Here is a 230,686-nt window from a genome sequence, read left to right on the forward strand (position 1 = left end):
AGGGTTGCGAGTGACGCACACGTGATCGGGTTCTACGCAGTCGACTCACACCAGCCCAACCAGGTCGTCACTATTGCTACAGGCGTGAACTTCGACGGCAAACCCACACAGTCCATCAAAGTTTCTGACTTCAACGAATTCCCCCACAAGGGCCGTGGAACCGGCGGTGTGCGCGCACACCGGTTCCTCAAAGACGAAACAGAATTGGTTCTGGGGTTCGCTGGCCCGTCGCCACAGGCTTCCGCCGCAACGGGTGGAGCGCGACAGTTGCCAGCTGAACTGTCCAAGCGCGACGCATCGGGACAGCCACTTGACTCCAAGATCGACGCTGTTGGAACCGTTCCCGTGGCCACCTCATCGCAGGAAACCACAGAGCCACCAGACCGCAGTCAGGAGGCTGCTGCGACCTCGGCGACCAACACCGGCATGGCAACCGGCGGACCAAACTTAGGGGATGACCCCACTGCCCACATTGGGCGCGAACGCGAAGACGACGACGGGTCGCTGTTCTAAAGCGCCTGCTGGGTCAGTTCATTCGCCCTTCGGCCCCCGAGTAGACCTCACTGGCTTCGCACCAGCCCCACTTGAGCGTGCGTGCAGTGACCACCGACTCGACCATCTTCGTCAGCTCTTTTCGCGCATACTCTTCGTCACCACGCAGCTGCTCCGCGAAAACGCGAACGTTGTCGTCGGTGACTTCTTGGGGTAGCTGGTCCAAATTCTTGGGTCCCACGGTCATTCCCACGCAATAGTTTTCGGGGGCACATGTCTCGGCTTGGACAGAGAGCCCGGGCAAACGCGATTCAAGCTTGGCCGCCAGCGGAAACCGGTCGCCGCCCCACCAGCTAATCGAAGCGATCGTGTTTCCGCGCGACATCCAGCCGGGACTGTGTGAGACCACATTCACGGTGAAGTTGAAACAGGCCCGTTCGAGAAGTTCGGTGTTCGACTGGTCACCAGCGGAATCGGGGGCGGGGTCGCTACCTCGGCCAGACTCATAAGCCTTCACAGCACTACGGAGCCTGTCCAGCTGTCCGCAAACTTCATAACGTAGGTCGTCTGGTGTCAGACGCAACCAGTCATCACCGGGGTCGGACTGTGCAATGAGCGCGTCGACGTTGGGCTGGTCGTGCCAGATAGCCCGCAGGTTTTCGCGAGCCAGATCGTCGACGTTCGCAGGGCTGGAACCGAGCCACTGCTGCACGCGCGCGGCCACTTCATCTGCAGTCTCGCCTGCGGTCAGGAATGGTCGTCCCCAGACGTGAACGGTAGAGTCCAGTGCCCCTTGCCGGGGCGCTTTGAGTGCCCAAGCCTTGGCGCGGTGGCGGATGACACGCATCATCATGGCGTATTCGGCCCATGGTCGTAGGTCAATTTCTGACGCATCGCCTAGCACATAGGCTGAACAGACTTCGACTGCACGAGGATCCAGGATCAGGAAGTTGGTGTCGTATCCCATATGTACGATTCTGGCACAATCGGGAGTGGTCTGGAGTACGTCGAAACGCTTTACTGAGTCAAGTCCAGATCGAGCGCACGCGCTGTTCCGCGGGTCATTTCGGCAACTGCGACCGTGCCCAGACCCTGCAGGGTGACGTTGCGACGGTTCGCAAAAAGGTAGTCGTCGCTGCGCTGAATGATCGAGGCGGTATCCAAGTCGGTCATGACCGTTCCCGGTTCTGTCATCGCGGTCAACCGTGATGCCAGATTGACGGTGGAGCCAAAGATGTCGCCCATGCGCGACAACACTTTGCCCCACGAAAAGCCCACGCGGGCATCGGGAAGTTCGGGGTCTGCGCTGATCTGTTCTTGCAGGGACATCGAGATTTCGGCACCTGCGTGAGGAGTTTCGGCCGCGTAGTAGACCTCATCACCCACGGTCTTAATGATGCGGCCACCACCCGTTGCCACGATTGCGTAGGCCAAGTCCTGGAACTTCTTCACCAGTTTGGCGAGCTGTTTGGGCTCCATCTGTTGTGACAAACGGGTGTAGGACACTAAGTCGACAAATCCCACCGCGCGAGCCAGTGGCATAGAGGAGTCGAACCAGCCTTCACGATTTTCCATGGCCAAGCCGTTGCCCACATTGACATTCAGCCGGCTAAGCACGTTGGACATGTTGTGTTTCCACGAATACACCAACAGGTTTTCCAGCGGCTCGAGCAGTTTTTCAAGAAGCGGCATGACCACCGAACGGGCTTCTAGGTCAGAGTAGCCCCTGGTGTCGGTGAGAAACTCCACCAAGGATTCCATCTGCCACACCACTAAGCGGTCGGTAGTGTGCCCCACGGCACGGACGAGGGCCATTGCGGTGTCTTCGTCGAGAATTTCCTCGTCAACCAAGCTGGCGACAGCAGAGATCGCGCCCACGTCGTGCATTGTGTAGGCAACTTTCCCAGCAGGAATTTGTGGCAGACCGAGCGCGCGCCAAAACTTGCGCGCAGAAAACGTGGATACACCTGCCAGCTGAGCGACTTCCTTGCGAGTGAGAACGCGCTTACCACCAATCAGCGCTTCTTCGAGGTTCAGAGCGTTGGCGCGCAACTGAGCTTCGGGCTCAAGGTCTTCGTGACGTGGTTCTTCTGTTCCCAGATCCGGTTTTGCCAAACGGCCCGAAAAGTCAGTCATGCAGGCCTCACATGGATCACGTCCCCAGCACTGACGTCTACCGCACCGGTGTCGGTGCGAACACGTAAGTCAGCCGACGGGGAAATCCCAACTGCGTGGCCTTCTAAGGTTGTGTCACCTGGCAAAGTCACGCGCACGTGCTGCCCGACGGTCGAAATCAGCGAACAGGCTTGGGCCACCGCTTGCGTATGTGCCGGCTGGTCACCTGCGAACGCCTGCGTCAGGGCGCCCTGCAGATGCACCATGATCCGGGCCAAGAGTTCAGCACGATCAACGTCGTTGTAATGATGAATCGAGGTCGCGGTGTCTACGGGCACGTCACTCATGTGAACATTGATCCCGGTTCCAATCACCACTGCACCGACTTCGCCCACGTACCGGCACAAGACGCCACACACTTTCTTGCCCTCGATCAAAACGTCATTGGGCCACTTGACGGTAGCGTTCACGCCCAAATCGCGAATGGCTTGTGCTACAGACCATCCGGTGAGAAGCGGAACCCACCCCAAATTGTCGGACGGTTCGACTCTATACACCGTCGAAAAAGTGAGTGCCTCGCCTGGTTGCACGGTCCACTGGCGATCCATGCGTCCTTTACCCGCACTCTGGAATTCGGTGCCGTAGATGGAGAAATCTGGCCATGCGTGGGGGTCGCGCATGAGTTCGGACACGAGCTCATCATTCGTCGAACCTACGGATTCGGGCCACACCACGTGCGCAGGCTCGAAGCCAGACGCGTGCGCTGCACGCTCGAATGCAAGAGAAAAATGATGCGAAGACACCACTCAACTGTATTTTGTTTTGGTGCCCATACACAATGGCCGGTCACCTGCAGATAGTCTGGGAATATGAGTTCAGCAAAAACCACTGCGGCGAAATTGGCCGAATTTATCGAACGGCGGCGTGTAGCTCACGCCGGTAACGAACGGTCGGTCGCCAACCAACACAAGCGAGGGAAGCAAACCGCCCGCGAACGTATCGACGCTCTTCTTGACGAAGGCACGTTCCAAGAAATCGACGAATTCGTCAGGCACGACTCCACCGCGTTTGGAATGGAAAAGAACCGTCCCGACGGCGACGGAGTGGTATGTGGTTTAGGAACAATCGCTGGTCGCACAGTTGCGGTCTTCGCCCACGACTTCACTGTTCTGGGTGGGTCTCTAGCTGAAGCCAACGGTAAAAAGATCGTTAAAACACAGAAACTCGCACTCAAACTCGGGTGCCCCATCATTGGCATTAACGACTCAGGTGGAGCTCGCATTCAAGAAGGCGTGGCCTCGATTGCGCTGTTCGCCGAAATCTTCCACTGGAACGTGCAGTCCTCCGGTGTCATCCCTCAGATCAGCCTGATCATGGGGCCCTCGGCGGGAGGTGCCGTGTACTCACCGGCCCTCACCGACTTCACGATCATGGTCGACGGCACCAGCCACATGTACATCACCGGCCCGGACGTCATTAAGACAGTCACAGGTGAAGAAGTCGGGCACGAAGAACTGGGCGGTGGACGCACACACAACACCACCTCGGGCAATGCCCACTACTTGGCACAGGACGAAGCCGACGCGTTGGACTACGTGCGCGACCTCCTGTCGTTCCTCCCACAGAACAACATGGACCCGGCCCCGCACTACCCGCAACCAGCCCATCTGGAGCTCACAGAAGACGACTACGCGCTCGACTCGATCATGCCGGACTCGCCGTCGACCCCGTATGACATCCTCGACGTGGTGCGCGCCGTGGTCGACGATGAAGACGTTCTCGAAGTTTCAGAACTCTTCGCACCCAACGTGGTGACGGCTTTTGCCCGCGTCGAAGGGCACTCGGTGGGCATCATTGCCAACCAGCCCATGCAGTTAGCGGGAACCCTCGACATCGATGCATCTGAAAAAGCCGCACGGTTCGTCCGCTTGTGCGATGCGTTCAACCTGCCGATCCTCACGTTCGTCGACGTCCCCGGTTTCCTCCCGGGAACCGACCAAGAACTGGGCGGCATTATTCGACGTGGTGCCAAGCTCATCTACGCCTACGGCGAAGCAACCGTTCCGCTCATCACGCTCATCACCCGCAAGGCGTACGGAGGTGCGTATTGCGTGATGGGCTCCAAGCAGTTGGGCGCTGACATCAACCTTGCGTGGCCATCAGGTCAGATCGCGGTCATGGGAGCCCAGGGTGCCGCCAACATTGTGTACCGTCGCAAGCTCAAAGCAGCGGGCGAAGAAGGTCAAGACGTCGAAGCCCTGCGCGCTGAGCTCATCGAGGACTATGAGAATGAGCTTCTCAACCCTTACAAGGCCGCCGAGGCGGGGTTCATTGACGCTGTCATCGCACCTCGGGAGACCCGCGAGCGGATCGTCAGGAGTCTGCGAGCCCTGCGAAACAAGCACGTCCGTGGCCCCGAACGCAAACACGGAAACATTCCGCTATGACCAACTACCCCACGCGACCACCACTTACGGCTGCCGAAGAACTGGCGCTGGCAAAAGAAGCGGCGCTGGCTGCTCTGGTGGCTTTGCAGCCCAGCGACAACGACACCCACGAAGAACCACGCCGGTGGGCCGACCCTCGCCGTCGAGTTCGTCACTCGCCACGTGGGTCGTGGGCGAACCGCGCATAACTATCGTTGTGTGCGTCGCCGCGTGGTCATGACATAGACAACGGCGGCGCACGCCACCAGTACGACAGCGGCCCAGTACATTGAACGGGGACCCCACATGTTCGCCAGACCGCCGATGAGAACTGGTCCCAGTCCTGTTCCGGTGTCAAGGAAGATAAAGAACGTCGCTACCGCGATCCCGTAACGTGCCGCCGGCGACTGGTTCACCACGATCGCTTGTGCGCACGGCATGAGGGAACCAAAGCCAAAGCCCAGAGGCACCGCCGCTGCGATGACCATTCCCGAGCCTTGGGCGGTCGCCAGGAGAATGTACGCGATCGCCATGCACACGAAGATCGGGTAGATCACCACGTCGTCGCCAAAGCGGTCTTGGATCCTCCCTACAAACATGCGTGAAGTGAACGTACACGCCGCCATCACGACGAAGAACCAGCTAGCTCCAGCCGACGCACCGATCGTGTGGGAATAGCTTTCTAGAAACGACAGCACCAGCGATATTGCGACCCCGCACAGTGCCATCATGCTGGCAATCGGAATTGAGCGCTGATCGATGAATGACGTGACGTGGAAATCCCATTTGAGTCGTTGTTCTTCTGGTGTGGGAATGCGCTCGTCCATTTGTACGAACAAAGTAAGTATCGTACCCAAGCTCGACAGAACAACACAGACAACGAAAACCCAGAACATCCCGTATTTCTGGGACATGAGAACAGAAACAAAAGGCCCCAGCGCCATCGCCAGGGACACAGTCATACCAAAGTACCCGGTGCCTTCGGCCCTGCGTTCTGCTGGAATCATGGTCTGTACCGCGGCCGACACGACTGTGTTGTTGAGCCCAAACGTGGCTCCATGGAGCAGACGAATGACGATGAGCACCACGATGTTGTCGACGGGAATGTACGCTGCACCCAGCGCCACGAATGCGATCATGGACGCTAGCGCAAGACGTTTTCGTCCCACAAAATCCATGTACTTTCCGGCGAGCATACGTGCAAAAACCGCACCCAGGATGAAAGAGCTACTCGCAAAACCGGCAACCGCTTGACCTGCCCCAAACTCACGGATTGCGTATGAAGCCATCGACGTCATGAGCAGGTAGAACATCATGGCCGCGATGAAGTTCACGCAGCTCGCAAGAATGAAGTTACCCGTCCACAAACGGTTCATATGGCTTCCGCTCCTCACAATCTTTAGTTATCAACGCGTCCACGCTAAAGGGCGGACCGGCTTGCTAGCATACACCCATGACAATACACACACCTCGCACCCCGTCTGCAGTCGACAACGTTGCCGAAGAATACGCACGACAGGTGTACAAGAACTCCCCGTCCATGCGGATCATGTCTGGCGTCGACGGAGACCCATACGAACTAGACGACTACTCCCCCGCAGCAGCTGCGCGCCACGACGAGCTCAACGCCCGCACACTGGCCGAACTCGACAAAGCTGAAGCCACCTCGGCCAACCTTGACAGCGTTGACGCGGTCACACTTGATGCCATGCGTGAACGATTGGGGCTCGAACGCGAGCTTCACGAACGCGGACTTGACTCCGGAGACCTCAACGTCATCGCCTCCCCCATTCAAGACCTCCGCGACCTCTTCGACCTGGTGCCCACTCAGACGGCAGAAGACTGGGACCACAACGCTGGCAAACTCGCCAACGTCCCAACCGCACTGGCCGGATACCGCGACGCCCTACAGGCTCGGGTCGCTTCCGGGAAGGCGCCTGCGATCCGCCAGGTTAAACGCGTGATCGAACAGGCCCAGGAGCTCGCTCAGAGCGATGGACACTACAGCAAGTTCATCGACAAGGCACGCGGAACCGTCGACGACGCTCTACACACGCGACTCACGGAGGCTGCAGCGGCCGCGCAGGACGCGATGTCACAGATCGCGCAGTTCCTCAAGCTCGAAATCGCGCCACTTGCGGTTCAGAACGACGCGTGCGGACGCGAGGACTATGAACTGTTCTCCCGTCAGTTTTTGGGCGCCCAGGTGGACCTCGACGAAACCTACGAGTGGGGCTTGGACCAGTTGGCGCACATAGACGCTGAGCAGAAGAAGGTCATCGAGAAACTGTACCCAGGGGCCACGCTTGCCCAAGCGTTCGAAGCGCTGAACAACGACCCCAAGTACACCATCCATGGACTCGACGCACTCAAAGCCTGGATGCAAGAAAAAGCCGATAACGCCATCACCATGCTGGCGGGTACGCACTTTGATATTGCAGAGCCACTCAAGACCATCGAGTGCATGGTGCTCGAAGACGGAACCGGTGGCATCTACTACACGGGACCAACCGATGACTTCTCCCGCCCCGGCCGTATGTGGTGGTCCGTCCCCCGAGGTGTCGAAACGTTCGCGGCGTGGCAAGAGCTGACAACGGTCTACCACGAAGGTGTCCCCGGCCACCACTTGCAGGTAGCCCAGGCAACCTACTTGCGAGACACACTCAACACGTGGCGCCGCAACCTCTGTTGGGTTTCCGGTCACGGAGAAGGTTGGGCGCTCTACGCCGAACGGTTCATGTACGAACAGGGCTTCTTGGAAGAACCTGCGTACTACTTTGGGATGTTGGACTCGCAGCGTTTGCGAGCAGCGCGCGTGTGCTTGGACATCGGTGTGCACCTGGGCAAGGAAGCGCCTGAGTCGATTGGCGGTGGCACGTGGGACGCTGAAAAGGCGTGGACGTTCCTCACCGACAACGCCGCCATGGATCGTAACTTCTTAGCGTTTGAGTTGGACCGTTATCTGGGCTGGCCGGGACAGGCACCGTCGTACAAGGTGGGTCAGCGACTGTGGGAGCAGGCGCGTGATGCGGCAGGTGGTTCACTCAAGGACTTCCACACGCGTGCTCTCAACCTTGGATCGGTTGGTCTAGACACCCTGATGCGCGCCCTGTGACGTAGCGCGGGCATCACAGCTGTCTGCGTAAGTCCTGAGCTAGGCGGAGCGCTTGGCGCGTCTGATCATCTGAAGCCCCGTATTCGGGCTGGCAGTCCGTTAAGAGGACAACCATTTGGTCGGCGAGCACTCGGTCACTCAGGCGCGGAACGGTTCCAGTAGAACGCACATCGGCCAAGTCCTGCAGGCACATACGAATACGCTCCCGGCGCGAAACATTGTTCGCGTCGGGAGCGTTTAACTGTGCAGTTGTGAAACTGGAAATTCGGATTCGCAGACGGCGGATCTCTTCGTGAAGATCTTCCGCGTGCGTATTCATGTCAGTCTCGGAAGTACGAAAGAATACGCAAAATTTCGATGTACAGCCACACGAGCGAGGTCATGAGGCTGAACGCGCACATCCACGAGTACTTCTCGGGGATACGGCCAACGCTCTTTTCGATCATGTCGAAGTCGCTCACCAAGGTGAGCGCCGCAAGAATGATCGCAACTCCGGAGATCAGAACACCCAGCGGCATGTTGATACCCGCGATGTTGATCTCGATTGCGCGAGCGTTCATGCTCCCACCGGAGAACATTGCGAAGGCAAAGTTAATGAGTGCGAAGATCGCGTAGCCACCCACGGCCAGCATGAGGAACTTGGTGAACTTGGGTGACATGCGAATGACGCGGAACTTAAACAGCACGAACATCAGTCCGAACACGGCCAGTGTACCCAGAACGGCCTGCATGACGATGCCTGCATACTGCGAGTTGAAAATCTGGGAGATCCCGCCCACGAACACACCTTCGAACACGGCGAAGGTGAGGATCAGGACGGGTGAAGGTTCGCGCTTAAATCCGTTTACCAGACCTAAGACAAGCGCAATGAGGGAAGCGGGAAGCGCGAGCATTGGGACGAACCAGCCAACGGCTGCACCTGCAAGCAGAACTCCGAATGACAGTAGCGACTTCATGTACACGTCGTCGTACGTCATCATGCGGTCTTGCTGAACACGGTGTTCCGTGGTCGCCGAAGGTGCCATGTACATCGAGTTCAGTTCATCTGCCGAAGGAGTCTGAACGGAGTTCATCCCCTGGCGAACTGAGCGGCCCATGAGAGGGTTACTCATAAAAATCCTCCTGTAATTGATATAACCAAGCCTAGCTGAACGATCTATCTGTATGAAAAAACCACAGGGCGGGTGTTTTTGTTCCGCCCGGTGGTTTTTCTCAGCGTAAAGTCAGCGTGCTAGGGAAGCTCGTAGGTGGTCTGAGCGCCGGGACCCATGGGAATACCTGTTGCCCACCATCCGAAGAACAGAAGCCCCCATGCAACGAACATCGCGAACGCGAGCGGGATGGTCAACGACAGAAGCGTTCCGATTCCCGCGTCCTTCTTGTACCTCTGCACGAAGCCCAGAATCATGACGAAGTACGGGCTCATCGGGGACACGATGTTCGTGGTTGAGTCACCAATGCGGTATGCCGCCTGGGTCACCTCGGGAGCAATTCCCAAGAGCATCAGCATAGGAACGAGTACGGGGGCCATCAACGTCCACAGACCGGATCCCGAGGTGATGAACAGCGCCCCGATGGCGGTCAGGATGTACGCCCCGAGGAGAATCACAATGGCTGGGGTGTTGGCGCTCTGGAAAAACTCAGCACCCTTGATAGCCAGAATCTCGCCCAACTTACTCATTTTGAAAAGCGCCAAGAACTGTGACGCGGCAAAGAACAGCAAAAGCACGGGAACCATAGGCGTGAGTCCCTGGACGATCATCTCAGGCACGTCGGCGGGTCGTTTGATGGACTTGGTGACGATTCCGTACACAATACCCACGACAAAGAACCCGAACCCGATGATTGCGGCGATGCCGGCCATGAGTGGCGACTTGGGACCAAATGCTCCTTCCTCGTCACGCAGAAACGAGCCCTGAGGCAGGGCGAGCACGAACAGCAGCACGCCACACAGAATGGTTGTGATGACGGCAATCCAGATGCCGCGCTTTTCCAGTGACGTGAGCTTCTTCGTGAGGTCGGCGTCTGTGGACGTGTCGCTGGTTTCGTTCTCTACCTCATCGGGTTTCAGTTCCTCACCACGCTTGTTCAGCAGGGTTTCGGTGACCAGAACAATAGCCCCAGCAACCACGAACATCGACACGAAGTTGAAGTAGAAGTTGTCGACAGGCGTAACCACGTATTCGGGGTCGATAATCGCTGCCGCACTGGTAGAGAGACCACCCAAGATTGCGTCGAGGCTGTTGACCATGGGGGCTGCCGAGTATCCACCAGAGGTCGCCGCATAGGCCACCGCACACCCAATGATGGGGTTACGTCCAACGGCTTTGAACGCGATACCACCCAGTGGGATCACGATCATGTACGCGGCGTCTGAAGCAATCGAGGATGCCGTTCCCACCAGCGCGACGATTGCGGTCACCCATTTTGGTGAGGCGTTCATCAAGGCCGCACGCATGATCGCTGGGATCAGGCCCGAGCGTTCCGCAACTGCCACACCAAAAAGAACAACCAGAACAAGCCCCAAGGCTGGGAAGGTGACGTAGTTTTCGACGACACCCGAGACGATGGCGCCCAAGGACTCCGCCGACGTCAAGTTAACCGCGTTGACGGTCTCACCTTTTGCGGGGTTGACTGCAGACAGACCTGCTGCTGATGCCACCCATGAAATGAGCATGACGATGACGGCCAGGGACAAGAACAACCAAAACGGGTGTGGCAGTTTGTTGCCGGCTTTTTCGATGACGATGAGCAGGCGCATGAGCCAGTTCAAGTCATCCTTGGATTGTGTGGCAGGGGCTGACACGCAGAACCTCCTTAAGCGTTTTCGCAGAGCAAACCAGAACTTTACAGGAAAATCTAAGACTGTGTGCACGCAAACAAAAACTCGGAACACCAGTGCGATGTTCCGAGTTTCTGCAGGTGGTAGGCCTAGTGGGAAGCTTTACCAGCGATAAAGTCTTCGACGGCTTGACGTGCAAGGTCGTCGCTCTGTTGTTCAGGTGGCGACTTCATAAAGTACGAGCTGGCAGACAGCAAAGCCCCGCCGACACCTCGGTCTAAACCAATCTTTGCCGCCCGAACCGCGTCAATGATAACTCCCGCAGAGTTTGGCGAGTCCCACACTTCGAGTTTGTATTCCAGCGAAACCGGAGCGTCGCCAAAGTTCCGGCCTTCGAGGCGAACGAACGCCCACTTGCGGTCATCCAACCACTGAACGTAGTCGCTGGGGCCAATGTGTACATCGCGACTTTCTAATTTCGCCGAGGTGTTAGAGGTGACCGCCTGCGTCTTGGAGATCTTCTTTGACTCCAGGCGTTCACGTTCGAGCATGTTCTTAAAGTCCATGTTTCCGCCCACGTTGAGCTGATACGTACGGTCAAGGATGACTCCACGGTCTTCGAACAGTTTGGCCATGACACGGTGAGTAATGGTGGCACCAATTTGGCTCTTGATGTCGTCACCAACGATGGGAACGCCAGCTTCTTTGAACTTGTCGTCCCATTCCTTAGTTCCCGCGATGAACACCGGAAGGGCGTTGACAAAGGCGACCTTGGCGTCGATGCAGGCTTGTGCGTAGTACTCAGTCGCTTTTTGGGAACCGACAGGGAGGTAGCACACCAGTACGTCGACCTTTTCGTCACGCAAGACTTGTGCGACGTCGACCGGCTCTTCTTGAGACTCTTCGATCGTTTCGAGGTAGTACTTGCCCAGACCGTCCAGGGTGGGCCCACGCTTCACAGTCACACCGGTGGATGGTACGTCTGCGATCTTGATGGTGTTGTTTTCGCTGGCCAGGATCGCGTCAGCGATGTCGAGGCCAACCTTCTTCGCGTCAACATCAAAGGCGGCGACGAATTCGAGGTCGCTGACGTGGTAGTCACCGAACTGAACATGCATGAGCCCTGGAATCTGTTCGTCCGCTTGAGCGTCCCGGTAGTATTCGACTCCCTGAATGAGGGAGGTTGCGCAGTTTCCGAGCCCTGCGATGGCTACGCGAATTGGGTTTCCCACTGTGCTCTTACTCTCCTTTAAACAACCGCGTCAAGCACCGTAAAAGGCACCGGACACTCTATCTTAACGTTCAATGTGTGGCGGGTATTCCTGTTCCCGCACTTCAGCCGTGCGTGCGTTATGTCACAACCAGCGGTTCAAGTGTCAGGTTGGGGTGCTCACGCTCAACTCCTTGGAGCCTCCACCTGTCAGAAAACAGAGCCAACAGAGTTCCGTCTGAACGTTCCAAGACTTCGACACTGCGTTCGCGTGCGAGCGTGGGGATGTCCTCTTTTACCGTCTGTCGCGCAATTGTGTAGGCCAGACGTTCAAGCGTGCACGGGGCGTTGAATTCGTTCTGCATGCGATCTTCTGCAACTTCGAACTGCATGGGCCCCACAGCCCCCAGAACAGGTGCTTGGTCACCACGCAGATCTGAACGTAGAACCTGGATCACGCCTTCGTGGTCCAGCTGTTCAATTCCGCGGCGGAACTGCTTGTACTTGGACGAGTCCTTTGCGCGAATCACCATGAAGTGTTCAGGCGAGAACGACGGGATGGGTGGGAACGTCACGGGTTCGTCGAGGTACAGCGAATCCCCCACTCGCAAGGCTGAGGCGTTGACCAGACCAACGACGTCTCCAGGGAACGCTGTGTCAATGACTTCGCGGTCACGTCCAAAAACCTGTTGAGCATACTTGGTGGCAAAGGGCTTGCCTGTGGCTGCGTGCGTGACCACCATGCCACGCTCAAATACTCCCGAACACACGCGCACGTATGCCAAACGGTCGCGGTGGTTGGTGTCCATCCCTGCCTGCACTTTGAACACGAAACCGGAAAATGGCGCGTCCACTTCACGCGGGTTCCCGTCCACATCAATCCGGGCATGTGCCGGTGGCGCAATATCGACCAGGGTGTCCAGAATCTTGTGTACCCCAAAGTTCAGAACGGCAGAAGCGAACATGACAGGTGTGGTGCGTCCGGCCAGGAAGGACTCCTGATCGTAGTTTTGGTCTTCGAGTTCAAGCAGGTCCGATTCGTCTACCGCATTTGTCCACGCTTCCCCTTCGAGGGTTTCAGCGGCTTCTGCGTCCATGGATTCCTCACCGGCGATGGTAGCTCCACCGTCCGTGCGCGTGAACTTGGTGTACGTTCCATCCTCACGGTTGAGAACACCTCGGAAATCACCGGACTGACCCACCGGCCACGTCAGTGGCGTGGGCACCATTCCGGTGCGTTGCACAATTTCATCCATGAGTTCGAGCGCGTCAATACCGGGGCGGTCCCACTTGTTGATCACGGTGATGATGGGAATCTCGCGGTGTTTACACACGTCGAACAGTTTCATGGTCTGGGTTTCAAGACCTTTAGCGGCATCGACAAGCATGATGGTGAGGTCGACCGAAGACAGCACCCGGTAGGTGTCTTCCGAAAAGTCCGCGTGACCGGGGGTGTCAATGAGGTTGATGACGGTGTCGCGGTACTCAAACTGGAGCGCGGCTGACGAAATTGAAATTCCGCGGTCCTGTTCCATCTTCATCCAGTCCGACACGGTCGAACGTCGCCCGGCCTTGCCGTGCGTTGCACCCGCCTGCCCAATCACGCGAGCGTGTAGGGCCAGCGCCTCGGTGAGGGTCGACTTACCGGCGTCCGGGTGCGAAATCACCGCAAAAGTACGACGTCGCTGAGCCTGCGTGCGAATTTCTTTGGAGCTGAAGTCTGATGGAGTCACCGCACCATTCTATGTGTGCCCGGGTGTCTCCCGTACAGTGGAGGGCGTGGAAGAGTTCTCCAAGGTTCGAGTCGACCCTCACCGCAACCGCTTATGGCCCGTTGTGGTCGCAGCGCTGGCCAGCATTCCCCTCTTGGTCGTGTCTGTGCGCTTTTCGCTTCTAGCAGCCGACTACATGAAGCCCATGGTGGAACTGGGCGTTGACTTCCCCGTGCTGGCGTTCATGTTTTTCTTGTCCTCTGCCGCGTGGCTGGCGATCGGCGCTGTCCTCATTGCCTTGTGGGTTGCTATTGCCCGCAAAACCTTCAAATGGCGCTTAGTGTGGAGCGGAATTGCGCTGGTGGCAGCCGGACTTTTGCCTTTAAGCTGGGTGTTCTCGGGCGCACTGTTTTAGTGCTTTGAGGATCCGCTGTTCGGAAACTGGATGTGCCGCCTGAACCTGCGGTGCCCACAGTGAGATCCGCAGTTCCTCCACATCGAACACAAGGTCTTGCCACACCAGTGGCAACAACCCCACAGTTTCGCGCGTGTACGCCGGGGCCCGTTGAGTAATCGCGCCCTGCACCGTGTGAACGCGGTCCATGAACTGCCGGTCGCGGGCCGGTTGTTGCCCCATTTTCTCCGTGCGAATCCGCGCGGCTTCCATGTACGCGGGGTAACGGTGCACAAACTTGGGGTGGACATGAGCGACCCATCCGGGGTGAATGAGCGATTCCACGTGTTCTTTCACATCGGTAAGTCCGGTCAGAATCTCCAGTGACGACGATGCGCTGATGAGCTTCGTCACCGCCTGCGCCACTGTGAGTGTCTTAACGGCGTGCGCCAACGTTCGTTCCAACGCCGTGAGAATGTGGTCGTTGACCGCGCGCTCGCACGCTGAGTACGCATCGCGGTCCCGCACAGGTTCACGTTCAGCGACGATTCCCAACACGGCACTAAAGACGCAGTCGCTCACAATGTCGTTCGGTTGAGCTGCTAGTACTAGTTTGTCGCTCTGCTTCAGCCCGCCCACTACATAGGCGCGCGCTTCGGAACAGTTGTGCGCGATCAGCCGGGCAACACCTCGGTCATGGAGGAGCCGGGCGCGGCCAGCATCTCCTACTTCCTCTAGGTCCACGTGCGTTCCCCGGTCTATCAGGGCGCCCTTGGCAGGCAGGCCGTCCCAGCGCCACTTCGTCACGCCTGTTACGGGGGTAAACGCCGAGGTCGTCCCCGCTCCCCGTTGTTTCTCGCCTGCCCGAGTTGCGGGTGCGACCTGTGGGGTTGGGGTCGGGCTCTTCGATTCGGCTCGGGCCTTGAGGAATTCCGCTAGTTGGCTTGGTTTCTTGCGAGATTGGTGGACGATGATGCGCATCCGCAAGTGTGGTGGGATACGTTCGGTGTCGAAGTCGTGAGCGTGGACGTCGATGGGCATGAGGTCGGTGAGTTCTCCTCCGCCAGCGCGTGCGGTGAGCGCTTGCGCTACCGCGTCTTCGAGCGTGCCTTCATAGGGTTCGAGCTGTTGGTTGAGTTCACGCGCCACATTGGGGGCAGGCACAAAGTATTTGCGCTTTGCTTTTGGGAGCGCGCGAATGAGCGCGGTGATGAGTTCTAGCCGAAGCCCCGGCACTTGCCACGTGAACTGTGCGGGGTCGGCGTGGGTGGCCTGCTGTTCGTTGAGGTGGATCGTGACGCCGTCACTGTCGGCGCCTGGATCATACGTGTAGCGCAACTTGGCATTGGGTTTCACGTTTTGGGGCAACCCGCGCAGTTTCCATTCGAGCGGGAACGCGGCAGCGGCAGTTTCTCGCGCTTCGAGCGTGTTCCCGGCCACCAAAGCATCCGGGTCGATGTTGAGCGCGACGGGGTTGGCTTGGCGGGCCTTTTTCCACCACGAATTAAATGACGGCGCGGACGTCACTTGAGCTGGAAGAGCCTGGTCATAGAACTCAAAGAGAAGTTCGTCGTCGGCGCGCAACCGGTTGTCGCGCATGCGGTCGGCCAGTTGATGCGCCGTTCGGAGCGCTTTTTCGTTGTGGCGCACAAACGCGTGGTCTTCGTTCCATTCGCCGTCAATGAGGGCGTGGCGAATAAACATGTCACGGGCTTCAGCCGGGTTGATGCGCGCGTACCCCACCCGGGTGTCCGAGGTCAGCGCGACCCCGTACAGGCTCGTGTGGTCATACACGAACGCTTGACCCTTCTTGGTTGACCAGTGCGGTTCGGAATACTGGTGGCGGATGAGCGGACCGGCAGCTTTGATCACCCAGTCGGGGTCAATCTTCGCCACGGTGCGCGCCCACAAACGTGAGGTCTCAACGAGTTCCGCAGCAACCACCAGATCCGGTTTGGTCTTAAACAGTCCAGAACCGGGGAAGATCCTAAACCGAGTTCCACGTGCGCCCAAGTAGTCGGGCGAGTTATGGGTCTTGGCCCCGATCGAGGACAGCAGCCCGGTCAACAACGCCGTGTGAATCGCAGGGTCTTGATCACCTGCGCCCAATCCCCCACCGGGCTTCTCAATGGGGTGACCAGCGGTCTTGAGCATGGTACACAGCTGGGTGACCAGGTCCATCCATTCGCGCACTCGCACGAAGTTAATGAATTCGTCCTTGCACAGCTTGCGCAGTTTGGAGGTGGAAAGTTTCTGGGACTGTTCGTGTACGTAGTTCCACAGCGCGATGTAACTCATGAAGTCGGATGCGGGCCGGGCAAACCGGGAGTGTTTTTCATCCGCTTGCGCTCGCATCTCGGTGGGGCGTTCGCGCGGGTCTTGCAGGGACAACGCCGCCACGATGACAACGACCTCGGCGGCAACCCCGTATTCCACGCCGGCCATCACGATGCGCGCCATACGCGGGTCAATGGGGAGGGCACCCAGGGCGCGTCCCAGTTTGGTCAGGCGCAACCGCCCGTTGTCTTTGCGAATCGCGCCCAGTTCGGACAGGAGCGCGGCACCGGAACGCACGGCGGCGGAGTCCGGTGGAGTGAGGAATGGGAAGGACAGGATGTCGTTTTCGCTCTGCACCAGCCCCAGCGTGAGCATTTGGAGGACAACGCTGGCCAGGTGGGTGCGCAGGATTTCGGGGTCGGTGTACTCCGGGCGGGTGTTGAAATCTTCTTCGCTGTAGAGGCGAATGCAGATTCCCGGGCTGGTACGTCCGGCACGTCCGGCGCGCTGGCGGGCCGAGGCTTGTGAGATGCGTTCGATGGGGAGGCGCTGGACTTTAGTGCGGTTCGAGTACCGCGAGATGCGTGCAGTTCCCGCGTCGATGACGTATTTGATGCCGGGCACCGTGAGCGAGGTTTCGGCCACATTGGTGGCAAGGACCACGCGAGTGGAGTTGTGGGGAGCGAACACGCGCTGTTGCTCAGCGGCTGACAGCCGGCCAAACAGCGGCACGATCTCCCACTGGCTGTACCGCGCGCCCTTTGTGCGCAGGTGGCCGTTGAGTGCGTCGGCGGTGTCGCGGATTTCGCGTTCGCCGGACAGGAACACCAGGATGTCGCCGGGTTCTTCGCGGGACAGTTCGTCGACGGCTTCGAGGATCCCGTCGGTCTGGTTGGCCGTTCCGGTGTCGTACGTGCCGTCGGAACCGGGGCCGTCGGTGTCGTCGTCACTTCCGGTGCCGTCAAGTGGCCGGTACCGCATTTCGACCGGGTAGGTGCGTCCGGACACGCTCACGATGGGGGCATCTTTGAAGTGTTGGGAGAAGGATTCGGGGTCAATCGTGGCCGAGGTGATAATCACCTTGAGATCGGGGCGTTTGGGTAACAGCCGGGCTAGGAACCCTAAAAGGAAGTCGATGTTGAGGCTACGTTCGTGGGCTTCGTCGATGATGATGACGTCATAGGCGCGCAGATACTTGTCGTGCTGGAGTTCCGCGAGCAGGATCCCGTCGGTCATGACTTTCACCCGGGTGGAGTCATCCGTATGGGCGGTAAAGCGCACTTGGTATCCCACACCTTCACCCAGTTCGATCCCGGTTTCTTCCGCGATCCTGGTGGCGACAGACCGGGCGGCGATTCGGCGTGGCTGCGTGTGGCCAATCATCCCGTTGATCCCGTACCCCAGTTCCATGCACAGTTTGGGCAACTGGGTGGTCTTTCCGGAGCCAGTTTCCCCGGCAACCACAATCACTTGGTGACCTTTGAGCGCTTGGGCGATTTCACCTCGGGCGGCACTGACCGGCAGTTCTTCTGGGTAGCGAAATACAGGGTCGACGGCTTTGCGCGCTTCAATTCGTTTCTGTACCAGAGCGTGGTTGTTTTGCGCGTGTGCTTTGCCTCGTCGCCTACCGCGACGCTTCCCAGGTGTGTTCATTGCGTCTCTAGGCTACCGTGTGGACATTCGAAGCATGAGATGTGGATGACCCCGTAACCTAGGTGGGCAGGAAGGAGAACGATGCTGGGAGCGCTCGAAGGATTCGGGGTCATCGGTTGTATTATTTTGGCCGGTTTCCTTTTGGGGCGTTCAGGTGTCCTGGGTTCGCACGGGCAGCAAGTGCTGGCGAACACCGTATTTTTTGTGGGAACTCCGGCTCTGATGTTCACCACGATTGCCTCCACCCCGGTGTCGCAGGTGTTCACTCCCGCGTTGTTTGCCACGGCCGGGTCCGCCCTGCTCATGGCGGTGGTGATGTTCGTGTTTACCCGCGCCCGAGGTCGTTCATTAGGAGAGGCGACCGTGGCTGGTTGGTCGGTGTCGTACGTCAATATTGGCAACTTGGGAATCCCCATTGCCACGTACGTGCTGGGCAGTTTAAATGCGATCCCGCCAGTCTTGTTGTTCCAAATCATTGTGTTGGCCCCTATTGGTTTTGCGATTCTGGATGCGACTCGAACCGTGGGAGCCGAGTGGTGGCGACCGGTCATTCGTGTGTTCACGAACCCAATTCTTATTGGGTCCGTTGCCGGGTTGCTCGCGTCTATCACTGGGTTTGAACTGCCTAATGTTGTAGCCGACCCGATTGCGATGCTGGGTGCGACCTCAGTTCCGCTGACCCTCATGGCGTTTGGGATTTCGCTCAAGGATGGGTGGGCGTTGCCTCAGCCGGGTACTCGCACGCAGCTGACCGTCATGACGGTGCTCAAACTTGTCGTTCATCCGTTCGTGGCGTGGCTGATCGGTGGACCGCTTTTGGGTTACTCGGGCCATGAGCTCTTAGCGATCGTGGTGACGTCCACGCTTCCTACCGCGCAAAACGTGTACATCAACGCGCTTAAATACCGCCAGTCCGAGGTGGTGACCCGTGACGTCGTTTTCATCACCACGTTGCTGTCGATCCCTGCCGTTGTCATTGTGACCGGGCTGTTGTCATAAGCGTGTGACCCTGCTCGCCACAGGCTCTAAAAGGTGTGTCGATCCCCCACCGCCTGGCAAAAACCACGAACAATAGGTGTGTGGCTACTGACAAGAACTCTGACGACCTCGTGTCGCGACGCATGAACGCAACGGACGACGACCCCGAAGCGACCGCGCAGTTCGACGCGTTCCCACGCGAGAGCACACCCGAAAAACCCAGCATGCTCAGCGACGAAGAGTGGGCTCTTCTCTCCGACGGACCCGGCAAGAAGTCCCCGGAAACCCCAGACACCTCGGAGGTTGACTCAAAGGACACCGCCGAGGCCACTAAGGATTCCACCGACACTCAGAAACTCGCTAAAACCCGGGAAACGTCGGTCAAACGCCAACACTCGTCGGCACGACCAGTCGACCGCGAGGAACCCACCCGCGTCATGCCCACAGCAGTACCCGCCGGCAGCTCCTCTGCAGCGACGGCCACCTCGGCGCCTTCCACGGCGGCTGCAACCACCTCGGCACCTCAACCTGGTTTCTATCACCGCTTTGGATTCCTCGACTTCATCGCAACGGCGATCATTGTTGTGTCAATGCCGTTCATGCTTGTGGCGCTTGCCATCAAGATCGCGTCAAGCGGTATGTTCTTGCGGTTCGAATACTTCATCAACCCGTGGTTCCCGAACGATAAGTACGGCTTCCACTCAGAAGACCGCCTTCACTACGCGTCCTACGTGGCGAACTACCTGTTCAACGGAGACTCGTCGCGCTACCTGGCCGATGTGGTGTTCCCCGACGGAAAACCTGTCTTTACCGACGGCGAGATCGCCCACATGTCCGATGTGAAGGGCCTGGTCACGCTCTTGTTCTTCATCGCGATCGTGGGCATGATCCTGTCGCTGATTTCAGCGGTGTACCTGGGACGCAAGTACGGCCCTGGCCTCCACCACGCGATGCGCTGGTCCGGAATTGTCACCCTGACGTTCTTCGCGATTCTCACGGTCGTGGCGCTCCTGGGTTGGGAGCAGTTCTTCACCGGATTCCACGACATGTTCTTCGCTTCCGGCACCTGGCAGTTCTACCTAGACGACTCGCTCATTCGCCTGTTCCCACCTCAGTTCTGGATTGACGCGGGAGTCTTTGTCGCTGCCTTCGTGGTGCTGATTTCGATCCTGCTGATCGCGATCAGTCGCATTGGGCACAAGAAGCGCAAGCTGGCACGCGAGGCCGCGAAACAGGCATGAGTGCTTAGAGTCTCGCGCCCTTAAGGCCCTACGTCTTTAGAGGTAGCCACCGAATGTTGAAGGCCCTCAGAGCATTAAGCTCTGAGGGCCTTACACGTAACTCCTTAGTCGCCTACTGCGTCGCGACCACGGATGACGATCTTGGGGTCGGGCGGGTACACCACTGAGGTGTCTTTACCTTCGTATTCCACCGAGTTGAGGAAGTAGCGCATGGCGTTGAGGCGAGCGCGTTTCTTGTCGTTGGACTTCACCGTGATCCACGGGGCGTGGTCGGTGTCGGTGCGCAAGAAGGTCTGCTCTTTGGCTTCCGTGTAGTCGTCCCAGCGACCCAAGGACTCCAGGTCCATGGGTGACAGCTTCCACTGGCGAACAGGGTCGATCTGGCGGATTGCAAAACGTGTGCGCTGTTCGTGTTCGGTCACCGAGAACCAGAATTTGGTGAGGTGGATCCCGGACTCCACGAGCATCTTTTCAAACAGTGGCGCCTGCACCATGAACTCTTCGTACTGGCTGTCGGTGCAGAAGCCCATGACGCGTTCAACGTTGGCGCGGTTGTACCACGAACGGTCGAACATCACGATTTCACCGCGTGTGGGCAGGTGCTTGACGTAGCGCTGGAAGTACCACTGGCCCATCTCTTGTTCGGTGGGTTTGTTCAGTGCAACCACGCGAGCTGCACGTGGGTTGAGGTGTTCTGTGAACCGTTTGATGGTTCCACCCTTACCTGCTGCGTCACGGCCTTCAAACACCAGGACGTGTCGCAGGCCGTTGTCCTGCCCGTAGTACTGGAATTTCAAGAGTTCGATCTGGAGTTTGTACTTCTCCTGTTCGTACTCGGAACGGGTCATCAACGTGTCGTATGGGTAGCCTTCGCGCCACGTTTCAACGGCGCGTCCGCCCGGGTCGATGAGGTCAGGGTCGGGGGTGTGCCCGTTGACCACTGTGTAGCCTTCGGTACGGAGTTTGTCGATGTATTCGCGCAGATTTTCTTTCTGATGTGGGTGCATGACTCTCCTTTGCCCTATAGCTTCAGCCTAATCGATGCGGAACTTCTGCGATGTCAGTGAAGGTCGGCTTTCTTGGGGGTGACGGTGAACCCGTTGTCCTTGTGGGTACACGACACTCCCCCGTCGTCCGTGACAGTACACGTGGTGTCGTGGGCGGTGAGTTTCACACCGGCTGGCAGTTCCTGGCCACCTTCGGGTGCCTCTTCGGTGGCCATGTAGGTGTACGTGGGATTGGTTGCGGCAATGAACTTCGCGGGCTTTCCATAATCAAACCCAACAGCGTTAGCCTTCTCTTTCTGCCCGTATGCATTCTTGAGTTCAGGCGCGTCGTCGGGGAGGTTCTTTGAGTTGCACCCCACGAATGTGTCCGCGATTGTGCACGAGTACGAACGGTCCGCGTTGCTGAAGTAGTAGTTGTCCTCGGTACCTTTGACAATTCCGCGATAGGCGTCCGCGTCTGCCTCCTCACCCTTGGGTTCAGGTGCAGGGGGCGCCGAGGTGGCAAGCGGTTTCTTTGCAGGGTTGGGGTTCGAGGGTTGCTCGTTGTCGCTTCCGCACCCTGCGAGCGCGAGGGTCAGGCAGGCGGTGGTGGCGAGTAGAGCACGGTGAGGTGAGAGGTTCATATTCCTATTTCTATGGCATGTTTCTTATGGGGATGACAAAACGATGACGGACTGTGCGGGGGCCACGTAGTGATCCGTGAAGTCCCCGTGCGCGTCCTCATTTGTTGAGTCTAGTTCGAGGTGCCAGGAAGTCTGCGTAGGCAGGGCCACCTCCGTTTCGTCTCCCACGTTGAGGATGAGAAAAACGCAACCCGTCAGCTCTTCGCCAGAGCGGTAGCCTGCAACACCTCGGATCTCGACACCCAGTGCCGTGAGTTCCGGGTCATGCCAGTCGTCGTCGGTGGGTGTCTGTCCATCTGCCTTGAACCATTGGATATCAATGTGGCCGTCTTCGCGCGTACCACCGTGGAGGAAGTTCCTCTGTCTCAGAAGTGGCAGACGAGCCCGCATCGCGGTCAGTCGTGAAATGAACTCAACCTGGGAGCGTTCTGTCCAGTCAATCCAACCGATTTCGTTGTCTTGTGCGTACGCGTTGTTGTTTCCGCCTTGCGAGTTGCGCAGTTCATCACCTGCTAACAGCATGGGGACGCCCTGGGATACGAACAGGGTTGTGAGCATTCCTCGGATTCGACGCTCACGGGCCTCGTTGATGGCCGGGTCGTCGGTGAGGCCTTCTGCTCCCATGTTGTCGGAGACGTTTTCGTTGTGCCCGTCGCGGTTGTCTTCACCGTTAGCTTCGTTGTGTTTGTCGTTATAGGACACCACGTCGTTGAGGGTGAAGCCGTCGTGGGCGGTCAGTAAGTTGATCGAGGAACTCGCGCTACGTCCCGAGTGGTCAAACAGGTTTGCCGAGCCGGTCAGGCACGAACCCATGTCGGCGGTTCCTAAGCTTTCACCGCGCCATGCGCGCCGGACTTTGTCGCGGTAGCTGTCGTTCCATTCCTTCCACGGGTACGGGTAGTGGCCCAACTGGTAGCCGTCAATTCCCAGGTCCCACGGTTCAGCGATGAGTTTCACTCCCGCTAGCAGAGGGTCTTGTCGCACGGTGTAGAAGAACGGCGAGTTGGGCGTGAAGTGGTCTTCCGTGCGACCCAAAGTGCTGGCGAGGTCAAACCGGAAACCGTCGATTCCGTATCGAGTTACCCAGTGGCGCATGCTGTCCAAGACCAGCCGGATCACCATGTCAGAATCGGGGTTGAGCGAATTGCCGGTACCTGTGACGTCCACATAGTGCCGTCCGCCGTCCGTGAGCTGGTAGTACCCCGTGTTGTTGAGCCCGCGGTAGCTCAAGGTGGGGCCCATTTCGCTTCCCTCACCGGTGTGGTTAAAAACGATGTCCAAGATGACTTCGATTCCAGCTTCGTGAAGCGTGTGAACCGCATGCCGAATTTCAGCATCCGCGTCGCGGTGTGCGTATCGAGTCTCAGGGGCCTGCCACGCTACGGGCTGGTAGCCCCAGTAGTTGCGCTTGTCTTGACGCACCAAGAACTCGTCGTCAATGAACGTTTGAATGGGCAGAAGCTCCAGAGCCGTGACGCCCAGTTTCTTCAAGTGTTCCACAATGACCGGGTGCGCCAGGGCGGCATACGTCCCCCGAATGTCTTCGGGAATATCCGGGTGTAGCTGCGTCAAGCCCTTCACGTGCGCTTCGTAGATGACCGTGTCGCTCCACGGGTGAATGGGCCGGTTCGTCTGAGGGTCGGGACCTTCCGCCGGCCCCTGAACGATCGCTTTGGGTATCACTGGGGCCGAGTCACGGTCGTCTTGCACCATGTCGTCTCCCGGGCCCACCGCATATGCGTTCATGAGGCCGTCCCACGACACAGGCCCGGTCAACGCTTTTGCATACGGGTCGATCAGCAACTTGGCCGGGTTGAAGCGCAGCCCGTTTTCAGGTTGGTGCGGTCCGGTCGCGCGCAATCCGTAGCGCGTGCCTTGAGTGATTCCTTCGACGTGGGCGTACCACACACCGCCGTCACGGTATGGGACGGCAATTCGCTGTTCGTCTTCTGCGTCAGTGAACACGCACAGTTCGATCAAGGTGGCATCCGGGGCCCACACTGCGACGTTTGCACCAGTTTCAGTGAGAGTTACCCCCAGTGGCCATGACCGGCCCACACTGACTCGGGAATTTTGTTCAGTCACGCGGTAAGCCTTTCAAACAGCTCTGCGTACACGCACGCAGAGGACTCCCAGCCCACCGGCGTGCGCATTCCTCTGCGCAGAATCGACCGCCAGACTTTCTTCTGGGCAAATAGTTCCGTTGAGTATGCGAGCGCTTCGGAAAGCCCCTGAGTGCTGATATCGGAGAAGGTGATTCCGGTGGCGGTTTTGGCCTCAATGTTTTCCGCCGAGGCGTGGGTCACCGAATCTTTGAGACCTCCGGTTGCCGCCACAATAGGGACGGCTCCGTACCTGAGCCCATACATTTGTGTGAGCCCACACGGTTCGAACCGGGACGGCACCAAAACGGAATCGCCACCGGCGTACATGCGGTGGCTCAACGGTTCGTCATACCCAATTCGTACACCCACAGAACCAGGGAACCTGCGGGCCAAGTCGTGGAGCGCACTTTCATACCCGGGATCTCCCGATCCCAGAACAGCTAGGGAACCACCTCGGGCAACATATTCAGGAACCGCGTCAATCAACATGTCGATTCCCTTTTGGTGCGCCAACCTGGTGACCACCACGGACAGCGGCCCTTGTGGTTTAGCCAGGCCGAACTCAGCGATCAGCGCTTTGCGGTTTTTCTTCTTGCCTTCTTGGCCAGACGCCGAATACGGCACCACGTGAGGGTCGTTTTCTGGGTCCCACACACGTAGGTCAATTCCGTTGAGAATCCCGAACATTTCACCGCGTTCCGCGCGCATTCGGATGACACCGTCTAGACCAAAACCCCACTCTGGCGACTCGATCTGGCGAGCATACGACGGGCTCACCGTGTTCACCGCAGACGCATGCACCATGCCAGCTTTGAGCGCGCTGACAGTGCCGTGGTATTCCAGAGCATCCGGGTGGAAGTCCCATGTAGGCAGGTTCACGCGGTCCAACTGGTCGGGGCCAAAAATTCCTTGGAACGCGATGTTGTGCAAGGTCATCACGCTTGGTACCGGGGTTCCAGCGTATTTCAGGTAAGACGGCACCAAGCCGGCTTGCCAATCGTGGGCGTGGACGACCTCGGGCACCCACCCATCCTTGGTACCTTCCACGGCCAGCCGGGAACCTACCCACGACAGGGCTGCGAACCGCACGTGGTTGTCCGGATAGTCGTGACCGTCGACGTTGTAAGGGCCGCCTTCGCGATCAAAAAAGTGCGGGGCGTCCAACAACAGGTACTCAACGTCGTTGAACGTGCCCAACAGGACGCGGGCGGGACCGCCGAACAGGTCATCGGTTTCCCACTGAACACTGGTGCTGTCCGCCCGGTCAGCTAAGCCCGGGTACGCCGGCATCAGGACGCGACTCTCCCACCCCAGTGGGAGAAGAGCGGAAGGGAGAGCACCAACCACATCGGCCAAACCGCCCGTTTTGACAAGTGGCGCCGACTCACTTGCCACGGACAGAACGCGACGCGCCATCACAACCCCAGTTCAGCAGCTCGCCGGTCCAGCATGGGCTGAGTGACGAGAACGACGCCGCTGTCCGTGCGCCTAAACCAGCGAGCGTCTTCCTCGGGGTCCTGCCCCACAACTAGGCCTTCGGGAATGACCACGCGGGAGTCCAGGACGCAGTCGGTCAGTTGTGCCGACCGGTGGATCTGGACACGGGGCAAGGCCACGACTCGTTCGAGTGACGAGTATGAGTGGACGCGCGACCCTGTGAAAAGCAGGGAGTGGCGCACGTCTGAACCGGAAATAATACAGTCGCCGGAGATGAGGGATTGGATCGCCTGACCGCGCCTACCTTCGTCGTCGTGGATGAACTTGGCCGGTGGGGTCAGTTCCGAGTACGTCCAAATGGGCCAGGAGTTGTCGTACATGTCCAGGGCCGGGATGAAATCCGTGAGGTCGATGTTCGTCTGCCAGAACGAGTCGATGGTTCCCACATCGCGCCAGTACGGTTCGGTTTCCAGGCCACCCATCACGCAGGAGTCACTGAACTTGTGAGCGTGTGCGTACCCGTTTTGCACGATGTGCGGGATCAGGTCGTGGCCAAAGTCGTGGCTGGAGTCCACGTTTTCTGCATCTTCCTGGAGGAGCTCACGCAGGAACGACCACTTGAAGACGTAGATCCCCATGCTGGCTAGCGCCAGTTCAGGGTTGTCTGGCATTCCGGGTGGATCCGCCGGCTTTTCCAGGAAGTCGATGATACGCCCGGTTTCGTCGGTGTGCATGACGCCAAACGCGCTAGCTTCTTCACGTGGCACAGTCAAGCACCCAACCGTGACATCAGCGTCGGTTTCAACGTGCTGGCGCAGCATGATTTCGTAGTCCATCTTGTACACGTGGTCACCGGCGAGCACGATGATGTACTCGACGTTGTAGTCGTCCACGATGTCGATGTTTTGGGTCACCGCGTCCGCGGTTCCCAAGTACCACTTGGTTTCGGCAACGCGCTGGCTGGCAGGCAGGATGTCGAGGTATTCGTTGCGTTCGGCGCGGAAGAAACCCCACCCGCGCTGCAGGTGCCGGATCAGCGAGTGTGCCTTGTACTGAGTGGCCACTGCGATCTTTCGGATTCCCGAGTTCACCGCGTTGGACAGCGGGAAGTCAATAATGCGTGACTTACCCCCAAAGTGTACGGCTGGTTTGGCACGCCGGTCGGTGAGTTCCTGCAGGCGTGATCCACGGCCTCCGGCCAAAACAAAGGCCATTGCCTGGCTGGTCAAACGGGGGGCTGCCCCACTCGAGTTTCCGATGACACTGGTTGGACTCATGATTGATCCTCAACAAAGTAGATCGCGGACAGTGGGGGCAGGGTGAGTAGGGCGGATTGGGCTTCTGTTCCACACGGCACGGGCTCGGTGTCAATTGCTCCGCAGTTGCCACGGTTGGCCCCGCCGTAGTGGGAAGAGTCGGTATTGAGCGCTTCGTGCCAGCGACCAGGCACGGGGAACGCGATCCGGTAGTTGGTGCGTTCAACAGGGGTGCAGTTGAGAACCACAACGACGTGAGGGTCTCCGGGATTACCGCGACGCATCCACGCGATGACCTGGTCATCTACCGCTTCAAGCAGGAGCCACTGGAAGCCTCGCGGGTCCGTGTCCAGGGCGTGCATCGCAGGCTGGTCGCGGTAAAACAGGTTCAGGTCACGGACCACGTTCTGAACGCCCACATGGCCGGGGTCGTTCAAGGTGTTCCAGTCCAAGCTGGCTGAGTGGTTCCATTCGTGGTGCTGCCCAAACTCTTGTCCCATGAACAAGAGTTTTTTGCCCGGAAACGCCCACATGTACGCGTAAAACAACTTCAGGTTGCCCAACTTGTCCTCATGTGACCCAGGCATGCGCTGGTACATGGACCCTTTTCCGTGAACCACTTCGTCATGGCTGATGGGCAACACGTAATTTTCCGAATACGCATACGTCATACCGAACGTGAGCTGATTCTGGTGGTACTTGCGATATACGGGGTCCTTTGCGAAGTACTCCAAGGAGTCATTCATCCAGCCCAGGTTCCACTTGTAACCGAATCCCAGGCCACCAGCGTGGACCGGCTTCGTCACACCGGGGAACGCAGTGGATTCCTCGGCTACGATCGCAACTGATTCGTCAGCACCGTAGGCGGCGGTGTTGGTCCGCTGAAGGAAATTGATGGCTTCGTAATTTTCGCGTCCGCCGTCGCGGTTAGGCACCCACTCGTTATCCTTGCGCGAATAGTCCAGGTAGATCATCGACGCGACGGCATCGACGCGTAAACCGTCCAAGTGGTACTCGCTGAGCCAATACAAGGCATTGGACACCAGATAACTCAACACTTCTGGACGGCCATAGTTGAAGATAAGTGTGTTCCAGTCAGGGTGAAAGCCCTGACGTGGATCAGCGTGCTCATACAAGGCCGTGCCGTCGAAGTTGCCCAGGCCGTGCGAATCGGTGGGGAAATGCCCCGGCACCCAGTCGGCGATCACGCCCAGGCCGCGCGCGTGTGCCGCATCAACAAACGCTTGAAACTCCTCCGGGGTGCCGTAGCGGATGGTTGGCGCATACAGACCAATTGGCTGATACCCCCACGAACCGTCGAACGGATGCTCACTCACCGGCATGATCTCGATGTGGGTGAATCCCATGTGGTGGGCGTAATCGACCAGTTCGTCCGCAAGTTCACGGTAGGACATGAAACGTTCACCGTGCTGGTCACGTACACGCTTCCACGAGCCTAAGTGGACTTCGTAAATGCTCACCGGCGCCGAGGTGGCAAAGGCTTCTCCGCGGACCTCCAGCCAGTCGCTGTCCGTCCAGGTGTGGGCGTCGATGTCGCGCACCACCGAGGCGGTGTGTGGCGCATGTTCGCTACCGAATCCAACAGGGTCGGCCTTCAGGGGAAGTTGCCCGTTTTCCCCAAGAATGGAGTACTTGTACGTCTCCCCCGCCCCCAGACCAGGGATGAAAAGCTCCCATACCCCGGTAGCACCTCGGGAGCGCATGGGGTGGGCCGTGTGGTCCCAGCTGTTGAAGTTACCAACGACCGAAACGCGCTTGGCGTTTGGCGCCCACACAGCGAAATGGACGCCGGGGACTTCTTCGTGGGTGATGAGGTGAGCTCCCAAGGCGCGCCACAACTGGTGGTGGGTACCTTCGCTCAAGAGGTATTCGTCGATTTCACCCAAAACTGGGCTGAAACGGTACGGGTCGTGACGTTCCTCTACATGACCGCCGGGCCACTGGATGCGCAAGCGGTAGTAGGGCACATATGGCCCGTGGAAAACCGTTGGTGCGGACGCGTACGGTTTGAGTTCGTGGGACTCGGAGTCATTGACTGCCCACACACGTTCCGCGCCGGGGATGTGGGCCACGACCTCGGCCTGGTCTGCGCTGGGCCCCAGAACCGAAAACGGGTCCCAATGCCTGCCTTCAACGACAGCCTGGATTTCAGCGGGCGCCGGACCGACCTCGGTCACACCGTCCGAATCTGAGGTGATATCCCTGGCCACGTTCTCTCCTCGTCGCTCGCCCCTACTGTCATTCAACCACAGCAGGTGACGGGGCACACGAAAAGTTCGACGAGTTCAGGCAAAGTTCACTCGTGCTTACAGCGTTACAGCGCTGAATCAACGTTCCAAATATTGGCCATGTATTCGCGTACCGAACGGTCCGAACTGAAGTACCCCATGTTCGCGATGTTGAGCACGCTGGCTTTCTGCCAGGCCCGGGTGTCCTGGTACGCTTCGTCGACTCGGGTTTGGGCCTGATCGTAGGAGTCGAAGTCGCTAGCGACCAGGAACCAGTCGGAGTTCCACATGTTGTCGACCAGGTCGCCGTAACGGTGTGGTTCGTCCGGGCTGAACGTGCCTTCTGCAACGGCTTGGAGAATGTCGCGCATAGGCTGGCTTGCCTCGATGGCCTTTCGGCTGTGATCCGGTTGTTCCCTGCGTTGGGCCACTTCTTCAGTGGTCATGCCAAAGAGGAAGAAGTTGTCAGCGCCCACCTTTTCGCGGATTTCGACATTGGCGCCGTCCAGCGTTCCGATTGTCAGCGCTCCGTTGAGTGCGAACTTCATGTTTCCGGTTCCGGAGGCCTCCATGCCGGCAGTCGAGATCTGTTCGGACAGGTCGGCGGCTGGGATGAGTTTTTCGGCCATGGACACGTTGTAGTTCGGTGGGAACACCACTTGGAGGAGGTCCTTGGTGTCTGGGTCGTTGTTGACCACTGCTGCGACGTCGTTGATCAGGCGGATGATGTCCTTTGCCATGACATAGCTCTGTGCAGCTTTCCCACCGAACAGTTTGACGCGTGGCACCCAGCCGGCGGACGGGTCGCGCTTGATGCGTTGCCAGCGGGCAATAGTCCAGAAGATGTTGAGCAGCTGGCGCTTGTATTCGTGGATACGTTTGACCTGTACGTCAAAGAGCCCGGTGACGGGGATGTCGATGTCGTGGTGGTGGTTGAGCCAGTCTGCGAGCCGGTTTTTTGCCGCGTGTTTGGTTTCGCCAAATGCGGTGAGGAAGTCGTCGTTGTCCGCGTACTCAGCGAGCTGAGTGAGCCGGTCAAGGTCGGTTTCCCAGCCTGTGCCAATGGCTTCCGTAATAAGTGCGGAAAGGTCCGGGTTGGCAAGTTTGAGCCACCGCCGAGGTGTCACCCCGTTGGTGACGTTGATGATCCTTTCGGGGTGGCGGCTGTTGAAGTCGGGGAAGAGGTCACTGCGAATGAGGTCAGTGTGAAGGGCTGACACACCGTTGACGCGGTGGCTGGTGAGGAACGCCAGGCTACCCATGTTCACGTGACCGTCGTCGAGGATGGAACTTGGCGGTTCGAGTGGACCGTGTAGCTCGATTTCGCGGTGCTCGATCTTTTCGATGAGGTCCATGTGGCGTGGGAGGACGTGGCGCATAAGGTCAACCGACCAGCGCTCAAGTGCTTCTGGGAGGAGTGTGTGGTTGGTGTAGCCCAGCACTTGTGTTGCGATGTCAGCGGCGGTTTCGAATTCGAACCCGTGATCGTCGATGAGCAGGCGGATGAGTTCCGGGCCTGCGATCGCCGGGTGTGTGTCGTTCATTTGAATCGCTGCGAAGTCTGGGAGCTGACGCAGGTCGTCGTGGGTGGAGAGGAAGCGACGCAGAATGTCCTGCACCGAGGCCGAGGTGAGGAAGTACTCCTGGCGCAGGCGGAGTTCTTTTCCGGTGTCGGTGGTGTCGTTGGGGTAGAGAACTCGGGACAGGCTGCGTGCGAGTGCTTCGGCGAATGATGCACGGGCCAGGTGTCCGGCGTTGAACTGGTTGAGGTCGAAGTACTTAGCGCTGGGCTTGGCCGCCCATAGGCGTAGGGTGTTGGCCCAGTTGCCGCCGTAGCCCACGATTGGGGTGTCGTGGGATTCTGCGACGACGTGCTGTTCGGGCACCCAGATTGTTGCGCCGTTGTCGTCTTGGAGGTGGCCGCCAAAGAGCACGCGGTAGGCCGCTTCGGGGCGGGTGAAGTTCCAGGGGCTGTCGTTGGCCTGCCAGTCTTCTGGTGTTTCGATTTGGACACCGTGGTCAAAGCCTTGTTTGAACAGGCCGTGTTCGTAGCGGATGCCGTATCCGTACGCGGGGCATGCCAGGGTGGCGGTGGATTCGAGGTAGCAGGCGGCCAGGCGGCCCAGTCCCCCGTTACCCAGGGCGGGATCGGGTTCGTCTTCTGCGATGTCATGGAAGTCGAGACCCAGGCTTGTCAGTGCTTCGTTGACGATGCTGAAAATGCCCAGGTTGATGGCGGTGTCTTCCAGGAGGCGTCCGGTGAGGAACTCCATGGACAGGTAGTACACGCGTTTGTGGTCGGTGTCCCATGTGGTGCGGGTTGCGCGGAACCACGGGCTGATTGCGCGGTCGCGCACTGCGTAGGACAGGGCGATTCGCCAGTCGAATTTTGAGGCGTGGGCTGGGTCTGAACCTACTGAGTACTGAAGGTGGTGAAGCAATGAGGAGCGGAAACCTTCAGCGGTGATTTCTGGAAGCTCCAGAGCATCGGTGTCGACGTTGTGAACTTTGAGCCGTTCAGACATGGGTCCCCTGACAGTTAAACCACGGTTGTTGGCGCGCGTTTTGCGCACGCGTTCTTATCGTAAATGACGTGGTGAGTGAAAAGCGCGTTAGCCACCGACCGTTCACACGGGGTTCACCCGAAGTGATTGGGGGCATCCGACGCGGGACAATACGGCGTAAAGCGAGCGAAACTACGCATTATGTTGCGTAGTTTCGCTCGTATTGCGCCGTCTGGGCTTGGCTTAATGCTTCGGAACGCTTCACTTGGTCTGCCTTCTCACGAAGATGAGACACACCCAGAACCTGTGAGGTCATCGTGCGCACGAAAGCCGTTTACTCTACAACCTTCGCGGAGGGTTGTAGAGTAAACGTCCCTTTTGTTCGTTTTGTTCACGTTTTCTGACCAAAATCGGCACGTTACTCTACACACCTAGTCCAACGCAGCGCAGAGCTGTAGAGAAAACCGCCAGACGTGTTTGCCATACACCTGGCACACCCGCCTCATAACCCCCTGGCGGTAAAAAAGGGGAAAACACTGTGTTCAATGCTGATGTACCGAATCTCAACAGGTTGGTAAGATTGAAGTAGGAGTGGGGATACCCCCGCGCAAGCCTTGTAATAACAGGCCACCTGAAAGCGCGGGCAATGTGCCCCACTTCGTTCATTCCAACAAACGTATTTCTACCAGCACGCGCCCATCACTGCTCATAACGCTTAAGTGTCAGGCTGTACTGCTGAAGCCTTCGCTCGGATTTCGTCCTGCCACTCCATGAACTCTTCAAACTCCTGTTCAAGATCAAACCGTTCAGGAAGATCACGGAACTGCTCAACCAAATGATCCGGCCAGAGAAGACCCTCACCACAAGCCTGCGCGTACAGTCCCATCAGCGCCGCATGCGTCTCGTTATGCTCAATCAGCGAATCAATATCTGACAGGTCTTCATCCGTGAGACTGAGTTTCTCGACAAGGAAAGCTCTAGCGTCGTCAGTGAGCTTGTCTAATTCATCTGGCCTGCGCATCGGCTATCTCCTTTCCTCATCGACACAGAGCAAATTTACTATACGAGCTTTGCCCTTTGCGTTTGAAGCTACAGCAACACGAACGCAACGCCTGTTTACAAAACTCAACACACGAAACGCGCTTAGGTTCCCGGCAATCTATCCGCGATGGCAACCGAAGAACAGACTCTGCCACTTCACCGATGCCGTGTTGCGGCCACCTCGGGCATCGAGGCGCGTTTGGCTACAGTCGAATCTGCCGAGTGTAGCCAAACGACCACCAAATACCCCCATTTAGTGACCCGCATCACTCTTGCGGGAACTTTTCGATACACTCGAGCCCCAAAACCGAACTCGAGTGTATCGAAACGACGCAACACATCAACGCCCCAGTACACAAAAATCTCGGGGCATCGAGTGAACGACGTCCCGAGACTTCGCGTGTCCCCCCAGTGGGACTCGAACCCACACTGGATCGATTTTAAGTCGACTGTCTCTGCCGATTGGACTATGGGGGGCAGGGTTTTACCCTACAACAGTTTGAGAGGCGACCACACACGTGGTCGCCTCTCACACGTCTAACGCTTACTTGTTAGCTGGCTCCTTGCGAGGAGCTGGCTTAGAGTGAGCAGCTTCTACGAAGCTCTTGCGTGGCACGTCCAGGTCCTTCAACGCGGTGAGGTCGCGACCAGCAACGAAGTTGAGGAACCAGTTGGTGAACACGCGGAGCTTGCGGTCCACGGTAGGAATCGCGTAGCCGTGGTAACCACGGTGCATGAGCCATGCGAGGAAGCCACGGGTTTCGAAGTCACCCATCTGTGCGACACCCTTGTACAGACCCATACCGGCAACCGCACCCAGTGACTTGTGGAAGTACTGGCGGAATTCGGTTTCGCCACGCAGAGCAGCCAAGATGTTAGCGGCCAGAACAGGAGCCTGGCGCACAGCGTGCTGAGCATTTGGCACGCAGTACCCACCTCCACCGCCACCGGAGAGGTCTGGAACAGCAGCGTTGTCACCAGCACCCCATGCGCCTTCAACAACACCGTTTTCGTCTTCAACACGCAGGTCAGCGCGAACCGTGAGGCGACCGCGGTCGTCCAGCGGAAGGTCCGAGTCAACCAGCAGTGGGTTAGCCTTCACACCGGCGTTCCACACGATGGTGTCAGCGTCGAACTCTTCACCGTTCGACAGCTTGCAACGCTTGTTGGTGCAGTCCTGCAGGAAGGTTTCCAGGTATACGTCAACGCCACGTTCACGCAGGTGGTCAACAACCCAGCGTGCCTGCGCTTCGCCAACTTCTGGCATCACGCGAGGTGCCGCTTCAACCAGAACGAAGCGAACGTCGGCTTCGGTGAGGGTTTCGTGCTGGGCAACAGCCGAACGCACCATGTCTTCAATTTCAGCGAGCGCTTCGATTCCAGCGAATCCACCACCGACGAAAGCAAACGTCAGAGCCTTGCGACGTTCTTCGTCGTTCTCCATGAGAGCTGCGAGGTCGAGCTGGTTGAGGATGTGGTCGCGCAGAGCAACAGCTTCTTCAATGCGCTTAACACCAATAGCTTCTTCGTCCAGACCTGGGATCGGCAGTGCGCGTGCAACCGAACCGGCGGCCAGCACAATGTGGTCGTAGTCCAGTTCGAATGCTTCGTCACCTTCAGGCTCGACAACCGCGTACTTCTTTGCGTGGTTGATGGAGCGAACGTAACCGGTGACAACTTCTGCACCCTTGAGGTTGCGGCGCAGTGGAACCACAGCGTGGCGTGGTTCGATCGAACCGGCAGCAACTTCTGGAAGGAACGGCTGGTAAGTCATGTATGGGTTGGGGTCAACAACGGTGACCGTTGCTTCACCTCGACCCAGGTTCTTCAACAGGTTCTGGGCGGTGACCAGTCCGAGGTAACCGCCACCTACTACGAGGACACGTGGACGCAATTTGCTATTACGAATCAAAGCCATGGTCTCATGCTATCGCTTGATGCGATCTTTCACGAACGCGCACCCAAAATGTTCATCACGTCTTTTCCGAGGCGTTTTTTCGTCGCCGGTTTTGCGACTGCCACGCGATCGCCCCAACCACAATCAGCGTGGCTCCTACGCCCATGAGTGGCACGTAGAACGGGCCCGGCCCCCGGAAAGTAGACACCGTGGGGGTGAAATTATTGGCTTTACTCTAGCGCATTGTTAGGAAGCGTGAGTTTCGTACTCAATGGGTGTGAGGTACTTGCACCAGGAATGCCTTCGGGTGGTGTTGTAGCGCGCACACCATGCGAAGACGTCGCGCCGGCAGACTAGCTGATTGGAAAAGACTTTCTGGTCTTTGAGCACTTCTCGTTTCAACGCCGCGTTAAACGACTCCGCGAGTGAATTATCAGCGCTGCTGCCAACTGCTCCCATCGACTGGGTGACGTTGAGTCTTCGGCAGACAGCCTGAAACTGCGATGAGGTATACACGCTGCCATGATCTGAGTGGAAGATCGCCCCGGAGAGACTGCCACGGGTACGGCGAGCATGCTCGAGCGCTTCTTCGACGAGGTCGGTGCGCATGTGGTCTGCGATCGCGAAGCCGACGAGCATCCGCGAGTAGCAGTCAATCACAGAAGCCAGATACATATTCGACCCGTCTGCGATCGGCAGATAGGTAATATCGCCGACGAGGATCCTATTGGCAGCTGGCGCAGTGAAGTTACGCTTGACCAGGTCAGCGAATATAAAGCGATGACGCTCACGCTGCGTTGTCGTGACCTTACGTTTTTTCGTGTAGCCGCGCAGCTGAAGCTTCCTCATAATCCGGGCGATGCGCTTATGGTTGACCGGTCCGGTGCTACTGTACGCATCGTTGAAAGTCAGCTCGGCGGCAATGCGTTTTGCGCCGTAGAGCTGCCTCTTGTCGTCGAAGATGGCCTGGACCTTGGCTCCGAGTATGGCATCATCAACCAGTCTGCGGTGCCGCTGGGCGCTGCTAGCTTTCCATTTGTAGTAGGAGCTGCGGTTTAACCCGAGTACGGTGCACATCCGCTTGACCGAGTAATCGGTGCGGTGGTCATCAACGAACCGGAAGCGGATCACCAGTTCGTCTCTTCCATGAAATATTTGGCTGCCTTACACAAAATATCGCGTTCTTCTTTCAGGCGGGCGTTTTCCTGTTGCAGCTGACGTAGCTTCTCAGCATCGGTCAGTTGCCTCGCACGATCAGCACGTAAGCCCGCTGAAAGCTGGGGTTTCGTGCCAGTTCCGTACTTATCAACCCATACGCGAAGCGTGGAGCGGTTGATCCCTAAATCAGCGGCCGCAGCGTTCAACGACACCTGTGGATCGTTCTCGTACATCGCGACCGCGTCGAGCTTGAACTGATCCGAATAAACCTTCCTAGGCATGGAGGTAGATTACCTTTCCCCGACTCAACACAGCCGGAATCAGAGGTGTCTACCAAACAGGGGTCAGGTCCAACCATGGGAGTTCGTTTCGGTCGTGTGGGGTGGGTTGATGGGCCGAGGTGGTTCCCGGTTTGTCTGCTGAGTCGACGATGGCGTCTTGGCCGGGTTTGGGCGACTGCTGGGCGCGACGGTGCATGCGTACCCATTCTGCGAGCTCGTCTTTTGCCGACGCCACTTTCTTGCCAGGCCGAGCCTCAAGGGCAGCCACGGGGTCGATACGCCCGTACCCAACGATCGGATCGACGGGTTTCTTCTGGTCGTGGTCCTTGACAGGTTTCGCAGTAGACGTCATGACTTCCACCACCTGATCGGCCGAATAGTCGGGATGTTTGGAACGAATGAGAGCAGCCACACCGGACACAAAGGGGGCAGCGAACGAACAACCTTCCGCCTCGGCGTACCCACCCTCATAGTACGGAACCGGAATTTTCTGGGCCGGCCCCATGAGATCCACGGCAATACCTGGAGCGGTTGATTCCGAATCAAGCGAGCCGTCTTTTTTCAGGCCCCCAACACCTACAACTCCGGGAACCGTGGCCGGCGACCATGCACGGGTCGCACCCTGGGAGGCGTTACCCACGCACGCAATGATCACGGCGTCCTTCTTGTATGCGTAAGCGAACGCTTCATCCCACTGTTCTGGCCACGCGGGATCTGCCCACCCTAAGGACATGTTGATGACTTTGGCACCGTTGTCCACCGACCATTTGATCGCGTCAGCCGCCTGCTCGCGCGAAGAAGGCGCATCCGACGGCCCGCCTGAACCCAGCCACATGGATGCCGACAGAAGTTCAGCGTCTGGTGCTACACCTCGCGGCCCCAGATTGGAACCGTTACCTGCGATCACACCCGCAACGGCGGTACCGTGACGCACGGTGTCTTTGGGCCCCACGGGCGTTTGACCGTCGGTATTTGACCCGGAGAAGTCTTTTGCGCCCACAACTTTGCCCGTGAGGTTTTCGTGATCGCCTTTCACCCCGGAGTCAATGATGGAGACTTTGACGCCTTTCCCAGTGGTACTTTCCCAGGCTTTGTCGATTCCGTACGACTCAATGAACCACTGACCTGGCGACGCCTTCGGGGCAGCCTGTGCCGGCGCACCGGGGCTCAACAGCGAACCACCCAGGGCCAGAATTGCGACAGAACACAGGATCTGGCGGAGTTTAGGCACGTGACCTCGCCACGCCGAGCGCAATTCCGTCCAAAATGTCGGTTTCACTGGTGCGAATCGTGAGTCCCGGCGCATCGGCGACAATGCGCGTAATGAGGCGAGAGAACACGGTCGCGCCGGCACCAATGACATCAACGCGCCCGGGATGCATGTACGGTAGCGCAGCCCGTTCCTCACGTGTCATGGTGGCGAGCTTCTGACAGGTACCCAGGGCACGGTCCACCTCAAGTTGCGCGCCGTGAATGGCGTGCGGGTCATACGCTGGCAGATCCAAATATGCCGCCGTGACCGTGGTGATAGTCCCGGCTACTCCCACCAGAGTGCGTGCCTGCGAGGTCTCGACTGTTTGGCGTGCGCGGTCATACCACTCGTCAATGTCGGCCACCGCCGCCGCGATTTCCTGCTCGGTAGGCGGGTTTGAGTGCATGTGGCGTTCCGTCATGCGCACGCACCCGATGTCCATCGAAAACGCACTGTCAACGACGTCCGTGCCCAGCACTAACTCGGTTGAGCCGCCACCCAGGTCCATGACGAGTGCCGGGTAGTCCACGCTGGCACCCAGCCCGGCGGTTGCTCCGATGAAAGACAGTTCGGCTTCTTCTTCACCAGTGATGACTTCCGCGTCGATGCTCAAGCGTTCGCGTACGCCGGCAAAGAACGTTTCGCGGTTGGCGGCATCGCGGGTGGCCGAGGTGGCAACGAAGCGGACGTGTTCCGCACCGTGGCCTGTGATGAGTTCAGCGTATTCGTCGATTGCTGCGAAGGTTCGTTCGAGTGCCTCTGGGGCAAAAGCGCCCGTTGCGTCGACGCCTTGCCCTAGTCGCACAACGCGCATTTCGCGCACCACATCGGTTAGCGCGGTGCCATCTGTGTCGGCGATGAGGAGGCGGATTGAGTTGGTTCCGCAGTCGATCGCAGCAACTCGCATTATTTTTGCACCCCCGGAACGTTGTTCATTCGTTCAATTGCACGGTCACCAATAGGGTTGACACCCGGCCCGGCAGCGAGCGCGTGACCAACTAGAGCGTGCAGACATTTCACCCGGTTGGGCATCCCGCCGGCGGAAAAGTCGGCGATTTCTTCGACGAACTCGATACCGGCTTCGTCTCCCAGTGTTTTGCGGTCGCTCAAGTACGCGCGGTGAGCCTCCACGTACTGGGCAGCCAGCTCCTCGTCCTCTGCAAGCTCTTGAGTCCACTCCGACATGATCCCGGAGGCCTCGAGGCGTGAACATTCCGCAACATAAGCGGGGTGGGTCAAATAGTAGGTTGTGGGGAACGGCGAGCCGTCTTCAAGACGAGGTGCTGTTGCAATAACGAGTGGTTCCCCGGTGACTGATCGAGCAGCGATACCAAGTACTCCCCTGGGGATACGGCCCAACTGTTGGCGCACAATTTCTAAATCTGCCTTACTGGCCAGGCCAACCATTGTTATTCCTCCGTTGCTAGCCCCACGGTCTTGAGAGAGTCCGAAAGTTCAACATACCAGGGACGTTGCCGTTCACCTTTATTTGCCTGGTTCGTTGAAGCGTGCTCATTCTTGTCAGATTCTACGATAAAGATCTTTTCGCCCGGTTTGGCGTAATGGTATTCGTCCCGCGCACGCCGTTCCATGTACTTGGGGTCTTTAAGATCCCGTTGTTTCTTCTCAAGGTCTTTGATCTCTTGTTCGGTCGCTTCGTTATCGCGTTCCAAAGCACTGATCTGTTGTGCTTGCCGGATACCTGTGCTCACAGTGGGCACGAACATGAGCCCGACCAGAAGAAAAACTGCCACGAGGGTCGCTTTGCGCCCAAAGCTCAAACGCTTGCGACGCGTTGGGCGACCAGAGGTTGATGTGCGACCGGAAGTTTCTGAGGACGAGGTCGCACGGCGACTCTGCGGTTTCTTGCTCATGGGACCTCGTCATTCGCGCGTAGGGGAAGGGAAAAGCACGACACTTGTAGTGTGCCGTGCTTTTCCTCAAACGCGAAGGCTATTCGCGGGTGTGTTGATTATCCGCGGAGCTGTTTATGCGTTGAAACGTGGGAACGCGCTAGCTCCTGCGTAACGAGCTGCATCACCCAAGAACTCTTCGATCACCAGCAGACGGTTGTACTTGGCTACACGTTCCGAACGAGCAGGCGCACCGGTCTTGATCTGTCCGGCGTTGGTAGCTACTGCAAGGTCGGCAATCGTGGTGTCTTCGGTTTCACCGGAGCGGTGGGACACCATGGTGGTGTAGCCGTTGGTGTGTGCCAGTGCAATAGCTTCCAGAGTTTCGGTCAGGGTACCAATCTGGTTGACCTTCACCAGAAGTGAGTTAGCGGCACCCTTTTCGATACCGGTCTGCAGGCGTTCAGGGTTGGTCACGAAGAGGTCGTCACCCACCAGCTGAACTCGGTCGCCCAAGGTTTCCGTGAGGTGGACGTATCCGTCCCAGTCGTTTTCGTCCAGTGGGTCTTCGATTGAAACAAGCGGGTACTTTTCCACGAGTTCGGTGTAGTACGCAGTCATTTCTTCCGCGGACTTCTGCGCACCTTCGAAGGAGTACGAACCGTCCTTGAAGAATTCACTGGACGCAACGTCAAGAGCGAGTGCAATGTCCTTACCTGGTGTGCGACCGGTCGCCTGGATTGCTTCAATGATGAGGTCGAGTGCCTGCGCGTTGGATTCGAGGTTAGGCGCAAACCCACCTTCGTCACCCAGGCCAGTTCCCAGACCCTTGGCCTTGAGAACCTTCTTAAGTGCGTGGTAGACCTCGGCACCCCACTGGAGTGCTTCGCGGAAGGTCGCTGCACCAATAGGCGCGATCATGAATTCCTGGATGTCAACGTTGGAGTCGGCGTGCGCTCCACCGTTGAGGATGTTCATCATGGGTACGGGCATGACGTGTGCGTTGGGGCCACCCAGGTAGCGGAAAAGTGGGAGATCTACGGACCGGGCTGCCGCGTGAGCTGCTGCAAGTGAGGCTCCCAGGATCGCGTTGGCGCCCAATCGTTCTTTGTTTGACGTTCCGTCGAGGTCGATCAGCGTCTGGTCGATAATGCGCTGGTCGTCGGCTTCGATACCTGCAACTGCGTCGTGGATCTCGTCGAGGACAGAGTCAACAGCGGACAGGACACCCTTGCCGTCGTAGCGTTCTGGGTCGTTGTCGCGAAGTTCAACAGATTCCCATTCACCGGTTGATGCACCGGAAGGGACGCATGCGGAACCGATTGCTCCGTCCTCCAGAAGGATCTCAACTTCGACAGTGGGGTTGCCGCGGGAGTCTAGGATTTCACGAGCGTTAGCCGCGATGATCTGTGCCATGGTGTCTCCTTTTACACACGTCGAGAGGCTTCAGTCGTAACTCTAATCTACAAGCAGTTTCTGGCGGAGCAGATCCGGCGTTTTTGTGTTCATTCCACCCGATAAAAGGAACTGCTCCACTCCCCCGAATTCGTCGTCTACTCGCCGCAGCATGTTGTCCATGTAGACGCGTGGAGCTTGGGTTGCGGTCTCTGACAGGTTGGCCACAATGCCCGCGTTTGCGAAGTTTGCACTGATGGCAGCCAAAAATTCTTCGCCCAAGAATTGCTCTGTGGCGTTGTAGTCGGTCACCACATCGTCGCGCGCGACCCCTACGAGTTCGTGGATGAACGCCGTGACCACCCCGGTGCGGTCTTTTCCAGCCGAACAGTGGTACACCAATGGCCCTTGGGCATTGGCAACCAGGTCAATCACGTGCGCGACGTTGAGGGCAAAATGATCGAGCAGAACACCGTACAAGGTCTCCAAGTCACGCTTCTCAAGCACAATCCGGTCTGGTCGTTCACGGTCAGCGGGGTAGAGCCGGTTGCCAAACAGTGGCGCGTGAACGTGGTTGACCTGCAAATCTCCCAGCGCATTGGGCGCGTTAGTGCGTTCCCGCTCTTCACGCAGGTCGATCACCGTGACAATCCCCATCTCCTGCAGACGTGCCCGCGCGTCGTCAGTCAAAGAAGACAGCCCGTCTGAGCGAAACACCTTGCCCTGCGCCACGCGACCAGCGGGCGTGTCCCAGCCCCCAATGTCGCGGAAGTTAAATGTCCCGCCGATCTCAATGCGTGTCGGTTGATGCACGACTACCTCTTTCGTCGATAAGTGCGTCGGTGGCGCGACGCAAAGCTCCTTCGGCGTCAATCCCGTGCGCGTGCGCTTTCTGGACAACTGCTAACAGTTCCTGGCCTATGGCGGTTTCTGTGACATCTTCGTCCGCAGGCTCCGGTGTACCGGGAACGTCCTCGCTACGCCCTGCGCTCAGGTCCACCCGGTCTAAGCGGCCCAGTACCGCTTGCGTCCGGGCGAGCGCCGGCATGCTGGCTGGGATCGACGCGCATGCGTCACGGGCCAAGTTATCACCCTCGTGCGCATCTTCAGTGACATCGTCTTCAGTGGCGTCGTTGCGGGCGTCCCGTTTTTCGTCTGCTTTGATGCGTTCATAGGCCCGTTCGACATCCTCGATGCTGGTAGGGCCGGTGGTCTCAAAAACGTGCGGGTGACGCCGGACCACTTTCGCGCGCAACCTGTCCCCCACCTCGGTGATGGCGCGGGGGCTCACGTAGTTTCCGGTGGGTGGGCACGCCGAGGTGGGTGTCGCGTTGGGCTGGTCGAGCAGTGCCGCGTGGAAAAGGACCTGATATGCCACATCGCCCAGTTCCCCGACTAGTTCCGAGCGGGTCGCGGAGCCGGGGTTTGTGGTGTACTCCTCGATCGCGTCGAGCAGTTCGTACGTCTCTTCTAACAGGTACGGGGCCAGGCTGGCATGCGTGTGCGCGGCCGCCCAGGGGCAGCGAGCACGCAAGTAGGCAACGACCTCGGCCGTTGACAGGGTTTCAGGGTCGACCGGCTCCCACTGCGTCACGACTCCCCCTTTTCGCCGCCGCCACTGTCTGGCTTATCGTCGCCTGCCGTTTCACTGTCCGCCTTTTCGACCGGCAGGATCGCGTTGAGGAACTTCATGCACCACTCCAGCAGGGCCACGTCCGTGACGTCGCTGGCGGCGAATCCCTGTCCCGAGGTGGGTTTGGGTACCAGCACGGAACGCACCGCGGGTTTGATGAGGGACCGCGGGTAGAGGCGTTTGAGTCGTACGACTTGCGAATCGGCGAGTTCCACGGGTCCGAATCGGATGTTGTTTCCTTGCGCAACGATGTCGCTGATTCCGGAGGCGCGTGCGCGGATACGCAGGCGGGCGACATCGGCCAGCACCGCGACTTCTGGCGGGTACGGCCCGTAGCGGTCGGTGAGTTCGGCGAGGACTTCTTGCACAGCAGTCTCATCGGTTGCCGTTGCCAGTTTGCGGTACGCCTCCAAGCGCAACCGTTCCTGCTCGACGTAAGTGGTTGGCAGGTGCGCGTCGATGGGGAGCTCGATCCGCATTTCCGGGAGCTCTTCTTCTGCTTCACCCTTAAAGTTAGCGACCGCTTCACCCACCATGCGCACATACAGGTCGAAGCCCACGCCTTCGACGTGCCCGGACTGTTGGCCGCCCAGCAGGTTCCCGGCACCTCGGATTTCGAGGTCTTTCATCGCCACCTGCATACCCGCGCCCAGTTCGGTGTGGGCGGCAACGGTTTCGAGGCGGTCGTGAGCGGTTTCGGTCAGTTCGATGTCGGACGGGTAGAGGAAGTACGCATATGCGCGCTCCCGGCCACGGCCCACGCGGCCCCTGAGCTGGTGGAGTTGGGACAAGCCCATGCGGTCGGCCCGGTCCACGATCAGCGTGTTGGCGTTCGCAATGTCGATTCCGGTCTCCACGATCGTGGTGCAGACCAACACGTCGTACTGCTTTTCCCAGAAGTCGACAATCACTTTTTCCAACTGCTGTTCGCCCATTTTTCCGTGCGCAACAGCGATGCGAGCTTCCGGAACAAGTTCGGCTATCCGGGTGGCTACCGCATCAATATCTTGGACACGGTTGTGGATGAAGAACACTTGACCTTCGCGCAAAAGTTCACGGCGAATCGCTGCAGTGACCTGCTTTTCCTCATATTTGCCCACGTAGGTGAGCACGGGGTGGCGCTCCTCCGGCGGAGTGGCCAGTGTAGACATTTCACGGATTCCCGTCACAGCCATTTCCAGCGTGCGTGGAATCGGAGTCGCACTCATCGCAAGCACGTCCACATTTGTGCGCATCGCTTTGAGTGTCTCTTTGTGCTCCACCCCAAAGCGCTGCTCTTCGTCAATGATGACAAGGCCCAGGTTTTTAAAACGCACTTCACCGGACAGCAGACGGTGAGTTCCGATCACCACATCGAGCTTGCCGGAATGAATGTCGTCCTTGGTCTGCTGTGACTCCTTTGGAGTCTGGAAACGTGAAAGCTTACCCACTGTGACGGGGAATCCCGCGTACCGTTCCCTAAACGTCTCAAAGTGCTGTTGAACCAACAAAGTGGTGGGAACCAGCACCGCCACCTGCTTGCCGTCCTGAACTGCCTTGAAAGCGGCCCGGACTGCCACCTCGGTCTTTCCATAACCCACATCACCGCAGATCAGACGGTCCATGGGGAGAGGCTTCTCCATGTCCTCTTTCACCTCGTCGATCGTTGTGAGCTGGTCAGTGGTTTCGACGTACCGGAACGCGTCCTCCAGCTCCCGCTGCCACGGCGTATCCGGTGAGAACTGGAAGCCTTGCGAAGCCATGCGCGCCGAGTACAGTCGCACCAGCTCGCCCGCGATCTCCTTGACCGCTTTGCGAGCGCGCTGTTTGGTCTTCGCCCAGTCGGCCCCGCCCATCTTGTTGACGGATGGGCTCTCGCCACCCACATAGCGGGTGACCTGATCGAGCGAGTCGGACGGCACAAACAAACGGTCGCCCGGGTGGCCACGTTTGGACGGCGCGTATTCGATCACTAAGTATTCGCGGGTCAGCGAGTCCTTACCCTTGCGTGTGGTGCGCTGAACCAGCTCCACGAAGCGCCCCACTCCGTGCTGTTCGTGAACCACATAGTCGCCTGGCTTCAGGTCAAGCGGGTCCACCTGCCCACGGCGACGCCTGCGCGGAAGGGACTTACGCCCTTGGCGACTGTTCTGCACGGAACGGCCCAACACCTCGGACTCGGTGAGAACGGCAAGTTTCGCGGTCTCACTCACGAATCCCGCGTACGTGGCGGCCGTGGTCACGGTGACGGTGGCCGCCGGCGCGGGAGCCTCGATCACCGGTTCAAAGTGCGCTGGGATGTCCGCACTCGAGAACACCTCGACAAGCCGTTCGCCCGAGCCTTTACCTTCCGTGAGTACGTACACGTTCCACTCGTGCGAAACGTGGTCACGCACGTCGGTGAGCACCGCTTCAACGTCGCCTGCGTAACCGCGCGGTTCGCGGGCGTCGATCGTGACGTGGTTGTCCGTGACCTCCACCAGCTCTTCATCGCGGGCGAACCCGCCCACTTCCCACCATGGAAGGCTGAGTTGGTCTGCGGCCGTGCGGGTCTCCTCCAAAGTGCGGAAGCTCGCCGGGGACAGGTCAATGGGGGCCTTTCCTCCCGAGGTGGCAGAGGTCCACGCGGCCGCCAAGAACTCGTCTGTTGTCGCCACGAGGTCCGCTGCCCGTGTTTCGACCCTTTCGGGGGAAAGCACCACAATGCGGGTGGTGCTGGGAAGGCGGGCGAGCAGTGGTTCCATGCCGTCGGCCAGCACGGGGGCCAGCGACTCCATCCCGTCCACGGCAACACCGTCAGCGATTTTGGTGAGCATGTCGGCCGCGGCAGGGATCTGCTCAACCAGGGCCGCGGCCCGTTCGCGCACCTTCGATGACAAGAGAACCTCGCGGCACGGAGGCGCCCACACGTGGGGCACCTCGGCACCTTCTTCAGCCTCGATCGAACGCTGATCGGCAACCGAGAACCGCCGGATCTCTTCTACCTCATCGCCGAAGAACTCGACGCGCAGTGCCGAATCTTCGGTGGGCGGAAAGATGTCGATAATGCCGCCTCGGACGGCGAACTCTCCCCTTCGCGACACCATGTCGACGCGCGAATACGCCAAATGTGACAAGCGTTCAGCGAGTTCTGTCAGATCGTGTTCGTCACCCACTTTGATGGTGACGGGTTCCAGGTCACCCAGCCCTTTCACGATCGGCTGTAAGAGCGCGCGAACCGTGGTGACGACGACGGACAGTGGACGTTCGCCGGGGTGGCTGAGCGCGCGCAACACGGACAGGCGCTTACCCACTGTGTCCGACCGGGGCGAAAGGCGTTCATGTGGCAGGGTTTCCCAGCTGGGGAAGAACGCAACAGATGAGGGAGCCAGGTGGTCGGCGAGAGCTTCGGTAAGTTCTTCGGCTTCCCGCCCTGTCGATGTCACGGCCACTACAGGAGCGGTCGCGCTTGCTTGAGCGATGAGGAACGGCCACAGGCCCTTCACCACATCGATGGACCCTCCTGGATCTGTTTTGAGGGCATCGACGGCTTGGGTGAAGCCGGGGAGTTCGGACACGCTTGCAGAGATTCCCGTCAAAGACACGCCGTCAGTCTACCTGTGAAACACTTGTTACATGAGCCAGTCGCACAAATCAGGTGACGAAGACAGTTTGGGTGCAATCGGGGTCGATGTTGCGAAACGCTTAGCGTCTCCCCTCATCATGCTCGCGGTCATGTGGCTGATCCGCATTTCTGACTTTGTGATTCCCATCCGGTTCAACGGCGCAGGACTACGGTCGTGGGACTTTTCGCACTGGTATGGGATTTTCACCATGCCGTTCTTGCACTCGTCGTGGCCTCACTTGTTGGCGAACTCGCTTCCGTTCCTGGTGTTAGGCGGGCTGGTCGTTGCCGACGGGGTTGCGCGTTTCTGGGCCGTGACAGGGATTGTCATGGTCACAAGCGCTGTTGGCACGTTTTTTCTCAACGAACCGGGTACCGTCACGGTTGGGGCCTCTGGTTTGGTGTTCGGCTATTTTGGGTACCTTGCTGTCGCCGCGTTCTTCGCACGCACGTGGTCAGGACGCATTACGCGCGGAATCATTTCCCTGGTTGTTATTGGGGTGTATGGCAGCGCCATGCTGTTTGGCGTTCTCCCCCGGTTGGGCCACATTTCTTGGCAAGCGCACCTCTTTGGGCTCATTGGCGGAGTGTGCGCAGCCTGGGTCATCCTCAAGTGGGCCGGGAACAGGAAGTCGCAACGACCTCGGGCCGGCTCCACTGGAGCGACCGGCGGGACAACAGCTGGCACCGGGGACCCGGAACTTGACGCCATCCTCCGGAACCTGGACTAGCTCTGACGCGAGTGGTACCGCTGCTGGGCTTCCGTGAGCCCTTTAAGCACCAAGTCTTCAACGGCGTCGGCACAGTCGGAGACAAAAATGGGCAGGTTTTTGCGTTCCGTACTTGAGAAGTTCTGCAACACGAAGTCTGCCGTGTCCATGCGTCCGGGCGGTCGGCCCACTCCGGCGCGCACCCGCAAGTAGTCGCGGGTACCCAGGTGCTTGCTCATCGACCGAAGGCCATTGTGCCCGCCTTCTCCCCCACCCAGTTTGAGCTTGATCGAGTCAAACGGCAGGTCCACATCGTCGTGAATAGCGATCACGTGGTCAGGGTCAATCGAATAGAAGTCAGCCAGCTGGCGCACGGGAAGCCCGGATTCGTTCATGTAGGTTGCGGACTTCATCAGGACGGACTTGGTACCCACAACCCCGCCGAGGTCGGCCACACTTGCCGCGACGGCTCGAGTTTTCGTGGACCCCAGTGTGGCCCCGCACCTGCGTACGAGTTCGTCTAGCACCATGTGTCCGATGTTGTGCCGGGTACCCGCGTAACGTGGACCCGGATTACCCAGACCAATAATCAGGTATCGCATGCCGTCCTTCGATGTAAAAAAGTGGGGTGCGCACTATGCACACCCCACTCAGTTTACGGCGATTACTCGTCGTCAGATGATTCTTTAGCAGCTTCGTCGGAAGGCTCAGCACCGGTTGATGCTGCAACTTCTTCGTCGACTGCTTCGGATTCGAGCTCAGATTCGAGTTCAGCTTCGGTCATTTCAGCTGCGACGTGGATGAGCATCATGTCTTCGTCGTCAACCAGTTCGACGCCTTCTGGCAGTTTCACATCCTTTGCAAGGAGGTGGTCACCAACTTCGCGTCCTTCGATGGAGAGTTCGAAGTGTTCGGGAATCTGGGTGGCGTCTGCCATAACACGCAGAGTCTGGGTTTCAACCGAAACAAGGGTTCCAGGAGCAGCGTCGCCAACTGGCGAAACTGGAATGTCAACCTCAATCTTTTCACCGCGCTTCACGATGATGAAGTCAACGTGGATGATGTCGCGGCGAACCGGGTGGCGCTGGATGTCACGAGCAACTGCGAGGCTCTTGAGCTTGCCATCAGCAGTCGAGATCTCGACCAGCGAGTTTGGGTTCTTCATCGCCATCATAATGGCGTGGCCGTCAAATGAGAGGTGAGCAGGTTCGGATCCGTGACCGTAGAGCACTGCAGGAACACGTCCAGCGGCACGGGTACGGCGGGCATATCCCTTACCGTAGTTCTCACGGAGTTCGGCTTCGAGCTTAATGTCAGCCATGATGTCCTTTCGTGTGGTTTATCCAAACCACGGCGACAGTTTTCGCGGTCAGATAACACCTTCACGAATAACCGCGTCGATAACGGAGAAGTCTTTCCTCCCTCGCCGAGGCGAGAAACATTCTATACGGTGACGCTCATTAAGCGCAAAAGCAGGCGCACGCGTCAATCGACGCGTGCGCGCAGACTTGTTTGGTGGATTTCGTTAAATGTTGAAGAGGCTCGTAACCGAACCGTCCTCGAATACTTCGTGAACTGCTCGTCCCAAGAGCGGAGCGATCGACAGAACGGTGAGCTTGTCGAAGATCTTTTCTTCGCTCAGCGGAAGCGTGTTTGTCACGATCACTTCGTTAGCAACCGAGTTCTTCAACCGCTCTACTGCAGGCCCGGAGAACACCGGGTGCGTTGCCACAATGACAACTCCGGTTGCACCGTCAGCCATACACGCCTCGGCGGCCTGCACAATGGTGCCACCCGTGTCGATCATGTCATCAACGAGAACGCACATGCGCCCCTTGACGTCACCCACCACGCGGTTGGCTTTGGTCTGGTTTGGACGGTCAATGTCGCGAGTCTTGTGGATAAATGCCAGTGGGCAACCACCCAAAGCAGCCGACCAGTTCTCAGCGACCTTGATGCGTCCCGCGTCTGGGGAGACAACCGCGAGTGGTTGCTCATAGTTGCTCTTGACGTAGTCAGACAGGATCGGCAGGGCGACCAAGTGGTCCACGGGACCGTCGAAGAAGCCCTGGATCTGTGCGGTGTGGAGATCCACGGTGATGATGCGGTCGGCGCCTGCAGTGCGGTACAAGTCAGCGACGAGGCGGGCGGAAATAGGTTCACGTCCGCGGTGCTTCTTGTCCTGGCGAGCGTATGGGAAGAATGGGGCGATAACAGTGATGCGCTTGGCCGATGCACGCTTCAGTGCGTCAACCATAATGAGCTGTTCCATCAACCATTCGTTGATGGGTGCGCAGTGGCTTTGCAGAACAAATGCGTCACATCCGCGTACAGACTCAGAAAAGCGAACATAGATTTCGCCGTTCGCAAAGTTGTACACATCAGCTGGAAGAAGCTCAGTACCCAGATTTTCTGCGACTTGCTGGGCTAGCTCTTCGTGTGCACGCCCAGAAACGAGAACAAGTTTCTTTTCGCCTGCGGCGGTAATCGAGTTCACTGTTCGTCCGTCTCCTTGTTGGCAGAAGCAGCGTCGGCAGCGGGGGTTCCTGGTCGGTTCTTAACCACCCACTCTTCAATATTACGCTGAGGCGCAACGGTTATGGCCAGTGCACCTGCAGGAACATCCTTTCGAATGACCGTACCGGCTCCGGAGTATGCTCCGTCGCCCACGGTCACAGGTGCGACGAACATGGTGTCGGAGCCTGTGCGCACGTTGTCGCCCACTACAGTGCGGTGCTTGTTCACACCGTCATAGTTGACGAAAACGCTCGATGCACCGATGTTGGAGTTCTTACCGATCGTCGCGTCACCCACATACGTGAGGTGCGGAACCTTCGAACCAGATCCGATCTGTGCGTTCTTCGTTTCGACAAACGTGCCGATCTTGCCGTTTTCACCCAAGTCCGTTCCGGGACGCAGATATGCAAACGGACCTACCGTTGCACCTGCTCGCACCACGGCGAGTTGAGCGTGAGTCCGGATGACCTGCGCGCCTTCTCCCACCTCGGTGTCTGACAGGGTGGTGTCCGGGCCAATCACAGCTCCGGTAGCGATATCGCACGCTCCGTGAAGCTGAACGCCCGGAAGGATGGTGACGTCAGGGTTCAGGGTCACATCCGAGTCGATCCACGTGGTGTCAGGATCCACGACCGTAACGCCGGCACGCATCCACTTCTCGACGTTGCGTCGGTTGAGCTCTTTTCCAAGTGCTGCAAGCTGGACCCGGTCATTTGCACCTTCGACCTGCCACACGTCGTCAGTGGCCAAAGCAGCAACAGCCGACCCCTGCGAGCGGGCAATACCGATCACGTCCGTGAGGTACTTTTCGCCCTGTGCGTTGTCGGTTCCAACCGAAGCCAAAGATGAACGCAACACTCCGGCGTCAAAAGCGTAGATGCCCGAGTTGATCTCGGTGATTGCGCGCTCTTGTTCCGTGGCGTCCTTTTCTTCCACGATCTTCTCGAGTGTCCCGGTCGCGTCGCGCACGATCCGGCCGTAACCCCGAGGTTGTTCCACGTGAGCGGACAAAACCGTAGCCGCGTTGGAGTGTTCTTCGTGGAAAGCCACCAAGTCGTTAATGGTGTCCGCTTCCAACAGAGGGACATCGCCGTAGGTCACTACGACGGTTCCAGTGAGGTCTTGTGGAAGTTGGGTGAGCGCACACTCAACGGCGCGCCCGGTACCCGGAACGTCATCTTGATCTGCCACCAGCACCGCGCATTCACGTGCCTGGGCGATCTGTGAAACGTGTTCACCCACTCGGTCACGCTCGTGGCGCAAAACGACGACCAGGTGATCGGGGTTGACACCCGCAGCCGCATCGACTGCGTGGTGCAACAGTGATCGACCACCAATAGGGTGCATCACTTTGGGCGTGGAGGACTTCATACGGGTTCCCGCTCCAGCGGCGAGAACGATTACGGCAGCTGGCGACTGCTGCGTCATGTGCACTCCTTGAACTAGCGGCGCTAGCTCCGCCCCTAGGATTCGAACCTAGACTGCACGGCTCCAAAGGCCGGCGTGCTGCCATTACACCAGGGCGGATTGTTCATACGATGAACAGGCTTTTCTATCTTGCCATTAAGATGGGAAACATGGAAATTCTGCGCAACATTCTACTTATTTTGCACCTGGTCGGAATGGCCATCATCGTTGGTGGCTACTTTACATACATGCGTTCACCACGCGTGGTAGCGGGCATGTTGCACGCTTCTTTCCTGCAGGTGGTGACAGGTGTAGCTCTGGTAGGCGTAGCTGAAGCGATGGGCGGCGCTAACCACATGAAGATCGGCATCAAACTGGTCCTTGCGAGCTTGGTGACCGTGTTTGCGCTCATTGGTAACCGCAAACAGAAAGCTCACGATCAGGCCGACGGCCCTCAGCCGTCCGCCACGATGGCTCACCTAACAGGAGTGTTTGCGATCCTCGCAGTCATCATTGCAGTGGTTCTGTAACACCCTGTACTTTAACGAGCGACACCCGAGTGGTGTCGCTCGTTTGTGTATCAGCCTCCCGTCGCTTAAAAGTGAAACATCATGAACTTTGACTTCCTTGATTCGCAATCAGCCTCAGAACCCGAAAACCCGGTAGCCAACACCGCACCCGGGCAGGAAGAACTTCTCGAAAACCTCAACCCTCAACAGCGCCAGGCAGTGACGCATTCAGGCTCGGCGCTCTTGATCGTCGCAGGTGCCGGATCAGGGAAAACCACTGTCCTCACGCGACGGATCGCACACATCTTGGCCACAGGGCAAGCACATCCAGGGCAGATCCTTGCGATCACGTTTACCAACAAGGCCGCTCGCGAGATGCTGGAGCGTGTCACATCGCTTGTGGGCGATCGTGCGCGTGGCATGTGGATCTCCACGTTCCACTCTGCATGTGTGCGAATCCTTCGACGCGAGGCGCGCGACCGCACATCCAATTTCTCCATTTATGACGCGCAAGATTCTTTGCGACTCATCACACAGGTGACGAAAGAACTCGACCTCGACCCCAAGAAGTTTACGCCCAAGACCCTTCGGAATCGCATTTCGAACCTCAAGAACGAATGCATAACCGCAGCAGACTTCGAGGTCAAAGCGCAGGAAAACAACCCGCTGGAACAAGCGACTGCGCGGGTATACAGCCGGTATCAAGAACGCTTGGCTGTCGCGAACGCCTACGATTTCGACGACCTCATTATGGAGACCGTGAGGTTGCTGACGAACAACCCCGAAATCGCACGGAACTACAGGGCGCGGTTCACCCACATTTTCGTCGACGAGTACCAGGACACGAACCCGGCACAGTACGCGCTGATCCGGGTACTCGCCGGGGCGGACCTCCCTGAGCCCACCGGCCAGCTCACGGTGGTAGGCGACGCGGACCAGTCCATTTATGCGTTCCGCGGAGCCACTGTGCGCAATATCGTCGAATTCGAAAAAGACTTCCCACACGCACAGACGATTGTTCTGGAGCAGAACTACCGGTCCACGCAGAACATTCTTTCGGCCGCTAACGCCGTCATTCGGAATAACGACGACCGTCGCGACAAAAACCTGTGGACCGACCAAGGCAGTGGCGAAAAAGTAGTGGGGTGGGTCGCGTCAACCGAGCATGCAGAAGCTCAGTTCGTCGTTGACAGGATCGACGAACTCATGGACGAAACCGATCTCACCTACGGTGACTTCGCTGTCTTCTACCGCACGAACGCTCAGTCGCGAGCTATTGAAGATGCCCTGGTGAGAGCGGGACTCCCATACAAGGTTGTGGGTGGTACACGGTTCTACGAGCGCAAAGAAATCAAGGACGTCTTGGCCTACGCTCACGTTTTGTCGAACCCGTCGGATGACGTGAATCTGCGTCGCATTCTCAACGTGCCCAAACGCGGCATCGGAGATCGTGGCGAAGCCCTCGTCGCGGCACTCGCGAACCGCGAACGCATCAGCTTTTATGAAGCGCTCAAACGGGCAGAAGAAGCGCCGGGGATGACCAATCGCACCCTGGGCCCACTCCGGGCGTTCACACAGCTCCTCAACGACCTACTCGAGGCGTGCCACGGTGCACAACCATCCCGCGTACTTGAAGCGATCATGGAACAGACGGGCTATTTGGATGAACTCAACCGCAGTACGGACCCACAGGACGAGTCGCGCGTGGACAACCTCGCGGAATTGGTTGCAGTCGCTGAGGACTTCCAGCACTCGCAGCCGGAAGCAACCCTTGACGACTTCCTCGAACGTGTCTCGCTCACCGCTGACGCCGACTCTGTCCCCGATTCACAAGCCGGCGAAATCACGCTCATGACTCTGCACACGGCCAAGGGGCTGGAGTTCCCCGTCGTGTTCCTCACCGGTTTGGAAGACGGCACGTTCCCCCACCAGCGCTCGTTTACGAACGCCACGGAACTGGCAGAAGAGCGGCGTCTGGCCTACGTGGGTCTCACGCGCGCCATGCAGCGCCTGTTTGTGTCCAGGTCAGAAACCCGGTCGATGTGGGGGCAGTCGTCGTACAACCCACCCAGCCGGTTCCTGCAGGAGATCCCGTCGGAACTCGTCGATTGGCAGTCGACCGGCTCGGTCACTGCACCCGTGACCAGCTCGGCTAATCGTTCGTTGTCAGCTGGGCGGTACACCTCGGGAGGGCGCACGGCGGCTTCCGTTGGAAGGTCGGGTTCGCGGATCCGGCCACAAAGGGAGGTTCCCGAGGTCGCAGTCGGGGATACGCTCTCGCACGACTCCTTTGGTTTGGGAACTGTCGTCGAGGTGACGGGATCGGGCGATAAGACCGTTGCACATGTTGACTTTGGTTCAGAAGGTACCAAGCGTCTGCTTATGCGTTACGCGCCCGTCGAGAAACTGTAAAAGCTCTAGACACAAAACACGAGGGGCGGGAGCATGTGCTCCCGCCCCTCGTGTTCGAACGAGTGTTCTTACTCGTTTCCGAGCTTGCCGTCAGCAGCGTCGCGACCCTGGTTAACCTGGTCTTCGAACTTGCCACCGGTCTTGTCGTTAGCGAAGTCAGCACCCTTGTCGAGTGCGTCGTCGGTAACGCCTTCAGCCTGCTCGCTGTTAACTGCGTCCTTTGCCTTGTCTGCGAAGTCTCCGAGTCCCATTAATCCTCCTCGTATTACGTGGACAGTTGCGATCAGCAACCTGTCTCCAACATTTCCATCGAGTAGCTTGTGAGACAACCGCCCCTTAAGAAAACCTTGCGATTTTCACGTGACGTTCAGGTTTTCTTCGCCGTTCCTTCAGCTAACGGGTGAGCTGGCGCCCAATGATGGTGCGCTGAATCTCCGACGAACCCTCGTAAATGCGGAAGATTCGGACGTCACGGGCATAGCGCTCGAGCGGGAAGTCCCTGGTGAAGCCGTAACCACCGTGGATCTGCAGAGCTTCGTCCGTGATGAACGCAGCGGCTTCGGATGCCACCAGTTTTGCGGTTGCCGACTTGATGGTGAAGTCTTCGCCCGTGTCACGCGAGTGCGCGGCGTCCATTGTGACGAGGAATGCCTGCTGGTAGCGCGCGTAGATGTCAGCGAGTTTGAAGGCGATAGCTTGCATAGCTGCAATGGGCTTGCCGTTGATGTGGCGAGTCTTGGACCATGCAACAGCGTGCTCCATAGCCTTGCGCGAAATACCGATACTCATCGCGGCAACTTCGATACGACCTCGGTCTAGAACCTTCATCGCTGTCTTGAACCCCTGGCCTTCTTCACCAAGAAGGGCATTTGCGGGCAGTTCGCAGTCGAACGAGATTTCATACACGGGTGATCCGCGCAGACCCATCGTCTTTTCGTGGCCACCGACCACAATGCCTTCGACCTTAGCGGTGTCGACCAGGAAGGCCGAGATTCCGCGGTGGCCGGCCTCGGGGTCAGTGATGGCGTACACGACGACAAAGTCAGCGAACCCAGCATTCGTGATGAAGTGCTTGGTGCCCTTGAGGTGCCAACCGTTGTCGGTGCGCACTGCTTTTGTGCTCATTTCGGCTGGGTTAGAACCTGCGCCGGGCTCGGTGAGACCAAATGCACCAATGACTTCACCGCTGGCAGCACGTGGCAAGTAGGCGTTCTTCTGTTCGTCGGTTCCGCCAATCAGCACAGAGTCTGTGGCCAGGTAGTGCGCGGTGACGATCGACGCGGTCGAACCACATCCGCCAGCGACTGCAGCGACCATGTGGGTCATCGCGACCGAGCTGATTCCTGGACCACCGTACTCTTCTGGCAGGTTAAGTCCCATGACTCCCATGTTCGCGAGCGCCTTAATGACGTCGTGAGGAATCTCTTCAGTTTCGTCGGTTTTCGCGGCTTGGGGTTCCAGAACTTCGTTCGATAGCTCCTCGACGGCCTCGATGAGCATCTTCTCGTCGTCAGATACACCAAACATGTGCTTCCTCCTAAATTTCGTCGTTGTGTTCGCCCAGACGGGGAACTGGCAGCTCAGCGACTGGTCGCTCGCCATCAAATAACAGTGGGTGGCCCGCATAGCGGTGCCCCAAACGTTCGTCAGTGCGGATGAGGTCGCGTTCCCGGCCGAGGTCGGACTCGAGGCTCTGCTTTAAGTCCAGTACCGCTGAGCAGGGGATTCCATTCGTACCGAGGAGCTCCAGTGCTGAGTCAACAGTGTGGGGTTTGAGGGCTTCCTCGATTTCGGCGCGGAGATCCTCTTCGTTCGCCTTCCGCTTGGGGTCGGTGAGGAAACGTTCGTCGGTTGCGAGTTGTGGCCGCTCGAGCGTTTCCGCCAAGTGAGCAAACAGACGGTCGTTTGCAACAGCGATGACAATGAGACCGTCAGAGACACGGTAGGTGTCGAACGGTGCCGTGACGGGGTGTGCATTTCCTGAAGGAACCGGGGCTTCACCCGTTGAGTCGTACACCGCCACGTTAGTTGGCTGCATCGAAACCAGCACGTCGTACATGGGAATGTCGACGTGGCTTCCTTCGCCAGTGACCTTCTGTTTGAACAGCGCAGACGCGATTCCAAAGGCCGCGAGGTTGCCTGCGGCGACGTCGGCAATCGACTCCCCTACCCGGGTAGGTCCGCTTTCGACCGTTCCAGTAGCGGCCATGAGACCGCTACGTGCCTGGACCACAGTGTCGTATGCCGGGCTCTTGGCGAAACTACCGGCCTGCCCGTACCCAGAGATGGACGCGTACACCAGCTCAGGGCGTTTCGCGCGCAACTGCTCAGCCGAGATACCCAGTTTGTGAGCCACGCCGGGACGAAAATTCTCAACCACAACGTCGGCGCGTTCCAGGAGGGTGTCCAGTCGAGCCCGGTCCTCATCGGACTTCAGGTCGATCTCAACGGACTTCTTGCCTCGGTTGAGACCGGAGAAGTAAACGCTCTCTCCGTCTTTGAAAGGGCCCAAGTGTCGAGCATCATCACCCACTCCGGGGATCTCGATCTTGATGACTTCGGCACCTAGGTCCGCAAACATTGCGGTCGCGTAGGGACCTGCAAGTACTCGCGAAAAGTCTACGATTGTGACGCCAGAAAACGGTGAATGTGACATATATCAATTGTCCCAGCCCACGTCAGCACATTCACTTTCGTACGCACACGAGTGTCCAGCTAGGCGGACAAATTGCTTTATACGCCGGGTACTGTAAGCGCGAGTGTCAAGATTAAGCCAGCCAGAATCATCAAGGTGGTGACGTCAGCGATCATGCTGCGATTGACCCACCATGAACTCCGCGGACTCAGGCGAACAAATGCTAAACCAACCAGGCAAACCGCTAGAGCGATTGCTGTGTAAAGAACACTGACAAACGCCAGAGCACAGGCCCCCAGAATCCACACCAGGGTTACCAATAGGACCCAGTCGCGGCCCGTGGGGTTAGCGAATCGGCGTTTCCATACGATCCATCGTTTGGAAATCGGCCCGCGACCCTTACCTCGCCGTTTAAGCGTGGTCTTATTAGTGGAAGAAATGGCGAGTACCTGTCAGGTAGAGAGTCAGTCCGGCCGTGCGGGCAGCCTCGATCACTTCTTCGTCGCGAATCGAGCCGCCGGGTTGAACCACCGCACGAACCCCGGCTTCGACGAGCACTTCGAGCCCGTCGGCAAAGGGGAAGAAAGCGTCGGAAGCCGCAACAGATCCACGTGCTCGTTCTTCACCAGCACGGCTGACAGCCAGACGCGCGGAGTCCACGCGGTTGACCTGCCCCATTCCGATTCCAACGGATGCGCCGTCCTTTGCCAGCAGAATCGCGTTGGACTTCACCGACCTGACGGCGCGCCACGCGAACACCAAGTCTGCGAGCGTCGCGTCATCAGCTGCTTCCCCAGTGGCCAGAGTCCAGTTGTTCGGGTTGTCGCCTTCTGCCTGGTAGACGTCACGCTCTTGCACCAGAATTCCACCACTGATTGAGCGGAACTCCGTGGAAGCAAACGTCACGTCACCCAATTCCAGCAAGCGGATGTTCTTCTTTTTCTGTAGAACCTCAGCGGCACCTGCTTCAAAAGAAGGTGCGGCAACGACCTCGGTGAAAATGGGAGCGATCTGTTCTGCAAGCGCCACAGTCACCGGCCGGTTGGTGGCTATCACACCGCCGAAAGCCGAAACCGAGTCACAGTCATGAGCGCGCTTGTGCGCTTCTTCAATCGTGGAACCTACCGCGACTCCACACGGGTTGGCGTGCTTGATGATGGCTACAGCAGGTTCGTCGAAGTCGTAAGCCGTACGCACTGCGGCATCTGTGTCTTGGTAGTTGTTGTACGACATTTCTTTTCCGTGGAGCTGTGTGGCGGTTGCCAGTCCCCCACCGGTTGCGTACACGCGGGCTTCCTGGTGCGGGTTCTCTCCGTAGCGCAGAGTCGATTTCAGCTGACCAGTGGCACCAAAGAACTCAGGCTTATCGCTGTGCGAAGCAAACCATGAAGCTACTGCCGTGTCATAAGACGCGGTGTGTGCGAACGCTTTTGCGGCAAGCGTTGTACGTTCTTCAAGGGTGAAGCCGTTGCCTTCAGCGGCCGCGACTGTGGACGTGTAATCTGCTGGGTCTACGACGATCGCCACGGATGCGTGATTCTTTGCCGCAGCGCGAACCATGGACGGACCACCGATATCGATCTTTTCGATGCAGTCGTCATACCCGGCACCTGATGCGACAGTCTCGGTGAACGGGTAAAGGTTCACGACAACCAGGTCAAAGGCCTCGATGTTTAGGTCTGCAAGCTGTGCCACGTGATCGGGATTGCGGGTATCAGCGAGAATTCCCGCGTGAACACGTGGGTGGAGAGTTTTTACTCGTCCGTCCAGGCACTCGGGGAAGCCGGTGAGCTCTTCCACTTTGGTGACCTTTACGCCCGTTTGTGCGATCGTCGACGCAGTTGATCCTGTCGACACAATTTCGACGCCTGCCGAAGCCAAGCTCTGAGCGAATTCTTCTAAGCCAGTCTTGTCAAAAACGCTAATGAGTGCGCGACGAATGGGGCGTTGTTCAGACACGTGAGGACTCGCTTTCTACTGGTGTGAGTGTGACGCGACGGCCGTTAAGGGACAACGAATGCGTCGCAAGGTCGGATAGAAGTCGCACAAGCTGTGCTCGCTCAACCTTTTTAATTTTTTCGTGAAGAGTTTCTTCAGTGTCGGTGGGGCTGATTTCAATAGGAAATTGGCGGATGATGGGGCCGGTGTCCACACCCTCGTCGATGAGGTGGATAGTCGTCCCTGTCACGTGAACTCCGTGGGCCAGAGCGTCGCGCACCGCATGGGCTCCTGGGAAGCTGGGCAAAAGAGCGGGGTGCGTGTTAATGATCTTCCCGGCAAACCGCGAAACAAATTCCGGGCCCAAAATCCTCATGAGTCCCGCCGACACAATCCAGTCCGGCTGGTAGCTCTCAACAACCTCGGCAAGCGCCCGGTTCCAATCTGACCGGTCTTCGTAGGCCGAGAAGTCGACACAAAAGTCATCCACGCCTGCCTGCTGAGCACGGCGCAACACCGGAGCGTCGGGAAGATCGGAGCCCACTGCCACCACACTGTAGGGGCCGGCAGCGTCTAAAACTGCTTGGGTCAACGTTCCTGAACCAGAAGCCAACAGAAGAATACGCACGACGCCATTCTAAGCCTTGACGCTTCCCGTTCGAATTCGTGTGCCACACTAAAGAACGTGATGCCTCCCAAGAATGAAACGACTGAAAACACCACCATCGGACCAGACGTGAAGAAGCGCAGGCGTTTGGGCTACACGTTTTTAGCCCTGTGCGCCCTCTCCTTCATGTTCTCTTTCTACCGCTTGCCGTTTTCTTTGCTCGCGGGGCTGTTCTCGGTTGGAGCACTCATTTGGGGTATCCGCCTGTTCATCGCGTGCGTGCAGACGAAAGGTCCTGTCCCGATGCTCGTGTTTTCGGTCATCGGCGTGTTCGCCTCAGTGATGAGCATTTTCGCCGCCGCCGGAACGCTCATCATGTATCCGGTACAGAAATCATTCGAAGAGTGCACTACATCTGCCATCACTCAAGAGGCAAGCGTTTCGTGCCAAACCGAATATAAAAAGGGCGTCGAAGACCTTTTCAAGCAGGTGACTGGGCAACAGTTACCGAGCTGACTCTGAGTCAGGCTTTTGAGGAGTCGACGAAGAGACATAAAAGTCCCGCAGTTTTTTCATCCCCAGGCCAATTCCAACGCCACCTGCAACCCAAATAGCACTTGCAACGACAAACATCCACGGAATCACACCAGTGGTTTGCAAACCTCCTGGACCGATTCCACCGCAAAAGAACAGCGACGCCAACGCTAAGACAATGAATGTCTGAACCCCCGCGACAACTGCGTTGTGTAGCGTCGCAGACTCCGAAAACGCAATCACCAACGCAAAGGCGATAAGGGGAACAGCCACCAACGCGATTCCTTCTGGAAACGATATATGAGGGATGAGCGCAAAACTCGGAATAGCTGGTAGCGGCCCTTCAAAACCAGACATCGCCGATGCGTGAATGTCACCGCCTAAGCGAAGGGGGAAACCCGTGACCCACGTCAGCGCTCCCGCCCACACGGTTGGAGCGAACATCAATTGAACGATACCCAGCCCAACAGCGGCAATTACGGGGGCACTGTAAGCAGAAACCACCTCGGCGGCGGATGAAAAACTCCCCCACACGGCAACGGCAAGAACGACGTGCGCAGCCACGACCAGCGCAATCAGCAGTCGTGACACAAGCTTCAAGGAATCTTCGACCGCGTCGCCCCACGCAAAACTCATGCGGTCATCGCACCACCGCGCGAGGTGTTCAGCGCCTATGCGAATGCCCCACGCGGGTGCGAGGAGAAGAAGAATGATGCTCCGGCAAATACCAAAACCAGTGACGGGCGCGCCACTGATCACAAGCGCAACCACAATCACGATGAGAACGCTCAGTGACAATCCTGTGAGCCGTAACAACTGAGTTTTCAGAAGGTCGTCGGAAGGCACGCGGTCGTCCGCACGAAGCTTCTTGCCCGCCCGATACATCTGCCATGCAACCACGAGTGACAACAGCGACGGAGGCAAACTCAGAACAAAATCAGCCTGCTCAAACGGGAAACCAAAAGCGGCTAAAGCACCGCGCGTGGCCCAGTCTGGAATGGTGGAGATTGGGAGCATTTTGGCCACTGCCACCAGCCACATCACAAACGACAAACCCAGCGCGCTCAGAATAAAAATAAGGAGAACGCGGGCACCTGCCAGCGCTCCGAGCCCTAGTGGTCGAGCGAAGTCATTCAGCGATTGGGAAGTCTTTGGCACACATACATCTTGCCGTCCCAGCAACAGGTGTTCCAATCAAGACACACCCGAGATGAACCCACATGGTACCTTAGTGAAGGTATATTTAGACGTTTTGTGAGGATTATATGAGTTCAGGGAACAGCTTCCCCCCTGGCACGCCGCCACAGCCACCCCGGCCACCGCAGCACAACGGAGCCCCCAACAACATGGGGTCCGCACCTCAAACGCCTATGGGCACGGGACCTAACCAGCCACCTCGGCCGGCACCCGCCCCAGGTTATGGACACCCTCAAGCCGGGCCTCAGAAGAAGAAGTCTTCTAAGGCACCGCTTTTCATTTCGCTGGCTGCAGTTGCGGGTGTCATCCTTCTTGTCGTCGCTGGGATCATTGTGGTCAATGTTGTCAACAAACAACAGCACAGTCCCCAAGCGCTTGCTCAGTCATACGCTGACGCTGTTAACTCCGGCGACATGAAAAAGGCCAACGAAATTGCCAAGGTTCGCGTCCCTAAGGGGGCTCGCGAAGAACTCCTCGACCCACGATTCATCGAGTCCTCTCCTGACAAGGTCAGTAACGTCAAGGTCGGCCAGGTTGACCGCAAGGGCGACACGGCACAGATCGACATGTCGTACACCATCAGCGGTCAAGAGCACAGCATGAAGTTGCACGCTGAAAAGAAGGGCAAGAAGGGCCTGTTCTTCGATGACTGGCAGATGCAGGGGCCTCAGGTTCAGCCTGTGACTCTCGATACTCCCGCTAATAAGCTCAAGGTCAATGGTGAAGAAATCGACGTCGAACCTGGTTCTGCCGTATACGCGATGTACCCAGGGACTTATGACCTCGAATCGCCTGAAAGCAAATTCCTGAGCGGAGACAAGCAGTCCATTTCCTTGGGCTACCTCAGCGACGAAGACAAACAGGAACCACAGGAAGTCCGTCTGAGGGCAGATGTCAAGGACGAACTGAACAAAGAGGTTGAAAAGCTCGTCAACAAGAAGATCGACGAATGTGAGAAGTCGGGAGATTTTGAACCCAAGGGATGCGGGTTCCGAGTTGATCCGGAGTCAAGCTCTCAAGGGGTCAAGTTCAAGGACGACGTTAACGAAGGCGACGTTCATTGGAAGATCGAAAAGCGCCCCAAGATTTACGTGTCGTACTCCGGCACAATCGGAAATGGCGTGTACTTCTCTAAAGAAGAGGGCGAAGTTTCGTTCACGGCCGACTCGAAAAAGGCTGGAAAGAATGCCTGGAAGTCAATAAACAACCAAAAGTTCAAGGTTTCCGGCAAGGTCTACATCGACGGCGAGTCCGTAAAGATCGAGGACTACTGACCGTAGTTCACACCTGTGAGCCCCTGGACGCTACGTCCGGGGGCTCGCGTGTTTTTGGCTACACTCCCACGGTGCGCGCGGGAAGCTCCACGTCCAGTGTCTCTTCCAACCACAGCGACGCCGACAAAACGAATGGGTCAGCAAAGCGTGGGCCCGCAACCTGTACGCCCACAGTCCGCCCGTCGTCTGTGTAACCCGCGTGTACGGTCGAAGCCGGCTGCTCCGACATGTTGTACGGAACCGTAAACGATATGTGCCCCATGCTCTGCGACGGGTCGTTAAACGGCATGGGCCACTCAGCAGGAAACGCGGCGACGGGAGCCACCGGCGACAACACCAGGTCGAATGGTTCGGTTGCACTCACGGTACGCTTGCGCATCGAATGAATCGAGTTGTATGCATCCATGAGTTCCGGGCCAGTCACATGCGCCCCCGCCTCACACCACTGTGCAACATACGGCAAGACGTGAGCACGGTCTTCTTCACTGAGCTTCATGAGGTCGTTGTATGACCGCACGCGCCAAAACAGATCAATGAGGCTCAGCAGTTCGTCATCCATGAATGGTTCAATTTCTTCCACCTCGGCGCCCGCCCGCTCGAACTCGCGCGCAACCCCCAGCACCACCTCGGCGACCTGCGGATCAACATCCATTCCGCACCCAGCATCCACATGCACGGCCACGCGCACGTTAGCCGGGTCAAAACGGGTCTGGTACGCCCCCGCATACGGAGGGAGTTGCGTGTAGTCACGTGCATCGGAACGCCCAATCACTTCCATAGCCGCGATCACGTCGCTCATCCGACGAGCCAGCGGGCCTGCACACCGCCCTTGATACGGAACCGACAAGGGAACGCGCCCAAAACTTGGCTTGAGCGTAGCCAACCCCAGCCAGGTTCCAGGCAAACGAATCGAACCACCGATGTCACTACCGATGTGAATCGGACCGTATCCGGCAACCGCCGCGGCACCCGCGCCAGACGACGAGCCACCCGTTGTCAGGTCTGGGTTAATTGGCGAGCGCGTGATGCCGTGCAGTGACGACACTCCAGATGACAACATGCCCCAGTCCGGCATGACCGTCGAACCCACGATGACGGCACCGGCTTCTTCCAGGCGGTCCACAATAGGGGCATTGCGTTCTTCCGGTGTACGTGAACCCGGCTTGGTGCCCGACGGCATGGCGACTCCGGCGCGCGCGATGTTTTCTTTCACGGTTACGACCACACCGTCCAAGCCGCTTAACGCTTCGCCACGTTGCCAACGCCCAGCAGAATCTTGGGCTGCTTTCCGCGTGCGCTCCGAAACGGGCCCGTCACCTGTAGCGTTGTCCCACAGCGCGTTGATCGTGGGTTCGCACGCAGCAATACGCTCTGCCACAGCATCGAGCACATCAACTGGACTAAAGTCCCCGTTTGCGTATCCAGCTGTTGATTCTTGAGCGGAAAGATCCGCCAGCATAATGTGCTCCTTTCTATAGATGCGTCGACGTGTATCGACGTATTTTGACTGCGTGGTGGCCCCGTCAGCCGGTCACCACGCGGGTTGTTTTTATGCGTGATGCGCCAATGCATCCTCAAGTTGTGGTGTCGCTGCCACCAAGCTCTGCGTGTACGGGTGAGCCGGCGCGTCGTAAATCTGGTCGACTGTGCCGGTTTCCACAATTTCGCCACTCTTCATGACCGCAACGTCGCTACACAGGTAGCGCACAACGGACAGGTCGTGGCTGACGAAAATCAGGGTGAGGCCGTATTCTTCGACCAGGTCGGTCAGAAGATTGAGCACCTGCGCGCGCACCGAAACGTCGAGAGCTGAGACGGGTTCGTCGGCTACCAGGATCTGCGGCCTGCACACCAGTGCTCGAGCGATTGAGATGCGTTGCCTCTGCCCGCCAGAAAACTGGTGTGGGTACCGGTTTTCTGCTGTTTCGTCGAGCCCTACCGCGAGGAGCATTTCTCGTACTCGGGTGGCTCGCTCCTGTGCAGGAACTCCCATCGCGATGAGCGGTTCGGCGACGATTTCGCGCACTTTCATACGCGGGTCGAGCGACGCGAACGGGTCTTGGAACACGATCTGCAGGTCTTCTCTTACCTTGCGGATGTCCGCCTCGGCCCCGGCCGTGACGTCGTAGTCGCCCACGGTCACCTTCCCGCTTGACGCTGTTTCCAACCCAGACAGGATCTTCAACAGCGTCGATTTCCCTGAACCGGACTCCCCCACGATTCCGAACCGTTGCCCCGACTGGATCGTCAGGTCGATTCCATTGAGCGCGTGGACTTTGTGGGGCCGGGCAAAAAGGCGGCCGGACTTGCGTTCGTAGTCCTTCTTCAGGTCGCGAACCTCAACGACTATTCGGGGTTTTTCTCCCGCCGAGGTGTCCCCCACCTTTGTGCTTCCTTGCGCGTTCGAGTTGTCCCCGGTTTTGGAACCTTCCGTCACCGCAACGTCGTCCCCAGCTTCCTCCCGTGCCGTTTCTTCGAGGCGGTAGTTCTGAGCTGTTTGGATGGTGAAGAGACGACCGTTGTCGTCAGTCGCGGACAGGTCCGAGGCGGCTAGGAGTCCGCGCGTGTATTCGTGTTGCGGGTTGGTGAAGACGTCCTTGACCGTTCCGCGCTCCACCAGTTCGCCCTTGTACATGACCAACACGTGTTCGCACACTCGTGCAACAACTGCGAGGTCGTGGGTGATGAACAAGAGTCCTGTGTTGTTTTTCTGCACGCTGTGCCCAATGAGGTCCAGGATTCCTGACTGCACAGTCACGTCGAGTGCGGTCGTAGGCTCGTCACAGATGAGAAGCCGAGGTGAGTTCGCCATGGCGATCGCGATCACCACGCGCTGTCGTTGGCCTCCCGAAAGTTGGTGTGGGTAGGCTTTTGCAGCGGCCTGCGGGTCAGGGAGGTCCACTCGGGTCAACAGCTCAATGACCTTGTCTCGTAGGTTTGCGGTGTTCCCGTGAAGTTTCATCACTTCGGCCACTTGGTCGCCCACACGCATGAGCGGATTGAGCGCGCTCATGGGTTCTTGGAACACCATCGAGATGTCTTTTCCGCGCAGTTTGGACATCCGCGCGTCACTGAGTGTGAGCAGGTTTCCGGCGTGGCCCTGAAGTTCAATGGTTCCTGAGGATTGAAGTTCGTCGGGCAGGAGCCCCATGATCGCCGAGGCGGTGAGTGACTTTCCGGAACCGGACTCACCTATCAGCCCCACGCGTTCGCCTGATGCAAGGTCAAATGAAAGCGGTTTCACCAGTTCGGTAGTTTCGGTTGCGATACGCAGGTCTTTGACGTGTAAAAGTTCTGACATCACGACCGTCCCTTCAGTTTGGGGTCGAGTCGATCGCGGAGGCCGTCACCTAGCAGGTTGAAACCTAACACCGCGATCGCAATGGCGATGCCTGGCCATATTGCTAGTCCTGGGTGGCTTTCCAAATGCTGTTGAGAGTCGTACAGCATGCGCCCCCATGAGGGAGTTTGCGCTTGGGTGCCTAGTCCCAGGAAGGACAGACCGGCCTCGGCCAAAATAGCCAGCGCGAACGCAACCGAACACTGCACGATCACCATGCCACCGATATTGGGCAAGACGTGCGTGCGCGCAATCGCGAACGCGCTCCGATTCGCAGACTTCGCCGCCATGATGAATTCGCGACTCATCACCTGCAGGGTCCCAGAACGGGCCACCCGAGCAAACCCGGGAATTGATGCGATTCCCACCGCGATCATGGCAGGCAAGGTACCTGGACCCAGAGCAGCCGCGAAAATCATGGCCAGCAAAAGCGCGGGAAAAGCCAACAGCAAATCGTTGGTACGCATAATCAGGCCAGACAACCAGCCAAGGTTGGTCATTCCGGCCAGAATCCCTAACGGAACACCGATGACCACGGCGATTCCCACCGCGACGGCACCCACATACAGCGTGATCCGCGCACCCATCATGACCCACGTGAGAGTGTCGCGACCGTACTGGTCGGTCCCTAACCAGTGCTCAGGAGTCGAACCTGACAACCGAGCGTCCAGGTGGTTGGGCGAATACGGAGTCCAAATGAAGCTGATGAGCGCGGTGATAATGATGAGAGCCACAAATACCAGGCCAACGATCAGGCTCATGTTCGAAAAGAAGCGCTTGTTCACTACGCTGCCCTCCTCACACGCGGATCAAGTACCGGGTACAACAGGTCAATGATGGTGTTGAGCGCCAGCACCAGAACCACCAGAACCAAGACGATTCCCTGAACCGTGATCAGGTCACGATTGCTCACGGCCCGCACCAGTTCTGACCCCATTCCGGGGATCACAAACACTTGTTCGATCACCACGGCACCAATGAGCAAAGTCGCTAACTGCACACCCGCAACCGTGACAACGGGGATCGCGGCGTTGCGCAGACCGTGCTTCACCAACGCACGGCCCTTTGTTTGGCCCTTTGCACGCGCGGTCCGCAAGAAGTCCTCACCCATGACATCCAGAACCGCTGAACGCACATACCGCGTCAAAATAGCCGCCTGCACCAAAGCGAGCGCACAGACCGGAAGCACCAAGCGGATGAGAAACTCTCCAAAACCTTCCGACGGCGCTTTCCATCCCGACGACGGGAACCATCCAAACTTGAGCGAAAACAGCATAACCAGCAGGATTCCCGCCAAGAAGTTGGGGATTGCAACCCCAATCTGGCTGGCACCGGAAATCAGTGAACCCACCACATTCTTGTGGTTGACAGCAGCCAACGTCCCCAACGGAACGGCGACAGCAAGAGCCACAACCATCGACGCTAGCACCACAATGAGCGTCACCTGGATCGAGTCGGCAATGACCGGGGCGATCGGAGCTTGCGTCACGTACGACGTACCAAAGTCACCCACGAGCACATGGCCGATCCAATCGAAGTACTGCACCACGATAGGACGATCCAAGCCGTACTTTTCTTCCAGAGCCGCTACCGCCTCGGGCGTGGCGCTGGTCCCCAACGCAACCTGCGCGGCATTACCCGGCAGGATCTGCATGAGTGCGAACACCACCACCGAGGCGACTGCCGCTGTCAGGACAAACTGAAGCAGTCGACGTAGAAAGTAGCTTGTCAAAACGGCTACTCCCAGCCGAGGTCGGCGATACGGTATGCGTCAGATACCTGGTTTTCGGCAACTCCCGTGACCTTCGCGTTGGTCACGACCAGGTTGGGGAAGAGGAAGAGGAAACCAGCCGCCGCGTCTTCCGTGATGGTGCGAGCAACCTGCTTCATACCTTCCGTGTATTCCTCTTCTGAACCTTCATCAGCCTTGGCGGCGATGTCGCTGATTTTCTTAGAGTCGTATCCCGTGTAGTAGCCCTCACCAAAGACCGTGAGCATGTCGCGCGCTTCGATGTGGTTGATGATGGACATGTCGTACTCATGGTTAGTGAACGTCTTGTCCAACCACACGGCCGGGAACTCTTGAGTTTCAACTTTCGCCTTCAGACCTACTGCTTCGAGCTGGGAAACTACGACATTGGCCGACGCGGTGGCGTACGGAAGGTTTGGCACGGTGAACTTCACGGTCTGGTCTTTCACACCGGCTTCTTCGATGAGCTTCTTGGCCTTTTCAACATCGTGAGGCCACTTGTTGGTCAGGTCTTCGTAGTACGGATCGGTGGGTGGAACCATCGAGCCAATAAGCGTTCCGTGGCCACTCCATGCCGTGTCGATGATGGCCTGCTCGTCGAGCGCGTACATCACTGCTTCGCGGACCTTTTTGTCCTTGAACACGCCACCTGCGTTGTTCAGGGCGAGCAGGACTTCACCGTTAGTGGTCCCTTCGACGACTTTGTACTTGTCGGATTCTTTTTCAAAACTCGACAGCAGGTCAGGCGCCTGCAGGCTAGCTAGGACGTCTACTTCCCCGGACTTCAACGCGTTAGCACTGGCCACGGGATCCTTAAAGTACTTGAACGTGACCTTGTCCAGCTTGGGTTCTTCACCCCAGTAGTCATCACGGGCAGCGAACACGATCTTCTGACCACGTGTAAAGGTGTCGACCGTGAACGGCCCGGTTCCTACGGCCTTGTTGGCCAGGTCGTTGACGCCTTCTTCGTCAAACACGGCTCCCACAAGGGACGCCAAGTCAAACAGCCACCGGCTGGACGGGTGTGACAGGGTGATTTCAACCGTTGCGTCATCGACGACGTTGATGGTGTCGACAACGTCCATTTTCGCCTTCAACGCGTTCTTCCACGCGTCTGATTTGACTCGTTCATATGAGAACTTGACGTCGTCGGCGGTGAAGTCAGCACCGGATGAGAACTTCACATCCTTGCGGAGCTTAAAGGTGTACGTCTTGCGGTCCTCTGACAGGTCCCAGGATTCGGCGAGCGCAGGCTGGATCTGACCTTCTTGGTCAATCCGAACAAGCGATTCGTACACGTTTTCCATGAGTGCCTGCGGGACGGCAGCCCCGGCCGAGGTCGTGAAGTCCAGGTTGGCAGGTTCCGCCGTGTGCGCGATTACCATGTCGGTGCGTGCGTCAGACGAACCCGATGATGACGCTCCCGCGTTGCATCCCACCAGTACGAGCGAACTTACGGTGGCTACGAGCGCTAGGCCAAAACGCGTTTTCATGTGACTCCTTCATCCAAACCTGGAGGTTTCAGCACCCCCCAACACTGTAATGAAGATTACAAAAGATTTAATGAATGTTCAAACTTCGGTTCACATTCCGACACGCAGTGTCGTCCCAAGTCACAACGCACATTCCGGGACGCCGACGTTTTTGGTGGTGTGGGGCATCCCCAGTCCCCGCTCACACTCAGTGCTGCTAGCCCTCACGAACGCCTACGGCGCGCACCTGCAGCTCGCATCTTGACCAACACGACAAACAGTAGCCAGGCCACAGCTGCCTGACCAAGGCGGACCGGCAGGCGATCCATGAATGTCAGATGTTGCACCCCTTGTGCTTCTGAAACGCAGAAACGGGTGACGCTGACGCTTGTTTCACCCTCGCTGTTTGTCCATTCGTCTGAGGTGCTGATGAGTTCCGCCCCTGGTTCTTTGCACAATAACGGTGCAAGTGGTGCGTCGAGAATGGGGAACATGAGCTCGATGGGGAAAACCACAACACATCCAACAATAATGTATGAGACCACGCCCGCTACAAGAAGCCCGCGGAAGCTATTTTTCTTGCTTTTAACGGGTCGAGATTTTTCTTGGTTTGTCCGTTGTTGTCCAACCGACGCTGACGAATTAATCACGAGAAATGACCTCCCCGGTCTGAGGATCAAATTCGAAGCTCACGAGTCCTAGTCGGGGACCATTCACGGTTCCGTGAAGTGACACGTTCGTTGTGCGTTGGGGAACAGGTGCGTCCTGAACCTCGCCCCCGGGTGCTGCTCCCTGCGCGTCAGCCACAATCGTTTCGTTGCCTACTCGCACCATGAGGTCAAAGTTCGTGATTTCTGCTCCATCGACTTCGTCACGCATATTCCGGATGAGAGTGGCAGGATCCTTGCGAAAAATAGGCGGAATATCTTGTGCCAAGAAGTACGAGTCGGTACTGTTTTCCCTTGGCGAAGCTTTGCGGGAGGGCTGTGAGTAAACCCAGTCGTTTTCTACCGGATTCTGTGCGTTGAGCACATCACCAACGAACGAAAAGTCTGAACCCTGGAAACTGATTCGCCGCAGTTGGGTTTTTTCGACGTCGTCATACCCACCGTGCTGCGCGAAGTCCTGGAGCGCCTGTTCGACCCGTGGCGCTGCGATGCCTCCTCCACGCTCAAACATCTGTTGAGCAAATTTCTCTTCGCTGATTGCACCGATTGCGCATGCGGAAGTAGCAAGAGCTGCGAGAGTAACTACGACAATTGAGCGAATGAAACGTGCCAACGATCTTCCCTTTCGAAAGGCCATACGAGTGTCCGTCAGCACATGCGTGCATCCGTGCAATCGTTTGACAAGAGAGTAACACCAATCTGGTGGCCCACTGCACCCAAATCCGCGCCTATTCCGCTGTCAGCACATCCGCTACGCAGGGGCGATTTCTGCCACGAGCTTCCGTAACGCCTTGCCCCTGTGGCTGATCGCGTTTTTCTCTTCCGCGGACAGCTGTGCCGCACTCACGTTCACGCCGTCTGGCTGAAAAATCGGGTCGTACCCAAAGCCACCGTCTCCCACTGGTTCCCGCAAGATCGTGCCACGCATTTCCCCGGTACACACGACCTCGGTGCCGGCATTCACATACGCGGCCGCACACACAAAGCGGGCACCGCGCCCACGGTCTGGAATGTCGCTGAGCTGCTTGAGTAGCAGCTCCAAGTTCGCGCGGTCATCGCCGTGCTTCCCCGCCCAGCGGGCAGACAGAATCCCCGGCGCAGAACCCAGCACATCAACGACCAAACCCGAATCATCAGCGATCGCAGGCATGCCGGTCTCCTGGGCAACAGCGCGCGCTTTAATGAGCGCGTTCTCTTCGAACGTCAATCCATCTTCAACAACATCAGCCAACCCCAGCTCGCCAGCCGTGACGACCTCGGCGGTGGGAATCACCTGCGACAGAATCGCCTGCAACTCAACTTTCTTACCGGCGTTGTGGGTGGCGAGAACAAAACGAGTCACGGCCGGCCCCTTACTGATCTGAACCGCTCACCAGGTCTTGTGCCAGAGCACTGGCCTGAATCCGGGCGAGCTCCGCACACCCGTGCTCCGCCAAATCCAACAACGACCCCAGTTCAGCACGGTCGAACGGGGCACCTTCTGCGGTTCCCTGCACCTCCACGAACGCGCCCGAGCCAGTCATGACCACGTTCATGTCGGTTTCGGCGGTCGAATCCTCTTCATACGGCAGGTCAAGCACGGGCTTCCCATCCACAATTCCCACACTGATCGCGGCCACGGAGTCCTTTAACACCTCGGCGTTCTTAGGAATCCATCCCAGTTCCTTGCCTTTCGCAACCGCGTCGACGAGTGCAACATACGCACCCGTAATCGCTGCCGTGCGCGTGCCACCGTCGGCCTGGAGCACGTCACAGTCCACCTGGAGCGTGTTTTCACCTAGCTTCGACAAGTCAAGAACCGCACGCAAACTACGACCGATCAACCGAGAAATCTCGTGCGTCCGTCCCCCAATTTTTCCCTTGACGCTTTCGCGGGAACTACGGGTGTGGGTGGCACGTGGAAGCATGGCGTATTCGGCCGTGGCCCAACCGCGCCCTTCACCCTTCATCCACCGAGGAACACCTTCAGTCAGCGAAGCCGCGCACAGCACGCGCGTGCGCCCAAACTCCACGAGCACGGACCCTTCCGCGTGGTCGAGCCATCCGCGCGTAATCTTTACCTCACGCAGTTCATTGGCTTGGCGTCCGTCAAATCGCACTGTTTTCTCCTTGGGTTGGTATGGGTTGGTTGGTGTCATTCCGGGCTAGCTGGCTAACTGGTTGGGGTGGGGTTTCCCGAGGTCGTCGCGGCCGGCGAGGTCGTTCAGGGAACCGTGTATGTGGTCAGTGGTGATGCGAGTTCGGGGGTGTGCCCGAAGCTCTCCGTGGCTTCTGTGCGCACCTTGTCCTCACTGGTCCACGGCGGTATGTGAGTGAGCATAAGACGTTTAACACCGGCGGTTCGCGCCACCTCACCTGCACGTTTACCCGTGAGGTGAATGCCACGAACGTTGTCGCGTCCTTCTTCGAATGCAGCCTCGCACACAAACAAATCTGCGTCACGGGCAGCGTCGACAAGTCCGTCGCAGGCGTCCGAGTCGCCCGAATACGTGAGCACCGTACCATTGGCGTGCTCGATCCGCAGTGCATATGTTTCCACCGGGTGATCCACCAAGTGCGAAACCACGGTCAGTGGCCCAACTGTGTGCCGTGAGCCGGGGGTGAGGTCCTTAAACTCGAACGCCGAATCAAGTGTTGAGTCATCCGCACCTTTTCCGGTCCCAGCGGCCAGTCCGGCTGGCGTGTGGTGCGCGGATTGCAACCGGGCTTCGCTTCCAGCAGGCCCGTAAACGGGAAGTTGAGGGAGGGGCGACTCCTCGAAGAAAAATTTGGGATCGTACGTACGTAACACGTACAGCCCGGTGACGTCGAGGCAATGATCGGGGTGAAGGTGTGAGAGGAACACCGCGTCGATCTGGGTGTGGTTGAGAACCGTTTGAAGCGGTCCCAAAGCTCCAGAGCCCAGGTCTAGCACGATGTTGGTGGTTCTTTCACCGTCGCGTGCGCTCACCACATAACAACTGGCTGAGGACGCCGGTCCGGGGTACGAACCGGAGATCCCCACCGCTGTGATCGAAAAGTCAGTCAATGTTGTGGCCCTTCGTTCCCGAGGTCGTTGTCCCCGTCCTCGTCGTCTTCGCCGAGGTCGGGGAGAGTTTCCAACAGAATAGAGGTAATGCGGTCCTGTGCCCAGGTAAGAAGTTCATAAACATGCACAGTCATGACCGTGCTTTCAGGCTGTTCGTCAATCGTTTCCAGTAGGTGTTCCAGGTCAGCGTCGGTTGCGATTCCCAGCCTGGTCGCTAGGATCAGGCGCACGTCCCCCAGAGCAGTGGCCCATGAGCGCGCTTGCTCTTCGGTGAGCTCCGTACGGCCGGAGCGTGACAGAGTGAAAAGTGCAGTTCGGAGGTTCGCGAGTTTCGATTCGCGAATGTCACGTTCGGTCAGTCGCCTGAATTCTGCTGCACGATCAGCATCCTCAGCGTCCACATCAGGAAGTAGACGGAGCACCGCTGGGTCGGTGGGTCGTTTTCCGGAGCTCATTCCTACGAGCTTTGCCAGCTCATCAGCCTCAGTTTCGGCGCCATCGTCGAGTAGTTCTGCGGCATCGGAAAACAGTCCGCTTAAAACCCTGCGTTCAACTGGTTCGAGCTCAATGATTGCCGTTGAGCGAATACCGGGCGTAATCTTCATGCGTCCGCCTTTTTGCACGTGGCCCACAACCCAAAACCGTGCATCGCCGCCGTGTCACGTTCCATCTGTTCACGGGTGCCGGTTGCTACAACCGACTTCCCTTCGTTGTGGACCTCCATCATGAGCTTCTTTGCTTTCGCTGGCGAATACCCAAAATAGCTGCGGAATACATACGTCACATACGACATGAGGTTAACCGGGTCACTGAACACGATGGTCACCCAGGGCGAGTCCGTCGCAACGACTTCGTCGACCTCTGGTTCGGCTAGGGTGCTCATGGAACTGCTCACATATTCACCATATGCGAAACATCGTTGTGACTCGCAGACTGTTCGTGCAATAGGATCACTGTTATGAGTGATCTCACACGCCAGTCCACAGCGCTTCTGACCGACCAGTACGAACTCACCATGGTCCAGGCGGCTTTAGAATCCGGTCGAGCAGACCGCACCTGTCTCTTCGAAGTTTTTGGCCGCAGGCTCCCTCCCGGCCGACGTTACGGCGTGGTCGCTGGAACTGGGCGTTTCTTAGAAGCACTCGAAAATTTCACATTTGGCCCTGATGAACTCGCGTTCCTCAAGTCCGCGAACATTTCGGACGCCACCACGTTGGACTGGCTGGAAAACTACGAGTTCACCGGAAACATTCGGGGGTACGCAGAAGGGGACATGTACTTCCCTCACTCCCCCATCCTCACGGTTGAAGCGCCCTTTGCGCAGGCAGTAGTCCTCGAAACACTTCTCCTGTCGGTCCTGAACTACGACACCGCCGTTGCATCGGCAGCGTCCCGCATGTCACGGGCGGCAGGAAACCGTCCATGTGCCGACATGGGTTCACGACGCACTCAGGAATACGCCGCAGTTGGTGCGGCCCGCGCAGCCGTGATCGCTGGGTTCGCCTCCACATCGAACCTTGAAGCAGGAAGGCGCTACGGGCTCCGCACCATTGGAACCGCTGCACACGCGTTTACTCTTCTGCACAACACCGAACGCGAAGCATTCGACGCTCAAGTTAAAGCACTAGGCAAAGACACTGTCCTGCTGTTAGACACGTACGACGTGGACGAAGCACTCAAAACGGCGATCGAAGTCGCCGGAACAGAACTGGGCGGGGTGCGCATCGACTCCGGTGACTTGGGCATCCAAGCGACAGAAGTCCGCGACAAGCTCGACGCACTCGGTGCCACTAACACCAAAATTACAGTCACCTCGGACTTGGACGAATACGCGATAGCCGCCCTGCGAGCCACACCCACGGACTCCTACGGTGTGGGCACCCGCCTTGTCACAGGATCCGGCTCCCCCACAGCTAACTTGGTGTACAAACTGGTGGCGCGTTCTGACAACGGTGAGGACTGGGTGTCGGTTGAAAAGAAATCGGCCGGCAAGGGTTCACACGGTGGCTTCAAACAAGCAGTGCGCGCACTTGAAGGTGGCGTGGCAACCGAGGAAGCGATCGGAGTTCCCACGCTTCCGGAGGACGTTTCCAGCGGACGTCCTCTCACGGTTGACCTGGTCGTCGACGGTCAGATCGTCGACGGATACACCGGCCCTGAAGGCGTTGAACGGGCGCGCGATCACTACCACGACTGCATTCGCGAACTGCCCCGCACTGCTCACCGTTTGCAAGACGGTGAACCTGCGATTCCTACCGTGTACTACAACGCATAACGCAAGCGGGGTTACAGGCTTTCACACCTGTAACCCCGCTTAAGTAGGTTCACTCAGTATTCGACAACCACACGACCGTCGATCTTGCCGTGGACCATCTCATCAAACACCGCGTTAATGTCGCCCAAAGGACGCTTAGTAAACGTGGGGTGGATGAGACCACGCGCGTAGAAGTCCAAAGCTTCTTCCATGTCGCGGCGGGTTCCCACAATCGAACCACGAATCGTCAGTCCCTTAAGCACAATGTCGAAGATCGGTGCAGGGAACTCCCCTGGTGGCAGACCGTTGAACACAATGGTGCCACCGCGACGCGTCATTCCAATCGCTTGCCCAAACGCATCTGGGTGCACGGCTGTCACCAGAACACCGTGACTACCGCCAACGGCTTCCTGGACCTCCGGGACGGGGTCGTTCGCGAATGCGTTGATAACCACCTCGGCGCCGTGCTTCTTAGCAAGCTGGAGCTTGTCATCTGCAATATCCACGGCAACAACGCGCATTCCCATGGCAACCGCGTACTGGACTGCAATGTGCCCCAGACCACCTACACCAGAAATAACGACCCATTCACCGGGCTTCACCTCGGTTTCTTTCAGACCCTTGTACACCGTGACACCTGCGCACAGCACCGGCGCGATTTCATATGGGTCAGCACCCTCTGGGATGAGTGCACAGTACCGGCTGTCGACCAGCATGTACTCGCCAAACGATCCGTCTACCGAATATCCACCGTTTTCTTGTTTCTCACATAGCGTTTCCCAGCCGGTTTCGCAGTATTCGCACTCACCGCATGCGCTCCACAACCACGCGTTACCAACGAGATCGCCTTCTTTAACGCGAGTGACATAGTCACCTACCGCAACAACCTTTCCAACGCCTTCGTGCCCAGGGATAAACGGAGGCTGGGGCTTGACCGGCCAGTCACCGTGAGCTGCGTGCAGGTCGGTGTGGCACACGCCAGTCGAAATGTTCTTCACAAGCGCCTGGTATGGCCCGGGTTTGGGAACATCTACTTCTTTGACTTCGAGGTCTTTTCCAAATTCATTGACGACAGCTGCATTCATTGTGTCGGACATGGGGCTCAACTCCTTCGTCGCAATTGGTTGCAGACTTTCTGCAAGACACACATAGTGCATCTCTTATGAGATTCTATGGACAACTCGGGGTCCATTGGAATGTCCGACGTGGAATTTATCAGCGACCCACAAACCATCGTTGCAGGGTTTTGATCCGTTCTTGAATCTGTTCGCGTGATGCTTGTGCCACGGCGGGGCCACCGCACACGCGTCGGAGCTCGATGTGGATGGAGCCGTGCGGTTTTCCTGTGCGCCTGGCCCACGCCCCCACTAGCGACTGCAGTTTGTTGCGTTCCTCTTTCATCGCTTTGTGCTCGATCTCGTCCGGGTCCTCAACGGGTGTGGCTCGTCCTTTGCGTTTGGACTGTTCTGTTTGGCGAGCACGCAACAGGTGGGACACTTGCTCTGGTTCCAGGAGCCCGGGCAGGCCAATGAAGTCCTGTTCGTCTTCCGAGCCCACTTCTCCCCCGGCTCCAAACGCACCACCGTCATAGAGCACGCGGTCAAAGGACGCCTCCGCCGAGAGCGCTTCGTAGGATCCTGTCGTCAGTTCCCCAGACGCGGATTCCTCACGGTTCGCCTCGTTGAGAGCCTGATCGTCTAGAAGTCCTTGCTCATCGTCGTCTTCGTCGGGCCGTCGGACGTCAAGCGCGTGGTCGCGTTCAGCTTCCAGGTTATTGGCAAGGGCTAAAAGAACGGGCACGCTGGGCAAGAAGATCGAGGCGGTTTCCCCGCGTTTACGTGCGCGCACAAAACGCCCTACGGCCTGCGCGAAGAACAACGGAGTAGCTGATGACGTCGCGTACACACCCACAGCGAGCCTGGGCACGTCCACACCTTCAGACACCATACGAACCGCAACCATCCAGCGACGGTCGGAGTTTTGGAATTCCTCGATACGGTCGCTGGCTCCCGCCTCGTCCGAAAGCACCACGGTCACGTCTTCGCCCGCTATTTCCTTAAGCTGTTTGGCATACGCGCGCGCCACTTGCTGATCGGTTGCGATCACCAATCCCCCGGCGTCCGGCACGGTGCGCCGTACTTCGGTAAGCCTGCGGTCGGCTGCCCTGAGAACCGCGGGAATCCATTCGCCTGTGGGGTTCAGTGCGGTGCGCCAGGCTTGTGCATGGACGTCTTTTGTTGCGTCTGCGCCCAGGATGGCTTCCATTTCGTCTCCGGCTTTTGTGCGCCAACGCATGTTGCCGGAGTAGGTCATGAAAATAACGGGGCGCACCACGCCGTCGCCAAGCGCCCGCGAGTACCCGTATGAGTAGTCGGCTTGGGATGTGCGGATGCCTTCGTCGTCGGGGACGTAGGTGACAAATGGGATCGCCGAGGTGTCCGACCGGAAAGGCGTTCCCGTCAGGGCGAGTCGTCGGCGGGCGGGTTCGAAAGCGTCTCGTACGGCGTCACCCCAGGAAAGCGCGTCACCGGCGTGGTGAATCTCGTCGAGGATGACCAACGTGCGGTACTTTTCCGTGCGGTTTTGGTGGAGCACCGGTTTCGCTGCCACTTGCGCATACGTGACTGCAACGCCGTGGAAGCCGGGGGCTGAACGGCCTTGTGAGTTTTTAAAGTTGGGGTCGAGCTTGATACCTACGCGCCCAGCCGCGGCAGCCCATTGGACCTTGAGGTGTTCCGTAGGGGCTACGACGGTGACTCGGTCGACCTTGCGTTGTGCCAAAAGCTCAGAGGCTAAACGCAACGCGAACGTTGTCTTTCCCGCTCCCGGGGTTGCGACTGCCAGGAAGTCGCGTGGTTCGTTGCGGAAGTACTGTTCGAGTGCTTCTGCCTGCCATGCACGTAATTTACCCGCTGTTCCCCACGCGGCGCGTTCGGGGAAAGCGGGAGAAAGATGTTCGGCGGCAGAGGTTCCTGGAACCCTACCAGTGTTCACTCGTCGTCAGGCTCCTGACCTTCTGGCATGGATTCGTAGATTTCTTTGCACAGAGGGCAAACCGGGAAACGCTGAGGGTCGCGGCTGGGGACCCAGACTTTGCCACAGAGGGCTACCAGTGGCGTGCCGGTTACCATGGATTCCATGATTTTCGCTTTGGGCGCGTAGTGTGAAAACCGCTCGTGATCACCGGGTTCAGTCAGCTGTTCTTGTAGCTCGCGGTCGAGTGTTGCCGTGCCACCGGTACTCGGATAGGTTTCAGTCATGCCCCCTATTCTATCCAGTGACTTCATTGACGACTACCGCAGGTTGAGTGATTCGATCGCTTCTGGCGTGGCAGTGGTCACTGTTGGTGGAGGCTCGAAGTTCACCGGGGTCACTGTTGACTCTTTTCTTGACGTGTCGTGGGATCCGCCCACCATGTTGGTGTCGATTCTTTCTTTGTCCCGAGTCATGGATGTGATGGAGTGTGCGCAGATGTTTACGCTCAGCGTGCTCAACGCTGACCAAGAAGATATCGCTACATGGTTGGGCGCTTCAGGGCAACCGAATTACGGTTTGCTCAATGATATCCCCACTGTGGATGGTGAGTGCGGGCCTGCCCATATTGCTCAGGCGTGTGCATTCTTTGAGGTCGAGGTGACCGACCGTCACACTGTCGCAACGCACACGTTGTTCTCTGGTCCGGTAGTCGCACAGGGTGGCAACCCGGATACTCAGCCCTTAGTGCGAAGGAACCGGATCTACGGAACCTTTGGGTGAATTGTTTAAGGGCCTGACCAGTGTAGTGGTCAGGCCCTTAATGATAAGAGTGGTTTTGCGGCGGTGTCTTACTCTCCCACACACTCTCGTGTGCAGTACCATCAGCGCTGTCAGGCTTAGCTTCCGGGTTCGGAATGGGGCCGGGCGTTTCCCTGACGCTATAACCACCGCAAAAAATTGTGGGGGCACACGGTGTGTGTGCACAGTGTTTTTGTTGCGAGTGTTCGTGTGTGGACGCGAGTGATTGAGTGTTCGTTCGTGATGTCCAGGGTTTGTTGTCGGTGTTACCTGGTCTACTCACACGTAGTGTGTGTGAGTGATCGGTGTATTAGTACCAGTCAGCTACACACATTACTGTGCTTCCACGTCTGGCCTATCAACCCTATAGTCTGTAGGGCACCTCATGGAAATCTCATCTTGAAGCAGGCTTCCCGCTTAGATGCTTTCAGCGGTTATCCTTCCCGAACGTAGCCAACCAGCCATGCACCTGGCGGTACAACTGGCACACCAGAGGTTCGTCCGTCCCGGTCCTCTCGTACTAAGGACAGCCCTTCTCAAATTTCCTACGCACGCAGCGGATAGGGACCGAACTGTCTCACGACGTTCTAAACCCAGCTCGCGTACCGCTTTAATGGGCGAACAGCCCAACCCTTGGGACCGACTCCAGCCCCAGGATGCGACGAGCCGACATCGAGGTGCCAAACCATGCCGTCGATATGGACTCTTGGGCAAGATCAGCCTGTTATCCCCGAGGTACCTTTTATCCGTTGAGCGACCGCGATTCCACAATCCACGGCCGGGTCACTAGTCCCAGCTTTCGCTCCTGCTCGACACGTCCGTCTCACAGTCAAGCTCCCTTGTGCACTTACACTCAAAACCTGATTGCCAACCAGGCTGAGGGAACCTTTGGGCGCCTCCGTTACTCTTTGGGAGGCAACCGCCCCAGTTAAACTACCCATCAGGCACTGTCCCTGAACCCGATCAGGGTCCGAAGTTAAGGAATCCAGAATGGCCAGAGTGGTATTTCACCAATGACTCCACACACACTAGCGTGCATGCTTCCTAGTCTCCCACCTATCCTACACAAGCCACACCGAACACCAATACCAAACTGTAGTAAAGGTCTCGGGGTCTTTCCGTCCTGCTGCGCGTAACGAGCATCTTTACTCGTAATGCAATTTCGCCGAGTTCGTAGTAGAGACAGCAGAGAAGTCGTTACGCCATTCGTGCAGGTCGGAACTTACCCGACAAGGAATTTCGCTACCTTAGGATGGTTATAGTTACCACCGCCGTTTACTGGGGCTTAAATTCTCCGCTTCACCCAAGGGTTAACGGGTCCTCTTAACCTTCCAGCACCGGGCAGGCGTCAGTCCGTATACATCGACTTACGTCTTCGCACGGACCTGTGTTTTTAGTAAACAGTCGCTTCTCTCTGGTCTCTGCGACCACCACCAGCTTTCACCGCAAAAGGCTAATACCAGGATGGTCCCCCTTCTTCCGAAGTTACGGGGGCAATTTGCCGAGTTCCTTAACTACGATTATCTCGCTCGCCTTAGTATTCTCTACCTGACTACCTGTGTCGGTTATCGGTACGGGCGGATCAAACCTCACGTCGATGCTTTTCTTGGCAGCATAGGATCACCAGATCACTCCACCACGTGGAGTGCCCATCAGCTCTCAACCATAAAGTCATCCGGATTTACCAAGATGACGGCCTACAACCTTAGACTGCGACAACCATCGCGCAGCCTGGCTACCTTCCTGCGTCACACCTGTTAACACGCTTACCTACAACACGCTCAGGTCCTACCCACACCCACAACCACACCCCGAAAGGTGTTCGGTAAGTGTGAGTAGTTAGTCTCACATGATTCGGTATGGACGGTTTTTCACCGGTACGGGAATATCAACCCGTTATCCATCGACTACGCCTGTCGGCCTCGCCTTAGGTCCCGACTTACCCAGGGCGGACGAACCTGCCCCTGGAACCCTGAGTCATCCGGCGGACGGGATTCTCACCCGTCTTTCGCTACTCATGCCTGCATTCTCACTCGTATAGCCTCCATCACTCGTTTACACGGCAACTTCACCGGCCACACGACGCTCCCCTACCCAACACCACGGCCGTTAAACCTTTTAACGTGGTGTTGCCACAACTTCGGCGGTGTACTTAAGCCCCGCTACATTATCGGCGCGGAATCACTTGACCAGTGAGCTATTACGCACTCTTTCAAGGGTGGCTGCTTCTAAGCCAACCTCCTGGTTGTCTTCGCAACTCCACATCCTTTCCCACTGAGCACACGCTTAGGGGCCTTAGTTGATGGTCTGGGCTGTTTCCCTCTCGACTACGAAGCTTATCCCCCGCAGTCTCACTGCCACGCTTACACTTACACGCATTCGGAGTTTGGCTGACGTCAGTAACCCGATAGGGCCCATCAGCCACCCAGTAGCTCTACCTCGCATAAGCAACACGCAACGCTGCACCTAAATGCATTTCGGGGAGAACCAGCTATCACAGAGTTTGATTGGCCTTTCACCCCTAACCACAGATCATCCCCCCAGTTTTCAACCTAGGTGGGTACGGGCCTCCACGACGTCTTACCATCGCTTCACCCTGCCCATGGCTAGATCACTCCGCTTCGGGTCTAGAACACGCGACTATACCGCCCTATTCGGACTCGCTTTCGCTACGACTACCCCACACGGGTTAACCTCGCCACGTATCACTAACTCGCAGGCTCATTCTTCAAAAGGCACGCCATCACCCCAACTTGGGGGCTCTGACGGATTGTAAGCACATGGTTTCAGGTACTATTTCACTCCCCTCCCGGGGTACTTTTCACCATTCCCTCACGGTACTATCCACTATCGGTTACCAGGAAGTATTTAGCCTTACCAGGTGGTCCTGGCAGATTCACACAGGATTACACGAGTCCCGTCCTACTCGGGAATCAGTCACACCACAACACACGCATTTCAGCTACAGGACTCTCACCCACTACGGTTAGCCATCCCAGACTATTCACCTACACGCACATCACGGCACCACTCCATGCTGAGAGCAGAAAAACCAACCCCACAACACCATGCATGCAACACCAGCACGCTTACACACACACGGTTTAGGCTCATCCACGTTCGCTCGCCACTACTAGCAGAATCATTATTATTTTCTCTTCCTATGGGTACTGAGATGTTTCACTTCCCCACGTTCCCCCCTACCACCTATACATTCAATGGCAGGTCACTACACATCACATGCAGCGGGGTTCCCCCATTCGGACACCCTCGGATCACCGTCCGTTCACCAACTCCCCGAGGCTTATCGCAGGTCACCACGTCCTTCATCGGCTCCTGATACCAAGGCATCCACCATGCGCTCTTACACACTCACCACACTTTATAAACGTGCAGCAAACCAGATAACACACAACAACAAACAATCACGACGATCATTCATCAGATGCTCGCGTCCACTATTCACAAACAAAAACAACAACAAGAAAAACACACAACAGTCTGTTCCCCCACAACCCAACAACGTGCCCACCCATGCACTACATGCCCCATCCAAAGAGCACACAACACACGCACACAACACACCACAAAGAATGCACTGTGAGAGTTTTTGTGACGTTCCACCCAAAAATAAGCACCACACACAACACGCGTGGCTTACCCACCCAAACGGGTGGTTGCTCCTTAGAAAGGAGGTGATCCAGCCGCACCTTCCGGTACGGCTACCTTGTTACGACTTAGTCCCAATCACCAGTCCCACCTTCGACGGCTCCCCCCACACAGGTTAGGCCACCGGCTTCGGGTGTTACCGACTTTCGTGACTTGACGGGCGGTGTGTACAAGGCCCGGGAACGTATTCACCGCAGCATTGCTGATCTGCGATTACTAGCGACTCCGACTTCACGTAGTCGAGTTGCAGACTACGATCCGAACTGAGACCGGCTTTAAGAGATTCGCTCCACCTCACGGTATCGCCACCCTCTGTACCGGCCATTGTAGCATGCGTGAAGCCCAAGACATAAAGGGCATGATGATTTGACGTCATCCCCACCTTCCTCCGAGTTGACCCCGGCAGTCTCCCATGAGTTCCCACCATCACGTGCTGGCAACATAGAACGAGGGTTGCGCTCGTTGCGGGACTTAACCCAACATCTCACGACACGAGCTGACGACAACCATGCACCACCTGTACACCAGTCAAAAAGAAAACCACATCTCTGCGATGGTCTAGTGCATGTCAAGCCTTGGTAAGGTTCTTCGCGTTGCATCGAATTAATCCGCATGCTCCGCCGCTTGTGCGGGCCCCCGTCAATTCCTTTGAGTTTTAGCCTTGCGGCCGTACTCCCCAGGCGGGGCACTTAATGCGTTAGCTACGGCGCAGAATCCGTGGAATGGACCCCACACCTAGTGCCCAACGTTTACGGCATGGACTACCAGGGTATCTAATCCTGTTCGCTCCCCATGCTTTCGCTCCTCAGCGTCAGTAACAGCCCAGAGTCCCGCCTTCGCCACCGGTGTTCCTCCTGATATCTGCGCATTTCACCGCTACACCAGGAATTCCAGACTCCCCTACTGCACTCTAGTCCGCCCGTACCCACTGCACGCGCACCGTTAAGCGGCACGTTTCCACAGCAGACGCGACAAACCACCTACGAGCTCTTTACGCCCAATAATTCCGGACAACGCTAGTACCCTACGTATTACCGCGGCTGCTGGCACGTAGTTAGCCGGTACTTCTTCTGCAGGTACCGTCACTTTCGCTTCTTCCCTACTGAAAGAGGTTTACAACCCGAAGGCCGTCATCCCCCACGCGGCGTCGCTGCATCAGGGTTTCCCCCATTGTGCAATATTCCCCACTGCTGCCTCCCGTAGGAGTCTGGGCCGTGTCTCAGTCCCAGTGTGGCCGGTCGCCCTCTCAGGCCGGCTACCCGTCGTCGTCTTGGTAGGCCATCACCCCACCAACAAACTGATAGGCCGCGAGCCCATCCCTTACCAAAAAATCTTTCCTACACAACCATCCGATCACGCAGAATATCCGGTATTAGACCCAGTTTCCCAAGCTTATCCCGAAGTAAAGGGCAGGTTACTCACGTGTTACTCACCCGTTCGCCACTAATCCACCCAGTGCAAGCACCAAGCTTCATCGTTCGACTTGCATGTGTTAAGCACGCCGCCAGCGTTCGTCCTGAGCCAGGATCAAACTCTCCACAAAAAACAAGAAAGAAAAACCCCAGCACCCAAAAAGAAAAGACAAGAAAAATAATCAAGCCAAATCAATCTGAGAACCAGAAAAAATAAAAAAACTGGCATCACAAAAACAAACAAACACGCTATTGAGTTGAAAAAGAACACACACAAAAACACTCACCAACACACAGCCGGCTCACGCTAAAGGTGGTTTTGCCTCGATCGAGGCAACTTCTCCATCTTAGAACAGATTTTATTTCTTGGCAAGTCTGCGACTCGCAAGTCCTGAAAATCTTTCCGGATGTTCACCTCGAAGTCGTTTCCGTCCTTGAGGCGACAAGAAAATAATCTATTCCATTTACAGCGGGCATGCAACCTCGCAGGGCGTGACCCTCGTAACACTGTGAGAACGCTACGAGACAGGCAACCCGCAAACGACCTCGGCGCACCTCAAGCCCGCGCTAACTCTCCACAGGTTCTACAAGTTCTGGTCCGTCATTACGCACGTTACCCACGGCTTTCGAAACGCGGTACCGCTCCACTCGATCCACATCAACGTCACGCAGCACGGAGTCAAGAACGCCCAAGGCATCCGCTTTCGTTTCCGTGAGTTCGCACCACCGGTCAAGACCCGAACGATCCAGAACAACAGGCATACGGTCATGCACAGATTCCAAGTGCCCATGCGAGGGCATCGTCAATATCGTGGTGGAAACGTACCAGCCGTCAGCGACACGTGGATCGGATTCGGGAACGCCCAACGCCTCGCATTTGACAAACTCATAGAGCCCAGCCAAAAACAACCAACCGTCACCGTGCATAAGCCACGGAGTCTTTTCCCCGGCTTCAACAGCCCATTCGTAATATCCATTCACAGGTATTACGCAACGGCGACGCACAAAGGCAGAACGAAACATGGGCTTTTCTGCGACAGTTTCACTACGGGCATTAAATGCACGGAACCCAATTTTCAGATCCTTTGCCCACCCGGGGACCAGTCCCCACCCGGCGGCCTCCAGCCGTCTGACAATTTCGCCTGTATCTCCCACCGAGTCTAAGACGATAGGCAACGCAGACCCGGGCGGCACGTTATAGCGCGGAGAGAACGCATACCTTTCGTGCTCAACTCCGAGTTCACGACCGACATCAACTGGGTCTGAAGCCATGTTTAACCGTCCGCACACACGTCGATCGTGGCACGAGACGACATTCGTGGCAAGATCATTCGTCATAAGGTGGGAATGCCAAGGAGGTTACACAGTGACGCACTTTGACCCGCTTGAAGAAGCTAAACGCAAATGGATCGACGACGGGAACAGTGAATACGCCGACGGCATGTCATTTGTCACGTCGATCATGCGTTCGCACCAAATCATGTTGGGGCGTGTTGAAGCAGTTTTGCGCCCCATGAATCTCACGTTCGCTCGTTACGAACTCCTCACACTTCTTCGCTTCACAAAGACCGGCAAACTTCCCACCTCGAAAGTCTCCCAACGACTGCAAGTCCACCCCACAAGCACCACCAACGCGGTCGACCGCCTCGAAAAAGCCGGACTCGTCACGCGTGAGGCTCACCCCAACGACAAGCGCATGACACTCGTCTGCCTCACAGAGCAAGGTCGCACACTGTCTGAACGCGCGACCGTGGCTCTCAACGAACAGGTGTTCGCCTCACCGGGCCTCAACACCAAGGACCTCACGCGAGTCCTTGAGCTACTCGCCAAACACAGAAAAAGCCAAGCAGATTTACTTTGACGTCCAACTAAATGCGCATAACATGGTGACCAACACCACGAATTGGAGGTTCCATGGCGCATTCAGCCGCTGCACTCACTTTTGGACTGACAGACGATCAACGCGAAATCGCAAACATGGCGCGTACGTTCGCCGATGAAATGATCGCTCCCCACGCACTCGAGTGGGACGAAAACCACCACTTCCCCGTCGACGTCATCAAGCAGACGGGCGAACTTGGAATGGCGTCAATTTACGTTTCAGAAGAATCCGGCGGTTCAGGACTGGGCCGTATGGACGCCGCCCTCATCTTCGAAGCTCTTTCAACAGCATGCCCCGCGGTTGCTGCCTACATTTCCATCCACAACATGGTCGCTTGGGTTCTCGACAAGTTCGCCAACGACGACCAAAAAGAACGCTGGCTAACGCCTCTCACCAACTTCGACAAGCTCTCCAGCTACTGCCTGACAGAACCAGGTGCCGGCTCCGACGCGGCAGCCCTTGCCACCTCGGCGCGCCTGGACGGCGACCACTACGTCCTCAACGGTGTCAAGCAATTCATCTCCGGGGCAGGTTCCTCTGATTCCTACCTCGTCATGGCACGCACAGGCGACGCCGGCGCAAAGGGCATCTCCGCATTCATGATCGACAAAGACACCCCAGGGCTGTCCTTTGGCGCGAACGAAAAGAAAATGGGCTGGCGCGCACAACCCACCCGCCAGGTCATGCTCGACAACGTGCGCGTACCCGTCGAAGACCGCATTGGCGACGAAGGCACTGGCTTCAAGATCGCCATGGCAGGACTCGACGGAGGACGCCTCAACATTGGAGCGTGTGCACTTGGTGGAGCACAGTCCGCACTCGAAAAAGCCGTCACCTACATGGGCGAACGCCAGGCTTTCGGCTCCGAAATCAACCAATTCCAAGCACTGCGCTTTGAAGTAGCCGGAATGCAGGCCGACCTCGAAGCCGCACGCTCCCTCCTGTGGCGGGCCGCCTCGGCGTATGACGCCAACGACCCCAACACCACCCTGCTGTCAGCCATGGCGAAACTGAAGTCCACTGACATCAGCTTTGACGTAGCAAACCGTGCCCTGCAGATCTTCGGCGGATACGGATATCTGGCAGAGTATGGAGTAGAGAAGCTGGTTCGCGACCTGCGCGTACACCAGATTCTTGAAGGAACGAACGAAATCATGCGCGTCATCATCTCGCGCAAGAGCACAGGAGTTGCGTAAATGCCAGAAACGGCCGAACCGCAAGTAATTGTCAACATCGACAACGGTCTAGGACGCATCGAACTGAACAAGCCCAAAGCGATCAACGCACTGGGCGTGGACATGATCAACACCGTCAACGAGGCGCTCGGCGCGTGGAAGGACGACGATACGGTCCGCGCAGTGCTCATCACGGGTCGCGGTGAACGCGGACTGTGCGCCGGCGGTGACATCAAAGCGATCTACAAGGCGATCACCGAAGGCAGTGAAGACAACTCGAAGTTCTTCCGCCACGAGTACTTCATGAACTACACGCTTTCGGAGTACCCCAAGCCAGTGATCGCTGTGATGAACGGCATCACCATGGGTGGTGGCGTGGGAATCTCGGCTCACGGTTCGGTGCGTATTGTCACCGACTCCACCAAGATCGGAATGCCCGAAACCACGATCGGCCTGTTCCCTGACGTGGGAGCTACCCACATTTTGGCGCGCATGCCGCAGCACGTGGGCATGTACCTGGGTCTGACCGGCCTTCCGATTGGCGCTGGTGGCGCAATCGCGTACGGCCTGGCTGACTACTATGTTCCGGACGCTTCGGTGCCTGAGTTGGTTAAGGCTCTCTCGGAAAACCCGGGGGACGTCGCCGAGGTCGTTGCCCAGTTCGCGCAGGACGCACCTTCCGCTGAGCTCACCGACGATGCTTCGTGGATCGCTGAGTGCTTCGCCAAGGACTCGCCTCAGGAGATTGTTGAAGCGCTTCGTTCGCACGAATCGGAGAAGGCCCAGTCCACGGCCGACCTTCTTGAGACCAAGTCGCCACGTTCAGTTGCTGTCACGTTTGAACTGATCCGCCGGGCAACGTCTCTGTCGCTTGCCGATGTTCTTGAGCAGGACTTGCGTACCGCAACGAACATTGCCAAATACCCAGACCTCACTGAGGGAATCCGCGCGCAGGTCATCGATAAGGATCGCAACCCCAAGTGGAACCCTGCATCGCTTGCCGAGGTTGACCCACAGGAAGTCGAATCCATCATTACTACCCCCGTACAAGACAAGGTGTTTTCATGAGCTACGAAACAATCAAGTTCGAAACCGACAACGGTATCGCAACCATTACTCTTGACCGCCCTAAGGCGTTGAACGCGTTGAACCTGCAGGTTCTCACGGACGTCACCGAAGCAGCGGCCAAGGCCGACGCTGACGACAACGTGCGCGTCATCGTCATCACCGGTGAAGGCCGTGCGTTCGCTGCCGGCGCCGACATTAAGGAAATGAGCGAACTCGACTTCGCAACGGCGTACCGTGCCGACTGGTTTGAAGGTTGGAACCGTTTGGCCGCAGTGCGCAAGCCAGTGATTGCTGCTGTCAACGGCTTTGCTCTGGGTGGCGGTTGTGAACTGGCAATGATGTGCGACATTCTCATTGCAAGTGACAAGGCCAAGTTCGGTCAGCCAGAAATTAACCTGGGTGTCCTGCCTGGTATGGGTGGTTCCCAGCGTCTGACCCGTGCTATTGGTAAGGCTAAGGCTATGGACCTGTGCCTGACCGGACGAATGATGGACGCCGAAGAAGCTGAGCGCTCCGGTCTGGCTGCCCGTGTGGTTCCTCACGACGAACTGCTGGACACCGTTTACGAGGTCGCAAAGACCATCGCAAGCAAGTCGCTCATCGCCTCAGCAATGGTGAAGGAAGCCGTAAACGCTTCGTTCGAAACCACCCTGCAGCAGGGACTGCTGTTTGAACGTCGCCTCTTCCACTCCACTCTGGCTACGCAGGACCAGAAGGAAGGCATGGGCGCGTTCGTGGAAAAGCGTGAGCCTAAGTTCACCGACTCCTAAGAAACACGCGACGTAACGCAAACACACTTCTTCGAGACCACCCGTTCAACGGGTGGTCTCGTTTTGTTCCAAAACGTGACGCAGATTATAGTTCTAGGCAGACTGAACGTTCGTTTTATCACGGCAAGTTTTCGAAGGAGACAACTCGTGTCTAACCTCCCTGAAGTTTTGCGCACGCCACTCGCGGCCCCCATTATTTCTTCCCCCATGTTTATTGCCTCTGGCCCCGACCTCGTGAAAGCGCAGTGCCAGTCAGGGATCATCGGGTCGTTTCCCACACTGAATGCTCGCCCACAAGAGCTTCTGGACGAATGGCTCACCGACATCGAAGAGTCCAACGCCCAGTACGCCGAGGCCAACCCCGACTCGCCTGTGGGCCCTCTCGCAGTCAACCTCATCGTCCACCGGACGAACAACCGACTGGAGCACGACCTCGGCGTCGTTGTTGACCACAAGGTGCCCGTTGTGATCACGTCGCTGGGTGCGCGTGAAGACGTCATTCAGGCAGTCCATTCTTATGGTGGCATTGTTCTGCACGATGTGATTAACAACCGTTTCGCTCACAAGGCAGTTGAAAAGGGCGCGGACGGCCTCATTGCCGTGGCAGCAGGTGCTGGTGGTCACGCGGGGGCTTTGAGCCCATTTGCTCTGGTCCGCGAAATCCGCGAATGGTTCGATGGTCCGCTGGCCCTGTCCGGTGCGATTGCACACGGCCACTCGATCCTTGCTGCACTAGCAGCCGGTGCCGACTTCGCGTACGTAGGTTCGGCGTTCTTGTCCACACCTGAAGCCAATGTAGTCGACGGCTACCGCAACATGATTGTTGACTCCTCAGCCGATGACATCGTGTACTCCAACCTGTTCACCGGAGTACACGGTAACTACTTGCGTGGCTCAATCGAGGCAGCCGGGCTGGACCCTGACAACCTACCCGTATCTGATCCCACCGCGATGAGTTTTGAGTCCACAGCCTCCGGTGAGCAGGCAAAGCCAAAAGCGTGGAAAGAAATTTGGGGTTCGGGCCAGGGAATCGGACACATCAGCGCGTCGAAACCGGCGCGCGAGCTCGTCGCTGACCTGGTTCGTGAATTCCAGGCCGCGCAAGACGACCTGCGTAACAAGCTGACCCGTTAGCGCGCCTCCCCCTGCAGGGTAGGTCACCGGTTTTTGGCGAAATTTAACGGCCGAGGTGGTACCACCTCGGCCGTTTAAACGTCACCTATTTTGGTGTTTAGAAGTCCCAGTCGTCGTCTTCGGTGTTTTCGGCCTTACCGATCACGTACGAGGAACCTGAGCCGGAGAAGAAATCATGATTTTCATCGCTGCTTGGTGACAGTGCCGACAAAATAGCCGGGTTCACGTCCGTCACCGAGGATGGGAACATCGCTTCATACCCCAGGTTCATGAGCGCCTTGTTCGCGTTGTAGTGCAAGAACTTCTTGACATCTTCAGCGAGACCAACGGAGTCGTAGAGGTCGTGCGTGTAATGCACTTCGTTTTCGTACAGTTCGTACAGCAGGCTAAACGTGTAGTCCTTCAGTTCCTCACGACGTTCTGTCGATTCCGTAGCCAGACCACGCTGGTACTTGTACCCAATGTAGTACCCGTGAACGGCCTCGTCACGGATAATCAGACGAATCAGGTCCGCAGTGTTGGTCAGCTTAGCGTGTGCCGACCAGTACATGGGCAAGTAGAAGCCCGAGTAGAACAAGAATGACTCCAGCAAAGTGGAAGCCACTTTGCGCTTCAGCGGATCGTCACCACGGTAGTAGTCGACGATGATCTGGGCCTTCTTCTGCAAGTTCTGGTTCTCGGTGGACCAGCGGAACGCTTCATCGATCTCGCGCGTGTTGCACAACGTGGAGAAAATCGACGAATACGACTTAGCGTGTACCGACTCCATGAACGCAATGTTGGTGTACACCGCTTCTTCGTGTGGCGTCAAAGCGTCCGGAATCAGTGAAACTGCACCAACGGTTCCCTGAATGGTGTCAAGAAGGGTCAAGCCAGTGAACACACGCATCGTCAGCAACTTCTCGTCGTCAGTGAGTGTTGCCCACGACTGAACGTCGTTACTCAGCGGCACCTTCTCTGGCAACCAGAAGTTGGCCGTCAGACGGTCCCACACCTCCATATCGACGTCGTCTTCGATACGGTTCCAGTTAATCGCGTCCACATGGGACACCAACTTAAGCTTTTCGCTCATTCTTATCTCCCCCCTGAAGCCCGCGCGCCTACAGCATGCAGGAAACGCAGCCTTCGACCTCGGTCCCCTGCAATGCCATCTGACGAATACGAATGTAGTACAACGTCTTAATGCCCTTGCGCCAAGCGTAAATCTGCGCACGGTTGACGTCACGTGTGGTAGCGGTGTCTTTAAAGAACAGCGTCAGTGAAAGCCCCTGGTCAACGTGCTTGGTGGCTTCAGCGTACGTGTCAATGACCTTTTCGTACCCAACCTCATACGCGTCCTGGTAGTACTCCAGGTTGTCGTTCGTCATGAACGGCGCAGGATAGTACACGCGACCGATCTTGCCTTCCTTACGGATTTCAATGCGCGACGCGATTGGGTGAATCGATGCCGTTGAGTTGTTGATGTACGAAATCGAACCAGTTGGTGGCACAGCCTGAAGGTTCTGGTTGTAAATTCCGTACTTGGCTACGTCGTCACGAAGAGTCGCCCAGTCGTCCTGAGTAGGAATGTGGACGCCCGCCTTCTCAAAAAGGTCGGCTACCTTCTGCGTGCGAGGTGCCCACTCCTGCTGCGTGTACTTGTCGAAGTACTCGCCACTTGCGTACTTGGAACGCTCAAACCCTTCGAACGCGACCCCACGTTCTTTAGCAATTTCCATCGACGCGCGGACCGCGTGGTAGGTCACGGTGTAGAAGTACATGTTGGTGAAGTCCAGGCCCTCTTCAGAGCCGTAGTGGATGGACTCACGTGCAAGGTACCCGTGCAGGTTCATCTGGCCCAGACCAATTGCGTGCGACATGTTGTTACCGCGCTCAATCGATGGAACCGAGCTGATGTTCGACGTGTCCGAAACCGCCGTGAGACCGCGGATCGCCGTTTCAACCGTGCGACCAAAGTCCTCGGAGTCCATCGCCATAGCGATGTTGAGCGAGCCCAAGTTACACGAAATGTCTTTACCGACGCGTGCGTAGGACAGGTCTGCGTTGTACTCGCTTGCTTCTGACACCTGCAGAATCTCCGAGCACAGGTTCGACATGGTGATCTTGCCGTCAATGGGGTTAGCACGGTTCACGGTGTCTTCGAACATGATGTACGGGTAACCGGATTCGAACTGGATTTCAGCCAAGGTCTGGAAGAACTCACGCGCACGGATCTTGGTCTTACGAATTCGAGCGTCGTCGACCATCTCTTCGTACTTTTCCGTAACTGAGATGTCCGAGAACGGAACACCGTACACCTGCTCAACGTCGTACGGACTGAACAGGTACATGTCTTCGTTGTTCTTTGCCAGCTGGAACGTAACGTCTGGAATCACTACACCCAGGCTCAGCGTCTTAATGCGAATCTTCTCGTCGGCGTTTTCACGCTTGGTGTCCAGGAATTTGTAGATGTCCGGGTGGTGAGCGTGAAGATACACAGCGCCCGCACCCTGACGCGCACCCAGCTGGTTGGCGTACGAGAACGAGTCTTCGAGCAACTTCATCACAGGGATCACACCCGAAGACTGGTTCTCAATCTTCTTAATGGGCGCACCCGATTCACGAATGTTAGTGAGGCTAAATGCCACACCGCCACCACGCTTTGACAGCTGCAGAGCCGAGTTGATCGAGCGACCAATTGACTCCATGTTGTCTTCGATCCGAAGAAGGAAGCACGACACCAGCTCACCGCGCTGTTTCTTGCCTGCGTTGAGGAACGTCGGAGTCGCTGGCTGGAAACGACCAGCGATGATTTCTTCTACGAGGTTGCGGGCGAGTTCGCGGTCACCCCGCGCCAAGAACAGCGCGACCATGACAACGCGGTCTTCAAAACGCTCCAAGTAACGCTTGCCATCAAACGTTTTCAACGTGTAGGACGTGTAAAACTTAAATGCACCCAAGAAGGTTTGGAAACGGAACTTCTTGGAGTACGCCAACTTCGAAAGTTCAGAGATGAATTCGAAGTCGTACTGGTCTAGCACTTCCTTTTCGTAGTATTCGTGCTCAATGAGGTAATTGAGCTTCTCAGAGAGGTCGTGAAAGAAGACCGTGTTGTTGTTGACGTGCTGCAGGAAGAACTGGCGTGCAGCCTGACGGTCGCGCTCAAACTGGATACGACCGTTTTCGTCGTACAGATTAAGCATCGCGTTAAGCGCGTGGTAGTCCAGGTCCGTTTCTTCACGAATGATGGCTTCTAGGTCGCGTTCGTGCGCAGTCGTTGACACAGTGTTTCCAATCCTTTGTCGACTTTCTCGACGTCGTCTTGTGTTCCGAGGAGTTCAAACATATAGAGCACTGGCACCTGCAGTTTTGCAGATACCAGTTTCGCTGCTCGGCAGTAGTTACTTCCGAAGTTGGTGTTTCCGGCGCCTATGACTCCGACAATATGTTCGCGGTTTACAGGCTGTGTAAGAAACTTCTTGACTTGTTTGGGAACCGATCCGCGGTTAGGTCCGGCTCCATATGTAGGTGTGATCAGTACGTACGGTTCATGTACTTCGATCGTGTCTTCGCTTGTGAGGAGGGGAAGTCTACGACTCTCATGCGAAAGCTTCTGAACGAAGCGGTGGGTGTATTCCGAAGGTGACGAGTAGTAGACAACCAGCATTTAGGCCACGCCGGATGACGACACAGAGCCACCACCGCCAAGCGTAGCAATCTTGTCGGGGCGGAAGCCTGACCAGTGGTCGTCGTCGGTTACAACGACTGGAGCCTGCATGTACCCCATCGCCTTAACAACGTCGAGAGCGTCGGTGTCAACGCTCAAGTCAATCGAACGGTACTCCAAACCACGAGCGTCCAATGCGCGGTATGTTGCGGTGCACTGTACGCACGCTGGCTTTGTGTACACGGTAATCATGTCTCTCCTCATCACGTTTGCAGGTGTGCGTGGCCGGTCATGGAAGAAGCTCTTTCGCTTAGAACGGACCATAAACAGGGGATTTCCGTTCCGCGCGTAGCCTTGGTGCTCCAACTCACTTCAGACCACTAGATGTTGTGTCTGCCAGACACACTACCCCCATATCGTGTGTTACACCAGTGTAATTTCATGCGCGTGTTACAGCTGTACACAGGGCGTGGACACAGTTATTAAGGTTGTCCACACACCTAAATAACAAGCATGTAGTTCGACTACCAGCGAGTTTGCTGAACCACCCAGTTCGCTCGGTGATGCGGGTCTCACAATCCATCCACAGCCTCCCACACCCAAAACCGGGTTTATCCACAGAAAAAATTTTTTGAAACTTTTTCCACCCGCCAATACCTACGTTCGAGTAACCAACAACCGGACGTTTGAGCGGGGATAGACACAAAGGTTTTGCGCAGGTGTTTCGAGACTGACACACCCAGGTAAGTCGCCCGACGCTTTTTTTCATATGCTTGAAAAGACGTCCCCGCAGGAAGGATCCCATGAGTACCACATCCCAGGAAGAAGTCGCACACGCAGGCAAGCTTCTCGCCAACATCGAGTCCTACGTAGACACATACGTCGTGGGGCAGCAACGACTTCGAGAAAGTCTGCTCATCGGGTTGCTCACCGGTGGCCACATCCTCCTGGAAAGTGTCCCGGGCCTAGCAAAAACCACTGCGGCTGCCGCACTTGCGGGTTCGGTCGAGGGTAAGTTCGCGCGTATTCAATGCACTCCCGACCTTCTGCCTTCCGACATCATCGGTTCGGAGATTTACAACTCGGCTACCGGATCGTTTGAGACGAGGTTGGGCCCCGTCCACGCCAACCTGGTTCTGCTCGACGAAATCAACCGTTCGTCGGCAAAGACGCAGAGCGCCATGCTTGAAGCCATGCAGGAAAAGCAGACCACGATTGGTGGAGTCCGCTACGACCTCCCCTCCCCCTTCTTGGTCCTGGCAACCCAAAACCCTATTGAGCAGGAAGGAACGTACGAACTTCCTGAAGCACAGTTGGACCGCTTCATGCTCAAGGACATCTTGGACTACCCGACCCACAACGAAGAGATCGAAATCCTCAACCGCATCGATGCGGGAGTATTCGAATCAAAGGTCGACGCTGCGTGTAGCGTCGACGACGTAGTTGACCTTCGTGCCTTCGTCAAGAAGGTCTACATTGACCCAGCCATTTCCAACTACCTCGTGGCCATCGTGAACGCCACGCGCGATCCCGAACGATACATCGGTCCTTTGGCGCGCTTTATCGACTGCGGTGCGTCGCCTCGTGCGTCGATTGCTTTTACTCAAGCGGCCCGCGCCCTGGCCATCATGCACGGCCGGAACTACGTCATTCCCGAGGACGTGAAGAGTTTGGCTTTGCGTGTCCTCCGACACCGCATCATTGTGGGATTCGAAGGTGCAGCCGAAGGCGTGACGTCTGAAACCATCATCCACGAACTCCTCCGCGTGATCCCTGCCCCATGACAACACTGCTCCCCCGCGTAAAGTCGCGCATGCACTTCCATGCTCGACGACTCTCACGACGCCTCCTCGACGGTGACTACGCGTCGGTCTACCACGGCCACTCCCTGGACTTCGACGACCTGCGCGAGTACGTACCAGGAGATGAAATCCGCGACATCGACTGGAAGGCGTCCGCCAGACATTCCACTCCGCTGGTCAAACGGTATGTGGCACACCGCAGGCATGCTCTCATGCTCGTCGTCAACACCGGCGTCGAACTCGACGCATCCAGCGCCGGTGGGGAACACAAACGTGAACTCGCCATTCTTATGGCAGGCATGGCCGGCTACCTTGCTGTGCGCCACGGCGACGACGTGGGCCTGGTTTACGGCTCTGCCGGCGCTACCGGCGCTACGGACTCAGCAGGATCCGAGGCTCACCTGGAGAACATTCTGCGCACGATCCTGCACTCACGCACCCCCGACGCTGGCGATATCAACACTCAGCTGTCGTGGGTAGCCCGCAACGTTTCCCGTCGTAAGCTCCTTTTCGTCATCAGCGACGCGGGAGTTCCCGCTAACCCCAAGCTTGTTCAGCGTCTGTCTGCACAACACGACTTCATGTGGGTCACCCTCACTGACGCGGACCTGATCGCTGCCAGCCACCTCGGCGATCTCAGAGGACTGGGCGTGGGCGACGACACCAACATTCCCAAGTCCCTCATGTCCCGCGAACTGCGAGACGAGTACGAACGACAGGAAGAGGAGCGTCGCGCCACGTTTGAACATGCCCTCAAAACTGTTTCGCACGTTGAACTGTCGCACACCAAGGACACCCTCCACGAACTTCACCGACTCATGAAGAGGCACGCGAATGCTCGTCGATAAACTGCACCCACTTCTGCAAGCCCACCCGGCTCTGCTGGTGGGCGCTGTTGTGGGCATTTTGTTGGGATTGTTGGTCTTGACGTGGCCGCTTGTTTCGCGCTTCTTGCGCAGTGGAAAGAAGGACCTCGAAGTCCCTACCCACGTGAGAACCAAGTACGAATCACAGCTGGCGGAACTTGAAGAACAGTTCGCGTCACAAGACCTGAGTGGCCGCCTCGTGGCACAGAAACTGGGTGAGCTGGTCAGGCAGTTCGCGTTCGATGCGTGGGGCTACAAGATCGACCATATGACTCTTGCTGAGTTGCGGCGCATGGGGTTGCGCCCGGTGGCTCACACGGTGGAGCACTTGTACTTAGCGGAGTTCGCAACGGAGGAAGCAACTGAAGTGGCTCCTCTTTTCGCTGAGGTGAGAAAGCTGGTGGGAATGTGGTCCTAAAGTTTTGGTGGCTCGCACTCATTCTGCTCGTGATAGCTGGCGTTGTGGTTGCTTTGCTGTCCCGGCCGAGGTCGCTCAAAGGTTCCGTGCCCGTCGCCTACACGCGCCGTATCACCTCTCTCCCTGGTTTCGTTGCGCGTAAGCGACGCATTCTGATTGGTGGCCTGGCGATTGTTGCGGTCACAGTGCTTGGTGGAGCGAGTGCTCTGGCCGGGATTTCCCGCCCCATCACCACGGAAACAATCAACCCACAGCAGAAACAGCGCGATGTCATGCTGTGCCTCGACGCGTCTGGGTCGATGTCCATGTATAACGCGAAGATTCTGGACACGTACGCCGATCTCATCAAGTCCTTTAAAGGCGAGCGGATCGGTATGACCGTTTTCAATTCGGCCGCCGTGTCGGTTTTCCCGCTTACCACCGACTACGAAATGGCGACCGAGTTTATTGAAGATGCCCAAACGGGCTTCGAGTCGCACGGCGTGCGTGGCATCAACTTCTTCGACGGTACCGTTGACCGTTCGATTGATGGTTCCTCGCTCATTGGTGATGGGTTGGCGTCATGTTTGAACAATTTTGACCGGGATGACGAAGAACGGTCCAGGTCCGTTATTTTCGCCACCGACAATCAGCTGGCTGGCGAACCGATCTATAAGCTCATGGAGGCTGCCGAGCTCGCGAAAAAGCACAAGATCCGTGTCTACGCGCTTGCTCCGAAAGGCTTCTTTAGCGGTTCAAGACTGGATGAACTGAAACAGGCCGCTGAAACCACAGACGGCGAAATGTTCACGATGGGTAGTGGCGGTGGCGCCCGAGGTGTCATCCAGAAAGTGCAGCAAGAAGAGGCCGCGTTGACCCCTGGTGACGCGGTAACACTGACGCACGACCACCCGGCGATTCCGCTGAGCATCACTGGGATCCTCCTTCTCATCATTCTTGGTCTTGCATGGGGAGTGAAACTGTGACGTTCAATCCACTCATTCCTTTCGTTGTTCTAGTACCGCTGGTCGTGGTGATCATGATCGGGTGTTGCGTCCTTGCGATTACGCGATCCAGCCAGCGCGTGATGTGGTTGTTGCGCGCCGTGGTGGTTTTCGTGCTGGCAACCGCAATGGCGCGTCCGGCATTTCCCACCGAGGTCGTAGTCGTCAAGCAAGAGGCCTCGGCTCAGGTGTACCTGGTAGTGGATGTCACCGCGTCGATGATCGCTGAGGACTGGGACGGCTCTGAGCCGCGTTTGGAGGGTCTGAAGAAGGACCTGAACGACCTGGTCGATGCGATGCCCGGTGCCAAGTTTTCGCTCATCACTTTCGCTTCACAGTCACAGGTGCGGGTACCGCTGACCACGGACGACGCGGCTGTGAAGTCTGCGATTTCGATCTTGGCGCCGGAAGTTACTCGCAGTTCAGCCGGAACTTCACCGTTTGAACCTGCCGCCACTGTGAGCGCACGCCTGGCTAAGGGCCAGGAGTCGCATCCGGGTGAGGACCAGTATGTTTTCTACTTTGGTGACGGCGAGAAGACTTCGGAGAAAGGCAAAGATTCCTTCGACGGGGACTTTAGAGTTGCTGGTGGGGCGGTTTTTGGCTACGGCACTGAAAAGGGCGGCAAGATGAAGGAAACGCTCGATTCTTTCCTCAGTCGCGATCCCGAATACATTAACGACCCCGAAACCCACGAGCCTGCTCTTTCAAAGATTGACGAATCGACGTTGAAGAAGATCGCTTCGTCGCTCGGAACCGACTACCACCACCGCACCGCGCGTTCAAAGATCACCCAGGACTACTCTGTGCCCTCCTTTGAGCAGTCACTCGTTGACAAGAAGGACGAACGTGGCGTGGACGAGATGTTCTGGATTCCACTCATTTTGGTGTACGCCTGGATCGTCGTTGAAACCGCTTTGGCGTTAAAGCGTGTACGTGAAATCGCAAGGATTGGTCGGACATGAAAAAGATCTCACTTGGGACGCTGATCAGCATTGTTGTGGGTCTGCTCATTCTTGCAGTCGGTATTTACTGCGCCGTCGCGTCATCATTTCTCGCACTCGCGTCATCGGCCTATAACAAGGGCAACTACGACTCGGCAATTGCGCATGCTCAGCGCTATGACACATTCGTCCCGTTTGAAAAGCACAAAGGACCTTTCAACATAGGCACTGCCCTGGCGGCTAAAGGCGATCTCGACACCGCTGAGGACCGATTGCGAACTGCGTTGGATCTGACTCCTGAGCGCGACGAATGTGCGGTCCGTCAAAACCTTTCCGCTGTGATTGAAGACAAGTCAGACAAAGCGTGGGAAGCGGATCGCCGTGACGAAGCGAAGAAGTTGCTAGAGGAGGCGAAGAAAATTTCGTCCGATGCGCCTGAAGGGTGCCGCAAGGACCAGCAGGAAAAGAACATGGACCAGGCTGAAAAACGCATGGACGAGACTGAGCAAGAGCGCAAGGACCAAGAAGAGAAGGAAAAGCGCGAGAAAGAGGAAGAGGAAAAGAAGAAAGAAGAGCAAGAGAAAAAAGGCAAGGAAGAAGAGAAAAAAGACGGCGACAAGCAAAAAGACCAAGGCGAAGGCGGAAACAAAGAAAAGGACAAGTCTGATGGTGGGGACGACCCCACCGATGAAGGCGACTCGGGCAAGGACCCTGGAGACGAGGACGAAGGGTCGGGTTCCGGAGACAGTGACGGCCGTGGGTCAGGTGGCCAAGATACGGGTCAGCAAACTGGCGAGGGCGGCAAGGAAGGAGCTGACCCTAAACAGGAAGAACTCGCTAAGCGAAACGAGAAGGCTCAAGGCCGTCAAAACAAGGAACGGTCGGGTGGATCTTCGTGGGCAGATAAACCCTGGTAAATACGTGGCAGAATGGGGACACACACCCTTGTGAAAGGGGCCACAACCGCCCTGTTAAAGAAGGACACGTATGAGCGACACACCTCTGGGACCTGCCGACTACAGCCTTACCCCGCGTTTTGCTGGACCGCCCACGTTCGGGCTTCTTCCTCGGATTGATGAAGTTGAGAATGAACGACCCGGCGCACCGATCGATGTCAAGGTTGTAGGCATTCCTTTTGATGCTGGCGTTTCCTATCGCTCAGGAACTCGCTTTGGACCGCAACACATCCGCCAGGCGTCCAAGCTCCTTCGCCCCTACAACCAAGCGACCGATATCCACCCGTTCTCGACACTGCAGATTGCCGACTGTGGTGACATCGGCGTCAATCCCTTCGACATTGAAAAAGCAGTCGCAGAAGTCGAAGCTCATGCAAACGAACTTCGCGCAGACGGCGCCAAGCTCCTGACCCTCGGTGGGGACCACACGCTGGCTCTTCCAAACATCCGGTCAGTGGCAAAAGACCACGGCCCAATTGCCGTGCTTCACTTCGACGCGCACCTCGATACCTGGGATACCTATATGGGTGCCCCGTATACCCACGGCACCCCGTTTCGCAGGGCGTCAGAGGAAGGTTTGTTAGACCTGGAACGCTGTATGCACGTGGGGATTCGCGGTCCGTTATACGGCAAGAAGGATCTAGAAGACGACAAGGTGCTTGGATTCCAGGTCGTGCGTTGTGACGACTACCAGTTCCGCCCGCTTCCTGAAATCGTCGATGCTATTCGCACCCGTTTGGGTGATTCTCCGGTATATCTTTCGATCGACATCGATGTATTAGATCCTGCAGCAGCTCCTGGAACTGGCACTCCAGAAGCCGGTGGAATGACCAGTCGCGAATTGCTCAACTCAATTCGCGGACTGCAAGGGCTCAACGTTGTAGGGGCAGAAATTGTTGAGGTCTCCCCCGCTTATGACCACGCAGAACTCACTGGTTTGGCTGCAGCGCAGGTGGGTTACGAAATTCTCTCCCTGTGGGCTGCCCAAAAAGCCGGCCACACGTCTCCTACTGGCCCCATTGCTGAAAGGTTCACGCAGAACTAGGCGAAGGCTCTAGAACTCACAGACGGGGCGCTCTGACAATGCGTGCGCCCCGTCTGTGTGTAACTTGAACTGTCCTCAGTAGCCCTGTTGCCCGTATCCAGGTCCGGATCCGTAACCTGGCCCTGAACCATAACCGGGTCCAGCAGTCCCCGGTCCCGCTGTCCCAGGACCAGCCGGTCCAGGCCCGCCAGGGCCCGGACCATATCCCGGCCCGGCGCTTCCGGGCCCCACGTTCCCTGGCCCCATGTGTCCGGGACCGCCAGCACCTCCAGCCATTGCTGGAACAGCCTGTTGCTGGTGGTGTTGGACAACAGGTGGCTGTTCTTGACGTTTCTGCGGACCTTTCATCATGATCGCGAAGATCAAACATCCAAGCCACATGACAATTGTCGAAATAAACAGGACCCAGAAGCCCGTATCCATACTGGACGCGCCAAACCCCTTGAGCGCGAAAAACTCTTGGACAAACGCAAGCGAACACGCGTTCAAAGTAAAAAGGTTGGCCCACCGGGGCGCTGCGCACAGCGCACAAATCAACGCGAACGCGAGCATCAGGGAGCCGAATCCAATGAGTAGGCGCTGATCACCTTCTGAAAGGAACCCCCCGTTTTGCCACGGAATCCAGTGCATGAGAACAATCGGAATGATGAAAACAATGGGACCGATGGCTGCGAGTATTTTTCCAAGAGTGTTAAATGCCAAGTCACTGCGTCCTTCGAACGCTTGGCGTGGAGGTTTGACCTGGAGTTCCTCGCCCAAGCGCACGAATGACACTACGAGCGCCCAAACTGTCAGAACAGCAGTTCCGAGCCCAGCAGTTAACACTGTGACTAACGGGCCAATCCACCATGAAAAACCAATAATGCGCGCAAGTTGGATGCCCACAACGGGACTCACAATAAGGTGAGTCATCAGTAACGCGAACACTAATGGAGAACTCAAAATCATGTTCTTACCTTGCTCCCATTGCCCACTGAAGTGGGTCGAGTACTCGAAACGGCGCAATCCCCAAGCTTGAAACCTGTTCTCCTACCGGAGCATAGCCCAAAGCCGAAATCGCAAAGAATCTGTGTGGAATCTGTTGACCAGTGTGCGGATTTTCGATCTTGTTCACGATTTCATCCGCGCCCATTCTCAACAACAAGCTCTTAACTTCTTGATGAAGCAACAGCTGATCAGTTTCTGCATCGTCTGATGTCAGACGCTCTCGCATCATCGCCGACCCACGGTTAGCCATGACCCGACTCCAGTCTTGGTCGTCAATGTCGGCCAACGTCTGCATCACGTCAAACTTCGACAGCGCAATGCCTACACGTGGCGCAGGCTGGGTCGCTCCGATCCGGCGTTGCAGATTGTCCAGCACCTGAACGGGACTCCCTGACGAGCGTGCTTGTGTGGGAACAAGGTCGTTGAGTCGTCGCGAAATCGCGTCAACAGACAGGGGGTCAAACATGAACAGAATGACATCCGCACGCTTCATGAAGTCCAGGTGACCATCATTTTCTGGCGGGTTTTCCAGCTCTTCACCTGCAACGTCACGAAGCACCAACAGCTGCCGGCCGTTCTGGTGATTGCCACCCACACTGAAAACGAGCGGGTCGAGCTGATACGCCTGGCCCGTGTCAGCACGCACAGTCGCACCCATCAAACCCATCTGTTCAAACAGAGGACGTTCATAGTACGTCTGGTAGTTCTCATCAGTGGTGTCGGTGTACATCTGCAGGCTGGTCCCGTTGTTCAGAAGCTCGCGTTTGAGCTCCTTGATCGCGGTGGCGATGTACAGGCTTTTTCCGGACGCGCGCGCCCCACACATTGCAATAACGGTAACGTTCGCGAATCGCCAACCCGGAGCAAGCGGGTTGTGGCAAATGGGGCACAGCTCAGCACCCAGGCGCGCCGACTGTGGGAGTCCCCCGCTCGCGACAATTTCGTTCAGCGCCGCATCGGCGTTGGGTTCAACATACATGTTGTCCACGACGTCCGCGTCGAGATCGAGCGTAGCTTCAATCCGGACCTCACGCCCCAGGAAGTACGACGCGTTGTTGTCCACAACTGGAGCGCTTCCCGTGTTTTCAAGCGCCCACGTGTACGTGTCGTATGGGACGTCAAACAAACATACTGCACATTTCGCCACATTAACTCCTCTGGGAAAGTGCCTGGACAAACTGGGCCAGTGCTGCAGAACGGCTCGCCTCGGGCATGTTCGCCAAAGCGTGTGTGTCAACGTGCGTGGCCGGGACAGGAATCTCGACTCCACTCGACTCAACTGCCCACGCTTCACGTGACATGAGCACGACCAGCTTAACTTCGACGCCACAGTTACCTAAGCGTTCAAAGTCAACGGGGAGCGAGTCGCTCACATAGATCACCAAAGTGTCCTGCGGCAACGTTGAGATGAATGCGTCGGAAGTAACGACGGAAGCCGAACGCAACGGAGCACTCTGGAGTTCATTCACCATGCGTTCGGGAAGTTCGGCCAGCTCAGATCCCATCACCGGCACATACTTGTCAGAGACCAAGGCTCCGGAAATGCTGCCTTCTGACGTAATCTGCGAAGCGTAACCGATGATGTGTTCAAGGGTCTCTTGCACGTTCTTCGCGTCAAGCGTGTGCGCCGACGCGGAAGCATCCAACGCAATCACCACGGGACGGGAAGACCCGTCAACATTGCCAAGTTGCCGGCGCGCTTCAACTCGAACGGCCTCGGCCGAAGACGACAAATCCTGCGCGACCGTGGACACGGCGGGCAACTCCACCCGCAAGGATCCACCGTCCGCGGTGAACTGCAAAATGTTGACGCTACGCAAACCTGACGGGTCAATTCCCTCAGACAGACGCACTTCGTCTTCGTCTGTGTAGTCAGTTGCGTCGACCTTCACGTTCGCGAAGATTGACGACCCGCGCGGGAACTCTTGCCCACCGGACTGAACAGAGACCGTGAAGGTGTCAGGCGGTTCTGGAATGATGACGAATCCAGGCGCTGGCGCAACAAAGTCGATTGCCGCACCGGTGGTGTCGACTACGCTGATCGTGTCGGACTGGCTGGGCAGCGTAACCGACAGGGTCAAGCGGGACCGATTGACGCTCACAGAAGCGCCTCGGTTCAGCATAAAAACAGTCATCGTGTGTCCTCCTGCCGGTGTAATGACTTCAGGGTGTTCTTGATATCGCTACCCATCCCAAACATGCTGAGTTTTCCGCCTCGATCCGTGACGAAATCCTTTGCACAGTCAAGCACGTCTTCGGTATGAACGTCATGGGCGAACGGTTCGCATACCGTGTAGATGATGCGCCTGGAACCCTGCACCAAATCAACAACGCCTACGGTTGCCGACGGCATAGCGTCCCGCACGGATCGGTCCGTCATCGCCAAAACCACAAGGTCTTCAGGTTCAATGTCCGGGTGTGCGTTCGTCAGCGAGCGCCGCACGCGTTCGGGATCCACGCTGGCGGCGTCGATGTCGTCGACGTTCACCGACTGTACCGGCGCGTTGTTCACACTGTACGTGTCGGGGAAAACCGTCGACGCCAGTTGGTACGCGTACAGATAGGAGCTCAGCGCCTGCCGGTGGTGTCGCTTCCAGTCCCCCAAGTTATATGTCACTGCCAAAAGCGTCGAAGAGTCGAGTTCGCGAGGCTGCTCATACGCATCGAGCAGAAGGCGCGGGTACCAGACTCGTCGGCTCAATGAGCTCCCTGCAGCGAGCTGTTCGCACACGGTTTTCAGTTCAGGCGACCACGCGTGTGCGTTGATCAGCGCTAATACTGCATCTGTGTCGAACAGGTGCGGCGCTACGTGGAAACATTCGACCGCTACCTCAGCGGGCAATGTGACGATGTATCGCACCACCTGCGTGGGTTGCGCTGACAAGGTCTGCATGTACCGGGTCAGTGGCACGGCCAGTTGGGGGTTTTCACGTAGGCTCAGCGCTGTCAGTTGCGCGACCAGAGGTGTGAATGCGTTTCCGTGCGCGCGTTGCTGTACCTGCTTTGGTAAACCGTTGCTTACCAGCGCACGTGCCAGTGGCTCCGAAACTGCCAACGTCTCCGAGGCTGACCGCGTTCGCAACGCGCCGTCCTGGGTCGCTGTTGGTCCCGTGTCGTGTTGCTGGACGCCACGTTCTCCCGGTGGCGCCCACTGACTTGCGGGTTGAGGTGACCGCGCAGGTGGCACAGGAGGTGGGGTGGACGGGCGTGCAGGCGCTGCGGGAGGTGGCGCGGCTGGTTTGGGAGGAACCACCGAGGTGGGTGCCGGGTTTGTTGGAACCCCCGCCGAGGTGGGTGCTGGGTGAGCCTGCGTCTCAGGTGTGTGCGCTTGTTCGTTTCCGAGAAGAGCGTGTACAAATGCGGACGTGGCACGAGCGTCAAGTTCGACAGGGTGCGAGTACCGTGGCGCCGATTGTGGCAACTGGGCAATGAGGGTGATGAGTCGTTCACTCAGCTGAGGATTCGCGTCAAAGTCCGCGATACCCGCGACACACAGCATCTCAGCAACCGCAAACGAGGACTCTGTCACCCGCCCCAACTCTTGCTCAACACGACTGACCGCACCTGCGACGACCTCGGCGTCCTTTGCCAACTCAGGCGCGCACACAAGCTGCGCTGGGCGCGGAACGTTGGCCCGTCCTTCCAACGTGGCCATGAGCGCGGCCCGCTGCGCGACGATTCGTTCCGCGCTGTTCGCGTCATGCGGGTATTCGTCGACAACCGCCCACGGATCAGAGCTACCGTTCACGCGCGCCACCACGTCTTGACTGACGCGGGCAAACAGTGTGTCGATGTGACGAGCGGAGGCGGGGAAGCTCCGGCTTGCTGCGTCGAGCGCCCGGTCCACAATGCCATGGTCCAGCGACCCTGGTTCCTTGACAAGAAGCGCGGCTAGGGCCCACACGGGTTGCACGTTTTCATGCGGCTGAACAGGAGCCCACTGGTCCATGTTTGTAAGGGCTTCAAGCCTGCCCGCAAGTTCTTGCGGTTGGGCAATGCACGCGCGGATGAGCGCTGAGTACGCAGTCACTGGGATTGGGCGCCCCTGGTTGAGCACATGCTGTTCGCCTTCAATACGTGGAATGTCGCCGTCGCAGATCACGTACGCGTGGTCCATGCGTTGCACATCTTCACGGTCGCATTCGGGAACGGCTACGATCTGCATACTGCCCTTGAGCTCACGGGCACGTTCGTACACTGACCAGTTCACAGTCCGCGCAAGCGACGGGCTCATGAGGTACTGCACCGCCATCATGACGATCGCGCTCCAGTCCTGCCTGTCACTGACCAGCACTACAACCCCCGAGTCCCGGGCGTTCATGAGAGCATCAGCAGCGGCCAGGATCGGCTCCGTGTATCCCGGCGTCTGGAGTACCTTTGCGATCATGTTCAGGTTGCCGGCCTGCATGCTCTGAGGCTTCTCAGCGATCTGCGTGTGCAGAATGTCGTCGACACTTGCGGGCCTGGCAAAGCTGGGCGAGCGCCACAAGTCGATGGGCCGCATCGTGTCCGGGTCGCGGTCCATCAGAATGTGGCTGTACACGTTTCCGGGGCGTCCGGTTGAGTCGGCTCCTGCGTTAGCTGCGTAGGCGTAGATTCCTGGCCGGTCGCTTTCAGGTGCGTGGTAGGCCAGGCGTACAGGCAGGGCTGCGACTTGTTCTGGGGTTGCGAACTTAGGAAGTGTGCCGTGGTACGAAAACTGCGACATGACGTAGCGACGCAGGGTCCGTCGTTCGTCGTCGGTGGGTTCCCCCACGATGTCTTTTTCTTGCCACCCTCCCGGTGACCCGTCGGCCCGGTCGAATGAGGCGTATGTCAGCTGCGCCCAGCGTGTGACGGGTGGCTGTGGTGTGTCCCGTGGGGTGGGTGTAGGTGTGACCGTGCCCGAGGTGGTTGCGGGTGAGTCGCTGTTTGGCACGGTGATCCGCGCGGTGGGTGCCGAGGGGGTTCTGTCCTGGGGGATTGTTCTTCCAGCCCGGTGACCAAATGTGGGTGGCCCTCCCGTTTGGCCCTGGCTCATTGCCAGTTCCCCTGCTGGTATTGCTGTTGTTGGGGTGGCATGGGTTGTTGTTGCATTCCTTGCTGTTGGTAGAAGAAGTTCAACCACTCCGCTGGTTGCAGGCGAACAACAGCTGGGTCCAGGAGGGCGTACCGTTTCATGTCCTCGGTGCGCATGTCGAGGAATGCACGGATGAAACCGTTGGGCTGTGGAACCGGGAACGTGTACACAGCGCCGTCGGGGTTCTCAAAAGTCGAGTACAGCGCGTGTGGTCGCACGCTACGTCGTGGTTCATCGGCTGCGGGTGACACGCGGGTGAGAAGGACCCTGGACCCGTCGTCGGGGTGCAGTGGCAAACGGGTGGGGTTGTGGACAACACACATGCTGACCTGTTCACGCAGATCACTTGCGACTGCTTTGACGTAGAGTTGTCCGTCCAAACCGCCAGCCTGGTTGAGGTTCATCGCGAACTCGTACTGCAGCTTGACCAGGGGGTTGGAATCCAAACGAGTGGGCTTGGACAAGATGTCCCGTCCCCCGCTGAAAAGCCCGGCAACCAGGTAGTAGGTGGAACCACCTCGGTCGTCTTCTCCTGGGAGCGATACCCCACCTTGGTCGCGGTACTTAGATTCGTCGATCTGCACAACAGGCGAGCCGCTGAGCGCGGATTGCGCGTCACCGTCAATGTGTGTGCGGTACACGCGCACGGTGTCAGCACCCGAGGGCCACGCGAAGCTGATGATTTTGCGTCCAATGCGCTCCGTAAACTTAGCTTCCGTGACGGGACGGACCCGCTGACCGTGGATTGTGGTGCCCACGCGCACCTTGTCCCCGTCGAATACCACGGGGGTGAAGTATGCGCGGGTCCACTGTTCTGGCCATGGAACGCTGAACATGGAGGATGTGCCATCGTCGCCCTTGTGGACCGGCATTGCGAGCCGGGCGTCATCGGGGAGGAACCCTCGGTCATTGAGATACGACGCCGTGAGTTCTGTTTCCTGGTCGAGCCCGGACACCGGCGGTTTTTCAGTTCGGTAGATTTCTACACGACCGTGAAGCGGGGTCGACCACTTGAGGTCGAACTCGGGGCTTCGGCGGCCCTCGTTTTCATCAGGTTCGTGAAGAACAAATTCCAGGTCGGTCACCGGTTGCAGTCGAATGGGAATCGACATGGTGAACTCGGTGGGGTCTGACGCGTAACCGTCGTGCGACACCGAAACGAACTGGTAAATGTACGTTTCGCCTGGGATACCTTGGCCGTCGGTGAACCCTTGCGTGTTGGGTTTTGTTCCTGCCACGCGGTATTCGGGACCGGCAACGCCCGTGGTCTTGACCTTGGCGGGGACACGGTAGACGTGGACGCTTGAAATTCCTTCCAGCGAGTCCCACTTCCCCACCACGTACTGTTCGTCCAAGCGAATGTTGGCGTTTTGAATTCCGTGAGTAATACGGCGGGCGGAGTGAAGCACCGGCTGCACGGTCTGCGCTTCTTCCACGGTTGGGGCTTCGTACCGCCACACCTGGTAATACCGGACGGCGTGACGTGGCCTACCGGTATCGATGGCCGAAGTGCCTTGAGTCACGACGACTTCTTCGGCCATGTCCGGTGAGTGAGGCTCACCTGCGTCCTGTGCCACCACACGGTACACGCACGGAGTTTCGCTGGGCTTCCACTCCAGGTGAACACCGTCGTCCTGAGCTTTCGCCTTCATGGTCAACGGCGTGGGTTGCTGGCCAAAGTTAAATGGCGCAAACCGGATCCCGTGCAGCTGCTGAGGTTCCTCAGGGGCATCGTTTGGCTGTTCGACGTCCTGGTTTTGCGCACCCTGGGGTTGAGCGTCCTGGGGTTGGCCACCCTGAGGCTGGACGTACGGGGCAGGTGGCTCCCAGGCTGGCTCCTGGGTTTCGTTCCCCGCCCGAGGTGGTGGAACGTCGATCCGTGGCTCTGGGATTTCGAACGGATCGTTGAAGTCGAAGGACGACATTAGATAGCGTCACCTCCGAACGGGTTGTTCCACGTCGAAGGCTGCTCGTTCTGCGAGGGTTGCGCGTTTTGGGCGGGTTCAGAAACCGACCATTCCGAATTGCCCCAGTTCACATCACCGCTGTAGCTCTGTGCGAACTCCAGATCGTCAGGCGTGAGGTCACCCGTGATTTGGGTGTGCACCAATACTTCTCCGAAACCAGCAGGCTGTTTGCGCACACTGTTAGCAATGACTGCGTGCTTGTCGTACCCCACGGCGTTCGCGGTGAGAAGTTCGTCGTCCAAGGTTTCGCGGATTTCTTGGTGGTCTTCCAGACCAACAGTTCCACGGAAGTCGTCCAGACTTTGGCTGGTGTGTTCGCCACTGATATGGATTTGGCTGAGCAGAGCACGTCGCGTTGGTTCCATCCCAGGGTGGTCCAGACTGTTGCGCATCTGTTCCCAATAGCCAGCTTCCAGAGCCGGGTCTACCCCGTTGTTCCGCAAAGACAGCGCCAGCACGGTGAGAACTGAGTCGTCGGCTGTGGACTGTTCAGCGAACAGAGAGTGCATGTCCGCACTCAACGGGAAGTTGTTGATTCCAGCCCGCTGGAGGCTCACATTGAGGAAGTTTCGGAATTGCTCTGACGTCCAACCCGTGTAGAACACCTCGGTCCGTAGCATGCGAGCGGTCTCTTCCACCTGAGCGTAATCGACCACGTACTCTGCGCTCCCCATGCTGATGGGGAGATCGTCAAAGCGGCGCTGTTCGCCACGCACCAGTTGCTTGCGGGAACCAAACGGCCGGTGGACAAACGCCCCCACAATATCTGCCCAACGCAAGTACTGGGAGTAGGCCTCACCGAGGCGCGTGAACTCAGAGATAGTCGCTTTGAGATTGCGGACGTCAATCTCTTGGTCTTCCCTGTCCTTCTTTCTGCGGTGGATCACTTGGAAAATATCGGTTTGGGTTCGCATGAACAGGCCAAAAGCACCTGCCAGACTTCCCACCAGGCTGATTCCAAACACTGTCCAGGCAAGCCACCACGGCGCCCAGTCCATACCGGCAAGGAAGAACATAAGAACGGTCAGCGCGGACAAATAGCCAAAAAGTTGCCTCAACTTCGCACTGAGAATGCGGTGTGCTTCAGCGAGCAGATGTTCTGAGTCGTCTTCTTCGTCAGTGTTGCGCCCCAGGTTCTTCATCCGCTCAGCGATTTCTTGGCGACGCGCTTCGAAGTTACTCGAAATAGCTTCACCAATCCGGCTGACAAATGACCTCCGGCTACGGTCGTACCAGTCAGTCATGTCGTTGAGCTGAGCGTCAGCGTCAGGTGTCTGCATGTCAGGGTCCTGCGCGACCGTCTTGATCTGCCGACCCACTTCCTGGGCGTGTACAAGGTCGGCTGGCTGAACACTCATCGCACCCAGGCGACCTGCGACGGAACCTTTAAGCGTGAAGATGTCCTCAGGGTCAGGCGCGACAACGGCGGGGTCACGCACGATTGTCGGCTGCGGAGTACGCGGTGGCAGGTCGCGGTCATGCGTTCCGTAGTCAAGAAGCGTAAGCGAGCTATACACCATGGATCGCCACACACCCGACATGTCGATGTTGTGGCGGTCGACCCCCAGCGCACCTTCAATGCGCTGGGCTGCGTTCATCGACTCTTGCCACCCTACTGGGCGACCGCTTGCGTCGATACCGCCAACAACGACGTTGTACTCTGAGGCACGGTCACCAAACACCAGCCCGTGAACGGTCTGCGCAACTGCGGCTTTTGTGGAGTCGACGAGTCCGGATGCTAAAGCACCGGGCGTTCCCTTGATCGCGTTACCCAAGAACGCCCCGAACATTTTGAGCGCTTCACCCGCGGAAATCGGTTTGGGTTCAGGCGCCACGTACTGTTCGCGGTTAGGTGTCACCAGGTAACCGTGTTTTGCCCAGAAGTCTTGCAGTGCCTGATCGACAACGACACCGTCGTCTTCGAAGTACCGTGACGGAGCACCCTGGTGGTTAGGCAGCGGGTACCCTGAAGCTGTTTCAAAAGCCTTGTCGCGCAGCGCGTCTTCAACGGCCGTGCCATCCAGGCGCCGGAAGAACGAACGTACTAAACGACCTCGGTACCCTTGGTAGGCAGGTTGCAGATCATCGACAGTTCCGTTCGGAACCGAATCCCACATACCCGCCAACGGGGCGACCTGCGATGCCAAGAAAGCACACACCTCGGCGATATTTGCCGAGTTGACCGGCCGGGAACCCACCCGGGGGCCCTTCGAGTCCGACGGGCTCAACACGACGTCAATCCAACCGTTGGAATCCGGCAACTCCACCTTGTTGGAGGTGTGTTCGGTGGCGAATACCGCGCGGATCGCCGAAACGTGCGCAGCCCCGAAATCCTGGGTGATGACATCGCGGACGAACGAACCCACCTGACCGGTCTTTGCCAAGCGTTCAGCGTCTTGTTCGGTACCCGTCACGGCTCCCAAGACCAGCACGCCAATGCGGGAGTACTGGACCTGACCGGACAAATAGCGCACGTCAACCGGCTTGAGCGCCCCTTGAGACACCAGTTGCGCGTTGAGATTGCGCCCCAGATCCTGAGCCTCAACGGGAATCCAAATGAAGTCGGAAACAAGACCGCTCACTTGCCAGTCACGTAACGTTTCACGCACACCAATGAGGTGCGCAGGCGCCACGATAAGACTCAGATTCGTGTCCATTAAAAGGCTCCAAATCCTTCAGGTAGATCGTTTGCGAAGCCGCCTCCGCCGCCGTTGCTTTCGGCGTCGGTCTTGGCTTCGTCGAGGAGTGTCATGAGTTCTTCGGTCACCTGCACGATGTCGGGCACAAGGTCGCAGAAGATCGGGGTTGCCGATCCCTGCGCACGTGAGTCAACCCGCACGCTGGCAGTCGACTTGTTCGCTGACGTGTCGAGCTTGCTTGCCGCGAACGTGTGGACGGTTTCGAGGAACTGGCGGGCGTTGGTGTAACGCCCTTCGAGGTCTTCAGCGTCAGCACGTGACGGTTCGCCTGACGGGGTCTTACCGGTAGACAACCAGTCAGTGAGGAAGTCCCGGGCCGCGACAATCTGCAGACCTGAAGCTGGTTCTTCTTCACTGCCGTCATAAATGGAACGCAGGGTCTGGTACGGGATGAGCGAACCCAGCACCGGAGTTTGGTGAGCGTTCGCGATCGCCAACAGGAACGATTCCAGAACCGCAGGCAACCAGTCGAACGTCTCCCCCACGAATTCTGACGGTGGAGTGAGAAGCGGGTTGGGGAAATCGATCCACTGCTGGTTTTCCGCACGGAACACACGTACCGGACGGCCCAAGTTGCGGCGGTCTGGGATCTGCAGTTGTCCCGTCAGCTGTGCCACGTACCAACCGGCGATCATGGCGCGACGTTCCAGGTCGCTCATCGGCAGTGATGCAGGCAGTGGGCGTGCGCGTCGGAATGTCCAGAAGTCGCGACGCTGGCCAGCCGAGGTCAGGCGTGACCACCGGTCGGAGACCGGCTGAAGCACGCCGTCGAATGCGATGGGGCTCAGGTTTCCAAAGGATCCGAAGATGTCGACGTGGGTAATACCGGCCGCCGTCTGGCCCTGCGAAACGACCTTTTCAAGAATATCGACCGTCTGAGTGTCGACCGACTGCTGCGAGGTCAGGACTTCAGTCAGTGCGTCGACCAGGTCCGGGGCCGCACCGAACGGAACGGACGAGAACTTGTACTGATAACGGACCGCTGACGAGTGGACGCTTGCAACCACATCTGGGTGGACGCTTGCCAGTGGAAGTGCGCGCGTGAGTGTCTTGCGGAACTTGTCGGCAACGTCCTTTTTACGCTGGTCGATTTCGTGCGGAGCCGCACCGTCGTTACCCAGAATGTAGTCTTCGAGCGACAAAGCGCAGTAGTGTTCAAACGCTTCGTTACGGCGGTTGACGAACTGCAGTGCACGGTGGCGCAGTTCGTTCGCCTTCACGTGCAAGGTGTAACGTCCCGAGGTGGGTGTAATGGTGCGTGATTCCTGGCTACGTGGGTCGAACTTGTAGAAGGTGGGGCGCCAGTCGGAGTTGACCTCCAAGAGGCCACCAGGTGCGCGGGAACCTTCTGCTGCTGGCCACTGTCCCGAGATGACGTGAGCCGCACCCTTTTGGCGGGCTGCGTCCCAACCGTTGTCGCCTTCGATGGTGGCTGGCAGGTGGCTGTTGTAGAGGTTCTGGAAGTCTTCGGCTGCCGTGATGAGGACTTCGTTGTGAGCCGTGGAGAAGCGTTCTGGAACGCGCTGGTCTTGGTCAGATGGCCATGCGGAGTACACGTCAGTTTCCACGTTTGCCAAACCGACCGTGCGGCTTGTTTCGCTCACGACCAGGTCAAGTGCTTGGATGGACTCATCGATGGTCTTCAGCAGTGGCTGGATGAAGTCACGCGGAGCTTCGCTCAGAACGGAGGCGAAGATCTGGCTGGCTTCAATGAAGCACCCGTTGAGCAGACCCACGTGTAGGTCGTTGATGACCTGACGTTCAAACTGGTCACCCTGAACCATGTTTCCGCGCACTGCCGAAACCGACGCGGCAACCTGCTGGCTTGGGCGCATAATGTCAGGTGCTTGGTTTGCCCCCAAGTTGGAGCATGCCGCGGTGAGTTCGTGCTGGAGGAAGGACTTCATCTTCTCCATGAGCCCGCGGGCATATGGCAGACCGTAGTCAGAAATCGCGTCTTCGAGCGAGGCGAGGAAAGCGCCCTGGAAGTTCAGCATCCAGTCAAACGTGGTGCGGACAACCGTCTGTGAAGCAAACTGGCGGAAGTGCGAGTGAGCGCTGCGCAGGTACGTCTCCAAGCTGGCCAACCAGTTAGGCCCCGACTGGCCCTGCGCACGTGGCATCTGCGAACCGGCCTGCTGTTCGACGAACTGACGCAAAGCCGAGTCCAGTTGCTGACCGCCGGCTGCTCCACGGATCCACGTCGCTAACTGGTTGATGTCACGAACCTGCATTTCATTAGGCAGGCCCACGCGGTTCAGGAAGGTGTCCCACTGGGAGTCGATCAAACGGTTGAGCTGTTGTTGCGCACCCGCGCTCGAGCCTTCCTGCAAGTGCCCTTCACGCAGACGATCCACGGACGTGCGAGCCAAACGCTGCGAAGCGTAGTGACGGTACCGGTCACGGCCCAAGTTCAGCGAACCGAACCCGAACGTACCCCATGACAGACGCTCACCGGCTTCAACACCCCACCCCAGGTAGCTGCGGTTAGGTGAGAGCCCATCCTTGTTTGTCAGGTCGTACTGACGGAACGAAGACGAAGCCGAACCCGACACCATGAGGGCTGCGAGACCTCGGGCCAAACCACGGTAGACACCCTGCTGGGTTCCATCACCGAACGTGGTGCGGTCCAGCCCCTGGTACTTACCAACTGGGAACACGCGGGCAAACGACGGTCCGCCGGAGCGGTCGATGTGCTGGCCAAGTGCCTCCAGAATGCGCACGTCGTGCTCTTCCGAGGACACCGACTGAGCCGACACGATCTCACCCAACATACCCAGGGCGTTTGGTCGCACACCCTCGAGGCGGTCGGGGAAAATGTCGGAGGTGTACATGTACACACACGTGTCGTTGACCGAAACACCCTGCACCTGGCCCAGCAGGCGGCACACGTCAAGGGCCATCGACGCACCGGCACCACCGGCCATCGACGACACGACCAAAACCATTGGGGAGCCCTCCGGGTCAAACCCGCCGGAACCGGGGATGGCGCGGGCCGCCTCGGCCATTTCCGAATTTGCCTCCGTGGTCTTCATGCGGTTCACCGCACGTTGCAGACCCTGGAACACATCAGGGGCACGGTTCAGGGTGATCACACGGCCCACACCGCGCATCTGGCCAGCACCGTTCTTCAACGGAGTGGTTACCGCGGCGGGCTTGCGAGGCGCCCACGTCACAAACTGATCCAGGTCACCGGACTGCTGCAGCTTCTGGCTCACCGCCGAGTCAAGAACAGAGTAAGACCCAGACGAAGGCGCGGTTCCGATGTATGTACCGCCCTGGTCGCGTACGTTCCCCACACCCTTGACGTCCGTGTCGGGGACGGTTGGAACGTCGACGTGTACGAACTGCCAGCCTTCAGGCAGTTTCGAGATGCCGTGTGGCATGAGCTCAGACCGGAGCTGGTCCATCATGCGTGCCAGTGTTTCACCACCGGATCCACCACAACCGACGACGAGGAACTTGTACATGATCTATACCTTTCGAGGGGTGAGTCGCCTACTGGCCAAAACTAAAAGGGTTCTGCCCTGGCTGTCCAGGACCGGACTGACCTGGCCCGGATTGCCCGGGGCCGTTCTGGAATGGATTGTTTGGAGGTTGTCCAGGGGCTCCCGGTCCCGAGGTGCCAGGCCCGTTTCCCGGTCCGCCACCTGGTCCGGGGAAGGCTGGCCCGCTTCCAGGGCCACCGGGGTTGTTGCCCGGATTTCCGCTTGGGCCTGCACCTGGGCCACTTGGGCCTGCGCCTGGTCCGGGGAATCCGGGACCCGACGGTGGTCCAGCAGGGGGCTGGCCGCCAGGCCCGGCTGGCGGCTGGTTACCAGGCCCGGCAGGGGGCTGCCCTTGCGGGGCAGCGCCCGGGCTGGCCGATCCTGGCCCACCGAACGGACTGGACGGAGCTTGTGAAGGTGCGCCCGCCTCGGTGAAGGGGTTGGCCTGCGGCTCAGACGGACCGCCGAACGGCGAGTCGTGCCCAGCAGGGGCTTGCGCACCCGTGGACGGCAGACGGTCGATGAGATCGCCAGCTTCACGTGCGATTTCGTCTTCCATCTTTTCACGTTGCTTCACGTCGATGTTTCCGGCGAGCAGCACAAGGATTTCGGCTTGGTCGTCGCGCATACCTTCGCCACGCATGACCAACCAGTGGTTGTGAACCGCTAAAGGCAGTCGCGCTGGGCGACGTGCAGGGTCGTGCTTGGACACGCTCATTGGCACATCAGCGACCACGTATCCCTGACCCAGAGGTGATCCGCCCATCTTTGTCTTCAGCGTGATCCCTGCGGCATCGATCTGGCGGGAGCCACCCGAGTCGATCATGACGGTATTGCGCATATCGCCCTGTTCGAACGCGAAACGTGAACCGTCACGCGTCACTCCAGAGGACGTCTTTTCAATCTGTGCGCGAACCGCGACCAGTGGCTGCGACGGGATCTTCGCACCCCACCACTTGACGATGTAAAGAATCAGTAGCGGGATTCCCGGCCCCAGCAACAAAGCGATGATGAGGGTCGTAACGAAGTTGAGCGTGTTGAGAGGCTTGACGGCACTCGCGGTGAACTCAACTTTGGTTTTCACCGGTTCGCCCTGGCCGTTTTCAGACGAGGATACGACCACGAACGTTCCGTTGATCGCACCGTTGCCCTGCTGGTCGGAGGCCAGCTTCAGACCCAGATCCTCACCGGCTTTCACACAGTTGTCCTTGCTCGAAGCGTCGGAGGACACCTGCACCTTGTCTAGCCCTTGAGGCGAGGCAACCACCTCGGTGGAGTCCGGTTCTACCCACGCGCAACCTTTTCCGCCCAGCTTCAGAACCGAATCGAGGTCGATCTTGCCTTTAGCTTCCCCAAAGTCCACTTTGGTAGGCACGGTTGGGTAGTCCAGTGGCGGTTGCACCGTCACTGGGAGGGCCACAGTAGCGGGGCTCAGCTTGGTACCTTTGACTTCTTTTCCGTCAGAGTCTTTCGCCGAGGCGGTCGTCAGTTCCAGCGACAGGTTGAGGGTCCCGCCACCGGTAGGTGCATTGCCGAGGTCCCAGTCGGTTGGCTTGGTGATGTCACCAAATGAGCTGGTGTCGGTCAGCGTGGTTTGTTTTCCGGCGGAGTCGGTGAACGACGCGGTGAATTTACCTGTGCTGGTGATGGAGTCCACGGGCACGTCGTTACCTTCGCGGTCGTGCAGAGCGAAGGTGACGTCTTTCAGGGTGGATCCGGCGCGCACGTCAGCTTTGTCTTTATCGGGCCACGCGGGAACGATTCCCGGAGTGATGTGGAGGTTTGATTTGGACTTCGCTTGTGAGTCTGCGCCTTCGTCGGTAATAAACGCCAGGCGCCACACACCTACCCACGGGCCTTTGTCGCCGATCTTGCCCTTCGACGTTCCGTCGAGTCGGAAACTGAGGCTCTTGCCGGTTTCCCACGAGTACGTGAGCGGTACGCCAGAGACTTCCTTCTTTTCGTTCTTTGCGTCCTTTTTCAGGTCGACGATTTTTCCGTCGGGACCTTGGATCGCAGCCCGGAGACCGTCGGCTGTTGCGGTGGCAAAACCATCAACGTCTTGTGTGGTGTTGTCCAGGACGAACGTGTGGGCTTCGTTCTGGCAGAAGTCTTTGACACATACACCGTGGTCGTTGGTGACGGGCTTTTGCCCCAGGCCAGAGATCGAGTCGAATGCGATGAGCAAACTGTCGATGTCGGATGCGAGGTAGAACTCGCCGGGAACGGGGTCGGTGAGGTCACCACATGATTTGCCGCCGCTGTCTTTACCGGTTGCGATTGACCGCATGAGGTCGAATTCTTTTCCGTCTTTCGACCCTAGCCCCACACCGAACATAGCCACGCGAGAGCTTCGTAGCTGGTCGGCTAGACCACCGGAGCGGCAGATATCTTCACGCGCCTTTTCTTCGACCTTCTTGGTACCGTCTTCGGTTTTCAGGCTGATGTCTGGCGCGAATGGTTTGGTTTCTCCGTACTTGTTGGCCATGTTGCCTTTGCGAACTTCGTAGTCGAGTTCACCGTCGGAGAACCAGATGATCGCCTGGCAGCTCTTTGCGTCGCTTCCGCGGTCGTGGGCGCGCTTGGAGAGTTGTTTGCGCGCTTCGTCCATTGCCGTCCAGTAGTCGGTGTCAATACCGCTGGTCCGGTTGGACAGGTCGTTGATGGCACCGCGGAGGTTGTCGACGTCGCCGTCGTTCTTGACTTCTTGCCAGTCACGCACGGTGGAGTATTCGTGGCCGAAACCGCTGACGGCAACCGAGAGGTTGCCCGATTTAGTCAGCTTCGACATGCGCGAAACCAGGTGCAGCCCGGAGGTCACACGCGCGTTGTTAGGGTCGCTGTCGACCAGGCTCCCGGATTCGTCCACCAGAATAAGAACGTCGATGTTGCCACCTGCGGCGGCGCAGGCTGAGAACTGTTCTGGGAGCGGTTTTGAACTGCCGAGGTCGCTCCCCCCTGATTTCTGTGAGTCACCGCTGTCCTGTGACGGCTCCTCGCTTGGTTGGGCGTGAACGGGGGTGGACAGACCCGCAAGACTCTGCGCTAGAAGAATGAATACGGCTACGAAGCCGATGAGAAGTTTGCTTGCGTGCGAACGAACGTTTTTCACAGGTGTCCCACCCATAGTGCGGTCAGAATTGCGGTCACGATCACGGCGATCAACGTCAGGATCGCGGCCACCCAGTACAGGGTTGTTGCTGCTGGGCGCGAGGCGTACATCCCACCGGCTCGCCTGCGGACGTCAGTGGTGGTGAAGTTTCCTAGCATGAGGATCGCAACTGGCCCGGCGATGAGCCATCCGATGATGCCTGTGAAGCCCCACGGCAAAACCGCGATGATAATTCCCAGGACCGCGCATCCAAGAACAATGAAGAGGATGTGCATGGGTGGCCCTGCAACCGTGAGATCACCGGAACTGGTTTCTGGCGCAAACGGAGCGTTCGGGGCTTGCTGGGCGCCCGGCTGATGCGAAGGATCTTGGGATTCGAAAGGGTTGGACGCTTGAGGCGCGTGACCCTGTTGTGGTGCTTGAGGTGACGCGCCATGTTGCGGTGACGCACCCGGTTGGGGTGCCATGCCCGGCTGCTGTGCAGCTGGACCCCCTGGCTGGTTCGCAGGTGAGCTACCAAAGGGGTTGCCACCTGACCCTGATCCAAACGGCACCGACACCGTGGCCCCCTTTCACACCTCGTGCTCGAAATCACACGTTCTCATTCTGCCAGAGCACGAACTCTTCAACCATAACAACGTTGAGAACCACGCAATGTCACAACTTTTGTTTTGTATCAGATCTGATACTACGGCCTACGCGAGGCCGTTCCTTGTCATTCTTACACGACAAGGAACGGCAAAATAGTTTCAGCTTGCTTCTTCGATTCCGAGTTCATTTCCGGGAATCGACGCGAGCAGTTTGCGCGTATATGGGTGGCGCGGGTTGGTGAACACTTCTTCCGAGCTTGCGGCTTCGACCAGTTCCCCGTCCTTCATCACGCACACATAGTCAGAGATGAGCCTGACAACCGCGAGGTCGTGCGAGATAAAGAGGTACGACAAGCCCAGTTCTTCCTGCAGTTTCTTCAGCAGGGTCAGGATCTGGTCTTGGACCAGCACGTCGAGTGCGCTCACGGGTTCGTCGCACACGATGAGGTCTGGGTTAAGCGCAAGTGCGCGAGCGATCGAAATGCGTTGCCGTTGCCCACCCGAGAGCTCGGCCGGGTACCTGCGGTAAAAGTGCTGTGGAAGCGCCACTTGTTCCATAAGTTCAAGAACGCGTTTGCGTCGCTCTGTGGCATTCCCCCGCTTGTAGGCAGCCAGTGGTTCCTCGATGATCCTTCCCACCGTGAACATAGGATTCAACGATGAATAGGGATCCTGGAATACTGCTTGCACACGTTGCCGGAAGTCTCTGAGGTCTTTGCCTTTGAGCGTCAGAACGTCTTTTCCGTCAAACGTGATGGAACCGCCCGTGGGCTCGATGAGTTTCAGCAACATGCGAGCCGTAGTCGTTTTCCCGGAACCGGACTCCCCCACGATCGACACGGTTTTTCCTCGTGGAATCTCCAAGCTCACGTTCTTCGCAGCGTAGAAATCGTCATGTCCACGCACTGGGTACACCTTTGTGAGGCCAGATACTTCTACGAGAGGTTTCTCTTCTGGCTCTTGGGTGGCGGTGTCCTCCGTCTTGTGCTCGTGAGCGATCAGACGAGTGGCAGCAACCGACGGGGCCGCGTTGACGAGCGACTGGGTGTACGGGTGTTGCGGGTCCTCCAAAAGCTGGCGAGCCGACCCAGTTTCCACGACCTTTCCTCGGTGCATGACCACCAAGTTCTGGGCGCGTTCGGCTGCGAGCCCCAGGTCGTGTGTGATGAGGAGGACTGACGTTCCCAGCTCGGCCGTCATCGAGTCGATCTGGTCAAGGATGACCTGCTGAACTGTGACGTCCAACGCCGAGGTGGGCTCATCTGCGATGAGAAGTTTGGGTTTGCATGCCAAGGCAATCGCGATGAGGGCACGCTGTCGAAGTCCGCCCGAAAGTTCGTGCGGGTATTGTTTTGAGCGTCGCTCGGGTTCCGGGATACCGGCCCGAGTCATCACCTCAATGACCTGATCCTTGACCGTGTCTTTCGTTGCCAACTTGTGTGTGAGGAGGGTTTCGGAAATCTGGGTTCCGATTCGCGACACCGGGTTGAGGTTACTCATGGGGTCCTGTGGCACCAGCCCGATCTGACGACCTCGGATGCCACGCATTTTTGGTTCCGGAAGCCCAACAAGCTCTTGGCTGTCAAACAGAATGGAACCAGAGGTCACTTGTCCGCTACCGGGTAGCAGACCAATAGTCGCCATTGCGGTTGTGGATTTACCGGATCCTGACTCCCCCACTATTGCAAGGGTTCCACCGGCAGGCAGTTCCATGCTGGCGCCTTCTACGGCCTGTACTTTGCCGTGCATTGTGGTGAACGAGACTTCGAGGTCCCGAATCGTTAGGAGGTTCGTTGTGTTTTCTGGGGTCTGAGTCATGGTGTCACCTTGCCCGTGATTTAGGGTCGAGAGCTTCGCGGAGCGATTCGCCCATAAGGGTGAAGCCCAAAGCGGTCAGAGCGATGCAAGCACCGGGGAGGAATGCGAGCCACGGCGCGGTTCCCAGTTCGGACTGCGCATAGGTCAGCATGCGTCCCCATTCGGCTGTTTCTGGACGTCCACCACCAAGCCCCAGGAACGACAGCGCAGCTGCGTCAATCACGGCGGTCGCAAGCGTCAAAGTCGCCTGCACGATCACCGGCCCCAACGAGTTGGGGAGAATGTGACTCATGGTGATGGTGCCTCGGCTAAGCCCCAGCGTCTGCGCGGCCAGCACGTAGTCTTGGCCTTTCTGCGTAAGCATGGATGAGCGCAGAAGGCGAGCGAAAATGGGGACCTGCGAAACACCAATCGCGATCATGACCGCGTACGGAGTCTGTCCCAAAATAGCTGCGATCGAAACTGCGAGCAGAAGGTTAGGAACTGACAGCAAGATGTCGACGATTCGCATGACCAGGCCGTCTACCCACCCGCCGAAGGTGCCTGCAAGCAAGCCCAAGAGCATTCCGCCCAGCAGACCCAGCGCAGTCGATACGACACCGATGACAAGTGATGCTTGCGCACCCCAAATGAGCTTGGAGAGGACGTCTCCACCAAAGCGGTCGAGTCCTAATGGGAATTGCGACAGTTCACCGGGCCCTGGAATGTGGCTGGGGGTAATTTCGCGTGCTCCGGGGACCGAGGTGCCCGGATGTGGCGCGAGAAGAGGCGCCAAAATGCTGATCAGAATGAACAGCGCTACGATCACGAAACCCGTAATGGCCGCGGGGTTCTTGCGGAGTCGCAAGAACGCATCTTTCCACACCGACGTACCTTTTTGGTCCATGGTGGGTTCCGATGTCTTTTGCGTCAGTCCCGCCTGAACCTGTTCGGGGCTTCCCGGAAGATTTTCGGCGTTGTCGGAAGTGGCGCCGCTTGGGTTTGGAGGAAGATTCATTGTCATGACACACGCACCCTCGGGTCGATGAGTCCGTATGAAACGTCAACGACCAGGTTGATGATCGAATAGATCAGGGCAATAAAGATGATGAAGCCTTGCAAAACGGGGAAGTCAAGATTGAAAATCGCACCCCATAGGAACGATCCGATCCCGTTGAACGCAAACACAGTTTCGGTAAGAACAGCACCGGAAATCAGCAATCCAAGTTGCAGACCCATTGTGGTGATTACGGGAAGCATCGAGTTCCGGATCACGAACCTGCTTCGGATCAGGCGAGGCGCCAGACCCTTCGCTTGTGCCGTGCGAACGTAGTCCGCGTTCTGTACTTCAAGAACAGCTGCGCGCGTGATGCGCGCGATGATCGCCAGCGGGATTGTTCCGAGGGCCACACCCGGAAGGATGAGGTGGAGGAACGCGTCCCAAGCGGCGTCGTACTCACCCGTGCTAATGCCGTCCCAGATGTAGAAGTTGGTGTAGTGCGTGGCGTCAATACGCGGGTCTTGCCGACCGTCTGTGGGCAGCCATCCCAGTTCGACTGCAAAAACCCATTTGAGGAGGAACGCCAAGAAGAACACGGGGATCACTACGCCAAAGAGCGAGAAGAGAACGGCTAGGTGATCTTGCCACTTGCCCACGTTGCGCGCTGCCCAATACCCCAGCGGAATTCCGACTGCTACTGCGAAGATAATCGCGAAAATTGACAGTTCTAATGTCGCTGGAAAGCGAGCTGCAAACTCTTCAAGAACAGGCCTGTTTGTGAGGATTGACCGGCCAAAGTCACCGGTCAAAATCTTCCCCATGTACGTGAAGTACTGCTCTAGGAGGGGGCGGTCGAAGCCGTATGCCTTGTTCACAGCCGCAATGGCCTCGGGCGTGGCTTTGTCACCCAACAGTGCGGTTGCCGGGCCACCTGGCAGAGCGCGCACCCACAAGAACAGAAGAATTGAGAGCCCAAAAAGCGTAGGGATAAGCAACAACAGCCGCTTGCCTATAAGTCGAAGCACGGGCAGATGCCTTTCAGTTGTAAGTCAGCGTCACAAAGACCGGCCCAAAGGGGTGGAGCGGAGCCGCTCCACCCCTTCAGGTGAGGTGTCAGACCAACGTGGCGGACACCTCGGGCGCGGTCTTATTTAGACAGCTTGATCTCGTTGAAGACTTCGTCGTTGACTGGCGAGACCGGGAAGTCCTCCACGCGTTCTGAGAACGCGAGCGATGGAGCAGGGTGCGCCAAAGGCACAGCCGGTGCGTACTCAGCAACCTTCTTGTTGATGTCTTCGTACAGTGGGGTCTGTTTCTCCAGCTTGGGTTCCTGACGGGCTTCTGACAGCGCCTTGAAGAGTTCTTGGTTGTCGAAACCGAACTCTGGCTTCTTGGTCCCGAAGAACACACCTACGAAGTTGTCGGTGTCGTTGTAGTCACCGGTCCAGCCCAAGAGGTGGATTCCGTGGTCCTTGCCACCCTGAACGCGGTCAAGGTAGTCAGGCGACCATTTCTCAGGCACGGCCTTGGTCTTGATGCCCACCTGTTCAAGCTGACCGGAAATGTTGGAGAACACCTGTTCAGGGGTAGGCATGTAGGGGCGAGAAACACCGGTTGGGTAGTTAAAGTCGATGGTGAAACCGTTTTCGTAGCCGGCTTCTTTCAGAAGCTGCTTCGCCTTCTCTTGGTCGTATTCGTACTTCTCGACATCTTCGGTGTAACCATTCACGCTGTCAGGGATGAAGGTGACGGCAGGCTTGGTTCCTTCAGGCAGTGTCTGCTTGATGAGGGCGTCCTTGTCGATTGCGTGGCTGATCGCCTGACGGACCTTGACGTCCTGGAGTTCCTTGACCTCCTGGTTGAAGCCCAAATACAAGATGGTGAACGGGTCGCGGTTCATCACGTTGAAGCCTGCGTCAGACAGTGGCTTCACGTCACCGGGTGCAACCAGGTCGTAACCGTCAATTTCGCCTGCTTCCAGGGACTGCTTGCGAGCTACAGGGTCGTCGATGACACGGAACGTGATCTGGTTGATCTGACCTTTTTCGCCCCAGTAGTCGTCGTTGAACTTCAGTTTGATTTCCTGGCCGGGGTTCCATTCTTCGAACTTGAATGGGCCAGTTCCGGTTGGGTGTTCGCGGGCGTACTCGCTCATTTCTGGAGCTTCAGCGCTTCCGCCGATCTTGTCAGCGTTGTACTTTTCCATGGCTTCGGGCGACTGCATGGAGAACGCTGGGAGTGACAGAGCAGCAACGAATCCAGCGAATGGCTGTGCAAGGTTGACCTTTGCGGTCTTTTCGTCGCTGGCTTCGCAAGACTTGTATACGGCGTCTTCTGGCTTGTCTTTGAAGCCTCGGAAGAGTTTGCCGTAGTAGTACGCAACCGCTTCGGACTGCTGGATGCCTGTGAAGTTGTACCAGCGTTCGAAGTTGGCGCAGACTGCTTCAGCGTTGAAGTCGGTCCCGTCGTGGAACTTCACGCCTTCCTTCAGGTGGAAGGTGTAGGTCAGGCCGTCTTCGCTGGTGTCCCACGATTCAGCCAAGAGCGGTGCTGGATCGGCTGTTCCGGGCTTAGTTCCCACCAGCCCTTCCATGATTTGGCGGCTGACACGGAATGATTCACCGTCGCTTGCAAATGCGGGGTCAAGCGTTTTGGGGTCGGATGACGCGGCGAAGATAAAGTGCCCGTCGACGTCTCCTCCGCCACCTTCGCCACGTTGCGACTTGGCACATCCAGTTACGGCTAAAGCCATTGAGGCGACAACGGCAACAGCGCCGAACGCCTTCTTTTTCCATGCAGACCGCATGCTTCCTCCAGTGTGTTATGGATCACGTAATGCTTCACTATAGCGCCACCTGTGAGTCACCTCACAACTTTGGGGCAGTGACACGAAAGGCGCGTTCAAATTGTTATCTTTGCCACTTTTCGTCACATGAGGCCTGGTGAGAGGGGTGCGTGATGAGGGGGCACGTAGGGCTTAGGGGCACGTCGCTTCGGTTGAGTGTCGATAGTCTTGTCGCTTATTGCCAGTCGGTGAGCTTCTCGATCTCGATTGGCGTATATACACCGCAACACTGTTGCCCTATCGCGCATTTCGAAAACTACTAAAAAGTGAGCCAACGAAAGTGACACGTCTTCGCTTTCACGAACAGTTTGATCACACTATTGCGCCCGCCACCTCAGCCAGGAAAGCAACAGGAATAGGTGCGACCACCTCGGGCCCGGAAGTGCATTTGGCTACACTCCAATCCGTAGAGTGTAGCCAAACAGCCATCAAACACCCTCATTTAGTGACCTAGCCACTATTTCGCCGACTTTTGGATACACTCGAGCCCCAGAATCGAACTCGAGTGTATCCAAAAGGCACGCAACATCAACGCCCCAAACACAAAAAGTCTCGGGACATCGACTGAACGATGTCCCGAGACTTCACATTGGTGGAGATGGCGGGAATTGAACCCGCGTCCGTCGGCAAATTGTCGATTCTTCTCCGGGCGCAGTACGTGTAAATGTGTCTTAGGTCCTGGGTAGCGCACGAACACACTATCCCAACGAACGGAGTTGAGTAAGAGTCCCACTCACACCCCCAACATGTGTGAGCAGCAGTGGCTTTCTAAACGACGCCAGGATCTAGAGGGAAAGCACCTCTAGGCTGACGGAGTCGCAGCTCGCGGATTAAGGCCTAAATTAGGCGGCGAGGGCAAACTCGGTGCGGTTGTTAGATTTAGCACCTATTTTTTACAGACAGCATCACGAGTTGAGTCTGCATTCTCGGCCCGCTTCTCCCGACGCAATGTCCAACGTCGAAACCGATCATCCCCTTATGCAATTGCCAAACACCCCGCACAAAGCGGGACTTTCTATTTTAACAAAACCACTGGGAAAACACAGCCCGGGAACCCAATAGGACCCCTGAACCCATAGTGAAGTTTTCTAGTAGCGCTATACACAACACCGGCAACACACGCAATATTCCACAGCTTCATCCACACTGTGGATAAACTTTCCACACTTTGTCACAAGACAAGCGTTGTCGCAGGTCAGAGGCTATGGATAAATCGCGAGCTCATACATTCCACATTGTGAAAGGGTGCGTCATTCCGTGATATCCCCAGCTTTTCCACACGTGTGAATAATCACAGGAACAAGCGTTATCCACAACCATGACAGCAAAGGAATCCCCGCTAGCTTGCGACACTCCACGCCTCAGATATCTGCCTAGCGGCGGATACGAGCATCTCACCATACCGCTCCATCGCCTTTTCATCCATGCGAACCTTCGGCCCTGACACAGACACCGCACCAACAGGAGAGCCCGTAACTCCAAGAAGAGGGCACCCCACTGAGCAAATTCCTTCATTGAGACCTTGATCATTGATCGCAAACCCCCGACGCTTAACCTCATTGATGGCATCGTCGAGAGCACTGGCCCCGTCAATTGTATTCTGAGTTACTTTTCGAAATGCACCTTCTGCATACTCGCGAATTACCGCTTCATGACTGGCACTAAGGTAGGCGACCCCGGAAGCGCACGTATGCATTTCGCTCATTCCGCCAACCGGCAAAAACGCGCGCAATGGATGAGAAGTATCAACACGCTCAATCAACAGCATGGACCTCCCCCTGGGGACAGAGAGGTGAATCGTCTCCGTTGTATCAAGTTGAAGTTTGTTTAAAAAAGGAAGTGCCACCTCACGAAGGTTCTGCCCTCCTTTTTCCTGCGCGAAGATCTCACCAACTCGACTCGAGATCTCCCACGCGCCATCCGAGTTTTTAATCCAGCCAGCGTCCTCAAGTGTCAGTAGATATCTCTGCACCGAACTTTTAGGCATTGCAGCTCGGCGGGCAAGCTCTGAGAGGCCTACGTTTTGAGCATCTGCAATCAGCTCGAGCAATCGCGTCGCACAAACCACACTATTGATTGTCATACCCTCTTGACTCCAGACTCCTCCAGGAATAATCTGAGCGCGGTCCACATCGTACACCACCGGTCCACTCGTTGGACCAGAAGAAAGAAGAAACAATGGCGTTTCAAATAACTGCACTTGCGATCTTCGCTGGAGTATTTGCGATTTGTTCCATTCGCAAGGTTCACATTGGAATCTTCATGTTCCCCATCGCTTGCGGAGTGGGCATGTGGCTTGCACACCTTCCGCTTGATGATGTGGTTGCAGGATTTCCGCTAGACATTCTTGTGTTGCTTGTAGGAGTAACCTATTTCTTTGCTATTGCTCAAGTAAACGGCACTATTGAGGGCCTAATCAATATCGTGATTTCGAAAGTCGGTTCTCATCCGGCAGCTCTCCCGGTAGCTTTCTTTTGCATTGCTGCTGTCGTGTCATCCATGGGTTCCCCTTTGGCTTCCTTAGTCCTTGCACCAATTGCACTGCCAATGGCAAAGCGGTTTGCAATTGACCCTATGCTCATGGCCGTGGCTCTCGGTTGCGGTGGCGCCAGCGGTTCATTCGCCCCCACTTCCTTGTTCGGCATCGTTACCTACGGAACAGCGAAACAGGCTGACATCCCAATTAGCCCGTTTGCCCCGCTACTCGTCTCCCTCGGTATGAACCTGGTTCTCTTCATTGGTGCGTACTTCGTATTCGGCGGTCGAACGCTCATCTCAGGCTCACGTTCGTCTGACATGCGAGCGTCGGTTGGTTCGATGGAAGTCCAACAGTCACCAACCTCGGGGCCTTTGACCACAGCTTCAGCCGAAAAAGTGAAATTGACCGGAATGCAATGGCTCACTTGTGCCTGCATCCTTATTCTTGGCCTCGGAGTAATCGCACTAACCGTATCGCGCCTTGGTGCAAATCTTGGCGTTCTCGCTTTCGCATTCGGAGCTTTTCTCACCTTCATTGACCCAGATTCTGGGAAAGCCGCGATTCCAAAGATCGACTGGTCCACAGTCCTTCTCGTCGGAGGCATCATCACATTCGTCGAGGTTCTTCAAACGATGGGTGCCGTCGATCTCCTCGGAGACGGCGCTAGTAAAATCGGCTCTACAATTTTGGCAGCTTTCATCATCTGCTTTATTGGTGGATTGGTGTCAGCGTTTGCCTCGACTACGGGAATCCTCGCCGCGCTTGTGCCACTCGCACTTCCCTTAGTGGCCACTGGTGAAGTCTCCGGCTGGGCACTCATCTGCTCTCTCGCTGTCTGCTCTTCAATCGTCGACCTCTCTCCGTTCTCCACTGTGGGCGCAACCTTCGTCGCGATGACGGAGGAAAGTCAGAAGGAACGTGTCACACGTCTTCTCATCCGCTGGGGTTTGACGATGGTGATTGTCGGCCCTGTTGTACTCGTCGGTCTACTTGTATTGCCTGCCAGCCTCTTATCGTAAGGAAACTCCATGAACGCATATAAACCCTTGACCGGAACTCGAATCATCGATCTAACACGGGCTCTGGCCGGACCTTTTTGCACAGCTTTGCTTGCAGACCTCGGCGCTGAAGTGATCAAAGTCGAGCCAATCGGCACCGGTGATGCAACTCGCCTATGGCCACCATATGAAGACACGAACTCTTTATATTTCGAGTCAACAAATCGAAATAAGAGGTCTGTCTGCCTTGATCTAAGAAGCGACCAGGGAAAAGAAGTCCTCGTGAGTCTGATCGGTGAAGCCGATGTCCTTGTGGAGAATTTTCGCCCAGGCGTACTGGCAAAGATGGGGCTCGATTCTGAAAAGCTCAAACAGGCATATCCGAACTTGGTGATTCAATCAATTTCAGGGTTCGGCAACACCGGGCCACTCAAGAACTATGGAGGTCTGGACCAAATAGCGCAGGCTATGTCCGGCATCATGTCTGTGACTGGACCAGATGCTGAGCACACATACCGAGTGGGACTTCCTATTGTAGATATTCTCACGGGCACCTTCGCCGCCGTAAGCATCGCGGCAGCACTAGCCGGCCGAAACGAACACCAAAAAGGTGTTCACATGGCCACCTCGCTCCTTGAGTCGGCGGTAGCAGTATCTGTGTTCCAGGGACAACAAGCTCTGAGTCTGGGACACGAACCTAAGCCACAAGGCAATGACCACCCGGTGATCGTGCCCTACGGACAGTACCAAACCGAAGATGACAAGATCATTATTGCTATTGCGAAAAATCAGCACTGGCTTGACCTCTGTGAAATTTTGGGCCGACCCGATCTTCCCAAGAAACCTGAGTATTTAGATCCCACTTCCAGAGCGAAGAATCGCGAAAAGCTTCGCGTGGAAATGGAGGCCGCACTCATTCAACATCCAGCTAGCCATTGGGTCGATCGGATCCGCAACGCTGGCATTCCATGTGGTCCTGTTTACGGGTACAGAAAGGTGTTCTCAGACCCGCAGGTTCAAGCTTTGGAAATGGTTCAGACATTGCACCGTAGCGATGGCACCAAGATCCCCTTGGTGAGAGGGCCGTTCAACATCGATGGACAACCGACACGGGTGTCGTCGGCACCCCCTGCACTAGGCGAAGGCACTGAAGAAATTCTGGCACAATTCGGCTTCACCAAACCAGCCGTCGAAGATCTTATTTCCAATGGCATCGCACAAACTCAAGAGCAAGGAAAATCGAGTGACTGATAAAGGCCAGATCCTATACTCCGTCGACAACGGCATGGCAACGATCACCATCCGTAACCCCGCCAAGCGAAACGCGATCTCCGCCAGCATGTGGAAGCAAATACCAACTCTCATGTCTCGTGCGGTCGCCGATGAAACAGTCAAACTTGTGGTTTTCAGTGGCTCGGACGGGAATTTCTCCGCAGGCGCAGACATTGCAGAGCTCACCAGTATCGCTGGATCAAACCGTGAGGATACAAAAACCGCCGCACAAACAAGTGATGACTTGACAAGTCAAGCTGAGAAAGCAGTTGCCGAATGCCCCAAACTGACCATCGCACTTATCGAAGGTATATGTTTCGGAGGGGGGCTTGAACTAGCGATCGCCTGCGACCTTCGAATAGCCAGCGCAACTGCACGCTTCTGCATTCCAGCCGCAAACATAGGTCTTGTTTATCCGTTCACTGCGATCAAACGACTTATGTCGATCGTTGGCCCAGCTCAAGCAAAGTTCCTTCTTTGCACCGCCAGCACGCTTGACTCGGAAGATGCAAACCAGATCGGTCTAGTAAACCGAGTCTTACCTGAAGAACAGTTCGAAACAAAGACCAGCGAATTCATCGGTGGCCTCATATCTAAATCGCAGTACTCAATAACCGCTTCAATCGCGATTATCAACACTCAAATTGAATGTCGAGAGCAGGCAGAGACAGTCGCAACTGCTTGGGAAACGGATGACCGAGCACGAGAGGATCTCGAAATAGGAATTCGTAGCTTCCTTAAAAAAGAGCGACCAGCCTTTACGTGGGCTTTAGAGTGAAGAAAGCTCTCGAGCGCCATAGGTGACATTAATGGGGATGACAACGTCTGAAAGTTGTCATCCCCACTATTTTTGCGTTTTTACATATTCCGGCGGAGGGACATCGCACGCTGCGCCTCGCGCTGATCCTGCTTCTCACGCAGAGTCTGTCGCTTGTCCCAGTCCTTCTTACCTCGGGCCACAGCGATCTCCACCTTCACACGCGAGCCATCGAAGTACAGCTCCAACGGAACCAGAGTCCTACCCGACTCCTTCAGCTTGTGTGAAATCTTCAGAATCTCGGCCTTGTGCAGAAGCAGCTTCCGCTTCCTGCGCGCAGAGTGATTCGTCCACGAGCCCTGCAAATACTCAGGAATGTAAACGTTTTCCAACCACGCTTCACCCTGGAAAATCAGGGCGAACCCGTCCGTGAGCGAAGCTCGCCCCTCACGCAACGACTTCACCTCAGTACCCGTGAGAACAAGACCAGCCTCATACGTGTCTTCAATGTGGTAGTCGTGACGTGCCTTGCGGTTCTTCGCAATCGTCTTCTTACCGGTTTCTTTTGCCACGCGCCAGCCCTCCTCTCACATTCCTTGCAGGCACAAGATGAATATCTTACCAGCGCCCGCACCAGGTGAGACTCACGGCTGGTTGGCTGCCGCCTCGGCCGCCTTCTCTTCTTCCTTACGCCAGCGGATACCAGCCTCTAAGAAGCCGTCAATATCCCCGTCAAACACCGCCTGCGGATTATTCACTTCATAACCCGTACGCAAGTCCTTCACCATCTGATACGGGTGCGTGACATACGACCGCATCTGGTCGCCCCAGCTGGCCTTAATGTCACCAGCCAGGTCCTTCTTCTGCGCTTCTTCCTCTTCTCGCTTCAGCTGCAACAGGCGCGACTGCAGAACGCGCATCGCGGCGGCGCGGTTCTGGATCTGGGACTTCTCGTTCTGCATCGACACGACAACTCCGGTTGGGATGTGCGTAATACGCACCGCCGAGTCCGTCGTGTTCACCGACTGACCACCGGGCCCCGAGGACCGGAACACGTCAATGCGGAGGTCGTTTTCGTCGATATCGATGTGGTCAGTCTGCTCGATCAGAGGGACCACTTCAACAGCGGCAAAGGATGTCTGGCGGCGCCCCTGGTTATCGAAGGGCGAAATGCGAACAAGCCGGTGCGTTCCCGCTTCAACCGACAGCGTCCCATACGCATACGGCGCGTTCACCTGGATGGTCGCCGACTTTACGCCCGCGCCTTCCGCATACGACGTGTCCAGCTCTTCAACCTTGTAGCCACGGTTTTCAGCCCAGCGGATGTACATGCGAATGAGCATCTGCGCCCAGTCAGTCGCGTCGTCACCACCGGCACCCGATCGAACCGTAATCACAGCCGAACGCTCATCGAACTCGCCAGACAGAAGTGTCGAGATCTCCAGCGCGGCCAGCTCAGATTTGAGTTTCTGGACTTCCGAGGCCGCCTCTTTCAAAGCGTCTTCGTCGCCTTCGTCCTCACCCATCGACACCAAAAGCTCAACATCTTCAATGCGTTGGTCGAACTTCTGAAGCTTCTCCAACGTGCCCTGCTTGTGGCTGAGTTTAGAAGTGATGGCTTGCGCAACATCGGGGTCGTCCCACAGGTCTGGAGCGGCGGCGGCCTCGGTGAGCTCCGCAACTTCAGACTTCAGCTGTTCAACGTCAGACACTTCACGAATCGAGGCAAACGTTTGTTGCAGTGAAGCGATCTCGCTAGGAAAGTCAATGGCCATAGTGCTTCTACTCTACTTCACCCCACCCCACGCGATTCCACTCGCCCAACCACGCCACAAACACAACCCAGCGCCCACTTCGCGTCACGACTTCATGGCACAGCCCCGCAAAAAGTTATCCACAGATTTTGTTGAGGCTATTCCCATTCAGCGCCCAGCGGGCTAAATTGTTGAGCACCCGTACATCCGGTTGGAGACATCATGGACGCTGTCGACATCATCACTTCGGAAGTGCGTGACCGAATTCGCGCAACTGGAATAGATCCCCGAATAGATACCGCCGCTTCACGCGACGTCATCAAAGCTGTCATCGCTGACTACGACGAACGCACACTGAAGGGAAACCTCCCCGTGCTGTCGGACCCAGACGAAGCGTTTAAAAGCATTCTCGACGACGTTGCGGGTTTCGGAACCTTGCAGAAGTACCTCGACGACCCAGACGTTGAAGAGATCTGGATCAACGGGCCACAAGGTGTTTTCATCAGCCGGCGAGGCGTTTCCGAACTCACCACCACCATCCTCACCGAAACAGACATCTACGACCTCATCGAACGAATGCTTCGCACAACTGGGCGACGCGTAGACCTGTCCAGCCCATTTGTTGATGCCAGCCTGCCTGACGGTTCACGCCTCCACGTGGTCCTCCCCGACATCACGCGCAAGTACCCCAGCGTCAACATCCGCAAGTTCATTTCTCGCACACGGTCTCTCAGAGACCTGGTAGAAAACGGTACCGTCACCCCAGCCGCTGCCGAGTTCCTCGACGCAGCCGTGATCGCCGGCGCCAACATCATCGTTTCTGGCGCAACCCAGGCGGGTAAGACCACCATGCTCAACGCTCTAGCTGGTTCGATTCCTGCCCGCGAGCGCGTTATCACGTGCGAAGAAGTGTTCGAACTGTCCCTGCCAACCCGAGACTGGGTTGCGCTTCAGTGTCGCCAGCCCTCGCTTGAGGGTGCCGGCGAGGTGACCTTGCGCAAACTGGTGAAGGAAGCGCTCCGCATGCGCCCTTCCCGAATCATTGTGGGCGAGGTTCGTGAAGCCGAAAGTTTCGACCTCCTCGTCGCCGCCAACAGTGGGCTCCCCGCCCTGGGCACCTTGCATGCAAACTCGGCGCGCGCCGCGGTCACCAAGATGTGTACCCTCCCGCTTCTCGCAGGCCCCAACATTGGTTCGGCCTTCGTGACCCCCACGGTCGCAACGTGCATTGACTTAATTGTCCACGTCAAACTCGACCCGTCAGGCACCCGCCGGGTCGACGAAATCGCCGCCATCCCCGGCGGAATCGAAAACAACACAGTCGAACTCGAAACCGTTTTCCACACGTCCAATCGCGGGACGTTAGTTCGCGGCACAGGGTTTACCCACCTCGGCGAACGCTTTGCCCGGGTTGGCAAAGACATCCACCACATCCTGGAGGCGGCATGACCACGTCGTTGACGGGTGCACTGTGTGGCCTCACTCTGGGGGCTGGCCTGTTCTGCTTATGGTGGTCCATGTGGGAGACGCCTGCCCAGAAGAAATCCCCTCCAGCTTTTATCCTGCGCACGCGCGATCAGCTTCGGGCCGCTGGCCTCCACCGGGTAAGTCCCGCGCAACTGTTCACGGTGTGCGTGGGGTGCGGGCTGGTGGTTGCCATGGTGACATACGTGTTTTCGCCCGCGTTGCCCATTGCCGTGTGTTTTGGTTTTTTCGCAACGGTCGCGCCGTATCAGATCGTGAAGTTCCGGGCACGTAAAACGTCGGTATCCCGCCGCACTTTGTGGCCGGAAGCAATCGACCACTTAAGTTCCGGGGTGCGTGCGGGGCTTTCCCTGCCCGAGGCGGTATGCGGATTGAGTGCCCGCGGTCCGGTTGCGTTGCGGCCCCTGTTCGAGGTCTTCGCCCGTGAGTACCGCGCCACGGGTTCGTTTAGTGTGGCCCTCAACCGGTTTAAGGAGTCGGCTGCTGATCCCGTTGCTGACCGCATGGTGGCGGCGTTACGTATCACGCGCGAAGTGGGTGGCACGGACTTGGGTGCCATGCTCAAAACGCTCAGCCAGTTCCTGCGAGAGGATGCTCGCACGCGGGCTGAACTGACCGCACGCCAATCGTGGACCGTGACGGGAGCCAAGCTGGGTGTGGCCGCACCGTGGGTGGTGCTGGGACTTCTTGCCACCCGCCCGGAAACCGCCGACGCATATAACACCGCCCAAGGCACCATTCTGCTGGTGGTGGGTTTGGTCATTTCGCTGTGTGCCTACAGCGTCATGAAGCGGATCGGCCGATTGCCTGAAGAAGCACGGGTTTTGCGATGATGACGCTGGATCACCCGCTTGTCATTGGATCACTCGGCCTGTCGGTAGGGCTGTCCCTGACGTTCCTTGTGCTGTCCTTACCCGTGATGCGTCGCCCACGCTTAGAGGACCGCATTGGCCCCTACCTGCGCACGACGCAAGCGGCGGAGGAAAAGTACCACCTCACCGCCCCTACCGAGACTGGGTTTGGTGGTTTGGCCCGTCATTACTTCACCCGTGCTCTCCACTGGCTAAACTCCCGCATGACCACCGACGCGTCCGTCACTCTTCGCTTGTCAAAACTGGGGCCGACTCACACGATCGACAGTTTCCGAGCCCGCCAGGTTCTGCTCATCATTGCCGGTTTAGTGGCAGGCGCGCTCATGAGCACAGTGATCAGTTTGGCTCGCGGGTTCAACCCGCTGGTGTGTGTTGTTCTGATCGTTCTCAGCGGAGTGTGTGGCCATTTTCTTAACGACTGGCTCCTCACTCAGGCCGTCAAGAAACGTGAAGAGCGCATTCTGGCGGAGTTTCCCACCATTGCTGAGCTGCTTGCGCTGTCCATAACCGCTGGTGAGGGCACGGTTGACGCACTGAACCGCGTGTGCCAAACCGCTAAGGGTGAGCTCAGCGACGAATTGCGAATCGCTTTGGCTCAGGCACGCACCGGCACATCCTTAGTCGAAGCACTTGATGCGATGGCACGTCGCACCAATATCCAGAGCCTCATCCAGTTCGTCGACGGGCTGGCCATCGCATTGTCGCGTGGCACGCCCCTGTCTGAAGTGTTACGCGCTCAAGCTGCCGATGTTCGAGAGGAGGGTCGTCGCAAACTCATGGAGCTTTCGGGCAAGAAAGAAGTAGGGATGCTTGTCCCTGTAGTGCTTTTTGTCCTTCCTATTACTGTCCTGTTCGCTGTGTATCCATCGTTGGCCGTTCTCAATGTAGGTCTTTAGCTCAAGGAGGAGCTGTGTTTGTTCGCTTCTACACGTTTATGTCCACCCTTCTACTCGCGTTTACTCCCCGTCCCCGCCCCCGAGGTGCCCGTTACCGACGCTCAGACCGCGGCGATGTGCCCGGTTGGGTGTTGATTACGGTCATGACAGCGGCATTAGTGGTCGCCCTGTGGGCGCTGGCCGGCGAAGCGTTTACGAATTTCTTCAATGATTCGATGAACAAGGTGCGCAACGCAGGGTAGTTCCCGGCCGGGTAGTTCCCTCATGTGTCTGAAGTCGGATCGTGGTTCGGCTGTAGCCGAGTTTGTGTTTGTCGCGGCTCTTCTGTCGTTAGTGTTCGCAGGTGTGTTGCAAGTGTGCCTAACTATTCACGTGCGCAACACTGTCACAGATGCTGCCGTGGCTGGCGCCCGCGTACTTGCGATGGGTGACGGCAACGCTGACGACGCACGCGACGTGACCCGAACTCTGATTGTGAGTTCCCTAGGCGAACGCTACGCGGGCCCAATCAACGTGGGCTACGACAGTTTTCATGGCGATGACGTAGCCGTCGTCGAGGTAACAACTGCCGTGCCTGTGATTGGAATGTGGGGACCCACCGGCCTCATGACCAGACAGGGACGCGCGTTCGTTGAACCTGTGTATGAACCCTAAGCAGCAAGGAACAGTGCGCATGATTGGCGTGACGAAACGGTTCAAGGCCCTGTGCGTCAACAGGGCCGACTCTGGCACTGCAGCTATTGAGTTCATATTTGCTTCGGTAGTGCTCTTGGTGCCTGTCGTATATATCGTCATGGCAATCAGTGTTCTCCAGGCAGGCACATACGCCACGCAAGCCATCGCGATCGATGCGGCCCGTTACGCTTCCAGGCACCCCGACACTGCACATACGCGCGCCAACGCCACCGCGTCCCTGCACCTGGATGATTTTGGGCTCAACGGAACTCCCCACCACGTGAAGTTTTCCTGTTCAGAGAAGTGCAACACCCCAGGTTCAACGGTCACGGCTCATGTGGAAACTCGGGTGGCTCTTCCTGGGATTCCGTTCGTCTTCAACAGTGAAACAGCCGGGCGCATCACGGTTACCGCTTCGCACACCGACATCGTCGCACCCACAGGAGGTCATCATGAGATCACGCATAGCATCGTCGGCGCACCGTGAGTCTGGTTCGGTCACGCCCCTTGCCGTTGGGTTCTGCGTCATCGTCCTTGCCTTGGTCACCGTCATTACCATCATCACCGACTACTACATGGCACACCGCAAGCTGTACGCGATTGCCGATTCAGCTGCCCTTGCAGCTGTGGAAAGCTACCAGCCAGTGCCCGGAGGCAAACCCACGTTCGTTTTCGACGCCCACGGAATCGAGAAGAAAGCGAACCAGCATGTGGCTCGTATCAGTCCCCCGTCTAACCTCGCACGCATTCGAGTAAGCGCACATATTGCAGATTCGCGCAACGTTCACGTCACTGCGCATGCCCGCTACAAACCCATCCTGATCTCGCCTTTTGTTCCAAAAGGCATCGAACTGACCTCAACGACAAAAGCCCGGGGCGCCCTTCGGTAGCCGTCTCCCACCTCGGCCGCTACTTCTTCCAGCAACGCCCCCTCCACCACCGCGCACTTTTGCCCACAAGCCCTGCGACTACCTGCCACTCACGATGTGGACAAAACCCGGTTATCCACACCCCGCAACCAGGGTCTGGAACCACGGCCCGTGACCGTACATCATGGCGAACATGTACAGCACGATCGTTCATGTTGTGCAGGGTGACTCCCTGTCATCCCTGCACGTCGAAGCACCGGGGTACGCCACGGCTGTCGACGTGTTGACTGCGCTCATGACCAATCGTGGCATCGAGACGCCCAGCGCCTTCACCGTGCGCAATTTCGCCCGCGCTGCTCCCACGCCAAACGAACAGTGGTTCGAATGGTGTACGCGAAGCCCGGTCACAGTGATTGAACATGCGACCGGCCTCACCTGTCACGCCGTGCCCGAGGTCGAACAAAAGTCGGTCTCTGTGCTGGCCGGCCCTGACTCCGGGTTTTGCGTCCCGTGGACACACCCCGACTTCACCGTGGGCAGATCACCTGAAGCGGCCCTTCAACTGTTCGATCCGCATATGAGCCGCGCCCCTGCCCCCGTCACCCCAGCCCCAGCAGCCGCACTCACCACGCACGGTGCCACCCACCTCGGGACAAACGACCCACGCGACCGCACCACCCCGCCGGAACCGCTCACCTGGCCAACCGCCCCACGAGTCACCGCCCCGCACGCGCCACACATGGCGCACTACGCGATCCCGATTGTGCTGGGCGTGGTGCTCATGCTCGTCACCCACATGTGGTGGTTCTTGCTGTTCAGCGTTGCCGGCCCCGTGAGCGCCGGGGTGACGTGGTGGAGCAGTCGGCGCCGGTATGCCCGCGACCTCGCCCACGCGCTGCACGAGTTTTCGCGGGCGATCGAGCAGTTCGAATCAGATATCCACACCAACCGCGCCCGGGCCGCACGCGCTGAGAACCAACGTCCGTTCTCGCTGTCCAGAATCCCTGTGGGTGTTGGGACGTGTTGCGTGGGAGCCACGGTGAAGGCGCCTCCGGACTACGAACCGCCGTTTGACCGCGTGGCCGCCCGCGTCACCGTCCCTGGGATCACCCGCGACGGTCACACGCACCTGGTGTCCAACAACCAGATTGTCACGGTAGATCTGGAACGTACTGAACTTGTGGTGTGTGGTGAGTCCGCTCCCGAGGTCGCCCGCGGAATCATCGTCATGCTCCGTGCGTACGGCGCGGCTGTGGTTTTTGACCCACCTCCAGATGGGCCGGAGTTCCTGCGGGTGGGGACGCCCACCTCGGGGCCGGTCATAAACGTCACCTGGGGTGACACCATCCGGTTCACCCCCGCCGAGGTGGCCGACACCTGGATTGTGGACTGCCCGGATTCGGTGACGGCCAGCATCCATTGCCCACCGCCGGTAGGGGCCGGCCCGATGCCAGGTTCGCTCGCTCCCAGGTGTATGCCCGCGCACAGGTTTGTGCGGGTGCTGGGTGAGATTTCGGGAACTGGGCCCGTCGCGTTGGAGTCCATGAGTATCGCAGAACTGACCCGCGCCGTATCCGTCGATCCGCGTGGCGCCGTCCCGATTGGGGTGAGCGAGAAGGGTGCCGTGTTTCTTGACCTGTTTGCCCACGGGCCGCACGCGCTTGTTGCGGGGACAACAGGCAGTGGGAAGTCGGTGTTTTTAAGCGCGTGGATTCAGTCGTTGGCCACTGTGCTCACGCCTGAAGAGGTCCGGTTTGTTCTGGTTGATTTCAAGGGTGGGGCTGCGTTTGCGCCCTTGCAAGACCTGCCGCACACCGACACGGTTGTCTCAAACCTGGATACATTCCTAGGGCTACGGGCGCTGAGGTACATTCTGGCGGAAGTCACACGCCGCGAAGAACTGTTCGCACGTGCCGGAGTGAGCGATCTGGCCACATATAACGAAAACAACGCACCACTCCCCCGGATCGTCACGGTCATCGATGAGTTTCAAGCCCTAGTCCATCAGATCCCGGAAAGCGTGGAGATCCTGGAACAGCTCACAGCCTTAGGGCGGTCCCTGGGGATCCACGCGGTACTGGCCACCCAACGGCCGTCCGGGGTAGTGACGGCGCGTATGAAGTCGAACATTGCGGTGCGCGTGTGCCTGCGTGTGAGGGACGCACAGGACTCAAACGACGTCATCGACTCCCCCGACGCCGCCCTCCTAGACGCGAGCGCACCCGGCCTGGGACTCATCTCGACCCCGCACGGGCTCACTTTGTTCCGGTCGGCGCACACGGGCACACCGGAACCGGCCGTCATACGTTGGCGCCCGGCCGACACTGCGGACGCGTCAGAAACGGAAGCGCCACTTGAGGGGTACGAAACCGGCTCGTCTCAAGTGCCAAGCCCGGGCTCCGCCGATGACACACACCCCCAACCGCACACCATCGTCCCACCCCCACTGCCACGCACCTTCGACGGAACAGCCAGCGCGGTTTTTGACACCTCGGCGGGACTTACCCCGTGGTCCTACCAGCCAGACCGGGACGGGGCGGTGCTCATCAGCGGAGGGCCGAGGTGCGGAAAAACCCACGCTCTCCACGTACTGGCCGGCCACGCGAGTGACACGCACGTGGTGGTGGGGTTCGGACGGGCGGGAACGTCCATGCCCGCAGCCCATGTGTACGCGAACACGGAGTGGATGCACGAAGCCGCACTGAGCCTGCTGGAGTCACTTCCCAGTTCACACCCCGTGTTTGTTGCGGTGGACGACTCGGACGACCTGTTCTCCCCCACGCACCGCGCCAGGCTGGACTTAGTGCTGGCACATAGACCGTTTGCCCTGGTGACAGGCCGGCGTGGGGTGGCTTCAGCAGTGGCGACGCGAGCTTCAACCCGTCTGACGTTCCCACCGGCCGTGGCTGAAGACGCTGTTTTCTATGGCGTGAAGCCCGCCCGGTTTGCGGGTATGAAGGACCCCGGCCGAGGTCTCCTGTCCTCCCCGTCGATCGCAGCTTCTGACGGGGTCGACGCACAGATCTCCACCAACGTCCCGTTTGTCGACCAGCCAGTTCCTGATGTGGGTATTCCCGATGTGGGTACCGGAATCTTGGTCGGGGCGAGCCCTCTGGGCAATGCGGTGTACTGGGATCCGGCGACGGGGCCCGTCCTCAACGTGTTAGGCCCAGAACACGCAACCGCACCGCTTCTTGGCGGTTTATCCGAGCATTTGCCAGTTGGCACGGTCGTGGTTCCGCGAGCGCATGAAGATTCCTGGCAGTTTGGATCGCTCACGGTGGTTGCTGCGCCTCTTGATCACATGCCTGGGTTTGGCTCGCCACTTGCGCAGGCTCGCAACCGCGGCCCCATGCTGATTGTTGGAGCGCGTTCACCACAGGAGCTGGGGCACGTAGCTCGCGACCTTCCGTTCATTCCACCGCACGACTCATGCGCGTGGTTCGTCCACGCGAATGTGCGCGTACCCGTCCACATCCCACCCTCCAGTAGAAAACCGAACGATTGATCGGGCATGATGTAGCGTGACGCACGTTACGAATCCAACGGAGGATCAGATGACCACTCGTGAAAAGCTGTGGCAGCCCAGTGAAGAACGTATCCGCCAATCCCCCATGTATAAGTATCAGCAGTGGCTGGCTGACAAAAAGGGAGTTCACACCACCGGGTTCGCCGAACTTCACCAGTGGTCAGTCGACAACCTCGACGACTTTTGGGAAAGCATCTGGGAGTACTTCGACGTCGTCGGTACCCGTGGCGACGGGCCCGTACGCACGGGTGACTCAATCGAAAAAACCACATGGTTCCCCGGCGCCAGCGTGAACTATGCGCAAAACCTGCTACGTCACGTCCACACCATGCCAGACCGCGAAGCCGTGGTTGCCCTCCACGAATCCGACCCACGCGAAAGCTACACGTGGAAAGAACTCAACGGAAAAGTTGGCGCACTGGCCGCAGCACTGCGTGACATGGGCGTTCGCCCCGGTGACCGCGTGGCCGCCGTACTCCCCAACATTGCTGAAACCATCATCGCACTGCTTGCCTCGGCCACCGTGGGTGCCGTGTGGTCGGTGGTCAACACCGACTTTGGCGAAAGCGGGATCGCTGACCGCTTTGCCCAGATTGAGCCCAAAGTCCTTCTCACGGTTGACGGGTTCGACTTCAACGGCACATACCGGAACATGCTCCCCCAGATCGAATCCACACTCAGCGTACTCCCCTCGGTAAAGCACCACATCCTCATCGACCGTCACCGCGACTCCCACCCAGACACGTACACAGACCTCCCCGGACAGGAAAGCACGGGCACTACCACCTCGGTCACGCATCACCGCTTTTCCGAACTCACCGCCACCCCACAAGACCCCGTATACGAACCCGTCGAGTTCTCCCACCCGCTGTGGATCCTGTACTCCTCGGGCACAACGGGTAAGCCCAAAGGAATTGTGCACGGGCACGGCGGAATCGTTCTGGACGTGTACAAGATGGTTGGCCTGCACAACGGGTCGGACGAAAACACCCGCTTGTACTTCGCAGTGGCCACCACGTGGATGGTGTGGAACCTCATGGTGAACGTGCTGGCCGTGGGCTCCACCACCATCACGTACGACGGTTCCCCAGCCTACCCGTCGCCCGCTCGCCTTTTCGACATTGCGGAAAGCGAAAACGTCACCCAGATCGGAACCGGGGCCGCGCTTTTGTCGCTCATCGAAAAGGCCGGCATCAACCCGTCGGAAAGCTACAAGTTGCCTCACCTGGAACACATCATGTCCACCGGGTCCACTCTTCCCGGTTCCACGTGGAGGTGGGCATATGAGCAGGTCAAACACGATTTCCAGCTGGGTTCCAGCTCGGGTGGAACGGACATTTGTTCGGGCATCCTGGGTGCCAACCCATTCGACCCTGTGTACGTCAACGAACTCCAGGGCAAGGTGCTGGGCGTTGATGCGCACGCGTTTAACGCACAGGGCGAATCCGTGATCGGCGAGGTAGGTGAGCTCGTGTTCACGCAGCCACTGCCCAACATGCCGGTCATGTTCTGGACCGACCCGGACGGCAGCAAATACCACGACGCCTATTTCGCGGACTTCCCCGGCGTGTGGCGCCACGGCGACTGGGCCACCCAGTTGCCGGAAGGCCCGTGGATCATTCACGGCCGTTCCGACTCCACCATCAACCGAGGCGGTATCCGTATGGGCTCGGCTGATATTTGCGACGTCGTTGACCAGGTTCCCGGGGTTGCCACCTCTATGGTGATTGGCGCCGAGGTGGGAGACGGCGACTATTACATGCCACTTTTCGTGGTTCCGGCTCGCGGGTACACGCTCGATGAGGATCTCAAGAGCGCAATTGTTGAGGCGATCCGCACCAAGATTTCGCCCCGGTATGTGCCCGATGAGCTCATTGAAGCTCCTGCGGTTCCGCGCACGCGTACCGGCAAGCTCATGGAAGTTCCCATTAAGAAAATCTTCCAGGGAGCAGACCCCAGCACAATTAACCGCACCGCCGCCGAGGACGTTGCCACCGTGGACTGGTATGTGGACTTTGCGCGCCAGCGGGTGCAGACAAACCGCGACTAGGCGTTGAGCGGCGCGCCTCCCAGCGTGGCGTACTCGTAAAGCACGTGTGCTTTGCCCGCCTGCACCAGGCCATCGATGAGTTCGGTGAGCACCGGCATTTCGCTGGTCACTTCCACCACAACATCGGTGTCCGTGGACAGTCGGGCAATGAGTGCTCCCGCATCACCGAGTGCGGCTTGGTACTCTGCCGCATCTCGTTCCGGGCGTGGTTCAACGGCATCAGCCATGACACCCACGGTGAGCTCAGTGGCCTCGGACGTGTCTTGCGTGGTGTCGCCTTCGGCGCTCTGTTCTGGCGGGTACGACACGGCGAATGCGCTCACCTGCCCGTCGCGTTTGAACATGGCCGCTCCGTGTGCGCCGGTCGCCTCCGACAGGAACCGCCGGTTGAACTCGCCCACCGTCATGGACGCAGCTGGGTCGGCCCGGTTGACTCCGGTGTACCACTGCAAAAACGCGCGCGTCAGCTCTACCGAACCGGTGGCGGTGACAGCAAAGTCGTCTAAGCGGTCGGCCCCCAAACCACCTAATGCCAGGGTCTCAACACGCACGATCCGGGTTCGGAACAGCTCCCTGTCACCGTCCGCGCTACGCGCAGCCACGCCTGAGCTATCCGCGTCCCCTACACCCACTCGGGTACGCAGCGGAAGCCCTTCAAGAACCGTCCCGGCAACAGCGTGACTGAGCTTTTCACGCAACTGGGAGGACACCTCGGCGGCCTCTTCACTGTCTAATTCGTGGGCTACCTCAGTGTGAAACCACGCCCGCTGCGGGTGCGCCGGCGACTGCGCGCACACCGCGACACCCACAAGCACGCCGGCGGCCACCTCGGCGACAACCGTGCGCGTCACCGGCGCCGAGTCCGAATCTTCGCGCACAAGCGAACGCAACATGTGGTGCGCGGGGTCGTTGGGGTCGCTCAAAATGTTGTTGAGCGCCAGATCATCACCTGGAGCAAAAGGGCGGATTGTAACCATGCCTAAATCCTAACGTGGCAGGTTTTTGCGAAGATCACATGAAAACACCACCCGTTTTCGTCTAGTGTCACTGGTATGAGCACGAACGACTCACCGCTTGAAAGCGCACAGCACGCTGCACAGGTTCTCAACGACGCAGCCGGAATCGACAGCCACGACATCGCCCTTGTACTGGGCTCGGGATGGGGGTCAGCAGCACAGTTGCTGGGCGACCCCGTAGCCTCCACACCGGCAGATCAGGTACCCGGCTTCCACACCTCACAGGTGTCCGGCCACCCCGGAACCCTCACCACCATCAAAGTGGACACGCAGGCGGGCCCCAAACACGCTCTTGTCCTTGGAGCTCGCACCCACTTCTACGAAGGCAAGGGTGTGCGCGCGGTAGCCCACGGGGTGCGCACAGCTGCGGCCGCGGGAGCCAAAACCATCATTTTGACCAACGGGTGCGGATCCACGCACACGGACTTCGCGCCGGGAACTCCCGTTCTCATCTCCGACCACCTCAACCTCACCGCCGCCAGCCCGCTGGAAGGCGCCACGTTCGTGGATCTCACCGACCTGTACTCATCGCGGTTGCGCGCTGTCGCCAAAGAGATCGACCCCACGCTTAACGAAGGCGTGTACGCACAGTTCCGTGGCCCACACTACGAAACCCCCGCCGAAGTTCGCATGGCTCGCACCATGGGCGCTGACCTGGTGGGAATGTCCACGGCCCTGGAAGCCATCGCTGCGCGCGAAGCAGGCATGGAAATCCTGGGGATTTCCCTGGTGACAAACTTTGGTGCCGGTGTTTCTGAACAACCACTCAACCACGCCGAGGTGTTAGAGGCTGGGCAGCAGGCCGGCCCCCGGATCTCGCAGTTGTTGGCTGACATTGTTCGTCGAATCCTGAAGTGAGGGAATCATGAGTGTGGACTTTGATGCCGTACGCGCGTGGATCGCAGATGACCCGGACCCAGAGACCCGGAAACAGCTGACTGACCTGGTCGAGGCGACGCAGGAGCCGGGTGAAGAGTCGGCCCGGGCACTCGATGATTTGGCCGACCGCTTTTCTGGCATGCTGCAGTTTGGGACCGCGGGTCTGCGCGGCGAGCTAGGCGGTGGCCCCAACCGGATGAACCGTGCCGTGGTGATCCGGGCGGCAGCCGGGCTCACCGCGTTTCTGCGTGACACCGTGGGGGACAATTTCACCGTGGTAATCGGGTGTGATGCCCGGTACGGTTCAGAGGATTTCGCCCGCGACACCGCAACCGTTGTCACCGCCGCCGGTGGCCGTGCGCTCATGCTCCCGGCCCGCAAGCCCACGCCGGTTCTCGCGTTTGCCGTCAACCACCTCGACGCCGACGCTGGCGTGATGGTCACGGCCAGCCACAACCCACCTCGGGACAATGGGTACAAGGTGTACTTGGGGGCCCGCCCGCAGGCCGCCGTGTACCTTGCTGACACCGTTTCGCAGGCCAGTGCCGCTCACGCCACTGCGGGGGCACCGGGAATGGCGTTCGCCGGAATTGGGGCAGCAAGTGAGGACGTTGCTCACGAACGCGCCACGCACGGCGCAGGAGCACAGATCGTTGTGCCGTTTGATTCGCAAATCGCGTCACACATCGCCCGTGTTGAGAGCGTCGCGGATGTTCCTCGCGCAGAGTCCGGGTGGGAAAGCGTCGACGTCACCAAGGAGTACCTGGCCAGCATCGCCGCGGTCAGGTCGCGTTTGGGTGTGTCGGACGCGCCTGCCGACCTGCGGATTGTCCACACGGCGATGCACGGCGTGGGCAATGACACCACGCTGGCAGCACTTGAACAGGCCGGGTTCACACGCGTGACGCCGGTCGAGGCACAGGCTCAGCCCGACCCGAACTTCCCCACTGTCACATTCCCTAACCCGGAAGAACCCGGGGCCCTTGACCTGGCGTTTGAAACGGCAAAAGACGTAAACGCACAGTTGGTCATCGCAAACGACCCCGACGCCGACCGCGTGTCGATCGCCGTTCCAATCCCGGACTCCCACGGCGCCTTCCGCCAGCTGACCGGCGATGAAGTTGGTTTGCTCCTGGGCGATTTCATCGCGTCACGGACCCCAGGGACGGTAGCCAACTCGATCGTGTCGTCACGAGCATTGGCCCAGGCCGCGGACTTCCACGGGGTCCCTCACCGCACCACGCTGACCGGTTTCAAGTGGATCTCCCGTGGCACCGACCTGGTATTCGGGTACGAAGAGGCTCTGGGCTACAGCGTGGACCCTCAGGTTGTGCGCGATAAGGACGGCGTGTCGGCCGCGGTTGTGATCGCTCACCTTGTTGCCGAACTCCACGCGCAAGGGCGCACGGTTGACGACGAGCTGAAGCGCATTCGTGTGCGTGACGGTATTTTCCTCACCGCCCCGTACACGATCCGCGTCACCAACCTGAAGCACATTGACAAGATGTTGGACCGGCTTGCGTCGGCACCTCCCACTGATTTGGGTGGGTCTGCCGTGACCGAGGTCGTTGACCTGTCGCAAGGCTCGGAGTCCCTTCCGGGTACTCCCGGTTTTGCTCTCTTGACGGAGTCTGGCGACCGCGTAGTGATCCGCCCGTCGGGAACAGAGCCCAAGCTCAAGTGCTATCTGGAAGCCGTTGAAACGGCTGATGAGAGCACGTACCCGCAGGCTCTTGCAGAAGCCCGCGCCAAATTGGACCGTATTACTGCAGACCTCGCTGAGTTCCTGCAGTAATACGTGCGTGTTTATGCCGTGAAACCGTCGAGCACGGCAGCACTTCCTGACAGGCCCAGGCGCGACGCCCCAGCCTCGATCATGGACTGTGCTGCCTGTGCGTCACGGATCCCACCGGAAGCCTTGACGCGCCGTTGGTTTACCGTACAATCGTGCATATCACTTAACGCACACCGCGGTGCAAGGTATGAGTGATCTGCATGCACTTTTCATGCAATAGCAAGAGCGTCGCTCATTAAGTCCGTAGAAAAGGGCAAAGAAAATAAGAACCTAGATAAAAATCACACCTACGGGTTTGCCCCAGACCATCGCACAAGCTTGCAACCCGAAGTGAGGAAGCCTATGCCGCGAAAAATCATCACAAACACTGTTTTGGGCGCTACATTCGCAATAAGCTTGGCAATATTTGTTGCATGCGGAACTATTACAGGAATGTCTCGCGACGCAAACATATACGGCTCACCAGCGGAGCTATTGTTTCCTTGGAGTGGTCTACTTACCCTTCTTTTCGGTGGCCTTTGGATTGTTTATGTGATCGTCTCCCTGCGACGGCCCTGACTAGATACCTTTGCAAGAAAAACAAGGGCGTTGTTTAGGTGACCTCCCTGCCAGGGGCACCAAAACAGCGCCCTTAAACCGTTCACGGTGCTTATGCCGTGAAACCGTCGAGCACGGCAGCACTTCCTGACAGGCCCAGGCGCGACGCCCCAGCCTCGATCATGGACTGTGCTGCCTGTGCGTCACGGATCCCACCGGAAGCCTTCACACCCAGAGCATCGCCCACAGTTGAACGCATCAGCTTGACAGCGTGAGCACTTGCACCACCGGCCGGGTGGAACCCAGTCGATGTCTTCACGTAGTGGGCTCCTGCACGCACAGCAGCCTCGCACGCGCCCACGATCTGCTCGTCACTCAAAGCTGCTGACTCAATAATCACCTTGACGATTGCAGCGTCTTCAGTCGCTGACTCCGGGCCGGTCGCAACCGGAAGGCCTAAGTCCTTTGCCGCTTCGGCAACGGCAGTCACTACCCCGTTGATGTCAGCTTCGACCCCGGCGAAGTCTCCCGCGATTGCCTGCCCCACGTTGATCACCATGTCGATCTCACGGGCGCCGTCACGCACAGCCTTGGCCGCCTCGGCAGCCTTAATCTGTGGCTTGACCGCACCGGATGGGAAACCAACAACCGTGGCCACCACCAGGTCACCGGTGTCAGCGAGCGGGAGCGCGGAAGGCGACACGCACACAGCCTTCACACCCAGTTCCTTACCGGCCTCAACCAGCGCTGCGAAGTCCTCAGGAGTTGATTCAGGCTTGAGAAGCGTGTGATCGATCATCTGTGCAACATCAGTGCGGGTGGTCATTGGGGGTCCTTTCGGTTAGGAAACTCGGTCCAAAATAACAGTGCGAGGCGTAGCCTGCTGGCCAATGCTCCACGCGCCTTCAAGCGATTCGAGCGCACGTTCAAAACGCTGCGGTTCGTCCGTGTGCAACGTCATCAGGGGCTGGCCAGCGGTCACGGTGTCGCCAGGTTTGGCGTGCAACTCAATACCGGCACCGGCCTGCACTGGGTCCTCCTTGCGTGCGCGCCCAGCACCCAGGCGCCACGACGCAACGCCCACGCTCAGCGCGTCAAGGGTCGTCACAACACCCGATTCTTCAGCCGTCACCGTGTGGGTTTCTTTTGCGGTTGGCAGGCTCGCATGCGGGTCGCCACCCTGACGTTCAATCATGCGGTTCCACATGTCCATTGCCCGGCCGTCGTTGAGCGCGGCCTCGACATCCACCTCGGTCTTGCCAACCAGCGCGAGCATCTCACGTGCCAGCTCAACCGTCAGCTCAACAACGTCAGCCGGGCCTCCGCCGGCCAACACCTCGACAGACTCCCGGACTTCCAGCGCGTTGCCAACCGTGAGCCCAAGCGGGGTTGACATGTCGGTAATCAACGCCGAGGTCTCAACACCTGCGTTCTTCCCCAACTCCACCATGGTGCGGGCAAGGGCAGTTGCCTGTTCAACGTCCTTCATGAACGCCCCCGAACCGGCCTTCACATCCAACACGAGCGCCTGGGTGCCTTCAGCGATCTTCTTGCTCATGATTGACGACGCGATGAGCGGAATGCAGTCGACGATCCCGGTGATGTCGCGCAACGCATAGAGCTTCTTGTCCGCAGGAGCAAGGCCGGTTCCAGCAGCACAGATCACTGGGCCAATGTCCTCAAGCTGGCTCATGAGTTCGTCGTTGCTCAAGTTGGCGCGCCAACCTGGGATCGACTCCAGCTTGTCCAGCGTGCCACCGGTGTGCCCCAGTCCACGGCCAGACAGCTGCGGAACGGCCACGTCAAAGACTGCAACCAAGGGGGCCAGTGGCAAAGTGATCTTGTCCCCCACTCCCCCTGTTGAGTGTTTGTCCGAGGTGGGTTTCGACAAGCTCGAAAAGTCCATCCGCTCGCCGGACTCAATCATCGCGTGCGTCCACTGGGCGATTTCGCGTGGGCTCATTCCGTTGAGGAAGATTGCCATTCCCAACGACGACATCTGCTCATCGGCAACAACACCGCGCGTGTAGGCGTCGATGACCCATGCGATCTGTTCGTCGCTGAGTTCTTCACGATCACGCTTTGTGCGAATCACATCGACGGCGTCAAATGGTTCGATCATGTCAGCTCCTTAAGTGGTCGGGTCCAAAAGCTTCCGGGAGGACCTGGGAAAGTGGTGCGATCCCAGACGGCATGTCCAGAAGAAGATCTGGCCCACCGTGTTCGTACAGCAGTTGACGGCACCGGCCACACGGCACCAGTTTGTTGCCGTGTTTATCAACGCACGCGAAGGCGACTAACCGGCCACCTCCCGTCCGGTGAAGCTCCGAAACAAGGCCGCATTCGGCACACAGGCCTAACCCGTAGGACGCGTTTTCAACGTTGCACCCCACGATGATTCGCCCGTCGTCAACGAGAGCGGCCACGCCAACGGGGTATTTCGAATACGGGACATACGCGTTTTCCATCACGGCACGCGCGCGCTCACGCAAAACGTCCCAATCCATTCTGACCTCTTTTACTGCTTGGAGTACGAGATACCTTCTGCCGCCGGTGGGCGAACCTGCCCCACGAACCCTGCAACCGCGAAGATCGTCACAATGTACGGCAACATAAACAGAAGGTCCTGCGGAATAGGTGCCCCGATCGCGGAAAGCGAGTTACCCAGGTTCTTGGTAAACCCAAACAGAATCGCTGCGAACAGCGCTCCAAATGGGTTCCACTTGCCCAAGATCATTGCCGCCAAAGCGATGTATCCCTGACCGGCTGTCATTTCTTTACCGAAAGCCAGACCTGAGCCGATCGTAAAGAACGCACCACCAAGTCCTGCGATCGCACCGGCGAAGATCGTGTTCAGAACACGTCCACGGTTGACGTTGATGCCCACCGTGTCGGCAGCTCGTGGGTGCTCACCGATTGCGCGCATCCGCAAGCCCCACTTGGAACGGAACACGGCCACGTGCAAGACAATCACGACCACGTACATGAGCTACACCAAGATGTTCTGTTTGAAGAACACTGGACCAATCACGGGAATCTCGCTCAGCAGCGGGATCGGCAGAGCAGGCAGCGCCTGACGGGAGTTCCACAGTTCCTGGTTCTGTGTGAGAAGCGTCGAGAACAAGAAGTTTGTCAGCCCCACGACGAGCACGTTGAGAACAACACCAATAATGATCTGGTTGACCCAGTACTTCACAGCGAAGAACACCAGAATTGAACCCACGATGGCTCCTGCCAGTGGCGCTGCAATCAGGCCCACGTATGGGTTCTTGGCAACACTCGCAACGACTGCCGCGAGGAACGCACCAGCCAACAGCTGGCCTTCAATCGCGATGTTAATAATGCCGGACCGCTCGCCAACCAGACCACACATGGCACCAAAGATCAGCGGAACGGACAACGCCAGACCACCGGCCAACAACGAGGTCGTGGCGATGACACCTCGGCCAGCACCGGCCCACGTCAGGAACGCGAACACAAACAAGACTCCGAACACAAGCGGGAGCCATACTCCCACCTCGGCACGGGAACGCGTCGCCCACAAACTAAACCCGGCAAGCGCCAAGAGAATGACACCCACCACGATCGCGGTGACCTTCGAAGCGACAACCAAATCTGGGATGGAGAGGAACGCGTCGGGGGCAGTAAACGCGAACGTCGTCTGTGCATCGCCAGGCGCACCTAACCCGAATGCTGCAAACGCGATGACAGCTAGAACACCGTAGACAATGGGGTACTTCCACTCGACGGGCTGCAGAGCTGTAGGCATTTGGGATTCCTTAGTCAGGGTGTTCATGCAGCCTCCTTAGCAACGGGCGCTGGCAATCGGAAGATCGCGCGGACCAACGGCGGTGCTGCAATGAGGAGCACGATCGTCGACTGCACAACCAAAACGATGTCAATAGGTGTACCGGTCTGTGCCTGCATGAGGTATCCACCGGACTTCAAAGCACCAAACAGCAAACCGGCAAAGAACGTACCCAGCGGACGGGACCGTCCCAACAGTGCCACCGTGATCGCGTCGAACCCGATCTGGCCGGCGACACCACCGGTAATCTTCATTTCCGTTCCAAGCACGTGTGCGGCTCCACCCAATCCGGCGAGCGCACCAGCGAGCGCCATCACCAGAATGGTGACGCGCTGAACGGAGATACCCGCTGTGCGTGAAGCGTCAGGGTTGGATCCCACTGCACGGAACTCAAAACCAATCGTCGAGCGTTCTAGAATCCACCACACGAGCACGGTGGCGGCGATCGCGATCAGGAAACCGAAGTGCAGACGGAACGGAGCTGGAAGGAGCGGGAACAGGGCCGCTGAACTGTGGATCTCCGTAGTGATGGGGTTAGCGGACCCGGTTTGTCTAAACCAGGACTGCTTGAGTAAGTACGACAAGAGGAACCCGGCGATCGAGTTCAGCATAATGGTCACGATCACTTCGTTGGCACCCGTGCGCGCCTTGAGCACACCGGCGATTCCTGCCCACACGGCGCCCGCTAAGGTTCCTGCCACCAGGGCAACCAGCAAGTGTATCCCGGGAGGAAGGTCAATCGCGTAACCAACAAAACCAGCGACAATCGCCCCCAGAAGCACCTGACCTTGACCACCGATGTTGAACAGGCCAGACCTGAAAGCCAACGCAATCCCCAGCCCGGTGAAAATGAGTGGAGTAGACAGCACAAGTGATTCGGTAAACGGGCGGATCATGCGGGTCACCGAGTTAGCTTGCCAGTCAAAGACCGCTCCACGGAATAGCGCCACATACGCTTCCGTGATTGACGTCCACGCGTAGTACAGAAGGTCAGTTGGGCGGGCGAAAAAATATCCCGCAGCCTTCTGGACGTCCGGGTTTGCGAACGCGATCAGGAATGCCCCGAAGATAAGTGCAAGAACGATAGACAGAACCGATACACCGAAAGTCCCCGTCACGATTTGACGCAGAACCGACGGTGACTGCGGACGAGCGTCCGTTTCTGTATTCTTCTCTTTCACGGGCGCGCTCATACGATGTCCTCCTGCGCTGCCTCACTGACTTGGGTTACTGCTGTTCCGTCAGCAACGCGAGCCATAGCTTCTTCTTCCGATGCTCCGGCCATCATGAGGCCCAACGCATCACGAGGAGTGTCTGCAGGGACAATCCCTACGATGCTTCCTCGGTACATGACCGCCACGCGGTCGGCAAGGTTTCGTACTTCGTCGAGTTCCGTGGAGACGATGATGCAGGGGGTACCTGCGTCACGTTCGGCAATAATACGTTTGTGAACGAACTCGATCGACCCAACGTCGAGACCACGAGTGGGCTGTGAAGCAATCAAGAGTTTGAGCTCACGTCCCAGTTCGCGCGACAGAACCACTTTCTGCTGGTTACCACCAGACAGAGTGGAAATCGGGTCGTCAATTGTTCCGAGCCGAATGTCGAACTCCTCGACCTTCTTCGCGGCTTCGTCCCTAATGACCTGTGGCTTCAGCGCGAGCCCTTGTGAATACGGAGGGCGGTTGTACCAGTCGAGAATCATGTTTTCTCGAATGGAGAAGTCTTTGATCATGCCGTCTGTGGACCGGTCTTCTGGAACGTATCCGATCCCTGCGTCCAGACGGTGTTTCACCGACGTGCCAACGAGCTCGTTTCCACCGAGCGTAATGGAGCCCTGCACTGGAGTTCGAAGGCCAATAATCGTTTCAGTCAGTTCGGTCTGACCGTTGCCCTGCACACCGGCAATTGCGAGCACCTCACCGGCGCGTACTTCAAAAGAAATGTCTTTAACCGCTGGGAAGCCTGACTTGTCAAGCACTGTGAGATCGTTCACGGCGAACTTCACGTCACCTGGTTGTGCATCTTGTTTGTCGGTCGTGAGGCTGACATCGCGCCCAACCATCAAACCAGCGAGTTCAGACTCGGTCGATTCGGGTGAAGCCGTACCAACAACTTTTCCGCGACGAATCACCGTGATGGCGTCAGCGACCGCGCGAACTTCGCGTAGTTTGTGGGTAATGAACACAATCGATGTGCCCTGGTCCTTGAGCTGACGCATGATCTCGATAAGCTCATCAGTTTCTTGTGGTGTGAGAACCGCGGTGGGCTCATCCAAAATCAAGACTTGAGCGTCACGGGACAGCGCTTTGATGATCTCTACTCGTTGCTGCGCTCCCACTGACAGGTCACCGATAACGGCGTCCGGGTCAATATCGAACCCGAACCGTTCGGAGATTTCGCGCACCTTGGAACGAGCCTCATCGAGGTTAAGAAGCCCCAAGGACTTGGTGGGCTCATAACCCAGAGCAACCGACTCAGCAACCGTGAAAACGGGAATGAGCATGAAGTGCTGGTGCACCATTCCGATACCAGCCGCGACAGCGTCGCCGGGGCCAGTGAACTTTACGGGTTTCCCATCAAGAAGGATCGATCCTTCTGTGGGTTCATACAGCCCGTACAAGACGTTCATAAGCGTGGATTTACCCGCACCATTTTCACCAAGCAGAGCGTGAATCTCGCCAGGTTTGAGGGTGAGGTCAATCGAGTCGTTAGCCGTAAACGACCCGAATCGCTTAGTAATTCCTTGTAATTCAAGTTGCACGGTGTCTCCTCACAGGGCTCGAGCACAACGATACCCGGGCCGGAACAGTTCCGGGCCGGGTATCGCTATGGAATTACTTGGTAGGTGCGTTCGGCGTTTCGACCTTGATCTTGCCGTCGATGATGTCCTGCTTGAGGCTGTCAACCTTCGACTTCAGTTCATCGTCGATCTTGCTTTCGAAGTCGTGGTAAGGAGCAAGTCCCACACCGTCGTTCTCCAGCGTTCCAACGTATGGCTCAGCCGAGAACTTGTCGTCCTTGGATTCCACAGTGGTGTCGTACACAGCATTCGAGATCTGCTTGACCACCGATGTCAGAACGCGGTCCTTGTAGTCGGGAATCGCTTCGTATCCGTCAGCATCAACCCAAATCAGGCTAGCCTTGTCGTTCTTAGCAACTGCAGCAGCTGCACCCAGTCCCACAGGACCAGCGACTGGCATGACGATGTCGGCACCCTGTGACAGGAACTGTTCAGTCAGAGCCTGGCCCTGGGACTGGTTGTCGAAGTCACCGGAGAATGAACCCTTCTGAGCTTCCTTATCCCAACCCAGGAGCTTGACATCTTTACCGTTGTCTTCGTTGTACTGCTTCACACCGTCGGCAAAACCGTCCATGAAGATAGCAACGGAAGGAATCTGCATTCCACCAAACGTTGCAACTTTTCCGGTCTCGGTGGTTCCAGCTGCAAGGTAACCCGCGAGGAAAGCGGCTTCGGCAGTGTTAAAGAGAAGTGGCTTGCCGTTCTCAACTTCAACGGGGGTTCCGTCAGCTTCTGAGAAGGTCGAGTCGATCAGCGCGTAGTGAACGTCAGTGTTCTGCTTTGCAGAGTCAGTGAGGACGCCAGCGAGGTTGAAGCCAACACCGTAGATGAGGTTGCACCCCTGCTGCACCATGTTGTCGACGTTCTGGACGTAGTCGGAGTCGTCCTTGGACTCTGCTTCACCCTTCTGCAGGCCGAATTCTTCAACTGCGCGGTCGAAACCGTCCTTGGAGGATTCGTTGAAGGAACGGTCGTCCCAACCACCGGCGTCGGATACGATGCAGGACTTGAAGTCTGAGGACTTCTTGTCGCCTCCCGCTTCGTCAGGAGCCTGGCCACAAGCGGAAACTGCTAGTGCGGTGATAACTGAAATAGCGGTAATGGGAGCAAGAAACTTGCGCTTCACCTTTTCTCCTAAACACTTGGGCACACTTCAAACCTTTTAACCACAAGAGGGCTACCAGCGGAGGCCACGTGCCACATTGGCGCAACTGGCAAAATTTGTAACTTCTCCAATAATAGCGGATTCACCGAAAAGACACACCGCGTTCACATACACTTCAAAATGAGACAAACATGCCACCTGATCAGGCATTGTCTATCATTGCAGTATGTTGCCTGATTCCCTGAATGAACTATTTGATATGACGGGGTCCGACGAATTCCCTTCACCAGGCACCAACGATGACGAACTCGCCGGACTTACGCATGCTCTGATTCGCCAGAGCACAATTTTACGCCTCGTAGGCTCACGCTTCGCGCGCGACAATGACATGAACCACGTCGACTTCTACGTTCTTATGTCAGTAATGACCGCAAGCGATCAAGACATCACTGTCACGCCGGGGTACATTTCTGAACACCTGTCGCTTTCTGCGTCGACCTTGACGTCGATCCTTGAACGGCTGTCAGACCGTGGCCTCATTGTGCGTGACCGCGATGCCGCAGATAAGCGTCGCATCGTCTTGTACTACACGGAGGACGCCGCCCGCCTCGCGGTCGAATTTTACCGTCGCTTGGGTCGCACACTCGAACCTATGGCTCAGGCTCACCGCGACGAGTTGAGCGAGATGACAAACACCTTCAACCGCGTCGCGCAAACCCTCTGCAAGAACGTGTAGAAACACAACAGGACCAAAACAACCGGATAGGAACATGCCTCGGGTGGAACCAAACCACCCGAGGCACGTCTCTACTCCAACCGCTCCGACAGTTCGAGCCACTGCAGTTCCAGCTCGTCCTTTTCTTCGAGCAGTTCATTGCGTGATGCAGACAGCTGTGCCAGGCCCTCGAAGTCAGACTGGTCGTGCCCTGCGATTGTGTCATCCAGTCGCGCAACTTCACTGTCGATCCTCTCAAGCTTGCGCGTCACGGCCTGCACTTCCTTGGTGATTCTCCGGTGTTCCGCGGAACTTAGACCGTTTGAGTTCTCAGCGGGTTTGGTGGGCGTTTGTGTCCGCCGAGGTGCTGCATCCTCCCCCTGTTGCAGGGCAAAGTACTCATCGACTCCGCCGGGCAGGTGCCGAACGTGTCCATTGAGCACTGCGTACTGGTGGTCGGTGACGCGTTCCGTGAAGTAGCGGTCGTGCGAAATGACGATGAGCGTGCCCGGCCACTGGTCAAGCAGGTCCTCCATGGCGGCGAGCATGTCGGTGTCCATGTCGTTCGTGGGCTCGTCGAGAATCAAAACGTTCGGCTCATCCATGAGGACGATGAACAGCTGGAGCCTGCGCTTCTGACCACCTGAAAGGTCTTTCACACGCGACTTGAGAACGCCTCCCAGCCCCAGCTTCTCAAGGAGCTGACTGGGCGTCAGTTCTCCTTGCACGGTCTGCACTTCGCGTTTGCGCCCCACGATTTCGCGCACGAAGTCGTCTTGGACATCGTCAAGTTCTCGTAACTGCTGGTCAAGAAGGGCCACGCGCACGGTCTTGCCCCTCTTCACCCTGCCCGAGGCGGGTTCAACTCGCCCTGTTAAGAGGCCCACCAGCGTGGATTTGCCGGCACCGTTGGCGCCCAGGATGCCGATACGGTCGCCAGGCCCCACGATCCAGTCGGTGGGTTCGATGACTGTGCGAACGACCTCGGGATTGTCATCTGTGGCGAACGCAGCCGAGGCGCCCACCATTTCAAAAACATCTTTACCCAGCCGTGACGTAGCCATGGACACGAGTTCAACCGTGTCGCGCACAGGAGGCTCACCTGCGATCAACGCGTTCGCCGCGTCAATTCGGAACTTTGGTTTGGAGGTGCGGGCGGGGGCACCTCGGCGAAGCCACGCGAGTTCTTTTCGCATCAAGTTTTGGCGCTTAGCTTCTTCCGCCTGCGCCTGCCGGTCACGTTCAACCCGCTGCAAAACATACGCCGCGTAGCCGCCGTCGTAGGCGTCGACTGTGGCGTCGTGGACTTCCCACGTGCGGGTCGTTACTTCGTCGAGGAACCACCTGTCGTGGGTGACGGTCAAGAACGCGCCCTGCCCGGCAGGCCACCGCTTCTTTACGTGTTCCGCCAACCACCGCACACCCGTCATGTCTAAGTGGTTGGTGGGCTCGTCCAAAATGAGCACGTCCCACGGTTGAGCCAGAAGCGCTGCAAGAGCCACCCTGCGTCGCTGTCCCCCAGACAGGCTATGAGTGGGAGTATCGAGCGGAAGGTCACCCAAAAGCCCGTGAATCACATCGCGTTTCTCGGCGTCCGAGGCCCATTCGTGGTCGGGAACGTCGCCTACCACCGCGTGGCGCACCGTGGCAGACTCCCCCAAATCGTCACTTTGACGCAAGTACCCAATCCGGGTGCCACCTCGGGAAGTCACCCGGCCGGAGTCCGGCGGTAAGTCAGAAGACAAAATCCGAATGAGCGTGGACTTCCCGTCGCCGTTGCGCCCTACGATCCCAATGCGGTCCCCCGCAGACACCCCAACGGTCACGTCGTCAAGAACGACCCGATTGGGGTAGGACAAACTGATCGATTCAGCGCCTAACAGGTGCACGCACGGTCCCTTCGTTTCTGAGTTGGCCTTGTCTAACACGATAGTCTGAGAAGAAGCTCCCCGGCTCCCAGCGAGGAAAAATGAACAACGACCGTACGAAACGCAACGCTTCTCACGACGAATCCGCAGCTTCTGGAGAGCCCGAAATCGACATCCGTATGGGCCCCAAACTCCAGGAGCAACAAGAGAAAGTCGCGCGCAAGAAAAAGGTCCGTAAAGAGCGCACCAAGAAGGCCAAGCGCTTTATTGAGGAGATCGAATACCCTCACGGCATCCACCCCGCGTTAGTCCCCGGCGTTTCGATTGAGGATCAGCTAGTTCGCTACCGGGTGGACAAGGGCATCCTGGTGATTGTCGGTTTGCTCATTGTGGGGTTCGTTGCGTGGGGTATCGCAGCACCTGAGCAGGTCTTGAACGTGTCCTCGGCAGCGTTGCAGTGGGTGATGGGCAACCTAGGGTGGATCTTCAACGGCCTGGCGATCGTTTTGGTGATCTTCCTTCTGTGTATCGCGTTTTCGCGTTACGGCCGTATCCCGCTGGGGCTTGACGGTGAAAAGCCGGAGTTTTCTACCGGGTCGTGGGCGGCCATGTTGTTCGCCGCTGGGATCGGTATCGCGATCATTTTCTTTGGCCCGTATGAGCCCCTCCAGTACTTTTTGGATCCTCGCCCTGGCGCGTATGACCCGGCCACGGTGGAAGCGATCAAGGGCGCCATGGCTCAGGCGGCCCTGCACTGGGGTGTCAACGCTTGGGCAATATATGCGATTGTGGGCCTCACGGTTGCTTATATGTCCTTCCGCCGAGGTCGTCTCCCCTTGATGAGTTCCGTTTTGGAACCGCTGTTTGGCAAGAAGAGTGACTCGTTGGGTGGCCGTATTATTGATTCGCTCGCGATCGTTGCGACGCTGTTTGGAACCGCGTCGAGTCTGGGGCTGGGGTCGCTTCAGATTGCGCGCGGGGCCCAGATTGTCACCGGCTGGAACACAACCGGGAACACGGTGGCCATCGTCATCATTATGGTTTTGACGATTGGCACGATCCTGTCCGCTGTTTCCGGTGTGACGAAGGGAATTCGTCGTCTCTCCAACATCAACATGGTGATGGCTGTGGGGCTGGCTTTCTTCTTCTTTGTTGCCGGACCAACCGTGTTCTTGGTGAACATCATTCCGGGTGTCGTTGTCGACTACTTTGCCACCGCTCCCGAGGCGCTCTCGGCTACCATGGCCGACTCGCCTGAGATGCAGGAGTTCTTGTCAACGTGGACCACGTTCTATTGGGCCTGGTGGGTGAGCTGGTCACCGTTTGTAGGTGTGTTTACCGCCAAAATCTCCCGGGGTCGCACGATTCGCCAGTTCGTATTGGGCGTTCTGTTCATCCCGTCGTCGATCATTATTCTGGCGTTCACCATTTTGGGTGGAACCGCAATCTACTTGCAGCACACACAGCAGGCTATTGCCCCCGACGGCACGATTGAGTCCCTGCCGAAACCTGAGAACATTTTCTTCACTGTGCTCGACTACCTGCCGGGCGCGGCTCTCATCGCACCCATTGTCATGGTGATGTTGGCTATTTTCTTCATCACCACCGCCGATTCCGCTTCCCTAGTGAATGCACAGCTCACCCAGGGTGGAAACCCTAAACCCAACCGTTTGATCACCGCGTTTTGGGCGCTGTGTATGGCCGGTATTGCTGTCGTCATGCTACTTGTGGGCGGCGAAAGCGCATTGACCGGTTTGCAAAACTTCATCACGGTGACCGCTTTGCCGTTCACATTCGTCATTGTCCTCATGTGCGTGGGGCTGGTGAAAGACTTGCGAAACGATCCACAAACACTACGGGCCAACTACACGCAGCAAGCGCTGAAATCCATGGTGCGACGCGGTATTGAGAAGCATGGTGACGATTTCGCTATTTCGATCGAACCCACTTCGAGCACGTCCAAGTACGCGGCCGGAGCCACATTCGATTCCAAGGCCGAGGACCTGACGGCCTGGTATCAACGGACCGACGAAGACGGTAACCCTGTCAACTACGACTACTCGACGGGCGAGTACTTAGACGACAACGGCGACCCCATTGAGATGGACTCATCTGAGGAGTCCGCGTATTCTCAGCCTTCTCAACCTCCTCAGTCTTCTCAGCCCACCGACGAGGACAAGTCGTAGCGCATTTCGCTAGTGCGACATAGAATAGTGGTTATCTGAGCGAAAGGATGACTGTGGCACGGATCCGCGAATGGGGTGAACTGGAATCCCAAATCATGAATTTCTTGTGGGACTCCCCTGCACCTTTGGGTGCCCGCGACATTCAGCGTCTGTTTGTTGACCACACTCCTGCGTACTCCACCGTGATGACCACGCTTACACGCCTGGAGAAGAAGGGGCACGTCAAACGTGGCGGCCCTTCCCCTCGCAAGACCAAGTTTGAAGCTGTTCGCACTAACGAAGAACAGACTGTGGACGACATGGTGAGCGTGTTAGACCAAGCGAATGACCGCGAAGCCGCTCTTCTGGCGTTCGCCGGGAACCTGGACAGTCGCGACCTTGAGCTTCTGCGTTCGGCGTTCACGAAGTAAGGTCAGTGCTCGCTAGCGCAATCACGTGTATCGCCCTCGCGTGTGTCACGGGCGTACTGATCCCCATAGTCATGCGCACCCGCATTCAGTTGCGGTTTCCTTCCCTGTCGTTGCATGTCCAGCTGGGGTTCACGGTCATGGGCGTGTGGTGTGTGTTCGCGGCTGCTATTTCCCTTGTTGCGTCCATGTTGCCTGCCCTCACCTCCACAATTCCTTTCGCCGGACTGTGGGTATTTATCTTGGCAACCCTGCTGACGATTGCAGCTGTGGGGTTCTGGGTCATGGCAACCGCCCCCGTGACCAAAGATGTGCGTGAGGTGATCGCAACCCTCAACACACATGTGGTGGCCCAAGAAGACCGCCCGGGGTTCACGCTCACCACCGTGGAACACACGTACCCTGCCGCCTTGTCGACTCCCCCAACAGGTGGCCACCCGGGGACCATCATGGTGACAACGGGACTACAAGACGCGTTGACAGCTGGGCAACTTCAAGCCGTGCTGGCTCACGAATACGCCCACGTGACACAGCGCCACGGCAAAATCCTCTCAATCCTCACAACTCTGGACCAGATGTTGCACGTTTTTGCGCCACTCAAACGTTCGGCAACGCTCCTGGTGGAACTGGCAGCTGACGACATCGCGGCGAAACAAGCGGGGCCGGCAGAACTCGCCAACGCGCTGGCCGTCATGGCAAAAGCAACAGGTGATGAAACCATGTTCCTGCGGGCGGAGCGGCTCACCACCAAGAAGTGGCCACGCGAGCACTGGCGCACGATCCCCGAACCGATCAGGGTCGAACGGTTCGGTTCCACGCAGCACTAACCAGGTGTGACAATGTGGGCACCGCACGCCGGGCCCGTCGCACGGACCACGTGCTTCACAGACTCACTAGCTTCCAACAGAACAGTGAGATCCAGCGCGTGAGTCGCACCTTCGACCAAGAATCCCACCGTGGGCCCAGAGCCGGACATCAACGCCGCCAAGGCGCCTGCCTGCCGCCCGGTGTCGACGACCTCGGCGATGGCAGGCAACAACCCAAACGCAGCGGGTTCCATATCGTTGTGCACAACCTGTGCCAACGCGTGCGCGTCCCCCGATCCGACCGCCTGCAACACATCCGCCAGCTGCGTCTGCACGTCACCGGCGTGCGGCGCCTTGCCGCTGTCACGCAGGTCGTCCAAGGCGTGGTAGACCACGGGGGTGGAAAGTTCGTCGACCGAGGTGGCAAGCACCCAAGTGAACTCGCCGGAGCTTAAGATGGGGCTGAGTTCATCGCCTCGGCCGGTTCCCACAGCGAAGCCGCCGCGCAGAGCAAACGGGACGTCGGCGCCAAGTTCAGCACCCACGGTGCGCAGAAGATCTGGGTCGTTGATGCCCGCGAGTTTCGCATAGGCGACAAGGGCGGCAGCCGCGTCGGCCGAACCCCCACCCATGCCACCTGCAACGGGAACGTTCTTTTCGATTTCGACCTCGACGGGAACGTGTACGCCAGTTTGGGCAGCCAAGCGGTTGATCGCGGACACCGCCAAGTTCGAGTGATCCAGCGGTATCGCCGTCGAACCGAACCGGCCCTTGAGCGTCACTGCGTGAACTGGGCTGAGACCCGGGTACGTATCGTTTCCGGAGATGTTGCGCACCACGGTGTCAGGCTGATCGAAGCACGGGCGTAGCGTAACCTCTTCATACATGTCGAGGGCTTGAAAAACGGTGACAAGTTCGTGGTATCCGTCATCCATGCGGTCGCCCACGTGGAGGAACACGTTGATTTTCCCGGGCGCTCGCGCGGTCACCGCTGTCATACTTGGGCCTCCCCGCCTGTGGTGGGCACGTACTGTGGGGCGGCGTCTGGCGTGCCGTTCTCGCGCGCACGCCACGTGCGTGCAATCGTGATGAACGCGTCGATGTCCAGGGCTTCACCACGAGTCTTGGGATCGACACCCGCGTCCACCAGCACCTGTTCAGAATCCGCACCTGACCCCACAAGGCCGGCGAGCGCCTGCCTGAGCGTCTTACGGCGCTGGGCAAACGCCGCGTTGACCACATCAAACGTGGCCCTTCGCAGTTCCTCATCACCGTATGGTTGCGCGTGCTTCACAATCCGCACCAGCCCGGAACCAACGTTGGGGGCCGGCCAAAAGACGTTCTTCCCAATGTCCGACCCGCGAGTCACAGCCCCGTACCACTTGGCTTTCACGCTGGGCGCCCCGTACACCCGCGAACCTGGGGTGGCAGCCAGACGGTCTGCCACCTCGGCCTGGACCATCACCAACACCGAGGTCAGCGACGGGAACGTTTCCAGGAAGTGCATGAGCACCGGAACAGCCACGTTGTACGGCAAGTTCGCTACCAGGGCGGTGGGGGTGGTGGGGAGTTCGGTGACGTGAAGGGCGTCGTCGTTGATGAGAGTGAGCGGGTGGGTGTCCGGGGCGTGTTCGTCGATGGTGCGCGGAAGCCGAGAGGCCAGCAGCGTGTCGATCTCGACGGCAGTGACAGGGTGGCCTGCTTCCAGCAGCCCCAACGTGAGCGAGCCTAATCCCGGGCCAATTTCCACGACCTGCTCGCCGGGGGTGAGCTGTGCTTCTTCCACGATCATGCGCACCGTGTTGGGGTCGATCACGAAGTTTTGACCACGCGTTTTCGTGGGGCGCAGCCCCAGTTCATGTGCAATCTCGCGAACAGTACGCGCGGTCAGTAGTGTGCTCACGTCTCCACCCTATACGCCAGTTACGATAGTGAAATGGATCCCAGCACTTTGAAACAACTTCTTGACGTTTCGGCTTTAAAGATTCTGGATTCACTCGATTACGACCGTTCGCGTGAGTTGCAGCTGAATAAGCAGTTGAGGGCGCAGGGTTTGAGCCCTGAACTCACGGCGGCGATCCTCACGCAGGCTCAGTTGCGCATCGAGGCCGAGGACAAGTTTGGTCCGTTTGCGTCACACATGTTGTTTACCCGCGACGGGTTGGCACAGGCCACGCGGCTTCCCGTTGCTGCCCACCACGCGGCGCGCATGCGTCAGGCTGGGGTCACCTCGGTTGTTGATTTGGGGTGCGGGGTTGGTGCGGATGCGCTGGCTTTCGCGGGCACGGATGTGCAGGTGCGCGCCGTTGAGATTGATGAGGTGACCGCTGCGATCGCGGCGTTCAATATGCGTGAGTTCCCCACCGCCGAGGTGATCCACGGTGCCGCGGAGGACCAGGACCTGGCGGGGTTTGATGCGCTGTGGTGCGACCCTGCCCGCAGGTCGGGTTCGCACCGGGATGGGCAGGCGCGCAGGCTCAGTGATCCGGAGTCGTTTTCGCCTTCCCTGTCGTGGGTGGTTGAGAAGGCCGCCGAGGTGCGAGCGGCTGGCGTGAAGATGGGACCGGCGTTGGATCATGCGCTCGTGCCGGACGGGTGGGAAGCCCAGTGGGTTTCGCACAACGGCGATGTCGTTGAAGTGGGCCTGTACGCTGGCGACGCGTGTCAACGGGCGGGGCGTTCCGCTCTTCTCATGGGCGATGGGCCCGGAACACTCACGGTGCACGAGTCCGAGGTGCCCGAAGCGGACGAACCCGGGATTGGTGAGCTGGGCGAGTATCTGTTTGAACCTGACGGTGCCCTGGTACGTGCCGGGCTCGTCACTGCCCTCTGTGACCCTCTAGGTGTGTGGCGGATTTCGCCCAAGATTGCATACCTGACGGGCGACGCTCTTGTGACCGGGATTGCTCAGCGCGCGGTGTCGCAGTACCGGATTGTGGATGTGTTGCCTGCGGGTATCAAGGCGTTGCGTCAAGCTTTGATGGCCCGCAACATTGGCAAGGTCATTATTAAGAAACGTGGAATGGATATTGTTCCTGAGAAGGTGCGTCGTCAGCTGAAGCTCACCCAGGGCACTGAGTCAGCGACCTTGGTTTTCACCCGTGTGGGCGAAAAGCACGTGGTGCTGTTAACGCAGCCCGTGACGCTGTAACCAGCCTGCTCCCCGTAGCGCCGCGGACGGGCGCCGGGCGCCCAGCCACCGCTACTTTCCGCACTGAGGCGACTTACCGCGAACCTTCACGGGAACTTGCGCCTTCGCCTCAAGTGCGCCTGCCATGTATTTGGCCGCGGCATCCATCGCGTACTCATTACCGGAATAGGTGGCGATGACGGTGTGGGCCTTGGCTCGGTCCACGTTCCACGGCCCACCGATTCCCACAACGTACTCTGCCCCGCTTGCTGCCTTCTGTCCCACGCTCACGGTGGGACCGTTACCAACAGATACGCCATTGTTCTTGAACGCTTCTGTCAGTCGCTTGACCGCCACCTGGTCGTCGCCAACAACACGGGCCTGCTTCAGTGGCTTAGCCACTTTGCACTCACCGCTCACTACCGAAAGGGACTCTTCCGCATACGCGCGCAACGCGTCCTCAGGCTTGGGGGCACTCCCCTTGGCGGTCTCAGCGCTGCGCTTGTGCCACAGGCTCAGTGACACCACTCGGGTTGCCGCCTCCGTCAACCGTTTACGTGGCAGGTCGCCGCTCTTCACCGCCTTCACGATGCTCGCGTGAGCATGCTCGATGTCGTTAGGCATAAGCGCCAGGTCAGCACCCGCCTTAATCGCCGTGAGTGCCGCGTCCTTTTGCGTGATCGCACCCATGTTCAGCGCATCGGTCACTGCCACATGCTCAAAGCCAACGTCTTTACGCAGAGCTTCGTACACCTCGGGGTTGAGGTCAGCAGGGAGCTTTTCATTCCCGGGCAACGCAATGTGGCCAACCATGACCAACGGAGCTCCCACCTCGGCGGCTTTTCTAAACGGTTCAAACTCCGTTTTGCTCAGCGCTTTAAGCGACTTCTTGGACACCGGCAGGGATTCGTGCGAATCGACCGTGAGTGAACCGTGGCCCGGAAAGTGTTTGGCGGCCGAACCAATCCCAGCCTTGCTATACCCGTTCACTGCGGCCGCGACCGTGTCGCTCACCGAGCCAGGTTTGTCGCCGGCAGACCGCACGTTGATTGCGGGGTCTTTCGCGCCCACGGTGACATCGGCGACAGGGGCGAAGTCGATCGAAAAACCGGCGTCGCGCAGTTCCGCACCTTGCGCGTGGGTCGCGTTGGTGACTGTGTCCTTGTTGCGCACGGCCCCACCGGCCATGAGTGGCGGGAACGGCATGGTTGCCGAACGTACGCGGGCAACGGGGCCACCTTCCTGGTCGACCGAGGTCAGAACCGGCCAGTCGCGGTCTTTGCCGCCTTCCTTTATGGCCGAGGTGGTCGCCTTGAGGTCTTTCAACGTGGCATTTTCGCCCAGGTTGTATGTCATGACGATACTGCCGGAAAGGTGCAAGCGTTTGATGGTGTCCGCGGCGACCTTCGGATCCGTCCCGTGGTACGTCATCATCAAAACAGATCCGGCGAGTTCTTCGTCCGACATCTGTTCGACGATCTTTTTTGCTTCCGCGGTGTCCTCTTTGCTGATTCCTTCAACCGGCGCCGGGCCCTGGGGCTGTGGCGCGCTGGAAGCGGTTTCGGACTTCTCGGCTTTCTGCGCGGGGTCTGACGTGTGCGTGGGGGTCCCTTGGGATCCTCCACAACCGGTCAATAACAGAGCACAGATTCCTGCGGTAATTAAACGACGCATGAGCCCAAGTTTAGCTAGGCTGTAATGTGCAATTGCTAAACGAGAGGCGACTCAATGACGCAGTACGTGATCGACGTGGATCAACTTCACCCGCTTCTGGGGACACCCCGTGTTCGGATCCTGGATGTGCGGTGGACCTTGGACCAACCCAACGGTTACCCGGACTATCTGGAAAACCACATTCCCGGAGCCACGTACGTATCACTGGACGAACAGCTATCCAGTCATCGCCCCGATCAACCGCACCTGGGCCGCCACCCGCTTCCCAGCGTTGAGGAGTTTCAGCAGACTCTGCGGTGCTTGAGTGTTGACGAAAAGTCCACCGTTGTCATCTATGACGACGCTTCGTCACTTGCGGCAGCCCGTGCGTGGTGGCTGTTTGTGTGGGCGGGGCTCACGGACGTTCGCGTACTCAACGGCGGCCTGGCCGCGTGGAAGGAAGCCGGTTACGAACTGGAACACGGCCCAGACACCAACGAACGCGTGCCGTCGTCATACGACGTCACCCCATCCCTTCCCACTACCGATGCAGCAGGGGCAGCTGAACTCGCCCGCACCGGCATCCTCATCGACTCCCGCGCCACCGAACGCTACCGCGGGGACAACGAACCCATGGACCCCAAGGCAGGCCACATTCCCGGATCTATCAACCGGCCCACAACCCTCAACACTCCTGACGGGCGGTGGCTCTCGGAGGACGATCTACGGAAGGCGTGGAACGACCTCGGCGTGCTTGACGAAACGGGCAAGGCTACCGCGGACGTGGGGGTTTACTGCGGGTCTGGTGTCACAGCGTGTCACAATGCGTTGAGCCTCATGAGCGTGGGTGTGACCCCGGTTTTGTACGGTCCTTCCTGGTCAGGGTGGTCATCGGACGATTCAAACCCCGTTGCGACAGGCGACCCAGCGAGCTAGCTCACACCGCACGCGCGTGGGCTACGCACTAGGATTGCCATCATGGTTGATTTTGCGCAGTCCCCCCGTTCGACCTTGGGGATCGAATGGGAGCTAGCCCTGGTTGACAAGACGAATTTGGACTTGGTGCCCCGTGCCGGGGAGGTCCTGAACCTTGTTGCTGATGCTGGTCTCGATTCGTGCATTGTGGGCGAAATGCTCACGAACACGGTTGAGGTTGTTACCGGAGTGCATGAGCGCGTGTCTGACGCAGTTACGGACCTCAAGGATTCTGTTGCGCAGCTTCGCGAAATCACCAACCCGCTGGGGCTGGACCTGATGAGTGCGGGAACTCACCCGTTTGCGCACTGGCGCGAACAACAGGTGACCGACAAGGAGCGTTACGCGGAACTCATCAACCGCACGCAGTGGTGGGGCCACCACATGCTCATTTACGGGGTTCACACGCACGTGGGAGTCGATAAGCGCGAATACGTGTTGCCCATTATGAACGCACTCATGTGCTACGTGCCGCATCTGCAAGCGGTGAGTGCGTCCAGCCCGTTTTGGGAAGACACGGACACCAGTTACGCGTCCAACCGCGCCATGTTGTTCCAGCAGTTGCCCACCGCTGGGTTGCCGTACCCGTTTACCGAATGGCGCGAGTACGACAAGTACGTACGCGACATGCTCAAGACCGGCGTGATTGACCAGATCAATGAGATCCGGTGGGATATCCGGCCTGCTCCTAAGTGGGGAACCATTGAAGTGCGGGTGTGTGACGGGATGCCTACCATCGCCGAGGTCGCCGCAGTGACCGCGTTCGTCCAGTGTCTAGTGCACCACTTCTGCGATCGTTTGGACCGCGGGTTGAGTTTGCCCACCATGCCACAGTGGTTCCATGTGGAGAACAAGTGGCGTGCCGCGCGTTACGGGATGGACGCAATCATCATTGAAAACGAGCTGGGGCGTGAGCGCCTGGTGAAGCACGTGATTGCCGACGAGGTGGAGTTCTTGACCCCGATTGCTCGTGAGCTTGGGTGCGAGGATGAGCTTCTGGGCATGTTGGAGTTCGCGCGCATTGGCGCGTCGTATGAGCGCCAGCGAGCCGTCTACGAAAACACGGGCGACATGTTCCAAGTGGCCAAGCTTTTGGTTGACGAGTTCAAGTCCACGCGACCTTCTGAGGTCACCCCAGGGACTGGCGCGCAGTAGGTTACTGATTCGCGAAGTTGGTTCACCCACCACAAGTGAGCTGTTTTGGAGTGATGTGTTGGGTAATGCGTCGATTTTGGCCCGAAAACGTGAACAAAACGAACAAAAAGGGCAGTTAGTCAACACCCCTTTCGAGAGGTGTTGGGTAAACGGGTCACGCCCCCAAGTCACCCCAGGGCCTTACGCAGAGTAGGCCAGGCCTTCGCGAACTCAGGGTGCAAAGGGTAGCTCTCAACCTGGTCCACGGGAACCCACGCGAGTTCCTCACTTTCGGGGTCACTGATGCTTTCTTCCAGTCGCTCCAGAGCCCGGCAGATCACCGTGGTATACGTCCAACCGCTCTTGTCGACCGTGTACTCGTCAATGATCTCAATGTCGTGGCCGTCAAGAGCCGGCACGCCTGCTTCTTCGTGGCTCTCGCGAATCGCCGCCACAATGTCGCTTTCGCCCTTGTGCTTGGCTCCTCCCGGAATGCCCCACGTCCCTCCGTGAGCTGACCACGCAACCCTGTGCTGGAGCAAAACGCCCCGCTCCGGGTCATGAATGAGCAAACCAGCAGCTCCGAACAGTCCCCAGAAACGACCCTGGGGAGTTTCACACCAACCATCACCAGACACGAACGAGACATGCGGGTCAGACATAGACGTGGTCGACCTCCAATGAGCTTGTCACTCCGAACGAAAAGTCAGACGGCGGCAGTCCACGGCTCAGAACCTCGGCCCCCAACGCAGCCACCATGGCACCGTTATCCGTACACAGTGCGAACGGAGGAATCCGCAACGTCACTCCAGCCTGCGCACAGTCCTGCTCAAGGCGAGCGCGCAACCGCCCATTCGCCGCAACTCCCCCACCTACAAGCAGGTGAGGAATGTTGAAGTCTTCACACGCCAAAAGTGCTTTCTTCACCAATACGTCAACAATCGCTTCTTCGAAGCTAGCCGCGACATCCGCAACGCTGGCATCCGGTGTTTGAGTGACATACCGCAGGGCCGCGGTCTTCAAACCAGAAAAAGAAAACGAATAGCGACGCTCCGGGTCACGCATATCTTTTGCAGACGTCAGGCCACGAGGAAATGTAACCGCGTGCGGATCCCCTGCAACCCCGTCAGTAAAAACACCGGCAGCAGCACGAGAGATATTCGGCCCACCTGGATAGTCCAAACCCAACAGACGTGCCGTCTTATCGAAGGCTTCACCAGCCGCATCGTCAATCGTTGCGCCCACCAGTTCCACCCCGTCGACAATGTCGGTGATGGTGAGGATTTCAGTGTGCCCACCAGATACCAATAACGCCACGGTGGGCAGTGTGAGCCCCGGCGAATCGGGGGCCACCATATCGACGGCCACGTGCGCCGCCAAGTGGTTCACCCCGTACAGTGGCAGGCCCGTAGCAGCAGCCAATCCTTTGGCCGCAGACACTCCCACCATGAGCGCCCCGCTCAGCCCCGGCCCGGCCGTTACCGCTATCCCGTCGAGGTCCTGCAAGGTCACCCCCGCGTCGTCCAGTGCTGCCTGCACAGTAGGGCCAATAGCGTTGATGTGCGCGCGGGAGGCCACCTCGGGAACCACTCCCCCGTAACGCACGTGTTCGTCCATGGACGACGCAACAGTGTTCGTCAGCAGGGTGCGACCTCGCACGATCCCCACACCGGTTTCATCGCACGAACTTTCAATCCCTAACACCAACGGTTCGGTCACAGGTCCTCCACCGCGAGGTTCGTGTACATTCGCGCTTGGGAATCTTCGTCGATGTCCACGTTCTTCACACCCAGCTCAGTAAGCAAGGCGCGCAGGTGCGTGTCCCACACCGGCCCAAGCTCGGGAACCGCATGCGTCGCTTCCTCATACGTGGCAAACGTATGGGTTACCGTAATGCGGGTTGAATCGGGCTTTTCGCCACTGACACTCAAGCCCACTCGCCCAAAAGGAAGTTCCAACAAGAAAAACCGCTGATCTTCGCACCCAATGATTTCTCCGGTGAGCTTTTCACCGTCGAAGTCGAACGTCAGGATGTCCGCGTCACGGCTCCACGGAGCAAACCAGTGAGTCGCTTGTTGGGGGTCCGTCACGTAGTTCCACACGGTTGCACGGTCCACGGGGGCGTCTGCGCTGATCACCAAGTCACAGCCGTCTTCCCATTCAGTGAGTGTGGCCTCAATGTCCATACTCACAGGCTACTACGCATGATGAGGGCGTCTGCGCCCGCATAGTAGCCGGCCCGCCGGTTTATCTCTTCAAACCCGCGCGAAGCGTATAAGAATATGGCGCGTTCGTTGTCGTCACGCACGTCCAGATACAAGGCTTCAACTCCTGCTTCGCGCGCAGCGTCCATGGCGACATCCAAGAGCCGACTGCCGACACCTCGGCGGTCACTGGCCAGCGTCAGAATGTCACCTTGGGGGCCGGAAACTGAGAGCCCCACATACCCCAGAACCTGGCCACCGTCGCGCTCGACCCAAAACCGGTTACCCGGGACGGCCATTTGCGACCAAAAGAACTCCACAGTCCAGGCCTGGCTTCCAAAACTCTTCTCATCCAGGACAGCCACGGGGGCGATGTCCATCCACCGCATGCGTTCGATCATTGCCGGGGCTGGGCGTCCGGTTCGCGCAAGTACAGCGGCGAGGTGTCGAGAAGCGCCCCAAGTTCCTCCAGGTTGCCTGGTTCCAGCTGGGCGCACAGGCCGAGGTCGCCGGCCGTGGGTTCGGTGAATTCGTCTTCCGTACGTGCTAGGTTCCCCAGGGTTTCCGCGTAGAGCGCAAAACCTCGCCCAATCCGGGTGGCCGCCGGCGTGAGGCCGGCCGGGAGGACCACGCGCGGTCCGTCGATCACGGTCACGGTTGACCCCAAATGGTAAGTGGTTGCGTACACCTCTTTGCGGCGGGCGTCGGTGGCGACCGTGACGTCGCCGGTGATTCCGTGGGCTGCCGCGCGGAACGCTAACGCGTCGTGGCTGCGCACACCATAGATGGGAATACCCAAACCAAGCGCGTATCCGATCCCGGTGGCGATCCCAGCGCGCAAGCCGGTGAAGGGCCCGGGCCCCACGCCCACGATCACCCGCTGCGGCTTCACGTCTTGGGTGATTTCGCGGATTGCGGGGCCTACGAATTCGGCGTGTTTGCGGGCGCTGAACGTGGTGCGCTGGGCGCGTACTTCCCCGTTTGAGTCCACCAGCGCCACGCTCGCCGCCGCCGAGGTGTCAATCGCCAGAGTGATCACAGCGCCTCCTGGCATGCGGTTGTCAGCTGTTCGACACGGCCTTCCCACCGTGGGCCGTGCGCGCCCAGCGTGTAGGTGCGGGCTTCGGATTCGGGGTCGGGTTCGGGCCTGTCGATGAAGATGTCCAAGTACGAATCGCTCAGCTGTTCCGCCTTGCCCCGGCCCCATTCGATGATGGTGACCATGTCGTCAAGTTCAGAGTCGAGGTCCAGGTCGTCCAGCTCCATCGCGTCTTCTAAACGATACGCGTCGACGTGGACAAGCCCCGGCCCGTCGCCCACCGCTTGGTGTTCACGAGCAATGACGAACGTGGGCGAGGTGATCCGGCCACGCACGTTGAGCTCCTTCCCGATCATCTGGGTAAGCGTCGTTTTCCCGGCACCCAGGTTCCCGGTCAGCAGAATCACGTCCCCAGCCTGCACATGGGCGGCCAGCACGCGGGCAAAAATGGCTGTCTGTTCCACGGACGACGTGCGGATCACGTGTGCTCCTGTTCTACGCGCGGCACGCGAGCTCCCAAGCGAGTGACGATGTCGTAGTTGATGGTGCCCGCCCACTGCGCCCATTCGTCGACGTGCGGGCCACCGTTGCCCCAGACCACCACGGGGTCCCCTGGCGACACCTGCGCATCGCCCACGTCGGCAATCATCTGGTCCATTGCGATCGACCCCACGACGGGGAACGCTTTGCCGTGAATAGCCACGTGCGCTTTTTGGGAGGCTTGGCGCGGGATTCCGTCCCCGTACCCGCCGGCAATGAGCGCAAATTTGGACGGCGCCGAGGTGGTGTACCGCAACCCGTATGAGGCACCTTGGCCGGCAGGCACGTCCTTGGCTGCGCACACGTGCGAGACGAGCGTCATCGCAGGTTGGAGGCCTTCAGAGTAGGCGCGGTTCGCTCCTTCAAAAGGGCTGAGCCCGTACATGGCCACACCGGCACGCACCGTGTTTCCGGGCACCGGATCCATGGAGAGGATCGCTGGTGAGTTGGCGATGTGCTCCATGAGGCTGTCGATTCCGAGCGTTGTTTTTACGGTTTCAACGTCCTGGTTGAATCGCTCAACTTGGATCGTGTTGAAGTCATTTTTGGGTTCGTCAGCACACGCGAGGTGTGTCATGACACCGCACACCTGCACACCGTGAGCGGTGGACAGTTGTTCGAGCACCAGCTGCAGTTGCGTGCGGTTGAGACCGTTGCGTCCCAGACCCGTGTCGACTTTGAGGTGGATACGCGCGGTTTTCCCGGTGGTGTGAGCCGCGTTGAAAATTGCTTCGAGTGCCGCCGGTGATCCCACGCCCAGTTCAATTCCGCGTTCAACGGGTTCAGAGAGGTCAGCCTGCGGTTCATACAGCCAGCACATGACGGTGTGGTCGCGCTGATCGCTGAGGTCACCAAGAATGTCTTTCACGGCTAGCGCTTCGGGGATCGTCGCGGTGCCAAAGTGTGTCACCCCCGCGCGAGCCAGAGCAGGCACAACCAGGTTCACGCCGTGCCCATAGGCATCGGCTTTGACGATTGCGACGAGTTGTTTTCCTGCCGCACGGTCCTGCAACAGTTGCACATTGTGGACGAGTGCGCGCGTATCAATCACGGCCGTCAGCGGTGCAGACGTCATGAATCCTCCCTGTGTGAACGTGCGACTTCCAGAATAGTCTGAGCGGTTTCCAATGCGCGGGTTCCGGCAGCTGCGTGGTGAATCAGAACAGCGTTCGCCGCGACCACTGCGGCACTTCGCGAACCACCCGGCTGTTCGGTTGCCATGAGGGCACCCATGATGCCGGCCAAAACGTCGCCGCTGCCCGCTGTTGCCAAGCGCGCCGGTCCTACTGGTGTTGCGTGGACGGTGCCATCGGGTTCACTAATGACAGTGCGCGCACCTTTCAACAGCACACAACAACCCAGTTCAGAGGCCAAACGCCGTGCCCAGTGCGCAGGCGCTGACTCAATCTCTTCACGTGTCACGGCCCACCCGCGTGACTCGCACAGCGCTTGGGCTTCTCCTGCGTGTGGAGTGAGGGCCCAGTTGTTGCGCACCTTGTTCACACGTGCCAGCGCGCCTGCGTCGATTACGGCAGGCAACGAGTTCTCATACGCCTGATCCAACACCGCATCGACCAGTTCATCTTCCGGCGCCCCGGGACCCACAACCCAGGCTTGAACGCGACCCCACCCGGTAACGACCTCAGGCACGGACTGCATGACCAGCCCAGCCGCGTCACCCACGTACCGCACCATGCCCACGCCGGTGTTCTGCGCGGAAAGCGAGGTCAACACCGCCGCACCGGGGTACTGCCGTGACCCGGCTGCAACGCCAAGGACGCCGCGCGAGTACTTGTGGTCGCTCTCCCCCGGCGCTGGCACACGTGCCGTGGTGTGCAAGTAGCCCGCAGGAGCGTCCGCGCTGGTCAAGCCGATATCCACGCACTCAACCCGCCCGCAATACGCAGCCCCGGGCTGCACAAATAGACCGGCTTTCAACATGCCAAAAGTCACCGTGTGAGTCGCGCGCACCGCGTGCGGATCGACCTCACCCGTCGACGCGTTCACACCCGTGGGGGCATCGACGGCAATGCACAACTGATCGCACGCCTCGTTTTGCCACGCAGTCAGCTGGCTCGCCAACGGTTCGCGCAGCGCCCCAGACGCGCCGGTCCCTAAGATCCCGTCGATGACCACGTCGGCTTCCAGCGCCCCGTCCCACTCTGTAGTGACGCGCACGCCCGCAGCCACAGCGGCGGCCACCCCTTCCTCGTGCGCAGATTGGGCGACGGTCACGGCTTGGCAACGGACACCTCGGCGGGCTAAAAACGCCAGCGCGTACAGCGCGTCCCCACCGTTGTTGCCCGAACCCACCAACGCGACCGCCCGGGTCCCATACACGTTCCCGTGCCTGTTCCGCAGTTCCCGCACCACCACGTGCGCCAGCCCCGTTGCCGCCTTGAGCATGAGTTCCTTGCCCTGCCCAGCGGCCAGAAGAGGCGCTTCCGCGTCGCGCACGTGTTGTGAGGTATACAGCGGTTGCATGTTAGTCCTTGCTCAAACGGTTGAGTGCCAGCGCGGCAAGAAACGCCGCCTGGTCACCTAGCGCTGTGTCCGTGTGCCGCGCCCGAGGTGAATGGTTAGCTTCCCACGTATCTTCCGGCCCGTATGCCGCACCGAAGTGGCCATACGATCCGGGGACGAGGTCGAGGATGCGGGAAAAGTCTTCAGACCCCACCCGCGGGTGGTCCATGAGGTGGACGCGTTCAGAGCCGAACAGTGCTTCAGCGGTTTCGAGGAACAAAGCGTTCTCGTCGTTGTTATTGGTGGTGGCCGGCAGCAGGCGGTACATGTTGGCTTCCGCGGTCAGGCCGTGAGCCTGCGCAATCCCTTCCACCAGGGCGGGGAGCACCCGTTCGCATTCGCTGGTGGTTTCTTCCGAAAACGTGCGTACGCTCGCCGCTAGATACGCGGAATCCGGGATGACGTTGGGCGCAGTTCCTGCCTGGAACTGACCTACCGTGAGCACCACGGGGTCCCACGCAAAGAAGTGCCGGGACACAAACTCTTGCAACTGGCCCACGATCGCTGCCCCAACCTGCACCGGATCCAAGGCGGCTTCCGGACGGGCGGCGTGACCACCTCGGCCGCGGACAGTGATTTCCAGGTTGTTCGCAGACGCCATGTACGAACCCGGTTTGGAGTACACATGACCTGGGGGCTGATCGGCGGAAACGTGGACTCCGAACGCCGCGACTACCGGGACACCGGTGGCGTCGAGTACGCCTTCGTCGACCATCTTTCCGGCCCCGTCGTAGCCTTCTTCACCCGGTTGGAACATGAACACCACGTCACCGGCCAGTTCGCTCTTGCAGGCGTGCAAAACGTGGGCGGCTCCAATGAGCCCAGTGACGTGCAGGTCGTGACCGCACGCGTGCATGTTTCCGTTTGTCGAGGCGAACTCAAACCCGGTCGCTTCGGTCACGGGCAATGCGTCCATGTCACCGCGCAGGAGCACCGCTTGAGGGTTGTCACCACGCTTGTCACCACGTAACACGGCTACGACCGAATCCAGATTCGTTCCGGTCGTTATTTCAAGATCCAAACCGTGAAGCGCGTCCAACACGGTCTTTTGTGTGGCGGGAAGTTTGAGTCCCAGTTCGGGGTTCTGGTGAATACGCGTGCGAATGTCACGCAACCGGGGAGCCAACTGCTCCGAAACTTCCACAACCTTCTTGAATAAGTTTTCGTTCGCCGTCATGACGTTAAGCCTAGTAAACCTGGTCGCGGGCAGAACACAGTGGTCAAACAAACACAAAAAGTTCTGAACAAGGCAGGCACGTTCACCCACACGTCACTCATTCGTGATGAGCTAGATATATGACTGAGGTTCTCACAGCCACCCCACCGTACGACGCAGTGATCTTCGACATGGACGGAGTCGTCACCGACACCGCTTCACTCCATGCGGCCGCGTGGAAGCAACTGTTTGACTCCGCCCTGGCCAACCCCAAGCTCAAAGACGCAGCAGTCGAGTTCCCGGAAGAACTCGACGCATCGGAGTTCTCTATCGCCACCGACTACCGGGCGTACGTCGACGGGCGCCCACGCGAAGACGGCGTCCGTGAGTTCTTCGCGTCCCGTGGCATCACGCTTCCGGAAGGCGATGACGACGACCCGGCAGGCGCCCTGACCGTTCACGGGCTTGCCCGTCACAAGAACGACGCGTTCAACGACGAACTCAAGAAACAAGGTGTGCGCACCTTCCCAGGGACCATCAACCTCATCGAGCGTCTGCGGGCAGGTGGACGCAAGATCGGCCTCGTCACTGCCAGCCGCAACGCGCCCGCCCTCTTAGACAACGCGCAGATCACCGAACTCTTCGACACGATCGTCGACGGGCAGACCGCTCGGGACGAAAACCTCCCAGGCAAACCCCAACCCGACACGTTCCTCCGAGCCGCCAACGACCTCGGCGTAGAACCCCGCAACGCCGTTGTCGTTGAAGACGCAATCTCTGGTGTGCAAGCGGGGCGAGCCGGAAAATTTGGGCTAGTTATTGGTGTTGACCGCCACGGTAACCGCGACGAACTCATAGACGCTGGCGCCGATGTGGTCATCGGCGACCTGCACGAACTCGACCTGGGCGAGCGTCGCGACCGCCCCCGCACGCTCGTCTACGTGGGTGGCGAAGACCACCACAAAGGCAAGCGCGCCACCCTCACCACCCTGGGCAACGGGTACATGGCTATCCGAGGAACCGCCTCGGAGATCAAAACAGGACACCGCGGGGCACCCGGGGCATACATCGCTGGGATCTTCAACCGACTGACCTCAACCGTTCAAGGGCGCACCCAAGTTCACGAATCCATGGTGAACCTGCCACACTGGGCCGCCCTGGATGTGAAGTTCGCTGACGGGGAATGGCTGTCGGACCGCGGACTCACCGTGGTGTCCGAAGAACGCACCCTCAACTTTGACGACGGCGCGCTGGTGCGTCACTTGGTCGTTCAGGACCCGCATGGGCGTTCCCTCAAACTGTGCCAGCGTCGCATCGTGTCCATGGACAAACAGCACTTGAGTGCCACGCTCACCCGGGTGGAGGCACTGAGCGACGAACCGCAAAAGGTGCATGTGCGGTTGGGGATTGACGCGCGCGTCAACAACGACAACGTGGCCGAATACGACCAGCTGGCCAAACAGCACATTGAGACCCGCCACGCGAAGGTACTCGACGACGGCACACTGCTCACCGAAGTCATCACCGAACAGAGCCGGACTCGCGTGGCCATGGCCCAGCGCACCCGCGTGACAGAACAGCGCGTGGATTTCTCCACCCAGCGCGTTCCCGGGGAGACCATGGGATACGACGTCGAAACGGTGAGCGAAGAAAACGAGCGTGGAAAAGCGATCTACCGTGAACACGCGTTTACTGTTTACCCTGGTCACGCTTACGACTTCGACACGGTGACCGCGACCGTCCATTCCCGTGACCCCGCCTTGAGTTCAGTGCGCGGAGGTGCAGTCCAGCACCTCGACTGGCTACCCGACTGCAGCTTTACAGCGCTCCTCCCGGGGCACCGAGCAGCCCTTGCCAAGCTGTGGGACCGGTTCGGAGTGGAGGTGGAGACCACCTCGGGATCAGCAACCCAAACACAGCTCATGGTGGATCTGCACACGTTCCACCTCATCCAGTCCATGTCGCCGCACACCGTGGCACAGGACGTGGGAACCACAGCGCGCGGTATGACCGGCGAGGGGTACCGCGGGCACATTTTCTGGGACGAAGTATTCGTCATGCCGTTGCTGAACATGAGGTTCCCCGAAATCTCCAAATCCCTGCTCATGTACAGATGGCGCCGGCTCGACGCTGCCCGCCAGCTAGCACGCGAATCCGGTTTCAAGGGAGCTCAGTTCCCATGGCAGTCAGGTTCAGACGGGCGTGAAGAAACGCCCGAGGAACTGTGGAACCACCGCTCCAACCGGTGGATGCCAGACAACTCGCGCAGGCAATACCATGTGGGGCTTGCCGTGGCGTACAACGCGTGGCAGCACTACCGCGCGACTGCCGACACTAAGTGGTTGGCAGAGCAGGGTGGTGAACTCATCATCGAAATTGTGCGCCTGTTCGCCTCGATGACCGAGTACGACGCGGCCGAAGACCGCTACCACATCCGCAAGGTGATGGGACCCGACGAATACCACGACGGGTACCCGGGAACACCTGGTTCCGGTGTTGACGACAATGCCTATACCAATGTCATGGTTGCGTGGCTGGCACGCCACGCGGTGCGCATTTTTGAAGTGCTGTCCTCCCACGAAGCCGATGAACTGGAGTTCAGGCTCAACATCGACCCAGAAGAAGTCACCTTGTGGGAACGCATGGCCGCACGCCTGTACGTGCCGTTCGCACCGGATGGGCGGATCAGCCAGTTCGCGGGGTACGAAGACCTCAAGGACCTGGACTTCGACGCGTACCGTCGCAGGTACGGAAACATCGGGCGTATGGATCTGATCTTGGAATCAGAAGACGATTCGACCAACAATTACAAGCTGTCCAAGCAGGCTGACGTCAACATGTTGTTCTACCTGCTGGGACCCACGGGTGTGGTCAAAGAACTGCGTCGCATGGGCTACGACATGAGCGACGAAGAAGTTGAACGCACCATCGACTACTACGTGGCACATTCCACCAACGGGTCCAGCTTGTCCCGGGTCGCTAACGCCGCCGTTCTGGGCATGATTGGTCGCGAAGACGCATGGAACGAATGGCAAGAAGCCCTGCGTATCGACATCGACGACACCCAGTGGGGATCAACCGCAGAAGGTATCCACCTGGGTGCCATGGCGGGAACCGTCGACGTCATTGTGCGCGCGTTCGCCGGCGTGCTCATCCGGTTCAACCGGATCGAGTTCTACCCGAACCTGCCAAAACACGTTGCCGACGCTCGTTTCCGAGTTCTGTTCCAGGGCCAGATCATCGAGGTGTACGTCACGCACACCGAGCTCACGCTGGTGTCTCGTTCACGCGAAACCCACTCCGTGAACGTGTTCGTCAACGGAGAGTCGCACACCTTGGAAGGTGGCGCGCGCCTGACCTTCCAGCTGTAAAGGCAGCCCGCGCACCTTACTCCGCGTTACGACGTGCTTCCTCGCGCGCCTTGCGACGCGCCTCCCGACTCTCTTCAGCACGCTGGCGGAATTCAGCGAGAGCCGCCAACGCCTCGGGCGAACCTGGAAGCAAAGGAGCCGGCTGGTCAACGGGCGGGTGACTGCGCACCGGGTTCCCTTCAGCTACGACGAACGTCACCGTCCGGCCCGCGTCGTGGGTAATTGAGACGTGGATCGTCTCGCCTCCCATGTCGCGAAAGTGCTGAAGAACCCAACCGGAGAGCCGGAAACTGGGCGCACCCGAAAACGCAGACACGATTTCAGCTTCCTGCCACGGAATGATCTGAGGCAGCTGCAGGGCCTTCACCAGGGCCTCTTTAGCAGAAAATCGGGCGGCCAGGGACTCCGGGGTGCGTCGCTGGCCGTTCTTCTTTAACTGCTCAGCAGGCGTGAGTAGCCGGTCCAGCAGTTCCGGAACCCTCTCAATGTGTTCGCGGAACCGCTCGACATCGGCAATATCGACTCCGATCCCAATGATGGCCACGGTTACGATTCAGCCTTGAAGTGTTGTTGAAGTTTACTCGACCGTGACTGACTTGGCGAGGTTACGTGGCTGGTCAACGTCCAAGCCCTTGGCAGACGCCAGTTCCATCGCGAAGATCTGTAGCGGGATCGTGGTCAGCAGTGGGGCCAAAAGCGTAGGCGTTGCAGGCACGTAGATGACGTCGGATGCAAACTGCTCAACTGCAGTGTCGCCTTCTTCTGCGATCACGATCGTGTTGGCGCCACGAGCGCGGACTTCCTGGATGTTGGAAACCACTTTGTCGTGCAGCGAGTAACGCGAAGCACGGCTTGGCACCACGATGAACACCGGCTGACCTTCGTCGATCAGGGCGATAGGACCGTGCTTGAGTTCACCCGCAGCAAAGCCTTCAGCGTGGATGTAGGCGAGCTCCTTGAGCTTGAGCGCACCTTCCATAGCAACGGGGAAGCCCACGTGGCGTCCCAAGAACAGGACCGAGGAGGTGTCCCGCATGGACTGCGCGAGGTCGAGTACCTGCTTCTTGTTTTCGTCCAGAAGGCGTTCGATCTTGCCGGGCATCTGTTCAAGTTCGTCCAGGATGACCTTGATTTCGTCCTGGTATTTGTTGCCACGTAGCTGCGCCAAGTACAGACCAAGCAGGTAGCAGGCGACGATCTGGGCCAAGAACGCCTTGGTAGAAGCAACCGCGATTTCTGGGCCAGCGTGGGTGTAGAGCACGCCGTCAGATTCACGCGGAATGGTGGAACCGTACGTGTTGCAAATCGCAATCACCTTAGCGCCCTGTTCGCGTGCGTGACGCACGGCCATGAGCGTGTCCATGGTTTCACCCGACTGGCTGATCGCCACAACCAAGGTCTTCTCTGTAACAACAGGGTCGCGGTAACGGAACTCGTGAGCCAGCTCGACCTCGGTGGGGATACGGCACCAGTGCTCGATTGCGTAACGAGCAACCTGGCCGGCGTACGCGGCCGTTCCACACGCAATCACAACAATCTTGTCGATGTTCTTCAGCACCGATTCATCGATGTTCATCTCTGATAGCTGCAGGTTGCCGTTCTGGTCGGTGCGGCCCAGCAGAGTGTCAGCAACAGCCTGGGGCTGGTCGTGGATTTCCTTATCCATGAACGACGCAAAGCCACCCTTTTCAGCGGTCGCTGGGTCCCAGTCAACCGTGTATGACTTGCCTTCGACCGGGTTGTTGTCAGTGTCGATGATGTCGACTGATTCCGGCGTGATGGTCACGACCTGGTCCTGACCAATTTCAACCGCATTGCGCGTGTAGTCAATGAACGCTGCAACGTCAGATCCCAGGAAGTTTTCACCGTCGCCCAGACCAATGACCAGTGGGCTGTTACGGCGAGCAGCCACAACAGTGTCAGGGACGTCTTGGTGAATCGCTAGGAGTGTGAACGCACCTTCAAGCTGGGAAGCGGTGATGCGCATGGCTTCGGTCAAGTTGCCGGTTTCCCGGTAGTTCTTGGCGAGCTGCTGAGCGGCGACTTCCGTGTCGGTTTCGGAAGCAAACTGAGCGCCTTCAGCTTCAAGGCGTTCTTTCAGCGGCGCGAAGTTCTCAATGATTCCGTTGTGAATGAGCGCCAGCTTACCGTCGTCAGCCAGGTGAGGGTGCGCGTTCTGGTCGGTGGGTCCACCGTGGGTAGCCCAGCGTGTGTGGCCAATTCCTGTTGTGGCATCCGGAATCTGGTGAGTTTCCAACGCGTCCTTGAGGTTGGCCAATTTACCGGACTTCTTCTCGCTAAACATTGGCTGTCCAGGGGTCGCAAGCGCAACACCTGCGGAGTCGTAACCCCGGTATTCCATACGTTTGAGACCACCCATGACAACGTCAATGGCTGAATGGTCGCGATTGGTTACTGCCTGCTCAGCTCCATTTACAGACTGGGCACGGGTAGAAGATACATATCCCACAATTCCACACATGTGACTAATCGTACCGATTACGTAGCCAGTCGAGAAATAGAGCATGACATGGATGAGTGGAATCAAGCAGGAATGTGACGTTAAAGGTGGAAGGGTGTGGGAAAAGTGGGAGAATGTGGGCTATGAATGCGCTGACCCATCTTGATCCCGCACGTCGACTCGCCGGTTTGCGACCGGATTCGGACTCACTTCCGTCACCCTATTGGCTGTTCGATCGGGAGTCGTGGGCAGGACTTGCGGAATCGACCTCTTTGCCATTGACGGAGAAGGAAGTTGAGCGAGTGCGCGGTTTGGGTGAACGCATCGACTTGGACGAAGTCCGTTCCGTCTACCTTCCACTGTCTGAACTCTTGAGCGTGTACGTTGCTGCCCGTGGCAACAAGTATCAGATGACGCGCGAATTCTTCACGCCCCTACGAGAAAAGGGCAAGGATCTGACTCCCAAGCGCACCCCATTTGTCATCGGAGTTGCAGGTTCCGTGGCGGTTGGAAAATCGACAACAGCGCGTGTGTTGCGTGAAATGTTGTCCAGGTGGCCCGACACTCCCCGCGTCGAACTCATCACCACTGATGGATTCCTGTTCCCTAACGCGGAACTTGAGCGTCGCGGAATTGCTGACCGAAAAGGTTTCCCCGAGTCCTATGACCGCCGGCGGTTATTGCGGTTCTTGGCGAAGATCAAGGCGGGCGCACCGGAAGCACGCGCACCCGTGTATTCGCACCACACGTACGACATCATTGAGGGCGCCGAGGTGACCGTCCGCTCCCCCGACGTCGTGATCGTTGAGGGGCTGAACGTTCTCCAGGCTCCGCGTCCGCGCACTGACGGCCGGATTGGTGTAGCCGTGAGCGACTACTTTGACTTCTCCGTTTACGTCGATGCCAACACAAGCGACATCCGCGAGTGGTACATCCGCCGTTTCTTGAGCCTGCAGGAGGGTGCGTTTACGCGCCCTGACTCGTACTTCCACAAGTATTCGCAGCTGACACGCGAGGAAGCTGTCACCTTGGCAGGCGAAATTTGGGACTCTATTAACGCACCTAACTTGACGCAGAATGTTCTTCCCAGCCGAGGTCGTGCGGACCTGATTCTGAAAAAGGCAAGTGATCACAAGGTAAAGAGCATCCAGTTGCGCAAGTTGTGAACGCGGCTGCTTGAGAGATCTGCTTTAGGTATCTGAATGTCGAACATTTCGCCGCACATGGTGTTGCGCCGTGCCACGGCTGCACAGAAGTACGGTGGTAAGTCGCAGTCGGTGAGCTGGTCCACGGTGGGCAGGATCCTCAGGTTTGCCCGCCGTCACCGCGGTCGCATGGTGGCGTACATTTCGCTTTCCGCTCTGGCCGCGCTCGTAGGCGTCATCACACCAATCTTGTCTGGTCGCGTGGTCAACGCGATCACGGAAGGTGGGCCGGTGTCCACGATTGTGTGGCTTGCTGTTGCGATGGGTGTCATTGCGCTTGTGGACGCCGCATTGTCGTTGATCAACAGGTGGTTTTCCGCTCAAGTGGGCGAAGGGCTCATTTTCGATTTGCGTACAGCGGTTTTCGACCACGTGCAGACCATGCCAGTGGCGTTCTTTAACCGAACGCGCACTGGGGCCTTGATTTCTCGTTTGAGCACCGACGTCATGGGAGCTCAGCGCGCCTTTGCGAACACACTTCCGTCCGTTGCGTCCAACCTGGTGTCGCTCCTACTCACGTTGGGTGTCATGTTTGCGTATTCGTGGCAGGTCACTGTTTTGTCGCTCATTTTGCTACCGATCTACCTGTTGCCGGCACGGTTCTTGGCGTCGAAGTTGGCCAAGCTTCAGTTCGAGGCGTCTGACCTCAACGCGGCGATGTCCACCCGCATGACGGAACGTTTCAACGCCGGAGGTGCCACACTGGTGAAGCTGTTCGGCTCACCGAGGCGGGAGTCTGAGCAGTTCGCTCAGCGTGCTGACCGGGTCCGAGCGATTGGCGTCCGCACCGCCATGTTGCAGACCACGTTCGTGACGGCACTGACCTTGGTGTCGGCTTTGGCACTGGCCTTGGTGTACGGTTTGGGCGGTTTCGAGGCGGTGAAAGGTCAGCTCAACGCGGGCATGGTGGTGACCTTGGCGATGCTTCTGACGCGCCTGTATGCCCCGCTGACCATGCTTGCGAATGCGCGGATGGACTTCGTGAGTGCCGTGGTGAGCTTTGAGCGGATCTTTGAGGTTTTGGACCTCAAACCTGTCATTACTGAGCCTGAGCACCCACGTCCCTTGCCGTCAGGCGCCCTGTCCGTGGAGTTCACCCGCGTGCATTTCACGTACCCGTCGGCCGCCCAGGTGTCGCTTGCGTCGTTGGAAGATGTGACTGCGTTGGATACGCGGGAACCCGCCGAGGTGTTGCACGGTATTTCGTTTACGGTTCCTGCCGGGTCGACGGTTGCGCTCGTGGGTTCGTCTGGGGCGGGCAAGTCGACGATCGCGTCCTTGGTGCCACGTTTGTATGATCCGTCTTCGGGCTGTGTGCGACTGGGCGGCGTAGATGCCCGCGAGGTTGCTTTTGCCGATCTCAAGGCGGGTGTGGGCATGGTGACGCAGGACGGGCACCTGTTCCACGATTCGATTCGTGAAAATCTTTTGCTTGCCAAACCGGATGCCACGGACCAAGAAATCCAGTCCGCCCTACAACGAGCCCGCATGTCCGGCGTTGTCGACGCATTGCCTGACGGCGTCGACACGGTCATTGGCGAACGCGGGTATCGGCTTTCTGGAGGCGAACGACAACGTTTGACGATTGCGCGTTTGCTTCTAGCCGCTCCTCCGGTTGTGGTGCTAGATGAGGCGACGAGTGCTTTGGATTCCACCAACGAGGTGGCGGTCCAGCAGGCGCTAAACGAGGCAATGACCGGTCGCACGGCTATTGTGATCGCACACCGCCTGTCTACCGTGCGTTCGGCTTCGCAGATTTTGGTGGTGGAAGACGGGCGTATTGTGGAGCGTGGTTCGCACTCCGAGTTGCTGTCGGCCGGTGGCCGGTATTCCGAGCTATATGAGACGCAGTTCGCGGACCAAGAAACCACGTGAAAGCCTCAAACGTCAGCCGGCAATGCCCGCTAAAAGTGTGCCGTCTACGACTTCTTTCCCGAAGGCCCGGGTTCGCGAATGAGGCGCCCAATGGGGCGGATTGCGATCGCAAAGAGCGGCCCAGCAACGAGACCAACCAACAGGGCGAGCGCCCCTACATACATGGCGTTGGTGAGCCACATGACTGTGAGCATGTACATGATGACCGCAGGTCCGAATGCAACAAACAACGCGGTGAGCGCGAGCCATTTGGGACGTCCAGGCGTGTTCGCCACCGGGTGCCCCGGGTAATTGGCGCGCACGAAACCGATGACAAACGCCAGGGCAGTAGCGATTGCACCCACGACCAACATCGAGGTGGTTAAACGGCTGAATACGTAGAGGATACCGTCCTGTGTGACGGGCCGGAGTGCCAGCGACACAGCCGAAACGATGAGAGTCGCGACGGCTGTAACTCCGGCTGTTGCGATGGCGGTCGCAAACTTGGGTGTCATTTACAGTGCCAAGTGAGTCTTTACGACATCGGCCAAGCGCTGCGCCTGCTGCTGAGCTACTTCTTCGCTTTCGGCTTCTACCATGACGCGGATAACGGGTTCGGTTCCCGAAGCACGAAGAAGGACGCGACCAGTTGCTCCCAGTTCATTTTCGACGGCTGTCACTTCTGCCGCAACGGCAGGGTCTGCAGTGCGACTCTTGTCAACGTCTTTCACATTGATAAGGACCTGAGGCAGGTTAGGGATTTCTGCTGCAAGGTCCGCGAGTGTGCGCTTCGAGGTGGCCATACGGTGCATGAGGTGCAGAGCAGTCTGGACACCGTCACCGGTTGAACCGTGGTCGAGCATGAGGATGTGGCCGGACTGTTCACCACCCAAGGAGTAACCGTCCGCTTTCATGCGCTCAAGCACGTACCGGTCCCCTACCGCGGTCTGTACGGTGTCAATGCCGTAGCGTTCCATGGCAAGGCGGAGGCCCAGGTTGCTCATGACGGTGGTCACCAACGTGTCGTGTGCGAGCTTCCCGTCTTCTTTCAGACCGATCGCTAGGATTCCCATGATTTGGTCGCCGTTGACTTCACGTCCGCGGGCGTCCACTGCCAAGCACCGGTCGGCGTCACCGTCGAATGCCACACCCAAATCGGCGGACTGTTCCAGGACCGCACGCTGGAGGTTATCAATGTGCGTGGAGCCCACCCCGTCGTTGATGTTCAAACCTGTGGGTTCGGCAGCGGTCACGATGACTTCGGCACCTGCTTGGCGCAAAGCCGCTGGTCCCACAACAGATGCGGCACCGTGGGCACAGTCAACGACAACGGTGAGGCCCTGAAGTGGTGTCACCTTGTCGCCCAGACCGGCGACCAGGTGTTCTGTAAATTCGTCGGCAGCAGCCGGGTAGCGCTGAATCCGTCCAACGTTTTCGGCAATGGGGCGCTGCCAGTTCACGTCGACAAGGGCCGTGATTTCGTCTTCAACAGCGTCGTCGAGTTTGGTTCCACCAGGACCAAAGAACTTGATTCCGTTGTCGGGCATGGGGTTGTGAGAAGCGGAAAGAACCACACCGAATTCTGCCCCCGTGGCCTTCACAGCGTAGGCAACACCGGGGGTTGGGAGGACTCCTGCGTCCCACACGTCTACACCAGTCGAAGCGATTCCCGCCGCTACTGCAGCCGACAAGAAGTCTCCACTGATTCGGGTGTCGCGTCCAACAATTGCGCGCGGACGGTGATTTCCTGATTGTTCAGGCTTTCCTAGCACGCGACTCGCTGCAACCGACAGTTGGAGAGCTAACCGTGCTGTAATGTCTCGGTTTGCGCATCCACGTACTCCGTCGGTTCCAAACAGACGACCCATGAGTCCCACTTTCACATCTACTGCAGTTTGTTCAAGTGTAGCCAGAGGCACTGACACAATTCGGTTACCACTTGCCCGGCTGTTACACGTAACGGAACTTTACCCAACCGATACCACTTTTGAAACAAAAGCCATGTGACTCGGTGCGATAGTAAATTTAACCACTCGCATATCCGCGAGTCTCGAGAAAGAGGCAACATGAGCCGGTCATACGTTCTCACCTCAGTTACGACGCTCTTCGCATCGGTAGCACTTGCAATCTTTTGTGCCTCGTCGTTCTATCCACAAGAAACGGCCACGCCAATTATCAATGGCTTTGGAGTTGGACTACTGACTCTCATACCGGGGGTGATTGCGTGCGTTCCGTATCTTTTTCACCTCACGAACTCTCTTCACCGCTTGACCTGGGCCGGGGGCAGTTTGCTCGCTCTTGTAGCTGTGAGTATGTTTACGCTTGTCATCGAAGCTGATTCTGAACAATGGCTTTTCTTTATCGGCCAGGCGTTCGTTCTTGCTGGGTACGCGTTTTCGCAATCAATTGAACTGCGTTCGGAACGTGTTCGACGCATCGCCCTGCTGGTCACCCGCGTGGTGGGAGTGCTGGCTATAGTCCTCCCCACCATTGGCGCTTTGCTGATCTCGATGCCTACCGCTACGTCCTTCATCACTCCCACGATTTTGCTAATATGCGCCGCCTGCTTCGGCCTTAACCTCCGTATCAACGGCGCTCCGGTGGGCTATGCGCTTCCATTGGTTATGGGAGTGATCGCGATCCTCACTGTGGCAGTGACGAGCAGTTTCCTTGTGCTGGGAGTCTGGATCGTGGCAACGGGGTGTCTGGCCATCGGAATGGTTGCCACCACCATCGACGCTTCACTCACCCAGGCGACGCACGACGCAAAGCCTGAGGCACCTCGGGCACCCAAATCTAAGACACCCCAAACCTCTGGTTCAGCGTCTGCCTAAGCACCCACTCCAGAAGCGCACCCATAAACACGTGTGGCCCCGGTACATACCGGGGCCACATGCGCGTAAGACGTATTAACGCTTCGAGAACTGAGGAGCCTTACGTGCCTTCTTCAGACCAGCCTTCTTACGCTCAGGTACACGAGCGTCGCGGGTCAGGAATCCAGCCTTCTTCAGTTCTGGGCGGTTGTTTTCGCGGTCAATCTCGTTGAGCGAACGAGCAATTCCCAAACGAACAGCACCAGCCTGACCGGAAGGTCCACCACCCTGCAGGCGGACGAACACGTCAAAGCGGCCTTCCAGGTCCAGCAGACGGAATGGTTCGTTGACCAGCTGCTGGTGGAGCTTGTTGGGGAAGTAGGTTGCAAGGTCGCGACCGTTAATGTTCCATTCGCCGGAGCCAGGAACCAAGCGCACGCGAGCAATAGCCTGCTTGCGACGGCCAACTCCGGAACCTGGAGCAGTGAGCGACTGTCCACGGCCACCGGATGCTGATTCGCCCTGGCCAGCAGGGGTTTCGGTCGAGTATTCAGTCAGTTCGACTTCTTCGTTGATGTTTTCAGCCATGATTCTCCTGTCAGTGCCTGGGGCGCTTACTGCGCAACCTGGCTGATTTCGTAGGTCTGCGGGTTGTGTGATGCGTGTGGGTGTTCAGGACCCGCATACACCTTCAACTTGCGCATTTGTTCACGGCCGAGGCGGTTCTTAGGAACCATACCTGCAACGGCTTTTTCAACTGCCAGTACGGGCTTGGTAGCCAGCAGTTCTGCATAGTTCACGCTCTTGATTCCGCCAGGGTAGTTGGAGTGGCGGTATGCGCGCTTCTGTTCCAGCTTGGCGCCGGTCAGAGCAACTTTTTCAGCGTTGATGATGATCACGTAGTCGCCCGTGTCAACGTGTGGGGCAAACGTCACCTTGTGCTTGCCGCGAAGCAGACGAGCTGCCTGCGAAGCAAGTCGACCAAGAACGACGTCAGTGGCATCAATGACGTGCCACTGGCGATCGATGTCGCCGGGCTTCGGAGTATAGGTACGCAAGTGTAGCCTTCTTTTCGTCTCTAGTTTGTGCGGCACCGCGCGTGTTCTCAAAGGTCGTGATCTTTAGAGATCGCCAGTGCAGTTCTGTCATGTTGTACGAAGAGCACCTTCGCCTCAACCTGCAACGCGACTAGAGGTTTTGTGGCATGTGCATTGACGTACGCAACGACTACCTAATCTAATGCATTCGACCCCTCCCAAGCAAATGCATGGGAGGGGTCGAATCGTGTGTTCGCTCACGGGGTGAGTGGGTCCACCTTCGCCGAGGTGTCTCTCACCTGTGTGCGCTTACTTGCGACGTGCGCGGGTCAGTCCAACTGCGGTTGCACCAACAGCAAGCAACGCGATTCCTGCGGCAATCATGCCAGCGGTTTCGATACCGGTGCGTGGCAGTGGCTTGCCGTTACCGCTGTTTGCTGGTTCGTCCTGTGCGTTGTTGGAACCGTCCTTGTCAAGGGTTCCCTGACCGGGTTCTTCCTGACCTTCGTCAGATCCACCCTTGTCAGTACCTTCTTCAGTGCCTTCGCCGGTACCTTCGTCAGATCCGCCACGGTCCGAGCCCTCTTCTGAGCCCTCACCAGTTCCTTCGTCGGAGCCACCCTTGTCAGGGTCACCCATGTCTCCCGAGGAGTCGTCACCAGGCTTGGTGCCGTTTGAGGAGTCATCTGGCTTTTCTTCAGCGACGAAGCCCATCTTGGTTTCACGCATGATTGGGAGTGGGTTGTTGTCCCACCACTCAGCGTCTGGGTCGGCAACCAGGGTGCTGTTGAACTCTTTCGCACCGTCGGTCTTGTCGGAGTTACGGACCAGGTGGAACTTCACCTCAGTTTCGCCGGCCTTAACCTTGTCGACGCGAACGGTGTTTTCAGTACCTTCGATAACCTTGGCGTCGTCCCATTTCACGTCGAAGCCCTTAGGGGCTTCAACCGTGAAGAGCAGGTTCTCAGCTTCGACCTTCGACTTAATCTTGAGGGAGAAGTCGTTCTTCGTCTTGTCTGGAGCGTAAACTTCTGCGGTTGCGTCTCCGCTACGCAGAATGTCTTTTGCGAAGTCAGCCTGGCGTTCCTTCTTGTCAGGCGATACCGGCGAGTTCTTTTCGAAGTACTTCTGCCAGATTTCAAAGTCGGTCAGACCGGACTGTTCGAATGTACCCTTTGCGAAGGCTCCGAAGTTGTCACCGCCGTTTGCCAGGAACGACAGGGTAGCTACACGGTATTCCTTTGCAGGGTCAATGTCTTCTCCGTTGACCTTGACTGACTTAACCCGCTTAGCTGGGTCTTCAGCGCTCGAGTCGTAGATAACGCTCAGTTCTTTCGAGATACCCAAGTGCAGGAATGGGCGCGATGCTTCAGCCGGTTGCCACTGCTGAGCGAAGAGTTCGATGACGTCTTCACCCTTCATGGTGACAACACCGTGGTCGTTAGCAAACGGAAGAACCTGGTTGAGTTCACCGTCGGTGACAACACCCTTGCCTTCCTTCAGCTTGCCTTTGCCAAAGTAGTCGTCCATCTTCATGTCAGTGCGCAGACCACCTGGGTTGGTGATACCGAAGTCAGCTTCTTTCAGGTTGGAGTACGTGACACCTTCCTTCAGAGCGTCTGCAACCAGGTTCCCCAGGGTGCTTTCTGCACCGCGGTCTTCTGAACCGTCTTCTTTGAATGCACGCGTGATGTCTTCGGTGATTTCACCGGCTTTAACCGATCCGACCTTTTGAGCTTTCGCTTCTGCGTCGTCGATGATCTTCTTGGCACCTGCAGGCACGTTGTCCTTGTAGGCGGTCACCTTTCCGCGGTCATCGCGTTCGGTTCCAACACCTTCAACTTCGATCAGTTCAGAGGACTTAACGGTCCAGTCGCCGTTACCTTCTGACGTGAGGCGCACATCAGCAAGTGCTTCACCGTAGTTAGCGGCCTGAACCACTGGGCGGGTGCGGTCGGTGCCTGGAATCTTAGCCTTCAGGTTCATCTCGATGTGCGAGTGACCAAAGAACATTGCGTCGATAGAAGGGTCAGCTTCTTCTACCAGCGAACCGAACTCGTCGTTTGAAGCAACAGCTTCTTTGATACTGCCAGCGGACGAAGGCCCGGTGTGCGCTTCCAGAATCGTGATGTCAGGCTTTTCGTCTGAAGCTTCGAGTTCTTTAGCTGCCTTGTTGACTGCCTTGACGGGGTCGATGAAGTCGATCTTCGAGATTCCGTCCGGCGATACCAGAGCCTTGGTGTCCTTGGTGACTACACCAATAACAGCCACCTTGACGCCGTTGACATCGTACGTGGTGTAAGCGGGGAACGCCGGTTCGTCGGTTCCCTTCTTCACAACATTGGCACCCAGGTGCTGGAACTTGGTGTCACGGCTAGTGATGTCGTCGTATCCGCGGTCGAATTCGTGGTTACCCACAGCCGAAGCGTCAAGGCCCAGTTCGTCGAGGTACTCAAGGGTGGGGTTGTCCTTCTGCGAGGAGGATGCGTAGGTGGATGCACCAATGTTGTCACCAGCAGACAGGAACGTGGAGGTTTCCTGGCGGTTGTCAGAGACAGCGGCGGCGAGGTCGGCACCCACACCCGACCCGATTCGTCCGTGGAAGTCGGTGATGTTCAGAATCTGGAATTCGGTGCCCTTGTCGGCTACACCGAACGCAGGGAGCGCTCCAAGTGGCGACACGACAGCGAGAGCTGACACAGCCGCAAATGCGCGGGTTGTTCGCTTCATAATGTCCTCATCAAGGGAGTGAAATTAACAAATGTTCTCAATTCCTATCAGCGGAGCATGAACTTGAGGTAAACCACAGCAATGACTGCGTAAATGATGTGAGCCGGTCACGCGAACAACTCACATCGCCACCCCAACTCGCGCTACTCAGCGTCTCTTCGAGCGCGGGTTTGCTGATTGCGCACGGCCCACTCGCCAGGCTCGGGGTACCCCACGTCTTCCAAAACCAGCCCGTGAGCTGGGAAAACAAACATGGGGAACTCGGAACGACCTCGGCGGGCTTCTTCGCACATGCCAACCAACCCATCCGGCGCCCACTTACCCTCCCCCACCTTGACGAGGCCGCCCACCAGGGCGCGCACCATGTGGTGGCAGAATGCGTCGGCGCGTAGGAAGAACTCGATCACGCCGTTGCAATCGCGCGCCACCCGCAGTTCTTCCAACGTGCGAATGGTGGTCGAACCTTCTCGTGGCTTGCAGAAGGGAAGGAAGTCGCGCAGTCCGCACGCCTGTTGGGCAGCCGCACTCATCGCAGCAACATCCAGGTCCATTCTGTGCGCCACGGTGAAAGCAGCGGTGAGCGGGTCGGTAAACGCTTGCGGATCGGCCAGTCGGTACGTGTAGGAGCGCCACAGAGCAGAAAAACGGGCGTCGAAATCGGAATGCACGACCGCGACGTCGTGGATCACAATGTCACCGGCGTCCTGGTGGGCAAGCACACCGCGCAACCGAGACTTCAACCCTTGAGCCGGCGTTCGTTGCTCGCCCCGCGCCCGAGGTTGCCCCACCAACCGCGGAAAGTCGCCTTGGGCAATGTCCACATGGACGACCTGCCTGCGTGCGTGAACTCCCGCGTCCGTACGGCCGGCTACCGTCACGCGAACCGGGGTGCTGAGAATCCGGGCGAGCGCAGTTTCGAGTTCCCCTTGCACGGTGCGCAGATGTGGTTGAAGCGCCCACCCGTGGAAGTTGGTGCCTACGTACCCCAGGCCGATCCGAAAGCGTTGGTGCTGATCAGCCTGGCTCGGCACCTCTGTTTGGCGCGACTCCTCAGCGTTGCGAGCCGTCACTTAGCCGAACACGCTTCCTGGCCGGTACCCCGTGCCTTTTTCACGCTCGGATGTGCGGTTGGCGATGGGCACGTCATCGGTAAGTTCGTTGGGCGTGTAAGCGATGTACGCGAAGTTCCGATACACCCGCATCAGCGGGCGCGAGATCCACGAGGAACGCATCGTCGAATACTGCATAACAACCAGGTTGTAATAGCGCACGGCCGCTGACAGGCGGTGCTCCACCATGAGGAGGTGTTCGTAGAGGTCGTGGAGTTGGACGTGGCACCGTTCGTGGGTTTGGTTGGTTTCGCCTCGCACCTTCGCAATCTGCGCTAATGCGTCAATCGCCGAGGTGAGTTGGTCTTCCGCTGGCCCCACACTGGCCGTTGTGTCACCTGGAGTTGCAGGCTCTTCCGTGCCCACCGAGACGGCCTGGGTGAGGGCAGATGAAAGTTCACGGCAGGCCACGTCTCGTTCCGCAGTTGAGCCGATTGCCGCACCGTCGCCGACATCAACACTGCTATTACCGCGACACGCGCGCGCAAGGCTCACAAATTCCGGAACGAGTGCGTGACGTTGTTCGCGTTGCACATTGACCTGGCGTAACGCTTCTAGGCACAGGTCTCGGGCGAGTGACAGCTGGTTGTTGCGGATCACAAGAACGATCGCAGACGCAGCGACAACGACCAGGACAATCAGAAGAATTGCCAAAGCCCACGCCACCGTTTGCTCCTTTAGTTCAATGACACTTTCGCCGGATATGACTGGATATCAATCGCGACGTCTGCACGCCCCGTTATTACCCACCGGTTAAGTTTACCGTTTAGTTAGCCATTGTTCGTACTGACACCGTCTTTATGTTACTTCACTGAGGTCTAATGCAGGTGTGAGAGTTGCGATTATTGCTGAGTCCTTCTTGCCCCAGACCAACGGCGTCGTTCACACGGTCGTTCGAGTCCTTGAACACTTGGCTGAGCGAGGTGACGACGTCATCGTGATCGCCCCCGGCTCTCGTCACGACTCCCCCACCGAACTTTCGGGCGCTCGTATTGTGCGAGTGCCCTCTTTTGCGATGCCTAAGTACCGCAAGGTTCGGGTTGCTCCTGGTGGCGTTCCTCGCATCCGCCGCATTCTGGCCGACTACGACCCAGACGTCGTTCACCTGGCTTCCCCGTTCGTCCTGGGATGGCGCGGTGTGCTCGCAGCTCAGGACCTGGGCATCCCGTCAGTAGCTGTGTACCAGACTGAAGTACCCGCCTACGCCGCACGCTACGGTCTGCGCGGAGTGGAAAACCTCATGTGGAACCACGTGCGCAACATCCACCAGCACGCATCGCTGACTCTCGCTCCGTCTTCGTTCACGATCGACCAGCTCCAAAGCCACGGGGTAGCTAATGTGCGGTTGTGGGCCCGAGGTGTTGACTCGACCCGCTTTGACCCCAGCCACCGCTCGGAAGAGTGGCGGGCGCGCATGTCCCCTGAAGGCAAGAAGATCGTTGGTTTCGTTGGGCGCCTAGCAGTCGAGAAGCAGGTCGAAGACTTGGTGCGATTGGGCAACATTCCCAACGTTCAGTTGGTCATTGTGGGTGAGGGACCACAGCGTGCCCGCCTGCAACAACTCCTGCCAAACGCCGTTTTCACTGGCTTCCTGGGTGGGGCCGCTTTGGCTCAGGCAGTTGCGAGCTTTGACGTCATGGTGTCCCCAGGCGAGTTTGAAACGTTCTGCCAGACCATCCAAGAGGCAATGGCAAGCGCCGTTCCCGTGGTGGCCCCAGCCCGAGGTGGCCCACTGGACTTGGTCGACCACTCCCGCACCGGATGGCTGTACACACCAGGCGATCTCAGCGCTATGGAACGTCACGTCCGTGACCTGGTAGGTGACGACGCTAAGCGAGCAGCGTTCGGTGAAGCGGCTCGCAAGGTGGTCTTGGGACGTACGTGGAAGAGCGTGTGCTCACAGCTGGTGGGTCACTACGCTTCAGCGATCGATTCGCCTGCCCCACAGGTGATCGGCCGGTCGCTCATCGGCGCCCCTCGCTGGGCACAGGACCGCGTCAGCTAAACAAGGACCGCACTAATCCAGGATCCCGCGAGCTTCAAGTGCGCGACCGGTGTCTTGTGCGTACTTCACGGCGCCTAACATGACCGGAACGGTGCGGGCGCGGATATCATTTTCTAATCCGCGCGCGCTCGCCGCGTCTTGTGCCGTGTCGGCCAAGTCTGCCAGGTAAGAAACACTGCGCACCGCGATCGCTGCTGCGAGCGCCGGCACCTGCGGGCGGATCCCTACGAGCTTCAAGGGTTGCACCAGCATGCTGAAAAGATCCAGCAACATCGACAAAGGCGTCGACAGCATGAAGATCTGAGCACTCACGACGCACGTGATCATCACCGTGATGATGCGCGCGGCATTCCACCAGTCGCTCAAGAACACGTGGACTACCACCAGCAACAAGAAAATGAGCCACATCCGTCGAATGGGCCCCAGAATCTGACCCAGGCTCATCTTGGCTGTCAACCCAATCAGAACCAGCATCACGATGAGACCAGCGTTCACAAACGGGTTGCGAGCCAGCATCACCACCAAAGTCAACACCGTCAGTGAAGCGAATTTCACGCCCACTGGAGCCGCGTGCAACCACCCACGACGAGGCGAGCACACCCCCAAAAACTGTTGCCGACGCCTCATGCGACACTCGCTCGGTACTCGGCAACCACCTCGGCCGGGGCGCCCATGCCACACACCTGCCCGCTGTCGATAAACACACACTCATGCCCGTCCAGCGCAAAATCCAGGTCGTGGGTAGAAAACACCACCTGGACACCGCGCCGGTCCACCAGATCACGTAGCGTGCGCCGCAGAAGAAGCGTGTTCTTCAAGTCCAGCAGGGTCGCCGGCTCATCGAGCACCAGAACCTCGGGGTCCACCGCCAACACCGTCGCCAACGCGACCAGCTGGCGCTGCCCGCCAGACAGTTCGTAAACGGAGCGACTGGCGAGGTCCTCCACCCCGAGTTCGGCGAGCATGGCCATCGCGGCCGGTTTGCGTTCAGCCTTGGGCAGGTGACGCAGGGACAGCTGCACGTCCTCGACCACCGTAGGCATGACCAGCTGGGCGGCGGGGTCGCTGAAGACGAACCCCACGCGCTTGCGCACTTCCTTGAGGTTTTGCGTGACGCTGAGCTCACCTACGCGAACATCGCCCGAGGTGGGTGTCATCAGACCGTTGATCATCTGGAGGAAGGTGGTCTTGCCCGATCCGTTGGGGCCAATGACTGACGTCATTGGCTGTGTGAGCGTGACCGAGGTGGTGTCGAGGAGGACCCTTTCGGGCCCTCCAACTTCGTCGATCGCCACCCGCGCGGCGTCAAACGTGATCACCGGCGCACCAGCACGGTGGGGAAGGCACGGTGAACCATGAGTGCAATTGCACCGGCGAGAATGTTCTTCACAAGGTCGCCAGGCCAGAATGGAATGTCCGCCAAGAACGCTGCACCCAGTGGAACGTCAGCGTTGAAGTGAATACCGAACGCACCAATGGGCCACACAATGAGGTAACGGGCAACCAGAGCCGCACCGACCAGGGCGAGCCACAGTTTCACACCGGTGAGCTTCTTAACAGACATCTGCGCCAGTAGACCAATGAGACCTGCAAAGAATGGGAAAGACACCAGGTAGCCTGCGCTGGGTCCTGCGAGTGCACCCAGGCCCCCAGAACCGCCAGCAAACACGGGAAGTCCGATCAGGCCCAGCACCAGGTACAGGCCGGTTGCTGCGAATGCGCGCCATGCGCCCAAGACCATTCCGGAGATCGCGATCGTGAGGGTTTGCACCGTGATTGGTACGCCGACTCCGCCGACCGGAATAGGCGGGATCAGCGCGGATACCCAAATGAGGGCCGCGAAGACCGCGATATAAGCGACGTCCATGCCCACGCTACGCGCTTGTGGCGCGCGGCGTGCTTCAGCCGAAGTGGAAGTAGACATTTCATTCTCCTTGTACACAGGTTCACCCACCCTGGGTGAAATCTCACCTAGTGTAACTGAACGGCGTTCAGGAGATGTAACTGGGGCGCGGGGTGCCTCAGTTTGGGCCCACGGTTGGGGCTTTGTGGTTTACTCCCATTCGATGGTGCCGGGTGGCTTCGACGTGATGTCGAGGACCACCCGGTTGATTTCGTCCACCTCGTTGGTGATGCGGTTGGAAATTGTGGAGAGCACGTCGTACGGCACGCGAGTCCAGTCGGCTGTCATAGCGTCTTCGCTGGATACTGGGCGCAACACGATGGGGTGGCCATAGGTACGACCGTCGCCCTGCACACCCACCGAACGCACATCGGCCAGGAGTACCACAGGGCACTGCCAAATGCTGTCATCCAGCCCTGCTCGCGTGAGTTCTTCGCGGGCAATTGCGTCTGCTTCGCGAAGCACGTCGAGGCGGTCACGTGTCACTTCACCAATGATGCGGATACCCAGACCAGGGCCGGGGAACGGCTGGCGTCCCACAATGACTTCAGGCAAGCCCAATTCGCGTCCGATCGCACGGACTTCGTCTTTAAACAGCGCGCGCAGAGGTTCGACCAGCTTGAACTGGAGGTCTTCAGGCAATCCACCCACATTGTGGTGGCTCTTAATGTTGGCGGTTCCCGAACCACCTCCGGATTCCACCACGTCTGGGTACAGCGTGCCCTGCACCAAAAATTCGATGGGTTCTGCGTCGTTGCGCGACTGGGCAACCAAGTCAGCAGCGGCCGTTTCAAACACACGGATGAACTCGCGCCCAATGATCTTGCGCTTCGCTTCAGGGTCAGTGACACCGGCCAGCTCATTCAGGAACTGGTCTGCGGCATCGACGGTCACCAACCGCACGCCTGTCGAAGCCACGTAGTCCTGTTCGACCTGCTTGCGTTCGTCTTTTCGCAGCAACCCGTGGTCAACAAAAACACACGTGAGCTGATCGCCCACCGCTTTGTGGACGAGAGCAGCTGCAACCGCGGAGTCGACTCCACCGGACAACGCGCAGATCACCTGCTTGTCCCCCACCTGCTGGCGGATCAGTTCAACCTGTTCGTCAATGACATTTCCAGCAGTCCACGTAGGTTCAAGTCCAGCGATTGAGTGCAAGAAGTTTTCCAGGGTTGCCTGGCCATACTCGGAGTGGAGCACTTCCGGGTGCCACTGCACACCGGCGAGTTTACGCTCAACACATTCAAACGCCGCAACGGGAGCCCCCGGAGTGGACGCAACAACGGTGAAACCTTCAGGCGCTTGCGCCACAGAATCGGAGTGCGACATCCATACGGTCTGATTTTCTGGCTGACCCTTTAGCAGCTGGGACGGCTCAGACACGCTCAAGGGCGTTGAGCCGTACTCACGCGACCCCGTGTGGGCAACCTTGCCACCGAAGTTGTGAGCCATCGACTGGAACCCGTAACAGATGCCAAACATGGGCACACCCAGTTCATACACCTCGGGATCCAAACTGGGAGCCCCTTCCGCGTACACGGAAGACGGCCCGCCAGACAGCACAACGGCAACTGGGTCACGGTCAGCGAACTCTTGAGCGGAAGCAGTGTGCGGAATAACTTCAGAGAACAAGCCAGCTTCACGAACGCGACGCGCAATCAGCTGAGCGTACTGTGCTCCGAAATCCACCACCAAGACGGGGCGTGAAGAAGTGGGAATGGAAGGTTGCATACCGTCATCCTATCGAGCAAATACCAGGAAAATTAATCTGCCGGCGCAATAACGACAGCTTCGTCCAAACGCTTTTCAACTTCGTGGTGAACCTTGCGCTCCCAAATAAACGACATGACCGGGACAACACCCGCAAGAGCCAGCACGAGCATCCGGCGAAGCGACCACTTCATGGAGGTGGTCAGCCACCAGCTGGCCACCAGGTACACCACGTAGCACCATCCGTGCGAGATCGCGATCGCCGCACCCAGGTTGAAGTTACCGATGAGGAGCGCGGTTGAAGGGTCACCGCCCATCAGCGGGGTAATGATGTACTTGTAAATCATTTCAAGCGTCAGAATCATCAGCATGGTACCCGTAATCAGGGCCATGACACGGTAGAAACGTTCCGCATTACGCGCCGAGGTGTATCGCGAAACCGTAAACACCGTTTCCGGATCGTGCGAGTTTTCGTCAAACTCGGGTCGTTGATCTTGCGGATCCTGCACTGTGTGTCCTCTCAAATAGCTAGCGCGACGCTAGTTGCCCAGGTTTTTCTGCCCTGGCTTTTTTACCACAACGAAGTTTTGGTGCTGGTTGTGCGTTTGTTGACGGTATGCGTCGCGCAAGAGTCGCCACCAGATATAGAAAGCGAACCCGGCGAACACTAACCATTCCACCGCATAAAACGCTGACTGCACATCTAAACCACCGGATTCTTGCGCGTGAAATGTCACGTGTTCAAGTTCGGGCCCTGAGGCTTGAGCGCGTTGGTCCGGTTCAGGGAACAGGATCGCGCCGTAAGAATACACGTCAAAATAGTTCACCAGCTGCGCTGTTGAAACCGTACTCACGACCTTATCCCCCACAGCTGGCTCAGGCGCTTCGGTGGGGCCCATACGTGCAACCAGCGTGTGTTTCCCGCTTGGGGCTTGCGAGCTACGCGCGGTTGCTTCATCGGGGGTAAAACCGCGGATCACAGGGATCGCAACGGACTTCTTTCCGCTCAAACCACCACCCAGACGCGCCTTGTCGACTGCGAACATGGTGACGACCCAGTATCCGCGTTGGCCATCCTGGTGACGTCCTTCAACCAACACTGTGGCTTCCGGGACATATGAGCCGGACACTTCTACCAAGCGGTCAGCTTCGCGCGACGCCATGGGAACTTGAGCCGACACCACTTCGTTGAGTGGCGTCTTGTCATTGGCAAACGCGCTGGTATGCACGTCGTTCTTGTGTTGCGCACGGTCTACTTGCCACATGGACAGGAACACAAAAGTGGTCGCCAAAACAAGGACCAGAACAAACCCCCCAATCCATTTAGGGGTGAAAGCCAAACGCAACATGAAGCGACAGTACCCTTACACGTTTTTAGACGTACGGAGCAACCGTCACGTCAACCCGCTGGAACTCCTTGAGATCCAGGTAACCGGTTGTGGCCATGGCCCGGCGGAGCGCTCCGGCCAGGTTAACTTCACCTACAGCGGAGTGGCCGGGGCCGAAGAGCAACTGCTCAAGCGGGGCAACCGTACCCATTTCGACGCGACGGCCACGTGGCAAGTGAGAGTGGTGAGCTTCGGCTCCCCAGTGGAAACCTTGACCGGGCGCCTCTTCTGCACGCGAAAGAGTAGAACCGAGCATCACAGCGTCGGCCCCCATGGCAAATGCCTTCACGATGTCACCGGATGTTCCCAAACCGCCGTCGGCGATCACGTGAACATAGCGACCACCCGATTCGTCCATGTAGTCACGGCGGGCCGCGTGAACGTCGGCAATCGCGGTAGCCATGGGCACGTGGATACCCAAAGTACGGCGCGTGGTCGATGCGGCACCGCCACCGAACCCGACAAGAACACCGGCGGCTCCAGTACGCATGAGGTGCAGGCTCGCCGTGTACGTAGCGGCGCCTCCGACGATGACTGGAACGTCGAGTTCATAAATGAAGCGTTTGAGGTTGAGTGGTTCTGCTTCGCTTGAAACGTGCTCCGCGGAGACCGTGGTTCCGCGAATCACAAACAAGTCAACTCCGGCTTCGACGACGGTCTTCCAGAATTCTTGCGTGCGTTGCGGAGTCAGCGCACCAGCGACGGTGACTCCCGCTTCACGGATTTCTTTCAACCGTGCCGTGATGAGTTCGGCCTTGATGGGTTCAGAATAGATTTCTTGCATGCGGACGGTCGCCTGGTTTTCCGGAAGCGACGCGATTTCGTCCAAGTACGGCTGTGGGTCTTCGTAACGCGTCCACAGCCCTTCAAGGTCCAGGACGCCCAGGCCACCGAACTTACCCAATGCAATCGCAGTTGCGGGCGACACAACCGAGTCCATGGGTGCGCCGATGAATGGGAGCTCAAAGTGGTAGGCGTCGATCTGCCATGCCAGCGAAACGTCTTGAGGGTCGCGAGTTCGCCGAGCGGGAATCACCGCTACGTCGTCAAGAGAATAGGAGCGACGCCCCCGCTTACCGCGACCAATTTCAACTTCGTTACTCACCCTTCAAGGGTATCTCACGGTCAGTCAAAGAGAATCACCTGTCGAACAGCTTGACCATCTGCAAGAGTATCCATGGCCGCGTTGATGTCGTCCAGGCGCACGATTCCAGACACCAGTTCTTCAACCGGAAGCTTCCCGTCCCGCCACATCTGTTCGTACTTTGGAATGTCGCGTGAAGGAACAGCGGACCCTAAGTATGAGCCCACAACGGTGCGGGCTTCAGCGGTCAAGGTCAGCGGGTGAATCTGCGAAAGCGCATCAGGAGCAGGCAGACCCACCGTCACGGTTGTTCCGCCCACAGCCGTGGCTGAATACGCGGTTTCAAACGCCTTGGGGTGCCCAGCCGCCTCGATCACAACGGGGGCTTTGACGCCAGCTTCTGCCACCTCGGCCGGGGTGTACACCTGGGACGCACCCAACTTGCGCGCCCTCTCCAACTTCTCCGGGTTGGCATCCACGCCAATCACTTCCCCGGTCCCCACGCTCAACGCGGTGAGCAACGCGGCCATACCCACGCCGCCCAGGCCCACCACCATGATGTCGTCGCCAGGGCCCGGTTTACCCGCGTTCAGCACGGCACCTCCCCCGGTGAGAACGGCACAACCCAGGGGCGCCGCAATTTGGGGTGGGACGTCCGAACCCACCTTGACGATCGAGGCGACGTTGACCACTGCATGGGTGGCGAACACGCTCACACCCAGGTGGTGGTTGATGGGTTCGCCTGCGTGACCGGCTCGCGGGTGGGTGGTTTCGCCGGATTCGCTGAGCCTGCGCACGTCTCCGTCAAAAGGCAGAACGCCGGCGTTGTTCGACGCGGTCCCCGGGGTACACGGGAGCTTTCCGTCGGTCGCACAGTTGGCGCACTGCCCGCACCGAGGCAAGAACACCGTCACCACGTGGTCGCCGGGGGAAAATCCGGTGACGCCCGCGCCCACCTGCTCGACGACCCCGGCGCCTTCGTGCCCCAGCAACATAGGAAGGGGCCGAGGTCGGTTACCGTCCACCACAGACAGGTCAGAGTGGCACAGCCCGGCTGCGGTCATGCGGATGAGTACCTCGTGCGGGCCGGGTTCGTCCAGTTCCACTGACGTGACGTCGAGTGGACGGGACTGCGCGTATGGACGTTGGGCTCGCATTTCGCGTAAGACCGCACCGGTGATTTTCATGAACCCTCCTTGACCCAAGTCAACCTGCGTTGAACTCATGGTATGCGCAACTCAACGCAAAGTGAGGGGTTCTAGCGGACTTTTACTTCACCAGTTCAAAACGCTCCACAACGCGTGCGGACGCCCAGAAGTGCAGTTCGTACATGCACGCCTGACGGAACGTCTTTTCCATCTTTTCGCGTTCAGCGGGGCGCGCGTTTTCCAGCTCGCGTTCCAGAATTTCGACGGCCTGGCGGGTTCCAGCGTCGAACTCTTCCGAGTCGTATTCTTCGATCCACTGCTTGTATGGGTGCGCGTCCATCCCGTCGCCTACCAGGCGGGTGAGCACCTTACCTACGTGGGCATATACCCAGAAGCATGGGAGAACGCCGGCCACTCCCACCTCGTACGGTTCGGTGGTCGCAGTCGCCATGAGGAATGATACGTATCCCAAGGTCGTGGGCGAAGCGACTGGTTTTCCGTTCTCGTCGTTGAGTTCGGCAATGTGGCTTGAAAATTCGGTCGATTCGAGTAGCGCTTCGTGCATTTCGTTTTCTACCGCAACGGCCGTTCCCGCCGAGGTTGCCCAGAACCGCATGTCTTCGTTGTTAGCGGCCCGGTGCCCCAGCAGGAGCATGGTGCGCGCGTACCCGTCCAGGTAGATTTCGTCCTGGATGAGGTAGTTGGTGAATGCGCGTGCGTCCAGGTCACCGGCTGCGAGTTCCTGTAGGTAGGTGAGGTTTTCGGTTGCGGTGATGATGTCGTCGCAGGAGTCCCACAGGGCTTGCGTGCGGGGGCCTGCAACGTAAAGGTTGCGTAGTTCACGACCAATTTCGGCGGCCGAGGTCGTCGTAGTCATGAGTGTTCCTTTCAGTGGGTTGGGTTTGAGTGAGATGGGTTTCAGGGAGGCTGTCAGTCAGACTTCACGGAGATGGGATCGTCACCATGTGGTCAACGGGGCCGTGGGCCCCGTTGGGGTCGAGTGACAGTGTCCAGTCTTTGCCGGATTCCAAAGCGCGAGCGAGGTAGTCAAGGGCGGTGCCGACGACCTCGGGAACATCCAGGGTTCCTTCCAGAGCCTGCCGGGCCGCCAGCGCGGTAATCGCAGCCGAGAGCGTGCACCCGGTTCCGTGGGTGTTGGGGGTGGTGATGCGCTGGTGGCGATATTCGGTGAGAGTGACGTCGGTGCCGTCGTTGAGCGCCAGCACGTCGAGTACCTCGTCGCCGTCACCGTGGCCGCCTTTGACCAGAACACCTCGGGCGCCGCGTTCGATCAGTTCGCGTGCCTGGTAGCGCATGGTGTCGAGGTCGTGGGCGGGTTCAACGTCGTCACCTAAGAGAAGTGCGGCTTCGGGAAGGTTGGGAGTGATGACGTGGGCGGCGGGCACCATGAGCGTGCGCACGGCATCCACGGCGTCTTCTTCAAGCAGTCGGTGCCCGGAGGTGGCCACCATGACAGGGTCGACGACCAGGAAGCCTAAACCACCTCGGCCGGCGCGTTCTGCAACCAACTCAACGAGTTGGCGTGTGCCCAGCATCCCGGTTTTGGTCGCGTCTACGGGCATATCCGTGAGGACCGAATCGAACTGGTCAGACACGAAATCGTTGTCGATCCCGTACACGCGGGAGACTCCGTGTGTGTTCTGTGCGAGCAGCGCGGTAATCACTGAGGTTCCGTATGCGCGCAGGGCCGTGAAGGTTTTTAGGTCGGCGTGAACGCCTGCTCCACCGGAGGGGTCTGTTCCAGCGATACTCAACGCGACAGGGGGTCGTGACATGTCGATCTCCTTAACTGGTTTGGGTTCCCCACAGGGGGTCAGAGGGTCAGTTCTGAAACGCGTGGTGGATTTTGCGTGCCTCGACTTGCGGGTCGGTGGCAAGGCAGATTGCTGATACCACGCATACCCCCGCGACCGAGGTGTCCTTAAGTTGCGCTGCCCGCTCTGCTGTAATTCCGCCAATGGCAAAGACCGGGATCGCCGAGGTGGCAATGAGGTTTTTGAGTGTGTCGACACCCAACCCGGCTGGGGCACCTTCTTTGGTTGCGGTGTCCCACACGGGACCCACACCCAGGAGGTCCACTCCCCCGTTGCCGAAGTCGCCGTGGACGCGGGCGGCTTCGATTTCTTCCGGGGTGTTGGCGGACAGGCCTATCAGTGGGGTGTTTCCGATGAGTTCACGCACTTGAGGCACGCTCGTGTCGTCTTGTCCTACGTGGACGTGAACGTCGTGACCGTCATTGATGAGGCTGGCAGCGACCTTGACGCGGTCGTTGACGAACACGGGCACTGGGCGGGTGATGTTGTTGGTGTGGCGGGCGTTTTCGACGGCTTCGAGAACACTCAACGTGAGTGTGGCGAACGTGTCGTCGGTGGCGTGTTTGTCGCGTACTTGCACGATTCCGGCACCCCCGGCCACGGCCAGTTCAACCGTTTGTGCCACCGTGCGTCCTGCCTGTTCGCACATTTTGGTGTCGGTGATGAAGTACAGGGACGCGTCGATGTCGCTCAAACGAGGGTTGGTCACAGTTCCTCCGTGGTCACGTTGATTGCGTGCAGATCAGTTTCGGTAACTGCGTGAAGTTGGTCCAGGAAATGAACTTTGAAGCTACCTGGCCCGTCTGCCAGTTCGTGTGCGCGCAGACCGGCTGCCGCAAAGTGTGCGTGCGCGGTCACGGTGGCTTGGTGGTAGCGGGTGAGTTTTTCTTCCGTGGTAGTTGATTCGCCGAGGAGGTGGTGGGCTGTTCCTGCATACCCTGCTACGAGCGCTCCCAGGGAGCACCCGGTTCCTACGACGAGTGGCATGTAGGTGGACCCGCCTGAAACGTGGCTGACATAGGTGGTTTCGCCGATCGTGGTGACGATCGCGTCTGTAGGCCCAGAGATGGCCACCACGGACCCGAACTTGCGGCTGAGCTCACGTGCGGCAGGCAAAGCCGACTCAACATCGTCCACTGCTTCGATACCTCGGGCGCCCTGACCCATTCCGGCGAGCCCCGCCACCTCGGACGCGTTTCCACGCACCACGGTGGGGCGTTCGCTTAAGGCCCGGAAAACCCGGGCAGTTCGGAACGGAGCCACTCCCAAACCAACGGGGTCTAACACCCAGGTGGTTCCGTCCTCGGTGCGCTGTTGCACGGCAGCGTCAATGGATAAGTACGTGTGCGAGCTGGGAGTCCCAAAGTTCACCGATACACCGTTGGCGACTTTGGCGAAAGCTGCAGCGTCGGCTTCGTGGTCGATCATGGCAGGTGATGCACCCGATGCAAGCAGAATGTTCGCGGCAACTTCTTGCACCACAGTGTTGGTGATGCATTGCACCAGTGGCGTGAGCTCACGCATGTGGGTGAGAAACGCGGGAGTGAATTCCGGCGCGTTTCCGGTACGACTGTCAGATACAGGCGTCACGCTGACTTCCCTTCGCAGGCATTAACCAAACAGGTTCACGGGTATGATCTCAGCCTTTAAAAGGCACCCCGAGTCTGAACCACACTGTACATGTGGTGTGTGAGTTTCGCGAACTACCTTTAGCGTGACTGGTAGTTGGGCGCTTCCACCGTCATTTGAATGTCGTGTGGGTGGCTTTCTTTAAGTCCAGCTGCGGTCAAGCGCACAAAGCGTCCTTGTTCTTTGAGTTCGGGAATCGTGCGCGCGCCCACGTAGAACATGGTTTGGCGCAGTCCACCCGTGAGTTGGTATGCGACGTTTTTGAGTTCACCGCGGTAAGCGACCCGACCTTCGACGCCTTCTGGGATGAGGTCGGTATCGGTGGCGACATCGGCCTGGAAGTAGCGGTCCTTGGAGTACGAACGCCCCTTACGTGGCGCCATGGCACCCAACGAGCCCATGCCACGGTATGTCTTGTACTGCTTTCCGTTCACCAGGAGCAGTTCACCTGGGGATTCCTTACATCCGGCTAGGAGGCTACCGAGCATCACGGAGTCGGCACCGGCGACCAGTGCCTTGCCAATGTCACCCGAATACTGCAATCCACCGTCACCAATCACCGGAACGCCGGCTTCGCGTGCGGCCTGATAGGCCAGGTGAATCGCGGTGACCTGTGGAACTCCTACACCTGCCACGATGCGGGTGGTGCAGATCGATCCTGGTCCAACTCCAACCTTGATGGCGTCGGCTCCTGCGTCGATGAGTGCTTGGGCGCCTTCGCGGGTGGCGACGTTTCCACCAATAACTTGGACGTGAGAGAAAGCGGAGTCCTTTTTGAGCGTCTTGATCATGTCGGTGACGCCACGTGCGTGACCGTTAGCCGTGTCCACCACGATGACGTCAGCGCCAGCTTCGGCCAGCAGGCCGGCACGCTCCAGCGCGTCTCCGTAGAACCCTACTGCGGCACCTACAAGGAGCCGACCTTCAGAGTCCTTGGACGCCAGGGGGTACTCTTCGCTCTTGACGAAGTCTTTAACGGTGATGAGCCCGCGGATCACATTGTTCTCGTCGACGAGTGGCAGCTTCTCGACCTTGTGTTCAGCAAGGATTTCAAAGGCTTCTTCTGAGCTCACGCCTACTGGAGCTGTGATCAAAGGTGCCTTTGTCATGATTTCGCCAACCGTTTTTGTGGCGAACTCTGCTCGAGGAACGAAGCGCAGGTCACGGTTGGTGATGATTCCCACGAGCACGTTGTTTTCGTCCACAACAGGAAGACCCGAGATGCGGTACTGGCCACACATTTCGTCGAGCTCTTGCAGGGTCTTGTCGGCGGTGATGGTCACGGGGTCGGTGATCATGCCCGACTCCGAGCGCTTTACATAGTCGACCTGGGCTGCCTGGTCTTCTTTGCTTAGGTTGCGGTGGATGATTCCAATTCCACCGATGCGTGCCATGGCAATAGCCATCCGGCTTTCGGTCACCGTGTCCATGGCGGCAGAAATCAGAGGGATGTTGATGTCGAGTTCGCGAGTCAACCGGGTGCGAGTTGAAGCTTCAGACGGGATGACGTCGGTGTCTCCGGGGAGCAACAGGACGTCGTCGTAGGTCAAACCGGTGAGTGAAAACGGATTCTCTGCTTCGCGGAAATGCTGTTCAACTTCGCTCATTGGGCCCCTCCCCTTTTGTCCTACCAATACCCGCAATCCTAACGCTTTCGACTGGCAGTCATGACCGTGAGGGTGTGAGTTTATAAACAGGTGACTCAACCGTTTGGTTGATGGGACAACCAACCCGCTGGGCGATGGATTCGAGAGGGGCTAAGAGCACACTGAAGTTATGTTGATTTTTGCTATTGCTTTCATCACTGCAGCCCTGGTTTTCTACACCATGGGTGTGTGGGCAGAACATAAGAAAAAAGTTCTCACGTGGCCTCATGTGATCCTGTTTGGGCTGGGATTGGTGTGCGACGCAACTGGAACCGAGTTCATGCGCCGAATCGCGCAGTCCGACTCTTTCTCTTTTGGTGGCGAGGCCGCCCAGATCTTGGGGCTCATCATGGCTGTCACCGGAGCGTTGGCGCTTCTGCTCATGGCCATCCACTTTGTGTGGGCGCTTTACGTCATGATCAAAGGTTCGGACCGTGCGCGTGCAGTGTTCCACAAATTTTCTCTTGTGGTGTGGGGTATTTGGCTGGTCCCCTACTTCACCGGAATGGTTGGCGGAATGCTGTAGTGTAACGGCGCAAAACGAGCGAAACTACGCAATATATTGCGCCGTCATGCTCACTTTGCGCCGTTTGGACTCAATTTGATCCTGGACGCAAAGCGGCGTTCCTCACCACTGAGCGGGTCTCGGAACTCAAGCCCAACGGCACACAAACGCAGCGGGTGCGAAAAGTCGTACGGGTCCTGGTCCAGGTCGTGTGGGTAAACGGGATCACCCAGGATCGGCACGCCTGCGCCTAACATGTGAACCCGCAACTGATGAGTTTTGCCCGTGTGCGGAGTGAGCACAAACCGGCCAACAGGATCACCCTCATACGTGCCAACCACGTGTGAAAACTCGATACGAGAACGCGCGTTGATGGGCCCGTCGACTTCTCTAACACCACGTGTTCCCTTGTCTTTTTCGATCCGCGACTCGCACTCACGCGGAAACGCCGCCGGGTCAAAGTCGCCCGGAAGAATCGCTAAGGCCTCATAGGTTTTATCCACTTTTCGGTCTTGAAAAAGCCGCTGATACGCCCCGCGCGTGCCCGGATTGCGCGATAAAATCAAGAGCCCGGCCGTCACACGGTCAAGCCGGTGAATGGCCACCAGGTCCGGTTCGTCACGTTCTACCCGCAACCGTGTGACCACGCATTCGCGTACAAATCGCCCATTTGGTGTCGAGGCCAGGAAGTGAGGTTTGTCCACTACCAGCAGGTGTTCGTCCTCATGCACCACGGTCACGTCGAACGGCACGCGCGCTTCCGGCGGCACGATCCGGTGGAAGAAGTAGAAGCCGCCCGGGGTCACAGGTGTCTCCAGGGTGACCGGCCTGCCGTTTTCGTCTACGAGCCCACCCCCGGCAGGATCGGCGATGTAGTCGAGCTCCTCACGCGAATCCGGGAAGTCGGCTAACAGCCAGTCGCGGACAGTCGCGGGAACTGGTTCGTGTTGGCGGGAGTGCGTCTGATTGCCGCCAGGTGCGCGCAACCGGGTTGCGCTGATCCCTTCCCGAGGTCGTAGCGGGCTTCTCATGCCCCTTACCCTACCGACACCTCGGGCGCCATCAGCCAAACGGCCTGACGAAACAGCGCAAAACGAGCGAGACTACGCACTATATTGCGCCGTTTTGCTCGCTTTGCGCCGGCTGACCCACGACTTGGGCAATGCGTTGCGCTTCATTCGCTACGTCGCGCACGTATTGATCGGACGGGTTGTAGGCCTTGATCGCGTCCGTGTACCCGTTCAGGTCGCTCAGGTTCCGGTTGTTCGCGCACAGAAAAGCCGCCGCTGACGCTGTCGCGTCGTCAATGTTGTGCGGATCTTTCGTGCCGTCGCCGTTGCCGTCCACTGCCACCTGATTCCATGTTGCGGGGATGAACTGCATGGGGCCCACAGCTCGGTCGTGTGTGCGGTCGCCGTCGAGTCGCCCTCCGTCAGTGTCGCGGATATGCGCCGTACCTTCACCACGCAGTTGAACACCAAAAAGGTGGGGCGTAACCTCGCCGGAGTCGTTCACGCTGGCACCTTTGTAGCGCCCGTGATCGGTCTCGATTTTGCCGATTCCAGCCAACGTATTCCACGACAACCCGCACTGCGGACTGCGCTGAGCAGCCCACACCGTTGCCGCGACATACGCCTGCAAGACACGCTTGGGGATCCCCGATTTCTCACTCGTCTCGCGCAACCACGGGTTATCGACGGCAACCCCACCTGCCACTGGGTCAACGGCAGGCATGGAGGGCACAACCGGCGCTGGAATCTCCACAACTTCCTCGGCCTGGCTGTCCGCCCCGTCCGTGCGGAGGTTTACAAACACCAGCCCTGCAAGTACGACCATCGCAATCGACATCGCCATGAGCGGGATTGCCCACCACCGTGATACCCCCGCCGAGGTCGTCGCCGCCTTCGTACTGACCTTGGCTTTCGTACTGGCCTTGGGTTTCGTCGTGACCTTGGGGATTTCGACGGTGTCGTGCAGGCTGCTGGCGTAGCGTTCGTCTTCACGGTGCATTATGAGTCCTCCCTGACCCACACGCGGGCGGCCAAGATGGCCAGTGCAACGCTGCATGCGAGCGCTGCCCCAAAGACTCCCCACCACCAGTTCGACGGCCCTTCGACCGAGCGCGTTTCTGGGGCCGCTTGGCGAGGTTCCGCCGGCGGGTTAGCACGCACAATGTCGCCAGTAATCGAGGCCGCTTGGCAGTGACCAATGAGCGCGCCCAGGGGCGAGCCGGCCACCTGAGCTGGCAGTTTCTTACCCACGTTGAACCGAAGGAGAACTGTGGCCCGGCGTTCGTGCCCGTGAACTTCGCGAGTCAGCGTTTCAAACTCCACGTCATACGCACCCGGTTGGTTAAACATGAAGGTGGGGGTGCTGAACTGCCCAGGTGTGACCGTCGACTGTGACCCTTGACGAAGGTTCTTGGTGTTTTTCCCTAGCGCATCTTTTTGCTGAATGAGGACGCTGCCCGGTCCGCTCACACGGGTGAGCGTCACCTCCATAGACTTCACGAGCGCCGGGTCCAGGTCGTTTGCGCTCCACCCCACTGCGGGCGCGTTTTGGCCACCGGTTGCCCATACCTGAGATCCGGGGGTGGCGAATTCTTTGTCCTGCGTTGTTGAAGGTGTGAACGCGGTGCGCGCTGAATCTGGCACGGTGACGTTGACGGTTGAGGGTGCGCGTTCTGCCCCGTTCACTTTGACCTGGGTGGGGTTGATGAGCACCTGACCTTGAGTCACGTCAACCATTTGCCCGTCACCTGCCGGTGCGCACACGTTGGCAGCAACCGGCTGGAAGGGCAGTGCGGCGGGAGTCGGCACGGTCACGCCCGGCGCGGCGCCGTATTGGCCAGGCATGTTGCCCGAGGTGTCACCCGCCTCCCCAGGGTCCGTTGCGTCTTCGTTGTCGGCGCCTTTGTCGTCGGTCGACGTGTCGTGAGAATCGGAGGGGCTTTCGGCAGGGTCCCGAGGTACCGGGCTCGTGGGGCCACACTGTGAGTCCGCCACCTGACCTTCTGCCTCCCGGTTGCCCGTATCCCCGCCATCAGCATCCCCGTCACCAGCATCCTGGCCGTCCGCCGCCCGGTCGTCAGCCACCTCGGCCCCTTTTGCGGTGACCGTCAGCATCCCGTTGCGCGCCGGTTTCGTGGCGTCGTCCCTGTACATGGAGTAGGCGACGCAGTGGGTTCCCGGCTCTGAAAACGTCAAGTGCAGCGGCTCGATCGTTGGGGCCGAAATGTCGTAGGCGAACGCGTCCCCACGGGCCGCGATGTTCCCGCCTTTAGTGCGGTTGGGGTTGATGACGCCCATGGTTCCGTGTCCGTCGTGTCGGAATGCCATGCGCACGCGCCCATCCAGTCCGCGTGCGTCAAAATCGGCGTTGGCAACGTACCCCGCCGAGGTGTTTTCTGCCTTGACCGTGTGTTGTTTGGCTCCCGGCTCAGGGGGTTTGATGCGGTACTTCTCGTCGAGGTCGGTTGGGCAGTCTGCTGGGTCGGTGTCGATCGTGGTGGTGTCGTCTGTGGATTCGACCCGGATGGTTTGGGTGTGCTGCCGTGGCTCCGTTTTGCCAAGAGAGTGCGCGTGGATGCTCAAGCAGTAGGTGCCAGGGGTGGCTTTCACCTGCACACTCACCGGTTGCGACGGCTTCGTCTGCACCGCAAACGGCAAGTGTTCCCCGTCGAAGGTCACTTCGTCAGAGATGGTGCGAGGGTCAGTGTCACCCGCGGGCTCAGAGGTGCCAGAATCACCTACTTTCGCACCGGCAGACACGCTCAGTGTCACTGGCCCCGCCACCTTCCACTCTTTCGCATTCAGAGTGAGTTCGTTGTCACGTGCTTCAAACACTGCGTTGGCGTACGCCGGTTGAGGTGTCACGTGTGGCCCAAACACCAGCGCCATGACAGCACAGATTGCTACCCAGAATCGACTTGTCACAGACGCGCCACCATCCCGTGTCGTGGGGCAAACAGCCATGCGAGCAGGAAGAAGCTGGTGAGCACCAGGACGATCGTTCCACCTACGGGGAAGTCAGCGGTCCATGAAATATAGAGACCAATGAACGCCGACACTGCTCCCAGCGCGGGTGCCAGGAACATCATGGTGGAGAGTTTGTCGGTGAGCAGCCGCGCGGTTGCCGCCGGGGTGATGAGCAACGACAGTACCAGGATGTTTCCAATGGTCCTGATCGAGACAACGATTGCCAAGGTCACCGCAATGTAGAGGACGATGTCCAGCCAGAAGACTCGGAGCCCCAACGCTCGCGCGTATTCACGGTCAATGCTCACCGTGACCAGGTCGCGCAAGAAAACCATGAGCACCGCGATCACGACGCAAGCGGTGATAGCCACAACGTAGACGTCTGATGTGGGGATACCTGTGATCGACCCGAACAGAAAGTCCGTGAGCGACCCTGCGTAGCCGGGGGACTGCGAAATGATGACGATTCCCAACGCGAACGCCGCCACGAAGAACACACCAATGACCGAGTCTTCTTTGAGCCTGCGGAACTGCGAAAAGATCGCCACCAAAAGTGCCGTCACAACACCGGCGATCGCGCCACCCACGACCAAGTTTCCGCCTACCACGAACGCGACGGCAAGCCCCGGAAACACCGAGTGAGCCACCGCGTCACCAATGAAGCTCATGCCGCGCAACACCACGAAGCAGCCCACGACACCGCACAGAATGCTCGCCATCGTAGCGACCATGAGTGCCTTGGGCAGAAAAACCAGCAGCGGGTTGGTGAGGTCTGCGAAGAAGTCGAACACGCTCATGCGCTCACCCCCAGTGCAGTCAGCAGAGGTGACTGCGGTTTGAGGCTGAACACATCGCACCACAGTTGCGGGTCGGTCAGGTTGTGTGGTGAGTCGTACGCTCGGATGTTGCCTTTGAGCATCGCAATGTGTGTACACGTGTGCATGGCCGCCACCAGATCGTGGGTGGCCATGAGCACCACGGTGCCTTCCTTTGCAAGGGAGATAAACAGGTCAGTGAGCAGTTCCTGGGTGGGCACGTCAACGCCGGTGAAGGGTTCGTCCAGCACCAGCAACTGCGGATGCGAGACAAGTGCGCGAGCCACCAAGACACGTTGCTTTTGCCCCCCAGACAATTCGGCAACGGGACGGTCCTTGACCTCTGAAAGATGTACTTGTTTGAGCGCGTTATTGACCGCTTTGTAATCCTCGACGGTGGGGCGTTGCCACAGCTTGAAGCGCTTTCCGGTCAGCACGGTGTCTTCAACCGAAATCGGGAAGTCCCACGCGAACTCGTGCTTTTGGGGCACGTACCCAACACCCACCTCGGCCTGCAAAGTCACCTTCCCGCGGCACGGAATCAGCCCCAGGATGGAGCGCAACAGGGTGGTCTTTCCAGCCCCGTTGGGACCCACGAGACCTACGAAGCTGCCCGCGGAGATCTCCAGGTTGAGGTTCTCAAGAACCGACCGCCCGCCCAGTTTTGTACACAGGTCGCGGACGTCTAAAACGGTGGTCGTGTCGTGTGCGCTCACTCGTCCATCCCTGCGGCCTTCTTGCGCTTGCGTGCGTTCGCTGACATGACGACGACTGAGATCACGGCGATGAGGAAAACGCCGCCCACTCCCGCCGCGATCAGCGGCAGCGCAGAGTTGCCGTCCGACTTCCCGGCGGCTTTGTTGTCTTCCGCGTTTTCGTTCTGCCCGGATTCGTTGGAAGCGTCGTCTGAGCCCTCCCACTGCATGCTGGCGGCTTTGTCTACGTCAGCTTGGTCTCCCACGGCAAGGCGAATGGTTTGGGTATCTTCTAATTTTTCGCCCGAGGTGGTTTTCGCACTCACGGACATCTTCACCAAATACTCCCCCGGCTTGGTGAATACCCAGTTGGCGTGCGTGTGAGTGTTGAGGTCCACCGAGGCGTCGCGCTGCTGGTCATCCCACACGACCTGTGGGGCACCAAATCCGCCGTTTTGCAGGTACACGACCATGTCGCCGGGACCCTGCACGCCACGTAGAGACAAGGTGACGTTTCCATCGACTTCGTTGACGAAGCTGGGGTTCTGAGTGTTCCACCCCAGCCACACGACACCGGGTTGTTCGACCTGCGGGATCACCCACACGTCATCGCCCGCGTTGGCTGGAATGAACGAGTACTGTTCATCGTCTGGCATCTGAATCTTGCCGCCCTGATCAACGACTTTGAGCACGGTCTTGTCCAGGTGTCGCCACACGGGTGGGTTAGCGGTGTCGTCGCGAGCCACGAGTTCAGTCTTGCCGTCCGTAAGGCGTGGGCCAATGTCCACGTGACCGGCGTCGATCGTCGCCTGGTCCTCGCTGAGCTCTTCGGAATCGGAGACGTTCTGTTTGAGCTTTTCTTCTTCGTCTTCAGCACCGTTGCCTGCAGGTTGGTTTCCCGTGGCATGAGCCGCGGTCGCTGTGAGGGTGGAGGAAGCGGTAACCGCGGCGGGGCTCATTACCCCTACAGCTAGTAACGTGCATGCGATCGCTGTCAGTCGAATCGCTTTCATGTCAGGCATCCTTTCAATGATTGTGCGTTGAACCGCATGAGCTCTTCGTATGTGGTGACGCGGGAGTCAAACGCGTCCGAGTAGATGTCGCACACGCTCACATTCGCTTCGTCCGCGACTGTTCTGAGCGTGAGCGACCTACCCAATTGCGGTTCAACGAAGACCGCTGGGACTTTAAGGTTGCGAATGGTGTCGGCGAGCCGAATTCGATCAGTGACACTGGGTTCTACGGCGGGGTTGGGGGTGACGAACCCGGCAATGTCCACGTCGTATGCCGCGCCGAGGTACGCAAACGCGTCATGCGTGGTGATGAGGTGGCGTTTGTCTTTGGGGATAGACGCAAGGGTGTCGCGTACTTCGCGGTCTAGTGCGTCCAACCTGTCCACGTACCGTTTGGCGTTCGCCTCATATGTGCGTGCGTTGTCTGGGTCGGCGTGGGCAAGCGTGTCACGGATGAGTTTGACGTATGCGATTGCGTTGCTCACGTCATGCCACAGGTGCGGGTCCATTTCGCCGTGTACGTGCTTCCCTAGAACCGCTTGCGGCAACAGGTACGTGGACGACCCTGGTTCGCCTAAGAACTTCGAACCGCGTGGGATTTCCTGCCACGCTTTGTTGGTCACGGAAATAACAGTGTCGTCTGGGTCCAGACTGTCGTGGCCGGCAACGTTGCGTTCGTATGAGCTTTCGCCGAGGTCGGAGCTGGTTTCCTTTTCCGAGTCGGCAAACACGGTGAGGCGTTTGGTGTCGAGGTCGGTGGTGAGGTCCGCGTGGCCTTCGTCGATGATGCGTTTGTTTTTCAGCTGTGGGTCGGAGTGAGGGTCGACCCCAACGGCGAAGGTGTACGTACCCTTTCCGATGTAGGTTTCGTTTTCCGGGTCGGTGGCGAGGTGTGTTTCGAACGTGACCTTGTACACCCCGGGCTTGGAAAACGCCCAGCTCAAGTGGGTGTGTGCATTGACCGGCAGGGTCGCCACGTCAGAGTCTCCCGCACCGTCTGAGCTGTCAAAGTACAGGGTGTTCTGCCCCAACGCTTGCGTGAGAAACCCGTGGACGGTGCCCCCGGAAGGGGCAACGACCTCGGTCATTTTCATCCGTACTTCACTGGCACGGTCCGCACCCAACTCACTACCGGCACCTGAAACGCGCAACCCCAGCCACACGGTGTCAAGAGTCACGTCCTCGACCAATGGGATGACGCGCGCGGAGTACTTGGTAGCACCTTCCGCCAGCCCAATGTTGGGCGCGTCCGGTGGGATGTTTGCGTCCAGGGTTTTGATGAGTTTGTGTTCTTCCAGCATGACGTAGTTGGAGAAGGCGACGTCGGAATACACGATGTTGCGGACATCGCGCAGGGTGGGTTCGTAGGAGTGCGGGTCCGCGTTGGCAGGTACCAACGGAACCACGTTCGCCGCATCACCGGCAACGTTCTTCACCAGGTCAGCGATGATGCCGGTCGTGGCAACCACCTGAAGCTGGTCTGTGTTCCGGTGGGTGTACGCACTCCCCTGACACCCCGCGGCCAGCACCGTCACAAGGACAGCGCTGACCGCGAGGAACGTACGCCTGATCATGAACGGCGGCGACGTTGCGAAACTACGGCAACGATTCCGATCCCTACGAGCAGACCACCACCGATCAGACCGGCGGAGATTCCGGAAACACCTGTGCGTGGCAAGGATGGGCGGGCACAGTTGTCCATGTTGCCGGCATCCGCGTTGCTGACGGGAGCGGTTGAGTCACCGCCGTTGGCGTCAGCGGTTGCCTGGTCCGAGGTGGCCGGATCGCCCTGCTGGTCCGCTGGCTGGTCGCCGGACTGTGCGTCAGCGTTCTGATCGGGCGCCGACTGGCCAGTTGGGGTGATGTTTCCAGCTCCGGCCTTCGCAGACTGCCCCACTTCGAAGTTCAGGGTTCCGGTGGCCTGGCTGGTGGATCCGTCCTTGAGTTTCACGGTGAACGTCAGAGTCGCGGTGTAATTACCGGGGGCCGAGAACACCCAGTTGCCGTGTTCGTGTGTGCGCAGAGGAATGTCGTAGGAGTCCCCGGCGTTACGGAATACGTGTTTCACGCTTCCGCCACCTAGACCACCGCCGCCAACAAACACGTTGAGTTTGCCGGGACCGTTGAGCGAATCGAGTCGCATGGTGACTTTCGTTGCGTTATTCACGAGTTGTTCGTCTTGCGTGTTCCATCCCAACCATGGAACTTGCGACTCTTGCGTTTGGCCGATCATGTAAATGTCGGCTCCTGGTTTGCCCAAGAATCCGAATTCGGCTGGGACCTTCTTCTTCGACGCGTCTCCCAGGACGAACGTCATGTCTGATGGGTTGCGCCACACGGGTGGCGAGGTGCGGTCGTCTTTCACTTCCGCGGTTGCGCGCTTCCCGTTGAGGCGGGCACCAAAGTCGAAGTGACCGTCAGTCACGCGAACACGCTGGCCTGCGGGGGCTTGCTGGCCGCTTCCACCGCCTGTGCTCCCGTTGTTTCCTTGGCTCGCACCGGAGTTGCTTTGGCCACTGGCGTCAGTGCCCTGGCCGGCTGCACCAGATGCGTCGGTTGGGACACATACAACGGGAGCCTGTGCGGGTGCGGAGTTGTTGTTGGCACCTGCGCCACCGCTGTTGCCGGCGTTGGCGTTGTCGGCATTTCCGCCGTTCCCCTCAGCGTCGTCACCTGAGCCAACTTTAAGGGTGACTGGTTCAGATTCGACGCGTTCGTCGCCTGATGTGTGTACAGCACGAAACTGAACGCCGTCGAACTCTTTAGTCAGAGACGGAATGATGATCTGGCGTGAGGATACTGCCTTCTTACCGTCTTTGTATTCCATCCATTTTTCAGACTCCGACGCGCGGGTTTCCCACACCAGTTTTCCTGCGACTTTAAGCGGTTGACCGCCGTTATCTGAGGTTTGGCTGTAGGTGGCTTCTGCGCGTGCGTCTTGGCCTTCGACGTATTCGTCTTGGTCCAAGGTCGTGGTGAGTGTGAAGTCGTACTGAGAGTCGTCCTCGTCGGATGGGGATTCCGAGGTGGAAGGCTCTGGTTCCTGTGGCTCTTGGGGCTCCTGCGGAGCCTCGGATTCACCTGGTTCGACCTTCAGTTCTACTTCGTTTGACCGTGTTTCCCCGGCATAGACGGCGCGAAACGCGGTGCCCGAGTCAGTTGCTTCGAGGTTTTCGATGCGGAGTTCTTTTCCTTGAGCCGCTTCAACGGGTTCCCACGTGTCTGAACCAGGTGCTTTGCGTTCCCACGACACTAGTCCGTTTTCGTCGCCACCGTTCACCGTGGCGCTAAGTACCGCTGTGTCACCGGCGGCGTATTGCTCTTTGTCAGCTTTCGCCTCGATGGCGACACCCGGTTGTTGTGGTGCCGGCTGTTCTGGTTTGCCGCTTGGTGAGGGGGCGGGCTTATCAGTGGCTGGCGCTGATGGTGGTGTCGTTGGTTCCGAGGTGGGAGCTGGTTTTGGTGTTTGGGTTGTGGGTTTTGGTGCTGGTTTGGGCTTGTCGAGGTCTTCAAGTTCAGCTTTGTTCAGTTTGCCTACAACGAACACGTACTCTTGTTCGCCAGCGACGTCTTTGCCCTTGACTTCTGCGTTTGACTCGAAAACAAGGCGGTAGACACCCGGTTTAGTGAAAACCCAGTTCGCGTGAACGTGAGCGTTTGCGATCTGTTCGTAGCTGGAGTGCTTGGGATCGGTGAGTGAGAAAACTCGTTGCGGTCCACCAAACAAACCGTCTTGGAATACCTCGACGTTGGCACCCTTTGGTGCTTGAGACTTCTTTTGGTTCAGCTGCATGGTGACTTTGCCGCCTTTGACATCCTTTTCAGCGATGTCTTGGGTGTTCCAGCCTGCCCAGAGGCCGTCGTGGTTCTGGCCCTGTGGGATCATCCATGCTTGTTTTCCTGCCGCGTGAGTAAACTCGAATCCTTTGGCAGGTATTTTTCTTTTAAGTGCGTCGTTGACGTGGAAGAGCAGTTCGTTGGCCGGTTCGCGTGCGTGCTCGTACTTGCCATTGGAAGGCGCCCAGTCGACCTTGGAGAACATGTGCATTTTCCCGCCACGAATGCACATGGAAACTGCGTCAGCGTGTTCGGTCTCAACGACGTTGCGTTTACCGATTTTGGGTACGTCTGCACGAAGCCCGGTGGCGTCGGCGCCACAGACGGGTGCAGATGAAGCAGTGTAGGTATTGTCAGTTGGGGTGGCGTGGGCTGCGGTGCCCAGCGCTGATGCTATGAGAGCGACAGAGGTGGCGAATCCCGCCACAGCACGACCAAGAAACAGCACAGTTTCGTCTTTCTATCTCTATTGTCTTTTCCTCCCAAACAGTAAAAACGAAACGTCGTAGTGTCATAGCTTTATGTAAATATACGTGCATATGCGGGGTGAGTGACGGCAGACAAAAATCGGGCCCCAAGCGTGATGCTTGAGGCCCGATTCTTTAGAAGTGACGTTTACTTGTCGTCTTCGTCGTCTTCTTCCTGCTTCTCAACGACCAGTGTTTCGGTGGTGAGAACCAGAGCTGCGATTGATGCAGCGTTGCGCAGTGCCGAACGGGTCACCTTGACTGGGTCAATGATTCCCTGAGCAATCAGGTCACCGTATTCGCCGGTTGCGGCGTTGTATCCCTGACCTGCTTCCAGCTCAGCAACCTTCGATGCAACGACGTAGCCGTCCTGTCCAGCGTTTTCTGCGATCTGGCGCAGTGGCTGAACGATTGCACGGCGAACGATGTTGACACCGGTTGCGGCGTCGTGGTCCTTGCCCAGGTCGTTGCCGTCAAGAACTTTGGCTGCGTGGATTAGAGCGGATCCACCACCAGCAACCACACCTTCTTCGATGGCTGCGCGGGTAGCGGAAACGGCGTCTTCGACGCGGTGCTTACGTTCCTTGAGTTCGACCTCGGTAGCGGCACCCACCTTGATCACTGCAACACCGCCGGCCAGCTTGGCCAGCCGTTCCTGCAACTTCTCCTTGTCCCATGACGAGTCGGTGTTCTCGATTTCGCCACGGATCTGGGCGGTGCGAGCGTCAACGTCGTCCTGCGATCCTCCACCGTCGACAACAGTGGTGTTGTCCTTGGTGACGGTGATGGTGCGGGCGGTACCCAGCTGGTCCAGGGTGACCTGGTCGAGCTTCATACCCATGTCAGCGGTAATGACCTGCCCGCCGGTGAGGATTGCGAGGTCTTCCAGGATCGCCTTGCGACGGTCACCGAATCCGGGGGCCTTCACAGCGGCAACGTTGAGGATTCCACGGATCTTGTTGACAACCAGGGTGGACAGCGCTTCGCCTTCCACGTCCTCGGCAACAATGAACAGTGGCTTTCCAGCCTGCTGCACCTTTTCCAGAACAGGGAGCAGATCCTGAATGTTGGAGATCTTACCCTGGTGGATCAGGATGTATGGGTCTGACAGAACTGCTTCCTGACGGTCAGCGTCGGTCACGAAGTATGGCGACAGGAAGCCCTTGTCGAACTGCATACCTTCAGTGAACTCAAGCTCAACCGAGGATGCCTGTGATTCGTCGATCGTGATGACGCCGTCTTTGCCAACCTTGTCGAAGGCTTCTGCGATCAGTTCACCGATTTCAGGTGACTGAGCTGAAAGAGCTGCAACGTGTGCGATCTCTTTTGAGTCAGCAACTTCGCGTGCGATTTCCTTGAGGCGTTCTTCAACTGCGTCAACAGCTGCTTCAACGCCAGCCTTCAGCTGTCCAGGAGCTGCACCGGCTGCGACGTTGCGCAGACCTTCGTGTACGAGTGCCTGAGCCAAAACGGTTGCGGTGGTGGTTCCGTCACCGGCAACGTCGTTTGTTTTGGTGGCAACTTCTTTTGCCAGCTGAGCGCCCAGGTTTTCGTATGGGTCGTTGAGTTCGACTTCACGTGCGATGGTCACACCATCGTTGGTGATTGTGGGTGCGCCCCACGGCTTGTCAAGAACAACGTTGCGACCGCGTGGGCCCAGTGTCACTTTGACGGTGTCAGCCAGAACGTTTACACCGCGTTCAAGTGCCTTGCGAGCGTCGTCATTGAACTGCAAAGTTTTAGCCATTTTTCACTTCCTTCTAATGAGTGTGAGTGTGTGAAGGTGTGATTAGCCGATTACTGCGAGAACGTCGCGAGCCGAGAGCACCAGGTATTCAGCACCCTGGTACTTCACTTCGGTTCCGCCGTACTTGGAGTAGATGACCTTGTCGCCGACGTTCACGTCAACAGGTACACGGTTTCCGTTGTCTGCTACGCGACCGGGGCCAACTGCGACAACTTCGCCTTCCTGTGGCTTTTCCTTAGCGGTGTCTGGGATAACCAGGCCGGAAGCAGTGGTCTGTTCTGCTTCGAGCTGACGGATTACGATGCGGTCTTCGAGTGGCTTGATAGCTACCGACATGTGACAGTCTCCTTTTGAGTCTGTGTCGAGATGTGTTTTGTGTGCTCTTTGGGCAAGCTCACTCGGTGTTGTTCGTCGTCGCGGGTGCCGAATCAGCATCAAGTTTTAGTGCATCTTGCCGGTGTCTCTAGGTGCCGCCGAGTGCGACACTCACCTCACCGTACGGTTAGCACTCGCATTGCCCAAGTGCTAACTGAAACTCTATTCCGCAGTTGGCACTCTTTCAACTCGAGTGCCAATGTTTCGTCATCCTTGAGCGAACTTTCAGCTCAGAGCGTCAGCTCCCACGGACCGACCGCACGCACGGCGTTCGCGGTGACACGTTCGGCCAGCTCGTCCTCGCTGACTCCGCGCACCTGGGCAAGCGTCCGCACCACGTGCGCAACCATGTATGGCCCACCGGGCTTTCCGCGGTGAGGGTGCGGGGTCAAAAATGGCGCGTCGGTTTCTGTCAGAAGCAGATCAGGCGGGACCACCTCGGCGGCTTCCCTTAACCCATGAGCATTCTTAAAGGTGACGTTGCCAGCAAAGGAGCAGAAGATCCCCAACTTGCCAGCCTCCCTAGCCATGTCAGCGTCACCGGAAAAGCAGTGCAGAATAGTGCGGTCCGGAACACCCGTGTCACGCAGAACCCGGAAAACATCCGCGTGCGCTTCACGGTCGTGGATCTGGAGCGTCAGCCCGTTCCTTTGCGCGATCTCAATGTGCGCCCTAAACGACTCTTCCTGCGCTTTCATATCGCGCGCGGAATCAGCATCCGTGCGGAAGAAATCAAGCCCGGTCTCCCCCACCACGCGCATGCGTTCATGGGACGTGACCAACTCTTCAATCTCGTCCAGCGACTCTTCCAAGATGCCGGCCCGCGCCAGTCTGGGCGCCTCGTTGGGGTGGATCGCAACCCCACCCAGCATCCAGTCACGGCCAGCCTGCGCCTGTTCTTCCACCACACGAGTCGTCCACCGGGCTGCACCCATTTCGCACCCGATTTGCACCACACGGGTCACACCAGTGGCCATTGCGGTGTCATAGAAGAAGTCCAGCGGTGGGAACTTTTCGTCCTCTTCGGGCTCGACTTCCGGGGCAGGTTCGCCTGACTTGATAGGACCGCGAGCGCCGGTACACATATCCAGGTGCGTGTGCGTGTCCACGGCCGGAACCGCGAGTGGTTCCGGCACCGGTGGATATTCTCCGGCAGCGCGAGATGCCATTACTTGGCCCCTCCTGCAGTCCCGGCGTCACCTTCGTTCGGGGCTTCGTACCGTGGGAACACGGGTGCCGGTGCGGGCAATTCCGTTCCAGCTGGCAACCATTGGCCGAGGTCGTTAAACGTCCGCGAGTCCTCGGCAACTCCCAGCTGGGTGAGGACCTTCCCGGTAGATTCGGGCATGACTGGTTGAGCCAGAATCGATACCCGGCGTAGGACTTCGAGCGTGACGTAAAGAACGACACCCATGCGGTCCGGGTCGGTTTTCTTCAGCTTCCACGGCTCTTGAGCCGAGAAGTAGCGGTTCGTTTCCTCCAGCACTCGCCACAGTGCTTCCACGTAACGGTGCAGTTCCTGTACGTCGACGAACGCAGTGACACGCTCCAGCAGGCCGTCGGTGCGTGCAAGCAGAGCACGGTCGTCGTCCGTCAGATCAGCCTCACCCACCTCGGGCACTATTCCGCCCAGGTTCTTGGCGATCATCGAGGTGGAACGCTGAACCAGGTTGCCGTACTCATTGGCCAGGTCTGCGTTCTTGCGCGCAATGATCGACTCGGCTGAGTATGAGCCATCCTGGCCGTAGGAGATTTCGCGAAGCAGGAAGTAACGGAGCGTGTCTAGGCCAAATGCGTCAATGAGATCGTACGGGTCGACAACGTTGCCCACAGATTTGGACATCTTTTCGCCCTTATTGAACAAGAATCCGTGGGCGTGAACGCGCTTGGGCAGTTCCAGCCCTGCGCTAATCAGGAAAGCTGGCCAGTACACGGTGTGGAAACGCAGAATGTCCTTACCCACAACATGCAGCTCAGCCGGCCAGCGGTTCTGGAACTCTTCCGAATCCACCTGCGGATACCCCGCACCCGTGAGGTAGTTGGTCAAAGCGTCGACCCACACGTACATCACGTGCTTGTCGTTGCCGGGTACCGGCACACCCCAGTCGAACGTGGTGCGTGAAATCGACAGGTCTTTCAGGCCGCCTTTGATAAATGACACGACTTCGTTGCGACGCACATCTGGCCCCACCGGGTGCCTACCGAACTCATCGACCGTGTCCAGCCATTCCAACAACCGGTCTTCGTAGGCGGAAAGTTTAAAGAAGTACGATTCTTCTTCCGTCCATTCCACGGGAGTGCCGGTGGAAATCGCGTAACGTTCGCCGTCTTCCCGAACTTCGGTTTCGTCTTCTGTGTAGTAGGCCTCATCGCGCACGGAGTACCAGCCTGCGTAGGCATCGAGGTAAATGTCCCCGGCCTCTTCCATTTTCTTCCACAGCGTTTGGCTGGCTGTGTAGTGATCGGCGTCAGTTGTACGAATGAACCTGTCGTATGACGACCCCAGCGCATCTTGCAGTGCGCGGAAACCTGCCGCGTTCTGGTCAGCAAGTTCCCGTGGCGTAATTCCAGCCTTCTGCGCCGCCTGCTGCATCTTCAGTCCGTGCTCATCTGTTCCGGTCAGCATGAACACGTCTTCGCCACTCAGGCGTTTAAAACGAGCGATCGTGTCAGACGCGATGTATTCGTACGCGTGCCCAATGTGTGGCGAACCGTTGGGGTATGCAATTGCCGTGGTCATGTAGAACGTCATGGCTTCTAGTCTATGCACTCACTTTGCGTGGATGTATTCCTCGTACACGTCGCGGGATTTCAGCCCGTGGATCTTCGCAATATGGGCGGCCGCGTCCTTTGCCCGCATGCCAGACTCCACTAACTGGGCAACGTCTCCAGTGAGGTCCGCCGCCGAGGTGGCACTCACCTCGGGCGCGCCTGCCACCACCAACGTGAGCTCACCTTTCAGACCGTCCCTGGCGACCACTTGTTCGTGGATGCTCTGGGTCGTCCCTCGCAGGGTTTCTTCATACGTTTTGGTGAGTTCCCGGCTCAGCGTCATAGGCCGGTCTGCCCCAAAGTGGGTGACGAAGTCGGCCAGGGTTGTGTGGATCCGGTGTGGGCTTTCGAAGAAGACCATGGTGCGCCGTTCGCTGGCAAGATCTGTTAGCAAGCGCCCGCGTTCCCCAGCCTTGCGAGGAACGAAGCCTTCGAACGTGAAGCGGTCGGACGGCAGACCAGACAGGGCAATAGCAGTAAACACTGCCGACGGCCCCGGAACTGCTGTCACAGGCAAATCGCGTGAAACGACCTCTTTGACCACGTGGTAGCCGGGGTCTGACACTGCCGGCATTCCCGCGTCGGTGAGTAGCACAACCCTGGCACCGTTCTCCACCTGCTGAGCGATCTCACTGGCTTTGGATCGTTCGTTGTGATCAAAAAGGCTCACTAACTTGCCTGAGTACGTGATCCCTAAGCGGGAAGCCAGGCCCATAAAGCGACGGGTATCTTCAGCCGCGATGACGTCGGCAGCTTCGATCTCTGCCCGCATTCGGGGACTCGCGTCGTCGAGATTGCCAATCGGAGTCCCCACAAGCACCAAAGCCGGGCCAGTCATGCACGTGCCCGTGGGTTACAGGTCAACTGGTCCGTCACTCGCTGTGTTCTGTTTCTCAAGCTTCAGCTGGATGCGAGCCCGGCTAGACCGAACATCAAAATGAAGAACAGGATGATCAAAATAAAGCCACCGATCGCAATGTACCCGGTGACGAGCCCACCAATTGCCAGCCCTTTTCCTTCTTGGTCACGTTCCCTACATTGCTTGACCGCAATGTGACCCATGATGACAGGAGCAATACCAGCCCACCCGAGGGGCCAGACGGCCACCAGACTCACGATCCCTGTAATCAGCGCTGCAATAGCCAAGCCGTTTGTTCCGCGACGCACGGGCTGGCCGGGAGCCCCATAGGGCGCCCCGTACGGGGAGGACTGTGAGTCATATGTTGGCGCAGGATTGTATGCCGGGGTGGGGTTAGCTGGTTCGTTCGCAGACGCCCCGTAGTTGCCCGAGGAGTAGTCGCCACCACCGTACGTACTACTTTGGCTACTGCCGTAGTCGCTGGGCGACGAACCGTAGGAAGAAGAACCGTATGCCGGTGAACCAGAGGACGCTGCCCCTGGAGTTGCAGTTCCATACGCCGAACCGCCTGAACCGTGCGAAGCCCCGGGCTTGAAGCTGGCGGGACCCTGACCGCTGGACGATGGGCCAGAATCGTACGAGGGGAGGTCGTTGTACGGGCGGCTCGAGCCCCCACTAGAACCGGGAGTGTTCGACGACATAGTTTCCTTCCTAAGACTGCTAAAACCAAGACTAGTGGAAGTGACATGCGTAAACTAGGCGCGTGGTTTCTTCTAAGCGAATTCCTACTAAACACGTGCTTTCGCATGACGCGCTCCGCAACCCGATTGGGTGGGCGATTGCCACTGGGCTGGCGGTTATTGCGGCGATCTTGCGCATGATTGGTCTGGGCCACCCCAAAGAACTGATTTTTGACGAAACTTACTATGTCAAAGACGCATACTCGCTGTGGAAGTACGGAACGGAACGCGCGTGGCCAGAAGAACCTAACCCCGATTTTGTCACAGGCAACCCCATGCCTTTGGATGATCCCGGATACGTCGTCCACCCGCCGTTAGGCAAGTGGATGCTGTCCGTGGGGCAAATGATTTTTGGCCAGGATTCGTCATTCGGGTGGCGGTTTTCAGCGGCGATAGTTGGCGCATTGACCGTCTTCATCATTGTGCGCTTAGCGATCCGTCTGTTCGGTTCAGTGTGGATGGGCTTCATCGCGGGACTCCTCCTCATGACCGACGGGGAACACTTCGTCCACTCACGCACCGCTCTACTGGACCTGTTCCTCATGTTCTTCGTGCTCCTGGGGTTTTGGCTGCTGGTAATCGACCGTGACTACGCCCGTTCCCGAATGGTGGAACTCACCACCGGCAGTTCGCAAAAGGAATCCGCGGCCCTTTCGACTTTCGGCCCTCACCTGGGGTGGCGCCCGTGGCGTTTGGCTGCCGGCGTTGCACTGGGATGCGCGATGGGCGTCAAATGGTCCGGACTCTACGCTCTTGCCGTGTTCGGGATCATGATCGTGGTGTGGGACGTCCGGAACCGTTACCTGGCGCGGGTGAAGTATCCAGTGCGTGGCATGCTGGTCCGCGATTCCGTTCCCGCCTTTATGTCGCTCGTCCCCGTGGCATTTGTAGCCTATGTTCTGTGCTGGTCGGGATGGATCTTTACGGGCAAGGGCTACGACAGACACTGGGCACAAGAGCATCAGGGCTGGTGGAGCTGGCTCCCCGACTGGATCCCTTCCCTGGCGCATTACCACCATTCGGCGTATAAGTTCCACGTTGGATTGAGTTCCGAACACCCCTATGCGTCAAACCCATGGGGCTGGATTGTGCAGTGGCGACCCACCAGTTTCTATTACCGCTCCCCCGAACCCGGCCAGGACGGTTGCGTTTGGGACAAGTGCTCGGCGGCCATCACCTCGGTGGGCAACCCTGCCTTGTGGGGAGTTGCCACGATCGCGCTAGTGATCGTCGTCCTTGCGTGGTTGGTGCGTCAAGACTGGCGGGCCGGAGGCATTATTGCGGGCATGGTCGCTACCTGGGCTCCGTGGTTTACGTATCAAGACCGCACTATTTTTACTTTCTACACAATCGTCATGGTGCCATTCGTAGTTTTGGCAGTGACGTACTGTTTGGGGCTTGTGTGGGGCCGAGGTCGCCCCACCGGCTCCTTGCGCGCCCGGCGCGTCGTTGTGGGCGTGTTCCTCGCAGTCGCAGTGATACTTTTCGCTTACTTTTGGCCGTTGTATACGGGCATTACCGTGCCGTATGACAGCTGGCGACAGCACATGTTCAACCCGTCGTGGATCTGATGGAGCAATCGGCAAAACGCCATGTCACGACCATGGGACGCGTCCACGGTCTTGTATGGTGAAGGAAACTCTGCGCATAATGGAGGCCTGTGACTACTCAACAGAAAACGCCTAGTACCGTAGCGATCATCCCTGCCCGAGGTGGCTCAAAAGGGGTTCCGCTCAAGAACCTGCAAAAGATTGCCGGTAAGTCTTTGCTCGCACGTGCAATCGAATCTGCTCAGGCTACTCACGGAATCGATTTGGTCGTGGTTTCGACTGATCACGACGGAATTGCAGCGGAAGCTGAGCGACACGGAGCAACAGTAGTTAGGCGCCCTGACGCGATTTCAGGTGACACCGCAACCAGTGAATCTGCGCTCATTTACACATTGGAGCAGCTGGAGAAGCTTCGTGGCACGCAGTTCGACATCACTGTGTTCATGCAGTGCACTTCCCCATTTATTAACCCGCAGAACATGGACAATGCGATCGCTCGCGTCCAGCGCAATGCAGCAGATGTTGTGTTCTCAGCTGTTGAAGACCACAGTTTCCTTTGGACATTGGACGAAGCACACCATGCTGTCGCTGTGGGCCACAGCATGGATTACCGTCCACGCCGTCAAGACCGTCAAAAGCACTTCAACGAAACCGGCGCCTTCTATGTCATGCGCACCGCAGGGTTCATAGAACGCAACCACCGTTTCTTTGGCCGTGTCGAGATCGAGGAAGTTCCGCCAGAAGATGCGCGCGAAATCGACACGATGTCTGACCTCACGCTTTTGCGTGCGATGGCTGCCGGGCGCACGGAAACAACTCACCTGGAGATCGACGCTTTGGTCACCGACTTTGACGGGGTACACACTGACGACGCCGTGCACGTGGATCAAAACGGCGTCGAATCAGTTCGTGTCCACCGAGGCGATGGCATGGGTGTCAGCCGGCTTGTCAAAGCTGAGTTCCCGTTCCTCATTCTTTCCAAAGAACGCAATCCCGTGGTCACGAAGCGTGCAGAAAAACTGCGTGTCGAGGTGGCTCAGGGAATTGACAACAAAGCTCAGGTAATCTCGGAATGGATGGCGGACAAGGGTCTGAATCCTGAACGTGTTGCCTATGTAGGAAATGACATTAACGACTTGGAAGCTTTTAGTGCCGTAGGGTGGCCCATCGCAGTAGCGGATGCGCACCCCAAGGTATTGGCTGCTGCCAGGTTTATCCTCAAGAAGAACGGCGGTCACGGGGCTGTTCGCGAAGTCTGCGACTTGGTGAGCATTCCTGAGGCCACTCAATGACAGTTGTACTGGGAACCCATGGTTCTTGAACACAAAAGGAAGCGAGAGTCTGAAATGACCGCTGAAATTACACCAGTATCGATCGGCGAACACACCGTAGGCGCCGGTCACCCCGTATACCTGATTGGTGAAATTGGCATCAACCACAACGGTGATGTCGAAATCGCTAAGCAGCTCATGGATGTGGCTAAGAAGGCCGGCGCTCAAGCTGTTAAGTTCCAGAAGCGCAACCCTGACGTTGCTGTTCCGGAAGACCAGAAGTCAAAGCCACGGAGCACCCCATGGGGCGAAATGACCTACTTGGAGTACAAATTCCGAGTGGAGTTTGAAGACGCTGAGTACGCAGAGATCGACGCATATGCAAAGGAACTCGGCCTCCAGTGGTTCGCATCCCCATGGGACATTGATTCGGTGAACTTCTTGGAGAAATTCGACGCTGTGACCTACAAGATCGCGTCGGCTTCCATTACTGACGTTCCACTCCTCGAAGCTGTTCGCAACACTGGAAAGCCCGTCATCATGTCCACCGGGATGTCCACGCTGGAACAGATCGACAAGGCTGTTGAGGTCATGGGCAAGGACAACCTGGTGCTCATGCACGCAACCTCCACATACCCGCTTCCGCCTGAAGAAGTGAACCTGTTGGCAATCCCTGCTCTGCGCGAACGTTACGGTGTTCCAGTTGGATACTCTGGCCACGAAATTGGTACTGCAATCTCCGTCGCTGCCGTTGCTCTGGGTGCTGTGACTGTTGAGCGTCACATCACTCTGGACAACGACATGTGGGGATCGGACCAGAAGGCTTCCATGGAGCCTGACGAGTTCATCAAGTTGGGCGAAGAGATCCGCGAAGTCACCACTGCTTTGGGTGACGGTAAGAAGCGCGTTATGCCAGGAGAAGAATCAAAGATCGCTTCCCTGCGCGTCGTCAAGTAACTGATGCTTAAGGTGCGGTCGGTGATCCCGACCGCACCTTTCCATGTCAAGGAGAACCGTGGCAACACCTGAACTTTCACTCATCATTCCTGCCATGAATGCGGCGCCCTACCTCAGCACACTGTTTACGTCTCTGCAACTACAGGGCGACATGAGCAAGGTGCAAGTCATCTTTATCAATGACGGCTCGTCAGATGAAACGCCGCAGATATTGGAAGAGTACGGCCCCCAATTTCCTCACTTTGAGGTCATCACAAATGAAACCAACGTGGGTCTTTCCCAAGGACGCAATCAGGGGATTGACCGTGCACAGGGTCAGTACATCACGTTCCTTGACGGTGACGACTGGATAGCCAAGAACCATCTGCCCACGATTCTTGAGGCTGCACAATCGCTTGATGTGGACTTTCTTCGATTCGATCACACGCAGGTACGGGGAAATAAGCGTGTTTTCCGACGCGCCCCCATGTCCGTGCGGAACCGGCCCCTAAATCCTCGATACGGGATCCTTCCTGTGCACGACTCCACTATGGTGGACTATCCGAACGCTTGGTCTGGCATTTTCCACCGACGGCTTAAAGATTCAGGCTTGTTATACTTCTTAAAGGAGTTACACACAGCAGAAGACCGCGAGTGGACCTGGAGACTCCATTTGAATGCTGACTCTTTTGCCGTGGTTGATGCACCCGGAGTTTTGTACCGTCGCGATGTTGCCGGATCGCTCACTCAGATCGTTGATGAACGTCAGCTAATGTTCACCGATTGCTTCGCCGCAATTTTTCGGAATGTGGCAGCTGATAGAGAAGCAGACAAATGGTGGCAAAAGGCAGTATGTAATTTCTTCGCAATTCTGCAGTTTCAAGTCGATCGACTTGCGGTTGAGGCACCCGAGATGATGAAAAAACTTTATGCACGGAGCCGAGAGGTCTGTGCTATGGCACCCAAAGAGATACTTCTTCGTGAATTTGCCATATCTAAGCCCGCGCGCCAGCGCGCAGTTCTCCCAGCTCTTGGCCACACTGCAGATGCCCTGAAGGAGCTCATCAAGTGAAGCAGATTTTCCTCGCCTCTACTATGTTCCAAATCGCCAACCTGGCTGCCGGCATCGACTCGGGTGCATACGACAAGGGATATTCGCCTGCCGCCACCATTGAAGGCGCCGGCAAGCCTGACCCATATTTTGAACCACCCAGTGAGCGGATTCTGTTACTCTCCAACAACGCGGTCGTTCTTGAGGCTGCTACGCCACTCGACCAGGCGCCAGGCGCCGATTCTCTGCTCACACGTTTTGACCGAGTGATCCATCTCAACGAGTTCCTTGCCCCAAACCACCCAAACACCTGGGCACCACGCGGAGAAGACCTTCCATTGTGGGAATCGCATTTGCGTTCGCGCTGGGATCTGGGTGACGAAGCCATTGAGCTAGTCGTGGAATCTCCTCAGGTGAATCCTGCGATCGCGCTTGGTCGCATCTTCTACGACGCAATGATTCGCGTTCATTCGGACGGCCTCATGAGTTACGGTCCTACGCGCAGTTTTATTCCACTGACTAACGGCCAGCGGGTGACGTCTTTGCATTATCTGCCACTTGTTGAAGGGCTCGTGCCTCGTCTGTTAAACGAGTATGAGGTCACGCCGATTGCTCTTGACCGCCAGGCGTTTGTCAAAGTCGTTGACGAGATCGTAAACGACACTGATCTGGGTCTAACCGATGAAATCAAAGCGCTTGACTCGTCAACTACGGCCATGGCATTTGGTCAGTATCTTTCCGCATTAGGAATCCTGACGCCCCAAGAAGAACACGATCTACACCGGGATTTTATCTCTGTAGCCCACGAGGCAGGAATGACGGCCGTGGTGTTCAAGCCGCATCCCGCTTCGCCACCAGACATGGTGCAAGCACTGAGCACCCATGCTCAAGAACTGGGAATCAGCTTTTTTGTGTACAGCTCCCCGGTGATTGCCGAAGTTGCTGTCGCGGTGCTCAAACCGGCGTTAGTTATTGGATGTTTTTCAACGGCACTGGTCACCGCCCGCGCACTGTACGGCATCCCAGCAAAAGCAGTACAGACAGACCTGCTCTTAGAACGCATCACGCCTTATCAGAACTCCAACCGTATTCCCGTAACGATCGCCGATGCTACACTCGACGGTTCGAATGCGCAGCTCTCATCTGAACAGGTCAAGGAGCTACAAGCACTGATCGACTCCGTGTCGTACGCAATGCAACCAAAAATTGCGTTCCGTCTGCGAGAGACAGCCCACGATTTCCTCAGCAAGAGACGTGGCTCGAACACCATGAAGTACTTTAAGAAACGTCGCCTCACTTCACTCGATTTGCCTGGCGGTCTCCCAAAGCGCAACCGACCTCGCACAGTACTTCGCAAATCGCTGTACGCTGGAAAAGCGCTGGCACGTGAGACATACAAATCATTCAAGAAGACGCAAAGTGCCAAACGAGCCACACCGAAGGGCTGACATGATTGCGGTCGTTGAGTCACCACTGCAGTTTCTGGCGGCCCTGGAGACGCACAAAGCCTCGACGCTTTACTGCTATGACTCCACTACCATGCGCGACTTCGTTGAAAAGTTGCCTTTGTCGTTTCTCTCAGACACCACGGTGAAGTGGGGGCTCCCTCCCACACGGACATTCACCGCCGCTCAGAACGTGATCGTAGGAGACCTCAATTCAGGTTCGTTTCAGCAACTTCTCGTCCGCGCTCGTGGCAAGATCCCTGCTCTGACCGTTGTTGACGATGGACGTGCGACCATCACAGCGTTCGAAAATGTGGTTTCGAAAGCACCACTCGTGCGTTCGCGCGTGTCGAATTCACCCGCCCGCGTCGCGCTGGGTCATTTAGCCTCTCGTGTGCTCTACAGACACGCACGGCGTGGCCGTATCATGTGGTTCACAGCGCTCTCCCTCAACGGTTCGCTCCGAGCCCGGCTGGAAAACGCTGGTGTACGCATCGAGTCGCACAACTTCTCTAACATCCGGTCCTTTGCGTGGGACGATTTGCCAACCTCGGGCCCGTTTGTCATTGGTTCAGCAATGGTTGCAGACGGTCTGATCGATGAAGACGCATACTTTTGTTGGATCGAAAACCTTGAGCTAGATCAGTTCGCCTATATTGCTCACCGTCGCGAAAGCTCCGCATTTCTGAATCGTGTCAGAAGTATCCCGGGCGCTACGGTTTATGCGGCAGGGCTACCGGTGGAAATTCGCCTTTCGCAGGCAGATACCGGTTCTGAGGTCTATTCGCTTCCCACGACCGCGGCCGAAACGTTGCCACTGACGATGGATGCGCCAAAAGTTTCCACTACTCTTGTCCCTGACAACTGGTGGAAGCCCAACCTCACGCTGAAAACGAAAATGGAGCTCAACAAGACAGCAGACCGTACGACCAAGAAACCCGTTCTCGTTTCTATTTCCGACTCAGAGTCCTATCTGAAATGGTCGGCTTCACTCCTCGACCACCTACGTGAGGACTTTGATGTCCACGTGTGGCTGGTTGACAACCCGATCCTTCCCACTGGCGAGCAGATCGCAAACGCGTTGGCCGGAAGCGGTTTCAGCAGTGCGCATGTGCCTGTTGTGAAGAATTCAGAGCTCAAAGCCGTTCTTGAGAACCTGCAGCCCGATGTGATTCTCGCGGCTGCTACGGGGCCCATTGTGCAGGTCATCTATTCAACTGCCGCCTTTCTCTCGCACCGCCCGGGACTCGTTTCCGGGCTCCCAGGGGTGGGACTTCCGGCGACCTCGAAGGGGCAACGGTACAGGCGACTCGGTGACATGTTCATCACGCATTCCGCCTATGAAAAGGAAAGATACGAGCAGGTGTTAGACAAATGCCGCTTCCCTGTCGAAGCGGTGGTCGCTCGTCTGCCCATGCTGAAATCAAAACAACCGCCTCGTGCTGAGTTCACTCCCGGTGACATACCGACCCGTTTAGTTTTCGCTCCACAGGCGAAAGTGCCCGTGGAAAGGGCCCAACGCGAACGAATTCTGTTGTCTCTAAACCGCTTCGCATGTAATTTCCCGGAGTCATCAGTTGTTGTGAAGGTGCGTAGCCGGCCAGGTGAACAAGAAACTCACCACGAAGAACACTCCTACACTGCGCTCTTGGAGGATCTGGAGCGTGCAGGAAAAGTGACGCCGGGACGTCTGTCAGTTGAGGTTGGGCCCATGGCCGATTTCCTTGAGCCGGGAACAGCTCTGACGACAGTGTCTTCGACGGCTGCTCTTGAAAGCTTGGACCGTGGCCTGGCAACACTCATTATTTCTGATTTTGGAGTCAATGAGGACATGCTCAACGAGGCGTTCGCCGATTCTGGGATCGCGCAACCGTTGAGCGATTTAGAGCGGTCACAGTTTACGTTCCCATCTAAAGAGTGGCTTACAACCAACTATTTCCAACCGTTCACCGACGAATTGCCGCGTGCCCTGCGACTTTTAGCGGAGCGAGCACGCGCTCAACAGCTTCCAGATATTCGAAATGGTGCACTCCAGCAAAATTACCGTGGGCTACGTGCTACCGTTCGTTCGCGGACTCCAAAACCCGTGGTGCAAGCTTATCGTCTTGTGCGACGTGAAGTGCCCCGGCGCGTTCGCGACCGTCTTTCCAAGCTTTAGCCGCACCCGCAACGACCGCTACACACGCAACTGAAATCGCTAGGGCGGGCCAATACGTATAACGGAAGTGATTAGCGGGAATCACTGGAAAGTACGCAAGAATATACAGAGTCGCTGAGCCCGTCAGCATAAGAGCAAACGCCCGACTACGGCCCGACCACCACGCACCGATGGATACGATGGCTCCTGCCAGAAGCCAAAACCACGGCTTAAACACAAAGCCAATCGTGTCGGCGCCAAAGTCCACGACATAGAGCTTCGCGATCTTATCAAACTTCGTGCTTCCCTTGCGAAAACCTACTTCCTTAGCGGGTTTGACCACTTTATTTGGGAAGTAGATAAGTATAGAAGTGGTGAGATAAAACTTATACACCGACCATCGATATTCAACATAACGCTTTGGGTGGGTGATGACATGATCCAGCCACAGTTGTTTCAGCTCGTCTCTATAGCCAAGCGGTGAATAATCACTGCCACTTGATCCGCGACCGTAGCAATTCCAGTAAGCGTCATAAGGCTCGTTCATTTCATAGCACTTGGGTCGCGCCTTGTTAATTTTGTCCTTGAGTTCCTGGGGCGCCGTTGATTTATTGAGTTCATTTTCTGGAACCGAGAACATGA

Annotated in this window: 191 protein-coding genes, 2 tRNA genes, 3 rRNA genes, 1 other RNA gene, 2 pseudogenes and 1 riboswitch (2 of these 200 running past the window's edge); of the genes and pseudogenes, 59 read left to right on the forward strand and 140 right to left on the reverse strand. The window is 58.1% G+C overall.

Annotated features, from left to right (window positions below; translation table 11 throughout):
- Positions 1 to 513, forward strand: partial view of a DNA gyrase/topoisomerase IV subunit A gene (locus JOE56_RS02495; RefSeq protein WP_239530510.1) — the 3' portion only. The gene continues 2,013 nt to the left of window position 1, outside the view; the window shows 513 of its 2,526 coding nt (coding positions 2,014–2,526); the start codon falls outside the window, past its left edge; the stop codon is at positions 511 to 513.
- A 13-nt stretch (positions 514 to 526) separates the two neighbouring features.
- Here JOE56_RS02495 and JOE56_RS02500 read toward each other — a convergent pair whose 3' ends face one another.
- Genes JOE56_RS02500 through JOE56_RS02510 form a run of 3 tightly spaced genes read right to left on the reverse strand, consistent with a single transcriptional unit; the run spans position 527 to position 3,410 of the window.
- Positions 527 to 1,459 (reverse strand): hypothetical protein, encoded by a 933-nt coding sequence (locus JOE56_RS02500; RefSeq protein ID WP_204514679.1) that lies wholly within the window; start codon positions 1,457 to 1,459, stop codon positions 527 to 529.
- Positions 1,460 to 1,509: 50 nt separating this feature from the next.
- A complete protein-coding gene (locus tag JOE56_RS02505; protein ID WP_204514680.1) occupies positions 1,510 to 2,628 on the reverse strand; it encodes an adenylate/guanylate cyclase domain-containing protein in 1,119 nt (372 codons plus the stop codon).
- Positions 2,625 to 3,410: a biotin--[acetyl-CoA-carboxylase] ligase gene (locus JOE56_RS02510; protein WP_204514681.1), complete on the reverse strand. Its 786-nt coding sequence runs from the start codon at positions 3,408 to 3,410 to the stop codon at positions 2,625 to 2,627. The genes JOE56_RS02505 and JOE56_RS02510 overlap by 4 nt, the downstream gene beginning before the upstream one ends.
- Before the next feature lie 66 nt (positions 3,411 to 3,476).
- On the opposite strand from JOE56_RS02510, the gene JOE56_RS02515 reads away from it, so the two are divergent.
- Complete coding sequence (locus JOE56_RS02515; RefSeq protein ID WP_204514682.1) at positions 3,477 to 5,054, forward strand: acyl-CoA carboxylase subunit beta; 1,578 nt, start codon at positions 3,477 to 3,479, stop codon at positions 5,052 to 5,054.
- On the forward strand, positions 5,051 to 5,242 hold the full coding sequence (locus tag JOE56_RS02520; protein WP_204514683.1) for a hypothetical protein: 192 nt from the start codon (positions 5,051 to 5,053) through the stop codon (positions 5,240 to 5,242). Before JOE56_RS02515 ends, JOE56_RS02520 begins: the two co-directional genes overlap by 4 nt.
- Here the strand turns inward: JOE56_RS02520 and JOE56_RS02525 are convergent, their stop codons facing one another.
- Positions 5,243 to 6,409 (reverse strand): MFS transporter, encoded by a 1,167-nt coding sequence (locus tag JOE56_RS02525; RefSeq protein WP_204514684.1) that lies wholly within the window; start codon positions 6,407 to 6,409, stop codon positions 5,243 to 5,245. It abuts the gene before it with no gap.
- A gap of 77 nt (positions 6,410 to 6,486) precedes the next feature.
- Between JOE56_RS02525 and JOE56_RS02530 the strand changes: the two genes are divergently transcribed.
- Positions 6,487 to 8,148 carry a DUF885 domain-containing protein gene (locus tag JOE56_RS02530; RefSeq protein WP_204514685.1) on the forward strand — a complete coding sequence of 554 codons (1,662 nt, stop codon included), beginning with the start codon at positions 6,487 to 6,489 and terminating at the stop codon, positions 8,146 to 8,148.
- 13 nt (positions 8,149 to 8,161) lie between these two features.
- Here the strand turns inward: JOE56_RS02530 and JOE56_RS02535 are convergent, their stop codons facing one another.
- The 5 genes from JOE56_RS02535 to JOE56_RS02555 form a co-directional block, all read right to left on the reverse strand.
- Complete coding sequence (locus JOE56_RS02535; RefSeq protein ID WP_204514686.1) at positions 8,162 to 8,467, reverse strand: hypothetical protein; 306 nt, start codon at positions 8,465 to 8,467, stop codon at positions 8,162 to 8,164.
- Between the two features lies 1 nt (position 8,468).
- Positions 8,469 to 9,260, reverse strand: coding sequence for a Bax inhibitor-1/YccA family protein (locus JOE56_RS02540; RefSeq protein ID WP_102237550.1), 792 nt, complete (start codon positions 9,258 to 9,260; stop codon positions 8,469 to 8,471).
- A 119-nt stretch (positions 9,261 to 9,379) separates the two neighbouring features.
- Positions 9,380 to 10,954 (reverse strand): AbgT family transporter, encoded by a 1,575-nt coding sequence (locus JOE56_RS02545; RefSeq protein ID WP_204514687.1) that lies wholly within the window; start codon positions 10,952 to 10,954, stop codon positions 9,380 to 9,382.
- Between the two features lie 125 nt (positions 10,955 to 11,079).
- Positions 11,080 to 12,162, reverse strand: a complete 1,083-nt coding sequence (locus tag JOE56_RS02550) for an inositol-3-phosphate synthase (protein ID WP_204514688.1) — start codon at positions 12,160 to 12,162, stop codon at positions 11,080 to 11,082.
- Between the two features lie 118 nt (positions 12,163 to 12,280).
- Positions 12,281 to 13,873 (reverse strand): peptide chain release factor 3, encoded by a 1,593-nt coding sequence (locus JOE56_RS02555; RefSeq protein ID WP_204514689.1) that lies wholly within the window; start codon positions 13,871 to 13,873, stop codon positions 12,281 to 12,283.
- 46 nt (positions 13,874 to 13,919) lie between these two features.
- On the opposite strand from JOE56_RS02555, the gene JOE56_RS02560 reads away from it, so the two are divergent.
- Complete coding sequence (locus JOE56_RS02560; protein WP_204514690.1) at positions 13,920 to 14,267, forward strand: hypothetical protein; 348 nt, start codon at positions 13,920 to 13,922, stop codon at positions 14,265 to 14,267.
- On the opposite strand, the gene hrpA is transcribed toward JOE56_RS02560, so the two are convergent.
- Entirely contained in the window at positions 14,235 to 18,176 is a 3,942-nt protein-coding gene (hrpA, locus tag JOE56_RS02565; protein WP_204514691.1) for an ATP-dependent RNA helicase HrpA, read from the reverse strand. The two genes, JOE56_RS02560 and hrpA, sit on opposite strands and share 33 nt — an antisense overlap.
- An 81-nt stretch (positions 18,177 to 18,257) precedes the next feature.
- Between hrpA and JOE56_RS02570 the strand changes: the two genes are divergently transcribed.
- Together JOE56_RS02570 and JOE56_RS11200 are read left to right on the forward strand one after the other, a co-directional pair.
- Positions 18,258 to 19,175 (forward strand): AEC family transporter, encoded by a 918-nt coding sequence (locus tag JOE56_RS02570; protein ID WP_204514692.1) that lies wholly within the window; start codon positions 18,258 to 18,260, stop codon positions 19,173 to 19,175.
- A gap of 80 nt (positions 19,176 to 19,255) precedes the next feature.
- Entirely contained in the window at positions 19,256 to 20,395 is a 1,140-nt protein-coding gene (locus JOE56_RS11200; protein WP_204514693.1) for a TIGR01906 family membrane protein, read from the forward strand.
- A 104-nt stretch (positions 20,396 to 20,499) separates the two neighbouring features.
- On the opposite strand, the gene ppk2 is transcribed toward JOE56_RS11200, so the two are convergent.
- From ppk2 to mfd, 20 genes are all read right to left on the reverse strand, one after another.
- Positions 20,500 to 21,402 carry a polyphosphate kinase 2 gene (ppk2, locus tag JOE56_RS02580; protein WP_102237542.1) on the reverse strand — a complete coding sequence of 301 codons (903 nt, stop codon included), beginning with the start codon at positions 21,400 to 21,402 and terminating at the stop codon, positions 20,500 to 20,502.
- Positions 21,403 to 21,455: 53 nt separating this feature from the next.
- Positions 21,456 to 22,025, reverse strand: coding sequence for a hypothetical protein (locus JOE56_RS02585; protein WP_204514694.1), 570 nt, complete (start codon positions 22,023 to 22,025; stop codon positions 21,456 to 21,458).
- Positions 22,026 to 22,049: 24 nt separating this feature from the next.
- Positions 22,050 to 24,110, reverse strand: a complete 2,061-nt coding sequence (glgX, locus tag JOE56_RS02590; RefSeq protein WP_204514695.1) for a glycogen debranching protein GlgX — start codon at positions 24,108 to 24,110, stop codon at positions 22,050 to 22,052.
- Entirely contained in the window at positions 24,107 to 25,546 is a 1,440-nt protein-coding gene (glgA, locus tag JOE56_RS02595) for a glycogen synthase GlgA (RefSeq protein ID WP_204514696.1), read from the reverse strand. The genes glgX and glgA overlap by 4 nt, the downstream gene beginning before the upstream one ends.
- Positions 25,546 to 26,844, reverse strand: coding sequence for a glucose-1-phosphate adenylyltransferase (gene glgC / locus JOE56_RS02600; protein ID WP_204514697.1), 1,299 nt, complete (start codon positions 26,842 to 26,844; stop codon positions 25,546 to 25,548). Before glgC ends, glgA begins: the two co-directional genes overlap by 1 nt.
- A complete protein-coding gene (glgB, locus tag JOE56_RS02605) occupies positions 26,841 to 29,054 on the reverse strand; it encodes a 1,4-alpha-glucan branching protein GlgB (RefSeq protein ID WP_204514698.1) in 2,214 nt (737 codons plus the stop codon). Before glgB ends, glgC begins: the two co-directional genes overlap by 4 nt.
- A gap of 104 nt (positions 29,055 to 29,158) precedes the next feature.
- Positions 29,159 to 31,597 carry a glycogen/starch/alpha-glucan phosphorylase gene (locus tag JOE56_RS02610; protein WP_239530348.1) on the reverse strand — a complete coding sequence of 813 codons (2,439 nt, stop codon included), beginning with the start codon at positions 31,595 to 31,597 and terminating at the stop codon, positions 29,159 to 29,161.
- A 694-nt stretch (positions 31,598 to 32,291) separates the two neighbouring features.
- Complete coding sequence (locus JOE56_RS02615; RefSeq protein WP_204514700.1) at positions 32,292 to 32,597, reverse strand: hypothetical protein; 306 nt, start codon at positions 32,595 to 32,597, stop codon at positions 32,292 to 32,294.
- Positions 32,598 to 33,020: 423 nt separating this feature from the next.
- Positions 33,021 to 33,094 (reverse strand) — tRNA-Leu (locus JOE56_RS02620).
- Positions 33,095 to 33,161: 67 nt separating this feature from the next.
- Positions 33,162 to 34,535: an NAD(P)/FAD-dependent oxidoreductase gene (locus tag JOE56_RS02625; RefSeq protein WP_204514701.1), complete on the reverse strand. Its 1,374-nt coding sequence runs from the start codon at positions 34,533 to 34,535 to the stop codon at positions 33,162 to 33,164.
- Positions 34,536 to 34,590: 55 nt separating this feature from the next.
- Complete coding sequence (locus tag JOE56_RS11430; RefSeq protein ID WP_275577196.1) at positions 34,591 to 34,722, reverse strand: hypothetical protein; 132 nt, start codon at positions 34,720 to 34,722, stop codon at positions 34,591 to 34,593.
- A 38-nt stretch (positions 34,723 to 34,760) separates the two neighbouring features.
- Positions 34,761 to 35,953 (reverse strand): IS3-like element IS3502 family transposase gene (locus tag JOE56_RS02630; protein WP_204514702.1). Its coding sequence is split into 2 segments (ribosomal slippage): positions 34,761 to 35,665 and positions 35,665 to 35,953, totalling 1,194 coding nucleotides; the frame shifts between segments, so codons are not numbered across the junction.
- A gap of 49 nt (positions 35,954 to 36,002) precedes the next feature.
- Entirely contained in the window at positions 36,003 to 37,184 is a 1,182-nt protein-coding gene (locus JOE56_RS02635; RefSeq protein ID WP_338028612.1) for a S8 family peptidase, read from the reverse strand.
- Positions 37,177 to 38,112 carry a Ppx/GppA phosphatase family protein gene (locus tag JOE56_RS02640; RefSeq protein WP_204514703.1) on the reverse strand — a complete coding sequence of 312 codons (936 nt, stop codon included), beginning with the start codon at positions 38,110 to 38,112 and terminating at the stop codon, positions 37,177 to 37,179. Before JOE56_RS02640 ends, JOE56_RS02635 begins: the two co-directional genes overlap by 8 nt.
- Positions 38,112 to 38,612: a DUF501 domain-containing protein gene (locus JOE56_RS02645; RefSeq protein WP_204514704.1), complete on the reverse strand. Its 501-nt coding sequence runs from the start codon at positions 38,610 to 38,612 to the stop codon at positions 38,112 to 38,114. The genes JOE56_RS02640 and JOE56_RS02645 overlap by 1 nt, the downstream gene beginning before the upstream one ends.
- A 2-nt stretch (positions 38,613 to 38,614) precedes the next feature.
- Entirely contained in the window at positions 38,615 to 39,079 is a 465-nt protein-coding gene (locus JOE56_RS02650) for an FtsB family cell division protein (RefSeq protein WP_204514705.1), read from the reverse strand.
- Positions 39,080 to 39,193: 114 nt separating this feature from the next.
- Complete coding sequence (gene eno, locus JOE56_RS02655; protein WP_204514706.1) at positions 39,194 to 40,474, reverse strand: phosphopyruvate hydratase; 1,281 nt, start codon at positions 40,472 to 40,474, stop codon at positions 39,194 to 39,196.
- A 42-nt stretch (positions 40,475 to 40,516) separates the two neighbouring features.
- Positions 40,517 to 41,266, reverse strand: a complete 750-nt coding sequence (locus JOE56_RS02660) for a tyrosine-protein phosphatase (RefSeq protein ID WP_204514707.1) — start codon at positions 41,264 to 41,266, stop codon at positions 40,517 to 40,519.
- Complete coding sequence (locus tag JOE56_RS02665) at positions 41,244 to 42,047, reverse strand: MazG nucleotide pyrophosphohydrolase domain-containing protein (protein WP_204514708.1); 804 nt, start codon at positions 42,045 to 42,047, stop codon at positions 41,244 to 41,246. Before JOE56_RS02665 ends, JOE56_RS02660 begins: the two co-directional genes overlap by 23 nt.
- A complete protein-coding gene (mfd, locus tag JOE56_RS02670; protein WP_204514709.1) occupies positions 42,044 to 45,649 on the reverse strand; it encodes a transcription-repair coupling factor in 3,606 nt (1,201 codons plus the stop codon). The genes JOE56_RS02665 and mfd overlap by 4 nt, the downstream gene beginning before the upstream one ends.
- Before the next feature lie 31 nt (positions 45,650 to 45,680).
- Between mfd and JOE56_RS02675 the strand changes: the two genes are divergently transcribed.
- On the forward strand, positions 45,681 to 46,400 hold the full coding sequence (locus JOE56_RS02675; RefSeq protein WP_204514710.1) for a rhomboid family intramembrane serine protease: 720 nt from the start codon (positions 45,681 to 45,683) through the stop codon (positions 46,398 to 46,400).
- On the opposite strand, the gene pth is transcribed toward JOE56_RS02675, so the two are convergent.
- From pth to JOE56_RS02700, 5 genes are all read right to left on the reverse strand, one after another.
- On the reverse strand, positions 46,397 to 46,981 hold the full coding sequence (gene pth, locus JOE56_RS02680) for an aminoacyl-tRNA hydrolase (protein WP_204514711.1): 585 nt from the start codon (positions 46,979 to 46,981) through the stop codon (positions 46,397 to 46,399). The genes JOE56_RS02675 and pth overlap by 4 nt on opposite strands.
- Positions 46,982 to 47,043: 62 nt before the next feature.
- On the reverse strand, positions 47,044 to 47,700 hold the full coding sequence (locus JOE56_RS02685) for a 50S ribosomal protein L25/general stress protein Ctc (RefSeq protein ID WP_204514712.1): 657 nt from the start codon (positions 47,698 to 47,700) through the stop codon (positions 47,044 to 47,046).
- A 204-nt stretch (positions 47,701 to 47,904) separates the two neighbouring features.
- Complete coding sequence (locus JOE56_RS02690) at positions 47,905 to 48,876, reverse strand: ribose-phosphate diphosphokinase (protein WP_102237524.1); 972 nt, start codon at positions 48,874 to 48,876, stop codon at positions 47,905 to 47,907.
- Complete coding sequence (gene glmU / locus JOE56_RS02695) at positions 48,873 to 50,324, reverse strand: bifunctional UDP-N-acetylglucosamine diphosphorylase/glucosamine-1-phosphate N-acetyltransferase GlmU (RefSeq protein ID WP_204514713.1); 1,452 nt, start codon at positions 50,322 to 50,324, stop codon at positions 48,873 to 48,875. The genes JOE56_RS02690 and glmU overlap by 4 nt, the downstream gene beginning before the upstream one ends.
- A 27-nt stretch (positions 50,325 to 50,351) precedes the next feature.
- Positions 50,352 to 50,423: transfer RNA gene (locus tag JOE56_RS02700), tRNA-Gln, on the reverse strand.
- A 50-nt stretch (positions 50,424 to 50,473) separates the two neighbouring features.
- Here JOE56_RS02700 and JOE56_RS02705 point away from each other — a divergent pair.
- Together JOE56_RS02705 and pcrA are read left to right on the forward strand one after the other, a co-directional pair.
- A complete protein-coding gene (locus tag JOE56_RS02705) occupies positions 50,474 to 50,833 on the forward strand; it encodes a hypothetical protein (RefSeq protein ID WP_204514714.1) in 360 nt (119 codons plus the stop codon).
- 81 nt (positions 50,834 to 50,914) lie between these two features.
- Complete coding sequence (gene pcrA, locus JOE56_RS02710; RefSeq protein WP_204514715.1) at positions 50,915 to 53,224, forward strand: DNA helicase PcrA; 2,310 nt, start codon at positions 50,915 to 50,917, stop codon at positions 53,222 to 53,224.
- A gap of 68 nt (positions 53,225 to 53,292) precedes the next feature.
- On the opposite strand, the gene JOE56_RS02715 is transcribed toward pcrA, so the two are convergent.
- The 5 genes from JOE56_RS02715 to purN all read right to left on the reverse strand — a co-directional run bounded on the left by JOE56_RS02715 (position 53,293) and on the right by purN (position 58,425).
- Positions 53,293 to 53,475 (reverse strand): antitoxin, encoded by a 183-nt coding sequence (locus tag JOE56_RS02715; RefSeq protein WP_204514716.1) that lies wholly within the window; start codon positions 53,473 to 53,475, stop codon positions 53,293 to 53,295.
- A gap of 142 nt (positions 53,476 to 53,617) precedes the next feature.
- Complete coding sequence (locus JOE56_RS02720; protein ID WP_204514717.1) at positions 53,618 to 54,751, reverse strand: acyl-CoA dehydrogenase family protein; 1,134 nt, start codon at positions 54,749 to 54,751, stop codon at positions 53,618 to 53,620.
- 10 nt (positions 54,752 to 54,761) lie between these two features.
- Positions 54,762 to 55,880: a CaiB/BaiF CoA transferase family protein gene (locus JOE56_RS02725; RefSeq protein WP_204514718.1), complete on the reverse strand. Its 1,119-nt coding sequence runs from the start codon at positions 55,878 to 55,880 to the stop codon at positions 54,762 to 54,764.
- 405 nt (positions 55,881 to 56,285) lie between these two features.
- Positions 56,286 to 57,818: a bifunctional phosphoribosylaminoimidazolecarboxamide formyltransferase/IMP cyclohydrolase gene (purH, locus tag JOE56_RS02730; RefSeq protein ID WP_204514719.1), complete on the reverse strand. Its 1,533-nt coding sequence runs from the start codon at positions 57,816 to 57,818 to the stop codon at positions 56,286 to 56,288.
- Positions 57,811 to 58,425, reverse strand: a complete 615-nt coding sequence (purN, locus tag JOE56_RS02735; RefSeq protein ID WP_204514720.1) for a phosphoribosylglycinamide formyltransferase — start codon at positions 58,423 to 58,425, stop codon at positions 57,811 to 57,813. Before purN ends, purH begins: the two co-directional genes overlap by 8 nt.
- A gap of 57 nt (positions 58,426 to 58,482) precedes the next feature.
- On the opposite strand from purN, the gene JOE56_RS02740 reads away from it, so the two are divergent.
- Positions 58,483 to 58,920, forward strand: a complete 438-nt coding sequence (locus tag JOE56_RS02740) for a cyclin family protein (protein WP_204514721.1) — start codon at positions 58,483 to 58,485, stop codon at positions 58,918 to 58,920.
- Here JOE56_RS02740 and JOE56_RS02745 read toward each other — a convergent pair.
- Positions 58,909 to 60,096, reverse strand: a complete 1,188-nt coding sequence (locus JOE56_RS02745; protein ID WP_204514722.1) for a cell division protein PerM — start codon at positions 60,094 to 60,096, stop codon at positions 58,909 to 58,911. The two genes, JOE56_RS02740 and JOE56_RS02745, sit on opposite strands and share 12 nt — an antisense overlap.
- Positions 60,097 to 60,284: 188 nt before the next feature.
- Here JOE56_RS02745 and JOE56_RS02750 point away from each other — a divergent pair, with 188 nt between their 5' ends.
- Positions 60,285 to 61,409, forward strand: coding sequence for a zinc ribbon domain-containing protein (locus JOE56_RS02750; RefSeq protein WP_204514723.1), 1,125 nt, complete (start codon positions 60,285 to 60,287; stop codon positions 61,407 to 61,409).
- A 58-nt stretch (positions 61,410 to 61,467) separates the two neighbouring features.
- Here the strand turns inward: JOE56_RS02750 and JOE56_RS02755 are convergent, their stop codons facing one another.
- The 12 genes from JOE56_RS02755 to clpS form a co-directional block, all read right to left on the reverse strand.
- On the reverse strand, positions 61,468 to 62,868 hold the full coding sequence (locus JOE56_RS02755; protein WP_204514724.1) for an amidase: 1,401 nt from the start codon (positions 62,866 to 62,868) through the stop codon (positions 61,468 to 61,470).
- 90 nt (positions 62,869 to 62,958) lie between these two features.
- A complete protein-coding gene (locus JOE56_RS02760) occupies positions 62,959 to 64,710 on the reverse strand; it encodes a dipeptide ABC transporter ATP-binding protein (RefSeq protein ID WP_204514725.1) in 1,752 nt (583 codons plus the stop codon).
- Positions 64,710 to 65,534 carry an ABC transporter permease gene (locus tag JOE56_RS02765; protein ID WP_204514726.1) on the reverse strand — a complete coding sequence of 275 codons (825 nt, stop codon included), beginning with the start codon at positions 65,532 to 65,534 and terminating at the stop codon, positions 64,710 to 64,712. The genes JOE56_RS02760 and JOE56_RS02765 overlap by 1 nt, the downstream gene beginning before the upstream one ends.
- Positions 65,534 to 66,481 (reverse strand): ABC transporter permease, encoded by a 948-nt coding sequence (locus tag JOE56_RS02770; RefSeq protein ID WP_204514727.1) that lies wholly within the window; start codon positions 66,479 to 66,481, stop codon positions 65,534 to 65,536. The genes JOE56_RS02765 and JOE56_RS02770 overlap by 1 nt, the downstream gene beginning before the upstream one ends.
- Positions 66,482 to 66,486: 5 nt before the next feature.
- Positions 66,487 to 67,992, reverse strand: a complete 1,506-nt coding sequence (locus JOE56_RS02775) for an ABC transporter substrate-binding protein (RefSeq protein WP_204514728.1) — start codon at positions 67,990 to 67,992, stop codon at positions 66,487 to 66,489.
- A gap of 203 nt (positions 67,993 to 68,195) precedes the next feature.
- A complete protein-coding gene (locus tag JOE56_RS02780) occupies positions 68,196 to 68,621 on the reverse strand; it encodes a hypothetical protein (protein ID WP_204514729.1) in 426 nt (141 codons plus the stop codon).
- Positions 68,614 to 69,252, reverse strand: coding sequence for a hypothetical protein (locus JOE56_RS02785; RefSeq protein WP_204514730.1), 639 nt, complete (start codon positions 69,250 to 69,252; stop codon positions 68,614 to 68,616). Before JOE56_RS02785 ends, JOE56_RS02780 begins: the two co-directional genes overlap by 8 nt.
- Positions 69,253 to 69,390: 138 nt before the next feature.
- Positions 69,391 to 69,981, reverse strand: coding sequence for an RdgB/HAM1 family non-canonical purine NTP pyrophosphatase (gene rdgB / locus JOE56_RS02790; RefSeq protein ID WP_204514731.1), 591 nt, complete (start codon positions 69,979 to 69,981; stop codon positions 69,391 to 69,393).
- 10 nt (positions 69,982 to 69,991) lie between these two features.
- Positions 69,992 to 70,777 carry a ribonuclease PH gene (rph, locus tag JOE56_RS02795; protein ID WP_239530349.1) on the reverse strand — a complete coding sequence of 262 codons (786 nt, stop codon included), beginning with the start codon at positions 70,775 to 70,777 and terminating at the stop codon, positions 69,992 to 69,994.
- Between the two features lie 65 nt (positions 70,778 to 70,842).
- Positions 70,843 to 71,667: an MBL fold metallo-hydrolase gene (locus JOE56_RS02800; protein ID WP_204514733.1), complete on the reverse strand. Its 825-nt coding sequence runs from the start codon at positions 71,665 to 71,667 to the stop codon at positions 70,843 to 70,845.
- Positions 71,664 to 72,272, reverse strand: coding sequence for a DUF2017 domain-containing protein (locus tag JOE56_RS02805; RefSeq protein ID WP_204514734.1), 609 nt, complete (start codon positions 72,270 to 72,272; stop codon positions 71,664 to 71,666). Before JOE56_RS02805 ends, JOE56_RS02800 begins: the two co-directional genes overlap by 4 nt.
- A complete protein-coding gene (clpS, locus tag JOE56_RS02810; protein WP_204514735.1) occupies positions 72,269 to 72,550 on the reverse strand; it encodes an ATP-dependent Clp protease adapter ClpS in 282 nt (93 codons plus the stop codon). Before clpS ends, JOE56_RS02805 begins: the two co-directional genes overlap by 4 nt.
- Before the next feature lie 75 nt (positions 72,551 to 72,625).
- On the opposite strand from clpS, the gene JOE56_RS02815 reads away from it, so the two are divergent.
- Positions 72,626 to 73,942 carry a nicotinate phosphoribosyltransferase gene (locus tag JOE56_RS02815; protein ID WP_204514736.1) on the forward strand — a complete coding sequence of 439 codons (1,317 nt, stop codon included), beginning with the start codon at positions 72,626 to 72,628 and terminating at the stop codon, positions 73,940 to 73,942.
- Positions 73,943 to 73,995: 53 nt separating this feature from the next.
- Here JOE56_RS02815 and adhP read toward each other — a convergent pair whose 3' ends face one another.
- From adhP to JOE56_RS02830, 3 genes are all read right to left on the reverse strand, one after another.
- The gene (adhP, locus tag JOE56_RS02820; protein ID WP_204514737.1) at positions 73,996 to 75,018 is read right to left on the reverse strand and encodes an alcohol dehydrogenase AdhP; all 1,023 of its coding nucleotides are present in this window, start codon (positions 75,016 to 75,018) and stop codon (positions 73,996 to 73,998) included.
- Positions 75,019 to 75,136: 118 nt separating this feature from the next.
- A complete protein-coding gene (locus JOE56_RS02825) occupies positions 75,137 to 76,915 on the reverse strand; it encodes a DEAD/DEAH box helicase family protein (RefSeq protein WP_204514738.1) in 1,779 nt (592 codons plus the stop codon).
- Positions 76,912 to 77,181: a DUF3039 domain-containing protein gene (locus tag JOE56_RS02830; RefSeq protein ID WP_005886356.1), complete on the reverse strand. Its 270-nt coding sequence runs from the start codon at positions 77,179 to 77,181 to the stop codon at positions 76,912 to 76,914. Before JOE56_RS02830 ends, JOE56_RS02825 begins: the two co-directional genes overlap by 4 nt.
- Here JOE56_RS02830 and JOE56_RS02835 point away from each other — a divergent pair.
- Positions 77,180 to 77,677 carry a flavin reductase family protein gene (locus JOE56_RS02835; protein ID WP_204514739.1) on the forward strand — a complete coding sequence of 166 codons (498 nt, stop codon included), beginning with the start codon at positions 77,180 to 77,182 and terminating at the stop codon, positions 77,675 to 77,677. The two genes, JOE56_RS02830 and JOE56_RS02835, sit on opposite strands and share 2 nt — an antisense overlap.
- Positions 77,678 to 77,732: 55 nt before the next feature.
- On the opposite strand, the gene rrf is transcribed toward JOE56_RS02835, so the two are convergent.
- From rrf to JOE56_RS02855, 4 genes are all read right to left on the reverse strand, one after another.
- A 5S ribosomal RNA gene (gene rrf / locus JOE56_RS02840) occupies positions 77,733 to 77,849 on the reverse strand.
- Between the two features lie 136 nt (positions 77,850 to 77,985).
- Positions 77,986 to 81,074, reverse strand: a 23S ribosomal RNA gene (locus JOE56_RS02845).
- A 309-nt stretch (positions 81,075 to 81,383) separates the two neighbouring features.
- Positions 81,384 to 82,907 (reverse strand): 16S ribosomal RNA (locus JOE56_RS02850).
- The 16S, 23S and 5S rRNA genes sit together here, the layout of an rRNA operon.
- A gap of 436 nt (positions 82,908 to 83,343) precedes the next feature.
- Positions 83,344 to 84,048 (reverse strand): SOS response-associated peptidase, encoded by a 705-nt coding sequence (locus JOE56_RS02855; RefSeq protein WP_204514740.1) that lies wholly within the window; start codon positions 84,046 to 84,048, stop codon positions 83,344 to 83,346.
- A 94-nt stretch (positions 84,049 to 84,142) separates the two neighbouring features.
- Between JOE56_RS02855 and JOE56_RS02860 the strand changes: the two genes are divergently transcribed.
- From JOE56_RS02860 to JOE56_RS02880, 5 genes are all read left to right on the forward strand, one after another.
- Positions 84,143 to 84,637: a MarR family winged helix-turn-helix transcriptional regulator gene (locus JOE56_RS02860; protein ID WP_338028613.1), complete on the forward strand. Its 495-nt coding sequence runs from the start codon at positions 84,143 to 84,145 to the stop codon at positions 84,635 to 84,637.
- A 53-nt stretch (positions 84,638 to 84,690) separates the two neighbouring features.
- Positions 84,691 to 85,854, forward strand: coding sequence for an acyl-CoA dehydrogenase family protein (locus JOE56_RS02865; protein WP_204514742.1), 1,164 nt, complete (start codon positions 84,691 to 84,693; stop codon positions 85,852 to 85,854).
- Positions 85,855 to 86,901 (forward strand): enoyl-CoA hydratase/isomerase family protein, encoded by a 1,047-nt coding sequence (locus JOE56_RS02870; RefSeq protein ID WP_204514743.1) that lies wholly within the window; start codon positions 85,855 to 85,857, stop codon positions 86,899 to 86,901.
- A complete protein-coding gene (locus JOE56_RS02875; protein ID WP_102239239.1) occupies positions 86,898 to 87,671 on the forward strand; it encodes an enoyl-CoA hydratase in 774 nt (257 codons plus the stop codon). The genes JOE56_RS02870 and JOE56_RS02875 overlap by 4 nt, the downstream gene beginning before the upstream one ends.
- Positions 87,672 to 87,818: 147 nt before the next feature.
- Positions 87,819 to 88,805 carry a nitronate monooxygenase gene (locus tag JOE56_RS02880; protein ID WP_204514744.1) on the forward strand — a complete coding sequence of 329 codons (987 nt, stop codon included), beginning with the start codon at positions 87,819 to 87,821 and terminating at the stop codon, positions 88,803 to 88,805.
- 97 nt (positions 88,806 to 88,902) lie between these two features.
- On the opposite strand, the gene nrdF is transcribed toward JOE56_RS02880, so the two are convergent.
- The 4 genes from nrdF to nrdH are packed head-to-tail and all read right to left on the reverse strand — an operon-like array spanning position 88,903 to position 92,703.
- Positions 88,903 to 89,877, reverse strand: coding sequence for a class 1b ribonucleoside-diphosphate reductase subunit beta (gene nrdF / locus JOE56_RS02885; RefSeq protein WP_102239238.1), 975 nt, complete (start codon positions 89,875 to 89,877; stop codon positions 88,903 to 88,905).
- A gap of 28 nt (positions 89,878 to 89,905) precedes the next feature.
- Complete coding sequence (nrdE, locus tag JOE56_RS02890; RefSeq protein ID WP_204514745.1) at positions 89,906 to 92,068, reverse strand: class 1b ribonucleoside-diphosphate reductase subunit alpha; 2,163 nt, start codon at positions 92,066 to 92,068, stop codon at positions 89,906 to 89,908.
- Positions 92,038 to 92,451: a class Ib ribonucleoside-diphosphate reductase assembly flavoprotein NrdI gene (gene nrdI, locus JOE56_RS02895; protein WP_102239236.1), complete on the reverse strand. Its 414-nt coding sequence runs from the start codon at positions 92,449 to 92,451 to the stop codon at positions 92,038 to 92,040. The genes nrdE and nrdI overlap by 31 nt, the downstream gene beginning before the upstream one ends.
- The gene (nrdH, locus tag JOE56_RS02900) at positions 92,452 to 92,703 is read right to left on the reverse strand and encodes a glutaredoxin-like protein NrdH (RefSeq protein ID WP_204514746.1); all 252 of its coding nucleotides are present in this window, start codon (positions 92,701 to 92,703) and stop codon (positions 92,452 to 92,454) included.
- A 551-nt stretch (positions 92,704 to 93,254) separates the two neighbouring features.
- Between nrdH and JOE56_RS02905 the strand changes: the two genes are divergently transcribed.
- The 7 genes from JOE56_RS02905 to speB all read left to right on the forward strand — a co-directional run bounded on the left by JOE56_RS02905 (position 93,255) and on the right by speB (position 99,465).
- Complete coding sequence (locus JOE56_RS02905) at positions 93,255 to 94,235, forward strand: AAA family ATPase (RefSeq protein ID WP_102239234.1); 981 nt, start codon at positions 93,255 to 93,257, stop codon at positions 94,233 to 94,235.
- Positions 94,236 to 94,264: 29 nt separating this feature from the next.
- Positions 94,265 to 95,101, forward strand: coding sequence for a DUF58 domain-containing protein (locus JOE56_RS02910; RefSeq protein ID WP_239530350.1), 837 nt, complete (start codon positions 94,265 to 94,267; stop codon positions 95,099 to 95,101).
- Positions 95,088 to 95,537 carry a hypothetical protein gene (locus JOE56_RS02915; protein ID WP_204514748.1) on the forward strand — a complete coding sequence of 150 codons (450 nt, stop codon included), beginning with the start codon at positions 95,088 to 95,090 and terminating at the stop codon, positions 95,535 to 95,537. Before JOE56_RS02910 ends, JOE56_RS02915 begins: the two co-directional genes overlap by 14 nt.
- Positions 95,528 to 96,502, forward strand: coding sequence for a vWA domain-containing protein (locus JOE56_RS02920; RefSeq protein ID WP_204514749.1), 975 nt, complete (start codon positions 95,528 to 95,530; stop codon positions 96,500 to 96,502). Before JOE56_RS02915 ends, JOE56_RS02920 begins: the two co-directional genes overlap by 10 nt.
- A complete protein-coding gene (locus JOE56_RS02925) occupies positions 96,499 to 97,485 on the forward strand; it encodes a VWA domain-containing protein (RefSeq protein WP_204514750.1) in 987 nt (328 codons plus the stop codon). Before JOE56_RS02920 ends, JOE56_RS02925 begins: the two co-directional genes overlap by 4 nt.
- On the forward strand, positions 97,482 to 98,381 hold the full coding sequence (locus JOE56_RS02930; protein ID WP_204514751.1) for a tetratricopeptide repeat protein: 900 nt from the start codon (positions 97,482 to 97,484) through the stop codon (positions 98,379 to 98,381). Before JOE56_RS02925 ends, JOE56_RS02930 begins: the two co-directional genes overlap by 4 nt.
- Before the next feature lie 70 nt (positions 98,382 to 98,451).
- Positions 98,452 to 99,465 carry an agmatinase gene (gene speB / locus JOE56_RS02935; RefSeq protein WP_204514752.1) on the forward strand — a complete coding sequence of 338 codons (1,014 nt, stop codon included), beginning with the start codon at positions 98,452 to 98,454 and terminating at the stop codon, positions 99,463 to 99,465.
- A 75-nt stretch (positions 99,466 to 99,540) separates the two neighbouring features.
- Here speB and JOE56_RS02940 read toward each other — a convergent pair whose 3' ends face one another.
- The 15 genes from JOE56_RS02940 to JOE56_RS03010 all read right to left on the reverse strand — a co-directional run bounded on the left by JOE56_RS02940 (position 99,541) and on the right by JOE56_RS03010 (position 125,092).
- Positions 99,541 to 100,377, reverse strand: a complete 837-nt coding sequence (locus JOE56_RS02940; RefSeq protein ID WP_204514753.1) for a hypothetical protein — start codon at positions 100,375 to 100,377, stop codon at positions 99,541 to 99,543.
- Positions 100,378 to 100,417: 40 nt separating this feature from the next.
- The gene (locus tag JOE56_RS02945) at positions 100,418 to 101,599 is read right to left on the reverse strand and encodes a TRAFAC clade GTPase domain-containing protein (RefSeq protein ID WP_204514754.1); all 1,182 of its coding nucleotides are present in this window, start codon (positions 101,597 to 101,599) and stop codon (positions 100,418 to 100,420) included.
- Position 101,600: 1 nt separating this feature from the next.
- Positions 101,601 to 102,587 (reverse strand): hypothetical protein, encoded by a 987-nt coding sequence (locus tag JOE56_RS02950; protein ID WP_204514755.1) that lies wholly within the window; start codon positions 102,585 to 102,587, stop codon positions 101,601 to 101,603.
- Complete coding sequence (locus JOE56_RS02955) at positions 102,584 to 105,472, reverse strand: GAP1-N2 domain-containing protein (protein ID WP_204514756.1); 2,889 nt, start codon at positions 105,470 to 105,472, stop codon at positions 102,584 to 102,586. The genes JOE56_RS02950 and JOE56_RS02955 overlap by 4 nt, the downstream gene beginning before the upstream one ends.
- Entirely contained in the window at positions 105,469 to 107,436 is a 1,968-nt protein-coding gene (locus tag JOE56_RS02960; RefSeq protein ID WP_204514757.1) for a SaeA-related protein, read from the reverse strand. The genes JOE56_RS02955 and JOE56_RS02960 overlap by 4 nt, the downstream gene beginning before the upstream one ends.
- The gene (locus JOE56_RS02965; RefSeq protein WP_204514758.1) at positions 107,436 to 110,135 is read right to left on the reverse strand and encodes a DUF2721 domain-containing protein; all 2,700 of its coding nucleotides are present in this window, start codon (positions 110,133 to 110,135) and stop codon (positions 107,436 to 107,438) included. The genes JOE56_RS02960 and JOE56_RS02965 overlap by 1 nt, the downstream gene beginning before the upstream one ends.
- Positions 110,135 to 113,647 (reverse strand): tubulin-like doman-containing protein, encoded by a 3,513-nt coding sequence (locus JOE56_RS02970; protein WP_204514759.1) that lies wholly within the window; start codon positions 113,645 to 113,647, stop codon positions 110,135 to 110,137. The genes JOE56_RS02965 and JOE56_RS02970 overlap by 1 nt, the downstream gene beginning before the upstream one ends.
- A gap of 28 nt (positions 113,648 to 113,675) precedes the next feature.
- The gene (locus JOE56_RS02975) at positions 113,676 to 116,777 is read right to left on the reverse strand and encodes a VWA domain-containing protein (RefSeq protein ID WP_204514760.1); all 3,102 of its coding nucleotides are present in this window, start codon (positions 116,775 to 116,777) and stop codon (positions 113,676 to 113,678) included.
- Positions 116,774 to 117,337: a hypothetical protein gene (locus JOE56_RS02980; RefSeq protein WP_204514761.1), complete on the reverse strand. Its 564-nt coding sequence runs from the start codon at positions 117,335 to 117,337 to the stop codon at positions 116,774 to 116,776. The genes JOE56_RS02975 and JOE56_RS02980 overlap by 4 nt, the downstream gene beginning before the upstream one ends.
- A gap of 189 nt (positions 117,338 to 117,526) precedes the next feature.
- Positions 117,527 to 119,185 carry an ABC transporter ATP-binding protein gene (locus tag JOE56_RS02985; RefSeq protein WP_204514762.1) on the reverse strand — a complete coding sequence of 553 codons (1,659 nt, stop codon included), beginning with the start codon at positions 119,183 to 119,185 and terminating at the stop codon, positions 117,527 to 117,529.
- 4 nt (positions 119,186 to 119,189) lie between these two features.
- Positions 119,190 to 120,188 carry an ABC transporter permease gene (locus JOE56_RS02990; RefSeq protein WP_204514763.1) on the reverse strand — a complete coding sequence of 333 codons (999 nt, stop codon included), beginning with the start codon at positions 120,186 to 120,188 and terminating at the stop codon, positions 119,190 to 119,192.
- Positions 120,185 to 121,189, reverse strand: a complete 1,005-nt coding sequence (locus JOE56_RS02995; RefSeq protein WP_204514764.1) for an ABC transporter permease subunit — start codon at positions 121,187 to 121,189, stop codon at positions 120,185 to 120,187. The genes JOE56_RS02990 and JOE56_RS02995 overlap by 4 nt, the downstream gene beginning before the upstream one ends.
- Positions 121,190 to 121,311: 122 nt before the next feature.
- Entirely contained in the window at positions 121,312 to 122,970 is a 1,659-nt protein-coding gene (locus JOE56_RS03000) for an ABC transporter substrate-binding protein (RefSeq protein ID WP_204514765.1), read from the reverse strand.
- A 629-nt stretch (positions 122,971 to 123,599) separates the two neighbouring features.
- Positions 123,600 to 123,985, reverse strand: a transfer-messenger RNA (tmRNA) gene (gene ssrA, locus JOE56_RS03005).
- Between the two features lie 363 nt (positions 123,986 to 124,348).
- Positions 124,349 to 125,092, reverse strand: a complete 744-nt coding sequence (locus JOE56_RS03010; RefSeq protein ID WP_204514766.1) for an IclR family transcriptional regulator — start codon at positions 125,090 to 125,092, stop codon at positions 124,349 to 124,351.
- Between the two features lie 71 nt (positions 125,093 to 125,163).
- Here JOE56_RS03010 and JOE56_RS03015 point away from each other — a divergent pair, with 71 nt between their 5' ends.
- From JOE56_RS03015 to JOE56_RS03025, 3 genes are read left to right on the forward strand one after another with little or no spacing between them, the layout of a single operon-like run.
- Positions 125,164 to 126,507 (forward strand): SLC13 family permease, encoded by a 1,344-nt coding sequence (locus tag JOE56_RS03015; protein ID WP_239530352.1) that lies wholly within the window; start codon positions 125,164 to 125,166, stop codon positions 126,505 to 126,507.
- A gap of 9 nt (positions 126,508 to 126,516) precedes the next feature.
- Positions 126,517 to 127,737 (forward strand): CaiB/BaiF CoA transferase family protein, encoded by a 1,221-nt coding sequence (locus JOE56_RS03020; RefSeq protein WP_204514767.1) that lies wholly within the window; start codon positions 126,517 to 126,519, stop codon positions 127,735 to 127,737.
- A complete protein-coding gene (locus JOE56_RS03025; RefSeq protein WP_204514768.1) occupies positions 127,730 to 128,536 on the forward strand; it encodes an enoyl-CoA hydratase-related protein in 807 nt (268 codons plus the stop codon). Before JOE56_RS03020 ends, JOE56_RS03025 begins: the two co-directional genes overlap by 8 nt.
- Positions 128,537 to 128,616: 80 nt before the next feature.
- Here JOE56_RS03025 and smpB read toward each other — a convergent pair whose 3' ends face one another.
- Both smpB and prfB read right to left on the reverse strand, forming a co-directional pair.
- Positions 128,617 to 129,087, reverse strand: a complete 471-nt coding sequence (gene smpB / locus JOE56_RS03030) for an SsrA-binding protein SmpB (protein WP_102239214.1) — start codon at positions 129,085 to 129,087, stop codon at positions 128,617 to 128,619.
- Positions 129,088 to 129,159: 72 nt separating this feature from the next.
- Positions 129,160 to 130,290, reverse strand: coding sequence for a peptide chain release factor 2 (prfB, locus tag JOE56_RS03035; protein ID WP_204514769.1), 1,131 nt, complete (start codon positions 130,288 to 130,290; stop codon positions 129,160 to 129,162).
- A 201-nt stretch (positions 130,291 to 130,491) separates the two neighbouring features.
- Here prfB and JOE56_RS03040 point away from each other — a divergent pair, with 201 nt between their 5' ends.
- The 9 genes from JOE56_RS03040 to JOE56_RS03080 all read left to right on the forward strand — a co-directional run bounded on the left by JOE56_RS03040 (position 130,492) and on the right by JOE56_RS03080 (position 140,645).
- On the forward strand, positions 130,492 to 131,718 hold the full coding sequence (locus JOE56_RS03040) for a TadA family conjugal transfer-associated ATPase (RefSeq protein WP_204514770.1): 1,227 nt from the start codon (positions 130,492 to 130,494) through the stop codon (positions 131,716 to 131,718).
- Entirely contained in the window at positions 131,715 to 132,587 is an 873-nt protein-coding gene (locus tag JOE56_RS03045; protein ID WP_204514771.1) for a type II secretion system F family protein, read from the forward strand. The genes JOE56_RS03040 and JOE56_RS03045 overlap by 4 nt, the downstream gene beginning before the upstream one ends.
- Positions 132,584 to 133,522, forward strand: coding sequence for a type II secretion system F family protein (locus JOE56_RS03050; RefSeq protein ID WP_204514772.1), 939 nt, complete (start codon positions 132,584 to 132,586; stop codon positions 133,520 to 133,522). Before JOE56_RS03045 ends, JOE56_RS03050 begins: the two co-directional genes overlap by 4 nt.
- 14 nt (positions 133,523 to 133,536) lie before the next feature.
- Positions 133,537 to 133,764: a hypothetical protein gene (locus tag JOE56_RS03055; protein WP_102239209.1), complete on the forward strand. Its 228-nt coding sequence runs from the start codon at positions 133,537 to 133,539 to the stop codon at positions 133,762 to 133,764.
- A 22-nt stretch (positions 133,765 to 133,786) separates the two neighbouring features.
- Positions 133,787 to 134,176, forward strand: coding sequence for a TadE family protein (locus JOE56_RS03060; RefSeq protein WP_204514773.1), 390 nt, complete (start codon positions 133,787 to 133,789; stop codon positions 134,174 to 134,176).
- A gap of 19 nt (positions 134,177 to 134,195) precedes the next feature.
- Positions 134,196 to 134,684 (forward strand): TadE/TadG family type IV pilus assembly protein, encoded by a 489-nt coding sequence (locus JOE56_RS03065; protein ID WP_204514774.1) that lies wholly within the window; start codon positions 134,196 to 134,198, stop codon positions 134,682 to 134,684.
- Positions 134,650 to 135,087 carry a pilus assembly protein TadG-related protein gene (locus JOE56_RS03070; RefSeq protein ID WP_204514775.1) on the forward strand — a complete coding sequence of 146 codons (438 nt, stop codon included), beginning with the start codon at positions 134,650 to 134,652 and terminating at the stop codon, positions 135,085 to 135,087. Before JOE56_RS03065 ends, JOE56_RS03070 begins: the two co-directional genes overlap by 35 nt.
- A gap of 172 nt (positions 135,088 to 135,259) precedes the next feature.
- On the forward strand, positions 135,260 to 138,574 hold the full coding sequence (locus JOE56_RS03075) for an FtsK/SpoIIIE domain-containing protein (RefSeq protein ID WP_204514776.1): 3,315 nt from the start codon (positions 135,260 to 135,262) through the stop codon (positions 138,572 to 138,574).
- Between the two features lie 49 nt (positions 138,575 to 138,623).
- Positions 138,624 to 140,645: an acetoacetate--CoA ligase gene (locus JOE56_RS03080; RefSeq protein ID WP_204514777.1), complete on the forward strand. Its 2,022-nt coding sequence runs from the start codon at positions 138,624 to 138,626 to the stop codon at positions 140,643 to 140,645.
- Here the strand turns inward: JOE56_RS03080 and JOE56_RS03085 are convergent.
- Positions 140,642 to 141,622, reverse strand: coding sequence for a histone acetyltransferase (locus JOE56_RS03085; protein WP_204514778.1), 981 nt, complete (start codon positions 141,620 to 141,622; stop codon positions 140,642 to 140,644). The genes JOE56_RS03080 and JOE56_RS03085 overlap by 4 nt on opposite strands.
- Before the next feature lie 75 nt (positions 141,623 to 141,697).
- On the opposite strand from JOE56_RS03085, the gene JOE56_RS03090 reads away from it, so the two are divergent.
- Positions 141,698 to 142,519, forward strand: coding sequence for a purine-nucleoside phosphorylase (locus JOE56_RS03090; RefSeq protein ID WP_204514779.1), 822 nt, complete (start codon positions 141,698 to 141,700; stop codon positions 142,517 to 142,519).
- Between the two features lie 7 nt (positions 142,520 to 142,526).
- Positions 142,527 to 144,335, forward strand: a complete 1,809-nt coding sequence (locus JOE56_RS03095) for a phospho-sugar mutase (protein ID WP_204514780.1) — start codon at positions 142,527 to 142,529, stop codon at positions 144,333 to 144,335.
- Positions 144,336 to 144,346: 11 nt separating this feature from the next.
- On the opposite strand, the pseudogene JOE56_RS03100 reads toward JOE56_RS03095, so the two are convergent.
- The 8 genes and pseudogenes from JOE56_RS03100 to JOE56_RS03135 form a co-directional block, all read right to left on the reverse strand.
- A pseudogene (locus JOE56_RS03100) lies at positions 144,347 to 144,463 on the reverse strand (2-deoxyribose-5-phosphate aldolase); the annotation flags it as partial.
- 521 nt (positions 144,464 to 144,984) lie between these two features.
- A complete protein-coding gene (gene deoC / locus JOE56_RS03105; RefSeq protein WP_204514781.1) occupies positions 144,985 to 145,698 on the reverse strand; it encodes a 2-deoxyribose-5-phosphate aldolase in 714 nt (237 codons plus the stop codon).
- 15 nt (positions 145,699 to 145,713) lie between these two features.
- Entirely contained in the window at positions 145,714 to 146,994 is a 1,281-nt protein-coding gene (locus tag JOE56_RS03110) for a thymidine phosphorylase (RefSeq protein WP_204514782.1), read from the reverse strand.
- 1 nt (position 146,995) lies between these two features.
- Complete coding sequence (locus tag JOE56_RS03115) at positions 146,996 to 147,379, reverse strand: cytidine deaminase (protein WP_102239201.1); 384 nt, start codon at positions 147,377 to 147,379, stop codon at positions 146,996 to 146,998.
- An 11-nt stretch (positions 147,380 to 147,390) separates the two neighbouring features.
- A pseudogene (locus JOE56_RS03120) lies at positions 147,391 to 148,668 on the reverse strand (ABC transporter permease subunit).
- Positions 148,665 to 149,873, reverse strand: coding sequence for an ABC transporter permease (locus JOE56_RS03125; protein ID WP_204514783.1), 1,209 nt, complete (start codon positions 149,871 to 149,873; stop codon positions 148,665 to 148,667). Before JOE56_RS03125 ends, JOE56_RS03120 begins: the two are co-directional and overlap by 4 nt.
- Positions 149,870 to 151,444: an ATP-binding cassette domain-containing protein gene (locus JOE56_RS03130; protein ID WP_204514784.1), complete on the reverse strand. Its 1,575-nt coding sequence runs from the start codon at positions 151,442 to 151,444 to the stop codon at positions 149,870 to 149,872. Before JOE56_RS03130 ends, JOE56_RS03125 begins: the two co-directional genes overlap by 4 nt.
- Before the next feature lie 73 nt (positions 151,445 to 151,517).
- Positions 151,518 to 152,609 carry a BMP family lipoprotein gene (locus JOE56_RS03135; RefSeq protein WP_204514785.1) on the reverse strand — a complete coding sequence of 364 codons (1,092 nt, stop codon included), beginning with the start codon at positions 152,607 to 152,609 and terminating at the stop codon, positions 151,518 to 151,520.
- Positions 152,610 to 152,814: 205 nt separating this feature from the next.
- Between JOE56_RS03135 and JOE56_RS03140 the strand changes: the two genes are divergently transcribed.
- Positions 152,815 to 153,324 carry a MarR family winged helix-turn-helix transcriptional regulator gene (locus JOE56_RS03140; RefSeq protein WP_204514786.1) on the forward strand — a complete coding sequence of 170 codons (510 nt, stop codon included), beginning with the start codon at positions 152,815 to 152,817 and terminating at the stop codon, positions 153,322 to 153,324.
- 71 nt (positions 153,325 to 153,395) lie between these two features.
- Here the strand turns inward: JOE56_RS03140 and JOE56_RS03145 are convergent, their stop codons facing one another.
- Complete coding sequence (locus JOE56_RS03145) at positions 153,396 to 155,192, reverse strand: ATP-binding cassette domain-containing protein (protein ID WP_204514787.1); 1,797 nt, start codon at positions 155,190 to 155,192, stop codon at positions 153,396 to 153,398.
- Between the two features lie 80 nt (positions 155,193 to 155,272).
- Here JOE56_RS03145 and JOE56_RS03150 point away from each other — a divergent pair, with 80 nt between their 5' ends.
- The 3 genes from JOE56_RS03150 to JOE56_RS03160 all read left to right on the forward strand — a co-directional run bounded on the left by JOE56_RS03150 (position 155,273) and on the right by JOE56_RS03160 (position 158,591).
- On the forward strand, positions 155,273 to 157,357 hold the full coding sequence (locus tag JOE56_RS03150) for a BCCT family transporter (RefSeq protein WP_239530353.1): 2,085 nt from the start codon (positions 155,273 to 155,275) through the stop codon (positions 157,355 to 157,357).
- Positions 157,358 to 157,404: 47 nt separating this feature from the next.
- Positions 157,405 to 157,767, forward strand: a complete 363-nt coding sequence (locus JOE56_RS03155) for a BlaI/MecI/CopY family transcriptional regulator (RefSeq protein WP_239530354.1) — start codon at positions 157,405 to 157,407, stop codon at positions 157,765 to 157,767.
- A gap of 71 nt (positions 157,768 to 157,838) precedes the next feature.
- A complete protein-coding gene (locus JOE56_RS03160; protein WP_204514789.1) occupies positions 157,839 to 158,591 on the forward strand; it encodes a M56 family metallopeptidase in 753 nt (250 codons plus the stop codon).
- Here the strand turns inward: JOE56_RS03160 and JOE56_RS03165 are convergent.
- The gene (locus JOE56_RS03165; RefSeq protein ID WP_204514790.1) at positions 158,588 to 159,568 is read right to left on the reverse strand and encodes a 4-(cytidine 5'-diphospho)-2-C-methyl-D-erythritol kinase; all 981 of its coding nucleotides are present in this window, start codon (positions 159,566 to 159,568) and stop codon (positions 158,588 to 158,590) included. The two genes, JOE56_RS03160 and JOE56_RS03165, sit on opposite strands and share 4 nt — an antisense overlap.
- Positions 159,565 to 160,473, reverse strand: coding sequence for a 16S rRNA (adenine(1518)-N(6)/adenine(1519)-N(6))-dimethyltransferase RsmA (rsmA, locus tag JOE56_RS03170; protein ID WP_338028614.1), 909 nt, complete (start codon positions 160,471 to 160,473; stop codon positions 159,565 to 159,567). Before rsmA ends, JOE56_RS03165 begins: the two co-directional genes overlap by 4 nt.
- Positions 160,474 to 160,506: 33 nt before the next feature.
- Here rsmA and JOE56_RS03175 point away from each other — a divergent pair, with 33 nt between their 5' ends.
- Positions 160,507 to 161,721, forward strand: coding sequence for a class I SAM-dependent methyltransferase (locus JOE56_RS03175; RefSeq protein WP_204514791.1), 1,215 nt, complete (start codon positions 160,507 to 160,509; stop codon positions 161,719 to 161,721).
- 51 nt (positions 161,722 to 161,772) lie between these two features.
- On the opposite strand, the gene JOE56_RS03180 is transcribed toward JOE56_RS03175, so the two are convergent.
- Positions 161,773 to 163,374 carry a glycoside hydrolase family 3 N-terminal domain-containing protein gene (locus JOE56_RS03180; protein ID WP_204514792.1) on the reverse strand — a complete coding sequence of 534 codons (1,602 nt, stop codon included), beginning with the start codon at positions 163,372 to 163,374 and terminating at the stop codon, positions 161,773 to 161,775.
- A 54-nt stretch (positions 163,375 to 163,428) separates the two neighbouring features.
- Between JOE56_RS03180 and JOE56_RS03185 the strand changes: the two genes are divergently transcribed.
- A complete protein-coding gene (locus tag JOE56_RS03185) occupies positions 163,429 to 164,289 on the forward strand; it encodes a sulfurtransferase (RefSeq protein ID WP_204514793.1) in 861 nt (286 codons plus the stop codon).
- A gap of 42 nt (positions 164,290 to 164,331) precedes the next feature.
- Positions 164,332 to 165,483, forward strand: a complete 1,152-nt coding sequence (locus tag JOE56_RS03190; protein WP_204514794.1) for a glutamate--cysteine ligase — start codon at positions 164,332 to 164,334, stop codon at positions 165,481 to 165,483.
- 167 nt (positions 165,484 to 165,650) lie between these two features.
- Here JOE56_RS03190 and JOE56_RS03195 read toward each other — a convergent pair whose 3' ends face one another.
- The 9 genes from JOE56_RS03195 to JOE56_RS03235 are packed head-to-tail and all read right to left on the reverse strand — an operon-like array spanning position 165,651 to position 172,945.
- Complete coding sequence (locus tag JOE56_RS03195) at positions 165,651 to 166,124, reverse strand: NUDIX domain-containing protein (protein WP_204514795.1); 474 nt, start codon at positions 166,122 to 166,124, stop codon at positions 165,651 to 165,653.
- Positions 166,117 to 167,181, reverse strand: coding sequence for a tRNA (adenosine(37)-N6)-threonylcarbamoyltransferase complex transferase subunit TsaD (tsaD, locus tag JOE56_RS03200; protein ID WP_204514796.1), 1,065 nt, complete (start codon positions 167,179 to 167,181; stop codon positions 166,117 to 166,119). Before tsaD ends, JOE56_RS03195 begins: the two co-directional genes overlap by 8 nt.
- Positions 167,178 to 167,648, reverse strand: a complete 471-nt coding sequence (locus JOE56_RS03205; protein ID WP_204514797.1) for an SRPBCC family protein — start codon at positions 167,646 to 167,648, stop codon at positions 167,178 to 167,180. The genes tsaD and JOE56_RS03205 overlap by 4 nt, the downstream gene beginning before the upstream one ends.
- 2 nt (positions 167,649 to 167,650) lie before the next feature.
- Complete coding sequence (locus tag JOE56_RS03210) at positions 167,651 to 168,055, reverse strand: GNAT family N-acetyltransferase (RefSeq protein WP_239530355.1); 405 nt, start codon at positions 168,053 to 168,055, stop codon at positions 167,651 to 167,653.
- Positions 168,056 to 168,063: 8 nt separating this feature from the next.
- Complete coding sequence (tsaB, locus tag JOE56_RS03215; protein ID WP_204514799.1) at positions 168,064 to 168,705, reverse strand: tRNA (adenosine(37)-N6)-threonylcarbamoyltransferase complex dimerization subunit type 1 TsaB; 642 nt, start codon at positions 168,703 to 168,705, stop codon at positions 168,064 to 168,066.
- Positions 168,702 to 169,187: a tRNA (adenosine(37)-N6)-threonylcarbamoyltransferase complex ATPase subunit type 1 TsaE gene (gene tsaE, locus JOE56_RS03220; protein ID WP_204514800.1), complete on the reverse strand. Its 486-nt coding sequence runs from the start codon at positions 169,185 to 169,187 to the stop codon at positions 168,702 to 168,704. Before tsaE ends, tsaB begins: the two co-directional genes overlap by 4 nt.
- Entirely contained in the window at positions 169,184 to 170,320 is a 1,137-nt protein-coding gene (gene alr / locus JOE56_RS03225; protein ID WP_204514801.1) for an alanine racemase, read from the reverse strand. Before alr ends, tsaE begins: the two co-directional genes overlap by 4 nt.
- Positions 170,317 to 171,729 (reverse strand): NAD(P)H-hydrate epimerase, encoded by a 1,413-nt coding sequence (locus tag JOE56_RS03230; protein WP_204514802.1) that lies wholly within the window; start codon positions 171,727 to 171,729, stop codon positions 170,317 to 170,319. The genes alr and JOE56_RS03230 overlap by 4 nt, the downstream gene beginning before the upstream one ends.
- A gap of 1 nt (position 171,730) precedes the next feature.
- Positions 171,731 to 172,945 carry a M20 metallopeptidase family protein gene (locus JOE56_RS03235; RefSeq protein ID WP_239530356.1) on the reverse strand — a complete coding sequence of 405 codons (1,215 nt, stop codon included), beginning with the start codon at positions 172,943 to 172,945 and terminating at the stop codon, positions 171,731 to 171,733.
- Positions 172,946 to 173,064: 119 nt separating this feature from the next.
- On the opposite strand from JOE56_RS03235, the gene JOE56_RS03240 reads away from it, so the two are divergent.
- On the forward strand, positions 173,065 to 176,295 hold the full coding sequence (locus JOE56_RS03240) for a beta-phosphoglucomutase family hydrolase (protein WP_204514804.1): 3,231 nt from the start codon (positions 173,065 to 173,067) through the stop codon (positions 176,293 to 176,295).
- Positions 176,296 to 176,311: 16 nt separating this feature from the next.
- Here the strand turns inward: JOE56_RS03240 and JOE56_RS03245 are convergent, their stop codons facing one another.
- Complete coding sequence (locus JOE56_RS03245) at positions 176,312 to 176,839, reverse strand: holo-ACP synthase (RefSeq protein ID WP_102239173.1); 528 nt, start codon at positions 176,837 to 176,839, stop codon at positions 176,312 to 176,314.
- 33 nt (positions 176,840 to 176,872) lie between these two features.
- Complete coding sequence (glmS, locus tag JOE56_RS03250) at positions 176,873 to 178,777, reverse strand: glutamine--fructose-6-phosphate transaminase (isomerizing) (protein ID WP_204514805.1); 1,905 nt, start codon at positions 178,775 to 178,777, stop codon at positions 176,873 to 176,875.
- Positions 178,778 to 178,890: 113 nt separating this feature from the next.
- Here glmS and coaA point away from each other — a divergent pair, with 113 nt between their 5' ends.
- Both coaA and JOE56_RS03260 read left to right on the forward strand, forming a co-directional pair.
- On the forward strand, positions 178,891 to 179,922 hold the full coding sequence (gene coaA / locus JOE56_RS03255; protein WP_204514806.1) for a type I pantothenate kinase: 1,032 nt from the start codon (positions 178,891 to 178,893) through the stop codon (positions 179,920 to 179,922).
- 36 nt (positions 179,923 to 179,958) lie between these two features.
- Positions 179,959 to 181,836 (forward strand): ABC transporter ATP-binding protein, encoded by a 1,878-nt coding sequence (locus tag JOE56_RS03260; protein WP_204514807.1) that lies wholly within the window; start codon positions 179,959 to 179,961, stop codon positions 181,834 to 181,836.
- Between the two features lie 44 nt (positions 181,837 to 181,880).
- On the opposite strand, the gene JOE56_RS03265 is transcribed toward JOE56_RS03260, so the two are convergent.
- Positions 181,881 to 182,330: a hypothetical protein gene (locus JOE56_RS03265; protein WP_204514808.1), complete on the reverse strand. Its 450-nt coding sequence runs from the start codon at positions 182,328 to 182,330 to the stop codon at positions 181,881 to 181,883.
- Positions 182,331 to 183,683: a phosphoglucosamine mutase gene (gene glmM, locus JOE56_RS03270; protein WP_204514809.1), complete on the reverse strand. Its 1,353-nt coding sequence runs from the start codon at positions 183,681 to 183,683 to the stop codon at positions 182,331 to 182,333.
- A 444-nt stretch (positions 183,684 to 184,127) separates the two neighbouring features.
- Here glmM and JOE56_RS03275 point away from each other — a divergent pair, with 444 nt between their 5' ends.
- Entirely contained in the window at positions 184,128 to 184,649 is a 522-nt protein-coding gene (locus tag JOE56_RS03275; RefSeq protein ID WP_204514810.1) for a hypothetical protein, read from the forward strand.
- A gap of 75 nt (positions 184,650 to 184,724) precedes the next feature.
- Here the strand turns inward: JOE56_RS03275 and rpsI are convergent, their stop codons facing one another.
- The 5 genes from rpsI to JOE56_RS03300 all read right to left on the reverse strand — a co-directional run bounded on the left by rpsI (position 184,725) and on the right by JOE56_RS03300 (position 190,170).
- Entirely contained in the window at positions 184,725 to 185,216 is a 492-nt protein-coding gene (gene rpsI / locus JOE56_RS03280) for a 30S ribosomal protein S9 (RefSeq protein WP_204514811.1), read from the reverse strand.
- Between the two features lie 26 nt (positions 185,217 to 185,242).
- On the reverse strand, positions 185,243 to 185,686 hold the full coding sequence (rplM, locus tag JOE56_RS03285; protein WP_102239166.1) for a 50S ribosomal protein L13: 444 nt from the start codon (positions 185,684 to 185,686) through the stop codon (positions 185,243 to 185,245).
- Between the two features lie 288 nt (positions 185,687 to 185,974).
- A complete protein-coding gene (locus JOE56_RS03290) occupies positions 185,975 to 188,395 on the reverse strand; it encodes a bifunctional metallophosphatase/5'-nucleotidase (protein WP_204514812.1) in 2,421 nt (806 codons plus the stop codon).
- A gap of 143 nt (positions 188,396 to 188,538) precedes the next feature.
- The gene (gene truA / locus JOE56_RS03295; RefSeq protein WP_204514813.1) at positions 188,539 to 189,465 is read right to left on the reverse strand and encodes a tRNA pseudouridine(38-40) synthase TruA; all 927 of its coding nucleotides are present in this window, start codon (positions 189,463 to 189,465) and stop codon (positions 188,539 to 188,541) included.
- On the reverse strand, positions 189,466 to 190,170 hold the full coding sequence (locus JOE56_RS03300; protein WP_204514814.1) for a LemA family protein: 705 nt from the start codon (positions 190,168 to 190,170) through the stop codon (positions 189,466 to 189,468).
- A 163-nt stretch (positions 190,171 to 190,333) separates the two neighbouring features.
- On the opposite strand from JOE56_RS03300, the gene JOE56_RS03305 reads away from it, so the two are divergent.
- Complete coding sequence (locus JOE56_RS03305; protein ID WP_204514815.1) at positions 190,334 to 191,509, forward strand: glycosyltransferase family 4 protein; 1,176 nt, start codon at positions 190,334 to 190,336, stop codon at positions 191,507 to 191,509.
- Positions 191,510 to 191,521: 12 nt separating this feature from the next.
- Here the strand turns inward: JOE56_RS03305 and JOE56_RS03310 are convergent, their stop codons facing one another.
- From JOE56_RS03310 to guaB, 13 genes are all read right to left on the reverse strand, one after another.
- Entirely contained in the window at positions 191,522 to 192,064 is a 543-nt protein-coding gene (locus tag JOE56_RS03310) for an energy-coupling factor transporter transmembrane component T family protein (protein ID WP_204514816.1), read from the reverse strand.
- Positions 192,065 to 192,132: 68 nt separating this feature from the next.
- Entirely contained in the window at positions 192,133 to 192,828 is a 696-nt protein-coding gene (locus tag JOE56_RS03315) for an energy-coupling factor ABC transporter ATP-binding protein (protein ID WP_204514817.1), read from the reverse strand.
- The gene (locus JOE56_RS03320) at positions 192,825 to 193,433 is read right to left on the reverse strand and encodes a biotin transporter BioY (RefSeq protein ID WP_239271038.1); all 609 of its coding nucleotides are present in this window, start codon (positions 193,431 to 193,433) and stop codon (positions 192,825 to 192,827) included. The genes JOE56_RS03315 and JOE56_RS03320 overlap by 4 nt, the downstream gene beginning before the upstream one ends.
- Positions 193,434 to 193,562: 129 nt before the next feature.
- The gene (gene guaA / locus JOE56_RS03325; RefSeq protein WP_204514819.1) at positions 193,563 to 195,143 is read right to left on the reverse strand and encodes a glutamine-hydrolyzing GMP synthase; all 1,581 of its coding nucleotides are present in this window, start codon (positions 195,141 to 195,143) and stop codon (positions 193,563 to 193,565) included.
- Between the two features lie 32 nt (positions 195,144 to 195,175).
- The gene (locus tag JOE56_RS03330) at positions 195,176 to 195,631 is read right to left on the reverse strand and encodes a DUF3817 domain-containing protein (RefSeq protein WP_204514820.1); all 456 of its coding nucleotides are present in this window, start codon (positions 195,629 to 195,631) and stop codon (positions 195,176 to 195,178) included.
- A 30-nt stretch (positions 195,632 to 195,661) separates the two neighbouring features.
- Positions 195,662 to 196,471, reverse strand: coding sequence for an SURF1 family protein (locus JOE56_RS03335; RefSeq protein ID WP_204514821.1), 810 nt, complete (start codon positions 196,469 to 196,471; stop codon positions 195,662 to 195,664).
- 25 nt (positions 196,472 to 196,496) lie between these two features.
- On the reverse strand, positions 196,497 to 197,615 hold the full coding sequence (locus JOE56_RS03340) for a GuaB3 family IMP dehydrogenase-related protein (protein ID WP_204514822.1): 1,119 nt from the start codon (positions 197,613 to 197,615) through the stop codon (positions 196,497 to 196,499).
- Between the two features lie 20 nt (positions 197,616 to 197,635).
- The gene (locus JOE56_RS03345) at positions 197,636 to 198,781 is read right to left on the reverse strand and encodes an alcohol dehydrogenase catalytic domain-containing protein (protein ID WP_204514823.1); all 1,146 of its coding nucleotides are present in this window, start codon (positions 198,779 to 198,781) and stop codon (positions 197,636 to 197,638) included.
- A gap of 82 nt (positions 198,782 to 198,863) precedes the next feature.
- Complete coding sequence (locus JOE56_RS03350) at positions 198,864 to 199,619, reverse strand: TenA family protein (RefSeq protein WP_204514824.1); 756 nt, start codon at positions 199,617 to 199,619, stop codon at positions 198,864 to 198,866.
- Between the two features lie 64 nt (positions 199,620 to 199,683).
- Complete coding sequence (gene thiD / locus JOE56_RS03355; RefSeq protein ID WP_204514825.1) at positions 199,684 to 200,538, reverse strand: bifunctional hydroxymethylpyrimidine kinase/phosphomethylpyrimidine kinase; 855 nt, start codon at positions 200,536 to 200,538, stop codon at positions 199,684 to 199,686.
- Between the two features lie 46 nt (positions 200,539 to 200,584).
- A complete protein-coding gene (gene thiE / locus JOE56_RS03360; protein ID WP_204514826.1) occupies positions 200,585 to 201,286 on the reverse strand; it encodes a thiamine phosphate synthase in 702 nt (233 codons plus the stop codon).
- Positions 201,283 to 202,167 (reverse strand): hydroxyethylthiazole kinase, encoded by an 885-nt coding sequence (gene thiM, locus JOE56_RS03365; RefSeq protein WP_204514827.1) that lies wholly within the window; start codon positions 202,165 to 202,167, stop codon positions 201,283 to 201,285. Before thiM ends, thiE begins: the two co-directional genes overlap by 4 nt.
- Positions 202,158 to 202,248, reverse strand: a riboswitch (TPP riboswitch). Its footprint overlaps the gene before it by 10 nt.
- A gap of 38 nt (positions 202,249 to 202,286) precedes the next feature.
- Entirely contained in the window at positions 202,287 to 203,813 is a 1,527-nt protein-coding gene (gene guaB / locus JOE56_RS03370) for an IMP dehydrogenase (protein WP_204514828.1), read from the reverse strand.
- Between the two features lie 169 nt (positions 203,814 to 203,982).
- On the opposite strand from guaB, the gene JOE56_RS03375 reads away from it, so the two are divergent.
- Positions 203,983 to 204,378 carry an HsmA family protein gene (locus JOE56_RS03375; RefSeq protein WP_204514829.1) on the forward strand — a complete coding sequence of 132 codons (396 nt, stop codon included), beginning with the start codon at positions 203,983 to 203,985 and terminating at the stop codon, positions 204,376 to 204,378.
- A gap of 50 nt (positions 204,379 to 204,428) precedes the next feature.
- Here the strand turns inward: JOE56_RS03375 and JOE56_RS03380 are convergent, their stop codons facing one another.
- The 14 genes from JOE56_RS03380 to JOE56_RS03445 form a co-directional block, all read right to left on the reverse strand.
- Positions 204,429 to 205,388: a pseudouridine synthase gene (locus JOE56_RS03380; protein WP_204514830.1), complete on the reverse strand. Its 960-nt coding sequence runs from the start codon at positions 205,386 to 205,388 to the stop codon at positions 204,429 to 204,431.
- A gap of 79 nt (positions 205,389 to 205,467) precedes the next feature.
- Positions 205,468 to 206,367, reverse strand: coding sequence for a lytic transglycosylase domain-containing protein (locus JOE56_RS03385; RefSeq protein WP_204514831.1), 900 nt, complete (start codon positions 206,365 to 206,367; stop codon positions 205,468 to 205,470).
- The gene (locus tag JOE56_RS03390) at positions 206,367 to 208,292 is read right to left on the reverse strand and encodes a hypothetical protein (protein WP_204514832.1); all 1,926 of its coding nucleotides are present in this window, start codon (positions 208,290 to 208,292) and stop codon (positions 206,367 to 206,369) included. The genes JOE56_RS03385 and JOE56_RS03390 overlap by 1 nt, the downstream gene beginning before the upstream one ends.
- Positions 208,289 to 209,131 carry an anchored repeat-type ABC transporter permease subunit gene (locus JOE56_RS03395; protein ID WP_204514833.1) on the reverse strand — a complete coding sequence of 281 codons (843 nt, stop codon included), beginning with the start codon at positions 209,129 to 209,131 and terminating at the stop codon, positions 208,289 to 208,291. Before JOE56_RS03395 ends, JOE56_RS03390 begins: the two co-directional genes overlap by 4 nt.
- The gene (locus JOE56_RS03400) at positions 209,128 to 209,865 is read right to left on the reverse strand and encodes an anchored repeat-type ABC transporter ATP-binding subunit (RefSeq protein WP_102239146.1); all 738 of its coding nucleotides are present in this window, start codon (positions 209,863 to 209,865) and stop codon (positions 209,128 to 209,130) included. The genes JOE56_RS03395 and JOE56_RS03400 overlap by 4 nt, the downstream gene beginning before the upstream one ends.
- Positions 209,862 to 210,857 carry a choice-of-anchor M domain-containing protein gene (locus JOE56_RS03405; protein ID WP_204514834.1) on the reverse strand — a complete coding sequence of 332 codons (996 nt, stop codon included), beginning with the start codon at positions 210,855 to 210,857 and terminating at the stop codon, positions 209,862 to 209,864. The genes JOE56_RS03400 and JOE56_RS03405 overlap by 4 nt, the downstream gene beginning before the upstream one ends.
- A complete protein-coding gene (locus JOE56_RS03410; protein WP_204514835.1) occupies positions 210,854 to 212,431 on the reverse strand; it encodes an anchored repeat ABC transporter, substrate-binding protein in 1,578 nt (525 codons plus the stop codon). The genes JOE56_RS03405 and JOE56_RS03410 overlap by 4 nt, the downstream gene beginning before the upstream one ends.
- The gene (locus JOE56_RS03415; RefSeq protein ID WP_204514836.1) at positions 212,428 to 215,142 is read right to left on the reverse strand and encodes a TIGR03773 family transporter-associated surface protein; all 2,715 of its coding nucleotides are present in this window, start codon (positions 215,140 to 215,142) and stop codon (positions 212,428 to 212,430) included. Before JOE56_RS03415 ends, JOE56_RS03410 begins: the two co-directional genes overlap by 4 nt.
- Before the next feature lie 167 nt (positions 215,143 to 215,309).
- Positions 215,310 to 216,908 carry a chaperonin GroEL gene (gene groL / locus JOE56_RS03420; protein WP_204514837.1) on the reverse strand — a complete coding sequence of 533 codons (1,599 nt, stop codon included), beginning with the start codon at positions 216,906 to 216,908 and terminating at the stop codon, positions 215,310 to 215,312.
- Between the two features lie 42 nt (positions 216,909 to 216,950).
- Positions 216,951 to 217,244 (reverse strand): co-chaperone GroES, encoded by a 294-nt coding sequence (gene groES / locus JOE56_RS03425; RefSeq protein ID WP_102239141.1) that lies wholly within the window; start codon positions 217,242 to 217,244, stop codon positions 216,951 to 216,953.
- A gap of 269 nt (positions 217,245 to 217,513) precedes the next feature.
- The gene (locus JOE56_RS03430) at positions 217,514 to 218,452 is read right to left on the reverse strand and encodes a TatD family hydrolase (RefSeq protein ID WP_204514838.1); all 939 of its coding nucleotides are present in this window, start codon (positions 218,450 to 218,452) and stop codon (positions 217,514 to 217,516) included.
- Positions 218,452 to 220,035 (reverse strand): methionine--tRNA ligase, encoded by a 1,584-nt coding sequence (metG, locus tag JOE56_RS03435; RefSeq protein WP_204514839.1) that lies wholly within the window; start codon positions 220,033 to 220,035, stop codon positions 218,452 to 218,454. Before metG ends, JOE56_RS03430 begins: the two co-directional genes overlap by 1 nt.
- Positions 220,036 to 220,053: 18 nt before the next feature.
- Positions 220,054 to 220,893 (reverse strand): 16S rRNA (cytidine(1402)-2'-O)-methyltransferase, encoded by an 840-nt coding sequence (rsmI, locus tag JOE56_RS03440; protein WP_204514840.1) that lies wholly within the window; start codon positions 220,891 to 220,893, stop codon positions 220,054 to 220,056.
- Positions 220,894 to 220,955: 62 nt separating this feature from the next.
- A complete protein-coding gene (locus JOE56_RS03445; protein WP_204514841.1) occupies positions 220,956 to 221,615 on the reverse strand; it encodes a DUF4190 domain-containing protein in 660 nt (219 codons plus the stop codon).
- A 62-nt stretch (positions 221,616 to 221,677) separates the two neighbouring features.
- Between JOE56_RS03445 and JOE56_RS03450 the strand changes: the two genes are divergently transcribed.
- The 6 genes from JOE56_RS03450 to JOE56_RS03475 all read left to right on the forward strand — a co-directional run bounded on the left by JOE56_RS03450 (position 221,678) and on the right by JOE56_RS03475 (position 230,065).
- Positions 221,678 to 223,225, forward strand: a complete 1,548-nt coding sequence (locus tag JOE56_RS03450; RefSeq protein ID WP_204514842.1) for a phospholipid carrier-dependent glycosyltransferase — start codon at positions 221,678 to 221,680, stop codon at positions 223,223 to 223,225.
- 89 nt (positions 223,226 to 223,314) lie between these two features.
- Positions 223,315 to 224,496 carry a cytidylyltransferase domain-containing protein gene (locus JOE56_RS03455; protein WP_204514843.1) on the forward strand — a complete coding sequence of 394 codons (1,182 nt, stop codon included), beginning with the start codon at positions 223,315 to 223,317 and terminating at the stop codon, positions 224,494 to 224,496.
- A 54-nt stretch (positions 224,497 to 224,550) separates the two neighbouring features.
- Positions 224,551 to 225,432, forward strand: a complete 882-nt coding sequence (locus JOE56_RS03460) for an N-acetylneuraminate synthase family protein (RefSeq protein WP_204514844.1) — start codon at positions 224,551 to 224,553, stop codon at positions 225,430 to 225,432.
- A 58-nt stretch (positions 225,433 to 225,490) separates the two neighbouring features.
- A complete protein-coding gene (locus JOE56_RS03465) occupies positions 225,491 to 226,483 on the forward strand; it encodes a glycosyltransferase (RefSeq protein ID WP_204514845.1) in 993 nt (330 codons plus the stop codon).
- Complete coding sequence (locus JOE56_RS03470; protein WP_204514846.1) at positions 226,480 to 227,910, forward strand: polysialyltransferase family glycosyltransferase; 1,431 nt, start codon at positions 226,480 to 226,482, stop codon at positions 227,908 to 227,910. The genes JOE56_RS03465 and JOE56_RS03470 overlap by 4 nt, the downstream gene beginning before the upstream one ends.
- A gap of 1 nt (position 227,911) precedes the next feature.
- Positions 227,912 to 230,065 (forward strand): DUF6716 putative glycosyltransferase, encoded by a 2,154-nt coding sequence (locus tag JOE56_RS03475; RefSeq protein WP_204514847.1) that lies wholly within the window; start codon positions 227,912 to 227,914, stop codon positions 230,063 to 230,065.
- Here the strand turns inward: JOE56_RS03475 and JOE56_RS03480 are convergent.
- Positions 229,965 to 230,686, reverse strand: the final stretch of a protein-coding gene (locus JOE56_RS03480; RefSeq protein ID WP_204514848.1) for a glycosyltransferase family protein. It continues 781 nt past the right edge of the window; the window shows 722 of its 1,503 coding nt (coding positions 782–1,503); its start codon lies beyond the right edge, outside the window — the gene reads right to left on this strand; the stop codon is at positions 229,965 to 229,967. The genes JOE56_RS03475 and JOE56_RS03480 overlap by 101 nt on opposite strands.

Source organism: Brevibacterium paucivorans, from assembly GCF_016907735.1.
GTDB classification, from domain to species: domain Bacteria; phylum Actinomycetota; class Actinomycetes; order Actinomycetales; family Brevibacteriaceae; genus Brevibacterium; species Brevibacterium paucivorans.

Coding starts and splice junctions, on each gene's coding strand:
- JOE56_RS02500 (WP_204514679.1), bottom strand. CDS start 1,459: ATGGGATACGACACCAACTTCCTGATCCTGGATCCTCGTGCAGTCGAA.
- JOE56_RS02505 (WP_204514680.1), bottom strand. CDS start 2,628: ATGACTGACTTTTCGGGCCGTTTGGCAAAACCGGATCTGGGAACAGAA.
- JOE56_RS02515 (WP_204514682.1), top strand. CDS start 3,477: ATGAGTTCAGCAAAAACCACTGCGGCGAAATTGGCCGAATTTATCGAA.
- JOE56_RS02520 (WP_204514683.1), top strand. CDS start 5,051: ATGACCAACTACCCCACGCGACCACCACTTACGGCTGCCGAAGAACTG.
- JOE56_RS02525 (WP_204514684.1), bottom strand. CDS start 6,409: ATGAACCGTTTGTGGACGGGTAACTTCATTCTTGCGAGCTGCGTGAAC.
- JOE56_RS02530 (WP_204514685.1), top strand. CDS start 6,487: ATGACAATACACACACCTCGCACCCCGTCTGCAGTCGACAACGTTGCC.
- JOE56_RS02535 (WP_204514686.1), bottom strand. CDS start 8,467: ATGAATACGCACGCGGAAGATCTTCACGAAGAGATCCGCCGTCTGCGA.
- JOE56_RS02540 (WP_102237550.1), bottom strand. CDS start 9,260: ATGAGTAACCCTCTCATGGGCCGCTCAGTTCGCCAGGGGATGAACTCC.
- hrpA (WP_204514691.1), bottom strand. CDS start 18,176: ATGAACACACCTGGGAAGCGTCGCGGTAGGCGACGAGGCAAAGCACAC.
- JOE56_RS02570 (WP_204514692.1), top strand. CDS start 18,258: ATGCTGGGAGCGCTCGAAGGATTCGGGGTCATCGGTTGTATTATTTTG.
- ppk2 (WP_102237542.1), bottom strand. CDS start 21,402: ATGCACCCACATCAGAAAGAAAATCTGCGCGAATACATCGACAAACTC.
- JOE56_RS02585 (WP_204514694.1), bottom strand. CDS start 22,025: ATGAACCTCTCACCTCACCGTGCTCTACTCGCCACCACCGCCTGCCTG.
- glgA (WP_204514696.1), bottom strand. CDS start 25,546: ATGGCGCGTCGCGTTCTGTCCGTGGCAAGTGAGTCGGCGCCACTTGTC.
- glgC (WP_204514697.1), bottom strand. CDS start 26,844: ATGAGTCCAACCAGTGTCATCGGAAACTCGAGTGGGGCAGCCCCCCGT.
- JOE56_RS02610 (WP_239530348.1), bottom strand. CDS start 31,597: ATGTCTGAACGGCTCAAAGTTCACAACGTCGACACCGATGCTCTGGAG.
- JOE56_RS02615 (WP_204514700.1), bottom strand. CDS start 32,597: ATGCGCAGGCCAGATGAATTAGACAAGCTCACTGACGACGCTAGAGCT.
- JOE56_RS02625 (WP_204514701.1), bottom strand. CDS start 34,535: ATGGCTTTGATTCGTAATAGCAAATTGCGTCCACGTGTCCTCGTAGTA.
- JOE56_RS02640 (WP_204514703.1), bottom strand. CDS start 38,112: ATGCGAGTTGCTGCGATCGACTGCGGAACCAACTCAATCCGCCTCCTC.
- JOE56_RS02645 (WP_204514704.1), bottom strand. CDS start 38,612: ATGGTTGGCCTGGCCAGTAAGGCAGATTTAGAAATTGTGCGCCAACAG.
- JOE56_RS02650 (WP_204514705.1), bottom strand. CDS start 39,079: ATGAGCAAGAAACCGCAGAGTCGCCGTGCGACCTCGTCCTCAGAAACT.
- eno (WP_204514706.1), bottom strand. CDS start 40,474: ATGGCACAGATCATCGCGGCTAACGCTCGTGAAATCCTAGACTCCCGC.
- JOE56_RS02675 (WP_204514710.1), top strand. CDS start 45,681: ATGAGCCAGTCGCACAAATCAGGTGACGAAGACAGTTTGGGTGCAATC.
- pth (WP_204514711.1), bottom strand. CDS start 46,981: ATGCGATACCTGATTATTGGTCTGGGTAATCCGGGTCCACGTTACGCG.
- JOE56_RS02685 (WP_204514712.1), bottom strand. CDS start 47,700: ATGGCTGACATTAAGCTCGAAGCCGAACTCCGTGAGAACTACGGTAAG.
- glmU (WP_204514713.1), bottom strand. CDS start 50,324: ATGACGCAGCAGTCGCCAGCTGCCGTAATCGTTCTCGCCGCTGGAGCG.
- JOE56_RS02705 (WP_204514714.1), top strand. CDS start 50,474: ATGGAAATTCTGCGCAACATTCTACTTATTTTGCACCTGGTCGGAATG.
- pcrA (WP_204514715.1), top strand. CDS start 50,915: ATGAACTTTGACTTCCTTGATTCGCAATCAGCCTCAGAACCCGAAAAC.
- JOE56_RS02715 (WP_204514716.1), bottom strand. CDS start 53,475: ATGGGACTCGGAGACTTCGCAGACAAGGCAAAGGACGCAGTTAACAGC.
- JOE56_RS02720 (WP_204514717.1), bottom strand. CDS start 54,751: ATGTTTGGTGTATCTGACGACGAGAAGATGCTCATCGAGGCCGTCGAG.
- JOE56_RS02725 (WP_204514718.1), bottom strand. CDS start 55,880: ATGTCACATTCACCGTTTTCTGGCGTCACAATCGTAGACTTTTCGCGA.
- JOE56_RS02750 (WP_204514723.1), top strand. CDS start 60,285: ATGGGGTCCGCACCTCAAACGCCTATGGGCACGGGACCTAACCAGCCA.
- JOE56_RS02755 (WP_204514724.1), bottom strand. CDS start 62,868: ATGCTGGCGGATCTTTCCGCTCAAGAATCAACAGCTGGATACGCAAAC.
- JOE56_RS02760 (WP_204514725.1), bottom strand. CDS start 64,710: ATGTCAGAACTTTTACACGTCAAAGACCTGCGTATCGCAACCGAAACT.
- JOE56_RS02775 (WP_204514728.1), bottom strand. CDS start 67,992: ATGAAAACGCGTTTTGGCCTAGCGCTCGTAGCCACCGTAAGTTCGCTC.
- rph (WP_239530349.1), bottom strand. CDS start 70,777: ATGACACCAACCAACCCATACCAACCCAAGGAGAAAACAGTGCGATTT.
- JOE56_RS02805 (WP_204514734.1), bottom strand. CDS start 72,272: ATGAAGATTACGCCCGGTATTCGCTCAACGGCAATCATTGAGCTCGAA.
- clpS (WP_204514735.1), bottom strand. CDS start 72,550: ATGAGCACCCTAGCCGAACCAGAGGTCGACGAAGTCGTTGCGACGGAC.
- JOE56_RS02815 (WP_204514736.1), top strand. CDS start 72,626: ATGAGTGATCTCACACGCCAGTCCACAGCGCTTCTGACCGACCAGTAC.
- adhP (WP_204514737.1), bottom strand. CDS start 75,018: ATGTCCGACACAATGAATGCAGCTGTCGTCAATGAATTTGGAAAAGAC.
- JOE56_RS02835 (WP_204514739.1), top strand. CDS start 77,180: ATGCCCCCTATTCTATCCAGTGACTTCATTGACGACTACCGCAGGTTG.
- JOE56_RS02830 (WP_005886356.1), bottom strand. CDS start 77,181: ATGACTGAAACCTATCCGAGTACCGGTGGCACGGCAACACTCGACCGC.
- JOE56_RS02855 (WP_204514740.1), bottom strand. CDS start 84,048: ATGGCTTCAGACCCAGTTGATGTCGGTCGTGAACTCGGAGTTGAGCAC.
- JOE56_RS02865 (WP_204514742.1), top strand. CDS start 84,691: ATGGCGCATTCAGCCGCTGCACTCACTTTTGGACTGACAGACGATCAA.
- JOE56_RS02870 (WP_204514743.1), top strand. CDS start 85,855: ATGCCAGAAACGGCCGAACCGCAAGTAATTGTCAACATCGACAACGGT.
- JOE56_RS02875 (WP_102239239.1), top strand. CDS start 86,898: ATGAGCTACGAAACAATCAAGTTCGAAACCGACAACGGTATCGCAACC.
- nrdF (WP_102239238.1), bottom strand. CDS start 89,877: ATGAGCGAAAAGCTTAAGTTGGTGTCCCATGTGGACGCGATTAACTGG.
- nrdI (WP_102239236.1), bottom strand. CDS start 92,451: ATGCTGGTTGTCTACTACTCGTCACCTTCGGAATACACCCACCGCTTC.
- nrdH (WP_204514746.1), bottom strand. CDS start 92,703: ATGATTACCGTGTACACAAAGCCAGCGTGCGTACAGTGCACCGCAACA.
- JOE56_RS02905 (WP_102239234.1), top strand. CDS start 93,255: ATGAGTACCACATCCCAGGAAGAAGTCGCACACGCAGGCAAGCTTCTC.
- JOE56_RS02910 (WP_239530350.1), top strand. CDS start 94,265: ATGCACTTCCATGCTCGACGACTCTCACGACGCCTCCTCGACGGTGAC.
- JOE56_RS02915 (WP_204514748.1), top strand. CDS start 95,088: ATGCTCGTCGATAAACTGCACCCACTTCTGCAAGCCCACCCGGCTCTG.
- JOE56_RS02930 (WP_204514751.1), top strand. CDS start 97,482: ATGAAAAAGATCTCACTTGGGACGCTGATCAGCATTGTTGTGGGTCTG.
- speB (WP_204514752.1), top strand. CDS start 98,452: ATGAGCGACACACCTCTGGGACCTGCCGACTACAGCCTTACCCCGCGT.
- JOE56_RS02940 (WP_204514753.1), bottom strand. CDS start 100,377: ATGACTCACCTTATTGTGAGTCCCGTTGTGGGCATCCAACTTGCGCGC.
- JOE56_RS02950 (WP_204514755.1), bottom strand. CDS start 102,587: ATGACTGTTTTTATGCTGAACCGAGGCGCTTCTGTGAGCGTCAATCGG.
- JOE56_RS02955 (WP_204514756.1), bottom strand. CDS start 105,472: ATGAGCCAGGGCCAAACGGGAGGGCCACCCACATTTGGTCACCGGGCT.
- JOE56_RS02960 (WP_204514757.1), bottom strand. CDS start 107,436: ATGTCGTCCTTCGACTTCAACGATCCGTTCGAAATCCCAGAGCCACGG.
- JOE56_RS02965 (WP_204514758.1), bottom strand. CDS start 110,135: ATGGACACGAATCTGAGTCTTATCGTGGCGCCTGCGCACCTCATTGGT.
- JOE56_RS02970 (WP_204514759.1), bottom strand. CDS start 113,647: ATGTACAAGTTCCTCGTCGTCGGTTGTGGTGGATCCGGTGGTGAAACA.
- JOE56_RS02985 (WP_204514762.1), bottom strand. CDS start 119,185: ATGACTCAGACCCCAGAAAACACAACGAACCTCCTAACGATTCGGGAC.
- JOE56_RS02990 (WP_204514763.1), bottom strand. CDS start 120,188: ATGACAATGAATCTTCCTCCAAACCCAAGCGGCGCCACTTCCGACAAC.
- JOE56_RS03000 (WP_204514765.1), bottom strand. CDS start 122,970: ATGCGGTCTGCATGGAAAAAGAAGGCGTTCGGCGCTGTTGCCGTTGTC.
- JOE56_RS03010 (WP_204514766.1), bottom strand. CDS start 125,092: ATGACAATCAATAGTGTGGTTTGTGCGACGCGATTGCTCGAGCTGATT.
- JOE56_RS03020 (WP_204514767.1), top strand. CDS start 126,517: ATGAACGCATATAAACCCTTGACCGGAACTCGAATCATCGATCTAACA.
- prfB (WP_204514769.1), bottom strand. CDS start 130,290: ATGGCCATTGACTTTCCTAGCGAGATCGCTTCACTGCAACAAACGTTT.
- JOE56_RS03040 (WP_204514770.1), top strand. CDS start 130,492: ATGGACGCTGTCGACATCATCACTTCGGAAGTGCGTGACCGAATTCGC.
- JOE56_RS03045 (WP_204514771.1), top strand. CDS start 131,715: ATGACCACGTCGTTGACGGGTGCACTGTGTGGCCTCACTCTGGGGGCT.
- JOE56_RS03050 (WP_204514772.1), top strand. CDS start 132,584: ATGATGACGCTGGATCACCCGCTTGTCATTGGATCACTCGGCCTGTCG.
- JOE56_RS03060 (WP_204514773.1), top strand. CDS start 133,787: ATGTGTCTGAAGTCGGATCGTGGTTCGGCTGTAGCCGAGTTTGTGTTT.
- JOE56_RS03065 (WP_204514774.1), top strand. CDS start 134,196: ATGATTGGCGTGACGAAACGGTTCAAGGCCCTGTGCGTCAACAGGGCC.
- JOE56_RS03070 (WP_204514775.1), top strand. CDS start 134,650: ATGAGATCACGCATAGCATCGTCGGCGCACCGTGAGTCTGGTTCGGTC.
- JOE56_RS03075 (WP_204514776.1), top strand. CDS start 135,260: ATGTACAGCACGATCGTTCATGTTGTGCAGGGTGACTCCCTGTCATCC.
- JOE56_RS03080 (WP_204514777.1), top strand. CDS start 138,624: ATGACCACTCGTGAAAAGCTGTGGCAGCCCAGTGAAGAACGTATCCGC.
- JOE56_RS03085 (WP_204514778.1), bottom strand. CDS start 141,622: ATGGTTACAATCCGCCCTTTTGCTCCAGGTGATGATCTGGCGCTCAAC.
- JOE56_RS03090 (WP_204514779.1), top strand. CDS start 141,698: ATGAGCACGAACGACTCACCGCTTGAAAGCGCACAGCACGCTGCACAG.
- JOE56_RS03095 (WP_204514780.1), top strand. CDS start 142,527: ATGAGTGTGGACTTTGATGCCGTACGCGCGTGGATCGCAGATGACCCG.
- deoC (WP_204514781.1), bottom strand. CDS start 145,698: ATGACCACCCGCACTGATGTTGCACAGATGATCGATCACACGCTTCTC.
- JOE56_RS03110 (WP_204514782.1), bottom strand. CDS start 146,994: ATGATCGAACCATTTGACGCCGTCGATGTGATTCGCACAAAGCGTGAT.
- JOE56_RS03115 (WP_102239201.1), bottom strand. CDS start 147,379: ATGGATTGGGACGTTTTGCGTGAGCGCGCGCGTGCCGTGATGGAAAAC.
- JOE56_RS03125 (WP_204514783.1), bottom strand. CDS start 149,873: ATGAGCGCGCCCGTGAAAGAGAAGAATACAGAAACGGACGCTCGTCCG.
- JOE56_RS03140 (WP_204514786.1), top strand. CDS start 152,815: ATGTTGCCTGATTCCCTGAATGAACTATTTGATATGACGGGGTCCGAC.
- JOE56_RS03150 (WP_239530353.1), top strand. CDS start 155,273: ATGAACAACGACCGTACGAAACGCAACGCTTCTCACGACGAATCCGCA.
- JOE56_RS03155 (WP_239530354.1), top strand. CDS start 157,405: ATGACTGTGGCACGGATCCGCGAATGGGGTGAACTGGAATCCCAAATC.
- JOE56_RS03160 (WP_204514789.1), top strand. CDS start 157,839: ATGCGCACCCGCATTCAGTTGCGGTTTCCTTCCCTGTCGTTGCATGTC.
- JOE56_RS03165 (WP_204514790.1), bottom strand. CDS start 159,568: ATGACAGCGGTGACCGCGCGAGCGCCCGGGAAAATCAACGTGTTCCTC.
- JOE56_RS03175 (WP_204514791.1), top strand. CDS start 160,507: ATGGATCCCAGCACTTTGAAACAACTTCTTGACGTTTCGGCTTTAAAG.
- JOE56_RS03180 (WP_204514792.1), bottom strand. CDS start 163,374: ATGCGTCGTTTAATTACCGCAGGAATCTGTGCTCTGTTATTGACCGGT.
- JOE56_RS03185 (WP_204514793.1), top strand. CDS start 163,429: ATGACGCAGTACGTGATCGACGTGGATCAACTTCACCCGCTTCTGGGG.
- JOE56_RS03190 (WP_204514794.1), top strand. CDS start 164,332: ATGGTTGATTTTGCGCAGTCCCCCCGTTCGACCTTGGGGATCGAATGG.
- JOE56_RS03195 (WP_204514795.1), bottom strand. CDS start 166,124: ATGTCTGACCCGCATGTCTCGTTCGTGTCTGGTGATGGTTGGTGTGAA.
- JOE56_RS03205 (WP_204514797.1), bottom strand. CDS start 167,648: ATGGACATTGAGGCCACACTCACTGAATGGGAAGACGGCTGTGACTTG.
- JOE56_RS03210 (WP_239530355.1), bottom strand. CDS start 168,055: ATGCGGTGGATGGACATCGCCCCCGTGGCTGTCCTGGATGAGAAGAGT.
- alr (WP_204514801.1), bottom strand. CDS start 170,320: ATGACGTCTGCACCGCTGACGGCCGTGATTGATACGCGCGCACTCGTC.
- JOE56_RS03230 (WP_204514802.1), bottom strand. CDS start 171,729: ATGCAACCGCTGTATACCTCACAACACGTGCGCGACGCGGAAGCGCCT.
- JOE56_RS03235 (WP_239530356.1), bottom strand. CDS start 172,945: ATGACGGCGAACGAAAACTTATTCAAGAAGGTTGTGGAAGTTTCGGAG.
- JOE56_RS03240 (WP_204514804.1), top strand. CDS start 173,065: ATGACTGAGGTTCTCACAGCCACCCCACCGTACGACGCAGTGATCTTC.
- glmS (WP_204514805.1), bottom strand. CDS start 178,777: ATGTGTGGAATTGTGGGATATGTATCTTCTACCCGTGCCCAGTCTGTA.
- coaA (WP_204514806.1), top strand. CDS start 178,891: ATGTGGGCTATGAATGCGCTGACCCATCTTGATCCCGCACGTCGACTC.
- JOE56_RS03260 (WP_204514807.1), top strand. CDS start 179,959: ATGTCGAACATTTCGCCGCACATGGTGTTGCGCCGTGCCACGGCTGCA.
- JOE56_RS03265 (WP_204514808.1), bottom strand. CDS start 182,330: ATGACACCCAAGTTTGCGACCGCCATCGCAACAGCCGGAGTTACAGCC.
- glmM (WP_204514809.1), bottom strand. CDS start 183,683: ATGGGTCGTCTGTTTGGAACCGACGGAGTACGTGGATGCGCAAACCGA.
- JOE56_RS03275 (WP_204514810.1), top strand. CDS start 184,128: ATGTTTACGCTTGTCATCGAAGCTGATTCTGAACAATGGCTTTTCTTT.
- rpsI (WP_204514811.1), bottom strand. CDS start 185,216: ATGGCTGAAAACATCAACGAAGAAGTCGAACTGACTGAATACTCGACC.
- JOE56_RS03290 (WP_204514812.1), bottom strand. CDS start 188,395: ATGAAGCGAACAACCCGCGCATTTGCGGCTGTGTCAGCTCTCGCTGTC.
- JOE56_RS03320 (WP_239271038.1), bottom strand. CDS start 193,433: ATGTCTACTTCCACTTCGGCTGAAGCACGCCGCGCGCCACAAGCGCGT.
- guaA (WP_204514819.1), bottom strand. CDS start 195,143: ATGCAACCTTCCATTCCCACTTCTTCACGCCCCGTCTTGGTGGTGGAT.
- JOE56_RS03335 (WP_204514821.1), bottom strand. CDS start 196,471: ATGTTGCGTTTGGCTTTCACCCCTAAATGGATTGGGGGGTTTGTTCTG.
- JOE56_RS03345 (WP_204514823.1), bottom strand. CDS start 198,781: ATGAAAATCACCGGTGCGGTCTTACGCGAAATGCGAGCCCAACGTCCA.
- JOE56_RS03350 (WP_204514824.1), bottom strand. CDS start 199,619: ATGACTACGACGACCTCGGCCGCCGAAATTGGTCGTGAACTACGCAAC.
- thiD (WP_204514825.1), bottom strand. CDS start 200,538: ATGTCACGACCCCCTGTCGCGTTGAGTATCGCTGGAACAGACCCCTCC.
- guaB (WP_204514828.1), bottom strand. CDS start 203,813: ATGAGCGAAGTTGAACAGCATTTCCGCGAAGCAGAGAATCCGTTTTCA.
- JOE56_RS03375 (WP_204514829.1), top strand. CDS start 203,983: ATGTTGATTTTTGCTATTGCTTTCATCACTGCAGCCCTGGTTTTCTAC.
- JOE56_RS03380 (WP_204514830.1), bottom strand. CDS start 205,388: ATGAGAAGCCCGCTACGACCTCGGGAAGGGATCAGCGCAACCCGGTTG.
- JOE56_RS03385 (WP_204514831.1), bottom strand. CDS start 206,367: ATGCACCGTGAAGACGAACGCTACGCCAGCAGCCTGCACGACACCGTC.
- JOE56_RS03395 (WP_204514833.1), bottom strand. CDS start 209,131: ATGAGCGTGTTCGACTTCTTCGCAGACCTCACCAACCCGCTGCTGGTT.
- JOE56_RS03405 (WP_204514834.1), bottom strand. CDS start 210,857: ATGAAAGCGATTCGACTGACAGCGATCGCATGCACGTTACTAGCTGTA.
- JOE56_RS03410 (WP_204514835.1), bottom strand. CDS start 212,431: ATGATCAGGCGTACGTTCCTCGCGGTCAGCGCTGTCCTTGTGACGGTG.
- groL (WP_204514837.1), bottom strand. CDS start 216,908: ATGGCTAAAACTTTGCAGTTCAATGACGACGCTCGCAAGGCACTTGAA.
- groES (WP_102239141.1), bottom strand. CDS start 217,244: ATGTCGGTAGCTATCAAGCCACTCGAAGACCGCATCGTAATCCGTCAG.
- JOE56_RS03430 (WP_204514838.1), bottom strand. CDS start 218,452: ATGGCATCTCGCGCTGCCGGAGAATATCCACCGGTGCCGGAACCACTC.
- metG (WP_204514839.1), bottom strand. CDS start 220,035: ATGACGTTCTACATGACCACGGCAATTGCATACCCCAACGGTTCGCCA.
- rsmI (WP_204514840.1), bottom strand. CDS start 220,893: ATGACTGGCCCGGCTTTGGTGCTTGTGGGGACTCCGATTGGCAATCTC.
- JOE56_RS03445 (WP_204514841.1), bottom strand. CDS start 221,615: ATGTCGTCGAACACTCCCGGTTCTAGTGGGGGCTCGAGCCGCCCGTAC.
- JOE56_RS03460 (WP_204514844.1), top strand. CDS start 224,551: ATGACCGCTGAAATTACACCAGTATCGATCGGCGAACACACCGTAGGC.
- JOE56_RS03475 (WP_204514847.1), top strand. CDS start 227,912: ATGATTGCGGTCGTTGAGTCACCACTGCAGTTTCTGGCGGCCCTGGAG.